Source organism: Pseudomonas entomophila, from assembly GCF_023277925.1.
Lineage (GTDB): Bacteria > Pseudomonadota > Gammaproteobacteria > Pseudomonadales > Pseudomonadaceae > Aquipseudomonas > Aquipseudomonas entomophila_D.
Window position 1 is genome coordinate 3,228,009 of the sequence record NZ_CP063832.1, and the last position, 229,889, is coordinate 3,457,897.

204 protein-coding genes and 1 other RNA gene (1 of these 205 only partly in view) are annotated in these 229,889 nt (G+C 64.3%); 90 read left to right on the top strand and 115 right to left on the bottom strand.

What is annotated here, in order from left to right; genetic code table 11:
• From IM733_RS14210 to edd, 5 genes are all read right to left on the bottom strand, one after another.
• Nucleotides 1-984: the 5' portion of an AGE family epimerase/isomerase gene (locus IM733_RS14210; RefSeq protein ID WP_248917260.1), read on the bottom strand. Its footprint begins 234 nt before the window's first position; 984 of the gene's 1,218 nt are visible here — the first part of the coding sequence; its start codon is at nucleotides 982-984; its stop codon lies off the left edge, out of view.
• A gap of 198 nt (nucleotides 985-1,182) precedes the next feature.
• Nucleotides 1,183-2,637: an ATP-binding protein gene (locus tag IM733_RS14215; RefSeq protein ID WP_248917261.1), complete on the bottom strand. Its 1,455-nt coding sequence runs from the start codon at nucleotides 2,635-2,637 to the stop codon at nucleotides 1,183-1,185.
• Nucleotides 2,621-3,316 carry a response regulator gene (locus IM733_RS14220; RefSeq protein ID WP_432760430.1) on the bottom strand — a complete coding sequence of 232 codons (696 nt, stop codon included), beginning with the start codon at nucleotides 3,314-3,316 and terminating at the stop codon, nucleotides 2,621-2,623. The genes IM733_RS14215 and IM733_RS14220 overlap by 17 nt, the downstream gene beginning before the upstream one ends.
• Before the next feature lie 139 nt (nucleotides 3,317-3,455).
• Entirely contained in the window at nucleotides 3,456-4,412 is a 957-nt protein-coding gene (locus IM733_RS14225; RefSeq protein ID WP_248917263.1) for a glucokinase, read from the bottom strand.
• The gene (gene edd / locus IM733_RS14230; RefSeq protein ID WP_248917264.1) at nucleotides 4,409-6,235 is read right to left on the bottom strand and encodes a phosphogluconate dehydratase; all 1,827 of its coding nucleotides are present in this window, start codon (nucleotides 6,233-6,235) and stop codon (nucleotides 4,409-4,411) included. Before edd ends, IM733_RS14225 begins: the two co-directional genes overlap by 4 nt.
• A 266-nt stretch (nucleotides 6,236-6,501) precedes the next feature.
• On the opposite strand from edd, the gene gap reads away from it, so the two are divergent.
• The 8 genes from gap (at nucleotide 6,502) to IM733_RS14270 (ending at nucleotide 16,108) form a co-directional block, all read left to right on the top strand.
• Nucleotides 6,502-7,503, top strand: a complete 1,002-nt coding sequence (gap, locus tag IM733_RS14235) for a type I glyceraldehyde-3-phosphate dehydrogenase (RefSeq protein WP_248917265.1) — start codon at nucleotides 6,502-6,504, stop codon at nucleotides 7,501-7,503.
• Between the two features lie 164 nt (nucleotides 7,504-7,667).
• Complete coding sequence (locus IM733_RS14240) at nucleotides 7,668-8,180, top strand: RNA polymerase sigma factor (RefSeq protein ID WP_248917266.1); 513 nt, start codon at nucleotides 7,668-7,670, stop codon at nucleotides 8,178-8,180.
• A gap of 93 nt (nucleotides 8,181-8,273) precedes the next feature.
• Nucleotides 8,274-9,236, top strand: a complete 963-nt coding sequence (locus IM733_RS14245) for a FecR family protein (RefSeq protein ID WP_248917267.1) — start codon at nucleotides 8,274-8,276, stop codon at nucleotides 9,234-9,236.
• Between the two features lie 125 nt (nucleotides 9,237-9,361).
• Nucleotides 9,362-11,950: a TonB-dependent receptor gene (locus IM733_RS14250; protein WP_248917268.1), complete on the top strand. Its 2,589-nt coding sequence runs from the start codon at nucleotides 9,362-9,364 to the stop codon at nucleotides 11,948-11,950.
• Nucleotides 11,951-12,066: 116 nt separating this feature from the next.
• Complete coding sequence (locus IM733_RS14255; protein ID WP_248917269.1) at nucleotides 12,067-13,170, top strand: IS110 family transposase; 1,104 nt, start codon at nucleotides 12,067-12,069, stop codon at nucleotides 13,168-13,170.
• Nucleotides 13,171-13,622: 452 nt separating this feature from the next.
• Nucleotides 13,623-14,228, top strand: coding sequence for a biliverdin-producing heme oxygenase (locus tag IM733_RS14260; protein ID WP_248917270.1), 606 nt, complete (start codon nucleotides 13,623-13,625; stop codon nucleotides 14,226-14,228).
• Between the two features lie 49 nt (nucleotides 14,229-14,277).
• Nucleotides 14,278-14,691, top strand: a complete 414-nt coding sequence (locus tag IM733_RS14265; RefSeq protein ID WP_248917271.1) for a YbaN family protein — start codon at nucleotides 14,278-14,280, stop codon at nucleotides 14,689-14,691.
• 58 nt (nucleotides 14,692-14,749) lie between these two features.
• Complete coding sequence (locus tag IM733_RS14270) at nucleotides 14,750-16,108, top strand: CoA transferase (RefSeq protein ID WP_248917272.1); 1,359 nt, start codon at nucleotides 14,750-14,752, stop codon at nucleotides 16,106-16,108.
• Nucleotides 16,109-16,187: 79 nt separating this feature from the next.
• Here IM733_RS14270 and arcD (IM733_RS14275) read toward each other — a convergent pair whose 3' ends face one another.
• Entirely contained in the window at nucleotides 16,188-17,615 is a 1,428-nt protein-coding gene (gene arcD / locus IM733_RS14275) for an arginine-ornithine antiporter (RefSeq protein ID WP_248917273.1), read from the bottom strand.
• Between the two features lie 423 nt (nucleotides 17,616-18,038).
• On the opposite strand from arcD (IM733_RS14275), the gene arcD (IM733_RS14280) reads away from it, so the two are divergent.
• From arcD (IM733_RS14280) to IM733_RS14345, 14 genes are all read left to right on the top strand, one after another.
• The gene (gene arcD, locus IM733_RS14280; protein ID WP_248917274.1) at nucleotides 18,039-19,466 is read left to right on the top strand and encodes an arginine-ornithine antiporter; all 1,428 of its coding nucleotides are present in this window, start codon (nucleotides 18,039-18,041) and stop codon (nucleotides 19,464-19,466) included.
• 32 nt (nucleotides 19,467-19,498) lie between these two features.
• Nucleotides 19,499-20,752: an arginine deiminase gene (gene arcA, locus IM733_RS14285; RefSeq protein WP_248917275.1), complete on the top strand. Its 1,254-nt coding sequence runs from the start codon at nucleotides 19,499-19,501 to the stop codon at nucleotides 20,750-20,752.
• 69 nt (nucleotides 20,753-20,821) lie between these two features.
• A complete protein-coding gene (locus IM733_RS14290) occupies nucleotides 20,822-21,832 on the top strand; it encodes an ornithine carbamoyltransferase (protein ID WP_011535483.1) in 1,011 nt (336 codons plus the stop codon).
• 131 nt (nucleotides 21,833-21,963) lie between these two features.
• On the top strand, nucleotides 21,964-22,893 hold the full coding sequence (gene arcC, locus IM733_RS14295) for a carbamate kinase (protein ID WP_248917276.1): 930 nt from the start codon (nucleotides 21,964-21,966) through the stop codon (nucleotides 22,891-22,893).
• Nucleotides 22,894-22,949: 56 nt separating this feature from the next.
• Entirely contained in the window at nucleotides 22,950-23,318 is a 369-nt protein-coding gene (locus IM733_RS14300; RefSeq protein ID WP_248917277.1) for a DUF5064 family protein, read from the top strand.
• A 193-nt stretch (nucleotides 23,319-23,511) separates the two neighbouring features.
• Complete coding sequence (locus IM733_RS14305; protein WP_248917278.1) at nucleotides 23,512-25,020, top strand: sigma-54-dependent transcriptional regulator; 1,509 nt, start codon at nucleotides 23,512-23,514, stop codon at nucleotides 25,018-25,020.
• A gap of 207 nt (nucleotides 25,021-25,227) precedes the next feature.
• Entirely contained in the window at nucleotides 25,228-28,845 is a 3,618-nt protein-coding gene (locus tag IM733_RS14310; protein ID WP_248917279.1) for a S8 family serine peptidase, read from the top strand.
• On the top strand, nucleotides 28,835-30,334 hold the full coding sequence (locus IM733_RS14315; protein ID WP_248917280.1) for an MBL fold metallo-hydrolase: 1,500 nt from the start codon (nucleotides 28,835-28,837) through the stop codon (nucleotides 30,332-30,334). The genes IM733_RS14310 and IM733_RS14315 overlap by 11 nt, the downstream gene beginning before the upstream one ends.
• Nucleotides 30,335-30,601: 267 nt before the next feature.
• Nucleotides 30,602-30,985, top strand: coding sequence for a glycine cleavage system protein GcvH (gene gcvH, locus IM733_RS14320; protein ID WP_248917281.1), 384 nt, complete (start codon nucleotides 30,602-30,604; stop codon nucleotides 30,983-30,985).
• Nucleotides 30,986-30,996: 11 nt separating this feature from the next.
• Nucleotides 30,997-33,852, top strand: coding sequence for an aminomethyl-transferring glycine dehydrogenase (gcvP, locus tag IM733_RS14325; RefSeq protein WP_248917282.1), 2,856 nt, complete (start codon nucleotides 30,997-30,999; stop codon nucleotides 33,850-33,852).
• Nucleotides 33,853-33,993: 141 nt separating this feature from the next.
• Entirely contained in the window at nucleotides 33,994-35,370 is a 1,377-nt protein-coding gene (locus IM733_RS14330; RefSeq protein ID WP_248917283.1) for an L-serine ammonia-lyase, read from the top strand.
• A gap of 26 nt (nucleotides 35,371-35,396) precedes the next feature.
• The gene (gene gcvT / locus IM733_RS14335) at nucleotides 35,397-36,518 is read left to right on the top strand and encodes a glycine cleavage system aminomethyltransferase GcvT (RefSeq protein WP_248917284.1); all 1,122 of its coding nucleotides are present in this window, start codon (nucleotides 35,397-35,399) and stop codon (nucleotides 36,516-36,518) included.
• A gap of 348 nt (nucleotides 36,519-36,866) precedes the next feature.
• Entirely contained in the window at nucleotides 36,867-37,076 is a 210-nt protein-coding gene (locus IM733_RS14340; protein ID WP_011535493.1) for a cold-shock protein, read from the top strand.
• 97 nt (nucleotides 37,077-37,173) lie between these two features.
• Nucleotides 37,174-37,662, top strand: coding sequence for an RDD family protein (locus tag IM733_RS14345; protein WP_213658185.1), 489 nt, complete (start codon nucleotides 37,174-37,176; stop codon nucleotides 37,660-37,662).
• Nucleotides 37,663-37,797: 135 nt separating this feature from the next.
• On the opposite strand, the gene lptG is transcribed toward IM733_RS14345, so the two are convergent.
• Both lptG and lptF read right to left on the bottom strand, forming a co-directional pair.
• Nucleotides 37,798-38,859, bottom strand: a complete 1,062-nt coding sequence (lptG, locus tag IM733_RS14350) for an LPS export ABC transporter permease LptG (protein WP_248917285.1) — start codon at nucleotides 38,857-38,859, stop codon at nucleotides 37,798-37,800.
• Nucleotides 38,852-39,967 (bottom strand): LPS export ABC transporter permease LptF, encoded by a 1,116-nt coding sequence (lptF, locus tag IM733_RS14355; protein WP_011535496.1) that lies wholly within the window; start codon nucleotides 39,965-39,967, stop codon nucleotides 38,852-38,854. Before lptF ends, lptG begins: the two co-directional genes overlap by 8 nt.
• Before the next feature lie 289 nt (nucleotides 39,968-40,256).
• On the opposite strand from lptF, the gene IM733_RS14360 reads away from it, so the two are divergent.
• From IM733_RS14360 to rlmF, 5 genes are all read left to right on the top strand, one after another.
• Complete coding sequence (locus IM733_RS14360; protein ID WP_248917286.1) at nucleotides 40,257-41,750, top strand: leucyl aminopeptidase; 1,494 nt, start codon at nucleotides 40,257-40,259, stop codon at nucleotides 41,748-41,750.
• A 48-nt stretch (nucleotides 41,751-41,798) separates the two neighbouring features.
• A complete protein-coding gene (locus tag IM733_RS14365) occupies nucleotides 41,799-42,227 on the top strand; it encodes a DNA polymerase III subunit chi (RefSeq protein WP_248917287.1) in 429 nt (142 codons plus the stop codon).
• A 5-nt stretch (nucleotides 42,228-42,232) separates the two neighbouring features.
• Complete coding sequence (locus tag IM733_RS14370; RefSeq protein WP_248917288.1) at nucleotides 42,233-42,604, top strand: DNA polymerase III subunit chi; 372 nt, start codon at nucleotides 42,233-42,235, stop codon at nucleotides 42,602-42,604.
• 156 nt (nucleotides 42,605-42,760) lie between these two features.
• On the top strand, nucleotides 42,761-45,607 hold the full coding sequence (locus IM733_RS14375; protein WP_248917289.1) for a valine--tRNA ligase: 2,847 nt from the start codon (nucleotides 42,761-42,763) through the stop codon (nucleotides 45,605-45,607).
• A 118-nt stretch (nucleotides 45,608-45,725) separates the two neighbouring features.
• Nucleotides 45,726-46,676, top strand: a complete 951-nt coding sequence (gene rlmF / locus IM733_RS14380; RefSeq protein ID WP_248917290.1) for a 23S rRNA (adenine(1618)-N(6))-methyltransferase RlmF — start codon at nucleotides 45,726-45,728, stop codon at nucleotides 46,674-46,676.
• Nucleotides 46,677-46,726: 50 nt separating this feature from the next.
• On the opposite strand, the gene IM733_RS14385 is transcribed toward rlmF, so the two are convergent.
• On the bottom strand, nucleotides 46,727-47,008 hold the full coding sequence (locus IM733_RS14385; protein ID WP_134691715.1) for an HU family DNA-binding protein: 282 nt from the start codon (nucleotides 47,006-47,008) through the stop codon (nucleotides 46,727-46,729).
• Between the two features lie 391 nt (nucleotides 47,009-47,399).
• On the opposite strand from IM733_RS14385, the gene yejK reads away from it, so the two are divergent.
• Nucleotides 47,400-48,407, top strand: coding sequence for a nucleoid-associated protein YejK (yejK, locus tag IM733_RS14390; protein ID WP_248917291.1), 1,008 nt, complete (start codon nucleotides 47,400-47,402; stop codon nucleotides 48,405-48,407).
• Between the two features lie 88 nt (nucleotides 48,408-48,495).
• On the opposite strand, the gene IM733_RS14395 is transcribed toward yejK, so the two are convergent.
• From IM733_RS14395 to colR, 9 genes are all read right to left on the bottom strand, one after another.
• On the bottom strand, nucleotides 48,496-48,792 hold the full coding sequence (locus IM733_RS14395) for a GIY-YIG nuclease family protein (protein WP_248917292.1): 297 nt from the start codon (nucleotides 48,790-48,792) through the stop codon (nucleotides 48,496-48,498).
• 43 nt (nucleotides 48,793-48,835) lie between these two features.
• Nucleotides 48,836-49,294 (bottom strand): nuclear transport factor 2 family protein, encoded by a 459-nt coding sequence (locus IM733_RS14400; RefSeq protein ID WP_248917293.1) that lies wholly within the window; start codon nucleotides 49,292-49,294, stop codon nucleotides 48,836-48,838.
• A gap of 95 nt (nucleotides 49,295-49,389) precedes the next feature.
• Nucleotides 49,390-50,664, bottom strand: a complete 1,275-nt coding sequence (locus tag IM733_RS14405) for a CynX/NimT family MFS transporter (RefSeq protein ID WP_248917294.1) — start codon at nucleotides 50,662-50,664, stop codon at nucleotides 49,390-49,392.
• A 13-nt stretch (nucleotides 50,665-50,677) separates the two neighbouring features.
• The gene (locus IM733_RS14410) at nucleotides 50,678-51,325 is read right to left on the bottom strand and encodes a FadR/GntR family transcriptional regulator (protein ID WP_248917295.1); all 648 of its coding nucleotides are present in this window, start codon (nucleotides 51,323-51,325) and stop codon (nucleotides 50,678-50,680) included.
• A gap of 228 nt (nucleotides 51,326-51,553) precedes the next feature.
• Nucleotides 51,554-51,787: a hypothetical protein gene (locus IM733_RS14415; RefSeq protein ID WP_248917296.1), complete on the bottom strand. Its 234-nt coding sequence runs from the start codon at nucleotides 51,785-51,787 to the stop codon at nucleotides 51,554-51,556.
• Entirely contained in the window at nucleotides 51,784-52,485 is a 702-nt protein-coding gene (locus tag IM733_RS14420; RefSeq protein ID WP_248917297.1) for a lipopolysaccharide kinase InaA family protein, read from the bottom strand. The genes IM733_RS14415 and IM733_RS14420 overlap by 4 nt, the downstream gene beginning before the upstream one ends.
• 6 nt (nucleotides 52,486-52,491) lie before the next feature.
• Nucleotides 52,492-53,172 (bottom strand): class I SAM-dependent methyltransferase, encoded by a 681-nt coding sequence (locus tag IM733_RS14425; RefSeq protein ID WP_248917298.1) that lies wholly within the window; start codon nucleotides 53,170-53,172, stop codon nucleotides 52,492-52,494.
• A gap of 107 nt (nucleotides 53,173-53,279) precedes the next feature.
• A complete protein-coding gene (locus IM733_RS14430) occupies nucleotides 53,280-54,608 on the bottom strand; it encodes a sensor histidine kinase (RefSeq protein WP_248917299.1) in 1,329 nt (442 codons plus the stop codon).
• Nucleotides 54,598-55,281 carry a two-component system response regulator ColR gene (colR, locus tag IM733_RS14435; RefSeq protein ID WP_213658201.1) on the bottom strand — a complete coding sequence of 228 codons (684 nt, stop codon included), beginning with the start codon at nucleotides 55,279-55,281 and terminating at the stop codon, nucleotides 54,598-54,600. The genes IM733_RS14430 and colR overlap by 11 nt, the downstream gene beginning before the upstream one ends.
• Nucleotides 55,282-55,462: 181 nt before the next feature.
• Between colR and IM733_RS14440 the strand changes: the two genes are divergently transcribed.
• Nucleotides 55,463-56,191: a phosphatase PAP2 family protein gene (locus IM733_RS14440; protein WP_248917300.1), complete on the top strand. Its 729-nt coding sequence runs from the start codon at nucleotides 55,463-55,465 to the stop codon at nucleotides 56,189-56,191.
• Nucleotides 56,192-56,303: 112 nt separating this feature from the next.
• On the opposite strand, the gene groL is transcribed toward IM733_RS14440, so the two are convergent.
• The 5 genes from groL to IM733_RS14465 form a co-directional block, all read right to left on the bottom strand.
• On the bottom strand, nucleotides 56,304-57,944 hold the full coding sequence (groL, locus tag IM733_RS14445; protein ID WP_248917301.1) for a chaperonin GroEL: 1,641 nt from the start codon (nucleotides 57,942-57,944) through the stop codon (nucleotides 56,304-56,306).
• Between the two features lie 48 nt (nucleotides 57,945-57,992).
• On the bottom strand, nucleotides 57,993-58,286 hold the full coding sequence (locus tag IM733_RS14450) for a co-chaperone GroES (protein ID WP_003260750.1): 294 nt from the start codon (nucleotides 58,284-58,286) through the stop codon (nucleotides 57,993-57,995).
• Between the two features lie 213 nt (nucleotides 58,287-58,499).
• Nucleotides 58,500-58,961 carry an FxsA family protein gene (locus IM733_RS14455; RefSeq protein ID WP_248917302.1) on the bottom strand — a complete coding sequence of 154 codons (462 nt, stop codon included), beginning with the start codon at nucleotides 58,959-58,961 and terminating at the stop codon, nucleotides 58,500-58,502.
• Nucleotides 58,962-59,027: 66 nt separating this feature from the next.
• Nucleotides 59,028-59,759, bottom strand: coding sequence for a HugZ family protein (locus IM733_RS14460; protein WP_248917303.1), 732 nt, complete (start codon nucleotides 59,757-59,759; stop codon nucleotides 59,028-59,030).
• Nucleotides 59,760-59,946: 187 nt separating this feature from the next.
• Nucleotides 59,947-60,954 carry a DUF481 domain-containing protein gene (locus IM733_RS14465; RefSeq protein ID WP_248917304.1) on the bottom strand — a complete coding sequence of 336 codons (1,008 nt, stop codon included), beginning with the start codon at nucleotides 60,952-60,954 and terminating at the stop codon, nucleotides 59,947-59,949.
• 153 nt (nucleotides 60,955-61,107) lie between these two features.
• Between IM733_RS14465 and IM733_RS14470 the strand changes: the two genes are divergently transcribed.
• Complete coding sequence (locus IM733_RS14470) at nucleotides 61,108-61,461, top strand: MGMT family protein (RefSeq protein ID WP_248917305.1); 354 nt, start codon at nucleotides 61,108-61,110, stop codon at nucleotides 61,459-61,461.
• A 43-nt stretch (nucleotides 61,462-61,504) separates the two neighbouring features.
• On the top strand, nucleotides 61,505-63,052 hold the full coding sequence (locus IM733_RS14475) for an AmpG family muropeptide MFS transporter (protein WP_248917306.1): 1,548 nt from the start codon (nucleotides 61,505-61,507) through the stop codon (nucleotides 63,050-63,052).
• 94 nt (nucleotides 63,053-63,146) lie between these two features.
• On the opposite strand, the gene IM733_RS14480 is transcribed toward IM733_RS14475, so the two are convergent.
• The 3 genes from IM733_RS14480 to IM733_RS14490 all read right to left on the bottom strand — a co-directional run bounded on the left by IM733_RS14480 (nucleotide 63,147) and on the right by IM733_RS14490 (nucleotide 65,991).
• Nucleotides 63,147-64,391, bottom strand: coding sequence for an MFS transporter (locus IM733_RS14480; protein ID WP_248917307.1), 1,245 nt, complete (start codon nucleotides 64,389-64,391; stop codon nucleotides 63,147-63,149).
• Between the two features lie 161 nt (nucleotides 64,392-64,552).
• Nucleotides 64,553-65,392, bottom strand: coding sequence for a mechanosensitive ion channel family protein (locus IM733_RS14485; RefSeq protein ID WP_248917308.1), 840 nt, complete (start codon nucleotides 65,390-65,392; stop codon nucleotides 64,553-64,555).
• 113 nt (nucleotides 65,393-65,505) lie between these two features.
• Nucleotides 65,506-65,991 (bottom strand): YajQ family cyclic di-GMP-binding protein, encoded by a 486-nt coding sequence (locus tag IM733_RS14490; RefSeq protein ID WP_011535522.1) that lies wholly within the window; start codon nucleotides 65,989-65,991, stop codon nucleotides 65,506-65,508.
• A 99-nt stretch (nucleotides 65,992-66,090) separates the two neighbouring features.
• Between IM733_RS14490 and IM733_RS14495 the strand changes: the two genes are divergently transcribed.
• The 3 genes from IM733_RS14495 to IM733_RS14505 are packed head-to-tail and all read left to right on the top strand — an operon-like array spanning nucleotide 66,091 to nucleotide 69,636.
• On the top strand, nucleotides 66,091-67,008 hold the full coding sequence (locus IM733_RS14495) for a putative 2-dehydropantoate 2-reductase (RefSeq protein ID WP_248917309.1): 918 nt from the start codon (nucleotides 66,091-66,093) through the stop codon (nucleotides 67,006-67,008).
• Nucleotides 67,009-67,046: 38 nt separating this feature from the next.
• The gene (locus IM733_RS14500; protein WP_248917310.1) at nucleotides 67,047-69,068 is read left to right on the top strand and encodes an ATP-binding protein; all 2,022 of its coding nucleotides are present in this window, start codon (nucleotides 67,047-67,049) and stop codon (nucleotides 69,066-69,068) included.
• 1 nt (nucleotide 69,069) lies between these two features.
• Nucleotides 69,070-69,636: a cob(I)yrinic acid a,c-diamide adenosyltransferase gene (locus IM733_RS14505; RefSeq protein WP_248917311.1), complete on the top strand. Its 567-nt coding sequence runs from the start codon at nucleotides 69,070-69,072 to the stop codon at nucleotides 69,634-69,636.
• 76 nt (nucleotides 69,637-69,712) lie between these two features.
• Here IM733_RS14505 and IM733_RS14510 read toward each other — a convergent pair whose 3' ends face one another.
• From IM733_RS14510 to secA, 4 genes are all read right to left on the bottom strand, one after another.
• A complete protein-coding gene (locus IM733_RS14510; RefSeq protein WP_248917312.1) occupies nucleotides 69,713-70,657 on the bottom strand; it encodes a Nudix family hydrolase in 945 nt (314 codons plus the stop codon).
• Complete coding sequence (locus tag IM733_RS14515) at nucleotides 70,654-71,286, bottom strand: glutathione S-transferase family protein (RefSeq protein WP_248917313.1); 633 nt, start codon at nucleotides 71,284-71,286, stop codon at nucleotides 70,654-70,656. The genes IM733_RS14510 and IM733_RS14515 overlap by 4 nt, the downstream gene beginning before the upstream one ends.
• A 110-nt stretch (nucleotides 71,287-71,396) precedes the next feature.
• Nucleotides 71,397-72,614 carry a bifunctional glutamate N-acetyltransferase/amino-acid acetyltransferase ArgJ gene (argJ, locus tag IM733_RS14520; RefSeq protein ID WP_248917314.1) on the bottom strand — a complete coding sequence of 406 codons (1,218 nt, stop codon included), beginning with the start codon at nucleotides 72,612-72,614 and terminating at the stop codon, nucleotides 71,397-71,399.
• Nucleotides 72,615-72,785: 171 nt separating this feature from the next.
• Entirely contained in the window at nucleotides 72,786-75,524 is a 2,739-nt protein-coding gene (gene secA, locus IM733_RS14525; protein WP_248917315.1) for a preprotein translocase subunit SecA, read from the bottom strand.
• 351 nt (nucleotides 75,525-75,875) lie between these two features.
• Here secA and IM733_RS14530 point away from each other — a divergent pair, with 351 nt between their 5' ends.
• A complete protein-coding gene (locus tag IM733_RS14530; RefSeq protein ID WP_248917316.1) occupies nucleotides 75,876-76,331 on the top strand; it encodes a DUF721 domain-containing protein in 456 nt (151 codons plus the stop codon).
• A 158-nt stretch (nucleotides 76,332-76,489) separates the two neighbouring features.
• On the opposite strand, the gene lpxC is transcribed toward IM733_RS14530, so the two are convergent.
• The 18 genes from lpxC to rsmI form a co-directional block, all read right to left on the bottom strand.
• Entirely contained in the window at nucleotides 76,490-77,401 is a 912-nt protein-coding gene (gene lpxC / locus IM733_RS14535; protein WP_011535531.1) for a UDP-3-O-acyl-N-acetylglucosamine deacetylase, read from the bottom strand.
• 112 nt (nucleotides 77,402-77,513) lie between these two features.
• Nucleotides 77,514-78,710, bottom strand: coding sequence for a cell division protein FtsZ (ftsZ, locus tag IM733_RS14540; protein WP_011535532.1), 1,197 nt, complete (start codon nucleotides 78,708-78,710; stop codon nucleotides 77,514-77,516).
• Between the two features lie 55 nt (nucleotides 78,711-78,765).
• Nucleotides 78,766-80,028, bottom strand: coding sequence for a cell division protein FtsA (gene ftsA, locus IM733_RS14545; RefSeq protein ID WP_011535533.1), 1,263 nt, complete (start codon nucleotides 80,026-80,028; stop codon nucleotides 78,766-78,768).
• A 14-nt stretch (nucleotides 80,029-80,042) separates the two neighbouring features.
• A complete protein-coding gene (locus tag IM733_RS14550; protein ID WP_011535534.1) occupies nucleotides 80,043-80,912 on the bottom strand; it encodes a cell division protein FtsQ/DivIB in 870 nt (289 codons plus the stop codon).
• Between the two features lie 5 nt (nucleotides 80,913-80,917).
• Nucleotides 80,918-81,874, bottom strand: coding sequence for a D-alanine--D-alanine ligase (locus tag IM733_RS14555; protein ID WP_248917317.1), 957 nt, complete (start codon nucleotides 81,872-81,874; stop codon nucleotides 80,918-80,920).
• Nucleotides 81,871-83,319 carry a UDP-N-acetylmuramate--L-alanine ligase gene (gene murC / locus IM733_RS14560; protein ID WP_248917318.1) on the bottom strand — a complete coding sequence of 483 codons (1,449 nt, stop codon included), beginning with the start codon at nucleotides 83,317-83,319 and terminating at the stop codon, nucleotides 81,871-81,873. The genes IM733_RS14555 and murC overlap by 4 nt, the downstream gene beginning before the upstream one ends.
• Nucleotides 83,312-84,391 carry an undecaprenyldiphospho-muramoylpentapeptide beta-N-acetylglucosaminyltransferase gene (gene murG / locus IM733_RS14565; RefSeq protein ID WP_248917319.1) on the bottom strand — a complete coding sequence of 360 codons (1,080 nt, stop codon included), beginning with the start codon at nucleotides 84,389-84,391 and terminating at the stop codon, nucleotides 83,312-83,314. Before murG ends, murC begins: the two co-directional genes overlap by 8 nt.
• Nucleotides 84,381-85,595 carry a putative lipid II flippase FtsW gene (gene ftsW / locus IM733_RS14570; RefSeq protein ID WP_011535538.1) on the bottom strand — a complete coding sequence of 405 codons (1,215 nt, stop codon included), beginning with the start codon at nucleotides 85,593-85,595 and terminating at the stop codon, nucleotides 84,381-84,383. The genes murG and ftsW overlap by 11 nt, the downstream gene beginning before the upstream one ends.
• Nucleotides 85,592-86,938 carry a UDP-N-acetylmuramoyl-L-alanine--D-glutamate ligase gene (murD, locus tag IM733_RS14575; protein WP_248917320.1) on the bottom strand — a complete coding sequence of 449 codons (1,347 nt, stop codon included), beginning with the start codon at nucleotides 86,936-86,938 and terminating at the stop codon, nucleotides 85,592-85,594. Before murD ends, ftsW begins: the two co-directional genes overlap by 4 nt.
• 6 nt (nucleotides 86,939-86,944) lie before the next feature.
• Nucleotides 86,945-88,027, bottom strand: a complete 1,083-nt coding sequence (mraY, locus tag IM733_RS14580; RefSeq protein ID WP_248917321.1) for a phospho-N-acetylmuramoyl-pentapeptide-transferase — start codon at nucleotides 88,025-88,027, stop codon at nucleotides 86,945-86,947.
• Nucleotides 88,027-89,394 (bottom strand): UDP-N-acetylmuramoyl-tripeptide--D-alanyl-D-alanine ligase, encoded by a 1,368-nt coding sequence (locus IM733_RS14585; protein WP_248917322.1) that lies wholly within the window; start codon nucleotides 89,392-89,394, stop codon nucleotides 88,027-88,029. Before IM733_RS14585 ends, mraY begins: the two co-directional genes overlap by 1 nt.
• A complete protein-coding gene (murE, locus tag IM733_RS14590) occupies nucleotides 89,387-90,850 on the bottom strand; it encodes a UDP-N-acetylmuramoyl-L-alanyl-D-glutamate--2,6-diaminopimelate ligase (protein WP_248917323.1) in 1,464 nt (487 codons plus the stop codon). Before murE ends, IM733_RS14585 begins: the two co-directional genes overlap by 8 nt.
• Complete coding sequence (locus IM733_RS14595; protein WP_213661239.1) at nucleotides 90,850-92,580, bottom strand: peptidoglycan D,D-transpeptidase FtsI family protein; 1,731 nt, start codon at nucleotides 92,578-92,580, stop codon at nucleotides 90,850-90,852. Before IM733_RS14595 ends, murE begins: the two co-directional genes overlap by 1 nt.
• The gene (gene ftsL / locus IM733_RS14600; protein WP_011535544.1) at nucleotides 92,580-92,873 is read right to left on the bottom strand and encodes a cell division protein FtsL; all 294 of its coding nucleotides are present in this window, start codon (nucleotides 92,871-92,873) and stop codon (nucleotides 92,580-92,582) included. The genes IM733_RS14595 and ftsL overlap by 1 nt, the downstream gene beginning before the upstream one ends.
• Nucleotides 92,870-93,817: a 16S rRNA (cytosine(1402)-N(4))-methyltransferase RsmH gene (gene rsmH / locus IM733_RS14605; protein ID WP_432760371.1), complete on the bottom strand. Its 948-nt coding sequence runs from the start codon at nucleotides 93,815-93,817 to the stop codon at nucleotides 92,870-92,872. The genes ftsL and rsmH overlap by 4 nt, the downstream gene beginning before the upstream one ends.
• A complete protein-coding gene (gene mraZ, locus IM733_RS14610) occupies nucleotides 93,814-94,269 on the bottom strand; it encodes a division/cell wall cluster transcriptional repressor MraZ (protein ID WP_011535546.1) in 456 nt (151 codons plus the stop codon). Before mraZ ends, rsmH begins: the two co-directional genes overlap by 4 nt.
• A gap of 308 nt (nucleotides 94,270-94,577) precedes the next feature.
• Nucleotides 94,578-94,937, bottom strand: an RNA gene (gene rnpB, locus IM733_RS14615) — RNase P RNA component class A.
• Nucleotides 94,938-95,004: 67 nt separating this feature from the next.
• Nucleotides 95,005-95,847 carry a 16S rRNA (cytidine(1402)-2'-O)-methyltransferase gene (rsmI, locus tag IM733_RS14620; RefSeq protein ID WP_248921180.1) on the bottom strand — a complete coding sequence of 281 codons (843 nt, stop codon included), beginning with the start codon at nucleotides 95,845-95,847 and terminating at the stop codon, nucleotides 95,005-95,007.
• A gap of 220 nt (nucleotides 95,848-96,067) precedes the next feature.
• On the opposite strand from rsmI, the gene IM733_RS14625 reads away from it, so the two are divergent.
• The 5 genes from IM733_RS14625 to IM733_RS14645 all read left to right on the top strand — a co-directional run bounded on the left by IM733_RS14625 (nucleotide 96,068) and on the right by IM733_RS14645 (nucleotide 99,781).
• Entirely contained in the window at nucleotides 96,068-97,885 is a 1,818-nt protein-coding gene (locus IM733_RS14625; protein ID WP_248917324.1) for a penicillin-binding protein activator, read from the top strand.
• Nucleotides 97,885-98,256 (top strand): YraN family protein, encoded by a 372-nt coding sequence (locus IM733_RS14630; protein WP_248917325.1) that lies wholly within the window; start codon nucleotides 97,885-97,887, stop codon nucleotides 98,254-98,256. Before IM733_RS14625 ends, IM733_RS14630 begins: the two co-directional genes overlap by 1 nt.
• Nucleotides 98,257-98,343: 87 nt before the next feature.
• Nucleotides 98,344-98,937 (top strand): phosphoheptose isomerase, encoded by a 594-nt coding sequence (locus IM733_RS14635; RefSeq protein WP_011535550.1) that lies wholly within the window; start codon nucleotides 98,344-98,346, stop codon nucleotides 98,935-98,937.
• The gene (locus IM733_RS14640; protein ID WP_213658227.1) at nucleotides 98,934-99,512 is read left to right on the top strand and encodes a BON domain-containing protein; all 579 of its coding nucleotides are present in this window, start codon (nucleotides 98,934-98,936) and stop codon (nucleotides 99,510-99,512) included. The genes IM733_RS14635 and IM733_RS14640 overlap by 4 nt, the downstream gene beginning before the upstream one ends.
• Nucleotides 99,513-99,562: 50 nt before the next feature.
• Nucleotides 99,563-99,781, top strand: a complete 219-nt coding sequence (locus IM733_RS14645) for a YgdI/YgdR family lipoprotein (protein WP_248917326.1) — start codon at nucleotides 99,563-99,565, stop codon at nucleotides 99,779-99,781.
• A gap of 48 nt (nucleotides 99,782-99,829) precedes the next feature.
• Here the strand turns inward: IM733_RS14645 and IM733_RS14650 are convergent, their stop codons facing one another.
• The 7 genes from IM733_RS14650 to rplM form a co-directional block, all read right to left on the bottom strand.
• Nucleotides 99,830-100,264, bottom strand: coding sequence for a ClpXP protease specificity-enhancing factor (locus IM733_RS14650; RefSeq protein ID WP_248917327.1), 435 nt, complete (start codon nucleotides 100,262-100,264; stop codon nucleotides 99,830-99,832).
• Between the two features lie 13 nt (nucleotides 100,265-100,277).
• On the bottom strand, nucleotides 100,278-100,901 hold the full coding sequence (locus IM733_RS14655; RefSeq protein WP_248917328.1) for a glutathione S-transferase N-terminal domain-containing protein: 624 nt from the start codon (nucleotides 100,899-100,901) through the stop codon (nucleotides 100,278-100,280).
• Between the two features lie 117 nt (nucleotides 100,902-101,018).
• Nucleotides 101,019-101,798 carry a cytochrome c1 gene (locus IM733_RS14660; protein ID WP_011535555.1) on the bottom strand — a complete coding sequence of 260 codons (780 nt, stop codon included), beginning with the start codon at nucleotides 101,796-101,798 and terminating at the stop codon, nucleotides 101,019-101,021.
• A complete protein-coding gene (locus tag IM733_RS14665) occupies nucleotides 101,798-103,009 on the bottom strand; it encodes a cytochrome b (RefSeq protein WP_011535556.1) in 1,212 nt (403 codons plus the stop codon). Before IM733_RS14665 ends, IM733_RS14660 begins: the two co-directional genes overlap by 1 nt.
• A complete protein-coding gene (gene petA, locus IM733_RS14670) occupies nucleotides 103,009-103,602 on the bottom strand; it encodes a ubiquinol-cytochrome c reductase iron-sulfur subunit (RefSeq protein ID WP_248917329.1) in 594 nt (197 codons plus the stop codon). The genes IM733_RS14665 and petA overlap by 1 nt, the downstream gene beginning before the upstream one ends.
• Before the next feature lie 262 nt (nucleotides 103,603-103,864).
• Nucleotides 103,865-104,257 (bottom strand): 30S ribosomal protein S9, encoded by a 393-nt coding sequence (gene rpsI, locus IM733_RS14675; RefSeq protein ID WP_003260797.1) that lies wholly within the window; start codon nucleotides 104,255-104,257, stop codon nucleotides 103,865-103,867.
• Nucleotides 104,258-104,271: 14 nt separating this feature from the next.
• Nucleotides 104,272-104,700, bottom strand: coding sequence for a 50S ribosomal protein L13 (rplM, locus tag IM733_RS14680; protein WP_003260798.1), 429 nt, complete (start codon nucleotides 104,698-104,700; stop codon nucleotides 104,272-104,274).
• A 257-nt stretch (nucleotides 104,701-104,957) separates the two neighbouring features.
• Here rplM and IM733_RS14685 point away from each other — a divergent pair, with 257 nt between their 5' ends.
• Nucleotides 104,958-105,998, top strand: a complete 1,041-nt coding sequence (locus IM733_RS14685; protein WP_248917330.1) for an NADP(H)-dependent aldo-keto reductase — start codon at nucleotides 104,958-104,960, stop codon at nucleotides 105,996-105,998.
• A 259-nt stretch (nucleotides 105,999-106,257) separates the two neighbouring features.
• Nucleotides 106,258-107,178, top strand: coding sequence for a GlxA family transcriptional regulator (locus tag IM733_RS14690; protein ID WP_213661241.1), 921 nt, complete (start codon nucleotides 106,258-106,260; stop codon nucleotides 107,176-107,178).
• 131 nt (nucleotides 107,179-107,309) lie between these two features.
• Here IM733_RS14690 and zapE read toward each other — a convergent pair whose 3' ends face one another.
• From zapE to IM733_RS14705, 3 genes are all read right to left on the bottom strand, one after another.
• Nucleotides 107,310-108,404 carry a cell division protein ZapE gene (zapE, locus tag IM733_RS14695; protein WP_248917331.1) on the bottom strand — a complete coding sequence of 365 codons (1,095 nt, stop codon included), beginning with the start codon at nucleotides 108,402-108,404 and terminating at the stop codon, nucleotides 107,310-107,312.
• A gap of 85 nt (nucleotides 108,405-108,489) precedes the next feature.
• Nucleotides 108,490-109,839 carry a tryptophan--tRNA ligase gene (locus tag IM733_RS14700; RefSeq protein WP_248917332.1) on the bottom strand — a complete coding sequence of 450 codons (1,350 nt, stop codon included), beginning with the start codon at nucleotides 109,837-109,839 and terminating at the stop codon, nucleotides 108,490-108,492.
• Between the two features lie 25 nt (nucleotides 109,840-109,864).
• On the bottom strand, nucleotides 109,865-110,500 hold the full coding sequence (locus IM733_RS14705; RefSeq protein ID WP_248917333.1) for an alpha/beta hydrolase: 636 nt from the start codon (nucleotides 110,498-110,500) through the stop codon (nucleotides 109,865-109,867).
• Nucleotides 110,501-110,635: 135 nt separating this feature from the next.
• Here IM733_RS14705 and IM733_RS14710 point away from each other — a divergent pair, with 135 nt between their 5' ends.
• Complete coding sequence (locus IM733_RS14710; protein WP_248917334.1) at nucleotides 110,636-111,073, top strand: YhcB family protein; 438 nt, start codon at nucleotides 110,636-110,638, stop codon at nucleotides 111,071-111,073.
• A 108-nt stretch (nucleotides 111,074-111,181) separates the two neighbouring features.
• Here IM733_RS14710 and mdeB read toward each other — a convergent pair whose 3' ends face one another.
• Entirely contained in the window at nucleotides 111,182-113,872 is a 2,691-nt protein-coding gene (mdeB, locus tag IM733_RS14715; RefSeq protein ID WP_248917335.1) for an alpha-ketoglutarate dehydrogenase, read from the bottom strand.
• Between the two features lie 24 nt (nucleotides 113,873-113,896).
• Nucleotides 113,897-115,093, bottom strand: a complete 1,197-nt coding sequence (locus IM733_RS14720; RefSeq protein WP_248917336.1) for a methionine gamma-lyase — start codon at nucleotides 115,091-115,093, stop codon at nucleotides 113,897-113,899.
• A gap of 127 nt (nucleotides 115,094-115,220) precedes the next feature.
• Between IM733_RS14720 and IM733_RS14725 the strand changes: the two genes are divergently transcribed.
• Nucleotides 115,221-115,700 carry an Lrp/AsnC family transcriptional regulator gene (locus IM733_RS14725; RefSeq protein ID WP_248917337.1) on the top strand — a complete coding sequence of 160 codons (480 nt, stop codon included), beginning with the start codon at nucleotides 115,221-115,223 and terminating at the stop codon, nucleotides 115,698-115,700.
• Nucleotides 115,701-115,869: 169 nt separating this feature from the next.
• On the opposite strand, the gene cysN is transcribed toward IM733_RS14725, so the two are convergent.
• The 3 genes from cysN to IM733_RS14740 all read right to left on the bottom strand — a co-directional run bounded on the left by cysN (nucleotide 115,870) and on the right by IM733_RS14740 (nucleotide 119,688).
• The gene (gene cysN / locus IM733_RS14730; RefSeq protein WP_248917338.1) at nucleotides 115,870-117,771 is read right to left on the bottom strand and encodes a sulfate adenylyltransferase subunit CysN; all 1,902 of its coding nucleotides are present in this window, start codon (nucleotides 117,769-117,771) and stop codon (nucleotides 115,870-115,872) included.
• 15 nt (nucleotides 117,772-117,786) lie between these two features.
• A complete protein-coding gene (cysD, locus tag IM733_RS14735; RefSeq protein ID WP_248917339.1) occupies nucleotides 117,787-118,704 on the bottom strand; it encodes a sulfate adenylyltransferase subunit CysD in 918 nt (305 codons plus the stop codon).
• 225 nt (nucleotides 118,705-118,929) lie between these two features.
• Nucleotides 118,930-119,688, bottom strand: coding sequence for a Nif3-like dinuclear metal center hexameric protein (locus tag IM733_RS14740; RefSeq protein ID WP_248917340.1), 759 nt, complete (start codon nucleotides 119,686-119,688; stop codon nucleotides 118,930-118,932).
• A gap of 257 nt (nucleotides 119,689-119,945) precedes the next feature.
• Here IM733_RS14740 and algW point away from each other — a divergent pair, with 257 nt between their 5' ends.
• Nucleotides 119,946-121,106, top strand: a complete 1,161-nt coding sequence (gene algW / locus IM733_RS14745; RefSeq protein ID WP_248917341.1) for a Do family serine endopeptidase AlgW — start codon at nucleotides 119,946-119,948, stop codon at nucleotides 121,104-121,106.
• A gap of 71 nt (nucleotides 121,107-121,177) precedes the next feature.
• Here algW and IM733_RS14750 read toward each other — a convergent pair whose 3' ends face one another.
• The 4 genes from IM733_RS14750 to IM733_RS14765 all read right to left on the bottom strand — a co-directional run bounded on the left by IM733_RS14750 (nucleotide 121,178) and on the right by IM733_RS14765 (nucleotide 125,335).
• A complete protein-coding gene (locus IM733_RS14750; protein WP_011535571.1) occupies nucleotides 121,178-121,942 on the bottom strand; it encodes an amino acid ABC transporter ATP-binding protein in 765 nt (254 codons plus the stop codon).
• A gap of 10 nt (nucleotides 121,943-121,952) precedes the next feature.
• A complete protein-coding gene (locus IM733_RS14755; RefSeq protein WP_248917342.1) occupies nucleotides 121,953-123,050 on the bottom strand; it encodes an amino acid ABC transporter permease in 1,098 nt (365 codons plus the stop codon).
• Between the two features lie 10 nt (nucleotides 123,051-123,060).
• Entirely contained in the window at nucleotides 123,061-124,239 is a 1,179-nt protein-coding gene (locus IM733_RS14760) for an amino acid ABC transporter permease (RefSeq protein ID WP_248917343.1), read from the bottom strand.
• A 67-nt stretch (nucleotides 124,240-124,306) separates the two neighbouring features.
• On the bottom strand, nucleotides 124,307-125,335 hold the full coding sequence (locus tag IM733_RS14765) for an amino acid ABC transporter substrate-binding protein (RefSeq protein ID WP_248917344.1): 1,029 nt from the start codon (nucleotides 125,333-125,335) through the stop codon (nucleotides 124,307-124,309).
• A gap of 337 nt (nucleotides 125,336-125,672) precedes the next feature.
• Between IM733_RS14765 and IM733_RS14770 the strand changes: the two genes are divergently transcribed.
• Both IM733_RS14770 and rhlB read left to right on the top strand, forming a co-directional pair.
• Nucleotides 125,673-126,329 carry an alpha/beta hydrolase gene (locus IM733_RS14770; RefSeq protein ID WP_248917345.1) on the top strand — a complete coding sequence of 219 codons (657 nt, stop codon included), beginning with the start codon at nucleotides 125,673-125,675 and terminating at the stop codon, nucleotides 126,327-126,329.
• A gap of 92 nt (nucleotides 126,330-126,421) precedes the next feature.
• The gene (gene rhlB, locus IM733_RS14775; protein WP_248917346.1) at nucleotides 126,422-127,888 is read left to right on the top strand and encodes an ATP-dependent RNA helicase RhlB; all 1,467 of its coding nucleotides are present in this window, start codon (nucleotides 126,422-126,424) and stop codon (nucleotides 127,886-127,888) included.
• Between the two features lie 103 nt (nucleotides 127,889-127,991).
• Here rhlB and moaE read toward each other — a convergent pair whose 3' ends face one another.
• From moaE to IM733_RS14800, 5 genes are all read right to left on the bottom strand, one after another.
• Nucleotides 127,992-128,438, bottom strand: a complete 447-nt coding sequence (moaE, locus tag IM733_RS14780) for a molybdopterin synthase catalytic subunit MoaE (protein ID WP_248917347.1) — start codon at nucleotides 128,436-128,438, stop codon at nucleotides 127,992-127,994.
• Between the two features lie 2 nt (nucleotides 128,439-128,440).
• Entirely contained in the window at nucleotides 128,441-128,686 is a 246-nt protein-coding gene (locus IM733_RS14785) for a MoaD/ThiS family protein (RefSeq protein ID WP_248921181.1), read from the bottom strand.
• On the bottom strand, nucleotides 128,686-129,156 hold the full coding sequence (gene moaC / locus IM733_RS14790; protein WP_248917348.1) for a cyclic pyranopterin monophosphate synthase MoaC: 471 nt from the start codon (nucleotides 129,154-129,156) through the stop codon (nucleotides 128,686-128,688). Before moaC ends, IM733_RS14785 begins: the two co-directional genes overlap by 1 nt.
• Before the next feature lie 145 nt (nucleotides 129,157-129,301).
• The gene (locus IM733_RS14795) at nucleotides 129,302-130,696 is read right to left on the bottom strand and encodes a PhoH family protein (RefSeq protein WP_011535580.1); all 1,395 of its coding nucleotides are present in this window, start codon (nucleotides 130,694-130,696) and stop codon (nucleotides 129,302-129,304) included.
• 543 nt (nucleotides 130,697-131,239) lie between these two features.
• Nucleotides 131,240-132,358, bottom strand: coding sequence for a polysaccharide deacetylase family protein (locus tag IM733_RS14800; protein ID WP_248917349.1), 1,119 nt, complete (start codon nucleotides 132,356-132,358; stop codon nucleotides 131,240-131,242).
• Between the two features lie 136 nt (nucleotides 132,359-132,494).
• Here IM733_RS14800 and yaaA point away from each other — a divergent pair, with 136 nt between their 5' ends.
• The 15 genes from yaaA (at nucleotide 132,495) to IM733_RS14875 (ending at nucleotide 151,840) form a co-directional block, all read left to right on the top strand.
• On the top strand, nucleotides 132,495-133,271 hold the full coding sequence (gene yaaA, locus IM733_RS14805; RefSeq protein ID WP_248917350.1) for a peroxide stress protein YaaA: 777 nt from the start codon (nucleotides 132,495-132,497) through the stop codon (nucleotides 133,269-133,271).
• A gap of 805 nt (nucleotides 133,272-134,076) precedes the next feature.
• Complete coding sequence (locus tag IM733_RS14810) at nucleotides 134,077-135,393, top strand: nucleotide sugar dehydrogenase (protein ID WP_248917351.1); 1,317 nt, start codon at nucleotides 134,077-134,079, stop codon at nucleotides 135,391-135,393.
• 70 nt (nucleotides 135,394-135,463) lie between these two features.
• A complete protein-coding gene (locus tag IM733_RS14815) occupies nucleotides 135,464-136,945 on the top strand; it encodes a glycosyltransferase family 2 protein (RefSeq protein WP_248917352.1) in 1,482 nt (493 codons plus the stop codon).
• 36 nt (nucleotides 136,946-136,981) lie between these two features.
• Complete coding sequence (locus IM733_RS14820; RefSeq protein ID WP_248917353.1) at nucleotides 136,982-138,148, top strand: alginate biosynthesis protein Alg44; 1,167 nt, start codon at nucleotides 136,982-136,984, stop codon at nucleotides 138,146-138,148.
• Between the two features lie 12 nt (nucleotides 138,149-138,160).
• Nucleotides 138,161-139,732 carry an alginate biosynthesis TPR repeat lipoprotein AlgK gene (gene algK, locus IM733_RS14825; protein ID WP_248917354.1) on the top strand — a complete coding sequence of 524 codons (1,572 nt, stop codon included), beginning with the start codon at nucleotides 138,161-138,163 and terminating at the stop codon, nucleotides 139,730-139,732.
• Nucleotides 139,729-141,207 carry an alginate export family protein gene (locus IM733_RS14830; RefSeq protein ID WP_248917355.1) on the top strand — a complete coding sequence of 493 codons (1,479 nt, stop codon included), beginning with the start codon at nucleotides 139,729-139,731 and terminating at the stop codon, nucleotides 141,205-141,207. Before algK ends, IM733_RS14830 begins: the two co-directional genes overlap by 4 nt.
• A gap of 17 nt (nucleotides 141,208-141,224) precedes the next feature.
• A complete protein-coding gene (algG, locus tag IM733_RS14835; protein ID WP_248917356.1) occupies nucleotides 141,225-142,781 on the top strand; it encodes a mannuronan 5-epimerase AlgG in 1,557 nt (518 codons plus the stop codon).
• A gap of 13 nt (nucleotides 142,782-142,794) precedes the next feature.
• Entirely contained in the window at nucleotides 142,795-144,237 is a 1,443-nt protein-coding gene (locus IM733_RS14840; RefSeq protein ID WP_248917357.1) for an alginate O-acetyltransferase, read from the top strand.
• Nucleotides 144,238-144,244: 7 nt separating this feature from the next.
• On the top strand, nucleotides 144,245-145,348 hold the full coding sequence (locus IM733_RS14845; protein ID WP_248917358.1) for a mannuronate-specific alginate lyase: 1,104 nt from the start codon (nucleotides 144,245-144,247) through the stop codon (nucleotides 145,346-145,348).
• A 179-nt stretch (nucleotides 145,349-145,527) separates the two neighbouring features.
• Entirely contained in the window at nucleotides 145,528-146,985 is a 1,458-nt protein-coding gene (locus IM733_RS14850; RefSeq protein WP_248917359.1) for an MBOAT family O-acyltransferase, read from the top strand.
• Nucleotides 146,986-146,995: 10 nt separating this feature from the next.
• Nucleotides 146,996-148,153, top strand: coding sequence for an alginate O-acetyltransferase (locus IM733_RS14855; RefSeq protein WP_248917360.1), 1,158 nt, complete (start codon nucleotides 146,996-146,998; stop codon nucleotides 148,151-148,153).
• Nucleotides 148,154-148,173: 20 nt separating this feature from the next.
• Nucleotides 148,174-148,821, top strand: a complete 648-nt coding sequence (locus tag IM733_RS14860) for an alginate O-acetyltransferase AlgF (RefSeq protein WP_248917361.1) — start codon at nucleotides 148,174-148,176, stop codon at nucleotides 148,819-148,821.
• 35 nt (nucleotides 148,822-148,856) lie between these two features.
• A complete protein-coding gene (locus IM733_RS14865; protein ID WP_248917362.1) occupies nucleotides 148,857-150,311 on the top strand; it encodes a mannose-1-phosphate guanylyltransferase/mannose-6-phosphate isomerase in 1,455 nt (484 codons plus the stop codon).
• A 137-nt stretch (nucleotides 150,312-150,448) separates the two neighbouring features.
• Nucleotides 150,449-150,913: a multidrug transporter gene (locus IM733_RS14870; RefSeq protein ID WP_248917363.1), complete on the top strand. Its 465-nt coding sequence runs from the start codon at nucleotides 150,449-150,451 to the stop codon at nucleotides 150,911-150,913.
• A 114-nt stretch (nucleotides 150,914-151,027) separates the two neighbouring features.
• Nucleotides 151,028-151,840, top strand: a complete 813-nt coding sequence (locus IM733_RS14875; RefSeq protein WP_248917364.1) for an SDR family oxidoreductase — start codon at nucleotides 151,028-151,030, stop codon at nucleotides 151,838-151,840.
• Nucleotides 151,841-151,947: 107 nt separating this feature from the next.
• Here IM733_RS14875 and IM733_RS14880 read toward each other — a convergent pair whose 3' ends face one another.
• From IM733_RS14880 to IM733_RS14895, 4 genes are all read right to left on the bottom strand, one after another.
• Complete coding sequence (locus tag IM733_RS14880) at nucleotides 151,948-153,384, bottom strand: efflux transporter outer membrane subunit (RefSeq protein ID WP_248917365.1); 1,437 nt, start codon at nucleotides 153,382-153,384, stop codon at nucleotides 151,948-151,950.
• A complete protein-coding gene (locus IM733_RS14885; RefSeq protein ID WP_248917366.1) occupies nucleotides 153,381-154,442 on the bottom strand; it encodes an HlyD family secretion protein in 1,062 nt (353 codons plus the stop codon). The genes IM733_RS14880 and IM733_RS14885 overlap by 4 nt, the downstream gene beginning before the upstream one ends.
• A 28-nt stretch (nucleotides 154,443-154,470) precedes the next feature.
• Nucleotides 154,471-156,012 (bottom strand): MFS transporter, encoded by a 1,542-nt coding sequence (locus IM733_RS14890; protein WP_248917367.1) that lies wholly within the window; start codon nucleotides 156,010-156,012, stop codon nucleotides 154,471-154,473.
• 201 nt (nucleotides 156,013-156,213) lie between these two features.
• Complete coding sequence (locus IM733_RS14895; RefSeq protein WP_248917368.1) at nucleotides 156,214-157,119, bottom strand: LysR family transcriptional regulator; 906 nt, start codon at nucleotides 157,117-157,119, stop codon at nucleotides 156,214-156,216.
• Nucleotides 157,120-157,271: 152 nt separating this feature from the next.
• Between IM733_RS14895 and IM733_RS14900 the strand changes: the two genes are divergently transcribed.
• A complete protein-coding gene (locus IM733_RS14900; protein WP_248917369.1) occupies nucleotides 157,272-157,727 on the top strand; it encodes a universal stress protein in 456 nt (151 codons plus the stop codon).
• Between the two features lie 117 nt (nucleotides 157,728-157,844).
• Here the strand turns inward: IM733_RS14900 and IM733_RS14905 are convergent, their stop codons facing one another.
• The 4 genes from IM733_RS14905 to IM733_RS14920 are packed head-to-tail and all read right to left on the bottom strand — an operon-like array spanning nucleotide 157,845 to nucleotide 162,621.
• On the bottom strand, nucleotides 157,845-158,705 hold the full coding sequence (locus IM733_RS14905) for an efflux RND transporter periplasmic adaptor subunit (RefSeq protein ID WP_248917370.1): 861 nt from the start codon (nucleotides 158,703-158,705) through the stop codon (nucleotides 157,845-157,847).
• A gap of 10 nt (nucleotides 158,706-158,715) precedes the next feature.
• On the bottom strand, nucleotides 158,716-158,916 hold the full coding sequence (locus IM733_RS14910) for a DUF1656 domain-containing protein (RefSeq protein WP_008097766.1): 201 nt from the start codon (nucleotides 158,914-158,916) through the stop codon (nucleotides 158,716-158,718).
• 4 nt (nucleotides 158,917-158,920) lie between these two features.
• Nucleotides 158,921-161,098 (bottom strand): FUSC family protein, encoded by a 2,178-nt coding sequence (locus tag IM733_RS14915; RefSeq protein ID WP_248917371.1) that lies wholly within the window; start codon nucleotides 161,096-161,098, stop codon nucleotides 158,921-158,923.
• The gene (locus IM733_RS14920) at nucleotides 161,095-162,621 is read right to left on the bottom strand and encodes an efflux transporter outer membrane subunit (RefSeq protein WP_248917372.1); all 1,527 of its coding nucleotides are present in this window, start codon (nucleotides 162,619-162,621) and stop codon (nucleotides 161,095-161,097) included. The genes IM733_RS14915 and IM733_RS14920 overlap by 4 nt, the downstream gene beginning before the upstream one ends.
• A 180-nt stretch (nucleotides 162,622-162,801) precedes the next feature.
• Between IM733_RS14920 and IM733_RS14925 the strand changes: the two genes are divergently transcribed.
• Both IM733_RS14925 and IM733_RS14930 read left to right on the top strand, forming a co-directional pair.
• On the top strand, nucleotides 162,802-163,749 hold the full coding sequence (locus IM733_RS14925) for a LysR family transcriptional regulator (RefSeq protein ID WP_248917373.1): 948 nt from the start codon (nucleotides 162,802-162,804) through the stop codon (nucleotides 163,747-163,749).
• Between the two features lie 210 nt (nucleotides 163,750-163,959).
• Nucleotides 163,960-164,934 (top strand): 2-hydroxyacid dehydrogenase, encoded by a 975-nt coding sequence (locus IM733_RS14930; RefSeq protein WP_248917374.1) that lies wholly within the window; start codon nucleotides 163,960-163,962, stop codon nucleotides 164,932-164,934.
• A gap of 131 nt (nucleotides 164,935-165,065) precedes the next feature.
• Here IM733_RS14930 and IM733_RS14935 read toward each other — a convergent pair whose 3' ends face one another.
• The 4 genes from IM733_RS14935 to IM733_RS14950 form a co-directional block, all read right to left on the bottom strand.
• Nucleotides 165,066-166,004, bottom strand: a complete 939-nt coding sequence (locus IM733_RS14935; protein WP_248917375.1) for a glycosyltransferase family 2 protein — start codon at nucleotides 166,002-166,004, stop codon at nucleotides 165,066-165,068.
• Complete coding sequence (locus IM733_RS14940; RefSeq protein WP_248917376.1) at nucleotides 166,001-166,363, bottom strand: GtrA family protein; 363 nt, start codon at nucleotides 166,361-166,363, stop codon at nucleotides 166,001-166,003. The genes IM733_RS14935 and IM733_RS14940 overlap by 4 nt, the downstream gene beginning before the upstream one ends.
• The gene (locus IM733_RS14945; RefSeq protein ID WP_248917377.1) at nucleotides 166,360-167,799 is read right to left on the bottom strand and encodes a glucosyltransferase domain-containing protein; all 1,440 of its coding nucleotides are present in this window, start codon (nucleotides 167,797-167,799) and stop codon (nucleotides 166,360-166,362) included. The genes IM733_RS14940 and IM733_RS14945 overlap by 4 nt, the downstream gene beginning before the upstream one ends.
• A 169-nt stretch (nucleotides 167,800-167,968) precedes the next feature.
• Nucleotides 167,969-168,865: a DMT family transporter gene (locus IM733_RS14950; protein ID WP_248917378.1), complete on the bottom strand. Its 897-nt coding sequence runs from the start codon at nucleotides 168,863-168,865 to the stop codon at nucleotides 167,969-167,971.
• Between the two features lie 230 nt (nucleotides 168,866-169,095).
• Here IM733_RS14950 and IM733_RS14955 point away from each other — a divergent pair, with 230 nt between their 5' ends.
• A complete protein-coding gene (locus IM733_RS14955) occupies nucleotides 169,096-169,971 on the top strand; it encodes a helix-turn-helix domain-containing protein (RefSeq protein WP_248917379.1) in 876 nt (291 codons plus the stop codon).
• Nucleotides 169,972-170,086: 115 nt separating this feature from the next.
• Here IM733_RS14955 and IM733_RS14960 read toward each other — a convergent pair whose 3' ends face one another.
• The 6 genes from IM733_RS14960 to IM733_RS14985 all read right to left on the bottom strand — a co-directional run bounded on the left by IM733_RS14960 (nucleotide 170,087) and on the right by IM733_RS14985 (nucleotide 176,482).
• Nucleotides 170,087-172,480: a TonB-dependent siderophore receptor gene (locus IM733_RS14960; RefSeq protein WP_248917380.1), complete on the bottom strand. Its 2,394-nt coding sequence runs from the start codon at nucleotides 172,478-172,480 to the stop codon at nucleotides 170,087-170,089.
• Between the two features lie 266 nt (nucleotides 172,481-172,746).
• Entirely contained in the window at nucleotides 172,747-173,718 is a 972-nt protein-coding gene (locus IM733_RS14965; RefSeq protein ID WP_248917381.1) for a FecR family protein, read from the bottom strand.
• Entirely contained in the window at nucleotides 173,715-174,287 is a 573-nt protein-coding gene (locus IM733_RS14970) for an RNA polymerase sigma factor (RefSeq protein ID WP_248917382.1), read from the bottom strand. The genes IM733_RS14965 and IM733_RS14970 overlap by 4 nt, the downstream gene beginning before the upstream one ends.
• Before the next feature lie 4 nt (nucleotides 174,288-174,291).
• Nucleotides 174,292-174,618 carry a DUF3325 domain-containing protein gene (locus IM733_RS14975; RefSeq protein ID WP_248917383.1) on the bottom strand — a complete coding sequence of 109 codons (327 nt, stop codon included), beginning with the start codon at nucleotides 174,616-174,618 and terminating at the stop codon, nucleotides 174,292-174,294.
• On the bottom strand, nucleotides 174,612-176,180 hold the full coding sequence (locus tag IM733_RS14980) for a PepSY-associated TM helix domain-containing protein (RefSeq protein ID WP_248917384.1): 1,569 nt from the start codon (nucleotides 176,178-176,180) through the stop codon (nucleotides 174,612-174,614). Before IM733_RS14980 ends, IM733_RS14975 begins: the two co-directional genes overlap by 7 nt.
• Entirely contained in the window at nucleotides 176,177-176,482 is a 306-nt protein-coding gene (locus IM733_RS14985; RefSeq protein WP_248917385.1) for a DUF3649 domain-containing protein, read from the bottom strand. The genes IM733_RS14980 and IM733_RS14985 overlap by 4 nt, the downstream gene beginning before the upstream one ends.
• Before the next feature lie 265 nt (nucleotides 176,483-176,747).
• Between IM733_RS14985 and IM733_RS14990 the strand changes: the two genes are divergently transcribed.
• From IM733_RS14990 to IM733_RS15010, 5 genes are all read left to right on the top strand, one after another.
• Nucleotides 176,748-177,242 (top strand): sigma-70 family RNA polymerase sigma factor, encoded by a 495-nt coding sequence (locus tag IM733_RS14990; protein ID WP_248917386.1) that lies wholly within the window; start codon nucleotides 176,748-176,750, stop codon nucleotides 177,240-177,242.
• Nucleotides 177,239-178,168 carry a FecR domain-containing protein gene (locus IM733_RS14995; protein ID WP_248917387.1) on the top strand — a complete coding sequence of 310 codons (930 nt, stop codon included), beginning with the start codon at nucleotides 177,239-177,241 and terminating at the stop codon, nucleotides 178,166-178,168. Before IM733_RS14990 ends, IM733_RS14995 begins: the two co-directional genes overlap by 4 nt.
• Before the next feature lie 205 nt (nucleotides 178,169-178,373).
• Nucleotides 178,374-180,683 (top strand): TonB-dependent Fe(3+) dicitrate receptor FecA, encoded by a 2,310-nt coding sequence (gene fecA, locus IM733_RS15000; RefSeq protein ID WP_248917388.1) that lies wholly within the window; start codon nucleotides 178,374-178,376, stop codon nucleotides 180,681-180,683.
• A 692-nt stretch (nucleotides 180,684-181,375) separates the two neighbouring features.
• Nucleotides 181,376-181,618 carry a hypothetical protein gene (locus IM733_RS15005; protein WP_248917389.1) on the top strand — a complete coding sequence of 81 codons (243 nt, stop codon included), beginning with the start codon at nucleotides 181,376-181,378 and terminating at the stop codon, nucleotides 181,616-181,618.
• A gap of 123 nt (nucleotides 181,619-181,741) precedes the next feature.
• Nucleotides 181,742-182,011: a DUF3077 domain-containing protein gene (locus IM733_RS15010; protein ID WP_248917390.1), complete on the top strand. Its 270-nt coding sequence runs from the start codon at nucleotides 181,742-181,744 to the stop codon at nucleotides 182,009-182,011.
• An 81-nt stretch (nucleotides 182,012-182,092) separates the two neighbouring features.
• On the opposite strand, the gene IM733_RS15015 is transcribed toward IM733_RS15010, so the two are convergent.
• The 3 genes from IM733_RS15015 to IM733_RS15025 form a co-directional block, all read right to left on the bottom strand.
• A complete protein-coding gene (locus IM733_RS15015) occupies nucleotides 182,093-182,683 on the bottom strand; it encodes a YwqG family protein (protein ID WP_248917391.1) in 591 nt (196 codons plus the stop codon).
• A gap of 68 nt (nucleotides 182,684-182,751) precedes the next feature.
• Nucleotides 182,752-183,141, bottom strand: coding sequence for a hypothetical protein (locus IM733_RS15020; protein WP_248917392.1), 390 nt, complete (start codon nucleotides 183,139-183,141; stop codon nucleotides 182,752-182,754).
• A 324-nt stretch (nucleotides 183,142-183,465) separates the two neighbouring features.
• Complete coding sequence (locus IM733_RS15025; RefSeq protein ID WP_248917393.1) at nucleotides 183,466-184,062, bottom strand: hypothetical protein; 597 nt, start codon at nucleotides 184,060-184,062, stop codon at nucleotides 183,466-183,468.
• 299 nt (nucleotides 184,063-184,361) lie between these two features.
• Here IM733_RS15025 and IM733_RS15030 point away from each other — a divergent pair, with 299 nt between their 5' ends.
• Entirely contained in the window at nucleotides 184,362-185,345 is a 984-nt protein-coding gene (locus IM733_RS15030; RefSeq protein ID WP_248917394.1) for an IS5 family transposase, read from the top strand.
• 632 nt (nucleotides 185,346-185,977) lie between these two features.
• Here the strand turns inward: IM733_RS15030 and IM733_RS15035 are convergent.
• The 4 genes from IM733_RS15035 to IM733_RS15050 form a co-directional block, all read right to left on the bottom strand.
• Nucleotides 185,978-186,268, bottom strand: a complete 291-nt coding sequence (locus IM733_RS15035) for a hypothetical protein (protein ID WP_248917395.1) — start codon at nucleotides 186,266-186,268, stop codon at nucleotides 185,978-185,980.
• 8 nt (nucleotides 186,269-186,276) lie between these two features.
• Nucleotides 186,277-190,965 carry an RHS repeat-associated core domain-containing protein gene (locus IM733_RS15040; RefSeq protein ID WP_248917396.1) on the bottom strand — a complete coding sequence of 1,563 codons (4,689 nt, stop codon included), beginning with the start codon at nucleotides 190,963-190,965 and terminating at the stop codon, nucleotides 186,277-186,279.
• On the bottom strand, nucleotides 190,962-193,937 hold the full coding sequence (locus tag IM733_RS15045) for a type VI secretion system tip protein VgrG (RefSeq protein ID WP_248917397.1): 2,976 nt from the start codon (nucleotides 193,935-193,937) through the stop codon (nucleotides 190,962-190,964). Before IM733_RS15045 ends, IM733_RS15040 begins: the two co-directional genes overlap by 4 nt.
• An 85-nt stretch (nucleotides 193,938-194,022) precedes the next feature.
• Complete coding sequence (locus tag IM733_RS15050; RefSeq protein ID WP_011536257.1) at nucleotides 194,023-194,541, bottom strand: Hcp family type VI secretion system effector; 519 nt, start codon at nucleotides 194,539-194,541, stop codon at nucleotides 194,023-194,025.
• Here IM733_RS15050 and IM733_RS15055 point away from each other — a divergent pair, their 5' ends adjacent.
• From IM733_RS15055 to IM733_RS15065, 3 genes are all read left to right on the top strand, one after another.
• On the top strand, nucleotides 194,542-194,760 hold the full coding sequence (locus IM733_RS15055; protein WP_248917398.1) for a hypothetical protein: 219 nt from the start codon (nucleotides 194,542-194,544) through the stop codon (nucleotides 194,758-194,760).
• 274 nt (nucleotides 194,761-195,034) lie between these two features.
• Entirely contained in the window at nucleotides 195,035-195,382 is a 348-nt protein-coding gene (locus IM733_RS15060) for an HPF/RaiA family ribosome-associated protein (protein WP_248917399.1), read from the top strand.
• A 134-nt stretch (nucleotides 195,383-195,516) separates the two neighbouring features.
• Nucleotides 195,517-195,804, top strand: coding sequence for a DUF3509 domain-containing protein (locus IM733_RS15065; RefSeq protein WP_248917400.1), 288 nt, complete (start codon nucleotides 195,517-195,519; stop codon nucleotides 195,802-195,804).
• 3 nt (nucleotides 195,805-195,807) lie between these two features.
• Here the strand turns inward: IM733_RS15065 and IM733_RS15070 are convergent, their stop codons facing one another.
• A complete protein-coding gene (locus IM733_RS15070) occupies nucleotides 195,808-196,278 on the bottom strand; it encodes a phosphate-starvation-inducible protein PsiE (RefSeq protein WP_248917401.1) in 471 nt (156 codons plus the stop codon).
• Between the two features lie 244 nt (nucleotides 196,279-196,522).
• Between IM733_RS15070 and IM733_RS15075 the strand changes: the two genes are divergently transcribed.
• Entirely contained in the window at nucleotides 196,523-196,786 is a 264-nt protein-coding gene (locus tag IM733_RS15075) for a YebG family protein (RefSeq protein ID WP_248917402.1), read from the top strand.
• Between the two features lie 48 nt (nucleotides 196,787-196,834).
• Here IM733_RS15075 and IM733_RS15080 read toward each other — a convergent pair whose 3' ends face one another.
• The gene (locus IM733_RS15080; RefSeq protein ID WP_248917403.1) at nucleotides 196,835-197,854 is read right to left on the bottom strand and encodes a Leu/Phe/Val dehydrogenase; all 1,020 of its coding nucleotides are present in this window, start codon (nucleotides 197,852-197,854) and stop codon (nucleotides 196,835-196,837) included.
• A 123-nt stretch (nucleotides 197,855-197,977) separates the two neighbouring features.
• Between IM733_RS15080 and IM733_RS15085 the strand changes: the two genes are divergently transcribed.
• The gene (locus IM733_RS15085) at nucleotides 197,978-198,784 is read left to right on the top strand and encodes a SirB1 family protein (protein WP_248917404.1); all 807 of its coding nucleotides are present in this window, start codon (nucleotides 197,978-197,980) and stop codon (nucleotides 198,782-198,784) included.
• On the opposite strand, the gene IM733_RS15090 is transcribed toward IM733_RS15085, so the two are convergent.
• From IM733_RS15090 to hmgA, 4 genes are all read right to left on the bottom strand, one after another.
• A complete protein-coding gene (locus IM733_RS15090) occupies nucleotides 198,773-200,122 on the bottom strand; it encodes an MFS transporter (protein WP_248917405.1) in 1,350 nt (449 codons plus the stop codon). The genes IM733_RS15085 and IM733_RS15090 overlap by 12 nt on opposite strands.
• A 91-nt stretch (nucleotides 200,123-200,213) precedes the next feature.
• Nucleotides 200,214-200,843 carry a maleylacetoacetate isomerase gene (maiA, locus tag IM733_RS15095; RefSeq protein ID WP_248917406.1) on the bottom strand — a complete coding sequence of 210 codons (630 nt, stop codon included), beginning with the start codon at nucleotides 200,841-200,843 and terminating at the stop codon, nucleotides 200,214-200,216.
• Between the two features lie 11 nt (nucleotides 200,844-200,854).
• On the bottom strand, nucleotides 200,855-202,147 hold the full coding sequence (fahA, locus tag IM733_RS15100; RefSeq protein ID WP_248917407.1) for a fumarylacetoacetase: 1,293 nt from the start codon (nucleotides 202,145-202,147) through the stop codon (nucleotides 200,855-200,857).
• A gap of 3 nt (nucleotides 202,148-202,150) precedes the next feature.
• On the bottom strand, nucleotides 202,151-203,452 hold the full coding sequence (gene hmgA / locus IM733_RS15105; protein WP_248917408.1) for a homogentisate 1,2-dioxygenase: 1,302 nt from the start codon (nucleotides 203,450-203,452) through the stop codon (nucleotides 202,151-202,153).
• A gap of 189 nt (nucleotides 203,453-203,641) precedes the next feature.
• On the opposite strand from hmgA, the gene IM733_RS15110 reads away from it, so the two are divergent.
• A complete protein-coding gene (locus IM733_RS15110) occupies nucleotides 203,642-204,424 on the top strand; it encodes an IclR family transcriptional regulator (RefSeq protein WP_248917409.1) in 783 nt (260 codons plus the stop codon).
• Nucleotides 204,425-204,475: 51 nt separating this feature from the next.
• Here the strand turns inward: IM733_RS15110 and IM733_RS15115 are convergent, their stop codons facing one another.
• The 5 genes from IM733_RS15115 to IM733_RS15135 all read right to left on the bottom strand — a co-directional run bounded on the left by IM733_RS15115 (nucleotide 204,476) and on the right by IM733_RS15135 (nucleotide 211,347).
• Nucleotides 204,476-207,646, bottom strand: a complete 3,171-nt coding sequence (locus IM733_RS15115) for a hypothetical protein (protein ID WP_248917410.1) — start codon at nucleotides 207,644-207,646, stop codon at nucleotides 204,476-204,478.
• 526 nt (nucleotides 207,647-208,172) lie between these two features.
• A complete protein-coding gene (locus IM733_RS15120) occupies nucleotides 208,173-209,087 on the bottom strand; it encodes an SDR family oxidoreductase (protein WP_248917411.1) in 915 nt (304 codons plus the stop codon).
• Nucleotides 209,088-209,202: 115 nt separating this feature from the next.
• The gene (locus IM733_RS15125) at nucleotides 209,203-210,108 is read right to left on the bottom strand and encodes an alpha/beta fold hydrolase (protein ID WP_248917412.1); all 906 of its coding nucleotides are present in this window, start codon (nucleotides 210,106-210,108) and stop codon (nucleotides 209,203-209,205) included.
• Nucleotides 210,109-210,284: 176 nt separating this feature from the next.
• Entirely contained in the window at nucleotides 210,285-210,971 is a 687-nt protein-coding gene (locus tag IM733_RS15130) for an LrgB family protein (RefSeq protein ID WP_248917413.1), read from the bottom strand.
• Nucleotides 210,961-211,347 carry a CidA/LrgA family protein gene (locus tag IM733_RS15135; RefSeq protein ID WP_248917414.1) on the bottom strand — a complete coding sequence of 129 codons (387 nt, stop codon included), beginning with the start codon at nucleotides 211,345-211,347 and terminating at the stop codon, nucleotides 210,961-210,963. The genes IM733_RS15130 and IM733_RS15135 overlap by 11 nt, the downstream gene beginning before the upstream one ends.
• Before the next feature lie 100 nt (nucleotides 211,348-211,447).
• On the opposite strand from IM733_RS15135, the gene IM733_RS15140 reads away from it, so the two are divergent.
• Nucleotides 211,448-212,326, top strand: coding sequence for a LysR family transcriptional regulator (locus IM733_RS15140; protein ID WP_248917415.1), 879 nt, complete (start codon nucleotides 211,448-211,450; stop codon nucleotides 212,324-212,326).
• A gap of 117 nt (nucleotides 212,327-212,443) precedes the next feature.
• Here the strand turns inward: IM733_RS15140 and IM733_RS15145 are convergent, their stop codons facing one another.
• On the bottom strand, nucleotides 212,444-212,899 hold the full coding sequence (locus tag IM733_RS15145) for a flavodoxin (RefSeq protein ID WP_248917416.1): 456 nt from the start codon (nucleotides 212,897-212,899) through the stop codon (nucleotides 212,444-212,446).
• Between the two features lie 195 nt (nucleotides 212,900-213,094).
• Between IM733_RS15145 and IM733_RS15150 the strand changes: the two genes are divergently transcribed.
• The 5 genes from IM733_RS15150 to IM733_RS15170 all read left to right on the top strand — a co-directional run bounded on the left by IM733_RS15150 (nucleotide 213,095) and on the right by IM733_RS15170 (nucleotide 215,848).
• Nucleotides 213,095-213,718, top strand: coding sequence for a hypothetical protein (locus IM733_RS15150; protein WP_248917417.1), 624 nt, complete (start codon nucleotides 213,095-213,097; stop codon nucleotides 213,716-213,718).
• A gap of 150 nt (nucleotides 213,719-213,868) precedes the next feature.
• Complete coding sequence (locus tag IM733_RS15155; RefSeq protein ID WP_248917418.1) at nucleotides 213,869-214,438, top strand: antibiotic biosynthesis monooxygenase; 570 nt, start codon at nucleotides 213,869-213,871, stop codon at nucleotides 214,436-214,438.
• Nucleotides 214,439-214,470: 32 nt separating this feature from the next.
• Nucleotides 214,471-215,208, top strand: coding sequence for a dihydromonapterin reductase (gene folM / locus IM733_RS15160; RefSeq protein ID WP_248917419.1), 738 nt, complete (start codon nucleotides 214,471-214,473; stop codon nucleotides 215,206-215,208).
• A 9-nt stretch (nucleotides 215,209-215,217) separates the two neighbouring features.
• Nucleotides 215,218-215,514, top strand: a complete 297-nt coding sequence (locus IM733_RS15165; RefSeq protein ID WP_011535663.1) for a DUF1244 domain-containing protein — start codon at nucleotides 215,218-215,220, stop codon at nucleotides 215,512-215,514.
• Nucleotides 215,507-215,848, top strand: coding sequence for a HopJ type III effector protein (locus IM733_RS15170; protein ID WP_248917420.1), 342 nt, complete (start codon nucleotides 215,507-215,509; stop codon nucleotides 215,846-215,848). The genes IM733_RS15165 and IM733_RS15170 overlap by 8 nt, the downstream gene beginning before the upstream one ends.
• Nucleotides 215,849-215,943: 95 nt before the next feature.
• Here the strand turns inward: IM733_RS15170 and IM733_RS15175 are convergent, their stop codons facing one another.
• The 3 genes from IM733_RS15175 to IM733_RS15185 all read right to left on the bottom strand — a co-directional run bounded on the left by IM733_RS15175 (nucleotide 215,944) and on the right by IM733_RS15185 (nucleotide 219,325).
• On the bottom strand, nucleotides 215,944-216,849 hold the full coding sequence (locus tag IM733_RS15175; RefSeq protein WP_248917421.1) for an alpha/beta hydrolase family protein: 906 nt from the start codon (nucleotides 216,847-216,849) through the stop codon (nucleotides 215,944-215,946).
• Nucleotides 216,850-216,993: 144 nt separating this feature from the next.
• On the bottom strand, nucleotides 216,994-218,205 hold the full coding sequence (fabV, locus tag IM733_RS15180) for an enoyl-ACP reductase FabV (protein WP_248917422.1): 1,212 nt from the start codon (nucleotides 218,203-218,205) through the stop codon (nucleotides 216,994-216,996).
• Nucleotides 218,206-218,476: 271 nt separating this feature from the next.
• Entirely contained in the window at nucleotides 218,477-219,325 is an 849-nt protein-coding gene (locus IM733_RS15185; protein ID WP_248917423.1) for a LysR substrate-binding domain-containing protein, read from the bottom strand.
• Between the two features lie 134 nt (nucleotides 219,326-219,459).
• Between IM733_RS15185 and IM733_RS15190 the strand changes: the two genes are divergently transcribed.
• The 5 genes from IM733_RS15190 to IM733_RS15210 all read left to right on the top strand — a co-directional run bounded on the left by IM733_RS15190 (nucleotide 219,460) and on the right by IM733_RS15210 (nucleotide 225,016).
• Entirely contained in the window at nucleotides 219,460-220,509 is a 1,050-nt protein-coding gene (locus IM733_RS15190) for an agmatine deiminase family protein (RefSeq protein WP_248917424.1), read from the top strand.
• Nucleotides 220,506-221,402, top strand: coding sequence for an N-carbamoylputrescine amidase (gene aguB, locus IM733_RS15195; RefSeq protein WP_248917425.1), 897 nt, complete (start codon nucleotides 220,506-220,508; stop codon nucleotides 221,400-221,402). Before IM733_RS15190 ends, aguB begins: the two co-directional genes overlap by 4 nt.
• 3 nt (nucleotides 221,403-221,405) lie before the next feature.
• Nucleotides 221,406-222,500: an extracellular solute-binding protein gene (locus IM733_RS15200; protein WP_248917426.1), complete on the top strand. Its 1,095-nt coding sequence runs from the start codon at nucleotides 221,406-221,408 to the stop codon at nucleotides 222,498-222,500.
• Between the two features lie 4 nt (nucleotides 222,501-222,504).
• The gene (locus tag IM733_RS15205) at nucleotides 222,505-223,629 is read left to right on the top strand and encodes an agmatine deiminase family protein (RefSeq protein ID WP_248917427.1); all 1,125 of its coding nucleotides are present in this window, start codon (nucleotides 222,505-222,507) and stop codon (nucleotides 223,627-223,629) included.
• 205 nt (nucleotides 223,630-223,834) lie between these two features.
• Nucleotides 223,835-225,016, top strand: a complete 1,182-nt coding sequence (locus IM733_RS15210; RefSeq protein ID WP_248917428.1) for an acetyl-CoA C-acetyltransferase — start codon at nucleotides 223,835-223,837, stop codon at nucleotides 225,014-225,016.
• 142 nt (nucleotides 225,017-225,158) lie between these two features.
• Here IM733_RS15210 and IM733_RS15215 read toward each other — a convergent pair whose 3' ends face one another.
• Entirely contained in the window at nucleotides 225,159-225,866 is a 708-nt protein-coding gene (locus IM733_RS15215; RefSeq protein WP_248917429.1) for an SDR family oxidoreductase, read from the bottom strand.
• Nucleotides 225,867-225,943: 77 nt separating this feature from the next.
• Between IM733_RS15215 and IM733_RS15220 the strand changes: the two genes are divergently transcribed.
• Entirely contained in the window at nucleotides 225,944-226,933 is a 990-nt protein-coding gene (locus tag IM733_RS15220) for an arsenic resistance protein (protein ID WP_248917430.1), read from the top strand.
• Here IM733_RS15220 and IM733_RS15225 read toward each other — a convergent pair.
• On the bottom strand, nucleotides 226,864-227,415 hold the full coding sequence (locus tag IM733_RS15225) for a histidine phosphatase family protein (RefSeq protein WP_248917431.1): 552 nt from the start codon (nucleotides 227,413-227,415) through the stop codon (nucleotides 226,864-226,866). The genes IM733_RS15220 and IM733_RS15225 overlap by 70 nt on opposite strands.
• Nucleotides 227,416-227,541: 126 nt before the next feature.
• Nucleotides 227,542-229,830, bottom strand: coding sequence for a 5-methyltetrahydropteroyltriglutamate--homocysteine S-methyltransferase (gene metE, locus IM733_RS15230; protein WP_248917432.1), 2,289 nt, complete (start codon nucleotides 229,828-229,830; stop codon nucleotides 227,542-227,544).
• Nucleotides 229,831-229,889: the final 59 nt, after the last annotated feature.

Below are 229,889 nucleotides of genomic sequence, written 5' to 3' on the forward strand. Positions count from 1 at the left end.
CAAGGCGGCGGCGGTGGCACAGGCCTCGGCATGCACCCAGTGCAGGCGCTCGCGCACCACCGGGCGATTGCGCCAGTCCAGGGTGTAGACCAGGCCCGGCGCGCCATCGACCTGCCAGGCATGGCGGCAGGCACCGTCGAACAGGCCCTTGGCGGCGCTCGCCAGGCCCTTCGACACAGACAGGTCGGCCTGCTGGCGGGCGGCTTCCAGGTGCAGGAGCAGGCGGGCCCACTCGAAGGCGTGACCGGGCGTGGTGCCATAGGGACGGAAACCATCGGCAGGGCTATCGCGGTTGTAATCCGGCAGGGCCTGCCAGTGCTGGTCGAAATGCTCGGTGACGCGCAGGCCATCTGTCGTGGGCTGGCTGAGGATGAGCCGGTCGACGATCCTCTGGGCGCGCTCCAGCCAAAGCCTGTTGCCGGTCACGTCGGCCAGGGCGAGGAACGCCTCGACGCCATGCATGTTGCTGTTGGCGCCGCGGTAGGCCTCGGGCTGTTGCCAGTCGCGGGCGAAGGTTTCGCGCAGCGCCCCCTCCTCCTCGCTCCAGAAACGCTGCCCGATGACCTCGATCGCGTCATCCAGCAGCGCCTGGGCGTCGCTGACACCGGCCACCACCGCCGAGCTGGCGGCCAGGGCGACGAACGCATGCAGATAGGCGGCCTTGTCGCTGCCGTGCAGGCCGTGCGGATGGGCGAACCAGCCGCCGAAGTCAGCGTCACGCAATGGCCCTTGCAGTGCGGCGACGCCATGCTCGACCAGCCCCAGGCAGCCTGGCACACCCTGGATATGCGCCAGGGCGAAGCTGTGGGTCATGCGCGCGGTGGTCAGCGTTTCGGCGATGGCGCAACGGGGCAGGCGCCCTTCATCGTCGAGGCTGCCGAAGCCTTCGGGCAAGCGCGAGGCCTTGGCGAAGTCGAGCAGGCGCAGGGCTTCTGTCGTGAGCCAGGCGTGGTGGACCGGGGAATCGAGCCAGCTGTGGGTCATGGGGCATGCCTTCCTTGTTGTTGTCAGCGGATTCTAGCCAGTCGTCCTGGCTGGCATGTCACGAAGGCCCACAGGTTTGTCACCGAATAGTGACCTGTAGGGGCGGCTTTAGCCGCGATCACCCGCGTAGCGGGTGCGAGACGCCACGGTGCCTGGATCGCGGTTAAAGCCTCCTACAGGGAATCGTGTCAACCGCCCTCAATCGGCGGTACGGGGCAGGAACAAGGTTACCCGCAACCCACCTTCACGCAGGTTCAGCAGGCTCACTTCACCGCCATGGCTATGGGCGATGTTGCGCGCAATCCCCAATCCCAGCCCATAGCCTTGTTGTTGCCCGGCCAGGCGAAAATGCGGCTCGAACACCTGTTCCAGGCGCTGCTCCGGCACTCCCGGCCCCTGGTCGTCGACTTGCAGGACAAAACTCTCGGCGCTGTCGAGAATCCGCAGGTGCGCCCGCTCGCCATACTTGATGGCATTGTCGATCAGGTTACCGATGCAACGGCGCAGGGCCAGCGACTTGCCCGGATAAGGTGACAAGGCCCTGCCCTCGACGGTGATGCGACCATCGCCCACGTAAGGCTCGGCAAGAATTTCCAGCACCTGGTTAAGGTCGATCGGTTCGATGTTCTCGTGGATATCGGTATCCTTCACGCATTGCAGCGCGCCTTTGACCAGCAACTCCAGTTCATCAAGATCACGGCTGAACTTGGCCTGCACCTGTTCGTCCTCAAGCAGTTCGACCCGCAGGCGCAAGCGTGTGATCGGCGTGCGCAGGTCATGGGACACGGCGCTGAACAATTGGGCACGCTCGGTCAGGTAACGGCTGATGCGCTCGCGCATGCTGTTGAACGCCCGCCCCACTTCGACCACCTCGCTGCCACCACCCTCGGCCACCGGCGCCACGTCCGCGCCCAGGGACATTTCCCGCGCGGCCCGTGCCAGGCGTTTCAGCGGCCGGCTCTGCCAATGCACCAGCAAACCGATGAACAACAGCAGCATGGCGGTGGTGAGGGCGATGAAACCCATCTGCTGACGCGGCAGGCGCTCGGCTTCAAGACTGGTGTAGGGCTCAGGCAACAGCGAGGCGATGTACAACCACTCGCCTTCGTCCAGGCGGATCTGGGTCACCAGCACCGGCGGATTGAGTGGTTCGAGGGTCAACGAGTAATGCGCCCATGAGCGCGGCAGCTCATCGAGCTTCAGCCCGCTGTTGAAGATGCGCAAATCGTCCGGGCTGACGAATGCCACGGAGATTTCCATCTGCTGCCCCAGGCGCTCGTGCAGCACCTGCTGGAACACGTCGATCACCGCCTGCTTGCGTGGAGTGACCGGTAACACCGGCATCTCCAGTGGCTTGACGTTGAGCGAGACGAAGAAGCGCGTGCCCCCCATGCTGCGCAACTGATCGAGGACCATGGGCCGGTAGCCCACCGGCAGCGAGCGGAAGTAGCTGACACTGGCGCTCATCGAATGGGCCAGGCTGCTGGCGCTGGCACGCAGGCCCTGCAACTGGCTGGCGCGCAGCTGCGCCACCCAGATCAGGCTCGACAACCCCTGGGCCAGCAGCACCACCAGTAGCGTGAGCAGCAGCATGCGCCCCAGCAACGAGCGCGGCAGCAGGCGCCAACGCCGCTCGCTAGGCCGGGCAGACATGGGCCGCCAGCAGGTAGCCGCTGCCACGCACGGTGCGGATCAATCGCGGGGGTTTCTCGGTGTCGCGCAGCCGCTGGCGCAAGCGGCTGACAGCCATGTCGACGATGCGATCCAGGGGCATTGGTTCACGGCCGCGGGTGGCGTTGCCGATGGTGTCGCGGTCGAGGATCTGTTGCGGGTGGTCAAGGAACAGCTTGAGCAGGGCGAAGTCGGCGCCGGACAGGATCACCTCTTCGCCGTCGCGGTGGAAAAGACGGTGGCTGACAATGTCCAGGCGCCAGTCGTCGAAGGCCAGCACGGCGCTGGCCGGCGTCGCCTGGCCGAATTCGGCGCGGCGTAGCAGGGCCTTGATCCGTGCCTGCAGTTCCCGCGGGCTGAAGGGTTTGCCGAGGTAATCGTCGGCGCCCAGCTCCAGGCCGATGACCCGGTCGGTTTCGTCGGAGCTGGCGGTGAGCATGATGATCGGTACCCGTGACAGGCGCGGGTGCTGGCGAACCCAGCGGCACAGGCTGAAGCCGTCCTCGTCGGGCAGCATCACATCGAGGATCACCAGGTCGCAGGGGCTGGTGTCCAGCGCGCGGCGGAAGCCCTGGCCGTCAGCTTCGGCGTGGACCTGGAAGCCGGAGCGGGCGAGGTAGGTTTGCAGCAGTTCACGGATGTCCTGGTCGTCGTCGACCATCAGGATCGTTTTGCCGGCAGTGGTCACAATGGTCCGTCCTCTGGTGGTCGCAGATCTTTGTGTCTGCTGTGAAGGCTAATCGCGGGGCGAGCCCGCTCCCACAACTACCTGTGGGAGCGGGCTCGCCCCGCGATGCTCATCATTGATCCAACGCTTGCTGCAAGGCCACCCCGGCCCCCAGCAACCCGGAAAACTCCGCTGTCACCAACCATACCGGCACCCCGGCGAAGTACCCGCTCATGCAACCCTTGTCGGCAAAGCTCGCGGCAAAGCCACTGCGCAGGAACAGCTCGGCAAAGCGCGGTATCACCCCGCCGACGATATACACCCCGCCCCGAGCCCCCAGTGTGAGCACATTGTTGCCCGCCACCCGGCCAAGGAAGCGGCAGAACTGCTCGACCACCGCCAGCGCCCGTGGCTCGTTGGCTAACGCGGCATCAGTGATCTGCGCCGGAGTCTTGTGCCGGGGCGTGTCGCCATCCAGCGCACAAATGGCCTGGTACAACCGCACCAGCCCGCCACCACTGAGCACCGTCTCGGCGCTGACATGGCCAATTTGCCGATGAATCTCCTGATGGATCGCCGCCTCGCGGGCATTGCCCACCGGCAGGTCGACATGCCCACCCTCCCCCGGCAGCGCCAGCCAGTGCTCACCCAGGCGCAGCAGGCTGCCCACGCCCAGGCCAGTGCCGGGCCCGATCACCAACGCCGGACGCGACGGGTCGGCCTGGCCGGCGCAGACCACGCGGAACTCGCCGGCGCGCAGGCGGGTCATGCCCAGGGCCATGGCGGAGAAGTCGTTGATCAGCAGCAGGCGCTCGACCTGCAATGTCTGGCAGAAGGCGCTGCGGCTCAGCCGCCAATGGTTGTTGGTGAAGCGGAATTCGTCGCCATCCACCGGACCGGCCACCGCCAGGCAAACCGCCGCCAGGCCGCCACGGGCAATGCCCTGGTCGGCCAGGTAGGCCTCGATGGCCTGCTCAGGGCTGGTGTAGTCGGCGGTCGCCAGGACCTGGACCGCCTGCAGTTCATTGTCCTGCCACAAGGCGAAACGTGCATTGGTACCTCCGATATCGCCGACCAGCAGGGCTTTCATTCAAGGTGCTCCAGAGCCGAAGTGAAGGCGCTCGCGCCCTTTTCGGCCGAACTGAACGCCACGCGCATGAAGCCGAACAGCTCGCGCCCGCAGCCCAGGTCGTTACCCTTGGGCGGTTCGGGCAGGTCACGGTTGGCCAGCTCCTCGGCCGACACCATGATCCGCAGCGTGCCTTCGACACCATCGACCCGCACGATATCACCATCGCGCACCCGCGCCAGCGGGCCGCCGTCGAAGGCCTCCGGGCACACGTGAATGGCTGCCGGGATCTTGCCCGAGGCACCGGACATGCGCCCGTCGGTGACCAGCGCCACCTTGTAGCCTCGGTCCTGCAGCACGCCGAGGAACGGCGTGAGCTTGTGCAACTCGGGCATGCCGTTGCAACGCGGCCCCTGGAAGCGCACCACGGCGACGAAATCACGCTCCAGCTCGCCGGCCTTGAACGCGTCAGCCAGGGATTGCTGGTCGTGGAACACCCGCGCCGGGGCCTCCACCACCTGATGCTCGCGCGCCACGGCGGACACCTTCATCACGCCACGGCCCAGGTTGCCCTCCATCACCCGCAGGCCGCCCTCGGGCGAAAACGGCCGCGCCACCGGGCGCAGGATGCTCTCGTCCAAGCTGTCCTTCGGCCCCTCGCGCCAGACCAACTGGCCGTCCTCGAGGAACGGCTCCTGGGTGTAGCGGCGCAGGCCATGGCCAGCCACGGTGTTGACGTCCTCGTGCAGCAGGCCCGCGTCGAGCAGTTCGCGAATGAGGAAGGCCATGCCGCCCGAGGCCTGGAAATGATTGATGTCGGCCTTGCCGTTCGGATAGACGTGAGACAGCGTTGGCACCACCTCGGAGAGGTCCGCCATGTCCTGCCAGGTCAGCTGGATGCCAGCGGCCTGGGCGATGGCCGGAATATGCAGGGTGTGGTTGGTCGAGCCGCCGGTGGCGTGCAGGGCGACGATCGAGTTGACCAACGCCTTCTCATCGACGATCTCGCCGATCGGCATGAAGTTGCCGCTGGCCTTGGTCATGCGCGTGACCTGCCGCGCGGCCTCGACGGTGAGGGCATCGCGCAGCGGCGTGTAGGGGTTGACGAAGGACGCGCCCGGCAGGTGCAGGCCCATGACCTCCATCACCAGCTGGTTGGTGTTGGCGGTACCGTAGAAGGTACAGGTACCCGGGCCGTGGTAGCTCTTCATCTCCGACTCGAGCAGTTGCTCGCGGGTGGCCTTGCCCTCGGCGTAGCGCTGGCGCACGTCGGCCTTCTCCTTGTTGGAGATCCCCGAGACCATCGGCCCGCCTGGCACGAAGACAGTCGGCAAATGGCCGAAGCGCAGCGCCCCCATCATCAGGCCGGGGACGATCTTGTCGCAGATGCCCAGCATCAGCGCGGCGTCGAACATGTTGTGCGACAGGGCGATGGCAGTGGACATGGCGATCACCTCGCGGCTGGCGATGGCCAGCTCCATGCCCGGTTCGCCTTGTGTCACGCCATCGCACATGGCCGGCACGCCACCGGCGAACTGGCCCACCGAGCCGATGTCGCGTAGCGCCTGCTTGATCTGTTCGGGAAAGTGCTGGTACGGCTGATGCGCCGAGAGCATGTCGTTGTACGCCGAGACGATGGCCACGTTGGCGGCGTTCATCAAGCGCAGGGTCTGCTTGTCCTCACCACCGCAAGCGGCCACGCCATGGGCGAAGTTGGCGCACTGCAAGCTGGCGCGCATGGGTCCGTCACTGGCCGCACCGCGGATCAGCTCGAGATAGCGTTCACGGGTGCGGCGGCTGCGGGCGATCAGCCGTTCGGTGACCTCAAGGATGCGCGGGTGCATGTACTGGACTCCAGGCTAACGGTAAGGGCGGTCTCACCGGGCATTTTCCCTCCAAACGATTGCGACCTAGGCTCTAGATAGACGTGCCTGGCATGTTCGAAGAGGGGCTGACCCGACCACTCGTTGTATGTTTAAACAAAATACTGCCAGCAAAAAGGCTTGTTTTCTATCACTCGATGAATAATCTTGTAATTCCAACAACAAAACCGTTTCAGTGAAGCTACTCTTTGTGCCACAGGCTTCACCTGACTGCCAGAGGTAACGCCATGACTCTTCGCATCGCCATCAACGGCTTCGGTCGCATCGGACGCAACATCCTGCGTGCACTCTACACGCACGGCTACCGTCAGGACCTGCAGGTCGTCGCCATCAACGACCTGGGCGACAGCGCGATGAATGCCCACCTGCTCAAGTTCGACAGCGTCCACGGCACCTTCGACGCCACGGTCGAGTCCGACCACGAGAGCCTCACCGTCAACGGCGACCGTATCGCCGTCAGCGCCATCCGCAACCCCGCCGAACTGCCTTGGAAAGCCCTGGCCATCGACGTGGTGTTCGAATGCACCGGGCTGTTCACCGAACGCACAAAGACTGCTGCGCACCTGGCCGCAGGGGCCACCAAGGTAATCGTCAGCGCGCCGGCCAAGGGCGCCGACGCCACCGTGGTGTACGGGGTCAACCACGACGTGCTGCGCGCCTCGCACCAGGTCATCTCCAACGCCTCCTGCACCACCAACTGCCTGGCGCCGGTCGCCCAGGTGCTGCACCGCGAATTCGGCATCGAGCAGGGTCTGATGACCACCATCCACGCCTACACCAACGACCAGGTGCTCACCGACGTCTACCACACCGACCCATACCGCGCGCGCTCGGCCACCCAGTCGATGATCCCGAGCAAGACCGGCGCCGCCGAGGCCGTGGGCCTGGTGCTGCCGGAACTGGCCGGCAAGCTGACGGGGATGGCGGTAAGGGTGCCGGTGATCAACGTGTCGCTGGTCGACCTCACCGTCAACCTCAAGCGCGAGGTAACGGCGGAGGAGGTGAACCAGGTGTTCCTCGAAGCCAGCCGCCACTCCCGTGTGCTGGGTTACAACGCGCTGCCACTGGTATCGTGCGACTTCAACCACAACCCGTTGTCGTCGATCTTCGACGCCAACCACACCCGCGCCAATGGCCGCATGCTCAAGGTGCTGGCCTGGTACGACAATGAGTGGGGCTTCTCCAACCGCATGCTGGACAACTGCCTGGCGTTGTTCAACGCGAAGTAACCATCGACCTCAAGGCCGCGCTGAACCTGTAGGAGCGCCTTTAGCCGCTCCTACAGCGCCCTGTGCGACATCCTCAGTCTTTACCTCCTCATGACATTTCCCCACTTGACCCGAAGCATGGATGATACGCATTATCATTAACCCCAAAGCGGTCAGGTTTCCCCGTGAGTCAGTCCCGGTTCAACTCAGTCTTCCTCAACCAGCGCCTCACGTTGCTGCGCACCCTGCAGCGCATGGTGGGCAACCCCAGTACCGCCGAGGACCTGCTTCAGGAAACCTACCTGCGGGTCACCCGCGCGTTGGGCGAACGACCCATCGAGCACCTGGAACCCTTCGTCTTCCAGACCGCCCGCAACCTCGCCCTGGACCATCTGCGCGCCCGCCGGGTGCAGGCCCGCACGCTGATCGACGACGTCCCTGAGCAGGTCCTGCACAACGTCGCCGCCCCTGCAGGCAATAGCGAAGATGCCGCCCATGCCGAGCAGTTGCTCAAGCACCTCAGCGTCAGCCTCGGCCAGTTGACCGAGCGCCAGCAGCGCATCTTCATCCTCAGCCGCCTGCACGGCGCCAGCTACCTGGAGATCGCCGAGCAACTGAACGTCTCGGCCAGCACGGTGCAGAAGGAACTGAAACTGATCATGGCCATCTGCATGGGCGTGGCCGACCGGCACCAGTGACAGCACCGCTCGCCAGGCCACCCGCGCAAAGCCCTTGCCATGCATCGGGTCTGCACTGATCATGCGCAAAAAAGCCCGCCGCAAGGACCCTCCGTGACCGACCAGCCCCCTCCTCGCCCGACACCCGCCGCGCCTGACGCCCGTGCCCGTGCCCGCGAAGAGGCGATGGACTGGCTGATCCGCCTGCAGTGCGCCGACGAAAGCGACACCCAGGCCTTCGAGCACTGGCTCGGCGCCGAGCCGGAAAACGCCGAGGCTTACGTTGAGGCCGAGGCGCTATGGAACGGTGCGCCGCTGCGCCAGGCCGCCGGCCAGTTGCACCAGCAGCGCCGCCATACGGTCGGCGGGCGCCTGCGCCGCCACTGGAAGCCCCTGGCCACTGCCGCCATGCTGTTGGTCGGGCTGTTCACCTTCGGCAACCTGCCGTTGCGCCTGCAGGCCGATCACCTGACCGTGGTCGGCGAGCGTCAGCGCCTGCAACTGGACGATGGCGCCAAGGTACTGCTCAACACCAATTCGGCCTTCGCCAGCGATGTGCGTGACGGGCGCCAGGTGGCCCGCCTGCTACAGGGCGAGGCGTACTTCCAGGTGTCCGATGGTGGCCAACCCGCACTGGAAGTACAGGCCGGCCCGTTGCGCGCCAGTGTGCGCGACACCGACTTCGCCGTGCGTTATCTCGACGGCCAGGCCCAGGTGCGCGTGCAGCGCGGCGATGTCGACTTGCAGGCGGCCAGCGATCAGCGCATCCGCCTCAGCGCCGGCGACAGCATCAGCGTCGGCCCCGACGGCTTCGGCCAGCGCCAGCGCCCAGACCTGCGCAAGGAGCTGGCCTGGATCGAGGGCCGCCTGGTGTTCGAGAACTGCCCGCTGAGCCAGGTGCTGGCCGAGGTGCGCCGCTACTACCCCGGCTGGATCATCAACCACAATGAACGCCTCGAGCAGGTTGCCGTCACCGGCAACTACCGCCTCGACCAACCCCTTGAAACCCTGCGCGCCCTCGCTCATATCACCTCGGCGCAACTGCACGAATACCCCGCGCTGGTGATTCTCAACTGACCTGAAAGTTTTTTTACGCGATCGCCTTCCCTCGCCCGTCTCGTTATAGCCAATACGATTGATTCTCGTTCGAAAACGAGAACAGCCACTGCCTATAACCCTTCGCGCGACAGGGAGCGCTTTCGATGTCCACTGGTCAAACCCGCCCGTCCTCCATTTCCCGCCGTCGGGGGCAACTGTCGCTGCTGACCCTGGCCTTGCTTGCCAGCGGCGCCATCAGCCTGCCGACGCTGGCCGCCGAACCGGCCCAGGCCAGCAGCCCGCGCATGGGCGACTACCGTTTCGCCATCGCCCAGCAACCACTGGTGTCGGCCGTCAACGCGTTCAGCCAGGTGACCGGCTGGCAGGTCGGGTTCAGCGCGGAGCTGGCCGAGGGCGTGGCGTCGCCAGGCGTACAGGGCTCGCTGGCGCCGGAGGCGGCTCTGCAACGTCTGCTGCGCGGCACCGGCCTGAGCTACCGCAAGATCGGCAACGGCAATGTGGTGCTCGAACGCCAGGCCGCCGGCAATGCCATCGCCCTGCAGCAGGTGACCGTCAGCGCCACCCGCAGCGCCCAGGACGTCAGCCAGGTACCCAGCACCGTCAGCGTGCAGACCCGCGAGCAGCTTGATCGGCAGAACGTCAACGACATCAAGCAACTGGTACGCTACGAACCGGGCGTCTCGGTCGGCGGCGTCGGCCAGCGCAGCGGCCTGAACGGCTACAACATCCGCGGCATCGACGGCGAGCGCATCCTCACCCAGGTCGATGGCGTGTCGATCCCCGACAGCTTCTTCTACGGCCCCTACGCCCAGACCCAGCGCAACTACGTCGACCCGGAGATCGTCAAGCGCGTGGAGATCCTCCGTGGCCCGGCCTCGGTGCTATACGGCAGCAACGCCATCGGTGGCGCGGTGAGCTACTTCACCCTTGATCCCGACGACATCATCAAGCCTGGCAAGGATGTCGGCGCGCGCCTGAAGACCGGCTACAGCTCCGCCGACGAAAGCTGGCTGACCTCCGCCACCGTCGCCGGTCGCCAGGGCGATTTCGACGGGTTGTTGCACCTGAGCCAGCGCAATGGCCACGAAACCAAATCCTACGGCGAACACGGCGGCACCGGCCTGGACCGCAGCGAGGCCAACCCCGAGGACGTGCGCACCACCAACGTGCTGGCCAAGCTGGGCTGGAACTACGCCGACGACGCGCGCCTGGGCTTCACCTACGAGCACTACAAGGATGACCGCGACCAGAACATCCTCAGCGCCGTGGGTGGCCCATTCATTCCGGGCCGTGGCGCCTCGAACATGTACCGCATGCGCCAGGGCAACGACACCGTCACCCGCGAGCGCTTCGGCATCAACCACGAATTCGGCCTCGACAGCCTGGTCGCCGACCACGTGAAGTGGAGCCTGAACTACCAGATCGCCAAGACCGACCAGCGCACCGACGAGCTGTACTTCGCCAGCGGCCGCCAGGTGTTCCGCGACCGCCAGACCACCTACAAGGACCGCCAGTGGGTCTTCGACGGCCAACTCGACAAGGCCTTCAGCATCGGCGCCACCGAGCACCTGCTGACCTACGGCACTACCCTCAAGCATGAGAAGGTTACCGGTTCGCGCAGTGGCACCGGCACCTGCCTTAACGTGGGTGGCACCTGCCGGGCCATCGGCCAGAACAGCCCGAGCGATGGCCAGGTGCTGGTCAGCGACTTCCCGGATCCGACGGTGAACACCTACAGCCTGTTCGCCCAGGATGAAATCCGCTGGAACAACTGGACCTTCCTGCCGGGTGCGCGCTACGACTACACCCGCATGGAACCGAAAATGACCGCCGAGTTCCTGCGCGGTATCCAGGGTACCGGTGCGGCGCCAGGCAGCATCGACGACTCGGACAAGAAATGGCACCGCGTCTCGCCCAAGTTCGGCGTCACCTATGCCTTCAACGACAACTACACCTGGTACGGCCAGTACGCCGAAGGCTTCCGCACCCCGACCGCCAAGGCCATGTATGGGCGCTTCGACAACCCGACCCTGGGCTATAGCGTCGAACCCAACCCGAACCTGGAACCGGAGAAGAGCAAGAGCTACGAGACCGGCCTGCGCGGCAACTTCGAGGCCGGCAACTTTGACGTGGCGGTGTTCTACAACAAGTACCGTGACTTCATCAACGAGGACGCCGTGCAGTCGGCAAACCTTGGTTCGACCTTCCAGGCCAACAACATCAAGCACGCCACCATCAAGGGCGCCGAGTTCAAGGGCCGCCTGAACCTGGACCACTTCGGTGCCGTGCAAGGCCTGTACACCCAGGGCTCGCTGGCCTACGCCCGTGGCCGCAACGACGACACCGGCCAGCCACTGAACAGCGTCAACCCGCTGACTGCGGTGCTGGGCCTGGGCTATGAGCAACTGAACTACGGCGGGTTGGTCAGCTGGACCCTGGTCAAGCGCAAGGACCGTGTCGACGACACCACCTTCTTCGCCCCCGATGGCGCCAGCAAGCAGTTCCGTACCCCGGGCTACGGTGTGCTGGATCTGACCGGCTATTACAAGGTGACCGACGACATCACCGTCAACGCCGGCCTGTACAACCTGACCGACAAGAAATACTGGCAGTGGGATGACGTGCGTGGCTACGACGCGCTGGGTGAAGCGGGCGTGACCCAACCGGCCAACCTCGATCGCCTGACCATGCCGGGGCGTAACTTCGCCATCAACCTGGTGTGGGATATCTGACCGACTGAAATCGGCGTCGGGCACGTGCCCTTTGTAATCGGATGGACTCGCCCCCGCCGAGGCATCACAGTGCCACGGTGGCGTTCTAAAAAGCCAACGGCAGCGAGGGCGAGACCATGAGCAAGCATAGGACGAAGCGCAATTCCCTGTCTTCCAACGATGTAACGCTTTGCCAACATCTGTCAGTCGACCTGGCCAAGCAAGTCTTTCAGGTGGCCGGAGATGACGGTTCCGGGCGCGTCATCTACGAAGATCGAATCAAATCCCGTGAAGCCTTTCATGCGTTCCTGACCAGGCTGCCACCCACCGTGACGGTCCTGATGGAAAGTGGCCCCGGCGCTCAAGCATGGGGGCGTTTGCTACAGGCGCAGGGAACGCCAGTCCGCATCCTGCCCGCGCAGCGAGTGGCGGAGCACCGCAGTGGTGCCAAGAACGATCGTAACGACGCCCATGCCATCTTGCGCGCAGGCCGGGATACCAGCATTGCTGCGGTGCCGATCAAGAGCACTGCCGCTTTGGCGATTCAAGCCTTACACCGCGCCCGCAGAGGCTATGTCAGGCGCCACACCGCGCTAGGCAACCAGATCCGCGGCCTGTTACTGGAACAGGGCGTCGCCCTGGCGCAAGGCGATTTAGCCGTCAGCCACGGTGTACCGCGCATTCTTGAAGATACGACTCAACCATTGCCAGATCTGCTGCGTGAATTGCTCGATGAACTGCTCGCCGAATGGCGCTATCTGAGTGAGCGTATCGCCATCCTGACAGGACGGCTCGAAACAGCGGCGCAGGCCGACAAGGTCGCATGCCGCCTGATGACGATACGCGGTGTCGGCCCGATCATCGCCACAGCGATGCTGGCCAAGCAGCCTGAACCCTCGCGTTTCCCCAATGCTCGACAGTTTGCCGCTTACTTTGGCCTGGTGCCCGACCAGCACAGCAGTGGAAAGAAGGTCAGGCTAGGCAAGATGAGCAAGCGAGGTGACGGCTACCTGCGCAGCATGATGATCCAGGGTGCGCACGCGGTTCTTAGCCATTTGAAGCCTGATTCCGATCAGCCAGACGATCGCCGCCTCTTGCGATGGTTAACTCGACTTGGTCGCAAGGAGGCGGCGATCAGACTGGCTAATCGAAATCTGCGCATCATCTGGGTGCTGCTACAAGGTGAGCAGGTCTACCAACGCCAACCGAACGATCGTCAGGAGCCCGCCATGAGCCACTGACTTACGGTGTTACGCCACCGGGGTGCCGAGCGCCCCAGCCCCTGCTAGTGAACATCGACCCTAGGTAAGACCGTCGCGGATTAATGCCTACGCTCCTACCGGCCCAAGAGGCCTAAATGTAATGGGCATGCTGCGAGCTCACCCCGATGTTGGCCAGAAGCACCAAGCTTCCTCGAATAGGCCTGATACATAGATGCAACCGGGTAACCTTGTTCGAAAAGCAGGTAGACAATGTAGGCGAGTCCATACATAGGAGCGGCTTCAGCCGCGATGCAGACACCGCGGTGCCCGGCACCCGCTTCGCGGGTGATCGCGGCTTCAGCCGCTCCTACTGATCACGGTTCTGACGCCGTTTCATGAGAATGATTTCACTTCGCAGGTGAGGTTTTTTTACTGCCCCGCGTCTTCTGTTTCGTCTTGTCACTAGACGCCCCATTTTCCAAGGATGCCCCATGAACGCCCCTTCCTCCGAGCGCGCCGCCCTGCGCTCCCAGCGCCTCAACCAGATCACCCACGCCCCGCACACCGAACTGGATGCCCTGGTCAAGTCGCACAAGCCGTTCGACACCCGCGAGAGCTTCGCCCGCTTCGTGGTCGCCCAGTACCTGTTCCAATCCGAACTGCAGGCGCTGTACAACGACCCGCAACTGATCGCCATCGTCCCCGACCTGGCCGAGCGTTGCCGCGCCGAGCAAGCGCGCCTGGACCTGGCCGACCTCGACACCGAAGTCCCCGCCCCGGTCACCGGTGCCCTGCAGTCGCCAAGCCTGGGTGAAGCCATGGGCTGGATCTTCGTCTCCGAAGGCTCCAAACTGGGCGCCGCGTTCCTGATCAAGCGTGCCGTGGCCCTCGAGCTGTCCGACAGCTTCGGTGCCCGTCACCTCGGCGAACCGGCCGGTGGCCGCGCCGAAGGCTGGAAGCAGTTCACCCGCATCCTCGACGGCCTGATGCTGTCGGCTGAAGAGGAAGCCGCCGCCGAACGTGGCGCGGTCGCCGCCTTCGAGCGCTTCACCGAACTGCTCAAGCACGCCTACGCGACCGACGCCGCCCTGGCCTGACACGCTTTACCCGGCCGCCCTCCGGCGGCCACACCGTTGCCGTGAGACCATGACCCGAATCGCCCGCTCGAAACTCTCCCGCCTGCTATACGCGATCCTGGCCTATGTCAGCCTGGGGGTCGGCCTGGTTGCCATCGTCATCCCCGGCCTGCCCACCACCGAGTTCATCCTCCTCGCCGCCTGGGCCGCCACCCGCAGCTCGCCGCGACTTTCAGCATGGCTGGAGAACCACCGCCTGTTCGGCCCGATCCTGTACAACTGGCGCAACGGCAAGGTGATCCAGCGCCGGGCGAAAGTCAGCGCCACGCTGAGCATGCTGCTGTGCGCGGGGCTGATGCTGACCTTCCTCGATCACCGCTGGCCGGTGTTCCTCGCCATCGGCGGCATGACCCTGGGTAACCTGTGGATCTGGTCGCGCCCCGAGCGCCCGACCCCGCCCGCCGCCATCGATCTGCAACGCTGAGGCAGTTGCGTCATCGCCCGGGATGTACTGCAATTGGATCCACGAAGGAGGATCCTGCATGCAGCCTTTGCTCGAAACCATCGCTCACGCCCTGACCCTCGATCCATACGCCGTGCGCTGGCAAGGCATCGGCACACTCCCCTCCACATTCGCCATAACCGGCCTGGCCTCGGCCAGCATCGCCGCCACCGGCCTGGCCCTGGCCAAGCTGCTGCAAGGCCAGCGGGACATCTGCCCGTTGGTCCACGTCGACCGTCGCCTGGCCTCGTTCTGGTTCGCCACCAGCCTGCGCCCCCTGGGTTGGGCACCACCGCCCCTGTGGGATGCCATCGCCGGCGACTACCCGACGCATGATGGCTGGATCCGCCTGCACACCAATGCCGCGCATCACCGCGCCGCCGCGTTGAACGTACTCGGCCCGGTGTCCGATCGCGCCGATATGGCCCGGCAGGTGGCACGGTGGGATGCTGAAGCGCTGGAGGCCGCCGTGGTCGAGGCCGGTGGTTGCGCGGCAAGGATGCGCAGCTGGTTGCAATGGTGTGAGCACCCTCAAGGGAGGGCAGTTAACGCGGAGCCATTGATCCTGCGCGAAACCTTCCCCGGCCCATCCCAGCCCTGGCACGGCAGCGAGGCCAGGCCGCTGGCCGGCCTCAAGGTGCTGGACCTCACCCGCATCCTCGCCGGCCCCATTGCCACCCGGCTGCTGGCGGGTTTTGGCGCCGATGTGCTGCGTATCGACCCGCCCGGCTGGGAGGAGCCGGCCGTCGCCGCCGAGGTGACCCTCGGCAAACGTTGCGCACGCCTTGACCTGCACACTTGCGAAGGCCGTCGAATATTCGAGCAACTGCTGGCCGAGGCCGATGTGCTGGTCCACGGTTATCGCGCCGACGCTCTCGAACGCCTGGACCTGGGCGCTGGGTGGCGGCGCCAGCTGAACCCCGGGTTGATCGAGGTAAGCCTGAACGCCTATGGCTGGAGCGGCCCCTGGCGGGACCGCCGCGGTTTCGACAGCCTGGTGCAGATGAGCAGCGGCATCGCCCGCGCCGGCATGCGCTGGCAGCAGGCGGATCGACCGGTGCCGCTGCCGGTGCAAGCGCTGGATCACGGGACCGGCTACCTGATGGCCGCCGAGGTGATACGGGCCCTGGGCGACCGGCTGCGCACTGGCCAGGGCTGCCGCTCGCGGCTGTCGCTGGCGCGCACGGCCATGCTGCTGGTGGAGCACGGGACGATGGACGAGGACCTGCCCTTGGCGCCGGAAACGGCCGACGATCTCGCCCCGCATGTCGAGCGCACGCCCTGGGGCGAAGCGAAGCGGATCAAAGGGCCGCTGAAGGTGGGAGACGCACAGTTGCGCTGGGCCTTGGGCGCCTGTGAACTCGGTTCATCCACAGCCCACTGGAAACGCGCTCTGTAGGAGCCAGCCTTGCTGGCGAATGCAAGGCGCAGCCTTGCCCGGTACACCGAGGTGCGCCCTTCGCCAGCAAGGCTGGCTCCTACAGGCTCAGCAGCCCCGAGGAGAGTGCATACGCCGCCAGTCCCGCACCGACCAGCACCGCCGCGAAGATCAGCTTCTCCCAGGCCGTGAACAACACCTGGCCCTGTTCACGCTTGGCATGGGCGAACAGGATCACCCCCGGTGCATACAACAACGCCGACAACAGCACGTACTTGAGCCCGCCGGCATACAGCAGCCACACCGCATACAACAACGCGATCACCGCCACCAGCAGGTCCTTGCGCCGCAGCCCTGCCTGCCCCTCGTAGCTCTCCCCCCGCAGCGCCAGCAATACCGCGTATGCCGCTGACCAGAAGTACGGCACCAGGATCATCGACGACGCCAGGTAGATCAGGCTGGTGTAGGTACCCGCCGAGAACAGGGTGATCAGCAGGAAGCCCTGGATCATCACATTGGTCAGCCACAGGGCATTGGCCGGCACATGGTTTTGGTTCTCCCGCGCCAGAAAGCGCGGCATGGTCTTGTCGCGGGCGGTGGCGAACAGGATTTCGGCACACAACAGCGCCCAGGAGAGCAAGGCCCCCAGCAGCGAAACCGCCAAGCCGATACTGATCAGCAGCGCGCCCCAAGGCCCGACGATATGCTCAAGCACCGAAGCCAGCGAAGGGTTCTGCAACCCCGCCAGCTCAGGCTGGGTCATCACCCCCAGCGACAGCACGTTGACCAGCACCAGCAACGCCAGCACCCCGAGAAAGCCCACCACCGTCGCCTTGCCCACATCCGAGCGGTGCAACGCGCGCCCGGAATAGACACTGGCGCCCTCGATGCCAATGAACACGAACACCGTCACCAGCATCATGTTGCGCACCTGCTCGAGCACACTGCCGAACTTGGGGTTGCTCAGCCCCCAGATGTCACGGGTGAAGATGTCGGCGCGAAAGGCGAAAGCGGCGATGACGATGAACATCAGCAACGGGACCACCTTGGCCACGGTGGTCACCTGGTTGATGAACGCCGCCTCCTTGATGCCACGCAGCACCAGGAAGTGCACGGCCCACAGCAGCAGCGAGGCACAGCCGATGGCCACCGGCGTGTTGCCTTCGCCGAACACCGGGAAATAGAAGCCCAGGGTGCTGAACAGCAACACGAAGTAGCCGACATTGCCCAGCCAGGCGCTGATCCAGTAGCCCCAGGCCGAAGAGAAGCCCATGTAGTCACCGAAACCAGCCTTGGCGTAGGCATACACCCCGGAATCCAGCTCCGGCTTGCGGTTGGCGAGGGTCTGGAACACGAACGCCAGGGCCAGCATGCCCACCGCGGTGATGCTCCAGCCGATCAGCACGGCCCCGACATCGGCACGCGCGGCCATGTTCTGCGGCAACGAGAAGATCCCGCCGCCAATCATCGAGCCAACCACCAGCGCGATGAGCGCGCCAAGGCGCAATTTCTGTCCTGGTTCGCTCATGGGGTTCCTCGTGCGCGGGCGCGCGTAAACGTATTTACCAACATTATTGTTGCAAGTTTTTTATCAAATCGAGCCATTAAACCTATAGCACTCATAACCGGAATGTCTATGGCATCCCCCTCATAAAAATCACAGTTGTCGAATACTTCACGAGCCGTCTAAACCTGTCGCTATTTACTGTGAAAATTTGCCAAACCCCTAAAACGGTCTAACTTCACAGTTCGCAGGCGAAACGGAGCGTTTGCTCCAGAAGGACACGGAGGTGCCAGCGCACAAGGCCTGCGTCAGAGCTGTCGGCATCCTCCAGGAGGCGCATGAAGGATTTTCTGATCTTCATGCGGGCATGAACTGATCTAAGTCAGCGAATGATCCAGGCGTCAGATTTATTCTGAGGTCAACTTTCTCCTGGTACGGAGTCGTTAAATGTCTGATTCTCCCGGAAAACTAAAACTCGGTGCACTTGTTGCACTTGTCGTCGGCTCGATGATCGGCGGCGGGATCTTCTCGTTGCCACAGAACATGGCCGCCAGCGCTGGCGTTGGGGCCGTGCTGATCGGTTGGGCCATCACCGCGGTGGGCATGCTCACCCTCGCCTTCGTCTTCCAGACCCTCGCCAACCGCAAGCCTGACCTCGACGGCGGGGTGTACGCCTACGCCAAGGCCGGCTTCGGCGACTACATGGGCTTCTCTTCCGCCTGGGGCTACTGGATCAGCGCCTGGCTGGGCAACGTCGGCTACTTCGTGCTGCTGTTCAGCACCCTGGGGTATTTCTTCCCGGTGTTCGGCGAAGGCAACACCCCGGCGGCGGTGATCGGTGCGTCGGTCCTGCTGTGGGCGGTGCATTTCCTGGTGCTGCGCGGCATCAAGGAAGCGGCGTTCATCAACCTGGTCACCACCGTGGCCAAGGTCGTGCCACTGGCCCTGTTCGCCCTGATCTGCCTGTTCGCCTTCAAGCTCGATGTGTTCACCGCCGACATCTGGGCCCTGGGCACGCCGGAGTTGGGCAGCGTGATGAACCAGGTGCGCAACATGATGCTGGTCACCGTGTGGGTGTTCATCGGCATCGAGGGCGCGAGCATCTTCTCCTCCCGTGCGGAAAAACGCTCCGACGTGGGCAAGGCCACGGTCATTGGCTTCGTCACCGTGCTGCTGTTCCTGGTGCTGGTCAACGTGCTGTCGCTGGGCGTGATGACCCAACCGGAACTGGCCAAGCTGCAGAACCCGTCGATGGCCGCCGTGCTTGAACATGTGGTCGGCCACTGGGGCGCTGTGCTGATCAGCGTCGGCCTGATCATCTCGCTGCTGGGGGCGCTGCTGTCTTGGGTGCTGCTGTGCGCCGAGATCATGTTCGCCGCCGCCAAGGACCACACCATGCCGGCGTTCCTGCGCCGCGAGAACCAAAACCATGTGCCGGCCAACGCCTTGTGGCTGACCAACGCCATGGTGCAGATCTTCCTGGTCATCACCCTGTTCTCCAACAGCACCTACCTGTCGCTGATCTACCTGGCCACCTCGATGATCCTGGTGCCTTACCTGTGGTCGGCGGCCTATGCGGTGCTGCTGGCGGTGCGTAGCGAAACCTACGAACAGGCCCTGGCCGAACGCAAGAAAGACCTGATCATCGGCGGCATCGCCCTGCTCTACGCGATCTGGCTGCTGTACGCCGGCGGCGTGAAGTACCTGCTGCTCTCGGCCCTGCTCTACGCCCCTGGCGCGATCCTGTTCGCCAAGGCCAAGCGCGAGGTCGGCCAACCGATCTTCACCAACGTGGAAAAACTGATCTTCGCCGCCGTGGTCGCGGGCGCCTTGGTGGCGGCCTACGGCCTGTACGACGGCTTCCTGACGCTCTGAACCCAAGACTTCGCTTTACAGGAGGATTCACCATGTCCACTGAGAAACAGCAATACGGCGTTCATTCCGAAGCCGGCAAACTGCGCAAAGTGATGGTCTGCAGCCCAGGCCTGGCGCACAAGCGCCTGACCCCGAGCAACTGCGACGAACTGCTGTTCGACGACGTGATCTGGGTCGACCAGGCCAAACGCGACCACTTCGACTTCGTCACCAAGATGCGCGAGCGCGGCGTCGACGTGCTGGAAATGCACAACCTGCTGACCGACATCGTCCAGCAACCCGAAGCGCTGAAGTGGATTCTCGACCGCAAGATCACCTCCGATACCGTCGGCGTCGGCCTCACCAACGAAGTGCGCAGCTGGCTCGAAGGCCTGGAGCCACGTCACCTGGCCGAGTTCCTGATCGGCGGCGTGGCCGGCCAGGACCTGCCGGAAAGCGAAGGGGCCAGCGTGGTCAAGATGTACAACGACTACCTCGGCCACTCCAGCTTCATCCTGCCGCCGCTGCCCAACACCCAGTTCACCCGCGACACCACCTGCTGGATCTATGGCGGCGTGACGCTCAACCCGATGTACTGGCCGGCGCGACGCCAGGAAACCCTGCTGACCACCGCCATCTACAAGTTCCACAAGGAGTTCACCAACGCCGACTTCCAGGTCTGGTACGGCGACCCGGACAAGGACCACGGCAACGCCACCCTCGAGGGCGGCGACGTGATGCCGATCGGCAAGGGCGTGGTTCTGATCGGCATGGGCGAACGCACCTCGCGCCAGGCCATCGGCCAACTGGCGCAGAACCTGTTCGCCAAGGGCGCGGTGGAGAAAGTCATCGTCGCCGGCCTGCCGAAATCCCGCGCCGCGATGCATTTGGACACCGTGTTCAGCTTCTGCGACCGCGACCTGGTCACGGTCTTCCCGGAAGTGGTGAAAGAGATCGTGCCGTTCATCATCCGCCCGGATGAAAGCAAGCCCTACGGCATGGACGTGCGCCGCGAGAACAAGTCGTTCATCGAGGTTGTCGGCGAGCAACTGGGGGTCAAGCTGCGCGTGGTCGAGACTGGCGGCAACAGTTTCGCCGCCGAGCGTGAACAGTGGGACGACGGCAACAACGTGGTGGCCGTGGAGCCCGGCGTGGTCATCGGCTACGACCGCAACACCTACACCAACACCCTGCTGCGCAAGGCCGGGATCGAGGTCATCACCATCAGCGCCGGCGAACTGGGCCGGGGCCGCGGCGGCGGCCACTGCATGACCTGCCCGATCGTGCGCGACCCTATCGACTACTAACGCCCATCGCACCCGGCCGCGCCTACGAGGCGCCGGCCGGACACCTCACCGAATCCAAGGAGAACCGTCATGGCGTTCAACATCCACAACCGCAACCTGCTCAGCCTCGAACACCACAGCACCCGCGAGCTGCGCTACCTGCTGGACCTGTCCCGCGACCTCAAGCGCGCCAAGTACACCGGCACAGAACAGCAGCACCTGAAGGGCAACAACATCGCCCTGATCTTCGAGAAGACCTCCACTCGTACTCGCTGCGCCTTCGAAGTCGCCGCCTATGACCAGGGCGCCAACGTCACCTACATCGACCCCAACTCCTCGCAGATCGGCCACAAAGAGAGCATGAAGGACACCGCCCGCGTGCTTGGGCGCATGTACGACGCCATCGAGTACCGCGGCTTCAAGCAGGAAATCGTCGAGGAGCTGGCCAAGTTCGCCGGCGTGCCGGTGTTCAACGGCTTGACCGACGAATACCACCCAACGCAAATGATCGCCGACGTGCTGACCATGCGCGAGCACAGCGACAAGCCGCTGCACGACATCAGCTACGCCTACCTGGGCGATGCCCGCAACAACATGGGCAACTCGCTGCTGCTGATCGGCGCCAAGCTCGGCATGGACGTGCGTATCGCCGCGCCCAAGGCGCTGTGGCCCCATGACGACTTGGTCGAGCGTTGCCATAAATACGCCGAGGAAAGCGGCGCGCGCATCACCCTGACCGAAGACCCGAAAGCGGCGGTCAAGGGCGTGGACTTCGTCCACACCGACGTCTGGGTGTCGATGGGTGAGCCGATCGAAGCCTGGGGCGAGCGCATCAAGCTGCTCAAGCCCTACCAGGTGAACAAGGAGCTGATGAAGGCCACCGGCAACCCGCGCTCCAAGTTCATGCACTGCCTGCCGGCGTTCCACAACTCCGAGACCAAGGTCGGCAAGCAGATCGCCGAGCAGTACCCGGACTTGGCCAACGGTATCGAAGTGACCGATGACGTGTTCGAGTCGCCGGCCTGCATCGCCTTCGAGCAGGCGGAAAACCGCATGCACACGATCAAGGCGATCCTGGTGTCGACCCTGGCCGACCTGTAACCCCGCGATCCCCTGTAGGAGCCAGCTTTGCTGGCGAACCGGTCCACACCGATGCCGAGCACATGCCATGGCATTCGCCGGCAAAGCCGGCTCCTACAGGGACCGCGTCACCCATCAGAAGGACATTCCCCATGCGTATCGTTGTTGCTTTGGGCGGCAACGCCCTGCTGCGCCGCGGCGAGCCGATGACCGCCGACAACCAGCGCGCCAATATCCGCACCGCCACCGAGCAGATCGCCAAGATCCACCCCGGCAACGAGCTGGTCATCGCCCACGGCAATGGCCCGCAGGTCGGCCTGCTGTCGCTGCAGGGGCTGTCGTACAAGCCGGATGAAGCCTACCCGCTGGACGTGCTGGGTGCCGAGACCGAAGGCATGATCGGCTACATGATCGAACAGGAACTGGGCAACCTGCTGGCCTTCGAAGTGCCCTTCGCCACCCTGCTCACGCAAGTCGAAGTGGACGCCAATGACCCGGCGTTCAAGGACCCGACCAAGTTCATCGGCCCGGTCTATGCCAAGGATGAGGCCGAGCGCCTGGCCAAGGAGAAAGGCTGGGTGGTCAAGCCCGACGGCGACAAGTACCGCCGCGTGGTGGCCAGCCCGAAACCCAAGCGCATCTTCGAGATCCGCCCGATCAAGTGGCTGCTGGAGAAAAGCAGCATCGTGATCTGCGCTGGCGGCGGCGGCATCCCCACCATGTACGACGAAAACCGCAAGCTCAAGGGCATCGAAGCGGTGATCGACAAGGACCTGTGCTCGGCCCTGCTGGCCGAACAGCTGGAGGCCGACCTGCTGATCATCGCCACCGACGTCGACGCGGCGTACATCGACTGGGGCAAGCCGACCCAGAAAGCCATTGCCCAGGCGCACCCCGACGAGCTAGAGAAACTGGGCTTCGCCGCCGGCTCCATGGGGCCCAAGGTACAAGCCGCCTGCGACTTCGCCCGGCATACCGGCAAGGTTGCGGTGATCAGTTCGCTGGAGAACATCGAGGACATCGTCAAGGGCACGGCAGGCACCCGGGTTTCCACGCAGAAGCCCGGTATCAGCTACCGTTGAATGCAGTTGGCGGGTGCCTGGCACCCGCCGTTCTCAACCTTCCGGAGGATTCCGCCATGGCCCAGTTCCAACCCGGTCACGTGCATATCGAGCGCACCGCGCTGAATACGAATGACCATAGCTACGACCTGAACATCAACTACGAAGTGGCCCAGGATCCCAAGGAAGGGAGAGGTATCGCGTTCCGCCTGCATGGCAGCATCGAAGGCAAGCCAGTGGACGAGAAGTTCTTCCTGGCAAAGGACCAGGTGCTGCCGAGTTTCCTGAGTGTCACCACGCGCAAGGCCCAGGCTTACCTGGCTCCACCGAAGAAGTTCGAGACCCTCGGCTCACCGCACAAGCTTTACGACGCGATGTTCGAAGACATTCGCGCCAAGCTGGATGTGAAATCGGGCGACCCGATCAAGCCTGAACATCTAGATTGACTTCTGGGGCTGCTGTGCAGCCCTTTCGCGACACAAGGCCGCTCCCACAGGTATCTCACCGCTTATGGATACGGTGTTGTACCTGTGGGAGCGGCCTTGTGTCGCGAAAGGGGCGCACAGCACCCCCGGCAATGTTGGGCTAGCCCCGACTCCCAAGGCATACTACGGCCTCCCTCGGCCATAATTGCCCCCCATGCGCATCCACGTCAGCTTCATCGACCGCGTCGGCATCACCCAGGAAGTCCTGGCCCTGCTCGGCGCCCGCAACCTGAACCTCGATGCCGTGGAGATGGTCCCGCCGAACGTCTACATCGACGCCCCCACCCTCAGCCCCGCCGTACTCGAGGAACTGCACGACGCCCTGTTCGAGGTGCGCGGTGTGCAATCGGTGGAAGTGGTCGACATCCTCCCCGGCCAACGCCGCCACCTGCAACTCGACGCCCTGCTTGCCGCCATGAGCGACCCGGTGCTGGCCGTGGACAGCGCCGGCAAGGTGCTGCTGGCCAACCCCGCACTGATCGCCTTGTGCGGCCGCGAATCGGCCGGGCGCTCGGTGGGTGAGCTGTTCGGCGACCCCGACCTGCTGCAAGCGTTGCTGGACAACAACTTCCACCTGCCCATGCGTGAGATGCAGCTCAACGGCCAAAGCCTGCTGCTCGACGCCACGCCAATCACCCATGCCGGCGGCCTGCTGACGCTGTACCCGCCCAACCGCATGGGCGAACGGCTGTCGGCCCTGCACCACGACCACGCCGAAGGTTTCGACGCCATGCTCGGCGACTCCCCGGCCATCCGCACCCTCAAGGCCCGCGCCTTGCGCGTGGCCACCCTCGACGCGCCGCTGCTGGTGCATGGCGAGACCGGCACCGGCAAGGAGCTGGTGGCCCGCGCCTGCCACGCCATCAGCAGCCGCCACGCCGCGCCGTTCCTGGCGCTCAACTGCGCGGCACTGCCCGAGAGCCTGGCCGAGAGCGAGCTGTTCGGCTATGCCCCCGGCGCCTTCACCGGCGCGCAGCGTGGCGGCAAGCCCGGGCTGATGGAGCTGGCCAACCAGGGCACGGTGTTCCTCGACGAGATCGGCGAGATGTCACCGTACCTGCAAGCCAAGCTGCTGCGTTTTCTCAGCGACGGCAGCTTCCGCCGCGTGGGTGGCGACCGCGAAGTGAAGGTGGACGTGCGCATCATCAGCGCCACCCACCGCGACCTGGAGCGCATGGTCGCCGAGGGCACTTTCCGCGAAGACCTGTTCTACCGCCTCAACGTGCTCAACCTGCAAGTGCCACCGCTGCGTGATCGCGGCCAGGACATCCTGTCCTTGGCGCAGTACTTCATGCAGCAGGCCTGCACCCAGATCCAGCGCCCGCACTGCCGCCTGGCCCCGGCCACCCATCCGGCACTGCTGGGCAACCCCTGGCCGGGCAACGTGCGCCAGTTGCAGAACGTGATCTTCCGCGCCGCGGCCATCTGCGAGAGCAACGTGGTGGACATCGGCGACCTGGACATCGCCGGCACCTCGGTGGCCCGTGGGCAGGATGGCGAGGTGGCGAGCCTGGAACAGGCGGTGGGGGATTTCGAGCGGGAGTTGCTGCAGCGTTTGTATGCCAGCTACCCCTCGACGCGGCAACTGGCCGGGCGGTTGCAGACCTCGCACACGGCGATTGCCCAGCGGCTGCGCAAGTACGGTATTCCCGGCAAGGCCTGACACTGGAGCCACTCGATTTGGCGCGACCTCTGTAGGAGCGGCTTCAGCCGCGATCACCCGCGAAGCGGATGCCGCACACCGTGGTGCCTGCATCGCGGCTGAAGCTCCTACAATGGACGCGAAGGCGCTATGGCCAGGACCGGCTACGCTGAAGGCACCCTGCCATCAACCTGCGCGGGGGACTCGGCACGGACAGGGAGGGACACCATGGCACAGGCGCTGCTGGTCAAGATTCGGGGGAACTTGAGCGACGGACACAGGCAGGGGCTGGCCGCCGCAGTCGGCGCGCCGGACATGGAAGCGATCCTGACGATCCCCGCCCAACCTGGTATCGCCGGCGTGGCGGCCGCGCAGGGCTCGACCTGGTACCGCGCCCCCTTGCCGTTCACCAGCAACCCCTGGGACGCCGCCCATGCCATGCTGGCCCACGGCGCGGGCTTTGCCGCCACCGGCAGCACGCAGATCGAGTTCGTCGAACCGGACATCGAGCAAGCCTGGTTTACCGAGGCGCCAGCACCCGCAACCGCGCTGGCCGCAGCGGCATGCACCTTTCACCCTCAGGACAAGTCGGGCCAGAAGGCCGTGGTGAAGGATGACAACCAATGGCACCTTGAAGACCGCTTCTCGCAGCTTGGCGCTGCACGGAGCAAGGTCGCCAAGGACCTGCAGCAGGCCATCAGGATCGCGCACCTGGACACAGGCTACGACCCGAACCACGCCTCCCTGCCCCTGCACCTCGACAGGCAGAACCAACGCAACTTTCGCGACCCCGACCACCCCACCGACGCCACCGACCGCACGCCGGATGGCTGGACGGCGGTCCGTAACCAGGGCCATGGCCATGCCACGCTGAGCCTCCTGGCCGGCAACGAAATCAACAACCCCGCCATCGCGCAGGGCTTTTCCGGCTTCGTCGGCGGCGCGCCCTATACAACCGTCATTCCCATCCGCATCGCCGACTGGGTCGTGCGCTTCTCGACCGGCAGCATGGTCCAGGGCTTCCAGTACGCGGTGCAACAGAAGGTACACATCCTGTCGATGAGCATGGGTGGCCTGTCCTCCCGCGCCCTCGCCGATGCGGTCAACCTGGCCTACGAGCACGGTGTATTCATGGTCACCGCAGCGGGCAACAACTACGCCTGGACACCGACTCCCGGCTCGATCGTATTCCCCGCCCGCTTCAAGCGCGTGCTCGCGGCGTGCGGGGTGATGGCCAACGGGCGCGCCTACGCCGGCCTCAGCCCGCGCACCATGCAAGGCAACTACGGTCCCGCGTCGAAGATGCAGACGGCGATGGGCGCCTTCACCCCCAACGTGCCGTGGGCCGAGTTCGGCTGCGGCAACCTGGTCAGCATGGATGGCGCGGGCACCTCCTCGGCCACGCCGCAACTGGCTGCTGCCGCCGCGCTGTGGATGGCCAGCCACCAAGCGCAACTTGCCAGGTATCCAGAGCCCTGGATGCGTGTCGAGGCAACTCGCGCGGCCCTGTTCGGATCGGCCTTGAAAACCACGGGTGCCATGGACGCGGAGGAAACCCTCGAGAAAATCGGACGGGGCGTGCTGCAGGCGAACGCGGCACTTGGCATTGCTCCACCGGCCAAGGACGTGCTCGTGAAGACCTCACCGGCAGAGCCCAGCTGGAGCTGGCTCAACCTGATCACCGGTGCTGGCGGCGTCTCTCTCGCCCCGGACCAGGCTTCAGCGGTCGAGCAGATGCTTGCGCTCGAATTGACGCAAATGGCACAGCGCCATCGCGCAGTGGACGAGGCGCTGCCCGACGGCGAAAGCGGCGCTGATGTGCCAGCGGCCTTGCTCAATCGCTACCTTGAGGCGGCACTCGACTCCGGCAATCCTTCAGCGCCTCTGAAAGCCTTCCTCGAGAAGCACCTGGGCCGGCCCCAAGGCGCCCCTGCCACGGCCCCCGTCACGGTAGCCGAGGGCCCACGCATCGCACGCAAGACCAAGCAACTCCCCACCCCGCCACGGCGACTGCGCGTCTATGCGCTTGACCCGTCCATCGCCAAGCGGCTGGATTCCGTCGAGATCAACGAGACCGTCATCAACGTCCCCTGGGAAAAACTCGAACCCGGACCGGTGGGCGAGTACCTCGAGATCGTCGACATCGACCCCGCCTCCGACCGCCTCTACGACCCAGTGGACCTGAACGAACCGAAACTGCTGGCACAGGACGGCTGGCCCCCCTCCGAAGGCAACCCGGCCTTCCACCAGCAGATGGTCTACGCGGTGGCGATGAAGACCATCAGGAACTTCGAGGAAGCCCTGGGCCGGCGTGTGCTCTGGGCTTCGCGCAAGGTCGCGGGCACCGGCGGGCTAGGTGAGCCGCACTACGAGTACCACAGCGTGCGCAGGCTGCGGATCTACCCCCACGCACTGCGCACCGAGAACGCTTACTACAGCCCCGACAAGGTGGCGCTGCTGTTCGGCTACTTCCAGTCCACCTCGACGGCGACCGCCGCCACTCCTGGCGGCAGCATGGTGTTTGCCTGCCTGTCCAGCGACATCATCGCCCACGAGATGTCCCACGCCCTGCTCGATGGCCTGCATCGCAGCTTCCAGGATGCCTCCAACCCGGATGTCCCGGCGTTTCACGAGGCATTCGCCGATATCGTCGCGCTGTTCCAGCACTTCTCGATCCCCGAGCTGGTGCGTTTCCAGGTGCGCCAGGCCCGTGGCCGGTTGGATGCGGCGAAACTGCTGGGCTCCCTGGCCCAGCAGTTCGGCGAAGGGACCAACCGTGGCGGGCCACTGCGCGACTACCTCGCCAAAGGCGACAAGCCCAGCTACCCCGACGAGCTGGAGGTGCACGCACGGGGCTCGATCCTCGTCTCGGCGGTCTATGAAGCGTTCCTCAGCATCGTCGACCGGCGCACGGCGGACCTGGTCCGCATCGCCACCAACGGCAGCGGCCTGCTGCCCAGGGGCGCGCTGCTCCCCGACCTGGTCGAACGGCTGACCGAAGAAACCTGCAAGACCGCCCGCCATGTGCTGCGCATCTGCATCCGTGCGCTGGACTATTGCCCCGCCGTCGACATCACCTTCGGTGAGTACCTGCGCGCACTGATCACCGCCGATATCGATCTGGTGGCCGTCGACCGGTTCCACTACCGCGTCGCCTTCATGGACGCCTTCCGCAAGCGCAACCTGCTGCCAGCGGATGTGCGCACGGTCTCGGAAGAGTCCCTGGCCTGGGGCACGCTGGCCGATACACGACCGAGGTGGCTGAACGCGCTGGTCAAGGACCTCGACTTCGGATGGGACCTCAAGCTCGATCGGGAAGCGATCCACGCGCTCAATGAAATCAACCGCAAGACCCTGTGGGATCGTCTCTCCAGGCTCCTCGAACGCCACCCTGAGCTGTACCCGGCATTCGGCCTGCTGCCCGATATACCCAAGTACACTGAGGATGGAGAGATCGCGGTGCCGGCGAGCCCCGGCCGGACCCACTTCTCGGTGGCCAGCGTGCGTCCGGCGCGTCGTGTCGCCCCTGATGGCAGCTTTTTCACCGAGGTGGTGGCGACGGTCATGCAGCGCCGGCGTGTTCCGCTGGACCCGAACGACCCGCAGGGGCCACAGATATGGTTCCGCGGCGGTGTCACGCTGATCATCGACCCACGCCGCAACCACTGCGAAATCCGCTACGCCATCGTCAAGAACTGCGGCAGCGAGAGCCGCCTCGCCCGACAGCGGCAGAGCGCCTCGGGCAGCGGCTTCGGCGCGCTGCAAGCCCTCTACTTCGCGAACACCCCGAGCGAGCCGTTCGCGCTTCTGCACACCCACAACGGGGAGTTCGGCCATGCCCAGTGACCAGCCAGGCTTCACCATCCGCCACTACTGCCAGGGCATTGGCGACTGCCACCTGCTGCGCTTCGGCAAAGCCGATGGCGGCACCTGCTGGATGCTTATCGATTGCGGGATCCACACGGCCATCAAGGGGGGCTCGCAGATCATCGACGACATCGTCGACGACATCTACCAACAGACCGGCGGCAAGCTCGACATCCTGGTGCTGACCCACGAACATACCGACCACATCAGTGCCTTCCGCGAGTCCTCCAACCGGTTTTCACGCTTCAGCGTCGGCGAGGTGTGGATGGCCTGGACCGAATCCCCCAACGATCCCCAGGCCCTGCAACTGGACAGGTTCAAGCAGCAGGCCCTGAGCGCGCTGTCCGGCGTCAGCCGGCAGTTGCATGGCGCGAACGCGGCAGGCACCAGCGCGTTGCGCGACGGCCTCGACCAGCTCCTGGCCTTCAGCTTCGGCGCCCAGGGCGAGACGGTGCGCGCCATGCGCGATGCCGCCGCCAGGCTGGGCAAGGCAGGCGTCAGGTACCTCGAACCCACCCTCGCCCCCCTCGACATGCCCGGCGTACCCGCGATCCGGGTATATGTCCTGGCCCCCTCGCGAAACGCCGACTACCTCGACATCATCGACCGTGTCGGTGAGCGTTACCCGATGGCCAACAGCCTGCAAGGCCTGCGCACTGCCGAATCGCTCTCGAACGCGTTCCGCGCGGCGGCATCGGGCAGTGGTTTCACCGACCCGACAGCGCCCTTCGACGCCAGCCAGGGCACCCCGCTGAGCGAACTGACGCGCCCGGGCAAGACGTTCGCGGCAGACCCCATCGGCCGTTTCGCCTATGCGCACTACTACGGCCCGAGCGACCGCTCCGACCTGCTGGACACGGGTAAATCCGCGAAGACCGTCGATGCGAGCGCCACCGACCAGGCCTGGCGCCGGATCGACCTCGACTGGCTGGGCAGCGCAGGCACGCTGGCGATGCAACTCGACAACAAGATCAACAACACCAGCCTGGTCCTCGCCTTCGAGATCGTGGCGACGGGGCGCGTGGTGCTGTTCGCCGCCGACGCGCAGATCGGCAACTGGCTGAGTTGGCAGGATGCAACCTGGAAGATGCCCGACGGGACGAGCGTGACCGGCCCAGACCTGCTGAAGCGCACGGTCTACTACAAAGTGGGGCACCACGGCAGCGAGAACGCGACCGCCAAGGCCAAGGGGCTCGAACTGATGACCAGCGAGGACCTGGCTGCCTTCATCCCCACCAATGCGCAGGATGCGGGCACGGTGCGCTGGGGCCGGATGCCGTTCCCTTCTTTGCTGGCGGCCCTCGATAGCCAGTGCCACCAACGGGTCGTGCGTGCCGACGACGCGCAACTTCTGACAGGAACAGCGCCCTTCCAGGCGCCGTCCGGTTCAATCCAGGCACTTCGGGTGGGCAGCGTCGGGCAGGGCAACGACCAGCGTCGCACATGGATCGAGTTTGACGTGGCCTAGCCTGTATCGATTTCAATCCAGTGTAACTAAAACATTCCACATGGATTCAGGTGCGTCTATGCAAGGGTTTGATCCTCCAGCGCTTTCGAATCGTTATCCATGTGTATCGATTTCGTTCCAAACAGACAGCTCGTACCGCGAATAATCAACCTAACTACATGATTTATAAAGATATTTATAGTCTGGCCGCATAATTGCTAAGGGAATTCCAACCTTAAGAGCGTGGCCCAACCACGCCCAACGCCCCCTGCTTCCCGAGGAATTCCCATGAGCGAGTTGCGTTTCACCGAAGATCACGAATGGCTGCGCGTCGAAGCCGACGGCAGCGTCACCGTAGGCATCACCGCCTACGCCCAGAACGCCCTCGGCGACGTGGTCTATGTGCAACTGCCGGAACTGCAGCAGTACGACAAGGGCGCCGAAGCCTCCACCGTGGAATCGGTAAAAGCCGCCAGCGGCGTGTACATGCCACTGGCCGGTGAAGTGGTCGCGGTCAACGATGGCCTGAACGACAGCCCCGAGCTGGTCAACGAAGACCCGCTGGGCGAAGGCTGGTTCTTCCGTTTCATCCCCGCCGACATGAAGGAAGTTGCCGCCCTGCTCGACCAGGACGCCTACGACCGCCTGATCAAAGCCAACGACGACGCCTGAGGTAACGCACCATGACCATCAACCTCGGCACCGCCAACGAATTCATCGCCCGTCACATCGGCCCGCGCGCCGCTGACGAGCAAGCCATGCTCACCGCGCTAGGCTTCGATTCGTTGGAAGCGATGACCGCCGCCGTCATCCCCGACAGCATCAAGGGCACCAGCGTGCTCGGCAACGCAGACGGCCAGAGCGAAGCCGACGCCCTCGCCGCGCTGAAAGCCATCGCCGGCAAGAACCAGCTGTTCAAGAGCTACATAGGCCAGGGCTACTACAATACCCACACGCCAGCGCCGATCCTGCGCAACCTCCTGGAAAACCCGGCCTGGTACACCGCCTACACCCCGTACCAGCCAGAGATCTCCCAAGGCCGCCTGGAAGCGCTGCTGAACTTCCAGACCCTGATCAGCGACCTCACTGGCCTGCCGATCGCCAACGCCTCGCTGCTGGACGAAGCCACCGCCGCCGCGGAAGCCATGACCTTCTGCAAACGCCTGTCGAAGAACAAGGCCAGCCACGCCTTCTTCGCCTCCGTACACTGCCATCCGCAGACCCTCGACGTACTGCGCACCCGTGCCGAACCCCTGGGCATCGAAGTGGTGGTGGGCGACGAACGTGAACTGAGCGACGTCAGCGCCTTCTTCGGCGCCCTGCTGCAATACCCGGCCAGCAATGGCGACGTGTTCGACTACCGCGAGGTGGTGCAGCGCTTCCACACCGCCGGCGCCCTGGTGGCCGTGGCCGCCGACCTGCTGGCCCTGACCCTGCTCACGCCGCCAGGCGAGTTCGACGCCGACGTGGCCATCGGCAGCGCCCAGCGCTTCGGTGTGCCGCTGGGCTTCGGTGGCCCGCACGCGGCCTACTTCGCCACCCGCGACGCATTCAAGCGCGACATGCCGGGCCGCCTGGTCGGTGTGTCGATCGACCGTTTCGGCAAGAGCGCGCTGCGCCTGGCCATGCAGACCCGCGAGCAGCACATCCGCCGCGAGAAGGCCACCAGCAACATCTGCACCGCCCAGGTGCTGCTGGCCAACATCGCCAGCATGTACGCCGTGTACCACGGCCCGGCCGGCCTCAAGCGCATCGCCGAACGCACCCACGCGCTGACCGCGATCCTCGCCACCGGCCTGGTGAAGCTGGGCGTGAACGTGGTGACCGGCGACTTCTTCGACACCCTGACCCTGGCCACCGGCGGCGCCACCGGTACTTGGCACGACAAAGCCCGTGCCCAAGGCATCAACCTGCGCCAGGTCGACGCCGCCCACCTGGGCCTGTCGCTGGACGAGACCAGCAGCCAGGCCGACGTCGAGGCCTTGTGGCAGCTGTTCGCCGAAGGCCAGGCGACCCCAGACTTCGCCGCCCTGGCCGCGACCGTCGCCGCACGCCTGCCAGCCGCCCTGCTGCGCCAGTCGGCCATCCTCGAACATCCGGTATTCAACCGCTACCACAGCGAAACCGAGCTGATGCGCTACCTGCGCCGCCTGGCCGACAAGGACCTGGCACTGGACCGCACCATGATCCCGCTGGGTTCGTGCACCATGAAGCTCAACGCCGCCAGCGAGATGATCCCGGTGACCTGGGCCGAGTTCGGCAACCTGCACCCGTTCGCCCCGACCGAGCAGAGCCAGGGCTACCTGCAGATGACCACCGAGCTGGAAGCCATGCTCTGCGCCGCCACCGGCTATGACGCCGTGTCGCTGCAACCGAACGCCGGCTCCCAGGGCGAGTACGCGGGCCTGCTGGCGATCCGCGCCTACCACCGCAGCCGCGGCGACAGCCACCGCGACATCTGCCTGATCCCGTCCTCGGCCCACGGCACCAACCCCGCCACCGCGCACATGGCCGGCATGCGTGTGGTGGTCACCGCCTGCGACGCCCGCGGCAACGTCGACATCGACGACCTGCGCGCCAAGGCCATCGAACACCGCGAGCGCCTGGCGGCGATCATGATCACCTACCCGTCGACCCACGGTGTGTTCGAGGAAGCCATCGGCGAAATCTGCGCGATCATCCACGACAATGGCGGCCAGGTGTACATCGACGGCGCCAACATGAACGCCATGGTCGGCTTGTGCGCCCCAGGCAAGTTCGGCGGCGACGTCTCGCACCTGAACCTGCACAAGACCTTCTGCATCCCCCACGGCGGTGGCGGCCCGGGTGTCGGCCCGATCGGCGTCAAGGCGCACCTGGCGCCGTTCCTGCCCGGCCACGCAGCTCTGGAGAACACCCAAGGCGCGGTCTGTGCCGCGCCGTTCGGCAGCGCCAGCATCCTGCCGATCACCTGGATGTACATTCGCATGATGGGTGGCGCGGGCCTAAAGCGCGCCTCGCAGATGGCGATCCTCAACGCCAACTACATCGCCCGGCGCCTGGAAGAGCACTATCCTGTGCTGTACACCGGTGGCAACGGCCTGGTGGCGCATGAATGCATCCTCGACCTGCGCCCGCTCAAGGACACCAGCGGCATCAGCGTCGACGACGTCGCCAAGCGCCTGATCGACTTCGGCTTCCACGCCCCGACCATGTCCTTCCCGGTAGCGGGCACGCTGATGATCGAACCGACCGAAAGCGAGTCCAAAGAAGAACTGGACCGCTTCTGCGACGCGATGATCCAGATCCGCGAAGAGATTCGCGCTGTCGAGAATGGCAGCCTGGACAAGGACGACAACCCGCTGAAGAACGCCCCGCACACCGCAGCGGAGCTGGCTGGCGAGTGGGCCCACGGCTACAGCCGCGAGCAGGCGGTGTACCCGCTGCCCAGCTTGGTGGAAGGCAAGTACTGGCCACCGGTGGGCCGCGTCGACAACGTGTACGGTGACCGCAACCTGGTCTGCGCCTGCCCGTCGATCGAGAGCTATCAGGACGTCTGAGGCGGTCTTGGGAAAGCTGGGGCCGCTTTGCGGCCCTTTCGTGACACAAGGCCGCTCCCACAGGGACGACGCCGCTCTTGCGCGGGCGGCCTTGCGTCGCGATGGGCTGCGCAGCAGCCTCAAAATCGTCAGGAGTACCATATGTCCCTGAGCGTCTTCGACCTGTTCAAGATCGGCATCGGCCCCTCCAGCTCCCACACGGTCGGCCCGATGCGCGCCGCCGCGCGCTTCGCCGAAGGGCTGCGCCGCGACGGCCTGCTGGCCAGCACGGTCAGCGTCAAGGCCGAGCTGTACGGCTCGCTGGGCGCCACCGGCAAGGGCCACGGCAGCGACAAGGCCGTGCTGCTGGGGCTCGAAGGCGAACACCCGGACACCGTCGACACCGAAGCCATCCCCGCGCGTCTGCAGGCGATCCGCGCCAGCGGCCAGCTGCGGCTGCTCGGCGAGCACGAAATCGCCTTCGTCGAGAAACAACACCTGGCGATGATCCGCAAGCCGCTGGCCTACCACCCGAACGGCATGATCTTCCGCGCCTTCGACCAAGCCGGGCTGCAGATCCGCAGCCGCGAGTACTACTCGGTGGGCGGCGGCTTCGTGGTCGACGAGGACGCGGCGGGCCATGACCGCATCGTCGAGGACAGCACCGTGCTGCCCTACCCGTTCAAGACCGGCAAGGAACTGCTCGGCCATTGCACCGCGCAGCACTTGTCGTTCAGCCAGGTGATGCTGGCCAACGAAGCTGCCTGGCGCCCGGAAGCCGAGACCCGCGCCGGCCTGCTGCGCATCTGGCAAGTGATGCAAGACTGCGTCGAGGCCGGTTGCCGCCACGAGGGCATCCTGCCCGGCGGGCTCAAGGTCAAGCGCCGGGCGCCAGCGCTGTATCGCCAGCTCAGCCTCCACCCGGAGGCGAGTTTGCGCGATGCGCTGTCGGTGCTCGACTGGGTCAACCTCTACGCCCTGGCGGTGAACGAGGAAAACGCCTACGGCGGGCGCGTGGTCACCGCGCCGACCAACGGCGCGGCCGGCATCGTCCCGGCGGTGCTGCACTACTACATGCGCTTCGTCCCCGGCGCCAGCGAGGACGGCGTGGTGCGTTTCCTGCTCACCGCGGCCGCCATCGGCATTCTCTACAAGGAAAACGCCTCGATCTCCGGCGCCGAGGTCGGCTGCCAGGGTGAGGTGGGCGTGGCCTGCTCGATGGCCGCCGGTGCCCTGTGCGAAGTGATGGGCGGCACCCCGCAACAGGTAGAGAACGCCGCCGAGATCGGTATGGAACATAACCTGGGCCTGACCTGCGACCCCATTGGCGGGCTGGTCCAGGTGCCCTGCATCGAACGCAACGCCATGGGCTCGGTGAAGGCGATCAACGCGGTGCGCATGGCCCTGCGCGGCGACGGGCAGCACTACGTCTCCCTCGACAAGGTCATCCGCACCATGCGCCAGACCGGCGCCGACATGAAAAGCAAATACAAGGAGACCGCCCGCGGCGGTCTGGCCGTCAACATCATCGAATGTTGACCCGAACAATAAACGAGGAGTCACCGATGTCCGAAACACTGCACAAGACCCCACTGCACGCCCTGCACCTGGACCTGGGCGCGCGCATGGTGCCGTTCGCCGGCTACGACATGCCCGTGCAGTACCCCTTGGGCGTGCTCAAGGAGCACCTGCACAGCCGCGAGCAGGCCGGCCTGTTCGATGTCTCGCACATGGGCCAGATCATCCTGCGCGGCAGCGACGCCGCCCGCGCCCTCGAGACGCTGGTACCGGTCGATATCGTCGACCTGCCGATGGGCATGCAGCGCTATGCCATGTTCACCAACGACAAGGGCGGCATCCTCGACGACCTGATGGTCGCCAACCTGGGTGACGATACCCTGTTCCTGGTGGTCAACGCCGCCTGCAAGAACCAGGACCTGGCGCACCTGCGCAAGCATATCGGTGATCGCTGCGAGATCCAGCCGCTGTTCGAAGAACGCGCCCTGCTGGCCCTGCAAGGCCCGGCGGCGGTCAAGGTGCTGGAGCGCCTGGCGCCGGACGTAGCTGGCATGACCTTCATGCAGTTCCGCCCGGTCAGCCTGCTGGGCAACGACTGCTTCGTCAGCCGCTCGGGCTACACCGGCGAGGACGGCTACGAGATCTCGGTGCCGGCCGCCGCCGCTGACGCCCTGGCCCGTCGCCTGCTGGCCGAGCCGGAAGTCCAGCCGATCGGCCTGGGCGCCCGCGACTCGCTGCGCCTGGAGGCCGGATTGTGCCTGTACGGCCACGACATGGACACCACCACTACCCCGATCGAAGCCAGCCTGTTGTGGGCCATCTCCAAGGTTCGCCGCGCCGATGGCACGCGCGCTGGCGGCTTCCCTGGCGCCGACACCGTGTTCGCCCAGCAACAGGCTGGCGTGGCACGCAAGCGGGTCGGCCTGCTGCCCCAGGAACGCACCCCTGTGCGTGAGGGCGCGCAGATCGTCGACCAGGCGGGCAAGGTGGTCGGCGAAGTGTGCAGCGGCGGCTTCGGTCCGACGCTCGGTGCCCCGGTGGCCATGGGTTATGTCGATAGCGAACATGCCGCACTGGATACCGAGCTGTTTGCCTTGGTCCGTGGCAAGCAAGTAGCCCTGAAAGTCAGCAAAATGCCTTTCGTGGCACAGCGTTACTACCGTGGCTGAATGAGTGTTTTGGACAGGTCCGACATATTCGTTTTCGAACCTGTCCAATAACTTCTGAACATAGCGCCAGGCCAGGCGCCACGCCGTTTCCGACAAATCGTTCGGTTATCGGGAAAAGCCTGATTTTCACCCGCCGGAAGGGCTTGTTTTTCGCTCAGGAGTTGGCGTAGAGTCACTGCACTGTGTTTGCATGGGTCGCAACAGTTCGTGACCTGGGCCAGTAGCCGCAATCCGCTACAACCCGTTCGACGTCTCTTACTTTCCTGCAACCCAGCCCAGTAATCTTTCACTTACAAAAAGCGTGAAAGAAACTGTCATCAAAATTCAAGTTTCATAGGAAATAAGACAATGGCTGAGCGTCAGAACGGTACCGTCAAGTGGTTCAATGACGAGAAAGGTTACGGCTTCATCACCCCAGAGAGCGGTCCGGATCTGTTCGTCCACTTCCGCGCTATCCAAGGCAACGGCTTCAAGAGCCTGAAAGAAGGCCAGAAAGTGACCTTCGTTGCTGTGCAAGGCCAGAAGGGCATGCAAGCCGACGAAGTCATTCCTCAGTGATCTGACTTCCACAAAAAAGCCCCTGTGTTGACCCACAGGGGCTTTTTTGTGCGCGCATTTCCATAGAATGGGCCTTTGCCATCTGGAGCCGTCCTGCATGTCCAAGCCTCTGCTCAACCCTCAGGGTGACTTCCCACCGGTCGGCCTGGGCCGGCGCCTGGCCGCGATGTTCTACGACTTCCTGCTGTGCACCGCCCTGCTGATCGTCACTGCCGGTCTCTACAAAATGATCCAGATGGCGATCATCGGCGAGGCGCGCATGCGCGAGCTGACCGAGGCCGGCGCGCTGGATGGCGACCCGTTGCTGTCGACGATCCTGCTGTTTGCCCTGTTCGGCTTCTTCGCCAAGTTCTGGACTCACGGCGGCCAGACCCTGGGCATGCAGGTGTGGGGCATGCGCGTGCAGAACGCCGACGGCAGCGCCATCAGCCTGTGGCAGGCGCTGCTGCGTTTCGTGGTGTCGATCGCCTCCTGGCTGTGCCTGGGGCTGGGGTTCTTCTGGTCGCTGATCGACAAGCGCCAGCGCAGCTGGCACGACATCTACTCCGAAACACAACTGGTGCGCCTGCCCAAGCGCAAGAAGTAGCCACCGCCCCCCCCTGTAGGAGCCAGCCTTGCTGGCGAACCCTGGCCACCCCGGTTCGCCAGCAAGGCTGGCTCCTACAACGAAACCCTCACGCACAAAAAAGCCGACCCTAGGGTCGGCTTCTTGTTTGGCGGATCAACCCGCCCGGCGCATCAACCACAAACCGGCCAGCGCACAGATGCCCGCCGGTATCACCACCGCCAGCAACGGCGGGAAGCCGAACACCTGGCTCGATGGCCCCAGCAGATCACCCGCGATGCGGAACACGAAGCCCACCAGCACGCCGGTGAACACCCGCTGGCCGAGGGTCACCGAACGCAGCGGCCCGAAGATGAAGGAGATCGCCATCAGCACCAACGCCGCGGTCACCGCCGGCTGCAGAACCTTGGTCCAGAACGCCAGCCAGTAACGGGAGTTGTTCAGGCCCTGGTCGGACAGGTAGTGGATGTAGTCCCACAGCCCGGTGATCGACAGCGATTCCGGTGCCAGCACCACGGTATTGAGCAATTCCGGGGTCACCGACACGTCCCAGACTTCTTCAGGCGCATTGATCACTTCGGTGTGGTCGCCACGGAAGTAAGTGGTGGCCACATCGTTCAGCACCCACTTGCCGTCCTGGTACTGCGCCCGACGAGCGAAGCTCGAAGTCTGGATCTTGCGCTGCTCGTCGAAGCGATAGCGGGTCACACCCAACAGCAGGCCGTTGGGCTGCACCGAGTTGATGTGCACGAACTCCTCACCCTGGCGGTGCCACATGCCGCGCTTGGAGCTCTGCGCCTCGCCGCCGCCCTGGGCCAGCGAACGGTCGGCCTGGGCCTTGTTCTCGGTCACCGGGGCGACGTACTCGCCAATCAGCACGCCGACCAGCATCAGCACCAGCATCGGTTTCATCACCGCCCAGACGATGCGGCCGATCGAAACGCCGGCGGCGCGCATGATGGTCAGCTCGCTGCTGCTGGCCAGGCTGCCCAGGCCGATCAGGCAGCCGATCAACGCGGCCATGGGCAGCATGTCGTAGAGCCGGCGCGGCGCGGTCAGCAGCACGTAGCTGCCGGCGTCCATCACCGTGTAGGTGTCGCTCAGGTCGCTCATCTCGTCGATGAAGGCGAACAACGAGGCAAGGCCCAGGATGATGCCCAGCACGGCGAGGATGGCCAGCAGCACGCTCTGGCCGATGTAACGGTCCAGTTTAACCACGGGCCACCTCCGCACGGCGAGCGGCGCGTTTCAGGCGCAGCGGCTCCCAGTACATCAGGGCCAGGCCGATGAGCAGGAACAGGCCATGGACCCACCAGATACCCAGCGAGATAGGCAGTTTGCCCTTCTCCAGGGCGCCACGCACGGAAATCAGCATCGTCAGATAGGCCATGTACAGGAGAATCGCCGGCAGCAACTTGAGGAAGCGGCCCTGGCGTGGGTTGACGCGGGACAGCGGCACCGCCAGCAGCGTCACGACGAACACCAGCAGTGGCAGCGACAGGCGCCACTGCAGCTCGGCGCGTTCACGCACGCCTGGGTTGCCGAACAGGTCGGAGGTCGGGATCGCCTCGCGCTCGGTCACCTCTTCGGCGACCTCCGGCTTGGGCAGCAGCACGCCGTAGGTGTCGTACTTGATCGCCCGGTAGTCGGCCTGGCCCGGGTTGCCGTCATAGCGGTAGCCGTTCTGCAGCACCAGGTAGCGGTTGCCGTCGGCTTGCACTTCCTGGTGACCCTTCTCAGCAACCAGCACCGACGGCGCACGGTCCTTCGTCTTGTCCTGGTTGAAGCGTTTCTCGGAGATGAACACCCCGGCCAGGTTGATGCGATCGTCGGACAGCTGCTCGGTGTAGGTGACCCGCGAGCCGTCACGCAGGGTCTGGAAGCGGCCCGGCACCAGGGTGTCGAACTCGGTGAGCGCATCCTGCTGGGCGATGATCTTCTGCACCTGGGCCACGCCCAGGGGCGCCAGGCTCAGGCTCAGCCAGGCCACCAGCAGGGCGACCAGCGCCGCCGGCGCCAGGGTCATCGCCAGCAGGCGCTGCTGGCTCATGCCGGTGGCCGACAGCACGGTCATCTCGCTTTCGAGATAAAGCCGACCATAGGCGAGCAGGATGCCGAGGAACAGCCCCAAGGGCAGGATCAACTGCAGGAAGCCCGGCAGGCGGAAGCCCATGATCATGAACAGCACGCCCGGGTCGAGCACGCCCTGGGCCGCCTGGGCCAGGTATTTGATGAAGCGCCCGCTCATGATGATCACCAGCAGCACAGCGCTGACGGCGCTCAAGGTCACCAGGACCTCGCGGGACAGATAACGAAAGACGATCAAACCAGACACTCCTGGGTTGTCAGGGGCGGAAAGCCAAACGAACGATTCGGACAGCCAAGACCCATGCTGGTTCGCCAGGGGCGAACCTCCATGTAAAGTGCGCGCATTATCCTGTGATTGACGGCGCCTGTCACTTGGCCGCGCATGACGCCGCATGACGGGGTTGTCATCGAGGTCGCGGCAGGCTCAAACTGGCAGCTTTTCCGCTGGCAGGCTTCAGCCGCCAGCCGCGTTTTCCGAGCGCCTGCGAAAGACAGCGCCCACTGACAGATCATTCGGGGACCCAGACATGGAATTGGTTGTAAAAAGCGTAGCCGCTGTATCCGTCAAGACCGCGACACTGGTCGTACCGGTCGGTGAAGGGCGCAAGCTCGGCGCCACCGCCAAGGCCGTCGACCAAGCCTGCGAAGGCGCCATCAGCGCCGTGCTCAAGCGTGGCGACCTGGCCGGCAAACCGGGCCAGACCCTGCTGCTGCACAACGTAGCGGGCCTGAAAGCCGAACGCGTGCTGCTGGTAGGCAGCGGCAAGGACGAGGCACTCGGCGACCGCGCCTGGCGCAAGCTGGCCACCAGCGTCACCGGCGTACTCAAGGGCTTGGGCGGCAGCGACGCGGTGCTGGCCCTGGACGACATCGCCGTCACCGGCCGTGACGGCCACTACGGCAAATACCGCCTGCTCGCCGAGACCCTGCTCGACAGCGACTACGTGTTCGACCGCTACAAGAGCCAGAAAGCAGAACCGCGCGCCCTGAAGAAAATCACCCTGCTCAGCGACAAAGCCGGCCTGGCCGAAGCCGAGCGCGCCGTGAAGCACGCCAGCGCCATCGCCACCGGCATGGCCTTCACCCGCGACCTGGGCAACCTGCCGCCGAACGTCTGCCACCCAAGCTACCTCGCCGAACAGGCCAAAGGCCTGGGCAAGGCGTACAAAGGCCTCAAGGTCGACGTGCTGGACGAGAAGAAGATCAAGGAACTGGGCATGGGCGCGTTCTACGCCGTGGGCCAGGGCAGCGACCAGCCACCACGCCTGATCGTGCTCAACTACCAGGGCGGCAAGAAGAGCGAGAAGCCGTTCGTGCTGGTGGGCAAGGGCATCACCTTCGACACCGGCGGCATCAGCCTCAAGCCGGGCGCCGGCATGGATGAAATGAAGTACGACATGTGCGGTGCCGCCAGCGTGTTCGGCACCCTGCGCGCCGTGCTCGAGCTGCAACTGCCGATCAACCTGGTGTGCTTGCTGGCTTGCGCCGAGAACATGCCAAGCGGCGGCGCCACCCGCCCGGGCGATATCGTCACCACCATGAGCGGGCAGACCGTCGAGATCCTCAACACCGACGCCGAAGGCCGCCTGGTACTGTGCGACACCCTCACCTACGCCGAGCGCTTCAAGCCCCAGGCGGTGATCGACATCGCCACCCTGACCGGCGCCTGCATCGTCGCCCTGGGCAGCCACACCTCCGGCCTGATGGGCAACAACGACGAGCTGGTCGGCCAGTTGCTGGACGCCGGCAAGCGCGCCGACGACCGCGCCTGGCAACTGCCGCTGTTCGACGAGTACCAGGAGCAGTTGGACAGCCCGTTCGCCGACATCGCCAACATCGGTGGCCCGAAGGCCGGCACCATTACCGCCGGCTGCTTCCTGTCGCGCTTCGCCAAACAGTACAGCTGGGCCCACCTGGACATCGCCGGCACCGCCTGGATCAGTGGCGGCAAAGACAAGGGCGCTTCGGGCCGCCCGGTCCCGCTGCTCACCCAATACCTGCTGGACCGCGCTGGCGCCTGATGCCCCACGCCGGTGGCGCCCAGGCGTCACCGGCCGGCAGAGCAAACCATGAGCCAAGTCGATTTCTACATCCTGCCCACCGACTCGCTGTCGGCGCGTCTGGATTTCGCCTGCAGACTCTGCGAGAAGGCCTGGCGCCTGGGGCACCGGGTCTACCTGCACTGCCAGGACGAAGCCCAGCGCCTCGACCTGGACGAACGCCTGTGGCGGTTCAAGGGCGAAGCCTTCGTCCCCCACGACCACGCCGAGGCGCACAAGGATGCCAGCGTAGCCCTTGGGCTCGGCAACGATGCCGGTGAGCACCGCGACCTGCTGATCAACCTCGGCGGCGACGTCCCTGGGTTCGTCGGCCAGTTCGAACGGGTCGCCGAGATCGTCGTCGAGGAACCGGCCATCCGCCTGGCTGCACGCGAGCGATTCCGTTTCTACCGCGAACAGGGCTATGCTCTGCAAGATCACCGCTTACAGCGACTCTGACGACGATGGATAAGCAGAAGAACCCCCTGACCCATTCCGCCCACCTGCTCGACGATCTCGAATCGATCCGTGAGCTGCTGGGTGACGCCAACCTGCAACCACCGCTATTGACCGAAACGGTGGAGCAGATCCCCCTGTTACTCGATGTCCCTGCCGCCACCGTCGCACCGGCCGTCGCGACTGCCCCCACTGCAGCGCCCGAGGCAGAAGCCCAAGCCCGCCGCCAGGACACCCTGCTGCACCTGGACGCCGAACTGCGAGCCGCCGCGCAATTGATCATGCAGGACGTGATCAACGACTTCACCCCGCACATCGAGACCGAGATCAAGCGCCGCCTCGATGCGCGGCTGGAGCGCTTGCTCAAGCGTTCCGAGTGATCCCGTTCGCCAGCAAGGCTGGCTCCTGCACACGATCCCCCGTAGGGGCCAGCCTTGCTGGCGCAATCGCTCATACCCCTCGCCTGTCGCCTGCGGCCTCTACGTTGGTTATACTTCCCGGCTTTCCCGAATTAATGCCTAAGGGTCCCGCCGCGCATGGATAAGACCTACCAGCCGCACGCCATCGAAACTTCCTGGTACAACACCTGGGAGTCCGAGAACTATTTCGCCCCACAAGGTGCTGGCGACTCGTACACCATCATGATCCCGCCGCCGAACGTGACCGGCAGCCTGCACATGGGTCACGGTTTCAACAACGCGATCATGGACGCGCTGATCCGCTTCCGCCGCATGCAGGGTCGCGACACCCTGTGGCAGCCGGGCACCGACCACGCCGGCATCGCCACCCAGATGCTGGTGGAGCGCCAGCTTGAGGCGAAAGGCCAGAACCGTCATGACCTGGGCCGCGACAAGTTCCTGGAAAAGGTCTGGGAATGGAAGGATCAGTCCGGCGGCAACATCAGCCGCCAGATCCGCCGCCTGGGCTCGTCGGTGGACTGGAGCCGCGAGCGCTTTACCATGGACGACGGTCTGTCCGAAGCGGTCAAGGAAGCCTTCGTGCGCCTGCACGAGGATGGCCTGATCTACCGCGGCAAGCGCCTGGTCAACTGGGACACCAAGCTGCACACAGCGATTTCCGACCTCGAAGTGGAGAACCACGACGAGAAGGGCCACCTGTGGAACCTGCGCTACCCGCTGGCCGACGGCGCCAAGACCGCTGAAGGCAAGGACCACCTGGTGGTCGCCACCACCCGTCCGGAAACCCTGCTGGGCGACGTCGCCGTCGCGGTCAACCCAACCGACGAACGCTACCAGGCACTGATCGGCAAGTTCGTCGAACTGCCGCTGGTCGGCCGTCGCATCCCGATCGTCGCCGACGACTACTGCGACCCCGAGTTCGGCACCGGCTGCGTGAAGATCACCCCGGCCCACGATTTCAACGACTATGAAGTCGGCAAGCGCCACAACCTGCCGCTGCTCAATATCTTCGACAAGAACGCCACCGTGCTGGCCGCCGTGCAGGCGTTCAACCTCGACGGTAGTGTCAACGAAGGTATCGACACTTCGCTGCCGGCCCAGTACGCCGGCCTCGACCGCTTCGTCGCGCGCAAGCAGATGGTCGCGGACCTGGACGCCCAGGGCCTGCTGGTCGGCATCGACGACCACGCCCTGAAAGTCCCGAAAGGCGACCGCTCCGGCACCGTCATCGAGCCGTGGCTGACCGATCAGTGGTACGTCTCCACCAAGCCGCTGGCCGAACCTGCCATCGCTGCCGTGGAAGACGGCCGCATCCAGTTCGTACCGAAACAGTACGAGAACATGTACTTCTCCTGGATGCGTGACATCCAGGACTGGTGCATCAGCCGCCAGCTGTGGTGGGGCCACCGCATCCCGGCCTGGTACGACGAGGCCGGCCAGGTCTATGTCGGCCGCGACGAAGCTGAAGTGCGTACAAAGCACCAGCTGGGCGCCGAGGTGAAACTGCGCCAGGACGACGACGTGCTCGACACCTGGTTCAGCTCGGGCCTGTGGACCTTCTCCACCCTCGGCTGGCCGGAACAGACCGAGTTCCTGAAGAAGTTCCACTCCACCGACGTGCTGGTCACCGGCTTTGACATCATCTTCTTCTGGGTCGCCCGGATGATCATGCTGACGATGCACTTGATCAAGAACGAGGACGGCACCCCGCAGGTACCGTTCAAGACCGTCTACGTGCACGGCCTGGTGCGCGACGGCCAGGGCCAGAAGATGTCCAAGTCGAAGGGCAACGTTCTCGACCCGCTGGACATCGTCGACGGCATCACCCTCGACGCCCTGCTGGAAAAACGCACCAGCGGCATGATGCAACCGAAGCTGGCCGAAAAAATCGCCAAGCAAACCAAGGCCGAGTTCCCGGAAGGCATCGCCAGCTACGGCACCGACGCCCTGCGCTTCACCTTCTGCTCGCTGGCCTCCACTGGCCGCGACATCAAGTTCGACATGGGCCGCGTCGAAGGTTACCGCAACTTCTGCAACAAGATCTGGAACGCCGCCCGCTACGTGCTGGACAAGGGCGAAGACTGCGGCCAGAACGGCGAAGCCTACGAGCTGTCGCTGGCCGACCGCTGGATCATCTCGCAGCTGCAGCGCACCGAAGCCGAAGTGACCCGCCAGCTCGAGCAGTTCCGCTTCGACCTGGCCAGCCAGGCGCTGTACGAGTTCATCTGGAACCAGTACTGCGACTGGTACCTGGAACTGTCCAAGCCCGTGCTGTGGGACGAGAACGCCCCGGTCGAGCGCGCCCGTGGCACCCGCCGCACCCTGGCGCGCGTGCTGGAAGTCGCCCTGCGCCTGGCCCACCCGTTCATGCCGTTCATCACCGAAGAGATCTGGCAGCGCATCGCGCCGCTGGCCGGCATCGAAGGCAAGACCATCATGCTGCAGCCGTGGCCTGAAGCGAACGAGAGCCGCATCGACGCCGCCGCCGAAGGCGACATCGAGTGGCTCAAGGAGCTGATGGTCGGCCTGCGCAACATCCGCGCCGAAATGAACATCGGCCCGGGCAAGCCGCTGCCGCTGTTCCTGAAGAACGCCAACGCCGACGACCAGCGTCGCCTGCAGGAGAACGAAGCGCTGCTGAAGAAACTGGCCAAGGTCGAGTCGTTCACCGTGCTCGGCGAGCAGGACGAAGCGCCGCTGTCGGCCACCGCCCTGGTGGGTGACCTGCAGGTGCTGGTACCGATGGCCGGCCTGATCGACAAAGACGCGGAACTGGCACGCCTGAGCAAGGAAATCCAGCGCTTGCAGGGCGAAGTCCAGCGCGTTGGTGGCAAGCTGTCCAACGCCGCCTTCGTCGACAAGGCTCCGCCTGCGGTGATCGAGAAAGAGCGCGCCAAGCTGGCCGAGTCGGAACAGGCCCTGGCCAACTTCACCGAGCAGCATGCGCGGATCGCTGCGCTGTAATCACAAGTGAAGCCACAGCGGGCTGCTTTGCAGCCCATCGCCGGCAAGCCGGCTCCTGCATGGGCATAGCCCATCCTGTAGGAGCCGGCTTGCCGGCGATGCTTTTCAGGACTCCACCATGAATCAGAAACCCACCCTGCACCCACGCAACCGCCACCAAGGCCGCTACGACTTCCCCGCACTGATCAAGGCGCATCCGGACCTGGCCCGCTTCACCATTACCAACCCCTACGGCAAACCCAGCATCGACTTCGCCAACCCCGAAGCCGTGCGCGTGTTCAACCGTGCCTTGCTCAAGGCCCAGTACGGCATCCAGCACTGGGACATCCCCGCCGACTACCTGTGCCCGCCAATCCCCGGCCGCGCCGACTACATCCATGTGCTGGCCGACCTGCTGGCCGAGGACAACGCCGGCGAGGTGCCTCGCGGCGCCCAAGTGCGGGCCCTGGACATCGGTGTCGGCGCCAACTGCATCTACCCCCTGCTGGGCTACAGCGACTACCGCTGGCGCTTCCTCGGCTCGGACATCGACACCACCGCCCTGGCCTCGGCCAAGGCCATCGTCCAGGCCAACAAGCTCGACAAGGCCATCGGCCTGCGCCACCAACCCCAGCACAAGCACATCCTCGGCGGCCTGCTGCAGGCGGACGAACGCTTCGAGGTGACCTTGTGCAACCCGCCCTTCCACGCCTCGCGCGAAGAAGCCACTCGCGGCAGCCAACGCAAGTGGAAGAACCTCGGCAAGCAGGACCCCAAGCGCAAGCTGCCCGTGCTGAATTTCGGCGGGCAGAACAATGAGCTGTGGTGCGAAGGTGGCGAAATCCGCTTCGTCAGCCAGTTGGTCGGCGAAAGCGCGCAGTACGCCGAACAAGTGCTGTGGTTCACCAGCCTGGTATCGAAGGCCAGCAACCTGCCTGGCATCGAGGCAGCACTGAAGAAGGCCGGCGTGAAAGCCCTGCGCATCGTCGAGATGGGCCAAGGCCAGAAGCAGAGCCGGATGGTCGCCTGGAGCTTCCACGACGACGCAGGCCGCCAGGCATGGCACGCCCGGCGCAAATCACAGGCATGAAAAAACCGCGCCCGGGCAAGCCGGGCGCGGTTTCGTCAACGCATCAACAATTACTTGTTGATCGAGTCGGTCAGCACTTTGGCTGGAACGAACTTGACGACTTTCTTGGCAGCGATTTCGATGGCGGCGCCAGTCGAAGGGTTGCGGCCGGTACGGGCAGGACGCTCGGTGACTTTCAGCTTGCCGATGCCTGGCAGGGTGATTTCAGCGCCGTTTTCCAGTTGGTCGGCGACGATCTGGCCCAGTTGCTCCAGGGCAGCGCGCGCGGTGGTTTTCGGCGCGTCGATGGATTCAGCGATATCGGCAATCAGTTGGTCTTTGGTCAGTGCCATGGTGGTGTTCCTTCCCTATCAAATTCAGTGGTTGTGCAGCGTGCTTGGTCGGTGGTCGGGCCAGCCCGGGACAATCCAGAGGCCGCGTCGATCGCGTATGTAGATGCGCAAATCGGCGTTTGGTTCGACACCCCGCAAGCGTGCTGCCAGCAATGCGCCACACAAGGGGCGCAAGACCGCGCAAAGCTACCACAGGAATCGATAAATATCCGCTGTCGACATTGATTTTGTGCAGGTTTTTCGGGGGTTGTCGGAAAAAACGCAAAAAAATGAACAAAAAACGAACAACCGGTATTTCCGCCAACATCTGGCCACTGCATCACCCCTGCCCTGAGGTAAACTGAGCGACTTTTGCAGCGCGGCTTTCCCCGCCCACACCACCGAGATTTCCATGCCAATCCGTCATTGCATCGTTCACCTGATCGACAAGAAGCCCGATGGCAGCCCCGCCGTGCTCCATGCGCGCGACAGCGAACTGGCAGCGTCCGACGCCATCGAAAACCTCCTGGCCGACCTCAACGACAGCTACAACGCCAAACAAGGCAAAGCCTGGGGCTTTTTCCACGGCGAGTCCGGCGCTTACCCGTTCAGCGGCTGGCTCAAGCAGTACCTGGATGACGAAAAGGACTTCGCCACCTTCAGCCGCGTTGCCGTCGAGCACCTGCAGAAGCTGATGGAGGAGTCCAACCTCTCCACGGGTGGTCATGTGTTGTTCGCCCACTACCAGCAAGGGATGACCGAGTACCTGGCCATCGCCCTGCTGCACCACAGTGAAGGCGTGGCGGTGAACGCCGAGCTCGACGTCACCCCGTCGCGCCATCTCGACCTCGGTCAGTTGCACCTGGCGGCCCGGGTCAACCTGTCCGAGTGGAAGAACAACCAGAACTCGAAGCAGTACATCTCGTTCATCAAGGGCAAGAACGGCAAGAAAGTCTCGGATTACTTCCGCGACTTCATCGGCTGCCAGGAAGGTGTCGACGGGCCGGGCGAGACCCGCACCCTGCTCAAGGCGTTCAGCGACTTCGTCGAAAAAGAAGACCTGCCGGAAGAATCGGCCCGGGAGAAGACCCAGACCCTGGTCGACTACGCCACCACCCAGACCAAGCTGGGCGAGCCGGTGACGCTCGAGGAGCTGTCCAGCCTGATCGACGAGGACCGCCCCGAGGCGTTCTACGATCACATCCGCAACAGCGACTACGGGCTGTCGCCGGAGATCCCGGCGGACAAGCGCACCCTCAACCAGTTCCGCCGTTTCACCGGGCGCGCCGAGGGGCTGTCGATCAGTTTCGAGGCGCATTTGCTGGGCTCGAAGGTGGAGTATGACGAGGAGGCGGGCACGCTGGTAATCAAGGGCCTGCCAACCCAGCTGATCGACCAGCTGAAACGACGCAAGGACTGATTACACCTGCAGGAGCGGCTTTAGCCGCGAACACCGGCAACGCCGGTGGCATCCCACCGCGTCGCCTGCATCGTGGCTAAAGCCACTCCTACAGGATGGTGCATGCACTGGCGTAGGAGGCAACCAACGCCTCCTTCGCCGATTTGCGCAGCTTCTTCACCAGCCGCTCCTGGCGCAATGCCTCACCCTTGTCGGGCCACTGCTCCACATAGACCAGCGCCTGCGCCGGGCTGGTCTTGAAGTACCGCGCCCCCTGCCCCTTCTGATGCTTGATGAAACGCCGCTGCGGATCGTCACTGATCCCGCAGTACAGCGAACCATTGGCAGCCCGCACCAGGTAAACGTACCAAGGCTTGCACTCGGGGGTGATGGGTGTCTCGCTCACGGCTCGGTTCGATACAGCTGAAGATGGCCGTCAGCTTACCCGCTCAACGCGCCTGCTGGAATGCGCGCAAACCCTTGAACGCCTGCTGACGCACCTTGTTTTGCAGCATCGGTGTCCAGCCCAGCAGTACGCCAGGCATACCCAATGCCTGGCGCGACCAGCGCCACAGGTCGAAACGGTCGTCATGCTGGCAGATCAACCCGTCACGGATCACGAAACGCGCCTGGATGTCGTTGACCACCACACGGCCGGTCTGGCTGAACAGATAGGTGGCGACCCAATGCGCGCCGTCGCTGCGAACATTGTCGAAGGTCAGGGTGAAGTCCTTGGCGCGGGAGGTGAGCATGCGCCACATGTCACCTGCATCCTGGCCACGCAAGGTGCCGAAGACCGGATCGCTGAATACGACATCGTCGCTGTAGCAGGCCACCATGGCCTCGGCGTCCAGGCGCTGGAACGCTTGGTAGAAACGGGTGATCAAGGCGCTGTTGGCATCGCTCATGGGCGGGTCCGTGGTAGGGTCGAAAAACGCACCATAATCCCACCCTCGCCACGGCGCCATCTCCATTTGCGCCATGAATGGTGAACAGGCCCGCTTCAGCGTTTTTCGCTGACGACCCCGACATGCAGCGCCCGCCCGGCGCCAAGCCCGAACACGATTGGCCCCGCCCCCAATACCGCGAAGATCCACCCCACCGCGCCCCAGCCGCCCGTGACATCATGCACCAGCCCCACGGCGAACGGCCCCATCGATGCCAAGGTGTACCCCACCCCTTGGGCCATGCTCGACAGATTGGCAGCCACGTGGGCATCCTGCGAGCGCAGCACGATCAAGGTCAGCGCCAGGGCAAAGGTACCGCCCTGCCCTAGCCCGAGCACCACCGCCCAGCCCCAAAGCCCTTCGACGGGCGCATACAAGCAGCCGAACAACCCAGCGAGGGTCACCAGCATCACCACCACGATGGCCAGGCGCTGGTCCTTGCCACGGGTCGCAAGCCAAGGTGCGCTCAGTGAGCTTGCCAGTTGCACGATCACCGAGCCGGACAGCACCAGCCCGGCTTCGATGGGGCTCAAGCCGCGCCCGATCAGGATCGACGGCAACCAGCCGAACACGATATAGGCCAACGACGATTGCAGCCCCATGTACAGGGTCACCTGCCAGGCCAGTGGATCGCGCCACAGGCCGCGCACACGGTAGGCGACCTTGTGCAGGCCATGCCCCTGGCGGGCCTGGGGCAGCCACAGCAGCATGGCCAGCAACGCCGGTATCATCCAGGCCCCCAGGCCCACGGCCCAGCTACCGTCGAAGTGCTGCGCCAGCGGCACCGTCGCCCCTGCGGCCATGGCCGCCCCCAGGCACAAAGCCATGGTGTAGACCCCTGTCAGGGTGCCGGCATGCCGTGGAAAATCACGCTTGACGATACCCGGCAGCAAGACCCCGATGATACCGATGCTCGCCCCTGCCATCAGGCTGCCGAGAAAGACGCCGGCCACCCCGAGCGTGCTGCGCACGAGAATGCCCAGTGCCAGGGTGAGGAGGATGCCGAGGATCACCCGCTCGCTACCGAATCGCCGCGCAAGTATTGGCGCCAGCGGTGCGAACAGCCCCAGGCACAGCACCGGCAACGTCGTCAGCAGGCCGGCCTGGGAGGCATTGAGCCCCAGCCCTTCGGCAACCTGGCCAAGCACCGGCGCCATGCTCGACAGCGCCGGGCGCAGGTTCAGCGCCACCAACACCAGCCCAAGCAACAGCAGCCAGGGGCGATGTACCGCTGCCGGGTGCTGCTGGACCTGCTCGTCATCGGCTTCGGCGTCGATCAACAACTCATCGAGTTCCGCTTCGCGGGGGTGAGTGTTCCGGGTCTGTTGCATGACCAACTTCCTGTCAGGATTCGATGAGGGTCCGGCTCAGGCGCTTGGCCCGTTGCGGATCACGTTGCTCGATGGCGTCGAGGATGTCCCAGTGCAGGTCAAGCACGGCCTGGCTGCGGGGGACGTCACCCATGTTGTGCTGCAGGGTTGCGGCCACCACACCGGAGAAATAGCGGTACAGCTCGCTGAGCGCCGGGTTGTGGGCGGCGTCGACCAGGCGTTGATGGAACACCAGGTCGCAGGCGACGTAGGTGTCCAGGTCACCGTGAAAATGGCCTGCACTGTGCTGCAGGGCCTGGCGCAGGTCGCACAGATCCTCTTCACTGCGACGCAGGGCGGCCAGGGCGATGGCTTCGGCTTCGAGAATGTGCCGGGTCTCGCGGGCATGCTCCAGGGTGCAGTTGGACATGGCCTGGACAGCCTGCAGCGGGTCCTGGGCCGTGCGCAGGTAGCTGCCGTCGCCCTGGCGGATCTCTACCAGGCCGCTGAAGGCCAGGACGCGCATGGCTTCGCGAACGGTATTGCGGCTGATACCGAGGTCGCTGGCCAGTTCGGGTTCGGTGGGCAGGCGCTGGCCTACCGACCAGGCGCCCTTGGCGATGCGATCGCGGAGCTGGTCGACGGCTTGTTCCACCAGGGAGCGTTTGATCAGGGGGGACATGCATTAAGTCCAATCATCGGATGAATTTATCGCGACGGTGGACGATAACGGGTTTGGGGGAATTGGGGCAAGGGCTAGCTGGGAAGTCGCGTGGGACAAGGCAAGAAGAACAACCATGGCCGATCAGGCAAGCCACGTTGCCACAAAGGTAGGAGCGGGTTCACCCGCGATGCGCCGCGCGGGCGGCGCTGGATTTCACAGGCGCTACAAACTTTGCGCCGAACAACGTCAACCGAAAGGCCGCAACCCCTGCCTCATCCCAAACAGAAACAACAACAAATCATGGTCTGGCTCGACCCGCGCCTGCCCGGGCTTGACCGCCACCCGTGGCAACGGACAAGCGCCACCTACCTCGGCCTTGCTGAACACCATCGGCCTGGGTTGCTCCCAGGCAGCCGCGGCCACCGTGGTGACCCCCAGCGCCCCGATGAAAAACAAAGCTCGAGCGATTTCTAGTTTCATTGCTCTAACCCTTTGACAGCGCTGCCAAACGCCATCTGGTAAAAATAGAGCAGGCTGCGCCACTCCGCCTCGTTCAACGACGAATGGCGACGTAACTGACGCAAGTCGTTGTACGCCGCACGCTGGCAACGGATACGCCGCCGGCACTTCTCAAGGTCGAGCAGCGCAACCTCGACACGGGCCTGTTCACCCTCGCCGATCACCTTCACGAACACATGCTTGCCGTACAAGCAGCCATGTTGCCAATGCCCCAGGTGCATGCGCGCCAAGTTGTCAGCCAGGTCCTTGAGCATGCGCTCATGCACCGCTTGCGGGTACCGCTCGCGGGCACCGCCAGCATGCCAGGCGTCGAGCTCGACGAAACCATCCAGCGCCTCGCTGACCAGCAAGGCCCGCCACTGATGATCGGCGTCACGCTCGGCGCCGGCGTAGACGATCCGCGGTACGCGTACACCCAGTTGCTCGAAACTGTTCAGTGCGTCGAGCTCTCGCAAGACCGTGGGCCGACCAAACGGGTGCATCAGGCTGCGGTAGATATGGCCAACCTGACGCTTGGCATAAAGCGTCTGCCCACCTTCCGTGGACAACCGCTGCACACCACTCTCGCCGCCGCGCCGCTGGTTGGGTTCCTCGACCCATTCCCCTTGCTGCTGCCAGTAATAATCGAACTGCCTGGTCTCTCTCTGGGCCACTGCCATCAATACCTACCCTTTGCGCAATACGTACACTCGCCACATGGCATAGAACGGCAGGAAGTCGAGTCGCTCCTGAATTTTGAATCCGGCTGAAACAAATTCTTCTTCTACTGTAGCCGCTGGTAACACAAATCGGTTCTGGTAACTGTCCTGCCCCGTCCGCAGGCTACGCCGTGCTTCCAGCTTTCTACGCCGCCATGCCTTGAAATTACCATCCACCCACAGCGACAAGATCACGCTATCGCGGCTAACTCTTTGAAATTCAGAAAGAATAGTCTGCCGATGAACAGGATCGCCGATATGGTGGAACAAACGCATGCAGAAGATGCTGTCTACCGAATTGTCCGGCAGATCAATAGCGAAAGCTGAAGTCTGCAAAGGCCGTACCCGTGCCACCACCTCTGGCGGTTGCGCCGCACAAGCTGTCTCGATCATCGCCGCAGAATTGTCGGCCCCGATGATCACGCGGTTGGGCTTTTCCGCCAGCAAAGGCCAGAAGCGCCCGGCACCGCAAGGCAGGTCCAGGACCAGCCCAGGCTCCCCGGCAAGGGTCAAGGCACGACGGGCCAGTTGTTCATCACGCTGGTGCGACAAACGACGGGCCAAACCATCCTGGTGCTTGCGGAAATATTCCTGGGCATGGTCCCGGTCGTACTTGTCGGAGAATTCTAGTTTGATAGGGCTTCGCATGAGGCATCTCCTGACTCCAATGCGCCCACCTTAGGTAGGCAAGCGTTGGCGTCAGGTCATGCGGATGTGAAAATTCTGTCAGTGCGACACGTAGATGTTACAAGAGTTTAATCAGCGATCGATGCCTGTTCGCCGCCATCCGTATCCAGATTCGCCGTTTTCCCCTGGCTCAGGTCCACCTGGAAACGGCAGCCATGGGGTAGCGTGGTCGTCAGGGTGACCCGCCAGCCCTGGTCATCGCAGATGCGTTGAACCAGCGACAGGCCCAACCCCAGCCCCTCGCCGCGACGCTCGTCACCACGCACGAACGGCCGGAACATTGCTTCGCGCTGTTCCTCGGGAATCCCCACACCGCTGTCCTCGACACTGAAGCCTGCGGGCTCGAGGCTCAGTCGAATGTAGCCACTGTCGGTGTAGTGGGCGGCGTTGCGCAACAGGTTACCCATCACCGATTGCAGGAACGTGGCGTTGTACAACACCTGGCTGGCGCCGGCCCGGCCATCGTAGTGCAGCGCCAGGCCCTTCTGCTCGATGGTGTCGCGCCAAACGCCGGTCAGGTCATCGGCGACTTCACGCAGGGTCGCACGGGAGGCCACCGCACCTTCATCACGCTGGGCACGGGCAAGCATGAGGAAGGTCTTGACCAGTTCGCGCATCTCTTCCGTGGCCCGGGCGATTCGCTCGACCTGGCTGCGCGAACGGCTGTCCAGGTTCGGGTTCTCCATCAACAGTTCACAGGAGGTGGCCAGCACCATCAGCGGTGTGCGCAGTTCATGGCTGACATCACTGGTGAACAGCCGCTCACGGGTCAACGCATCGCGCAGGCGCCCCAGGGTGTCGTCGAACGCCACCGCCAGTTGACCAACCTCATCGGCGGCGTAGTCCGGCGCCAAGGGTGGCGCCAACCCGAGCAACTGATCACGATGGCGGACCTGACGGGCCAGCCGGATTACCGGCGCCATCACCCGGCGGGCCAACAGCCAACCAAGGATCACCGCCAGTGCCAGGCTGAGCACGAAGCCGACCACCACCACCGCGAACAGTACCCGCTCGCGCTCCTCGAAGTCGCTCTGGTCCTGCAGCAGTACATACCGGCGACCATCGACGATTTCAACCATGGCGTGGTACGACAACTGGTCGCGGAACACTTCATGGAAGCCCGCATCGAGGTGACGCAAGTCCTTGGGCAGCTCGAAGTCATCGCGCCCGCCGCTGAAGTAGAACAACTGGTCCGGCCGCGGCCGATGGCTCCAGTCGCTGACGCTGTCCATGCGCAGCAGGCGCTGCAGGTCGCCACCGAGCACCGATGAAATCAACCGTTCTTCAACCAGGTGGACGGTGGCGACGATACCGAAGGCAAACGCCCCGGCCACCAATGCGCTCATCAAGGCAAAGGCGATGATGATGCGCTGGGCAAGGCTCTGCTTAAACTCCATCGCGGCCCTCGGCGAGGCGATAGCCGACGCCATGGACGGTATGCAGCAGGGCTTTCTCGAAGGGTTTGTCGATCACCTGGCGCAGTTGGTGGACGTGGCTGCGCAGGCTGTCGCTGTCCGGGCAGTCATCGCCCCACAGGGCTTCCTCCAGCACTTCGCGGCGCAACACGTGAGGGCTCTTCTGCATCAGCACGGCCAACAGCTTCAGGCCAACCGGGTTGAGCTTGAGCAGACGGCCCTGGCGCGTGACCTCCAGCGTGTCGAGGTCGTAGCTCAGGTCGGCGACCTGCAACGTACGCCGACCGCCACCCTGGGCACGGCGCAACACGGCCTCGATGCGCGCGGCCAGCTCGGACAGGGCGAACGGCTTGAGCAGATAATCGTCGGCACCGGAGCGGAACCCTTGCAGGCGGTCGTCCAACTGGTCGCGGGCGGTGAGCATGATCACCGGGGTATCACGGCGCGCATCCTCGCGCAGGCGCTTGCACAGCGTGTAGCCATCGATGCCGGGGAGCATGATGTCGAGCACGATCAGGTCGTAGTGTTCGGTGGCGGCCAGGTGCAGGCCGGAAAGACCGTCCTGGGCACAGTCGACGGTATAGCCCTTCATACCGAGGTAGTCGGCCAGGTTGGCCAGGATATCGCGGTTGTCTTCAACCAAAAGAATGCGCATCGGGGTCTCCTGTGCGGCGCTTCGCTCGCGGCGCGGCAGGCGCAGCTTAAGGCCATCGCCCGCGCCGTGCCAGCCCCGAGGAGAAATCGCCGAACTTGACAGATTTTTCACTGATCCTTCACGGACACAGGATAGCGGGCGCCCGACAATGCCCGGTCTTTTTCAGTCCTCTGGAGCTGTCATGCCGGAAACCCTTCGCCCTCGCCCGATCAACCCATGGCTGTACCTGGGCATCCCTTTGTTTATGGCCGTGGCCCTGATCCTGCTCGAATGGACCTCGCTGGACCTCGACGTCGCCGACCTGTTCTTCGACCAGGCCGCCGGTGAATTCATCGGCCGTCACAGTTATCTGCTGGAGACCGTGCTGCACGACCGAGTCAAGCAAGGGGTAATCGCCTTTGGGCTGATCGCCATGGTCGGGTTCGCCGCGAGTTTCTTCTGCAAGCAGCTGTTCGGCTGGCGCCGTGAACTGGGCTGCCTGGTGCTGGCGCTAGGGCTGTCGACGGCCTTTGTCACGCCCTTGAAGAAAGTAACCCAGGTGCAGTGCCCCTGGAGCCTGACCCAGTACGGAGGTAAGGAAACCTACAGCAAGCTGCTGGAACCGCGCCCACCCACCGACAAACCTGGGCTGTGCTGGCCGGGTGGTCATGCAGCGACCGGTTTCTGCCTGTTCGGCCTGTTCTTCATGCTGCGCGACCGGCGTCCGCGCCTGGCACGGGCGGCCCTGGCGCTGGCGTTCGTGGCCGGCTCGGTGTTGTCGGTCGGGCGGATGATGCAGGGGGCGCACTTTCTGTCACACAACGTGTGGACGGCGGTGTTCTGCTGGTTGATCGGGTTGGGGTCGTATTACCTGGTGCTGTATCGCCGGGGGGTGGCGGTGGCGGCAGCGCCACAGAACAGCGTCGCCTGATCGTGGATGAATCCGCTCCTGCAAGAGCGGAATTGTCCGCGATGGATTGGTATCAACAAAAAGCCCCGCACTAGGCGGGGCTTTTTGCTTGAAGCAGGGGGGTAAGGCTGGCTTACATCATGCCGCCCATGCCACCCATGCCGCCCATGTCAGGCATGCCAGCAGCTGGCTTGTCTTCCGGCAGGTCGGCAACCATGGCCTCGGTGGTGATCATCAGACCGCCGATCGAAGCCGCGGCTTGCAGGGCCGAACGGGTGACCTTGGCCGGGTCCAGGATGCCCATCTCGATCATGTCGCCGTACTCGCCGGTAGCGGCGTTGTAACCGAAGTTACCCGAACCTTGCTTGACCTTGTCAGCGACAACGCTTGGCTCGTCGCCGGCGTTGGCAGTGATCTGACGCAGCGGCGCTTCGACGGCGCGACGCAGCAGGGCGATACCGACGTTCTGCTCTTCGTTGTCGCCTTTGAGGTCGGCAATGGCAGCCAGGGCGCGAACCAGGGCCACACCGCCGCCAGGCACCACGCCTTCTTCGACGGCTGCGCGGGTGGCGTGCAGGGCGTCTTCAACGCGGGCTTTCTTCTCTTTCATTTCGACTTCGGTGCCAGCACCGACCTTGATCACGGCAACACCGCCAGCCAGTTTGGCCAGGCGCTCTTGCAGCTTCTCACGGTCGTAGTCCGAGGAAGTTTCTTCGATCTGGGCACGGATCTGCTTGACGCGTGCTTCGATGTCGGCGTCAACGCCAGCACCGTCGATGATAGTGGTGTTTTCCTTGGACAGGATCACGCGCTTGGCGTTACCCAGGTGCTCCAGGGTGGTGCTTTCCAGGGTCAAGCCGATTTCTTCGGAGATGACCTGGCCGCCGGTCAGGACGGCGATGTCCTGCAGCATGGCCTTGCGGCGGTCGCCGAAGCCCGGTGCCTTGACGGCAGCAACCTTGACGATGCCGCGCATGTTGTTGACTACCAGGGTAGCCAGCGCTTCGCCTTCTACGTCTTCGGCAACGATCAGCAGTGGGCGGCCGGCCTTGGCAACGGCTTCCAGAACTGGCAGCAGCTCACGGATGTTGGAGATTTTCTTGTCGACCAGCAGCAGCAGCGGGCCTTCCAGCTCGGCAACCATGGTGTCTGGCTTGTTGACGAAGTACGGCGACAGGTAGCCACGGTCGAACTGCATGCCTTCTACGACGGACAGTTCGTTTTCCAGGCCCGAGCCTTCTTCAACGGTGATCACACCTTCTTTACCGACTTTTTCCATGGCTTCGGCGATGATTTCACCGATGGAGTTGTCGGAGTTGGCGGAGATGGTACCCACCTGGGCGATGGCCTTGGAGTCGGCGCATGGCTTGGACAGGTTCTTCAGCTCGGCAACAACGGCAGCAGTGGCCTTGTCGATGCCGCGCTTCAGGTCCATCGGGTTCATGCCGGCAGCGACGGCTTTCAGGCCTTCGTTGACGATGGCTTGAGCCAGAACGGTAGCGGTGGTGGTGCCGTCACCGGCAGCGTCGTTGGCCTTGGAAGCAACTTCCTTGACCAGCTGGGCGCCCATGTTTTCGAAGGCGTCTTTGAGCTCGATTTCTTTGGCGACGGAAACGCCGTCCTTGGTGATGGTAGGGGCGCCGAAGCTCTTGGCCAGTACCACGTTACGGCCTTTCGGGCCCAGGGTCGCTTTTACCGCGTCAGCCAGAACGTTGACACCAACCAGCATTTTCTTACGAGCGGAATCGCCGAATTTTACGTCTTTAGCAGCCATGATCGTTTAATCCTTGAAATTCTTTGGAGTAACGGGAAGTCGGGGAAATCAGCCTTCGATGACGGCCAGGATTTCGTTCTCGGCCATGACCAGCAGGTCTTCGCCATCGACTTTCACGGTGTTGCTGCCCGAGTAAGGGCCGAAAACCACTTTGTCACCCACTTTCACGGCCAGCGCGCGTACTTCGCCGTTGTCCAGGATGCGACCGGTGCCGACGGCGACGACTTCGCCGCGGTTGGGTTTTTCAGCGGCCGAACCCGGCAGGACGATACCGCCAGCGGTTTTCGATTCTTCTTCGCTGCGACGGATGACGACGCGGTCATGCAGAGGACGAAGCTTCATTGTCGATCTCTCCCAAATTGTGGTTTTCATCGGCCGGTGTCAGCACCGGCGGGTTGATTCGGTCCGGCGTTGCCGGTCAGGGCCCGCATTCCGCGAACCCTGTGTGTCATGCCCGGTGAACTCACCGGAAACCTTGCGGTGACCACTACATGAGGCCAGTGAAATCAATTACAAGGCTTCGAATGGAAATTTTTTTGAAGGCGCGATCGCGGGCTACTTGTCGCGACGCTCGTACTCGCCCTCGATCACGTTCGGGCGATGGCCGCCGTCACGCGGCTGGGCCTGGTACGGGTCATCCTGGAACGCGCGCTGGCGCAGGGTCTGCTCTTCGGCGCGGCGGCGCAACTTGCCGGCCACCAGGCGGCGGGTGAACGGCAACAGGCATAGCACACCCAGCACGTCGCTGATGAAGCCCGGCAACAGCAGCAGGCCACCACCGACAGCCAGCATCAGGCCCTGGAACATGTCCTCGGCGGGCAGTTCGCCGCGCTGCAGGCTTTCACGGGCACGCAGGGCGGTGGCCAGGCCAGCCACGCGCATCACCAGCACACCCAGGGCGGAGCCGGCGATGATCAGCAACAACGCCGGGAAGAAACCGATGGCGGCGCTGACCTTGACGAAGACGAACAGCTCCAGCACCGGAAAAATCAGAAATAGCAATAGAAAAGCACGCATCAAGCATTCCTCTACGGAAGAGAATCTTCCTATAAGGCCTTCAGATGGATGCGTGCCCTGCCCTTTTCAACCCTCGGCTGTAGCCGCTACCGGCCATTGGTCGGCACGAGCCAGCAAAACCAGGGCTTCACGCACTTGTGTCGGAGTGTTGCAGGTGCTTGGGAAGGCCAGCCAGTAGACTCCCTGGCCGATACGCAGGTGCATGCCTTCGCTGTCGATGCCGACCATTTCCGCCGACGCCGTGCGAGGCAGGTCGGTCAACTCGACATAGTGGGCGATGGCATTGGCGTGATCACTGTTCATGTGATCGATCATGCTCGCTTCAGCCTTGCCGGCGAAGGGATTGGCCAGGGTGACCTGGTCGAGCCAGTGGATTGCCCCAAAGCCACCGATGTAGCGATGGCGTACCGGTTGTAGCACCCAGAAGTCGAAATCGTGGGCCTTATGGTAGTTCGCAGACTCGGGGAAGTACCGGTAATAACGTGCCGCCGCCGCTTCGATGACAGCTTCGTCGGTCAGCTTGCGCGCCTCGGCCATGACCGTCAGGCGGCCGACGGCCTGGACATCCTCGGCGTCACGCTCCCCCACCAGCAGCGAGCACTTGGGGTCTTTCTGCAGGTTGTGGGTGTGCTGGGCAATGCGGCTGATGAGGATCAGCGGATGGCCCTCGGCATCCAGGCAGTACGGGACCACCGAACCGAAAGGGTAGCCAGGCATGGACTTGGAGTGGGTCGAGAGCACGCCGCGGTATTCCTTGAGCAGCAGTTCCCGGGCGGGGCGGAGGGCGTTGGTACTCACTGGCGTGGGCTCCTGGCAACGATTCGATGGATGACAAGATAAGCATTATCACCCTGCCCTGCCACTGGGGCTTTTGTAGGAGCGGCGTTAGCCGCGATGCGAGCAACGCGGTGTCTGGCACCCGCATTGCGGGTGATCGCGGCTAAAGCCGCTCCTACAGGCGTCGTACCAGATCAATGGAAGAGGACTACCAGGTTACGCCGAACCCAGCGGTATAGCGCGTCTTGTCCAGGTCACTGTCCCGCGTGCCCTTGATCAGGTCCTTCTCGGCCTTGAGGTTGAGCGAGGCCCACTCGGTGACCTTGTAGCGCAGGCCCATCTCGGCATCGAGCGAGAAGTCGGCAACGCCGCCCAGCGGCTTGCCGAACTCGCCATTGGTGAAGAACTCGACCCGTTTGCCGATCAGGTAGCGGTTGTAATCCCACTTCACGGCGGCGGAATAGAAGTTATCCTTGCCACCGTCGCGGTATTCGAAATCGGTGCGGTTGATCAGCGAACCCAGGGAGAATGCGCCCAGTTCATCGTCCCAGAACTGGTAGCCCGGACCCGTACCGACAGTGCGCTGGCGGGCGAGGTCCTCGATCTGGTCACGCTTGTACTCCAGGCGCCCTTGCCAGAACCACTTGTCGGTGATGAAGCGGTCCAGGGCGTACTCGGCGCTCCAATTGTTGGTGGTGGTGACCTCGTCCTTGGTCTCGCGGTTGTATTCGCCTTCGGCATTGTGCCGCCAGCGGCCATGGCGGGCGGTGGTCTTGAAGCTGACGTCGTAGTCGTCGCTGTTGGTTTCAGCGCGCTTGTAGTCCATCGCCACATCAACATTGCCTTTCCACAGGAAGTCCTCGACCAGCGGCCGTGGCTTCATGATCTGCTCGATGCTGGCCAGCTCGACGATCTTGGGCGCCTCGCCGTTGGCCAGGGTCACCTTGCCCGGTTCCGCAGCCTTGAGCGACTTGGCTTTCTCGCCGTTGTAGGCGTCCTGCTTGACCAGCAGCTCCTGATCGCTCTCCAGTGTCTTGACCTGCTTCCAGTCCAGGGCAATCGAGCCGCCATAAGGGGTTTCCAGCAACAGCTTGCCGCCGTCGAAGACCTTGATCTTGCCACTGAGCCGGTCTCCGTTCTTCATCCACACGGTGTCGGCAAGCGCCGGAGCGCAGAGGGAAGCAGCGATGAGGCACAGCAGGGTTCTAGAATACATAAGCGGACTACAGGTTCGATTTGGCGAAAAAAGCCGGGCATTATCCGGATAGACACGACTTGAGCAAGGACAGACCGAGGTCATGCCGACGAGTTCAATTCCTATTAGCCGCCGCCGTTCATCCGTTTTCATCCACAGGTCAGGAGTCGTCTGATGGCCAGCGACACCCCCCTCAGCCACGAGAATGCCGAGGCCCGACGAACGGCCCTTTATTCGGTGCTGGGGCAAGTCCCTCCGGGCAAGGTGGTCAGCTATGGTCAACTCGCCGAACTGGCGGGGCTGGGCCGCGCGGCGCGCTGGGTCGGCCGCACCCTCGGGCAACTACCCGCCGACACCCGCCTGCCCTGGCATCGGGTGCTTGGCGCTGGCGGGCGGTTGAGCCTGGCCCTGGGCACGCCATCGGGCGACGAACAACGCGCCCGATTACGCGCAGAAGGCGTCAACCTGACCAATAATCGTGTGGATATGGCGCGCCATGGCTGGCGCCCGATGGAGCACAGCGGTTAGAGTGCGCGCTTTGTTTTCGCTAACTTGAGGCAGATGTTGGCCCATGCCCCGTAAAACCTGGCGCGCTGCGCTCGCTGCCTATGCCAGCCCGTCAACCTTGGTGCTTTTGCTGCTCGGATTCGCCGCCGGCCTGCCGTACATGCTGGTGTTCTCGACGCTGTCGGTGTGGTTACGCGAGGCGGGCGTGGCCCGCGAGACCATCGGCTACGCCAGCCTGATCGGCCTGGCCTATGCGTTCAAATGGGTGTGGTCGCCCCTGCTCGACCAGTGGCGCCTGCCGCTGCTGGGTGGCATGGGCCGACGTCGATCCTGGCTGCTGCTGTCGCAAGGGCTGGTGGTAGTGGGCTTGATCGGCATGGGCTTCTGCGACCCGCAAAAACACCTGTCGTGGCTGATCGCCCTTGCCGTGCTGGTGGCATTCGCTTCGGCCACCCAGGACATCGCCGTCGACGCCTACCGCCTGGAGATCGCCGACGACCAACGCCAGGCCGCCCTCGCCGCCAGCTACATGGCCGGCTACCGGGTTGCCGCGCTGCTGGCCACTGCCGGTGCGCTGTTCTTCGCCGAATGGTTCGGTTCCACGGGTTTCAGCTACCTGCACCAGGCCTGGACCGGCACCTACGTGCTGTTCGGCGTGCTGATGCTACCCGCGCTCTTCACCACCCTGGTGATGCGCGAACCACCGGTACCGCTGCGCACCCAACTGTCGGCCGCACGCTACGGGCTGATGCACCAGCTGGTGTCGGTGTTCGTGCTGATCATCCTGCTGGTGTCGGTGCCCGCCAGTTTCACCCAGATGTACAACACCGACTGGGCCAGCGTGGTGTTCGGTGACGCCACCATGCTTGACCTGCTGCTCGAGGACCGCGCCTTCCTGCGCCTGATCCTCTACGCACTGCTGACCTGGCTCTGCCTGTCGTCGATGGGGCGGCGCGGCCTGGCGCCGGTGCTCACCCCGGTCAACGACTTCATCACCCGCTACCGCTGGCAGGCCCTGCTGCTGCTCGGGCTGATCGCCACCTATCGTATGTCCGACACGGTGATGGGCGTGATGGCCAACGTGTTCTATATCGACATGGGCTTCACCAAGGACCAGATCGCCAGCGTCAGCAAGATCTTCGGCCTGATCATGACCCTGGTCGGCGCCGGCATCGGTGGCCTGCTGATTGTGCGCTTCGGTATCCTGCCGATCCTGTTCATCGGCGGCGCGGCCTCGGCGGCCACCAACATCCTGTTCCTGATGCTCGCCGACATGGGCCCGAACCTGGAGATGCTGGTGGTGACCATCTCGCTGGACAACTTCAGCTCCGGGCTGGCCACCTCGGCATTCGTCGCCTACCTGTCGAGCCTGACCAACCTGAAGTTCTCGGCCACGCAATACGCCCTGCTCAGCTCGATCATGCTGCTGTTGCCGCGCCTGATCGGCGGCTATTCAGGGGTGATGGTGGAGAAGTTCGGCTATCACGATTTCTTCCTGATCACCGCCCTGCTGGGCGTACCGACGCTGGTGCTGATCGCCTTGCACTGGCGCCAGGAGATCGGGCGGGGAAAGCCGGCACCGGTGCAGAGCCCCGCGGCTGAACAAAGCTGATCGAAAGGGGCCATGCCCCTTCGCCGGCAAGCCGGCTCCTACAGGTATCGCCTATCGGTAGGAGCCGGCTTGCCGGCGAACCAGGCCAACTCGCTTATCGTGCGACAGCCTCTTCCCCAGGCCGCCGGCCCACCACGAACCATAGCGGCCACAGCGCCAAGGCGCCCGCCACGCCAGCGCCCAGGGCAAAGTGCAGCAAGCTCGCCCCCGCCCCCAGCATCGCCAGCACGGCGCCGCCCAACCCCAGCAAGGCGATGGTGATCATCCCCAGCATCGCCGACACCAGGCCCTTGCTCTGCTCGCTGGAGAACAGCGTCATGCGGTACAGCACCGCGTTGGCAACGCCCAGGCCAAGTGCATACAGCGACATCCCGGCCACCACGCTGGGCACCGTCGGCCAGAACCAGGTCGCCAGGAGCATCAGGCCCAGGCCTGCCAGGTAAGGCAGGAGCGCCCCACGTACCAGTGCAGGCAGCGGATAGCGATCGGCAATGCGGTTGATGATCAGGTTGCCCAGGATCAGCCCACCGAACACCGGCAACTGCCACAAGGCGTACTCCATCCTGCTCAGGCCCTCGTCGGTGATCAACAGCACCGGCGACAGGCCGATCCAGCCGATCAACGGCAAGCCCACCAGCCCCAGCGCCGCGCTGCCGGCGACGAAACGGCGGTTGGTCAGCAGTTGGCCGTAACCGGCCAGCAAGGGCAGCAGGTGGATCGGCGTGAACGGCAGGCGCGAGCCGTCGCGGCGCTCCACCCCCAGGGTTTCAGGCATCAGCCGGTACAGCAGCACCCAGCACAACACCGCGCCTGCGGCAAACGCGACGAACAGCCAGCGCCAGTCCAGCCACTCCAGCAGCAAGGTACCGACCAACGGCCCCAGCAGCGGTGACAGCAGGGCGATGTTGGCCAGCAGGGCCATCATGCGCACCGCGTCGGCCTCGCTGAACGCCTCGTTCAACGCCGGGTAGCTCACCGTGACCACGAAGCCCAGGCCGATGCCCTGCAGCAGGCGCAGCAAGTTGAACAGACCGATATCGTCCGCCCAGAAAGTCGCCAGGCAGGCCACGCCGAAGAGCACGCACCCCGACAACAGCAAGGGCCGTCGGCCGAAGCGGTCGGACAGCGGGCCGATCAGCCATTGCAGGACCACGCCGCCCAGCAGGTACAGGTTCAGGGCGTGAGGGATGTATTGGGGGCTGGCCTTGAGGTCGTCGACCACCACCGGCATGGCGGGCATGACCGCGTCGCTGGCCAGATAGGTCAGCAACTCGAACAGCGCCAGGGTCAGGCCGAACAGCAAGGCGCGCAGGGGGGTGATGTACAGCAGAGGTTTCATGATGGCTATCGGGTGTGAACAGTGGAGTCAGGGTATATGCCAGATGTGGCGGACGGTTGGCTGTGAACAAGTGTAATGGGATGGAAAACAACAGGGCCGCCACGGGCCTTCGCCGGCTTGCCGGCGAAGGGGCCCGTGGCGGCCCTGACGATGAAGCGTAATTACTGAACGGCTGCTTCCTGCACCACGCGAATCACCCGTTGCGGGAACGGAATGTCGATACCTTCGGCCTTGAGCCGGTCACGGGCATGCTCGTTGAGCATGAACAGCACGTCCCAGTAATCCGGGGTCTTGACCCAGATGCGCAGCGACACGGTGATGGAGCTGTCGCCCAGCGTCGAAACCACCGCCTGCGGCGCCGGGTCCTGCAGCACGCGCGGGTCCTGGGCCAACTCCAGCAACACGTTGCGCGCTTTCTGCAGGTCGGCGTCATAGTCCACACCCACGTCGAACACGACCTTGCGGGTCGGCTGGCGGTTGGTGTTGGTGATGATGCCGTTGGACAGGCTGCCGTTGGGCATGATCACGGTCTTGTTGTCACCGGTGCGCACCACGGTGTGGAAGATCTGGATGCTGTCCACGGTACCCGCGATGCCCTGTGCCTCGATCCAGTCGCCAATGCGGAACGGGCGGAACATCAGGATCAACACACCACCGGCGAAGTTCGCCAGGCTGCCCTGCAAGGCCAGGCCAATAGCCAGGCCCGCCGCACCAATGGCCGCGACGAACGAGGTGGTCTCGATACCGATCATCGAAGCCACGCTGACCATCAGCAGCACCTTCAGCACGATATTGGCCAGGGTGCTGATGAAGCCTTGCAAGGCCGCGTCGGCGCGCAGGCCGACCAGCTTGCCCAGGCGGGCGCTGAGCTTGTTGATGATCCACCAGCCGATGGCCAGTGTCAGCAGCGCCAGCAGAAGGCGGCTGCCGTACTCCATGATCAAGGGAATCCAGGTCTGCGATTGACGGACCAGCTGATCGACTTCAGCGTTCAAATCCATATTTTTCTCCTGATGCCGAGCGGCACGTACACAGTGAAGCAGGCCGCGAAACGAAAGCGGCCTGGGCCCCGATGGACATCACTACGCCATCAAGGTTCCGGGCCGGTGCACGATCAGTCGCGGAAGTTGTTGAACTGCAGCGGCATGTCAAACTCCTTGGTGCGCAGCAGGGCGATGGCTTCCTGCAGATCGTCACGCTTCTTGCCGGTCACACGCACCTGCTCGCCCTGGATGGCCGCCTGAACCTTGAGTTTGCCATCCTTGATGGTAGCGACGATCTTCTTGGCCAGGTCCTTGTCGATGCCTTCACGGAACTTGGCTTCCTGTTTCTTTTCCTTGCCCGAGGCGTAGGGGTCCTTGGTTTCCAGGCACTTGACGTCGATCTTGCGCTTGACCAGCGCCAGGCGCAGGATTTCCAGCATCGCTTCGAGCTGGAACTCCTCCTCGGCGGTCAGCAGCACGGTCTGTTCCTTGTCCTTGAACTCGAAGGTGCCTTTGCCTTTGAGGTCATAGCGGCGATCGAGGTCCTTGATGGCGTTGTCGACAGCGTTCTGCACTTCGTGCTTGTCCAGTTCCGATACCACGTCGAACGAAGGCATGGGTGTTCTCCAGAAAAGAAAGCGCGCTCGTCTGAAGATGGAGCGCGTCGGGTTTGATGGTTAAAATGCGGACTCATTATAACGGGTTGCGAAACGCAGATGAGCAGCACCTGGCACATTCTCGGCGCCGGTAGCCTCGGTAGCCTCTGGGCCTGCCGCCTGGCACGCGCCGGCAAGGCGGTCCGCCTGGTCCTGCGCGATCCGCAGCGCCTGGCCGCCTATCAAGCCGCAGGCGGGTTGACCCTGGTCGAACAGGACCACGCCAGTCATTACGCGATTCCCGCCGAGACCGGCGATGCGCCTGGCCCGATCCATCGCCTGCTGGTCGCCTGCAAGGCCTACGACGCCGCCCCCGCTGTAGCACGGCTGGCCCCGCGCCTGGCCGATGGTGCGCACGTCGTGCTGTTGCAGAATGGCCTGGGCAGCCAGGACGAGGTGGCCGACCAGGTACCCCACGCCCGTTGCATCTTCGCCTCGAGTACTGAGGGCGCATTCCGTGAAACCGACTGGCAGGTGCGTTTTGCCGGCCAGGGTTTCAACTGGCTGGGCGACCCCGGCAACCCCGCCACACCAGGTTGGTGGGGTGACTTGGGCGATGCCGGGATCCCGGCCGAGTGGAGCGTCGACATCCTTCCCCGCCTGTGGCGCAAGCTTGCGCTCAACTGCGCGATCAACCCGCTCACCGTGCTGCATGACTGCCAGAACGGCGGCCTGCTCGGCCACCTGGCCGAAGTCGACCAGCTGTGCGACGAGCTGGCCGAACTGCTGCGCCGCTGCGGCCAGCCCAAGGCCGCCGACGACCTGCACGAGGAAGTGCAACGGGTCATCCTCGCCACTGCGGCCAACTACTCTTCCATGTACCAGGACGTTCGCCATGGCCGGCGTACCGAAGTCCACTACCTGCTTGGTCATGCCTGCCGCGCCGCTGAGCGCCATGGCGCGGCCGTACCCCGGCTGGAACGCCTGCACCAGCGCCTGGTCGATAGCCTGAAGGCTCGCGGCCTGCCCAGCGCCTGATGCCACCCACCCCAACGGAGATGGAAACCGCCTTGCCCATGACCTTGCGCCAACGCCTGGACAACCTCCCGGTCGGGCAGAAACTGCTGGCGGCCTTGCTGGTGCTGCTGGTCACCATCCTGCTGGTGGCCAACCTGGCGTTCATCAGCGCCGCCTACTGGATCACCCAGGACAGCATGGCGCCCCAGGCCCTGCAGACCATCGGCAAACTGGTGTCCAACCCGCAACTGTCCTCGCAGGCCGGGGACTCGCCAGACAACGCCAACGCACTGCTCAAGGAGCTCGACAGCTACTCGCAGCTGCGCGCCGCGGCCATCTATGCCAGTGATGGCCGCCTGCTTGCACAGCTTCAGCACGGCGACACGCTCACCCTGCCCAAGCGCTTTCGCAATATCGACGGCTGGCGGCTCATGGAGTTTCGCAGCACCCAGCTGATCCGCCTGCCCCGCGATGGCGGCCCGCCCGCGCACCTGCTACTGGTGGCCAGCAGCGAACTGCCCACCGCGTTCTATACCGGCACCCTGTCGGCCAGCCTGGCCATCCTGGTGTTCAGCGTGCTGCTGTGGCTGGTCATCGCCCGCCAGATCAAGCGCCTGATCACCCTGCCGATCAACCGCCTCGAGGAACTGACGCGCCAGGTCACCCGCGAAGAGAGCTACGCCCTGCGCGCCAAGCGCGGCAATGACGACGAGATTGGTAGCCTGGCCGAGGCGTTCAACACCATGCTCTCGCGCATCGAAGCCCGCGAGCAGCAGCTCAAGCGCACCCGTGACGAGTTCCAGTCAGCCTACGACCAGGCCCAGGGCCTGGCCGAGGAAACCCGCCACACCAACCGCAAGCTGGAACTGGAAGTCCAGGTGCGCAGCAAGATCGAGAAAAAGCTCACGGGCTTCCAGAACTACCTCAACAGCATCATCGACTCCATGCCCTCGGCGCTGATCGCCCTCGACGAGCAGCTCTATGTCACCCAGTGGAACCATGAGGCCACGGTGCTTTCCGGCACGCCCCTGGACGAAGCGCTGAACCAGCCGATCTTCCTCGCCTTCGAGCCCCTGAAGCCGTTCCTGCCGCAACTCAAGGAAAGTGTGGAGAAACACCGGGTGGCAAAGATCGAGCGGGTCACCTGGCCAAAGGATGACGACCTGCGCCACTACGCCCTGACTTTCTACCCGTTGACCGGCGGCGGCGGGCGCGGCGTGGTGATCCGTATCGACGACATCACCCAGCGCCTGTCGCTCGAAGAAATGATGGTGCAGTCGGAGAAGATGCTCTCGGTCGGCGGGCTGGCCGCAGGCATGGCCCATGAGATCAACAACCCGCTGGGGGCGATCCTGCACAACGTGCAGAACATCCGCAGGCGCCTGTCACCGGAGCTTGCACGTAACCAGGAACAGGCCGCCGAACTGGGTATCGACCTGCCAAGCGTGAACCGTTACCTGGACAGCCGCGAAGTGCCACAACTGCTCGATGGCATCCAGCAGGCCGGTGCGCGGGCGGCGAAGATCGTCACCCACATGCTCAGCTTCAGCCGCCGCAGCAACCGCCAGCTGGTGCCCTGCGAGCTGCCGGCACTGATCGACCAGGCGGTGGAGATCGCCGGCAACGACTTCGACCTGACCATCGGTTTCGACTTCAAGGGCCAGGCAATTGTCCGTCAGTTCGACCCGACGCTCGGGCCGGTGCCCTGCACTGCCAACGAGCTCGAGCAGGTGCTGCTCAACCTGCTGAAAAACGCCGCCCAGGCCATCCACCAGCGCCCGCAACCCAGCGAGCCTGGGCGGATCATCCTGCGCACCCGGCTCAACCCGCCGTGGGCGGAGATCCAGGTCGAGGACAACGGCATCGGCATGCCCGAGGGGGTGCGCAAGCGCACCTTCGAACCCTTCTTCACCACCAAGGAGATTGGCCAGGGCACGGGCCTGGGGCTGTCGGTCTCGTACTTCATCATCACCAACAACCACAAGGGGCAGATGGAGGTGCAGTCCACGCCCGGCCAGGGCACCTGCTTCACCCTGCGCCTGCCCCTCGGCCAGCCGGCCGCAAGCAAGACGGAGGCATGACATGGGCTATCGCCTGTCGAAGATCTACACCCGTACTGGCGACAAGGGTGAAACAGGACTGGGCGATGGCCGCCGGGTGCCCAAGGACCATCCCCGCATCGAGGCGATCGGCGAGGTGGACAGCCTCAACAGCCAGCTCGGGGTGCTGCTGGCGGGGCTGTCCGACGCAGGGCTGACTGAGGTGTTCGAGGTATTGGCGCCCTGTCAGCACCGCTTGTTCGACCTCGGGGGCGAGCTGGCAATGCCCAGTTATCAGGCACTGAATGTCGCGGAAGTCGAACGGCTGGAAGCGGCCATCGATCTATGGAACGAAGAATTGGGGCCGCTGAAGAACTTCATCCTGCCCAGTGGTTCGGCGTTAGTGGCCCAGGCCCATGTGTGCCGCAGCCAGGCACGGGCCGCGGAGCGGCGTTGCCAGCAGTTGAATGCCGTGGAGCCGTTGGAGGGCGTCGGGTTGGCGTACATCAACCGGCTGTCGGACCTGCTGTTCGTGGCGGCGCGAATCATCGGGCGACGTCAGGGGGTGGCCGAAGTGTTGTGGCAACCGGCTGGAAAACCACAAGCCTGAACAACTTAGCCGGTAAGCCGGCCCCTACAGGGATTGCACATGCCCGTAGGAGGCGGCTTGCCGGCGAACAGCGCAGTCAAGCCTCAGGCCAGAAAGCCCGGATCCCCGCAACACCTTGAGCTCCAGATTCCCAAGCCCGCTCTCGCTCCCCTGGCCCGACCCCACCCAGCAAGAACACCGGATGGCTGAACCCGGTGATCAACCGTTGCGCCTCATCCCACCCCAGCGGCGCGGCATCCGGGTGTGTCTGGGTCGCCTGCACCGGCGACAGGGTGACGAAGTCCACCCCCATCTGCTCGGCCAGCGCCAGTTCCTCGGCGTTGTGGCAGGATGCCGCCAGCCAGCGTTCCTTTGGGAACGGTCGGCCCTTCGCGGCATACTTGCGCAACTGCGCGGCGGTCAGGTGCCAGCCCGCCGACGGAAAGTCGCCCAGCCACTCCAACGGCCCCTTGAGCATCAGTTGTGCCTTGCCCGCGCACAGCCCGACCGCGTCCACCGCGACATCGCGGTACTTGGGGTCGTACATGTCGGGGGCGCGCAGCTGGATCAGCCTGATCCCGCTGGCTACCGCTTTCTGGATACCCTTGAGCAACTGCGGCACTTCCAGGCCATCCGGCGTGATCAGGTACTGATCAGGCAGGCGCGCTGCGGCGACGATGGGTTTGTTGGCCTCGGGGAACTCGTACTGGCCCAGGTCACGCGGCGCCACCCAGGCCAGCGGCTGGCCCTCGGCGCCGTGGGGTTCACCGATGAACGCTTCGACTTCACGCACATCCAACAGCACCTGCTTGTCTGGATAGTCGTGGCTGACCTTGATCAACGGTCGCGAGCGCGTGACCTCGATTCCCAGCTCCTCGCGCAACTCGCGGGCCAGCGCCGCCTCGAGGCCCTCGCCGTCCTCGACCTTGCCACCCGGAAACTCCCACAAGCCACCCTGGTGTTGCGTGTCGGCGCGACGGGCGATCAGGATACGGCCGTCAGTACCGCGAATGACCGCGGCAACCACATGAATCCGCTTCACCCTTCACGCTCCGCCAGGCCAGCTTTCTGCCAAGCCTGGAACGCAGGCCACTGGTAGAGGGTTTCGATGTAGGCGGCCGCCGCGGCCGGTACTTCGACGCGGTAGGTGCGCAGGCGCACGGCCACCGGGGCGAAGAAAGCATCGGCCAGGGTCGGCCGGCCGAACAGGAACGGGCCGCTGTCCTTGGCAACCAGGCGGCATTCGTTCCACAAGGCGACGATGCGGTCGATATCGACCTGCACGTCCAGTGGCACCTCATCCAGCGCCTGGTCGCGGGACAGGTCGAAAGGCATTGCTCCGCGCAAGGCGAAGAAGCCGCTGTGCATCTGCGCGCAAGCCGAACGGGCCTGGGCACGGGCGGCAACGTCCTCGGGCCAGAGCCTGGCCTCGGGGTGCTGCTCGTTGAGATATTCGGCAATGGCCAGCGAGTCGGCGATCACGCCGTGCTCGGTCTTGAGCAAGGGCACCTTGCCAGTCGCCGAGAACGCCAGGAGGCGCTGGCGAGTGTCTGGCTGGTTGAGCTTGACCAGGGTTTCTTCGTAGGGCGCGCCGGCCAGTTCGAGGGCCAGTGCGCCGCGTAGCGACCAGGAAGAGTACAGCTTGTCGCCGATGATCAGGTGATAGCTCATGATTCAGCTCCATCGGATTCGGGGTGTTGGGGCTGCGGCGCAGCCCATCGCCGGCAAGCCGGCTCCTACAAGACTTGTGGGAGCCGGCTTGCCAGCGAACTGGCCGTCACTCAGGTACGGTACTCAGCGTTGATCTTCACGTACTCGTGGGACAGGTCGGTGGTCCAGATGGTTTCGCTGCACTGGCCACGGCCCAGCTCGATGCGGATGGTGATCTCTTCCTGGGCCATCACCGCCGCGCCCTGCGCCTCGGTGTAGCTTGGGCTGCGGCCGCCCTGGCTGGCGATGCAGACGTTGTCCAGGTACACGTCGATCAGGCTGACATCCAGCGCTGGCACACCGGCACGGCCGACAGCAGCGAGGATGCGACCCCAGTTGGGGTCGGAGGCGAACAGCGCGGTCTTGATCAGCGGCGAGTGCGCCACGGCGTAGCCGACGTCCAGGCATTCCTGATGATTGCCGCCGCCGTTGACTTGCACGGTAACGAACTTGGTCGCGCCCTCGCCGTCACGGACGATGGCCTGGGCCACTTCCATGCACACCTCGAACACCGCCTTCTTCAGCGCCTCGAACAGCGCACCGCTGGCCTCGGTGACCTCAGGCACGTCGGCCTTGCCGGTGGCGATCAGCATGCAGCAGTCGTTGGTCGAGGTGTCGCCGTCGATGGTGATGCGGTTGAACGACTTGTTGGCGCCGTCGAGCATCAGGTCTTTCAGCACAGCCGGTGCGACCTTGGCGTCGGTGGCGATATACCCCAGCATGGTGGCCATGTTCGGGCGGATCATGCCGGCACCCTTGCTGATGCCAGTGACGGTGATGGTCTTGCCGCCGAACTGGAACTGGCGGCTGGCGCCCTTGGGCAGGGTGTCGGTGGTCATGATGCCGGTGGCGGCTTCAGCCCAGTTGTTTTCCGACAGGTTGTCCAAGGCGGCCTGCAGCGCCCCTTCGATCTTCTCGACTGGCAGCGGCTCGCCGATCACACCGGTAGAGAACGGCAGTACGGATTCAGCAGGTACACCGGCCAGCTCGGCCAGCTTGGCACAGGTACGCTCGGCCGCGGCCAGGCCTGGCGCGCCGGTACCGGCATTGGCGTTGCCGGTGTTGGTCAGCAGGTAGCGCACGGTGCCCTGCACGCGCTGCTTGGAGAGGATCACCGGGGCGGCGCAGAAGGCGTTCAGGGTGAACACGCCAGCAACGCTGGAGCCTTCGGCGCAGCGCATCACCACCACATCCTTGCGCCCAGGGCGCTTGATACCCGCCGAGGCGATACCGAGTTCGAAACCGGGAACCGGGTGCAGGGTGGGCAGGGGACCAAGACCAACAGCCATTAGAGCGCTCCTAGAAAATACGGTGTAGAGGATGGGGGAACAGCAGGGCCGCTTCACGCCCCCTTCGCGGCACAAGGCCGCTCCTACGAGATCGGTGCAGGAGCGGCCTTGTGTCACGAAAGGGCCGCAAAGCGGCCCCCGGTGTTGTCACGTTACAGCAGTCAGGTCAGATCACTCAATCTGACCATGGCAATGCTTGAACTTCTTGCCCGAACCGCACCAGCACGGCTCGTTGCGGCCCAGCTTCTGGTCATTGCGCACCGGTGCCGTGGCGACGGCGACTTCGGCGCCCTCCTCGCTGGCCTGCAGGTCGCTCTCCATGCCTGGAGCGGCGGCGTGCTGGAACTGCATGCGGCTAGCCAGTTCCTCGGCTTCGCGGCGTAGACGGGCTTCTTCTTCTGCCGGGTCCTCGCGACGCACCTGGACGTGCGACAGCACGCGGATGGTGTCGCGCTTGATCGACTCCAGCAACTCCTGGAACAGGGTGAACGACTCGCGCTTGTACTCCTGCTTCGGGTTCTTCTGCGCATAGCCGCGCAGGTGGATACCGTGGCGCAGGTGATCCATGGTCGACAGGTGGTCTTTCCACAGGTCGTCCAGCACACGCAGCAGGATCTGCTTCTCGAAGGTACGCAGCGCGTCCTCGCCTGCCTGGTCCTCTTTCTCGTTGTAGGCGCTGGTGATCTCGCTCAGCAGCTTCTCGCGCAGAGTTTCCTCGTAAAGCTTGTCGTCCTCGTCGAGCCACTGCTGGATCGGCAGCTTCATGGCGAAGTCGCTGGCCAGCGAGGCTTCCAGGCCGGCCACGTCCCACTGCTCAGGCAGCGATTGCGGCGGGATGTGCTGGCTGATGGTGGCATCGAGCACTTCCTGGCGGAACTCGCCGATGGTGTCGCCAATGTTCTCGGCGGCCAGCAGGCTGTTGCGCATGTGGTAGATCACTTTGCGCTGCTCGTTGGCCACGTCGTCGTATTCGAGCAGTTGCTTGCGAATATCGAAGTTGCGACCTTCGACCTTGCGCTGCGCCTTCTCGATGGCATTGGTCACCATACGGTGCTCGATGGCCTCGCCGGACTGCATGCCCAGCGCCTTCATGAAGTTCTTCACCCGGTCAGAGGCGAAGATGCGCATCAGGCTGTCTTCCAGCGACAGGTAGAAGCGGCTGGAACCAGCATCGCCCTGACGGCCGGCACGGCCACGCAGCTGGTTGTCGATACGGCGGGACTCGTGGCGCTCGGAAGCGATCACGTGCAGGCCACCGGCCTCCAGCACCTGCTGGTGACGTTTCTGCCAGTCGGCCTTGATCTGCGCGATCTGCTCTGGGGTCGGATTGTCCAGGGCTGCTACTTCAGCTTCCCAGTTACCGCCCAGCAGGATGTCCGTACCACGGCCGGCCATGTTGGTGGCGATGGTGAGCGCCCCCGGGGCACCGGCCTGGGCGATGATCTCGGCTTCCTTCTCGTGGTACTTGGCGTTCAGTACCTTGTGGTCGATCCCTTCCTTCTTGAGCAGGTTGGACATGTGCTCGGAGGTTTCGATGGTCGCGGTACCGACCAGCACTGGGCGGCCCAGGGCCATGCTTTCCTTGATGTCGGCGATGATCGCCGCGTACTTCTCGTCGGCAGTCAAGTACACCAGGTCGTTGAAGTCCTTGCGGGCCAACGGCTTGTTCGGTGGGATGACCATCACGTTGAGGTTGTAGATCTGGGCGAACTCGAACGCCTCGGTGTCGGCAGTACCGGTCATGCCCGACAGTTTTGTATAGAGGCGGAAGTAGTTTTGGAAGGTGGTCGAGGCCAGGGTCTGGCTTTCGGCCTGGATGTTCAGGTTTTCCTTCGCCTCGATGGCCTGGTGCAGGCCTTCGGACAGGCGGCGGCCCGGCATGGTGCGGCCGGTGTGCTCGTCGATCAGGAGGATCTGGCCGTCCTGGACAATGTACTCGACGTTGCGGTGGAACAGTTTGTGCGCGCGCAGACCGGCGTAGACGTGCGTCAGCAGGCCGAGGTTGTGCGCCGAATACAGGCTCTCGCCTTCGGCCAGCAGGCCCGATTGCGTCAGCATGTCCTCGATGAACTGGTGGCCGGCCTCGTTCAGCTCGACCTGGCGGCTCTTCTCGTCGATGGTGTAGTGACCCTCTTGAGTCACCTGGCCTTCGACTTCCTCGATGTGTTGCGTCAGGCGCGGGATCAGGCGGTTGATCTCGATGTACAGCTTGGAGCTGTCCTCGGCCTGGCCGGAGATGATCAGCGGGGTACGCGCTTCGTCGATGAGGATGGAGTCGACTTCGTCGATCACGGCGAAGTTCAGCTCGCGCTGGAACTTCTCGTCCTGGCTGAACGCCATGTTGTCGCGCAAATAGTCGAAACCGAATTCGTTGTTGGTGCCGTAGGTGATGTCGGCGGCATAGGCGGCGCGCTTCTCTTCAGGCGGCTGGAAGGCCGAGACGATACCGACGGTCAAACCAAGGAATTCGTAGAGCGGACGCATCCAGTTGGCGTCGCGGCGGGCCAGGTAGTCGTTCACCGTGACCACGTGCACGCCCTTGCCGGACAGCGCGTTCAGATAAACGGCCAGGGTACCGACCAAGGTCTTGCCTTCACCGGTGCGCATTTCTGCGATCATGCCTTCGTGCAGGGTCATGCCGCCGATCAGCTGGACGTCGAAGTGGCGCATGCCCATCACGCGCTTGCCGGCCTCACGGGCCACGGCGAAGGCTTCAGGCAACAGCTGGTCCAGTGATTCGCCTTTGGCCAGGCGCTCCTTGAACTCTGCGGTCTTGCCCCGCAGTTGCTCGTCGGAGAGGGCCACCATCTTCTCTTCGAAGGCATTGACGGTGCTCACCGTCTTGAGCATGCGTTTGATTTCACGCTCGTTCTTGCTTCCAAAAAGTTTTTTTAACAAAGGCGCAAACATATCGGCAGGATCTTCCACACGTAGGGATGGAGGGCGGCCCCATGAGTCGCCCGTGCAGCCCTGAGGCCGCATGCGAACGAGCATTCTACCCGGAAACGATGGTGAGGAAAGTGGTGGATTTCCACGATGCTGGCACAGCGCTTTTAGGGGGCCTGACTAACATAGGGGCTTTTCGCGCAAGTTCAAGGTACGGGAAGATGAAACGTATCGAGAATGACTTGCATCAATCTCTGAGTGCCGTCGGCGCCTGCAGGTACGGCTCCAACCTCGAGAAGGCACGATTTTCCCGCAAAGAGGCCAGCGCAAGGGCATCTGTTAGACTGTCGGTCTTGTAACCACCTGTGTACCCCCATGGCCTACAAACCCTCACCTGCCCGCCCGCCCGCCGCCTTGCTGCGCCAGGCTCGCCCGCTGCGCCTGCTGCTCAACCAGGCCGAACGCCTGGAACACCTGCAGCGCCTGCTGGAAAGCCAGCTGCAACCGGCAGCCCGCGAGCACTGCCATGTGGCGTCCTGGAAAGAGGGCACCTTGTTGCTGGTGGTTACCGATGGCCACTGGGCGACCCGTCTGCGCTACCAGCAAAAGCGCCTGCAGCGCCAGCTGCAAGCCATGGAAGCCTTCGCCAACCTGTCACGTATCCTGTTCAAGGTGCAACCGCCCTTGGTACCTGCCAAGCGTGGAGGTCAAGGGCCGGAGCTGTCGGAGCATGCCGCCGAGAGCATCCGCGGATCGGCTGACGGGATCAGTGATCCGAAGTTGCGGGCGGCACTGGAACGGCTGGCCGCGCACGCACAGTCCAAGGTTTGACCCTGTACGAGCGGCCTTAGCCGCGAAGCAAGCGACGCGTTGCATGGCACCGGCTACGCCGGTGTTCGCGGCTGAAACCGCTCCTGCAGGCCTGCGCATGCGGCCAATAAAAAAGGCCACCCGAAGGTGGCCTCAATCACTAGAGAGAGTGTTCGAACTTACACGGCCGCAACAGGGCGCATGTACGAGATCGGTGCCGTGCTGGCATCTTCGAAAAACACCACTTCCCAGGCATCTGTTTCTGCGATCAACTTGCGCAGCAACTGGTTGTTCAACGAGTGGCCGGACTTGTAGCCCTTGAACTCGCCGATCAGGCTGTTGCCCAGCAGGTAGAGGTCACCAATGGCATCGAGGATCTTGTGCTTGACGAATTCGTCTTCGGAACGAAGACCGTCTTCGTTGAGCACGCCAGTCTCGTCGACCACAATGGCGTTCTCGACGCTGCCGCCGAGCGCAAGGTTATGCTTGCGCAGGTACTCGATGTCTCGCATGAACCCGAAAGTCCGTGCGCGGCTGACTTCTTTCACGAACGAAGTGCTGGAGAAGTCTACAGACGCGCTCTGGGTCTGGCCCTTGAGGACCGGGTGATCGAAGTCGATCTCGAAGCTCACCTTGAACCCGTCGAACGGCAGGAAAGTGGCGCGCTTGTCGCCGTCTTCCACTGTCACTTCGCGCAGGATGCGGATGAACTTCTTCGGTGCGTCCTGTTCTTCCAGGCCGGCCGATTGGATCAGGAATACGAAGGGTCCGGCGCTGCCATCCATGATCGGCACTTCCGAGGCGGAGAGCTCGACGTAGGCGTTATCGATGCCCAGGCCCGCCATGGCGGAAAGCAGGTGCTCGACCGTATCGACCTTGACGTCACCGTTGACCAGTGTGGTGGACATGGTGGTCTCACCGACATTGGCCGCGCGCGCCGGGATTTCCACGACGGGAGAAAGGTCGGCGCGACGGAAGACGATGCCGGTGTCGACAGGCGCAGGCTTGAGGGTCAGGTAGACCTTCTCCCCGGAGTGCAGGCCGACGCCCGTGGCACGGATGGTATTCTTCAGGGTGCGTTGTCTAATCATGGCATTGGCCGCTTCAGCGCAAATTGCGAACAGGTATCAACAAAGGCTGGGGATAATAACAGACCCGGCCTTTGCTGAACACCAATCACCCTAATACCCCTGATAAATTCCATCAATCGGCCTGACGACGCAGGAACGCCGGGATATCCAGGTAGTCCAGATCATCCTGAGGGTTGAGTTTAGCTGCCGCCGCGGCACCCGCATGCGCCTGGTTGCGCATCACGGTCGGACGCTCCAGGTCACGGTAGTTCACCGCCGACTGCTCCTGGCGAACCGGGGCCGGGTTGGAAGCCTCGTACACCTGCTGAGCGGTCTGCAGGGTGTTGTCGACTACCTTGACCGGTTTCTCGATGCGCGCGCCCAGGCCAGTGGCCACAACGGTCACGTGCAGTTCGTCACGCATGTCCGGATCAATCACGGTACCGACCTTGACCATCGCGTGGTCGGAGGCGAAGGCCTCGATGATGCTACCCACGTCGGAGTACTCACCCAGCGACAGGTCCGGGCCTGCGGTGATGTTCACCAGGATGCCGCGGGCGCCCTGCAGGTTGACGTCTTCGAGCAGTGGGTTGCGGATTGCCGCCTCGGTGGCCTCGCGGGCACGGTTCGGGCCGCTGGCGCAGCCAGTACCCATCATCGCCATGCCCATCTCGCCCATCACGGTGCGCACGTCGGCGAAGTCGACGTTGATCATGCCAGGGCGCTTGATGATGTCGGAGATACCGCGCACGGCACCTGCCAGTACATCGTCAGCCTTGGCGAAGGCGGACAGCAGGCTCGCATCCTTGCCCAGGATGGTCAGCAGCTTCTCGTTGGGGATGGTGATCAACGAGTCGACGCTCTCGGCCAGCATGCGGATGCCTTCGTCGGCGATCTGCATGCGCTTGCGGCCCTCGAACGGGAACGGACGGGTCACCACCGCAACGGTGAGGATGCCCATTTCCTTCGCCACTTCGGCGATGATCGGTGCCGCGCCGGTGCCGGTACCGCCACCCATGCCAGTGGTGATGAACACCATGTTGGTGCCCTGCAGCACTTCGGCGATGCGCTCACGGTCTTCCAGCGCGGCCTGACGGCCGACTTCCGGATTGGCACCCGCGCCCAGGCCCTTGGTCACGCCGGTACCCAGTTGCAGGATGGTGCGCGCGCCAATGTTCTTCAGCGCCTGGGCATCGGTGTTGGCGCAGATGAACTCCACGCCCTCGATGTTGCTCTTGACCATGTGGTTGACCGCGTTGCCGCCGCCACCACCGACGCCGATCACCTTGATGACCGGACTTTGCGGGACGTTGTCTACGAGCTCGAACATTTTCCCTCTCCTTACAGTTCTCTAGTTGTTGCGCCTACCACTACTGCTTTGAAACTTAGAAGTTGCCCTGGACCCAACGCTTGAGTCGTTCAAGCACCGGGGCCTTCGGTTCATCGCCATAGCTGTTGTTGCTGCTGTTGCTGATACCGGTCAGGGACGGGTCCTCGGACTGCTTCTGCAGGCCGTAGGTGAGCAGGCCCACGCCGGTGGAATAGATCGGGTTGCGCACCACGTCGCTCAGCCCCCGAACGCTGTGCGGCACGCCCAGGCGTACCGGCATGTGGAAGATCTCTTCGGCCAGTTCCACGGCGCCTTCCATCTTCGCGGTGCCGCCGGTGAGGACGATACCGGCCGGCACCAGGTCTTCGAAGCCGCTACGACGCAGCTCGGCCTGGATCAGGGTGAACAACTCGTCGTAACGCGGTTCCACGACTTCAGCCAGGGCCTGGCGCGACAACTCGCGCGGCGGACGGTCGCCGACGCTCGGCACTTTGATCGTTTCACCGGCGCCGGCCAACTTGGCCAGGGCGCAGGCGTAGCGGATCTTGATTTCCTCGGCGTACTGCGTGGGGGTGCGCAGGGCCATGGCGATGTCGTTGGTGACCTGGTCGCCGGCGATCGGGATCACCGCGGTGTGGCGGATCGCGCCTTCGGTGAAGATGGCGATGTCGGTGGTACCACCACCGATGTCCACCAGGCACACGCCCAGCTCTTTCTCATCGTCGGTCAGCACCGAGTAGGCCGAGGCCAGTTGCTCGAGGATGATGTCGTCGATTTCCAGGCCGCAGCGACGCACGCACTTCTCGATGTTCTGCGCGGCGTTGACCGCACAGGTGACCACGTGGACCTTGGCTTCCAGGCGCACGCCCGACATGCCCAGTGGCTCGCGCACGCCTTCCTGGTTGTCGATCACATAGTCCTGCGGCAGGGTGTGCAGCACCCGCTGGTCGGCCGGAATTGCCACGGCCTGGGCGGCGTCGAGCACGCGCTCGAGGTCGGCGGTGCTGACTTCGCGGTCACGGATGGCGACGATACCGTGGGAGTTCAGGCTGCGAATGTGATTGCCGGCCACGCCGACGAACGCCGAATGGATACGGCAGCCGGCCATCAGCTGGGCCTCTTCCACGGCGCGCTGGATCGACTGCACGGTCGACTCGATGTTCACCACCACGCCCTTCTTCAGGCCGCGCGATGGGTGGGTGCCGATACCCACGATCTCCAGGGTACCGTCCTCGCCGACCTCACCCACCAGCGCCACCACCTTGGAGGTGCCGATGTCCAGCCCGACGATCATTTTGCCGCTATGCGCGTTTGCCATGGTCCTGCCTCTCTCTAATTCTTCGCAACGGCGGGTTGGGCCGTCGTCGGTGCATTCGGTTCCCGCCAGCCAACGGCAAGTCCATTGGCGTAACGCAGATCGATGCGGGCGATATTGGTGATCTGGTCTTTAAGCGTTTTGTCGTAAATGGCAATGAAACGGCGCATCTTCTCCACCAGATGGTCGCGCCCCAACAGCAACTCGATGCCCGGCCCGGCACTACCCGCACCGGTGGTCAGGAACCAGCTGCCTCGCTCGCGCAGCTCCAGGCGAGCGATGGAAAAGCCCATGGGGCGCAGCATCTGGCTCAATACCTGATACTGCTGCATGACTTGTTGCTGAGCGCGCTGCGGCCCGAACAGCTGCGGCAGGTGCTCGTAGTTGGCCAACTCACGCGGGGTGAAGGCCTGGCCCTGATTGTTGAGCAAGGCCTCGTCACCCCAGCGTGCCACCGGCAACTGTTCCTCCAGACGGATCACCACCTCGTCCGGCCAGACCCGACGCACTTCGGCGTGGGCGATCCATGGCATCTGCTCCAGTTCCACGCGCATCGCTGCCAGGTCGACGGTAAAGAAGCTTGCCGCCACATAGGGCGCGATCCGTTGCTGCACCGCCTGCTGGCTGATGTAGCTAAGGTCGCCCTGCACGGCGATCTTGGTGATTGGGCGATCGGCGTAAGGCATCAGGCGAATGGCGCCTTCATAAGCGCCAAAGCCCGCCGCAACCAGCAGCACCGGCCACAGCAGGCGCTTGAAGCCACCAAAACTAGGGCGAGGCAGGCGCGCCGATACGGGCTCGTCGGCCACCAGTCGGCTGGCGCCACGCGGCACCGGCTTGCTACGACCGGTAACGGGTTGCTGCTGACGTACCATTGCGCCTTGCATGGTGGTTAACCTCGCGTCGCTACGCTGTCGGCGAGGATTGCCAGCACCAACTGCTGGAAGTCCAGGCCGGCCGCGCGAGCCGCCATGGGCACCAGGCTATGGTCGGTCATGCCGGGTGCGGTATTGACTTCGAGCAGCCAGAACCGGCCTTGCTCGTCCTGCATCACGTCCAGCCGGCCCCAGCCCTCGATGCCGATGGCATCGCAGGCGCGCGCGGTCAGGTCGATCAGCTCTTGCTCCTTGACGCTGTCCAGGCCGCACGGGATGCGGTACTGGGTGTCATTGGCGATGTACTTGGCGTCGTAGTCGTAGAACACATGCGGGGTGCCCAACGCGATTGGAGGCAGCACCTGGCCACGCAGCACGGCGATGGTGAACTCGGGACCATGGATCCACTGCTCGACCAGCACTTGCGAATCGTACTTGGCGGCGTCTTTCCAGGCGGCGACCAGCTCCTGCTCGCTGTTCACCTTGGCCATGCCGATGCTCGAACCTTCATGGGCAGGTTTGACGATCAACGGGAAGCCCAGTTCCGCGCTGGCGGCAACGCAGTCCTGCGCGCTGGCCAGCACCGCGTGGCGTGGCGTGGGGATACCCAGGCTCTGCCACACCTGCTTGGTGCGCAGTTTGTCCATGGCCAGTGCCGAGGCGAGGATGCCGCTGCCGGTGTAGGGGATCCCCAGGCATTCGAGCAGGCCCTGCATGCTGCCGTCTTCACCGCCACGGCCGTGGAGGATGATGAAGGCGCGGTCGATCTTCTCGTTCTGCAGGCGCGCCAGCAGGTCGTCGCCCACATCGATGGCGACCACGTCGACACCGGCGCTGGTCAGCGCCTCGATCACCGCCGCGCCGGATTTCAGCGAGACCTCACGCTCGGCGCTCTTGCCGCCATATAGCACGGCAACGCGGCCGAAGGCCTTGACATCGAGGGTGGAGTGCAGCTTGTCGTAGGCGCTGGTCATTTCGACTTCTCCTGCTTGGCGCCAGCGAACAGCGGGCTTTTCATCAATTGCGGGGCCAGGCCACCGACATCACCGGCACCCTGGCAAATCAGGATGTCGCCGGCGCGCAGCAGCGGCTTGACCAGCGGCGCCAGCTCGGCACCACGTTCGATGTAGATCGGGTCGAGCTTGCCGCGCTGGCGGATGCTGTGGCATAGCTGGCGGCTGTCAGCACCGGGGATCGGCTCCTCGCCGGCCGGGTAGACTTCCATCAGCAGCAGCACGTTGGCATCGCCCAGCACCTGCACGAAATCGTCGTACAGGTCGCGGGTGCGGCTGTAGCGGTGCGGCTGGTAGACGATGACCAGGCGGCGGCTCGGCCAGCCGCCACGCACGGCCTTGATCACGGCGGCGACCTCGGTCGGGTGGTGACCGTAGTCGTCGACCAGCATCACGCTGCCACCTTCGACTGGCAGCTCGCCGTACACCTGGAAGCGACGACCGACGCCCTGGAAGCCGGACAGGCCCTGGACGATGGCCTCGTCGCTGATACCTTCGTCGGTGGCAATGGCGATGGTGGCCAGGGCATTGAGCACGTTGTGGTTGCCCGGCATGTTCACCGACACCTCGAGCGGCTCGCGGTCGCGGCGCAGCACGGTGAAGTGGGTCTGCATGCCCTGCTGGCGCACGTTGATGGCACGGATGTCGGCCTCTTCGCTGAAGCCATAGGTGACGGTCGGGCGCTTGACCTGCGGCAGGATCTCGCGCACGACAGGGTCGTCCAGGCACATCACCGCCAGCCCGTAGAACGGCAGGTTGTGCAGGAACTCGACAAAGGTCTTCTTCAGCTTGTTGAAGTCGCCTTCGTAGGTGGCCATGTGGTCGGCGTCGATATTGGTGACCACGGCGACCATCGGCTGCAGGTGCAGGAAGCTCGCGTCGCTTTCATCGGCTTCGGCGATCAGGTAACGGCTGGTACCCAGCTGGGCATTGGTGCCCGCCGCAGTCAGACGACCGCCGATGACGAAGGTCGGGTCCAGGCCGCCCGCGGCGAACACCGAGGCCAGCAGGCTGGTGGTGGTGGTCTTGCCGTGGGTGCCGGCAACGGCCACGCCATGGCGGTAGCGCATCAGCTCGGCGAGCATTTCGGCGCGCGGCACCACCGGGATACGGCGCTCCAGCGCGGTGGCGACTTCCGGGTTGGCCGGGTTGATCGCGCTGGACACCACCAGTACGTCGGCGCTGGCGGCATTCTCGGCACGGTGGCCGACGAAGATCTCGGCGCCGAACGACTCCAGGCGCTCGGTGACCGGCGAAGCCTTGAGGTCGGAACCCGACACTTCATAGCCCAGGTTCAGCAGCACTTCGGCGATACCGCACATGCCCACGCCGCCGATACCGACGAAATGGATGCGACGGATGCGGCCCATCTTCGGCTGCGGCATGGCTTTCTGGCTCTCAACCATGGGCCACCTCCAGGCAGATATCGACCACGGTGCTGGTTGCGGCAGGTTTGGCCAGGCGACGCGCGGTGCCGGCCATGGTGTTGAGTTTCTCGGGTTGCATCAGCACCTCGTTCAGGCGTTCAGCGAGCTGCGCTGCGCCAGTTGTCGCTTGCGGCATCAGGAAGGCGGCGCCTTCACGAGCCAGATATTGGGCGTTGTGGGTCTGGTGGTCGTCGATAGCGTGGGGCAAGGGCACCAGCACCGAGGGCAGGCCCGCCGCCGCGAGTTCGCTGACGGTCAGGGCGCCGGCCCGGCACACCACCATGTCGGCCCAGCCATAGGCGTGGGCCATGTCCTTGATGAACGGTTCTACCTGAGCCTCGACACCCGCCTCGTGATAACGCTCGGCGGTAGTCGGCGCGTGATTCTTGCCGGCCTGGTGGAACACCTCTGGCCGCAAGCTCGCGGGCACCTCGGACAGGGCCTTAGGCAACAATTTGTTCAATGGTTCCGCACCCAGGCTGCCGCCCATGACCAACAGGCGGGCACGGCGTTCGACCAGAGGCGCGCGCTGCGCATCCATGAACAGCTCCGGACGCACCGGGTTGCCAGTGGTGCGCAGCTTGTCGCTGGCCTCGAAGGTGCCTGGAAAAGCTTCGCAGACACGGGCCGCCAGCGGCACCAGCAGGCGATTGGCGGTACCGGCGCGGGCGTTCTGCTCGTGAATGACCAGTGGCACGCCGCACAGTCGCGCGGCCACGCCACCGGGGCCGGTCACATAACCCCCGAAGCCGATCACGCAGACCGGCTTGAGTTCACGCACGATGCGCCGCGCCTGCAGCACTGCCTTGACCAGGGTGAACGGCGCCTTGAGCAGCGACAACTTGCCCTTGCCACGCAGGCCGGTGACCTGGATCAGGTGCAACGACAACCCTGCCTGGGGCACCAGTTCGTTTTCGATACCGCGCGGGGTGCCCAGCCAGTGCACGCGGTAGCCGCGTGCCTGGAACTCGCGGGCACAGGCCAGGGCCGGGAAAACATGCCCCCCGGTACCACCGGCCATGATCAACACGTTCTTGCCGTCAGCGGCCATGGCTGGTCTCCTCGGCAAAATCGCTCTCCTTGAATTCGTGCTCCTCGCTGCCCAGGTGCGTGCGGCTTTCCCACTCGATCCTTAGCAATAGCCCCACGCAGGCGCAGCAGATCACCAGCGAGCTGCCCCCATAGCTGAGAAATGGCAGGGTCAGGCCCTTGGTTGGCAGCAGGCCGACGTTCACGCCAATGTTGATCAGGAACTGACCGATCCACAGGAACGACAAGCCAAAGGCCATGTAGGCGGCAAAGAACTGCTTGGCCTTCTCCGCCCACAGGCCGATATAAAGGGCACGAACAGTGACGAAGACGAACAGCGCGATGGTCAGCAACGAGCCGACCACGCCCAGCTCCTCGGCCAGCACCGAGAACACGAAGTCGGTGTGCGCCTCGGGCAGGTAGAACTGCTTCTGCACGCTGTTGCCCAGGCCCACACCCAGCCACTCGCCGCGACCGAAGGCGATCAGCGCCTGGGTCAGCTGGTAGCCGGAACCGAACTGGTCGGACCAAGGGTCGGTGAAGGTAATCAGACGCGCCATCCGGTAAGGCTGGGCCTGCACCAGGACCACCACCGAAATGACCGCCAACACCACCATCAGCGAGAAGCGGAACAGCCCCACCCCACCGAGGAACAGCATGGCCGCCGCAGCGCCCATCATCACCACCGTGGCACCGAAGTCCGGCTCCATCAGCAGCAGGCCAGCCATCGGTAGCAACACGATGAACGGCTTGAAGAAGCCCATCCAGCTCTCGCGCACTTCGGTCTGCCGGCGTACCAGGTAGCCGGCCAGGTAGATGACCACGAAGACCTTGGCTATCTCCGAGGGCTGGACGTTGAAGAAGCTGAAGCCGATCCAGCGCATCGAGCCGTTCACCTCGCGGCCGATGCCCGGCACCAGCACCAGCACCAGCAGGCCGAAGGCGCCGATCAGCATGAGGAAACCCATGCGCTGCCAGGTGGCGATCGGCACCATCATGGTCATCACCCCGGCGCCCAGGCCGAGGGTGACGTACACCAGGTGGCGGATCATGTGGTACAGCGGGTTGCCCGACTGCACTGCAGCCACTTCCGAGGAAGCCGACGTAATCATCACCAGGCCCAGGCCGAGCAGCGCCAGGCAACCGGCCAGCAGCGGGAAGTCCAGGTCGATGCCACGGCCACTGATCAGCGGCGACGGGTAAGGCTTGAGGATGCCGAAGATCATGCCAGCCCCTCCGCCGCCAGGGCGAACAGGCGCCCGCGCTCTTCGAAATTCTTGAACATGTCGAGGCTGGCGCAAGCAGGCGACAGCAGCACCGCATCGCCCGGTTGGGCCAGCTCGGCGCAGCGTTGCACAGCTTCATCGAGGGTTTTGACCCGCACTTGCGGCACGGCATCGCCCAAGGTTTCGGCCAGGCGCTCGGCGTCACGACCAAGCAGCACCACGGCACGGCAATGTTTCGCCACTGGTTCGCGCAGGGCGGCAAAATCGGCGCCCTTGCCATCGCCACCGGCGATCAGCACCAGCCGGCCTTCGATATCGGCACCCAAGCCTTCGATGGCGGCCAGCGCGGCACCGACGTTGGTGGCCTTGGAATCGTCGTACCAGTTCACGCCATTGCGTTCACGGACCCACTGGCAGCGGTGGGCCAGGCCCTTGAACTCGCGCAGCGCCTCAAGCATGGGCTCGAACGGCAGGCCAGCGGCATGGCCGAGGGCCAGCGCGGCCAGGGCATTGCTCTGGTTGTGGGCGCCTCGGATCTTCAATTCACGCACCGGCATGAGCGTCTGGAACTCGAAGGCCAGGTACTTCTCGCCATCGACTTCCCGTAGACCGAAGGACTTGAAGTCTGGCGCATTCAAACCAAAGCTCCAGCTCGGGCGACCTTCGACCGGCAGCGGACGGCTCAGGGCATCCTGGCGATTCACCACCACCTGGCGGGCACCGCGGAAGATCCGATGCTTGGCCAGGTGATAGGCCGGCAGGCCGCTGTAGCGGTCCATGTGGTCTTCGCTGATGTTCAGCACCGTGGCCACTTCAGCGTTGAGCTGGTCGGTGGTCTCCAGTTGGAAGCTCGACAATTCGAGCACGTACAGCTCAACGCTGTCGTCAAGCAGGTCCAGCGCCGGCGTGCCCAGGTTGCCACCCACTGCCACACGTTTGCCTGCCTTGGCGGCCATCTCGCCGACCAGGGTGGTCACGGTGCTCTTGGCATTGGAGCCACTGATCGCGATGATCGGCGCCTTGGCGTGGCGGGCGAACAGCTCGATGTCGCCGGACAGCGTCACACCGCGCGCCGCCGCCTGCTGCAGGGCTGGGGTGGCCAGGGCCAGGCCGGGGCTCACATACAGCTCGTTGGCGCGGCAGAGGAAATCCACGTCCAGCTCGCCACAGCGCACTTCCACCTGCGGGTAATCACGGCGCAGGGTGTCCAGTTCCGGCGGTTGCTCGCGAGTGTCGGCGACCGCAAAGGCAATGCCCCGGCTCGCCAGGAAGCGAACCAGGGACATGCCGCTCTTGCCGAGGCCGACAACGATGCGGAATTGGTCGGAAGCGATCAGTGACACGCTCGTTTACCTCAGTTTCAGGGTGGCAAGGCCAATCAGCACCAGGATCACGGTGATGATCCAGAAACGGACGATCACACGCGGCTCGGGCCAGCCCTTGAGTTCAAAGTGGTGATGAATCGGCGCCATGCGGAACACGCGCTTGCCGGTGAGCTTGAAGGACGCCACCTGGATGACCACTGACAGGGTCTCCATCACGAATACGCCGCCCATGATGAACAGGACGATTTCCTGACGGACGATCACGGCGATGGTGCCCAACGCCGCACCCAGCGCCAGGGCACCGACGTCACCCATGAATACTTGGGCCGGGTAGGTGTTGAACCACAGGAAACCCAGGCCCGCGCCGATCAACGCGCCGCAGAACACGATCAGTTCACCCGCGCCCGGTACATACGGGATCAGCAGGTACTCGGCGAACTTCACGTTACCCGACAGGTAGCAGAAGATGCCCAGGGCACCACCCACCATCACCGTCGGCATGATCGCCAGGCCATCGAGGCCGTCGGTCAGGTTGACCGCGTTGCTGGAGCCGACGATGACGAAGTAGGTGAGCACGATGAACCCGGCACCCAGCGGGATGGCCAGATCCTTCAGCATCGGGATGATCAACGTGGTCTCGACGCTGGTGGGGGCGGTCTTGTACAGGAAGACAGCGGCGGCCAGGCCGAACACCGACTGCCAGAAATACTTCCAGCGGCTGGGGAGGCCGCGGGAGTTCTTCTCGATCACCTTGCGATAGTCGTCGACCCAACCGATGGCGCCGAACGCCAGGGTGACGATCAGCACCACCCACACATAGCGGTTGGTCAGGTCGGCCCACAGCAGGGTGCTGATGGCGATGGCGGACAGGATCAGCGCGCCACCCATGGTGGGGGTGCCGGACTTCGACAGGTGCGATTGCGGGCCGTCGTTACGCACGGCCTGACCGATCTGGCGGATCTGCAGGGTACGGATCATCCACGGGCCCAACCACAGGGCCAGGGACAGCGCGGTCAGCACACCCAGGATCCCGCGCAACGTGAGGTACTGGAAGACCGCGAAGCCCTTGTGGAACTGTTGCAGATACTCAGCCAACAGCAGCAGCATTAATGTTTCTCCCCGCTGGCACCGCACAGTGCGGCCACGACGTTTTCCATCGCAGCGCTGCGCGAGCCCTTGATCAAGATAGTGGTGTCGCTGGCTGTTTCCGCGCGAACGGCATCGATCAGCTCAGCTTGAGTAGCGAAATGGCGCCCATCTTTGCCGAACGCCTTGACCGCATGGGCCATGTTGTTGCCCACCGCGTACAGCGCGTCGACCTTGCCACGCGCGTAGTCGCCCACCTGACGGTGGCCTTCCTCCGCCCATTGCCCCAGTTCGCCAATATCCCCGAGCACCAGGACGGTGCGTCCGGAAAAGCCGGCGAGTATATCAATGGCGGCGCACATGGAGGTGGGATTTGCGTTGTAGCTGTCGTCGATCACCCGCACGCCGTTCGGTGCGATCTGCGCCACGGTCCGGCCCTTGACTGGCTGCACGGCATTCAGCCCGGCTGCGATGCCGTTCAGGCTCAGACCAACGGCATGGGCGGCAGCGGCGGCGGCCAGGGCATTGCTAACGTTGTGAATGCCCAGCAGATTCAATTGCACCGGGACGCTGCCGTCCGGCCCGTGCAGGGTGAACGATGGGCAACCACGGGCGTCCCGGCCGATGTCACTGGCGTGGAAATCGGCCTGTGGATTGTCCAGCGCAAAGCTGAGGATCCGGTGACTGCCGGCGCGCTTGCGCCAGATGTCGAATGCCTGGTCGGCCAGGTTGAGAATGGCCGTGCCACCTTCGCCCAGGCCTTCGAGAATTTCGCCCTTGGCCTCGACAATCTTCTCCGGGCCGCCGAACTCGCCTACATGTGCAGTCCCGGCGTTGTTGATGATGACCACTTGCGGTTTGGTCAGGCCAACGGTATAGCGGATCTCGCCAATGCGCGACGCGCCCAGCTCAATGACGGCGGCGCTGTGCTCAGGGGCAATCTCCAGCAGTGTCAGCGGCGCACCCAGGTCGTTGTTCAGGTTACCGCGGGTGGCATGCACCGCCCCACGGGTACGCAGGATCGCAGCGAGCATTTCCTTGACCGTAGTCTTGCCGCTGGAGCCGGTGATCGCAACGACTGGCTTGTCGAAGGCGGCACGATTCAATGCACCAAGCTGGCCAAGGGCAACGCGACAATCGGCGACTAGCAACTGCGGCAGGCCGACATCGGCAATTTCACGTTCGACCAGCGCCGCCACGGCGCCTTTGGCCTTCACATCGGCCAGGTAGTCATGCCCATCGAAACGCGGCCCGCTGAGGGCGACGAACAGCTGACCGGCGGCGACACTGCGGCTGTCGATACTGACGCCGCTGAAGCTGGCATCGACGCCCACCAAACGGGCATTCAAGACGCTGGTCAGTTGGCTGAGCTTCATCGGCTTAAGCATGTGGAGCCTCCCAGGCGGCAAGTGCCTTTTCGGCTTCGACCAGATCGGAGAAATCATGGCGTTCGCCATTGATCTCCTGGTAATCCTCATGCCCCTTGCCCGCCAGGACGATGACATCGTCGGCGGCAGCAGTGGCGATAAGGTGGGCAATGGCCTCGCCACGACCCGCGACGAACTCGACGTCGGCGGGCTTTTTGAAACCAGGGCGAATGTCATCGAAGATGCGCAGTGGATCTTCGGTGCGCGGGTTGTCGTCGGTGACCAGCACGCGATCGGCCAGGCGTTCGGCCACTTCGGCCATCAGCGGACGCTTGCCGCTGTCACGGTCGCCACCGCAGCCGAACAGGCACAGCAGCTTGCCGTGGGCATGCGGACGCAGGGCCTCGAGTACTTTTTCCAGAGCGTCCGGGGTGTGGGCGTAGTCGACCACCACCAGCGGTTTGTCACCGCCACCCAGGCGCTGCATACGACCGACCGGCCCCTGCAGCTGCGGGGTTACTTTAAGAATTTCGTCCAGCGGATAGTCCAGGGCGAGCAAGGTGGCCACGGCGGCAAGCATGTTACTCAGGTTGAAGCGGCCCAACAGCCGGCTGCGCAGGGCGTGCTCGCCTTGAGGGGTGACGATCACGGCGCGCACGCCATCGTCGTTGAAGATGGCTTGCTTGCAGAACAATGTCGCCGATTGGTCCTGCAGGCTGTAGCTGATCAACCTCGACTCGGCATGGGCTTTGGCCAGGCGACGACCGAAGTCATCGTCCAGATTGACCACCCGGGTACGCAGGCTTGGCCAACTGAATAGCTTGGCCTTGGCGGCCTCATAAGCCTCCATGCTGCCGTGGTAGTCCAGATGGTCGCGGGACAGGTTGGTCATCACTGCGATATCGAAATCCAATGCCGCGACCCGGCCCTGCTCGAGAGCGTGGGAAGAAACTTCCATGGCCACGGCCTTGGCGCCGCCTTTCTTCAGATCGTTGAGCGTCGCCTGCACGGCGATCGGGTCCGGCGTGGTCAGGCGACCGCTTTGCAGCTCGCCAAAGAAGCCGGTACCCAATGTGCCGATCAGGCCGCAACGTCGCCCAAGGGCATCGAGCGCCTGGGCCAACAGTTGCGTGACACTGGTCTTGCCGTTCGTTCCGGTGACGCCGACCAGCTCAAGCTGCCGACTCGGCTCGCCATAGAATCGTCCGGCAATCTGCGACAACTGGCCGATCAGCCCCTTCACTGGAATCAGCGGCACGTCGGTGATCGGCAGCACGCTGGCGCCCTGCTCTTCATAGGCCACCGCGGCGGCGCCACGGGCCAGTGCGTCAGCAATATGCTCGCGCCCGTCGACTTTGGCGCCCGGCACAGCAAGGAACAGGTCGCCCTGGCGCACCTGGCGGCTGTCCAGGGTCAACTCGCGGATCAGCGGATCGCGGCTGGCATGGGCGAACAGTTTGCTCAATGGCATCGTCATCAACCTCGCCCTCCCTTGGCGGGTACTGCGCTGGCTTGCTGCGTCGAAGGTGGCGGCAGGTTGTCCGGCGGTACATTCATCAGGCGCAGGGTGCCCGACATCACTTTGCTGAATACAGGGGCAGAGACCAGGCCACCGAAGTAGCCGCCCTTGCCCGGTTCGTCGATGACCACGACGATGGCGTAGCGCGGATCGCTCATCGGGCCGAAGCCGGCGAACAGGGAGCGATAGGCGTTCTCGGTGTAGCCCTTGGAGCCGACCGTGGCTTTACGCGCCGTACCGGACTTGCCAGCCACGTGATAGAACGGCACCTGGGCGCGGAATACGCCACGCGGCGCCTCGATCACCTGCTGCAGCATGCCCTGCACGGTTTCGGCGGTTTCTTTTGGAATGGCCTGCACGGCTTCCGGCGCCTTGTCGACCTTGAGAATCGACAACGGCACCATCTTGCCGTCGTTGGCCAGGGCAGCGTAGGCATGCACCAGTTGCAGGGCCGTCACCGAAACACCGTAGCCGTACGAAAGGGTCGCGGTCTCGGCCTTGCGCCATTCACGATGGTTGGGCAGGTTGCCAACGCGTTCGCCAGGGAAGCCCAACCCCGTGTACTGCCCGAGGCCAACCTGCGACATGACCCGGTAGATGGCTTCGCCACCGATATCGAAGGCGATCTTGCTCATACCAACGTTACTGGAGTTGATCAGGATGCCGGTCAGGTCGAGGATTGGGCCCTCGCTCTTGGATACGTCCTTGATGGTGTAGCGGCCGATCTGCAGGCTGCCCGGATACACCTCGACCTTGTCGGTGGGCTTCCAGCGGCCGCTCTGCAGCGCGGCACTCATGGAGATCGGCTTGACCGTGGAACCCGGCTCGAACACGTCGATGATCGCCCGGTTGCGCATCGCTGCCGGGAACATGCTGCGGCGGTTGTTGGGGTTGTACGTGGGCTGGTTGACCATCGCCAGGACCTCACCGGTCTTGACGTCCATGATCACCAGGCTGCCAGCCTTGGCGTCCTGCTCGGCGATGGCATTGCGCAGCTCGCGGGTAGCCAGGTATTGCAGGCGCAGGTCTATCGACAACGCCAAGGTCTTGCCGGCCTTGGCGTTCTTGGTTACTTGGATGTCCTTGATCAACCGGCCGCGCCGGTCCTTGATGACCTGCCGCTTGCCGGGCACGCCGGCCAGCCATTCGTCGTAGGCCAGCTCGACCCCTTCGCGGCCGTGGTCATCCAGGTCGGTGAAGCCGACCATGTGCGCAGTGACATCACCGGCCGGATAGAAGCGACGGAACTCTTCCAGCCCATAGACACCCGGCACTTTCAGGTCGAGCACCTGCTGCCCCTGCTCCGGGGTCAGACCGCGGACCAGGTAGATGAATTCCTTGCTGGCCTGCTGCGTCAGGCGCTCGATCAATTGCTGAGGGTTCTGCCCGAGCGCGGCGGCCAGTTGTGGCCAGCGGTCCTTGGCGACCTGCATTTCCTTGGGGTTGGCCCACAGCGTGGTGACCGGCGTACTCACGGCCAGCGGCTCGCCGTTGCGGTCGGTGATCAAGCCACGGTGCGCCGGAATCGGGATATGCCGCAGGCTGCGGGCATCGCCCTGCCCCTTGAGGAAGTCGCGATCGACCACTTGCAAGTCGATGATGCGCCAGCAGATGGCGCCGACCATCAGCGCCAACAGGCCGACGACCACGCGGAAACGCCAAGGGTAGAGTGCGCCCTCAAGCTTCATCATGGCGCCACCATCCGTACTTCGTCAGCGGCTGGCACGCGCATTTTCAGTTGTTCGCTGGCCAGCGTCTCGATCCGGCTGTGGGCGGTCCAGGTACTCTGCTCGAGAATGAGACGCCCCCATTCGGCCTGGGCCTTGTCGCGCTCGTTCAGTTCACCGTACAAGGTGTTGAGCAACTGGCGGTTCCAGTGGGCGCTGTAGGATACGGCGATAGCCGAAACCAGCACGCCGACAAACAGCAGAAGCATCAGGAAGCTTCCGCCCGGTAAAGGCTTGGCGAACAGCCGGCTCACCGCAGCTTCTCCGCCACCCGCATCACGGCACTGCGCGATCGAGGGTTGGCCTTGAGCTCTGCCTCGGAGGCGAACTGCGCCTTGCCAATGAGCTTGATCTTCGGTTCGAAAGTCTTGTGCTGCACCGGCAGGTTGCGTGGCAGGTTATCCGCCTCGCCCTTGACCAGCTTGCGCATGAACAGCTTGACGATACGGTCTTCAAGGGAGTGGAAGCTGATCACAGCCAGACGTCCGCCGACCTCCAGCGCGTCGAGCGCCGCCTCAAGACCGGCCTCGAGATCGCCCAGCTCGTTGTTGACGTGGATGCGCAGGCCCTGGAATGCACGGGTCGCCGGATTTTTGCCCTTTTCCCAGGCAGGGTTGGCGACCTTAAGCACCTCGGCCAGGTCAGCAGTGCGGGTGAACGGTTGTTTTTCACGACGTTCCACTACCGCACGGGCCATACGCCCGGCAAAACGTTCTTCACCATACTCCTTGAACACCCGGGCGATTTCTTCCACAGGCGCAGTGGCGATGAACTCGGCGGCGCTTATGCCCTGGTTCGGGTTCATGCGCATGTCGAGTGGGCCGTCATTGAGGAAGCTGAAGCCACGCTCCGGGTCATCCAGCTGTGGCGACGACACCCCGAGGTCGAGCAGGATGCCGCTGACCTTGCCGGCCAGATGACGCTCCGCGACCTCGGAGCCCAGCTCGGCAAAGCTGCGCTGCACAATGACAAAGCGGCCGTCTTCGGCCGCCAGCGCTTGCCCCGTGGCAATCGCCTGTGGATCCTTGTCGAACCCCAGCAGCCGCCCGTGCGGCCCGAGCTTGCTCAGAATCAGGCGGCTGTGGCCGCCACGCCCGAAGGTGCCATCCAGATAGCAACCGTCGGCGCGCAGGGCCAATGCCTCGACGGCTTCGTCGAGGAGGACGGTGATGTGGTTGAAGCCGCTATCTATGGTCACAGGATCAGGTCACGCAAATCATCGGGCATAGCGCCCGGTTGTTGAATAGCTGCAAGGTCGGCTGCCGAAACCGCGTTCCAGGCATCCTCGTCCCACAGCTGGAATTTGTTCAGCTGCCCCACCAGCATCGCCTTCTTGTCGAGCTTGGCGTACTCGCGCAGGCGGGGCGGCACCAGGAAACGCCCACTGCCATCGAGCTCCAGGTCAACCGCATTACCAATCAGCAGACGCTGCAGGCGGCGGTTTTCCTCACGCAACGACGGCAAGGCGCGCAACTTGGCTTCAATCTGTTCCCACTCATCGAGGGGATAAACACACAAGCAGGGGTCAACGGCGTCGATGGTCACGATCAACTGACCATTGCAACGCGAATCGAGCTCGTCACGGTACCGGCTCGGCATGGCGAGACGGCCCTTGGCATCGAGGCTGACGGCGTTGGCTCCGCGGAACACGGCTGCGATTCCCCACAATGTTAGCTTTTTTGTGCCAGAAAACCCACTTCATCCCACTTTCTGCCACTTGCGCACACTATAGGAATCCGTCCGCCACACCGTCAAGGCACGTTCATAAGGAAAACCCTTACAGGACGGCGATTTAGCGCAACATTGGAAGGTGAAAGGAGTGTGAAAGAGAAAAACTGACGAGAAAAATCAAACCCACTCAAGCGGATAGGGCGCAGAGTTAAAGTGATTTATTAAGAGTAAGATTTTTTCGGTATTACCAAGGCGTTTCTGCTGTCGAATCAAGCAGGGAGGGAGGGGTGGAGAGTCGATCTGTAAGCCGGGTTTTGTCGAGGACAGTCATTCCTCTACGACGGCCATCACTGGACGCCTCTAGCAACCTACCCGGTTCCGACGCGGGCCACGCCGTATGGAACCCTATTTGGTCTTGCTCCGAGTGGGGTTTACCTAGCCACGAACTGTTGCCAGTCGCGCGGTGCGCTCTTACCGCACCTTTTCACCCTTACCGGCGCCGAAGCGCTTAGGCGGTTGTTTTCTGTGGCACTTTCCGTAGGCTCGCGCCTCCCAGGCGTTACCTGGCACTCTGCCCTATGGAGCCCGGACTTTCCTCCCCCGCCTCTTGCGGAACAAAAGACGGCAGCGACTGTCCGATCGACTCTCCGCCGACAAGGTTACCGGCAGGCGCGCTCAAGAACAAGCGATGTAACAAACAATATCATAAGGCTATCACTGAGATTTCTGCCTCTCGAGCGCCAGTTGATAAAGCAAGTTCTTGCGCACACCAGTGATTTCAGCCGCCAGAGCCGCCGCCCGCTTGAGCGGCAACTCCGCCAGCAAAAGGTCCAGCACACGCTGTGCCTCAGCGCTGATCGCCTGGTCGTCCTCGGGCGCACTCCAGCCTGCCACCAGCACCACGCACTCACCACGCTGCTGATTGCTATCGCCCTGCACGAAGGCACGCAGTTCGGCCAGCGGCAGGCCCTTGAGCGTCTCGAAAGTCTTGGTGATCTCACGCGCCAGCACCGCTGGGCGATCACCACCGAACACCGCTTCCATATCTTCCAGGCATTCGAGGATACGATGAGGCGCCTCATAGAAGATCAGGGTCCGAGGCTCTTCCTTCACTTGCTCCAGGCGCACCCGACGCCCTGCTGTCTTGGCCGGCAGGAACCCTTCGAAGATGAATCGATCCGACGGCAGCCCCGCCGCCGACAGCGCCGCGATCAGCGCACACGCGCCCGGCACCGGCACCACCTGCACGCCTGCCGCCCGCGCCTGGCGCACCAGGTGGTAGCCCGGATCGGAAATCAGCGGCGTGCCGGCATCGGACACCAGCGCTACATCGTCACCGGCCAGCAACCGAGTGATGAAACGACCGCCTTCGTCACGCTCGTTGTGTTCATGGCAGGCCGCCAATGGTGTGTCGATACCGAAATGCTGGAGCAGGCGCACCGAATGGCGAGTGTCCTCTGCGGCGATCAGGCTGACATCGGCAAGCACTTTCAGCGCCCTGGCGCTCATGTCGTCCAGGTTGCCGATGGGCGTGGCGACCACATACAGCGTTCCCATGGTGGATTTCGAAGCCCCTGCAACATCAGTCACTGCGCACACCTGCATTTCGGATCAAAGGCGCCATTGTAGCCCGAGCGCCGGTAACAGGGCGCAACGAACTTCACCTCTCACCCAGCTGTCGCCACCTATAGTGAAGGTTCCGCATCGGCAAGATCGCGCCCAGACCGCCGCTTGGGTACAATTGTCGGCCAACTTGATCGAGTAACAGGACCTTTACATGATCGCTTGCCTGCGGCTGTTCACAGCCCTCTGCCTCGCCGCCCTGCTGGCAGCTTGCGCCAGCTCGCCCTCATCCAGCCTGGGCGAACTGCCACGCACCCCGGACGCCAGCATCGAGCAACTGCTCGACAAGGCCGCCTCCAGCAAATCGGCCGAAGACGCTGCGCTACTGCGCCTGAGCGCCGCCGACCTGGCCTACAAGCAGAAGGACTTCCCCCGCGCGGCCCGCATTCTCGAACAGGTGCCGCTGGACTCGCTCAAGCCCGCCCAGCAAGTGTTCGCCTCCACGCTGGCAGCCGAGCTGGCCATGAGCCGCAACCAGCCCAAAGCCGCCCTCGCCGCCCTCGCCCACCCGAGCCTGCAACGCGTCGGCGAACTGCCGGAGGAACAGCAGGCACGCACCTACAGCGTGCATGCCGCCGCACTGGAATCCGATGGCCAGGCCCTGGCAGCCGCCCAGCAGCGCGTGCTGCTCGCCCCCCTGCTCAGCGGCCAGGCAGGCGCGGCCAACAATGACGCCATCTGGGCCCTGGTCGCCTCGCTGCCTGCCGAACAACTGCAACAGCCCTCCAGCGACGCAACACTCGCCGGCTGGATCAGCCTGGCGCTGGCAGTCAAGAGCGCTGGCACCCTGGAACAGCAGCAGGCGGCCATCGACGCCTGGAGCAAGCAACACCCCGACCACCCGGCATCGAAACAACTGCCGGTGGCCCTGACCAAACTGAAGGAACTGGCCAGCCAGCCACTGACCAAGATCGCCCTGCTGCTACCTCAGGAAGGCCAGTTGGCAGGCGTTGCCCGCGCCCTGCGCGACGGTTTCATGGCCGCCCACTTCCAGGCCCAGCAAGGTGGCCAGCCAGCACCTGCCGTTCAGGTGTTCGACAGCTCGCGCATCACCTCGCTCGATGACTTCTACCGCCAGGCCCAGGCCGCCGGCGTGCAACTGGTCATCGGCCCGCTTGAAAAACCCCTGGTGAAGAAGCTTGCCGCCTATCCACAACTGCCCATCACCACCCTGGCACTGAACTACGCCGACGCCGGCCAGAAAGCACCGCCGCAGCTGTTCCAGTTCGGCCTCGCTGCCGAGGACGAAGCCCGCGAAGTCGCCCGCCGCGCCCGTGCCGACGGCATGGCTCGTGCCGTTGCGCTGGTCCCGAGCGGTGAATGGGGTGATCGCGTGCTCGCCGCCTTCCGCAAGGATTGGGAAGCCAATGGCGGCACCCTGCTCGCAGCCGAACGCATCGCTCAGCCAGTCGCCCTGGCCCAGCAGATCGCCGAGTTGTTCCAACTACGCCAGAGCGAAGGCCGCGCCAAGAGCCTGCAAAGCACCGTGGGCGGTAACATCGCCGCACAACCGTCGCGCCGGCAGGATATCGACTTCATCTTCCTGGCCGCCACCCCACAGCAAGCCCAGCAGATCAAGCCCACACTCAACTTCCAGTACGCCGGCGACGTACCGGTCTACGCCACCTCGAACCTCTACAGCGCCAGCGGTGACGTCAACCAGTACAACGACATGAACGGCATCCGCTTCTGCGAAACCCCATGGCTGCTCGACAGCACCAACAACCTGCGCCAGCAGGTGGTGCAGCAGTGGCCCCAGGCCGCCGGCAGCCTCGGCCGCCTGTACGCCATGGGTGTCGACGCCTACAGCCTGGCCCCTCGCCTGGACCAGCTCAAAGCACTGCCAGGCAACCGCATCGAAGGCCAATCCGGCAGCCTGAGCATGAACGCCAACCAGCGTGTCGAGCGCCAATTGCCCTGGGCCGAGTTCTCCGGCGGTCAGGTCAAGCGCCTGCCGGACACGCCTCGCTGATGCCCGACGCATCGCCCACCTGCGCCGGCCAGGCCGCCGAAGACCACGCCCTCGAGTTCCTCCGAGGGCAGGGTTTGCGACTATTGGCCCGCAACTGGCGATGCAAGGGTGGTGAGCTCGATCTGGTCATGCTCGATGCCGATACAGTAGTATTCGTCGAGGTCCGCTATCGGTTGCACGCGGGCTTTGGTGGCGCGCTCGGCAGTATCGATGGGCGCAAGCAGCGGCGACTGACGCTTGCCGCCAACCTTTTCCTGCAGAGCGAACCCCGCTGGGCCACCCAACCCTGCCGCTTCGACGTTGTCGCCCTGCAGGGCCAGGGGCACGCGGGGCAACCGCTTCAATGGCTGAAAAACGCCTTCGAATGCTGAACCCTATCCGAATTCCAAGCTCTATGTTTCGCGGGCTGGTCCCTGTCGCGCATCGCGCCAGCCACCGCCCTACTTAAGGTCACCCAGATGGACATGCAATCCCGAATTCGCCGGCTGTTCCAGGCCAGCATCGACACCAAGCAACAGGCAATGGACATCCTGGCACCCCACATCGAGCAGGCCAGCCTGGTCATGGTCAACGCCCTGCTCAGCGACGGCAAGATGCTCGCCTGCGGCAACGGCGGCTCGGCCGGCGATGCCCAGCACTTTTCCTCGGAACTGCTCAACCGCTTCGAGCGCGAGCGCCCGAGCCTGCCGGCCATTGCCCTGACCACCGACAGCTCCACGCTCACCTCGATCGCCAACGACTACAGCTACAACGAAGTCTTCTCCAAGCAGATTCGCGCGCTGGGCCAACCCGGCGATGTGCTGCTGGCGATCTCCACCAGCGGCAACTCGGCCAACGTGATCCAGGCGATCCAGGCCGCCCATGACCGCGAAATGATTGTCGTCGCCCTGACCGGTCGCGACGGCGGCGGCATGGCGTCGCTGCTGCTGCCCGAGGACGTGGAGATCCGCGTACCCTCGACGGTCACGGCACGCATCCAGGAAGTCCACCTGCTGGCGATCCACTGTTTGTGCGACCTGATCGACAGCCAACTGTTCGGGAGTGAAGAATGATCCCCAAGCGTCTCGGCCTGATGGCCCTCACCCTGTGCCTGAGCCTCTCCGGCTGCAGCTCGGTATTGACCTCGACCCGCAACTCACCGATCGAAGATGACCGTGGCACCCGCACCATCGGCAGCAAGATTGACGATTCGCTGATCGAAACCAAGGTCTCGGTCAACATCGCCAAGGCCAACCCTGAGCTGGACAAGGGCTCGCATATTGTCGTCAGCAGCTACAACGGCGTTGTACTGCTCGCCGGCCAGACCCCGCGCGCCGACCTCAAGTCCCTGGCCGAACAGACCGCCAGCCAGGTCCAGCGGGTCAAGAAAGTGCATAACGAGCTGCAGGTCATCCAACCTTCGTCCATCCTCGCGCGCAACAACGACGCCTGGCTGACCACCAAGATCAAGACCCAGATGCTGACCGACGAGAGCGTTCCCAGCTCACGCATCAAGGTGATCACTGAAAACGGTATCGTCTACCTGCTCGGCCTGGTCAGGCAGCAAGAGGCCAACGCCGCCACCAACGTAGTGCAGGGCGTATCGGGCGTGCAGAAGATCGTCAAGCTGTTCGAATACATCGACTGACCCCTTCGCCGGCTTGCCGGCGAACAACCCTCGAAACCCAGGAAACACTCATGAAGAAGCTTCTGCTGCCCGCCCTGCTCATCGGCGCTTTCGCCGCCCTGGCCGGCTGCTCCACCCCGAGCGTGATCACCCTCAACGATGGCCGCGAACTGCAGACCACCGACACGCCGGAATTCGACCGCGCCTCGGGCTTCTACGAGTTCAAGCAACTGGACGGCAAGCCGACCCGCATCAACAAGGACCAGGTACAGAGCATCAAGGACCTGTGATCCGTCAGCAGTAACAAAAAAGGCGATCCATCCGGATCGCCTTTTTTGTTACTTGACCACCTTGAGGCTGGGTCGACCACTCGGACGTGGCGGCTGGCCACCGCCTTCTGGCGGGCCATCGTCATTCGGCTCGACGCCATCGTCGTCAGACAACTCATCTTCATCGTCGAGTGGCGGCTCGAGCTCGAAGACCATGCCCTGACCGTTCTCCCGGGCATAGATACCCAGGATCGCACCGATCGGCACGTACAGCGTATGGGCCACGCCACCAAAGCGCCCCTCGAAGCTCACGGCTTCGTTGTCCATGTGCAAGCTGCGCACGGCGCTGGGGGAAATGTTAAGCACGATCTGGCCATCGCTGGCGAAACCTTGGGGTACCTGGACGGCCGGGTACTCGGCATTGACCAGCATGTGGGGGGTGCAATCGTTGTCGACGATCCACTCATACAGCGCTCGAACCAGATAAGGGCGACTGGAGTTCATCAACGGCTCCTTTTTAAACCTTGCGCATTTCACGTTCAGTAGCGGACAAGCTCGCCTGGAAAGGCTCGCGGGCGAACTGTCGCTCCATATAATCCAGCAGCGGCTTGGCCTGCCGCGGCAATTCGATACCCATTACCGGCAAACGCCAGAGGATAGGCAGTAGACAGCAATCGACCAGGCTTTGCTCCTCACTCATGAAGCAGGCCATCTCGCCAAACAGCGGCGCCACACCCGTAAGGCTCTCACGCAGCTCCTTGCGCGCCTGGGCGCGCGCCGCGTCACTGCTGCGCGCATCGAGCACAGTGTCGGCCAAGGCGCACCAATCGCGCTGGATGCGATGCATCAGCAGGCGACTGTTGCCACGGGCCACCGGATAGACCGGCATCAGCGGTGGGTGCGGGTAGCGCTCCTCGAGATACTCCATCACCACCGATGACTCGTACAACGCCAGGTCTCGATCGACCAGGGTTGGCAGGCTGCCATAGGGGTTCACTTCAACCAGCTTGGGCGGTAGACGCTTGGGGTCGACATCGATGATCTGCACCGTGACGCCTTTCTCCGCGAGCACGAGGCGTACCCGATGAGAATAATGATCAGCGGGGTCGGAATAGCAGGCTAACCTGTTGGTTGCGCCCATGTAGCGCCTCCTCGCACGGGATGCTTGTAAAACTCTAAATGAAAACGCGCCCGGGGCGCCCTGGCATGTCTGCCAGGGCGCCCCGGGCGCGTTCAACTACCAGAAACTACTGCGTGATCAGTGCACGTCCTTCCAGTATTCGCGCTTGAGCAAGTAGGCGAACACGAAGAAGAAAGCCAGGTACAGCAGTACATAGGTGCCTATGCGCTGGCTTTCCAGTTTGACCGGGTTGGCCGAATAGGCCAGGAAGGTCACCAGGTTCTTGACCTTCTCGTCGAACTGCTCGGTGGTCAGGGTACCGGATTTCTCCTCGACGGTCAGCTGGTCGCACGCTTCATGGGTCAACGGGCTGCCGGTAAGCGGGTCGAATTGCTTCTTGCCGTCGATCACGGTCTGCACCTGCTTGCAACCGATTACCTGGTTGCCCTGCAACCCGACCAGCACGTTAGGCATGCCCACGTTGGGGAAGACCTTGTTGTTCACCCGGTAGGGACGCGCTGGATCCTCGTAGAAGCTGCGCAGGTAGGTGTACAACCAGTCGTTGCCGCGCACCCGGGCGACCAGGGTGAGATCGGGGGGGGCCGCGCCGAACCAGGTCTTGGCATCGTTCGGCTGCATGCCAATCTTCATGTGGTCGCCGATCTTGGCGCCGGTGAACACCAGGTTCTCGAGCATCAGTTCATGGGGTATCCCCAGATCGTCGGCTACTCGCTCATAGCGCTGGAACTTGGCACTGTGGCAACCCATGCAATAGTTGGCGAAGGTGCGCGCGCCGTCCTGCAGGGCGGCCTTGTCGGTCAGGTCGACATCGACCTTGTCCAGCTCCAGGCTGTGTTCGGCAGCGAAGGATAGGCCAGGCATCAGTGCCAGCAAAAATACTGCAATCAACTTTTTCATCAGCCAGTCACCCTTTCCGGAACCGGTTTGGTCTTCTCAAGCCTTGTGTAGAACGGCATCAGCAGGAAGTAGGCGAAGTACAGCACCGTACACACCTGCGACAGCAAGGTCCGGCCCGGCGTTGGCGCCAGTACGCCCAGCACCCCGAGGATGACGAAGGCCACGCAGAATACCAGCAGGAAGATCTTGCTCAGCCAGCCCTTGTAGCGCATGGAGCGCACGGGGCTGCGGTCGAGCCAGGGCAGCACGAACAGCACGGCGATGGCAGCGCCCATGGCGATGACACCAAACAGCTTGTCAGGGACCGCGCGCAGGATTGCGTAGAACGGCGTGAAGTACCACACCGGCGCGATATGCTCAGGCGTCTTGAAGGCGTTGGCCTGCTCGAAGTTCGGTTTTTCCAGGAAGTAGCCACCCATTTCCGGGAAGAAGAACACCACAGCGCAGAACACGAAGAGGAACACCACCACGCCGACGATATCCTTGACGGTGTAGTACGGGTGGAACGGAATGCCATCCAGCGGAATGCCGTTCTCGTCCTTTTTCTTCTTGATGTCCACGCCATCCGGGTTGTTCGAACCCACTTCGTGCAGCGCCAGGATATGCAGCACCACTAGGCCAAGAATGACGATCGGCAGGGCCACCACGTGCAGGGCGAAGAAGCGGTTCAGGGTGATACCGGAAATCAGGTAGTCACCACGGATCCACTGGGTGAGGTCGCCGCCGATCACCGGGATCGCACCGAACAGCGAGATGATCACCTGGGCCCCCCAGTACGACATCTGCCCCCACGGCAGCAGGTAGCCCATGAATGCCTCGGCCATCAGCGCCAGGTAGATCAGCATGCCGAACAGCCAGACCAGCTCGCGGGGCTTCTGGTAGGAGCCGTAGAGCAGGCCGCGGAACATGTGCAGGTAGACCACGATGAAGAACGCCGAGGCGCCGGTGGAGTGCAGGTAGCGCAGGATCCAGCCGTACTCGACGTCGCGCATGATGTACTCGACCGAGGCGAAGGCCTCTTCCGCCGAGGGGGTGAAGCTCATGGTCAGCCACACACCGGTAACGATCTGGTTGACCAGCACCAGCAGCGCCAGAGAGCCGAAGAAATACAGGAAGTTGAAGTTCTTGGGCGCGTAATACTTGCTCAGATGGTCTTCCCACATTTTCGTCGCGGGGAAGCGCGCATCGATCCACTCCATGAACTTGCTCATCATGCTTTCTCCTGATCGATGCCGATGACGATGAGATCGTCCGACTCGTACGAGTGCGGTGGCACTGGCAGGTTCAGCGGCGCCGGCTGGGACTTGTAGACACGGCCCGCCAGATCGTAGTGCGAACCGTGGCAAGGGCAGAAGTAGCCACCAACCCATTTCGGACCAAGGTCGGCCGGGGCGACTTCAGGACGGAACGTCGGCGAGCAACCCAGGTGAGTGCACAGGCCGACCAGGACGAGGATCTCGGGCTTGATCGAACGGTTTTGCGGGTCGACGTAGGTGGGCTGCACCGACGCCTTGGATTCAGGATCGGAGAGCTCACCGGCGATCTTTTTCAGATTATCGAGGATCTCTTCCGTTCGCCGCACGATGAATACAGGTTGGCCACGCCACTCAGCCACCATCTGCTGCCCGGGCTCGACCTTGGCAATATTGACCTTCACCGGTGCACCCGCGGCTTTCGCCTTGGCACTGGGAAACCATGACCCTACGAACGGTACCGCAGCCCCCACTGCCCCCGCTGCCCCGACCACGGATGTCGCGGCTACGAGGAAGCGGCGCCGGCCTGCGTTGACGCCGTCATTGCTCATTCAGTCCTCTCCCATCAGCTTGCTTGGCCCGCTCTAACAGGCATCTACTTAGGTATGTCTGTGGCACTAAAAATTGGCCGCAATGGTAAGGAACAAATCCACACACTGACAAGGTGATTACCCGCTAGTTGGGGTGTAACCCTCGCTTTGCTTGATCTGTGTCTATGCGGCAAACAACCACGGACTAGCTGACAGGTTAGTCCAAGACATAAAAAAAGCCCGGTTCCAAGGAACCGGGCTTCTTTCGACTGCCGAAGCGGTATTAACGCTTGGAGTACTGAGGACGCTTACGCGCTTTACGCAGACCCACTTTCTTACGCTCGACTTCACGGGCGTCGCGGGTGACGTAGCCAGCACGACGCAGGGCGCCACGCAGGGTTTCGTCGTATTCCATCAGGGCGCGGGTGATGCCGTGGCGGATTGCACCGGCCTGACCGCTGACACCACCACCGGAAACGGTGACGTAGATGTCGAATTTCTCAACGGTTTCGGTCAGTTCCAGCGGCTGGCGAACAACCATGCGAGCGGTTTCGCGGCCGAAGAACACGTCCAGAGAACGGTTGTTGATGGAGATGTTACCGGTACCTGGACGCAGGAAAACGCGAGCGGTTGCGGTCTTGCGACGGCCAGTGCCGTAGTTTTGAGTCGCCGACATAATGAACTATCCCGTTAGATCTTCAGTTCTTGAGGCTGCTGAGCAGTGTGTGGGTGAGCAGCACCCGCGTACACTTTCAGCTTACGGTACATGTCGCGACCCAGCGGGTTCTTCGGCAGCATGCCTTTGACCGCGGTTTCGATAACACGCTCAGGGGCCTTGGCGATCAACTTCTCGAAGTTGATTTCCTTGATACCGCCCGGGAAGCCGGAGTGGGAGTAGTACATCTTGTCGGAAGACTTGGCACCAGTCACACGAACCTGCTCGGCGTTGATGACGACGATGTAGTCGCCGGTGTCAACGTGAGGGGTGTATTCTGGCTTGTGCTTGCCACGCAGGCGGCTAGCGATTTCGGTAGCCAGACGACCCAGGGTCTGACCAGCGGCGTCGACTACGAACCACTCGCGCTTTACTGTTTCCGGTTTAGCAGTAAAAGTTTTCATTCTCTAAAGCCTCAGAGGCCGCCCAGCGAAAAATAGACGGCGAATCTTACTGGATAGTGCACAACTTGCCAAGGGCAAGCGCGCAGCCGAACGCTGACGCTTTTGGGGGCTCGGGTCGGGCACGCCAATGTTCGACGGGGTTCATCCTGCGTGGTGGTGCATCACTTCCGCCACACGGAGAGGGGCAGAATTATCCAGATTGCGCAAAAAATTTCAACCTGCTTTTATGGCTATCTTTGCCCAGGAGCAGTTCCCCGATGGAATACCGCAAGCTCGGTCGTACCGACCTCAACGTCAGCGCCCTGTGCCTGGGCACCATGACCTGGGGCGAGCAGAACACTCAGGAACAGGCCTTCGCCCAGATCGCACTGGCCAAGCAAGCCGGCATCAACTTCATCGACACCGCCGAGATGTACCCGGTGCCGCCGCGCCCGGAAACCTACGCCGCCACCGAGCGCATCATCGGCAACTGGTTCACGAAAAATGGCGACCGTGACGACTGGCTGCTGGCCAGCAAGGTCGCCGGCCCCGGCAACGGCATCAGCCACATCCGCGATGGCCAGCTCAAGCACAACCGCCAACACATCGTCGCGGCGCTGGACGCGAGCCTGGAACGCCTGCAGACCGACCGTATCGACCTGTATCAACTGCATTGGCCCGAGCGCAGCACCAACTTCTTTGGCAAGCTGGGCTACCAGCACCTGCCCCAGGACATCTTCACCCCACTGGAAGAAACCCTGGAAGTGCTCGATGAACAGGTGCGCGCCGGCAAGATCCGCCATGTCGGCCTGTCCAACGAAACCCCGTGGGGCACGATGAAGTTCCTGCACCTGGCCGAAACCCGTGGCTGGCCGCGCGCGGTATCGATCCAGAACCCGTACAACCTGCTCAACCGTAGTTTCGAGGTGGGTCTGGCGGAAGTGGCGATCCGCGAGCAATGCGGGTTGCTGGCCTATTCGCCGCTGGCCTTCGGCATGCTGTCAGGCAAGTATGAGAATGGCGCCCGCCCGATCGATGGCCGCCTGACCCTGTTCAGTCGCTTCGCCCGCTACTCCAATCGGCAGACCGTGGCGGCCTGCAGCCGCTACGTGCAACTGGCCCGCGAGCATGGCCTGGACCCGGCGCAGATGGCCTTGGCGTTCGTGACGCGGCAGCCGTTCGTGACCAGCAACATCATCGGCGCGACGACGGTGGAGCAACTGCAAAGCAACATCGACAGCCTGGCCTTGAGCCTGGGTGACGAATTGCTGGCGGCGATCGAGGCGATTCACCAGGAGCAGCCCAACCCGGCGCCTTGAACTAAAGTCTTGTGCCGCCCTTTTCGCGGTTGAAGCCGCTCCTACCGGGCTCTGCGCCCATCCTGCAGGAGCGGCTTCAGCCGCGAAGAAGGCACCGCAGTGCATCGGGGTAGACACAATCGCCAAAAAATAAGACGATCCAGCCGGTGATTGACCACTCTACCCTATAAGAACAATGACAATGATGTTTACCCAACCCTCCGCGTCGCTGCGGCGCGTCAGCATCCTGGCCATTGATAAAGTGTTCGCTTCGACACTGATGCAGGCCAAGGACTTCTTCCACCTCGCTAGCCTGCGCTACAGCAAGCAGTTGGGCCTGGGCCTGCAGCCGATGTTCGAAATCGGCCTGGTGAGCCCCGACGGCCTGCCCGTGGACAGCTTCAGCAATGTGCAACTGCCGGTCGACAGCGGCCTGAACGACGCCGATGTAATCATCCTCCCGGCTTTCTGGGATGACTTCGACAACCTGCTGCAACGCTACCCCCAGGTATTGCCCTGGTTGCGCGCCCAGCATGCTCGCGGCGCGGTGCTGTGCGCCGAGGCCAGCGGGGTGTTCTGGCTGGCGGAATCCGGCCTGCTCGATGGCAAGGAGGCGACCACCTACTGGCGCTTCTTCAGCAACTTCGCCGAGCGCTACCCGAAGATCCGCCTGAACCAGGACAAGCACCTCACCGACGCCGACAACCTCTACTGCGCCGGCGGCACCACGTCAGCCTGCGACCTGTATATCTACCTGATCGAGCGCTTCTGCGGCGCCAACGTGGCCCGCGCCGTGGCCCGCGACATCCTCTACGAGGTGCAGCGCAGCTACACGCCGGGGCGCATGGGCTTTGGCGGGCAGAAGCTGCACCAGGACCTGATCATCCTGCAGATCCAGCACTGGCTCGAAGAGCACTTCGCCGACAAGTTCCGTTTCGAGGACGTGGCCCGCAATCACGGCATGAGCATCCGCAATTTCATGCGCCGCTTCCAGGGCGCCACCGGTGACAAGCCGCTGCATTACCTGCAGCGCCTGCGTATCGAGACAGCCAAAGGCCTGTTGTCGAGCACACGCAAGAGCATCAAGACCATCAGCTATGAGGTGGGCTACGACGACGCGAGCTTCTTCGCCCGGTTGTTCCGCCAGCACACCGAGCTGTCGCCGAACCAGTACCGGCAGCAATTCATGCAGGAAGCCTGAGATGCGTCACCCCGCAAATCAGTAGGAGCCAGCCTTGCTGGCGAACCAGGCGCCGCGGTACAGGGTACCGGCTGCGCCAGTGTTCGCAGGCAAAGCCGGCCCCAACGATGATCGCGTCAGTTTTCGAAAGCTTACGGCTTGTGCGCCCGCGACAGGAACTCGTGGGACTGCATCTCCAGCAGGCGGCTGAGCGTGCGCTGGAACTCGAAGCTCAGGCGCCCGCCGGTGTACAGGTCCTTCAGCTCCACTTCCGCCGAGATGATCAACTTCACGTTACGGTCGTAGAACTCGTCGACCATGTTGATGAAGCGGCGGGCGATGTCATCGGTGGTCACGCCCATCTGCTCGACGTTGCTCAGCAGCACGGCATGGAAGATCTTGCCCAGTTCGATATAGTCGTTCTGGCTGCGCGGGCCGTCGCACAGGGCGCGGAAGTCGAACCAGGCGACATCGTCGCAGGTGCGCAGGGCGTGGATCTCACGGTTCTCGATCATCAGCACGTCGTTCTCGACGGCCTGGGTGCACTCGGGCGTCAGCGCCTTGAAGCTGGCGCGCAGGCTCTCGTGGGCGGCGGCGTCGAGCGGAAAGTGGAACAGCTCGGCCTGTTCCAGGTGGCGCAGGCGGTAGTCGACACCGCTGTCGACATTCACCACGTCGGTGTACTGCTTGATCATGGCGATGGCCGGTAGGAAGCGCGCACGTTGCAGGCCATCCTTGTACAGGCCGTCCGGCACGATGTTGGAGGTGGCCACCAACGATACGCCGTTCTTGAACAGCTCTTCCATCAGGGTGCCGAGGATCATGGCATCGGTGATGTCGGAAACGAAGAACTCGTCAAAGCAGATCACCTTGGCTTCTTCGCTGAAGCGCTTGGCGATGAGGGTCAACGGGTTCTTCTCGCCCTTGAGGGTTTTCATCTCTTCGTGCACACGCTTCATGAAGCGGTGGAAGTGCGTGCGCATCTTCTGCTTGAACGGCAGCGCTTCATAGAAGGTGTCGACCAGGTAGGTCTTGCCTCGCCCTACCCCACCCCAGAAGTACAGGCCCTTGACCGGCGTCTGTTCCTTCTTGCCGAACAACTTGCCAAACACGCCCGGCTTGTTGTTCTGCGCGTGCACCAGGTCGTCGTACAGGCGCTGCAGGTGACGCACCGCAGTTTCCTGCGCCGCGTCATGGAAGAAGTCGGGACGTTTCAGATCTGCTTGATAGCGTTCTAGGGGAGTCATGATTTCGTTAGCGAGGCAACAAAAAACGGGCCGTCACTGTAGCGACCGGCCCGCTTAATGGCAATCAGACTTGCGTCAAAGTGACTCAGTCCGCCTGTGGCGCCAGGGCCTCGCGCAGACTCGCGATAGCCGCGTCACGGGCCTCGGCGGCCTCGAACTGCGGCCCGTCGGCAACCTGCTCGCCCCCCAACCAGAGCGAGAAGCCCAGGCCTTCGACCCGTACATCGGCCTCGCCACCCTGCTGCAGCTGCTTGCTCACGGCGCCTGCGCTCTTGCCATCGGCGAAGCTGCGCGACAGCAACAATTGCTCGCCGTCGGCGGCCAGCAGGCGGAAGCGGAAGCTGCCGTCTTCGTCACGGAAGCTGACGAAACGGGCGCTCTTGGCGGCTTTCTTCTTCACTTCGGTGGCGGCTTGCACGCTGGTGCGGAACGAACGCAGGCCAACCGCCTCTCGCAGTTGCTCGAGGAACGGCGTGGCGGTCTTGCGGGCCTTGGCGGCGCCGGCCAGGAGGATGTCCTCGAGATCCGACGGGCGCGAAATCAACTGGTGGTAGTGATCGCGCTTCTCGGCCAGCTGGCCGTCGAGCAGTTGGAACAGGCGCTGCTTGGCCTCGCCCCAGCCCAGGCCCTGCAACAGCTCTTCACGGAACTCGGCGCATTGCGTGGGCGTGGAGAAGGCCTGGAACAGGGTGAACAGGTGCGAATTGTCCGGATCCTTCGCCTCACCTGGTGCCTTGGAGTCGGTGACGATACGCGAGATGGCGTCCTTCATGTCCTTGGCACTGGTGAACAGGGGGATGGTGTTGTCGTAGCTCTTGGACATCTTGCGCCCGTCCAGCCCCGGCAGGGTGGCCACGCTTTCCTCGATCACCGCTTCCGGCAGGGCGAAAAAGTCCTTGCCCTGGCCGAACAGGTGGTTGAAGCGTTGGCCGATGTCACGGGCCATTTCCACGTGCTGGATCTGGTCACGGCCGACCGGCACCTTGTTGGCGTTGAACATCAGGATGTCGGCGGCCATCAGTACCGGGTAGCTGAACAGGCCCATGGTCACACCGGCGTCCGGGTCTTCGCCGGCCTCGACGTTCTTGTCCACCGAAGCCTTGTAGGCGTGAGCGCGGTTGAGCAGGCCTTTGGCGGCGACGCAGGTCAGCAGCCAGGTCAGCTCGGGGATCTCGGGGATGTCCGACTGACGATAGAAAGTGACCTTGTCCGGATCCAGGCCACCGGCCAGCCAAGTGGCGGCGATCTCCAGGCGCGAGCGCTGGATGCGCAGCGGGTCGTCGCACTTGATCAGGGCGTGGTAGTCGGCCAGGAAGTAGAACGAGTCGGCACCGGGCTGCTGGCTGGCGAGAATGGCCGGGCGAATGGCGCCGGCGTAGTTGCCCAGGTGCGGGGTGCCGGTGGTGGTGATACCGGTAAGGATGCGCGTGGTCATGGGTGTTCGCTTATTCAGGCTTGGCTCAGTTCGAAAGGCGCGGCAGCAGCAGATCCTTCAGATCGGTCAGCTTGCCATGGAAGAAGTGTCCGCATTCTGCCACTTTCAGCAGCTCATGGGGGCGCGACAAGGCGTCGGACCAGTCGTATACCAGCTGCGGGTCGACGACTTCGTCGGTATCTGGCTGCACGATGGTCAGGGGAGCCCGCTCGGGCAGCGGGAACTGCTCCGTCAGGCGCATCACCGCCGGGGCGATCATGAACAGGTGCTGCAGCGCAACGCCCTCGGCCTCGAGGCGACCGGCCAGGCTGGTGGCGACGAAACCACCGAAGGAGAAGCCCATCAGCACCAGCGGCAGCTCGGGATGCCGTTCACGCAGCCAGGCCGCAACCGCCTCGGCGTCAGCTACCTCGCCCGCGCCCATGTCGTGGCTGCCGGCGCTCTGGCCGACACCGCGGTAATTGAAACGCAAGGTCACATAACCCGCATCTCGGGCCGTGCGCTGCAGGGTCGAGACCACCTTGTTGAGCATGGTGCCGCCCTGGACCGGGTTGGGGTGGCAGATCAGCACCGCGCCACGGGCATCGGCCACGTCCAGGTACAAGGCTTCCAGCTGGCCGCAGGGGCCATCGATGAACAAGGGTGTTTCGCGGATAAGCAAGGCACTACTCCGTGACCTCGAGGAGGGTCGACTCGTCTAGCTGAGGAATTCTGTTCTGATTTGCGATCGCTCGCGGTATACAGCGCAGGTCTGAGCCGTTAACGTAAAGCAAAGCCGTTTATAGAGGAAGGACTCGTGGAACACTCGCTCCTTGTTTGGTTGCTGCCGACCCTGGCCCTGGCTGTCGGCGTCGTCGTCGGTTTCGCGCTGGCCCGCCTGCTGCCCAATGCGGCACCGAGCAACACCCAACGCCAGCTGGACGACATCCAGCAGCGCTTCGACAATTACCAGAACGAGGTGGTCACCCACTTCAACAGCACCGCGTCGCTGGTCAAGAAACTCACGCAAAGCTACCAGGATGTGCAGGATCACCTGGCAGAGGGCGCCAACCGCCTGGCTCTCGACGAGCTGACCCGTCAGCGCCTACTGGCCGCGCTGCATTCGGAAGCGCCTCAAGGCCCGCGTGATCGCCTGACTCCGCCGAAGGATACCGCCGAAGTGCCGCGCGACTATGCACCGAAGGCACCAAACTCGCCGGGCATGCTCGATGAGAGCTACGGCCTCAAGCGCTGATTCGACGACATGAAGAAGGCCTCGCAAGAGGCCTTTTTTGTGAGTGACACGCCGCCTGCGGCGTTGACCTTGAGGCTGACGCCCCCACAGGCATCTCGCCAGAGCTTATCACCGGTACCAGGCCGCCCCCTGTTCTCCACACCCGTAACGCCTCCTGGCCTGCGCCAGTACCTCTGCCGGCAACACCCCTTGCCGCACCAGGCTGTACAAGGCCGCCATCACCACCGCGTAACGGTCCACCTCGAAGAACCGCCGCAACTGCTGCCGCGTATCGCTGCGCCCGAAGCCATCGGTGCCCAGGGTGATATAGGGGGCCTCGACATACTCGGCAATCAGTTGCGGCCAGGCACGCACATAGTCGCTGGCGGCGATCACCGGGGCATCACCGGCCAGGCAGCGACGCAGGTGGCTGTCCTCTTCGCCACCGGCCATGGTCTGCCTGCGCACATCCCGCGTCTCACGCGCCAGTTCACTGAAGCTGGTGACACTGAACACCTCGCTGTCGACCTGCCATTCGGTCGCCAACAACTCGCTGGCCGCGATCACTTCACGCAGGATTGCCCCCGAACCCAGCAGCCGAACCCGCCCTTGGGACTTGAGGGCCCGCTGTACGACATAACGGTACATACCTAGCAGCACATCGCCATGCACCGCCTCCGGCAACGAAGGTTGTGGATAGTTTTCATTCATCACCGCCACGTAATGGAACTCGTCACATTGTTCTACCAGCATGCGCCGCGCCGCATGGTCGAGAATCACCGCCAGCTCGCCGGCGAAACACGGATCCCAGGCCCGGCAATTGGGCACCATGGCGGCCATGACCAGGCTGGAGCCATCCTGATGCTGTAACCCTTCCCCACCCAGAGTGGTGCGCCCAGCGGTGGCCCCCAGCAACAGGCCCCGGGCGCGCTGGTCGGCGGCGGCCCAGATCAAGTCGCCGACGCGCTGGAAACCGAACATCGAGTAATAGATGTACACCGGCAGCATCGGTTCACCGTGTACCGCGTAGGACGTCGCCGCCGCGACCCAGGACGAGATCGCCCCGGCCTCGGTGATACCCTCTTCCAGCAACTGGCCGTCGCGGGCCTCCTTGTACGCCAGTAATGAACCGGCATCCTCAGGCTCGTAACGTTGACCGGCCGGCGAATAGATACCGATCTGGCGGAACAGGCTGGCCATGCCGAAGGTCCGCGCCTCGTCGGCGACGATCGGCACCACCCGTGGCCCCAACTCCGGTGCCTTCAACCAGTGCCCCAGCAAGCGCACGGCGGCCATGGTGGTGGACATCTCCTTGCCATCGGCGTGCAGGGCAAAGCCTGCGAACGTGTCTAGGTCCGGCACCGGCAAGCGGGCGCAGTCGCTGCGCCTGACCGGTAACGGCCCGCCCAGCGCGGCACGACGCTGGCGCAAATAGACCATCTCCGCGCTATCCTCGGCTGGACGGTAGAAACGCAGTTGTTCGACCGCCTCATCGGACAGCGGCAGGTGGAAACGATCACGGAATGCCCGCAACGCCTGCACATCGAGTTTCTTGGCCTGGTGCGCGGTCATCCGTGATTCACCCGCGGCGCTCATGCCGTAACCTTTCTTGGTCTTGGCCAGGATCACCGTCGGCCGGCCCTTGCAGGCCCTGGCCGCGGCATAGGCGGCATGCAGCTTGCGAAAATCATGGCCGCCGCGCTTGAGGGCGTTGATCTCCTCGGTGCTCATGTGCGCGACCAGGCGCTGTAGCGCTGGGGCCTGGTTGAAGAAATGCTCCAGGTTGTAGCTGCCGTCCTTGGCACCGAGGGTCTGGAACTGCCCGTCGGGTGTTGCCGCCAGCTGGCGCAGCAATGCGTGCTCATGATCCCGGGCGAACAGCGCATCCCACTCCGAGCCCCACAGCACCTTGATCACGTTCCAGCCAGCGCCGCTGAACAGCGCTTCAAGCTCCTGGATGATCTGGCCATTACCACGTACCGGGCCATCGAGACGTTGCAGGTTGCAATTGACGATGAAGGTGAGGTTGTCCAGCCCCTCACGGGCGGCCAGGGTGAGGCCGGCGGTCGATTCCGGCTCGTCCATCTCGCCATCGCCGAACACGCCCCACACATGGCGATCCGACGTGTCGAGCAGCCCACGATGCTGCAGGTAGCGCATGAAGCGCGCCTGGTAGATCGCATTGAGCGGGCCGATCCCCATGGAGCCGGTAGGGAACTGCCAGAAGCCGGGCATCAACCAAGGGTGCGGGTAGGAACACAGGCCATTGCCGGCGACTTCCTGCCGGTAGTTGGCCAGTTGCTGCTCAGTGAGCCGCCCTTCGAGAAAAGCACGAGCATAAATGCCCGGCGCCGAGTGCGGCTGGAAGAACACCAGGTCGCCCGTGCGTCGCTCGCCGCCGCTTTCACCGCGGAAAAAATGCTGGAAACCCACCTCGAAGATTTCCGCCGCCGAGGCGTAGCTGGCGATATGCCCGCCCAGCTCGCCATAGGCATGGTTGGCCCGCACCACCATAGCCAGGGCATTCCAGCGCAGGATGCCGGTAATGCGCTCGTCCAGTTCGAGATCACCGGGGTAGGCAGCCTGCTGCTCCACCGGCAAGGTGTTGCGGTAGGCGGAGAACGCCTGGGCCTCGCGCTCCAGGCCCAGCTCCAGGGCATGCGCCTGCAAGCGCTGCAACAGGAAGCGCGCCCGCGCCGGGCCGCAACGGGCCAGGGTAGATTCAAGGGCCTGGCACCACTCGGTGGTTTCCACCGGGTCGCTGTCCAGGTTCACATCATGAGCGGTCAACGGCTCGTTCGGGTTCATCATCGCAACCATTGCGCAGGCCTCGTCCGTGGCGGTTCAGGCACAAGCCTTCAAGGCCTGGTCGATGTCGGCCAGCAGGTCGTCGAGGTCCTCGAGCCCCACCGACAACCGCACCAGCCCCTCCGAGATACCATGGTGCGCCCGCTCCTGCGGCGTGTAGCTGGAGTGGGTCATGCTCGCTGGATGCTGGGCCAGCGACTCGGCATCCCCCAGGCTCACCGCCCGGCTGAACAGTTGCAGGGCGTTCATGAAACGCCGCCCCGCCTCGATGCCCCCCTTGAGCTCGAAGGCGATCATCCCGCCCGGCAGGCGCATCTGCCGTTGGGCCAGGGCGTACTGGGCGAAGGATGGCAGGCCTGGGTAGTTGATCAGTTCCACCTGTGGTTGCCGCACCAGGTGCTCGGCCACCTGCTGCGCATTGGCGCAATGGCGGTCCATGCGCAGGGCCAGGGTCTTGATACCACGCATCAGCAACGACGCATCGTGGGGCGAGAGCACCGCGCCAGTCATGTCCTTGAGGCCTTCCAGGCGGATCCGGTCGATCAACGCCTTGCGCCCGACGACCAGCCCGGCGGTGATGTCGCCATGCCCGGAGAGATACTTGGTGGCCGAATGCACGACTAGGTCGGCGCCCAGCTCCAACGGCCGCTGCAGATAGGGCGTGCAGTAAGTATTGTCGACCACGATGCTCAGGTCATGGCCACGCGTCGCGTCGGCCACGGCGGCGATGTCCACCAGTTGCATGTTGGGGTTGGCCGGGGTTTCGAAGTAGATCATTCGGGTTTTCGGGGTGATCGCGGCTTTCAGCGCTTGCAGGTCGTTGAGGTCGACATGCTGGATCTTCACCCCGAACTCGCCGATGCCATGGTGCAGGTAGGCGAAGGTGCAGCCATACAAGGTGCGGCCGACGATCAGTTCGTCGCCTGGGCGTAGCAGGGTCCACAGCGTGGAGGTGATGGCGCCCATGCCCGAGGCCAGGGCCAGCCCGGCCTCGCCCCCTTCGAGCGAAGCCATGCGCTGCTCGAGCAAGGCCAGCGTGGGGTTGGAGATGCGGCTGTAGAAGTGCCCGCCTTCTTCGCCGGCAAAGCAGGCGGCGCCGTATTCGACGGTGGGAAAGGCATAGGTGGCAGTCTGGTAGACGGGGGGCACCAGGGCGCCGCCATGGGACAGCGGGTCATAGCCATGGTGGATGGCCCGCGTGGAAAAACCGGTGTTTTTATTGGAGTCGCGCATGGCAACAGCCTCTTGTGGTTTGCTATAAGCTTATGCCACTGGGCTGCTGCAATTTTTCCAAAGTAGCCCACTGTTCCCTGTGGTTTTTGAAAGAAAAACAATAAAAATCGAACCAGGAGGGCAAACCATGCCTTTGACCCTAGACCGTACCGACCGCGCCCTGCTGGCCGCCCTGCAGGACAACGCCCGCCTCACCGTTTCCGAACTCGCCGACCAGGTCGCCCTGACCACTTCGCCCTGCTGGCGACGGGTCAAGCTGCTGGAGGACAACGGTTACATCACCGGTTACCAGGCCATCCTCTCGCCCAAGTCGCTGGGCTTTGGGGTGACCGCTTTCGTCAGCATCATGATGGACTCGCACACCAAGGAGATGGCCCTGGCGTTCGAGCGCCGGTTGATGGAAATCCCCGAGATCGTCGCTTGCCACAATGTGTCTGGGCGCTATGACTTCCTGCTGGAGATTCTGGCGCGGGACCTGGAGTCGTTTGGTGAATTCACCCGGGAGGTGCTGCAGCGGCTGCCTGGAGTGAAGGAGATCTATTCGAGTTTTTCCTACAAGGCAGTGAAGGAGCGGCGGGTGATTCCGGTGTCCGAGAAACATATCTAGGGCAGTGGTGAGAACGACTGCCTTGTACTGGCTGCACGGGCCTTTCGCCGGCAAAGCCGGCTCCTACAGATTCGGCCCTGATGACGAGGCGGGTACCCATGAGACTGGGTGTCGCTGCTCAGAAATGAAAAACCCCGCCGAGGCGGGGTTTCTCACATCAGGCTATCGATCAGATCGCACCACGCTGGCGCAGCACATCCAGCACTAGCTTGACGCCCTCATCAACGTTCAGCGACTGGGTATCGATCACCAGGTCGGCGTCCAGCGGCACATCGAACGGGAAGCTTTCGCCCGGGATGTTGTCGCCCCCAGCTGCATACAAGCCCTGTGGGTCACGCTCGCGGCAGGCCAGCGGCGACGCCTGGACGTACACGGTGATCAGACGCTCCTTGCCGATCAGCGCCTTGGCCTGTTCGCGGCCTTCGGCATCCGGGGCGACGAACGCGGCCAGGGTGAGCAGGCCGGCTTCGTTGAACTGACGCGCGACATGGGCGGCGCGGCGCCAGTTCTCGGTGCGCCCGGCACGGTCCTGTGGCAGGCCCTTGTTCAGGTCGTGGCGCAGGTTCTGGCCATCGAGCACATAGACCGCGCGGCCCATATCGAACAGCTTGCGCTCCACGGCGTAGGCCAGGGTGCTCTTGCCGGCGCCAGACAGGCCGCTGAACAGCACCGTGGCCGGCTGCTGGCCGAAGCGCAGGGCGCGCTCTTCGGTGGCGACGTGGGCCAGCTTGCCATGCTGGCCGGCGCTGCCGTGCGGCAGTACTGGCGGCGCGATGATCATGCCGGCACCCACGGTGCCGTTGGTCAGGCGGTCGATGACGATGAACGCGCCAGTGGTGCGGTTGCTGTCGTAACCGTCCAGGGCGATGGCGCTGTCCAGCGCGACCTTGACCCGGCCGATCTCGTTGAGCTGCAACGCGCTGGCGGCGCCCTGTTCGAGGGTGTTCACATCCACCTTGTGGGTGATGCTGGCGATCGAGCCCGGCACATAGCTGGTGGCGCGCTTGATGTCGTACTTTTTGCCCGGGAGCATTGGTTCCTCGGCCATCCACACCAGCATGGCGTCGAACTGGTCGGTCACCGCCGGGACGTTGTCGGCATGCACCAGCAGGTCGCCGCGGGAGATGTCGATCTCGTCTTCCATTGTCAGTGTGACCGCCTGGCCAGGGCCGGCGCTTTCCAGCTCACCTTCGTAGGTGACGATGGACTTGACCCGGCTGCTCTTGCCCGACGGCAGCACGACGATCTCGTCACCCTTGTGCACCACGCCACCGGCGATGGTGCCGGCGAAGCCGCGGAAGTTCAGGTTCGGACGGTTGACGTACTGCACCGGGAAGCGCAGGTCGGTGACGTTGCGGTCGGCGGCGATCTCGACGGTTTCGAGGATCTCCATCAACGCAGGGCCCGTGTACCACGGCGAACGCTCGCTGCGGTTGACCACGTTGTCGCCCTTGAGCGCCGACATGGGCACGAAGTGCAGGCTCGATGGCTTGAGGTTGATGCCCTCGGCGAACTTCAGGTAGTCGGCCTTGATCGACTCGAAGACCTGCTCGTCGAAGTTCTTCAAGTCCATCTTGTTGACGGCGACGACGATGTGCTTGATGCCCAACAACGAGGCGATGTAGCTGTGCCGGCGGGTTTGCGTCTGCACGCCGTAACGGGCATCGACCAGGATGATCGCCAGGTCGCAGGTCGAGGCGCCGGTGGCCATGTTACGGGTGTACTGCTCGTGGCCCGGGGTGTCGGCGATGATGAACTTGCGCTTGGCGGTGGAGAAGTAGCGGTAGGCGACATCGATGGTGATGCCCTGCTCGCGCTCGGCCTGCAGGCCGTCGACCAACAGCGCCAGGTCAACCTCTTCGCCGGTGGTGCCGGACTTCTTCGAATCGCGGGTGATGGCCTCGAGGTGGTCCTCGTAGATCATCTTCGAGTCGTGCAGCAGGCGCCCGATCAGGGTGCTCTTGCCGTCATCCACGTTGCCGCAGGTGAGGAAGCGCAGCAGCTCTTTACGCTCGTGCTGGGCCAGGTACGCGAGGATGTCCTCGCTGATCAGTTCGGATTGGTGCGACATGATGAAACCCTGAAATTAGAAGTAGCCTTGGCGTTTTTTGTCTTCCATCGAGCCTGCGCCATCGTGGTCGATGACGCGGCCCTGGCGCTCGGACGTACGGGTCAGGAGCATCTCCTGGATGATGTCCGTCAGGGTCTCGGCTTCGGATTCGACCGCGCCCGTCAACGGGTAGCAGCCAAGGGTGCGGAAGCGCACTTTCTTCTTGACGATGCGTGCTTTCTCCTCGTCGCTGAGGTGCTCGAGGATGCGCTCGTCGTCGATCATGATCAGGGTGCCGTTCTTCTCGATCACTTCACGCTCGGCGGCGAAGTACAGCGGCACGATCGGGATGCCTTCGAGGTAGATGTACTGCCAGATGTCCAGCTCGGTCCAGTTCGACAGCGGGAACACGCGGATCGACTCGCCCTTGTTGACCTTGCCGTTGTAGATGTTCCACAGCTCCGGGCGCTGGTTCTTCGGGTCCCAGCGGTGCTTGCTGTCACGGAACGAGTAGACGCGCTCTTTCGCCCGCGACTTCTCTTCGTCGCGGCGCGCGCCACCGAAGGCGGCGTCGAAGCCATGCTTGTCCAGCGCCTGCTTCAGGCCCTGGGTCTTCATGATGTCGGTGTGCTTGGCGCTGCCATGGGTGAACGGGTTGATGCCCTGCGCCACCCCTTCCGGGTTGACGTGGGTGATCAGCTCCAGGCCCATCTCTTCAACCATCTTGTCGCGGAAGCGGTACATCTCCTGGAACTTCCACTGGGTGTCGACGTGCATGACCGGGAACGGCAGCTTGCCTGGGAAGAACGCCTTGCGCGCCAGGTGCAGCATGACCGCGGAATCCTTGCCGATCGAGTACAGCATCACCGGGTTGTCGAACTCGGCGGCCACCTCGCGGATGATGTGGATGCTCTCCGCCTCCAGCTGTTTCAAGTGCGTCAGATTGTCGACCATGGCTACTCACGAAAAACGATCTTATGGACGGCCTGCGGGCCGTGTTCGAGCGAGCCACTTTATCACAGCGCCTGATTCTATTTAGGAGGCTGCCTAGATCGAAAAGGTCTAATGATATGACTGGGGGTTTGGGTGTTCACACACGCATCTGTAGGAGCCAGCCTTACTGGCGAATAATGGCCGGTTCGCCAGCAAGGCTGGCTCCTACAGGGTATTGGGGCGGCTTCAGATCGGGTTCGGGCAATCGATGAACAGGTGCTCGAGCGCGAACCGCCGCGCCAGGTAATCGCCCAGCGCCTGCACGCCATAGCGCTCGGTGGCGTGGTGCCCGGCGGCGATGAAACTGATGCCGTTCTCGCGGGCACTGTGGAAGGTCTGTTCGGACGCCTCGCCACTGATGAACAGGTCCACCCCAGCGGCGATGGCGGTGTCGATGTAGCCCTGCCCGCCCCCGGTGCACCAGCCCACCCGGTTAATCATCCGCTCGCCCTCGACCACCAGCGGCTCACGCCCCAGCGCCTCCTGCACGCGGCGGGCGAAATCGCGCGCCGACAGCGGCTCGGCCAGCGAGCCGACCAGGCCCACCACCTTGGGGTTGTTCGGGTCCAGCGGCCCTTCGACGGTGATGTCCAGCTGGCGCGCCAACTGCACGTTATTGCCCACCTCCGGGTGCACATCCAGCGGCAGGTGATAGGCCAACAGGCTGATGTCGTGCTTGAGCAAAGTCTTCAGGCGGCGTTGCTTGATGCCGGTGATGCACGGGTTCTCGCCCTTCCAGAAGTAGCCGTGGTGCACCAGCACCAGGTCGGCGCCGGCCTCGACCGCGGCATCCAGCAGCGCCTGGCTGGCGGTGACGCCGCTGACGATACGGCTGACCTGGGGTCGGCCCTCGACTTGCAGGCCATTGGGGCAGTAGTCCTGGATCTTCGCGCTGGCCAGGTAGCGCTCGGCTTCCTCGACCAGGATATTGAGGGCGACGGCCATGAAAAATCTCCTCGGATTCGGCGTTGCGGCTGGGCACGAGGCCCTATAATGGCCGCCATTATGGGCCGTCGCCGGCCTCGGGGAAACCGGCGGCAGTTGCCTGGGGGCAAGCCTGTGGTGCCTGTTTCGCGGGTAAACCCGCGAAACAGGCACCACGACTCCAGCCGTCGCCGATCGACTTGTTCAGGTGTATGATCGCGCGCGCTCGCTCCCGGGCCGTGCTGACATGGCCCCCGCCCTACTCCCAGGATTCATTCATGCTCAAGGCTCTGCGTTACTTCGGCTGGCCCCTGCTCACCGGTGTGCTGATCGCCCTGCTGATCATCCAGCGCTTCCCGCAATGGGTCGGCCTGCCCAGCCAGGACGTCAACCTGCAGCAGGCGCCGCAGACCTCGCGGATCATGCAGGGCCCGGTCTCCTACGCCGACGCCGTGACCCTCGCCGCCCCGGCAGTGGTCAACCTGTACACCACCAAAGTGGTGAACAAGAGCGCCCACCCGCTGTTCGAAGACCCGCAATTCCGCCGTTTCTTCGGCGACAACCTGCCCAAGCAGCGCCGCTGGGAGTCGAGCCTGGGGTCGGCGGTGATCATGAGCCCGGAAGGCTACCTGCTGACCAACAACCACGTCACCAGCGGCGCCGACCAGATCGTCGTGGCGCTCAAGGACGGCCGCGAAACCTTGGCGCGGGTGATCGGCAGCGACCCGGAGACCGACCTGGCGGTGCTGAAGATCGACCTGAAGAACCTGCCGGCGATCACCATCGGCCGCTCCGACAGCATCCATATCGGTGATGTTTGCCTGGCCATCGGCAACCCGTTCGGTGTCGGCCAGACCGTGACCATGGGCATCATCAGCGCCACCGGCCGCAACCAGCTGGGCCTGAACAACTACGAGGACTTCATCCAGACCGACGCGGCGATCAACCCGGGCAACTCCGGTGGCGCGCTGGTGGACGCCAATGGCAACCTGGTCGGCATCAACACTGCGATCTTCTCCAAGTCTGGTGGGTCCCAAGGCATCGGCTTCGCCATCCCGATCAAGCTGGCGCTGGAAGTGATGAAATCGATCGTCGAGCATGGCCAGGTGATCCGTGGCTGGCTGGGCATCGAAGTGCAGCCGCTGAGCCAGGAGCTAGCCGAGTCGTTCGGCATGCAGGGCCACCCAGGTATCGTCGTGGCCGGGATTTTCCGCGATGGGCCGGCGGCGCGCGCGGGGCTGCAATTGGGTGATGTGATCCTGAGCATCAATGGCGAACCAGCCGGCGACGGGCGCAAGTCGATGAACCAGGTGGCGCGGATCAAGCCCAACGAGAAAATCACCATCGAGGTGGTACGTAACGGGCAGCAGCTGAAGCTGGTCGCCGAAGTGGGGCTGCGGCCGCCACCGGCGCCGGTGACAACCAAAGAAGACAATTGAAGCCTGGGCTCGCCGGCAAGCCGGCTCCTGCAATCCCGTAGGAGCAAGCTTGCCGGCGAATCCCTGTCACATCAATGCAGGATCTGGCTCAAGAACAACTTGGTCCGATCACTGCGCGGCCGGTCGAAGAAATCATCCGGCGCAGCCTGCTCGACGATCTCGCCCTTGTCCATGAAGATCACCCGGTTCGCCACGGTGCGGGCAAAGCCCATTTCATGGGTTACGCAGAGCATGGTCATGCCGTCCTCGGCCAGGCTGACCATGGTGTCGAGCACCTCCTTGACCATTTCCGGGTCCAGCGCCGAGGTGGGTTCGTCGAACAGCATGATCTTCGGTTTCATGCACAGCGCCCGGGCAATCGCCACGCGCTGCTGCTGACCACCGGACAACTGCCCCGGGTACTTGTGCGCCTGCTCTGGAATGCGCACGCGCTCGAGGAAGTGCATGGCGATTTCCTCGGCCTTGCGCCGCGGCATCTTGCGCACCCACATGGGCGCCAGGGTGCAGTTTTCGAGGATGGAGAGGTGCGGGAACAGGTTGAAGTGCTGGAACACCATGCCCACCTCGCGGCGGATCGCCTCGATCTGCTTGAGGTCGTTGGTCAGCTCCACGCCATCGACGACGATGCGCCCCTGCTGGTGCTCCTCGAGACGGTTGAGGCAACGGATGGTGGTCGACTTGCCCGAGCCGGACGGCCCGCACAGCACGATACGCTCGCCCTGACGCACGTTCAGGTTGATATCCTTGAGCACATGGAACTGGCCATACCACTTGTTCACGCCCTGCATCTGGATGATGCCTTCGGGGCCGGCAGGCTGCTTGATCGCTTCACTCATTTCGAAACTCCTAACGCTTGTGGCCAGTGTCCAGCTTGCGCTCCAAGTGCATGGAGTAGCGGGACATACCGAAACAGAAAATCCAGAACACCAGGGCGGCGAACACGTAGCCCTCGGTGGCCATGCCCAGCCAGGTCGGGTCGGCCGCAGCCTGCTTGACGCTGTTGAGCAGGTCGAACAGGCCGATGATGATCACCAGGCTGGTGTCCTTGAACAGGGCAATGAAGGTGTTGACGATGCCAGGGATCACCAGCTTGAGCGCCTGCGGCAGGATCACCAGGCCCATCGCCCGCCAGTAGCCCAGGCCCATGGCTGCGGCGGCTTCGTACTGGCCCTTGGGGATGGCCTGCAGGCCGCCGCGCACCACTTCGGCGATGTAGGCCGACTGGAACAGGATCACGCCGATCATCGCCCGCAGCAGCTTGTCGAAGCTCATGCCCTCGGGCAGGAACAGCGGCAGCATCACCGACGACATGAACAGCACGGTGATCAACGGCACGCCGCGCCAGAACTCGATGAAGGTGACGCAGACCACCTTCACCGCCGGCATGTTCGAACGCCGCCCCAGCGCCAGCAGGATGCCCAGCGGCAGCGCGCCGACGATACCAACGGTGGCGATCACCAGGGTGAGCATCAGGCCGCCCCACTGGCTGGTCTGGACCGTGGCCAGGCCCAGGTAGCCACCCTGCAGCAGGGTGTACGCAAGCACCGGGTACAGGACCAGGAAGCCCAGGCCATACACCGCCTTGCGCGGGAAGCGCTTGATGAACAGCGGTGCGGCGCCGAGCACGGCAAGCCACACAGTCAGGTCGACGCGCCAGCGCAGCTCCGTCGGGTAGTAGCCGTACATGAACTGGCCGAAGCGCTGCTGGATGAACACCCAGCAAGCCCCCTCCTTGGTGCAGTCAGCGCGGGTGGTGCCGACCCAGTTGGCGTCGATGAACGCCCACTGCACCAGCGGTGGCACGATCAGCCACACCAGGTACAAGGCGAACAGCGTCAGTAGCGTGTTGAGCCAGCTGGAGAACAGGTTGGCCCGCATCCAGGCGAGCACGCCAACGGTCTTTACCGGTGGCGGCATGTCGGGTTTGAAAACATGGGCTGTCACGGAAGTACCCTCACCGCTCGATCAGCGCGATGCGCTTGTTGTACCAGTTCATCAGCAGCGAAATGCTGATGCTGATGGCGAGATAGACGCTCATGGTGATGGCAATCACCTCGATGGCCTGGCCGGTCTGGTTGAGCACGGTACCGGCGAACAGCGAGACCATCTCCGGGTAGCCGATACCGGCCGCCAGCGACGAGTTCTTCGCCAGGTTGAGGTACTGGCTGGTCAGCGGCGGGATGATCACCCGCAGCGCCTGGGGAATGATCACCTTGCGCAGCGTCGGGCCTTCACGCAGGCCGAGCGAGCGGGCCGCCTCGGTCTGGCCGTGGCTGACCGAGCGAATGCCGGAACGCACGATCTCGGCGATGAACGCCGCGGTATAGATGGTCAGCGCCAGGGTCAGCGCCAGCAGCTCGGGGATCAGCACCCAACCGCCGACGAAATTGAAGCCCTTGAGCTGCGGCACTTCCCAGTGCACCGGGCTGCCGAACAGCAGCGCGCACACGCCGGGGATGCCGACCAGCAACAGCAGGCCGACCCAGAACTTGTGGAACGGCTCGCCGGTTTCGTCGAAGCGCTTGTTGGCGTGGCGCACCATCAGCACGATGGCGACGATTGCCAGCACCAGCGCGACGACGAACGGCCAGAAGCCTTCGGCGAGCGAGGCGCCGGGCATGTTCAGGCCGCGGTTGCTGACGAAGAAGGTGTCCTGGATATTGATGCTGCCCCTTGGGCCCGGGAGGGTGAGGAACACCGCGAAATACCAGAACAGGATCTGCAGCAGCGGCGGAATGTTGCGGAAGGTCTCCACATACACCGTCGCCAGCTTGTTGATCATCCAGTTCGGCGACAGCCGCGCCACGCCGATGATGAAGCCCAGCAGCGTCGCCAGGATGATACCGATGAAGGTCACCAGCAGCGTGTTGAGCAGGCCGATGACGAACACTCGCGCATAGCTGTCCGACTCCACGTAGGGGATCAGGTGCTGGGCGATGCCGAACCCAGCGCTGCGCTCGAGGAAGTCGAAGCCCGAGGTGATGCCCCGGTGCTGCAGGTTGGTCTGTGTGTTGTGGAACAGGTACCAGCCCAGGCCCGCCACGAAGACTACCGTGAGGACCTGGAACAGCCACGCGCGCACACGTGGATCACTAAGGGAAAACCCTTTCCGTGCGCCGATTTGATTTTGCATGAAGTGCCCCGAAAAGAAGGGATTCGAACGACCCGCGGCGGCAGGATGCCGCCGCGGGGTGCAGCCATCAGCGCACCGGCGGTGCGTACTGGATGCCGCCGTTGTTCCACAGGGCGTTCATGCCACGGTCGATCTTCAGGTCGGTGCTCTGGCCCAGGTTCTTCTCGAACACTTCGCCATAGTTGCCGACTTGCTTGACGATCTGCACTACCCAATCCTTGGGCAGCTTGAGGTCCTTGCCGTACTCACCGTCGGCGCCCAGCAGGCGGGCGACGTCAGGGTTCTTGGTGGACTTGGCTTCGGCCTCGACGTTCTTCGAGGTGATGCCGGCTTCCTCAGCATTGAGCATGGCGAACAGGGTCCACTTGACGATGCTGAACCACTCCTCGTCGCCCTTGCGCACCACTGGGCCCAGCGGCTCCTTGGAGATGGTTTCCGGCAACACCACGTATTCGGTCGGCGCGGCCAGCTTGGAGCGCTGGGCGAACAGCTGCGACTTGTCCGAAGTCAGCACGTCGCAACGGCCGGACTCCAGCGACTTGGCGCTCTCGTCGGAGGTGTCGAAGGTAATCGGGGTGTATTTCAGCCCATTGGCGCGGAAGTAGTCGGAAACGTTCAGCTCGGTGGTGGTGCCGGCCTGGATGCAGATGGTCGCGCCGTCGAGTTCCTTGGCGCTGGAGACGCCGAGCTTCTTGTTGGCGAGGAAACCGACGCCGTCGTAGTAGGTGACACCGGCGAACACCAGGCCCATGCCGGCATCGCGCGAGCTGGTCCAGGTGGTGTTGCGCGACAGCACGTCGACTTCGCCGGACTGCAGCGCAGTGAAGCGCTCCTTGGCGTTGAGCTGGCTGAACTTGACCTTGGTCGCGTCGCCGAACACGGCGGCGGCCACGGCGCGGCACATATCGGCGTCGATGCCGACGATCTTGCCTTGGGCGTCTGGCACGGAGAAGCCTGGAAGACCATCGCTCACGCCACACTGGACGAAGCCCTTCTTCTTCACCGCATCGAGGGTGGCGCCGGCCTGGGCGAAGCTGGTAACGCCCAGCGCGGCGGCGGCGGTGAGGACTGCCAGGGTGGTTTTCAACATCTTCATCAACAACCTCCAAATCGCTCTTGTTGTATGAGCCGGAATTGCACCGCACCCTTATGAGGCGCATCCGACCCCTTGTTGGCTTGTTTTTGGGTCAATTGGCGCAATGGGCTGTTCTGTGACAGCCTTCAATCCACACGGGGGTGTTACCGTTACCGGCCTATCCCCTCGCATCAGCATAGATGTAGCAAAGCGCGTACCACAGTCGAGGGCTTAAGCGATTAAGCGGTCGTCAAGTAGTAAAAGTTGTAGAGTTGCGACATCTTTTTCTGGCATTAAACCAGCGCTGCCTTCTTGTTACGCACTCAAAGCGCACGCACGCACAGATTCGGAGCAGTCCATGACCCACCCGCTGATCCTCGAACCCCAGAACACCGCAGACGCCTGTGTGATCTGGTTGCACGGCCTGGGCGCCGATCGTTACGACTTCCTACCGGTGGCCGAGTTTCTCCAGGAGCGCCTGCTCAGTACCCGTTTCGTAATGCCCCAGGCCCCCACCCGCCCGGTGACAATCAACGGCGGCTATGCAATGCCCAGCTGGTACGACATCAAGGCCATGACCCCGGCACGGGCCATCGACGAGGCGCAACTGGATGAATCCGCCGACCAGGTCATCGCCCTGATCGAGGCCGAACGGGCCAAGGGCATCGACCTGTCGCGCATCGTCCTCGCGGGCTTCTCCCAGGGTGGCGCCGTGGTGCTGCACACCGCTTATATAAAGTGGCAGGAAGCACTCGGTGGGGTGATCGCCCTGTCGACCTACGCACCGACCTTCACCGACAGCCTGCAACTGAGCGCCTGCCAGCAACGCACCCCGGCCCTCTGCCTGCATGGTGTGCACGACCCGGTGGTGATCCCGTCGATGGGGCGCACGGCGTTCGAGTACCTCAATACCTGGGGCGTGGCCGCGCGCTGGCACGAGTACCCGATGGAACACGAAGTGGTGGTCGCGGAGTTGACCGATATCCACGACTGGCTGAGCCGCCAGCTGCAGTGAGCCTGTAGCCCACCGAGCATTCCACTACGCCGCGCCCGATTCTTGCATTACACTGCCCGGCGTACATTCCTTAACCAGTTGACGAGACGACCGTGCTCAAGGCACTCAAAAAAATATTCGCCAAGGGAGACGCCGCGCCGCAGGCCGCCGAGCCCGCCGCCGTGCCCCAACCCGCCCCGGCCGTGCAACCAGCTGCCACCCAGGCTCCGGCGCACAAGAGCCCCAGGCCCAAACCCGCCCCCAAGCCGCAGGCCGAGGCCCAACCGGTCGAACAGCCACGCGCCGAGCAGCCCGTCAAGGACAAACCACGCCGCGAGCGCAAGCCAAAGCCCCAGGCCAGCCTGTGGAAGCCCGAGGACTTCATGGTCGAGCCCCAGGAAGGCAAGACCCGCTTTCACGACTTCAAGCTCTCCAACGAGGTGATGCATGCCATCCATGACCTCGGTTTCCCCTATTGCACCCCGATCCAGGCCCAGGTGCTCGGCCATACGCTACGCGGCCAGGATGCCATCGGCCGGGCCCAGACCGGCACCGGCAAGACCGCCGCGTTCCTGATCTCGATCATCTCCCAGTTGCAACAGGTGCCACCGCCCAAGGAACGCTACATGGGCGAACCACGGGCGCTGATCATTGCCCCGACCCGCGAGCTGGTGGTGCAGATTGCCAAGGACGCCATGGCGCTGACCAAGTACAGCGGCCTGAACGTGATGAGCTTCGTCGGTGGCATGGATTTCGACAAGCAGCTCAAGTCACTGGAAGCGCGCCATTGCGACATCCTGGTGGCCACCCCCGGCCGCTTGCTGGACTTCAACCAGCGCGGCGAGGTGCACCTGGACATGGTCGAGGTGCTGGTGCTGGACGAAGCCGACCGCATGCTCGACATGGGCTTCATCCCCCAGGTCCGCCAGATCATTCGCCAGACCCCACCAAAGAGCGAGCGCCAGACCCTGCTGTTCTCCGCCACCTTCACCGACGACGTGATGAACCTGGCCAAGCAGTGGACCACCAACCCGGCCATCGTCGAGATCGAACCGGAGAACGTCGCCAGCGAAACCGTCGAGCAGCACGTGTACGCCGTGGCCGGCAGCGACAAATACAAGCTGCTGTACAACCTGGTCACGCAGAACAAGTGGGAACGGGTGATGGTGTTCGCCAACCGCAAGGACGAAGTGCGGCGCATCGAGGAAAAACTGGTGCGTGATGGCATCAACGCCGCCCAGTTGTCGGGCGACGTGCCGCAGCACAAGCGCATCCGCACCCTGGAGAATTTCCGCGAGGGGCGCATCAGCGTGCTGGTGGCCACCGATGTGGCCGGGCGTGGCATCCACATCGATGGCATCAGCCATGTGATCAACTTCACCCTGCCGGAGGATCCGGACGACTACGTGCACCGTATCGGCCGTACCGGGCGGGCGGGGAGCAGTGGCGTGTCGATCAGCTTTGCCGGTGAGGACGACTCGTACCAGCTGCCGGCGATCGAGGAACTGCTGGGGCGCAAGATCAAGTGCGAGATGCCGCCGGACGAGCTGCTGAAGCCCGTGCCGCGCAAGCATCATTGATATCCGTGGCCCTGCAGGCTTTAGCCGCGATCACCCGCAAAGCGGGTGCCAGGCACCGCGATGCCCGCATCGCGGCTAAAGCCGCTCCTACAGGCGAACCGCTCTACCAGCGCTCTGCCGCATCCTGGTCGCTCTGCTTCCCCTCGACCCAGCGCGGCCCATCCTGGGTGTTCTCCTTCTTCCAGAACGGCGCCCGGGTCTTCAGGTAGTCCATGATGAAGTTGCAGGCATCGAACGCCGCCTGCCGATGCGCGCTGGCCACCCCGACGAAGACGATAGGCTCGCCCGGTTCCAGTGCACCGATGCGGTGCAGCACCTCGACCTTGAGCAACGGCCAGCGCTGCTCGGCCTCGACCACGATCTTGGCCAGGGCCTTTTCGGTCATGCCCGGGTAGTGTTCGAGGAACATCCCGGCCACATCCAGCCCGTCATTGAAATCGCGCACATAGCCGACAAAACCGACCACCGCGCCCACGCCGACATTGGCGGCATGCATGGCGTTGACCTCTACACCTGGATCGAACGCCGCCTCCTGTACCCGAACACTCATGCTCAGCCCCCCGTCACCGGCGGGAAGAACGCCACTTCGTCGCCGTCCTCCAGCGCCTCGCCGAGCTTGCACAGTTCTTCGTTGCGCGCGCACATCAGGTTCTGCTCGGCCAGCACTCCATACTTGCCACCTTTGGCCAGCAACGCCTGGCGCACGTCGTCCAGCACCCTGAAGTCGCCCTCCAGACGCTCGGCATCAACACCCAGCAGCTCCCGGTAACGGGCGAAATACATGACCTTGACCTTCATCATGCCTCCGCCTTGTAGTGGCCGCTCTTGCCGCCGGTCTTCTCCAGCAGGCGCACCTGCTCGATGACCATGCCCTTGTCCACGGCCTTGCACATGTCATAGATCGTCAAAGCGGCGACACTGGCGGCGGTCAGGGCTTCCATTTCGACGCCGGTCTGCCCGGCCAGCTTGCAGCGCGCGACGATGTGCACGACATCTTCGCCTTCGGCTGCCAGCTCGACCTTGACACCGGTGAGCATCAGCGGGTGGCACAACGGGATCAGGTCGCTGGTCTTTTTCGCCGCCTGGATGCCAGCGATGCGCGCCACGGCGAACACGTCGCCCTTGGGGTGTTGGCCATCGACAATCATGCGCAGGGTGTCGGGCAACATGCGCACCCGTGCCTCGGCAATCGCTTCGCGCGCGGTCACGGCTTTTTCAGTGACGTCGACCATGTTGGCGCGCCCCTGGGAATCAAGATGGGTCAGCACTGCTCTGCTCCTGGGAAGGGAATGCAGAGTGTAAACCCGCAGGTCAGCTTTGAGCAGAGGGTGTATCGACGCAGTGTCCGGTTCACCGGCAAGCCGGCCCCTACAGGCTTAATGTAGGAGCCGGCTTGCCGGTGAACAGCCGGTTTTACAGGTGGGACTCGGCGTACTCGGCCAGCACCGAGCGTGGCACGCCCTGGAGGGTGATGTGAACGCCATGGGGGAAGTCCTTGAAGCGTTCGGTCAGGTACGTCAGCCCGGAGCTGGTGGCCGACAGGTAGGGGGTATCGATCTGCGCCAGGTTGCCCAGGCAGACCACCTTCGAGCCGTTACCGGCACGGGTGATGATGGTCTTGATCTGGTGCGGCGTGAGGTTCTGGCACTCGTCGATCAGGATCAGGCTCTGCTGGAAGCTGCGGCCGCGAATGTAGTTCAGCGACTTGAACTGCAGCGGCACCCGCTCGAGGATGTACTCGACGCTGCCGTGGGTGCTCTCGTCATCCATGTGCAAGGCTTCGAGGTTGTCGGTGATGGCGCCCAGCCAGGGTTCCATCTTCTCCGCCTCGGTGCCCGGCAGGAAGCCGATCTCCTGGTCCAGCCCCTGCACGCTGCGGGTGGCGATGATACGGCGGTAGCGCTTGCTGACCATGGTTTGCTCGATGGCGGCGGCCAGCGCCAGGATGGTCTTGCCGGAGCCGGCGGCGCCGGTCAGGTTGACCAGGTGGATATCCGGGTCGAGCAGGGCGAACAGCGCCAGGCTCTGGTGGATGTCCCGCGGCTTGAGCCCCCAGGCTTCCTGGTGCAGCAAAGGCTCCTGGTGCAAGTCGAGCAACAGCAGCTCGTCGTTGCGGATGCCCTTGATCCAACCGACGAAGCCTTGCTCATCGATGATGAACTCGTTGATGTGCACCGCCGGGAGGTTGTCGATCAACTGCACCCGGTGCCAGGTGCGACCGCGTTCCTGGCGGGTGTCGACCTTGCTCACGCGGTCCCAGAACGAGCCGGTGACCGAGTGATAACCCTTCGACAGCAAGGAGACGTCGTCGACCAACTGGTCGGTGCTGTAGTCCTCGGCGGCGATCCCACAGGCGCGCGCCTTCAGGCGCATGTTGATGTCTTTGGTGACCAGCACCACGTCCAGGTCCTTGCGCTTGGCGCGCAGGTCCAGGAGCTGGTTGATGATGATGTTGTCGGCGAGGTTTTCCGGGAGCAGGCGGTTGGGTTCGTTGCGCGTGCTCATGAGAATGGACAGGAAGCCCTTGGGCCCGCTCTTGCCGCGCTGGATCGGCACGCCCTGCTCGACATCGCTGGGGGACGCATCACCTAGCGTTTGGTCGATCAGGCGGATGGCCTGGCGACATTCGGCGGCGATGGTGTGCTTGCCGGTCTTGAGCTTGTCGAGTTCCTCCAGCACCGTCATCGGTATGGCGACGTGGTGCTCCTCGAAGTTGAGCAGGGCGTTGGGGTCGTGAATCAGGACGTTGGTATCGAGCACATACAGGATTGGCTGGTTGGAGGAAGGGTTGCGTCCTTGGTCATCCATACTCGGTCACCTTATGTGAAAGCCACACGGCGCGAACGGCTGCGCCGCAGAGTGACTGCCGTTCTTCCCGTATCCGCGTTGTTACGGGCGGGAAGCTCACCTGGCGAGGGGGGCGTGGATGACGCCACCTGTGCTGCAGGGTTCGGCTGTCTGACTCCTTGATACCGCAAAAACCATGACCGAAAAAAGACTTTTTACGCTTGGGTGAAGTTTATTTTTCGGATTGACGAACAGGGCTTGGCGTGGGGGCGCGGCAGGACTACGCTCAGGGATCAGGTGGCTGTGGTTCGTGCTGGTTTCCTGGTGATGGCCACCAGGTGCCTACCAAAACAGTGCGGCGCCCATGAAATCGAGCGCCGCACGAGCGGCGCATCGCGGATGAATCCGCTCCTACATCGTCGTGACCGCCAGGCCATGGTTGTCAGCCCTGCTTGCCCGACGCAATGTTTCGACTACCGCCTCTCTTGTCGGTAGGAACGGATTCATCCGCGATGCACCGCGCAAGCGGTGCCAGCCCCCAGAAGCACCAAGGCTTCGCCAGCCCTACTCCCGCTCCCCATACTCCCGACACCCCTCCCACCCGATCCCGCTCTGCGCCGTGTGCTGCAACAACCACTCCAGCGCCGGCTGCGCCTTGGGCTGGTTGTCGTGGAACTGGATCACGCCCTTGCGCCACAGCAACATCAGGGTAAGCACCCGCTGCGCCGACGCCTCGGCGGTCAACGGCCCATCGTCCTGCGCATCGATATCCCACAACGAAACCCGCAACTGCTGGCTGGCCATGAACCCCTCGCCATCGCCGCGCCGCTGCCCGTAAGGCGGGCGGAACAAGGGCACATACTGCTCCGGCAGGTCGGCCTGGACCCGCGCCTGGCTGCGCCGCAGCGAGTCCTGCCAGCCCTGCCACTGGGCATGGGAACGATATTCCCAGCCTTGGATCCCCACGCACTGCCCCGCATAGAGTTCGGCCACCGGGCCTGCATCGCGGCGTTGCTGCAGTCGGTTACCAAGCACGAAGAAGATACCGTCGAGCTTCTGCCGACGCAGGTAGTCAGCCATGGCATCGGTGCTACCCCCTTCCGGGCCTGGGCCACCGGCAAAGGTCAGGAGGAACATCCGGTCGTTCAGTTCATCGCCATTGCGCTCACGGCTGGAAAGTTTCTCCACCTCGCTGGAGGTCTGTGGATACACGGCGGCCTTGCGCAGTTGCTCGTCCAGATAGCGGGTGTGGAACTGTCGGCTCGGTTCGATCCAACCGGTGTAGAACGTGCCGACATCCCCGGCGAACGTGGCGGCTTGCATGCGCAAGTCAGCCATCGACTCCACTGGGTAGCAGAACGACGCATCCTGCTCGCAACTGTGCTGCGCCTGCTGGTAGCCCTGCCACAACCGCTGCCACATGCGCGCCCTGACAGCGCGGATGGTCGGCAGGTTGATCTGACGAAGGCCCAAGCGCGACGCCAGGGCGTTGTCATCGAGCATCTCGTTCTCGTGCAGCACCCGGGCAAAAGACAGGATCTCGGCACGCGACGCCACGTCGAACAGTACCGGACTGTCCAGTTGCTCCGGCCACAGGCCGCGATCGAAGCTGACGAAGTCGGCGGGAGCGGCCTGGGCGCCCAGGCTCAACAGGCCGGCGAACAGGGCGAAAGCGATACGCACGATGAACGTTCTCCACGAATGCATGGCGCGCACTATAGCGCGGCGCCCGCCGATGTTCCGTGACTATCGTCGCCATAGTTTGGCGTTGCGCCACCAGCCCCGTAGAATTCGCCCGACGATTCCAGGAGCCGACCCGATGCTGACGGTGATTTCCCCCGCCAAGACCCTCGACTACGACACCCCGCCGGTCACCCAACGCCACACCCTGCCCCAGTACCTGGACGATTCCCAGGCACTGATCCTGCAACTGCGCGAGCTGTCGCCAGCGCAGATCAGCGAACTGATGCACCTGTCCGACAAGCTCGCCGGCCTCAACGCCGCGCGTTTCGGCAGCTGGACCCCGGATTTCACTCCAGCCAACGCCAAGCAGGCGCTGCTGGCCTTCAAGGGCGACGTGTACACCGGTCTCGATGCCGAAAGCCTGGGCGAGGATGATTTCACCTATGCCCAGGAGCACCTGCGCATGCTCTCGGGCCTGTACGGCCTGCTGCGCCCACTTGACCTGATGCAGCCCTACCGCCTGGAGATGGGCACCAAGCTGGCCAACGCCCGCGGCAAGGACCTCTATGCGTTCTGGGGTACGCGCATCAGCGAGTGGCTGAACCAGGCCCTGGCCGAGCAGGGCGACGACGTGCTGCTCAACCTGGCCAGCAACGAGTATTTCAGCGCGGTGAAGAAGAGCGCACTCAAGGCGCGGGTGATCGACGTCGACTTCAAGGACCTGAAGAACGGCCAGTACAAGATCATCAGCTTCTACGCCAAGAAAGCCCGCGGGATGATGAGCCGCTTCGTGATCCAGGAGCGCATCAACGACCCGGAGCAACTAAAGCGATTCGACGTGCAGGGCTACTACTACAGCCCCGAGCAATCGAAACCGGACCACCTGGTGTTCCTGCGCGATCACGCCGAGTAACCCCCTCCCCCTCCTGTAGGAGCCTGCCTTGCTGGCGAACAGCCGCTACTCGCTGGTAACGGGTTCGCCAGCAAGGCTGGCTCCTACAACCAACGCCAAACCGCCAATACTTGGGCGCCATAAAACCAGCACGCATAGGCTTATCGCAAAACGCCATAAGACCGTTCGTAGTTTTTTGACGAATTTTGAAAAAAAATTTTGCATGCTGGCCTAAAACCATCCCACCTCGATTTCCCCCTTTATATACGGGGACGAAACTGTTCCGTGCTATCAGATTGAAAGTATTTTTCACTGAAAAAATATTTAGAAATCTTTCATTTCGGCGGAACCCATCTCGGAACTTCTCCTACGCCTCATCGCTCATAGCACCCGTAACGAGTTTCAAGCGCCAAGCGTAAGAGATGACTTACAGATGACAGATGCTCGGCACTACACCGAACTTCAAAAACTTCAGAGGTGGCAATGGATATGCCGTACAGCGAACGCCAGGAAGGCCAAGCGCACCCCTATATAACCGTCCTAGTGGTTGATTTCAAAGGATTTATCCACTTGAAAAAACAAGCACAGCAGCGCGACCAATAGCGCACTGCAATAAAGACGACTGCATTTCAGGGCACGTCATTTAAATATTGGCCTTTGACTGCCAACTTTGAGCGCACAACTTTATGCGCTCCGGATTTATTCATGCCTGCGTTCGGTGAAGTGTCATTTCGCCATGGATCCGTTCGCCCAGTAATTGTTGGTCAATCAACCCGATCGGCTCTTCCCTGAAGGGCTGGCGTGATAAACACACGAGGTGATTACGATGCGTATCAGCATCTTTGGTTTGGGTTATGTGGGTGCGGTCTGTGCGGGCTGCCTGTCGGCACGCGGCCATGATGTGATCGGTGTTGACGTGTCCGGCACCAAGATCGACCTGATCAACCAGGGCAAGTCGCCCATCGTCGAACCGGGCCTCGAGGCGCTGCTGCAACAGGGTATCGCCAACGGTCGCCTGCGTGGCACCACCGACTTCGCCGCCGCCATCCGCGCCAGCGACGTGTCGATGATCTGCGTCGGCACCCCCAGCAAGAAGAATGGCGACCTGGGCCTGGAGTACATCGAGTCGGTGTGCCGGGAGATCGGCTACGTGCTGCGCGACAAGACCTCCCGCCACACCGTGGTGGTGCGCAGCACCGTGCTGCCGGGCACCGTCAAGAACGTGGTGATCCCGATCCTCGAGGACTGCTCGGGCAAGAAAGCCGGCGTCGACTTCGGCGTGGCGGTCAACCCCGAGTTCCTGCGCGAAAGCACCGCGATCAAGGACTACGACCAGCCACCGATGACCGTCATCGGCGAACTGGACAGCGCCAGCGGCGACGTGCTGCAAGCCCTGTACGAGGAACTGGACGCGCCGATCATCCGCAAGCCGGTCGAAGTGGCCGAGATGATCAAGTACACCTGCAACGTCTGGCACGCCACCAAGGTGACCTTCGCCAACGAGATCGGCAACATCGCCAAGGCGGTGGGCGTCGATGGCCGCGAGGTGATGGACGTGGTCTGCCAGGACAAGGCGCTGAACCTGTCGCAGTACTACATGCGCCCGGGCTTCGCCTTTGGTGGTTCGTGCCTGCCCAAGGACGTGCGCGCCCTCACCTACCGCGCCGCCAGCCTCGACGTGAAGGCGCCGCTGCTCGACTCGCTGATGCGCAGCAACGAGTCCCAGGTGCAGAACGCCTTCGACATCATCGAGAGCCACGACAAGCGCAAGATTGCCCTGCTCGGCCTGAGTTTCAAGGCCGGCACCGACGACCTGCGCGAAAGCCCGCTGGTGGAACTGGCCGAGCGCCTGATCGGCAAGGGCTACGAGCTGAACATCTACGACCAGAACGTCCAGTACGCCCGCGTCCATGGCGCCAACAAGGACTACATCGAGTCGAAGATCCCCCATGTCTCCTCGCTGCTCAACGCCGACTTCGACCAGGTGGTGAACAACGCCGAGATCATCGTGCTGGGCAACCGTGACGAGCAGTTCCGCGCCCTGGCCCAGCAGGCGCCGGAAGGCAAGCAGGTAATCGACCTGGTTGGCTTCATGAGTAAACCAACCTGCACCACCAGCCGCACCGAAGGTATCTGCTGGTAAACCCGGCAGGGCGGCGCGTCCCTCCCCAGCGCGCCGCCCTTGCCCCCCGAATTCCCGACGGATGCCGAACATGCAAAGGCTACAGACCCTGCTGCTGCAATGCGCCGGCTGGCTGCTCTACATGAGCCTGCTGATGCTGATCGCCCTGGCGTTGCCCAGCGACATCTTCGATTCGCAATCGAAGCATTTCATCTTCCTGGTCGGCGCCGTCGGCATCTGGCGCTACTCCATGGGCGCCACCCATTTCATCCGCGGCATGCTGTTCCTGTACATCGTCTACCCCTACCTGCGGCGCAAGGTGCAGAAGCTGGGCAAGGCGGCCGACCCGTCGCACGTGTACCTGATGGTCACCAGCTTTCGCATCGAAGCCCTGACCACCGCCCAGGTGTACAGCTCAGTGATCCGCGAGGCGATCGACTGCGGCTACCCCACCACCGTGGTCTGCTCGCTGGTGGAGAAGTCCGACGAACTGTTGGTGAAGAGCCTGTGGGCCAAGTACAACCCACCCTCGCACGTCACCCTGGACATCGTGCGGATCGCCGGCACCGGCAAGCGCGACGGCCTGGCCTATGGCTTCCGCGCCATCTCGCGGATGCTGCCGGACGAGAACGCCGTGGTGGCGGTGATCGACGGCGACACCGTGCTGGCCGAAGGCGTGGTGCGCAAGACCGTGCCGTGGTTCCGCCTGTACCCCAACGTCGGTGGCCTGACCACCAACGAATTCTGCGAAGTGCGCGGCGGCTACATCATGAGCGAGTGGCACAAGCTGCGCTTCGCCCAGCGCCACATCAACATGTGCTCGATGGCCCTGAGCAAGCGCGTGCTGACCATGACCGGGCGCATGTCGATGTTCCGCGCCAGCGTGGTGACCAACCCCGAGTTCATCGCCGACGTCGAGAGCGACTCGCTGATGCACTGGCGCCTGGGCCGCTTCAAGTTCCTCACCGGCGACGACAAGTCCAGCTGGTTCAGCCTGATGCGCCTGGGCTACGACACCTTCTACGTGCCCGATGCCGCCATCAACACGGTGGAGCACCCGCCGGAGAAGAGCTTCGTCAAGGCCAGCCGCAAGCTGATGTACCGCTGGTACGGCAACAACCTGCGGCAGAACTCCCGCGCCCTGGGCCTGGGCCTCAAGCGCCTGGGGCTGTTCACCAGCATCGTGCTGCTCGACCAGCGCGTGTCGATGTGGACCAGCCTGCTGGGTTTGACCGTGGCGGTGATCGCCAGCTTCAAGTTCGGCCTGCAGTTCCTGCTGGTGTACCTGCTGTGGATCGGCATCACTCGCCTGATCCTCACCGTGATGCTGCTGTGCTCGGGCCACAACGTAGGGCCGGCCTACCCGCTGATTCTCTATTACAACCAGATCGTCGGCGCGGTGATGAAGATCTACGTGTTCTTCCGCCTCGACAAGCAGTCCTGGACCCGCCAGCCCACTGCCCTGAAGCGCGACCTGGCCAGCTTTCAACAATGGTTCAACACCTGGTCCTCGCGGACCATGACCTTCTCGGCCGCGAGCATCTTCGTCGCCGTGCTGTTCATGGTCGTGTGAGCCACCCCGGATCGGATAACAGGAACGAATATCGCCATGAATACCGCCGTGAACGTCAATGTCGTGCATGAGTCCGAAGCGCAGCGCCAGCACGCCCGGGTACGCATCCCCGCCAAGCTGCGCTACCTGGACGGCAACCGCGAGCCGCACGAAGTGAAGGTTGACGACCTGTCCGCCGGTGGCCTGTCCTTCCACGCCAAGAAAGCCCTGCCAGTGAACGAGGTGCTGCGTGGCCGCCTGCAGTTCGTGGTCGACAACCTCGGGCTGTCGATGGATGTCGAGATCCTGGTGCGCACGAGCAACACCGAGACCGGCCGCACCGGCGCCGAATTCCAGAACCTCGAACCCCGCGACATCGCCACCCTGCGCCACATCCTCACCAGCCACCTGTCGGGCGAGCTGATCAGCGTCGGCGATGTACTCAGTACCCTGCAGCGCGACAACTTCACCAAGGCGCGCAAGCAGAAAGACTCAGGCTCGGGATTGTCCGCGTTCGGCCGCCTGCGCGCGGTCACCGTCACCGCCGGGGTGTTCGTGGTCGGCCTGGTGGCCTTCGGCTTCGTCGCCAAATCGCTGTACGGCCTGTACTTCGTCAGCCATGCCGAGGCCGGTGTGGTCGCGGTGCCCACCAGCAACGTCACCATGCCCCGCGACGGCAGCTTGCAGAGCCTGGTGGAAAGTGGCGCAACGGTGAGCAAGGGCGCGCCGCTGGCGACCTTCAACACCAGCATGCTCGACCTGCTCAAGGGCCACCTGGACGACTCGCAACTGGAACCGGCCAAGGTCGAGGAACTGTTCGGCAAGCAGCTCTCCGGCACCCTCACCAGCCCCTGCGACTGCGTGGTGTCGCGCCAACTGGTGGACGACGGCCAGTACGCCAGCAAGGGCCAGCCGGTGTTCGCGCTGATCCCGCGCACCACCACGCCGACCGTGGAGGCGCGCTTCAGCTATCGCCAGTTCGACGAGGTGAAGCCGGGTACCCGGGTCAACTTCCAGGTGGCCGGTGAAGACGAAGTGCGTACCGGCCGGATCGTTGGCAGCAGCAGCCTGGACACCGACAACCTGGCTTCCGACATCCGCGTGCAGATCAAGCCTGACGAAAGCCTGCCGGCCGAGCTCGCCGGCCGCCCGGCCGCGGTCAACAGCGACCGTGGGCCGTCGCTGAACTGGCTGATCGACAAGGCCGTGGCCCGCGGGCTGTAAGAGGAACGGATCATGAAACCTTTCAATCGTGATTCCGCCGTGGGATTGGTGTCGCCGGTGTTGCGAGGGCTGCGCCCTCGATCGCGGCTGAAGGCCGCTCCTACAGAGTCCGCGCCCGTCCTGATCGACTCGATCCCTGTAGGAGCGGCCTTGAGCCGCGATCGAGCGCGCAGCGCTCGCCCGTTGGCATGGTGCGCACTGGCCGCTGCCATCACCCTGGCCGGCTGCGCCGGCCTGCCCGACCAGCGCCTGGCCAACGAAGCGCTCAAGCGCGGCGATACCGCCACCGCCGAGCGCAACTACAAGGCCCTGGCCGACCTCGGCTACAGTGACGCGCAAGTCGGCCTGGCCGACCTCGACGTCGCCACCCGTGACCCGGCCAAGCTCAAGGCGGCCGAGGCCACCTACCGCGCCGCGGCCGCCACCTCGCCCCGCGCCCAGGCCCGCCTCGGCCGCCTGCTGGTGGCCAAGCCCGACAGCACCCAGGCCGAACGCGAAGAGGCCGAGACCCTGCTCAAGCGCGCGGCACAACAAGGCGAGGGCAACACCCTGATCCCGCTGGCGATGCTCTACCTGCAATACCCACAGAGCTTCCCCACCCTCAACGCCCAGCAGCAGATCGACCAGTGGCGCGCCGCCGGCAATCCCGAGGCGGGCCTGGCCCAGGTGCTGCTCTACCGCACCCAGGGTACCTACGACCAGCACCTGGGCGACGTGGAGAAGATCTGCAAGGCCGCCCTGACCACCACCGACATCTGCTACGTCGAGCTGGCCACCGTCTACCAGAAACGCGCCCAGCCCGATCAGCAGGCCGTGCTATTGGAGCAGCTCAAGGCCGCCCATGGCCGTGGCGCGGTAGCGGCCACCCGGGTCGACAGTGTCGCCCGCGTGCTGGCCGACCGCAGCCTCGGGCAGACCGACGAAAAGACCGCGAAAGACCTGCTCGAGCAGATCGCCCCGGCCAACCCGGCCTCCTGGGTCAGCCTCGCCCAACTGCTCTACGACTTCCCCGAACTGGGCGACAGCGACCAACTGATGGCCTACATCGACAAGGGCCGCGAAGCCGAGCAGCCCCGCGCCGAACTGCTGCTGGGCCGCCTCTACTACGAAGGCAGGACCGTGCCAGCCGACGCCAAGAAGGCCGAGCAGCACCTGCAGGCCGCCGCCGACGCCGGCGAGATCAGCGCCGACTACTACCTCGGCCAGCTCTATCGCCGTGGCTACCTGGGCAACGTCGAGCCGCAGAAAGCCGTCGACCACCTGCTCAGCGCCGCCCGAGGCGGCCAGCTCAGCGCCGACTACGCCCTGGCCCAGCTGTTCAGCGAAGGCCATGGCATCCGCACCGAGCCCGCCAACGCCTGGGTGTTCGCCCAGCTGGCCCAGGCCAACCCGTCCGAGCAGTCCAGCGCGCTGCTGCATCAGCTCGACCAGCAACTGACGCCCGCCCAACGCAGCCAGGCGCAAAACCTGCTGGCCCAGGAAAAGCAGGCCCGCGCCGGCAGGCTCCAGCGTGCCGACAGCCCCCTGGCCATCGAAGCGCTGCAAGACGACAACGACGACGTAGACGCCGAGGATTCGCTATGACGCTCAACCCCTTCGTGAAAGCCGGCATCGGCCTGGGCTTCGCCCTGCTGTGGTCGATGCCGACCCTCGCCCAGGAAACCGCGCAGAAGAACTTCGGCCTGGACGTGAAGATCACCGGCCAGTCCGAGGACGACCGCGACCTGGGCACCCGCTCCGGCGGCGACGTCAACGGCCTGGGCCTGGACCTGCGCCCCTGGGTGTACGGCGAGCGCGGCAACTGGAGCGCCTATGCCATGGGCCAGGCGGTGGCCGCCAGCGACATCATCGAGACCGACACCCTGCGCGCCTCCGACACCGGCGCCGCCATCGACACCGGCGACGACAGCCGCAAGCCGGACAAGAGCTACCTGGCGATGCGCGAGTTCTGGGTCGGCTACAGCGGTTTCACCCCCTACCCCGGCGAGCAGCTGCGCTTCGGCCGCCAACGCCTGCGCAGCGACGACGGCATGTGGCGCGACACCAACATCGAGGCGCTGAACTGGACCTTCGACACCACCCTGCTCAAGGCCGACCTGGGCGTGGCCCAGCGCTTCAGCGAATACCGCACCGACCTCACCGAACTGGCGCCGGAGGACAAGGACCGCACCCATGTCTACGGCAACATCGCCACGCAGTGGACCCCTGGCCACTGGGTCGGCCTGCGCGCCCACCACAGCCACGACGGCGGCAGCCTGAAGAACCCCGGCGAAACCGTCGACGCCCTCGACAAGACCCGCACCGGCGACCTTACCTGGCTGGGCCTGGAAGCCAACAGCGACGCCTACAACTGGCGCAACGACCACACCGTCAACTACTGGGGCAGCGTCACCTGGTTGACCGGCGACCGCGATACGCTGAGCAGCCAGGCCATCGGCAACGAGCAGGTCGCCACTGGCAAGCAGAGCGGCGACGTCAACGCCTGGGGCACCGACCTGGGCATCCGCCTGCGCCTGGACCCGCAATGGCAGGTCGGCGCGGCCTATGCCCGGGGCAGCGGCGGCGGTGGCAGCGATGGCTCGAACAACTTCGAGCAGACGGGCCTGGAGAGCAACCGCTCCAACTTCACCGGCACCCGCTCGCGCGTGCACCGCTTCGGCGAAGCCTTCCGCGGCGAGCTGGGCAACCTGCAGGCGGCCAGCCTGTTCGCCTCCTGGCAGCTGCGCGACGACTACGACGCCAGCTTCATCTACCACAAGTTCTGGCGCGTCGACGGCAAGCAGAACATCGGTTCCAGCGGCATCAACGCGGTGGTCGACGACGGCGGCGTCAACCGCCCACTGGTGCAGGGCGAGAAAGACCTCGGCCAGGAGATGGACGTGGTGGTGACCAAGTACTTCAAGCAGGGCCTGCTGCCGGCCTCGCTGAGCCAGTCGATCGACGAGCCGTCGGCCCTGGTGCGCCTGCGCGCCGGCGTGTTCAAGCCGGGTGACGCCTACGGCAAAGAGGCCGACTCGTACATGCACCGCGCCTTCGTCGACGTGATCTGGCGCTACTGAGGCCGGGAGAGCAAACCATGACCCTGCACCCGAACCTTCGCCACAGCCTGCTCGCCAGCGCCCTGCTGCTGGCCGCCGGCCTCGCCCAGGCCGCCGAGCCCGAGATGGCCAAAGGGCTGCAACAGGCCAAGACCTACACCGTCGCCAGCGCGCCGATCGAACCGCTGCTGATGGACCCACCCAAGCTGCCCGACTTGTCCGGCTACACCGCCCAAGCTGTGCAGCAGAAGATCGACCGCGCTCACAAGGGCAAGGTCAGCGTGCGCCGCATGCTCCAGGAAGACACGCTCAAGGAGTTCGTCGGTGGCGACAACAAGGGCGCCGAATGGGTTCGCCGCCAGCATGGCATCCCCCAGGCGATCTTCATCGACGACGGGCATGTCGACCTGGTCGAACTCAGCAAGAAAGTGCCCGGCCAATACCTGCGCGAAACCGCACCGGGGGTCTACCTCGCTCGCCTGCCGATCGTGGTCGGGCACACGGGCGTGCTCGAGATCGACGGCAAGGTCAAGGAGTTGCGCCTGTCCGAGGAAGGCGGCGCGTTCATCGTCAACGACGGCAAGCTGTTCGTCACCGATACGAAAGTGACGGGCTGGCGCGAGCAGGCCAACGGCCCGGCCACCTTCCGCAAGCCCGACGCGTTCCGCCCGTTCCTGCTCAGTTGGGGCGGCACCGAGACCTACATCGTCAACAGCAAGATGGCCAGCTTCGGTTATTCGAAGTCCAAGTCCTACGGCGTGAGCATTTCGCAGTACACGCCGAACATGGCCAAGCAGATGGGCCGCGCCGAACCCACCGGCTGGATCATCGGCTCCGAGTTCAGCGACATGTGGTACGGCTTCTACTGCTACGAGACCCAGGACTTCGTGGTCAAGGATTCGGTGTACCGCGACAACATCGTCTACGGCATCGACCCCCACGACCGCTCGCACCGCCTGATCATCGCCGGCAACACCGTGTACGGCACCAAGAAGAAGCACGGGATCATCGTCTCGCGCGAGGTCAACGACAGCTGGATCATCAACAACAAGAGCTACGACAACAAGCTCTCGGGCGTGGTGATCGACCGCAACAGCGTCAACAACCTGATCGCCTACAACGAGATCTACCGCAACCACACCGACGGCATCACCTTGTACGAGAGCGGCGACAACCTGATCTGGGGCAACAAGCTGATCAACAACCGCCGCCACGGCATCCGTGTGCGCAACAGCGTGAACATCCGCCTGTACGAGAACGTCGCCATGGCCAACGGCCTGGTGGGGGTGTACGGGCACATCAAGGACCTCTCCGACACCGACCGCGACATCGCCCTCGACCCGTTCGATACCAAGGTGTCGCTGATCGTGGTCGGCGGCGAGCTGGCGGCCAACGGCTCCGGCCCGCTGTCGATCGACTCGCCGCTGTCGGTGGAGCTGTACAAGGTGTCGATGCTGATGCCGCGCAAGGCCAACGGCATCAGCTTCAACGGCGTGCTCGGCGAGCGCCAGGACGAAATCCTCGACCTGCTGGTGCGCCAGCAGAAAGCCGTGCTGATCGACCCGGTCGAGCGCCAGACCGAAATGATCGACTAAGGAAGCCCAGACCATGACTCCACACCTGATGAAACTGCTGGGCCTGTCCGCCGCCCTCCTGGCCATCAGCCAGGGCGTGCGCGCCGAGGACATCCAGGCACCGACCTTCACCGCCGAACCCTGCTGCCAGCTGTGCCCCGAAGCCCACGACGCCCGCCGCTACACCACGCGCTACCAGCAGAACTTCACCACCCTGGTGCAGGCCCAGGGCGACTGGCTGTTCCGTACCCGTGAAGACCTGCGCACCGAATTCGACACCACCCCAGGCGGCTACAAGCGCCTGCAGCAGGTGCACGACGCGTTCAAGAAGCGCGGCGTCGAGCTGGTGGTGGTGTACCAGCCGACCCGTGGCCTGGTGAACCGCAACATGCTGGGGCCCGAAGAAAAGGCCGCCTTCGACTACCAGAAGGCCCTGGGCAACTACCAGGGCATGCTCCAGCGCTTCGCCAAGATGGGCTACAACGTGCCCGACCTGTCGCCGCTGACCAACGAGCAACTGGCCGCGGCCGACCAGGGCAAGGACTTCTACTTCCGTGGCGACCAGCACTGGACGCCCTACGGCGCCGAGCGCGCGGCGAAGATCGTCGCCGACACCGTGCACAGGATGCCAGCGTTCGAAGGCATCCCACGTAAAGAGTTCGAGACGAAGAAATCCGGGCGCATGGGCAAGACCGGCACCTTGCACAACGTCGCCGGCCAGCTGTGCGGCACCAGCTACGCGGTGCAGTACATGGACCAGTTCGCCACCGAGCCGAAAGGCGCCAGTGGCGGCGACGACCTGTTCGGCGATTCGGGCGATGCGCAGATCACCCTGGTCGGCACCAGCCACAGCGGCAAGAACTACAACTTCTCCGGTTTCCTGGAACAGTACATCGGCGCCGACGTGCTCAACGTCGCCTTCCCCGGCGGCGGCCTGGAAGGCTCGATGATCCAGTACCTGGGCAGCGAGGAGTTCCAGAACAACCCGCCGAAGATCCTGATCTGGGAGTTCTCCCCGCTCTACCGCCTGGACCAGGAAACCATCTGGCGGCAGATCCTGGCGTTGCTCGACGACGGCTGCGACGACCGCCCCGCGCAGATGAGCGCCAGCGCCACCCTCAAGCCCGGCAAGAACGAGCTGATGGTCAACGGCAAGGGCGGCGTGATCAAGGACCTGATCAACCGCAACCACCAGTTCGACATCCGCTTCGAGGACACCTCGGTGAAGGTGCTGCAGGCCACCCTCTGGTACCTCAACGGCCGCCACGAGGACATCAAGATCGAGAAGCCCGAGACCTCCGACACCGACGGGCGCTTCGTCTTCCAGATGCGCGAGGACGAAGACTGGGCCGGGCAGAACCTGCTCGCCCTGGAAGTCCAGGGGCCGGAAAGCGGCACCCAGAAAGTCGAAGCGAAACTGTGCAAACGCAACAACTTCGCCGGCAACACGCAGCACACCGCGCACGCTGGCCAGTGAGGCGACCATGACCATCATCAACCGCAAGACCGCACCCGCCCTGCTCGCCCTCGCCCTGTTCGGCGGCGCGGCGCAGGCCGCACTGGTGCCGCCCCAGGGTTACTACGAGGGCATCGAGAAGCTCAAGAGCAGCGATGGCGACGTCCGTTGCGAAGCCGCGCCCCGGCCCTACACCGGTTCGCTGCGCTTTCGCAGCAAGTACGAAGGCTCGGACAAGGCCCGGGCGACGCTCAACGTCGCCTCGGAAAAAGCCTTCCGCGCCTCCACCAAAGACATCACCACCCTGGAGAAGGGCGTCAGCAAGATGGTCGGCCAGTACATGCGCGACGGCCGCCCGGCGCAGCTCGACTGCGCGCTGACCTGGCTGGGTAGCTGGGCGCGCGCCGATGCGCTGATGTCCAGCGACTACAACCACACCGGCAAGTCCATGCGCAAATGGGCGCTGGGCAGCATGAGCGGGTCGTGGCTGCGCCTGAAGTTCTCCAACTCGCAGCCGCTGGCCGCGCACCAGGCCGAGGCCGAGCAGATCGAGAAATGGTTCGCCCGCCTGGCCCAGCAGACCGTGCGCGACTGGAGCGGCCTGCCCCTGGAGAAGATCAACAACCACAGCTACTGGGCGGCCTGGTCGGTGATGGCCACCGCCGTCGCGACCGACCGCCGCGACCTGTTCGACTGGGCGGTAAAGGCATACAAGGTCGGCGCCAACCAGGTCGACGAGCAGGGCTTCCTGCCCAACGAGCTCAAGCGCCGCCAGCGCGCCCTGGCCTACCACAACTACGCCCTGCCGCCGCTGGCGATGATCGCCAGCTTTGCCCAGGCCAATGGCGTGGACCTGCGCAAGGAAAACAACTTCGCCCTGCAACGCCTGGGTGAAGGTGTGCTGGCCGGGGCGCGCGACCCGAGCCAGTTCACCGCCCACGCCGGCGTGAAGCAAGACCTGCACGACCTGAAGATCGACAGCAAGTACGCCTGGCTCGAACCCTGGTGCGCGCTGTACCACTGCGTCGGCGACACCCTCGAACGCAAGCACGAGATGCAGCCGTTCGACAGTTTCAGGCTGGGCGGGGATGTGACCCGGGTCTACGACCCGGGCGCGGAATCGAAGAAGTAAATCAAACCCCTGTAGGAGCGGACTCATCCGCGATGGCGTCGGCAGGCGCACAACGGCTGCCATGACGACCGCAATCGCGGATGAGTCCGCTCCTACAGGGGCCAGGTGCCCCCTGCATTTTCGTGGGGGGTTTGGGGGGCGCTGTGCCCCGGATGCTGTGAACAACAAGGAGAACCGGGATGGTCTTCTCGTCCAATGTGTTCCTGTTCCTGTTCCTGCCGGTTTTCCTCGGCTTGTACTACTTGAGCGGGCAACGCTATCGCAACCTGCTGCTATTGGTGGCCAGCTACATCTTCTACGCCTGGTGGCGGGTGGACTTCCTCGCCCTGTTCGCCGGGGTCACCCTGTGGAACTACTGGATCGGCCTGAAGGTGGGCCACGCTGGCGTGCGCACCAAGCCCGCCCAGCGCTGGCTGTTGCTGGGGGTGGCGGTCGACCTGGCGATCCTCGGCTACTTCAAGTACGCCAACTTCGGCGTCGACAGCCTCAACGCCATCATCACCTCGTTCGGGCTGGAGCCGTTCATCCTCACCCACGTGCTGCTGCCGATCGGCATCTCGTTCTATATCTTCGAGTCGATCAGCTACATCATCGACGTGTACCGCGGCGACACCCCGGCCACCCGCAACCTGATCGACTTCGCGGCGTTCGTGGCGATCTTCCCGCACCTGATCGCCGGCCCCGTGCTGCGCTTCAAAGACCTGGTCGACCAGTTCAACAACCGCACCCACACCCTCGACAAGTTTTCCGAAGGCTGCACGCGCTTCATGCAAGGCTTCATCAAGAAGGTGTTCATCGCCGACACCCTGGCAGTGGTGGCCGACCACTGCTTCGCCCTGCAGAACCCCACCACCGGCGATGCCTGGCTCGGCGCCCTGGCCTATACCGCGCAGCTGTACTTCGACTTCTCCGGCTACAGCGACATGGCCATCGGCCTGGGGCTGATGATGGGCTTCCGCTTCATGGAGAACTTCAAGCAGCCGTACATCAGCCAGTCGATCACCGAATTCTGGCGGCGCTGGCACATCAGCCTGTCGACCTGGCTGCGCGACTACCTGTACATCACCCTGGGCGGCAACCGCAAAGGCACCTTCAACACCTACCGCAACCTGTTCCTGACCATGCTGCTGGGCGGGCTGTGGCACGGTGCCAACTTCACCTACATCCTCTGGGGCGCCTGGCACGGCATGTGGCTGGCCATCGAGCGGGCGCTGGGCATCGACACCAACCCGCAGCGCTTCAACCCGGTGAAGTGGGCCTTCACCTTCCTGCTGGTGGTGGTCGGCTGGGTGATCTTCCGCGCCGAGAACCTGCACGTGGCCGCGCGCATGTACGGCGCCATGTTCAGCTTCGGCGAGTGGCAGCTGTCGGAGCTCAACCGCGCCAACCTCACCGGCCTGCAGGTGGCCACGCTGGTGGTCGCCTACCTGACCCTGGCGTTCTTCGGCCTGCGCGACTTCTACCGCAATGCCCAGCCAACGCCCAAGGCCACGCCGGTGCAGGTCAACGCCGACGGCTCGGTGGGCCTGGACTGGACGCGGATCATGAGCCGCGCCCTGGTCCTGCTGCTGTTCGTCGCCTCGGTGCTGAAGCTCTCGGCGCAGAGCTACTCGCCATTCCTCTACTTCCAGTTCTGAGGCCCTGACCATGAACCGGACACTTCGCATCACCTATTCGCTGTCATTCATGGGCCTGCTGGTCGGGCTTGGTGCCTGGTCGGTCGGCGGGCTGGACAGCTTCACCCGCAGCGGGCAGATGACCCTGCTCGACGGCAAGCTGGCCAAGGCCGCCGAAAGCCACTACGACGAGCAGTTCCCGATCAAGCGCATCGGCACCAACCTGTGGGCCGCGCTGGACTTCAAGCTGTTCAACGAGGGCCGCCCCGGCGTGGTGCTGGGCCGCGACCAGTGGCTGTTCAGCGACGAAGAGTTCAAGCCCACCGCCGGCGCCGAACAACAGATGCAGGACAACCTGGCACTGGTGCGCGGCATCCGCGACGCCCTGGAGCGCCAGGGCACCCAGCTGGTGCTGGCGATCGTGCCAGCCAAGGCACGCCTGTATGCCGAGTACATCGGCAAGCAGAACCCAGCCAGCCTGCACGATGAGCTGTTCAACCAGTTCCACGCCCAGGCACGCCAGGCCAACGTGTTCGCCCCCGACCTGCTGGCGCCGCTGGAGCAAGCCAAGGCCCGCGGCCAGGTGTTCCTGCGCACCGACACCCACTGGACCCCCATGGGCGCCGAGGTGGTGGCACAGGCCATCGCCGAGGCGGTCAACCGCCAGAAGCTGCTCAACGGCGACCCCCAGGCCTTCATCACCGAGGCCGGCGCCACCGCGCCATACAAGGGCGACCTGACCAACTTCCTGCCGCTCGACCCGCTGTTCAGCAACCTGTTGCCGACCCCGGACAACCTGCAGCAGCGCAAGACCCACCCGGTAGAGAGCGAAGGCGAAGCCGGCGACGCCCTGTTCGCCGACAACCGGATCCCGGTGGCACTGGTGGGCACCAGCTACAGCGCCAACCCGCACTGGAACTTCCTCGGCGCCCTGCAGCAGGCGCTGCGCAGCGACGTCGCCAACTACGCCGAGGACGGTCACGGCCCGCTGCTGCCAATGCTCAAGTACCTGCAAAGCGAGGCCTTCAAGAACACGCCACCGCAAGTCGTGGTGTGGGAATTCCCCGAACGTTATCTGCCAATGAAGAGCGATCTCGGCGCCTTCGATCCGCAGTGGATCGCACAGCTGAAGAACGCCAGCAAGTCCGAAGCCAACCTGGCCCTGTCGTCCAACCGGACCGACCACTGAAGATAGAGAGGAACACGCACATGACCACCAAGACTCACATTGCCAAAGCCCTCACCCTCGCGGCGGGCCTGTCCCTGGCCTCGCTGCAGGCCTTCGCCGGCGCCGACGCCGCCCTCTACGGCCCGAGCGCGCCAAAGGGCTCGACCTTCGTGCGCCTGTACAACGCGTCCAGCGCCCCCGCTGCCGCTTCCGTGGGCAACACCCAGATCAAGCAAGTCGGCGCCCAGGCCAGCAGCGACTTCAGCTTCCTGCCCGGTGGCGACTACACCGCCCAGGTGGGTGGCAAGAGCGTCCCGGTGAAGCTGGCCGCCGACAAGTACTACACCCTGGTCAACAGCAGCGGCGGCAACCCGCAGTTGATCGAGGAACCGCCGTTCAAGAACAAGCAGAAGGCCCTGGTGCGGGTACAGAACCTCAGCGACCAGCCGCTGAGCCTGAAGACCGCCGACGGCAAGACCGAAGTGGTTCAGCCCGTGGCGGCCAAGGGCCGCGGCGAACGTGAAATCAATCCGGTCAAGGTCAACCTTGCCCTGTATGCAGGCGACAAGAAGGTCGGCGACGTCAAACCCGTCGCCCTGGCACGCGGCGAAGCCGCCGTGCTGTATGTCACCGGCTCCGGCGGCAGCCTGTCGCCGGTGTGGGTCACCCGCCCCGTGGCCACCAACTGAATCCTGCCTCTTAACGACCTTATTGGAGAAACGACATGATCCCGGTAATTCTTTCTGGTGGTAGCGGTTCCCGTCTGTGGCCTCTGTCGCGCAAACAATTCCCCAAGCAGTTCCTGGCCCTGACCGGGGCGCACACACTGTTCCAGCAAACCATCGAGCGCCTGGTGTTCGAGGGCATGGACACCCCCATCGTGGTTTGCAACAAGGACCACAAGTTCATCGTCCAGGAACAGCTGAACGCGCTGAAGCTGGAAACCCAGGCGATCCTCATGGAGCCGTTCGGCCGCAACACCGCGCCGGCGGTGGCCATGACCGCGATGAAACTGGTCAATGAAGGCCGTGATGAACTGATGCTGGTGCTGCCGGCCGACCACGTGATCGAAGACCAGAAGGCCCTGCAACGCGCCCTGGCCCTGGCCACCGTGGCCGCCGAGCGCGGCGAGATGGTGCTGTTCGGCGTGCCGGCGACCAAGCCCGAGACCGGCTATGGCTACATCCGCTCCAGCCAGGACGCGCTGCTGCCCGAGGGCGTGGCGCGGGTCGCGCAGTTCGTCGAGAAGCCTGACGAGAAGCGCGCCAACGAGTTCGTCCACGCCGGTGGCTACTTCTGGAACAGCGGCATGTTCCTGTTCCGCGCCAGCCGCTTCCTCGAAGAGTTGAAGAAGCACGACCCGGACATCTACGACACCTGCCTGCTGGCCTTGGAGCGCAGCGACGAGGCCGGCGATGTGCTGAGCATCGACGAAGCCACCTTCGCCTGCTGCCCGGACAACTCCATCGACTACGCGGTGATGGAGAAGACCCAGCGCGCTTGCGTGGTGCCGCTGTCCGCCGGCTGGAGCGACGTGGGCTGCTGGTCGTCGCTGTGGGACGTGCACGAGAAGGACGCCGACGGCAACGTCACCAAGGGCGACGTGGTGGTGCAGGACAGCCGCAACTGCATGATCCACGGCAACGGCAAGCTGGTGTCGGTGATCGGCCTGGAGAACATCGTGGTGGTCGAGACCAAGGACGCCATGATGATTGCCCACAAGGACAAGGTTCAGGGGGTCAAGCAGCTGGTCAGTACCCTCGACGCCCAGGGCCGCACGGAAACCCAGAACCACCTGGAGGTGTACCGCCCGTGGGGCTCGTACGACTCGGTGGACATGGGCGGGCGCTTCCAGGTCAAGCACATCACCGTCAAGCCGGGTGCCAGCCTGTCGCTGCAGATGCACCACCACCGCGCCGAGCACTGGATCGTGGTGTCCGGCACAGCGGAAGTCACCTGCGACGAGAACGTGTTCCTGCTCACCGAGAACCAGTCCACCTACATCCCCATCGCCTCGGTGCACCGCCTGCGCAACCCGGGCAAGATCCCGCTGGAGATCATCGAGGTGCAGTCCGGGAGCTACCTGGGCGAGGATGATATCGAGCGCTTCGAGGATGTGTATGGGCGCACCTCGACGCCGGTGGAGCGTGGGGTATCGGTGAAAACCATCGCCCAGTAAGCGCGGCCCGTTCGCCGGCAAGCCCGCGCCTACAGGTCAGCGCGATCCTTGCAGGAGCTGGCTTGCCGGCGAATTTTGAGCCCTCCCCGATTTCTCGCTAGGATGAGCAGATCATTGCCATCAAGGTCTGCCCCACCATGATCATCGGCGCCCTGCTCGTCCTCACTTGGCTGGTCCTGCTGTTGCGCTACCCGTCCAAAGCCCTGCCCATCTCCCTGGCGGCCGTGTGCGGCCTGGGCCTGGTGGCCCTCGGGGTGGCCTGGCAGGACACCCGCGAGGCCTCGCAATTGGCACGCCTGGACATCCGCCTGACCTACGCCCCCGACCAGTGCCCCGCCGACCGCGCCCTGCAAGTGCACATGAAAAACGGCAACCAGGCCCCGCTCACCGAACTGCGCTGGCGCATAGGCGCCTACGCGCCGGGCGATACCGTGAACCTGGCCGAGAACGCCTACAGTGCTCCACGTTATCGTGGGCCAGGCGACTTGCAGCCGGGCGGCGAGTGGCGCGACTGCCTGCCACTGCCACCGCTGCGCTCAGGCTATCGGCCGCAGAACCTGGAGTTCCGCGCCGAGCACCTGCAAGGTACATTCGCCAATTGATCGACTGTCTGTACCGGCCGCTTCGCCGGCAAGCCGGCCCCTACGAGGTGTAGGTGCCGGTTTGCCGGCGCAGAGGCCAGTAAAGCCCTCCCTTTTTGCTGACAGGTTCCCTGCATGCCCACCGTCCTGATCACCGGTTGTTCCAGCGGCATCGGCCGCGCCCTGGCCGACGCCTTCCGCGATGCCGGCCATGAAGTCTGGGCCACCGCCCGCAAAGCACAGGATGTCGAACAACTGGCCGCCGCCGGCTTCACTGCCCGGCAACTGGACGTGAACGACGCCGCAGCCCTCGCCCGCCTGGCCGAGGAACTGCAAAACCTCGACATCCTGATCAACAACGCCGGCTACGGCGCCATGGGCCCGCTGCTGGACGGCGGCGTCGAGGCCATGCGCCAGCAGTTCGAGACCAACGTCTTCGCCCTGGTCGGCGTAACCCGCGCGCTGTTCCCGCTGCTGCGCCGCGCCCGTGGGCTGGTGGTGAACATCGGCAGTGTCTCCGGTGTGCTGGTGACGCCGTTCGCCGGCGCCTACTGCGCTTCGAAAGCGGCCGTGCACGGGCTGAGCGACGCTCTGCGCCTGGAGCTGGCGCCGTTTGGCGTCCGGGTGATGGAAGTGCAGCCGGGTGCGATCGCCTCGCAGTTCGCCAGCAATGCGCAGCAGCAGGCCGAGCAGGTGCTGGCGGCCGACTCGCCGTGGTGGCCGTTGCGAGAACAGGTTCAGGCACGGGCACGGGCCTCGCAGGATCACCCGACACCCGCGGCGATGTTCGCCCAGGGGTTGCTGGCCGCGACGCGCAAGTCGCCGACGCCCGCGTTGGTGAGGTTGGGCAATGGCAGCACAGCCTTGCCGTTGATGGCCCGGCTGTTGCCGCAGCGCCTGCTGGATTGGGTTTTACGCAAGCGTTTCGGACTGTTGCGGCCGCTGTGAATGGGACGTGTAGGAGCGGCTTCAGCCGCGATGCAGGCATCGCGGTACCTGGCACCCGCTTCGCGGGTGATCGCGGCTAAAGCCTCTCCTACAAAGGTTGCATGAGGTCAAACCTGGTCGAACGCCTGCCAGCCGCCACCCAGCGCCTTGTACAGCCCCACCAGCGCCTGCGACACCGCCGCCGAGCTGTCGATCCATTGCTCCTCGCTGGCCAGCAAAGCCGACTGCACCGTCAGCACATTGAGAAAGTCCACCGCCCCTTCCACGTACTGACGCTGCGCGGTCTCCAGCGCAATGCGGTTCTGCCGCACCGCCTCGGCCAGGTGATCGCGGCGCAGCTGGCTGGCGTTATAAAGCCGCAGCACATCGTCGATCTCATGCCAGGCCCCCAGCACCACCTTGCGGTAGTTCAGCGCCGCCTCCTGCTGCTGCGCCTCGCGCAACTCCAGCGTGCCCTTGAGCCGCCCACCTTCGAAGATCGGCAGCGACAGCTGCGGGCCGAAGGCAAACCTTCGCGAATCCCAGGCGCCGAAATCGGACAGTTGCATGGCCTGGAAACCAACACTGCCGGACAACCGGATGCTCGGGTAGAAATCAGCCTTGGCCACCCCGATGCTGGCGGTGGCCGCATGCAACCGTGCTTCGGCCAGACGGATATCTGGCCGGCGTTCGGCCAGTTCCGAGGGCACGCCAATGGCGAACCGCTGCTGCGGCGCTGGCAACTCGCCGCTCTGCAACAACTCGCCCTGCAAGCTGCGCGGCGGTTCGGCGGCCAGCAGGCTCAATGCGTTGATCAGGTCATCGCGGCGGGCTTCGAGCGTCGGCAAGCGCGACTCGATCGAAGCCACCTGGGCGCTGGCCTGGGCAACGTCGAGGCGAGTCGCGACACCTTCGGCCTGACGATCCTCGGACAGCTTCAGGCTATGTCGCGCGACGTTGAGGTTGTCCTGTGTCACTGCCAGAGTGTGCTGCACGGCACGCAGCTGGATGTAGTTGCCTGCCGTCTCCGACAGCAACGCCAGCAGCACACCACGACGGTCGTTCTCGGCAACTTCGACCGTGGCATCGGCAGCCTCGACCTGACGGCGCACACGCCCCCACAGGTCCAGCTCCCAGCCAGCTACCAGGTCGCCCTGCCACAGGTTGTAGGCTGACTTGCCCGCCTTGCCGGACGGGTCGTTCAACCCTTCGGCGCTGTTGCGCGCCCGGCTGTAGCCGGCGTTCACATCCACCGACGGCGCCTCGTCGGCGGCCACGGTGCCGCGCAGGGCGCGGCTCTGCAACAGGCGCGCGCTGGCCATGCGCAGGTCAAGGTTGCGCTCGGTGACCTTCTGGATCAGCGCGCTCAGCCGTGGGTCGTGAAAACTGTCCCACCAGCGCAACTCCACGGGCTCGGCCAAGGGTTGGCTGGCCGCCGCCTCGCCTTGCAGCGCGGCCCACTCTTTCGGCGCCTCGCTGTCCGGGCGCTGGAAGTCCGGCCCGAGTGTGCAACCCGCCAGCAGCACGACCAGCAGCAGGGGGCTCAAGCGTGTGACCGGTCTCATCGCACAGTCACCTCTTTGCCCGCCAACCTGTCGCCCTGGGTATCGATGGTCGCCTCCACCGACATGCCCACGCGCAGGCGTTCGAGCAGCGGCTGACCGTCGTCGAAGACGATCTTCACCGGAATACGCTGCACCACCTTGGTGAAGTTGCCGGTGGCATTGTCCGGCTTCACTGCGGCGAAGGTAACGCCGGTGGCCGGGGCGATGCTTTCGACATGGCCCTGGAGTTTCTCGCCGGAGAAGGTGTCGACCGTGATGCTCACCGGTTGGCCCGGCTGCACATGGGTCAGCTGGGTTTCCTGGAAGTTGCCGACGATATAGGCATGGGCCAGCGGTACCACCGACAGCAGGCGCGCCCCCGGATTGACGTAGGCACCGACGCGCAAGGCGCGCTCGCCGACCATGCCGTCCAACGGCGCGGTGATGCGGGTGTAGGACAGGTCCAGCTGGGCCTTTTCCAGCCCCGCCTCGGCCCGCTTGAACTGCCCGTCGGCACTGGCCACCTGGGCCTGGAGGATGTCCACCTGCTTGCGCGTGGCCACCAGCGCCGCCTGGGTGTTGGCCAGGCGTGCGCGGGCCTGGTCGACCCGGCTGCGCGCCTGCTGGGCGTTCTGCACGGTGCCAGCGCCCTGCTCGGCCAGGCGGCCGTAGCGGGTCACTTCATGGTCGGCGAAAGCCGCCTCGGCCTGGGCTGCCTTCACCGCGGCCTCGGCCTGGGCGATCAGCGCGGCCTGGCGCTCGAGGGTGGCGCGGGCATCCAGGCTCTGCGCCTTGGCCACCAGCAACTGGGCCTGGGCGGCGTCGAGGGCGGCCTGGTAGTCGCGCGCATCGATGGTTGCCAGCAACTGGCCGGCCTTCACTTGCTGGTTGTCCTCCACCAGCACCTCCTTGATGAAGCCGGCCACCTTGGGCGCGACCACGGTGTAATCGGCGGTGACGTAGGCGTCATTGGTGCTTTGCCGATGATCGCTGCCGAACAGCCAGGGCCCGAGGGTGGCGGCCAGCACGGCGACGGCGAGCACCGAGCCGATGAAGAGTGTCTTGCGCTTGTTGGTCATTTTCGGTTTCTCGAATTCAGCCACGGGCTCAGGCCACCGCGCGCGGTGGGTAGATCCGGGTAGGCACGAAGGGGATCAGGCAGATCAGGGCGACGGCGAAGCACGCCATCACCAGGTACAGGTCGGCCGAGGTCAGCACCAGGGCCTGTTCATGGATGCGTCTGGCCAGGCCAGCGACGCCGTCGTCGACCAGGGGCGCGTTGCCCAGGCTGTCGACCAGGTGGTTGGAATGGAAATGCCGGCGCACGGTACCCAAGGCATCGAGCAGGCCACCGGCGATCACCGCCGACAGCCCCTTGACCGTGTTGAACCAGGCCGAGGCGAACGGGCCTTCCTGCGGGGTCATGCCGTTGGTCGATAGCATCAGCAGCGGCAGCACCGCCATCGGCTGGCCGAACACCTGCAGCAGGTAGAACGGGTAGAAGTCGCCACGGATCCACTGCGAAGTCAGCAGGCTGCTGCCCACGCACGACGCTGCCAGCATCGCCAGGCCAGTGGCCAGCACCCAACGGCAGTCCACCGCGCGGATGTTGCACAGCGCCGCGGTCAACGGCAAAGCGATCAGCTGCGGCATGGCCACCAGCATCATCAGCGGGCTGGTCTGCGCCGGGCGGTAGCCCTGGATCTGCGCCAGGTACGCCGACGGGATGCTGCCCACGCCCGACAGCACGATCAACACGCCGGCCAGGGTCAGCAGGGCAAAGCTCAGGTTGCGCCGGGTCAGCATGCGCAGTTGGAAGAACGGCAGCGGCTCGGACCATTCGTTGTACAGGAACAACACCAGCAACAGCAGGCCGCCGCCGAGCAACCAGCAGATCAAAGTCGAATCGAACCAGCCCCAGCGGTCACCCAGCGACAGCCCGAGGACAATGCCGCTGATCGCCGGCAGGCCGAGCAACACGCCACGCCAGTCGAACTGCTTGAAGCGCTCCAGGCGCAGCGGGTCCTGGGGCAGGCCCCAGCCAACGCAGAAGATCGCCAGCAGCGACGGTAGGATGATCTGCCAGAACGCCCACTGCCAACCGACGTATTCGGTCCACAGGCCCGCCAGCGGCGTGCCGAGGTTGGGCCCGAAGGTGGCGGTCAGGGCATAGCAGGCCAGGCCGTAGACCTTGATGCCCGGCGGCAGGAAGCGCAGCGCCACGCTCATCAGCATCGGCGGCAAGGCGCCCGAGGCGAAGCCTTGCAGCACACGCAGCAGCATCAGGCTATGCAGGTCGGGGGCGAACGGCTGGATAAGGCCCAGCACGGCGAACAGGCCGACGGCGCTCATGGTGAAGCGGCGTAGCGAGAAGGTGGTGGCCAGCCAGGGCGCGAAGGCCATGGCCGAGACCGAGGCGGCGCTGTACACCGCCAGCAGCCAGGCACCTTCGTCGGCACCGATACCCATGGCGCCACGGATGTCACCCAGGGAAATCTTGGTCACCGCCTCGTTGAGCCCGGCACACAGTACCGCCAGCAACACGCCGAACAGCCCCACCACCACCCGCAGGCCGAATGCCGTCTGCGCAGGGGCGGCCGGCGCGGGGGCGGCGGCCAGCGCGGCGGAAGGCGCGGTCAGGGAACTCATGGATAGACATCTCCAGCAACAAATTCAGGGCTGGGGAAAGTCTAAGAAGGTCGAATGCTGACGAAAACTGACTTGTCGGCAGGTTTATGTTGCGTCAGACGCAATCGTTAGGTCATCTGCGGTGCCTGCCTCAAGCCATGCACGAGCCCTGTAGGGCTTTAGCCGCTCCTACAGGAGGCCCCAGCAAGTCTCAAGTAATGCTCAAGGCTCACCCGCACAGCAGGCCCGCATGGTCTGGCGCAACCAGCGGTGCGCCGGGTCGTTGTCGAAGCGCGGGTGCCATGCCTGCATCACCCGCACCTTCTCCAATGGCACCGGAATCTCGAACGAACGCAGCGGCAGGCCGAACTTCTTCACGCTGCCGAGAATGTTAGCCGGCATCGGCAGGATCAAATCCGACTCGGGCAGCGAGAACATCGCCGAATGGAAACTCGGCGTGATCAGCGCCACCCGCCGCTGCACGCCATGGCTGCCCAGTTCCACATCGATCGGCCCATTGGCCCGCCCGCGCCGCGATACGCTGATCTGCGGGTACAGGGCAAAACGCTCCGGGGTGATCACCTCGTCGAAGATCGGGTGGTCCGCCCGCGCCAGCCCGACGAACCAAGTGTCGAACAGGCTCTGCACCTTGATCTCCGGCCCCAGCTCGATACTCGAGCTGACCACCAGGTCGATCTGCCCATGGCGCAATACCAGGTCGTCGTCACCTTGGTGCTCGGGCACGAAGCGCAGCACGGTGTTCGGCGCCTGGTCGAGCATCATGTGCAGCAGGCGGGCGCCGTAGAGGGCGATGAACAGGTCGTTGGTGCGGATGTTGAAGGCGCGGTCGAGGTTGGGCAGGTCGACCTCGTCGCCACTGCGGAACACCAACCCGGCTTGCTCCACCAGTGCCCGCACCTGGTCGCGCAGGGCCAGTGCCCGGGGCGTAGGCACCAGGCCCCGGCCAGCGCGCACCAGGATCGGGTCGCCCATGGCCTCGCGGATACGCCCCAGCGTGCGGCTCATGGCCGCCGGGCTCAGGTTCATGCGCTGGGCGGCGCCAACCACGCTGCCTTCGTCGAGCAGGGCATCGAGGGCGACGAGCAGGTTCATGTCCGGGAGTTGCATGGCCGTTTTCCGTGACAGCTGTGGGAAACGCGATGGTATCAGGTTGCTGGATTGCGTCAGGCGCAATGGCACCGTGCGTGGGGGGCCATTTATCCGGGCGCGCAATCCCTCAAGAATGGGGCACACCCGCCAGCTCAGTTCAAGGAACCCCCATGCCCCGCCCGGTCCTGATCGCCATCGACGCCTCCCCCGCCAGCCACGCCTTGCTCGACCTCGCCCGCCGCTACTGCCGCCCGGGCGAACACACCCTGCACGTGCTCCTGGCCATCGACGCGACCTTCGCCGTGCACGACCACCCCACCGCCTACACCGAGCAGGAACAGGAGGAATACCCCGCTGCTTGTGACGAACAGCAACTGGCCGAACGTGCTGTGGCAAATGCCGTACACACCCTGCGCGAAGCTGGGTTCGACAGCCTGGGCTGCCTGGTTGCCGATCAACCGGTGGAGGCCATCGTCGCCAAGGCCCGGGAGCTGGAGTGCGAGTTGATCATAATGGGCCACCGCCATCTGTCGCGGCTGGGGCGGCTGCTGGATCCGTCGATCAGCACCAAGGTGATCGACCGGGTCGATGTACCCGTGTTGGTAGGTGCCGCGATCCACGCCTGACCTCGCCCCCCTGTAGGAGCCAGCTTTGCTGGCGAACAGCCCCGCACACAGATCCAAGCCCTGCATTGGCCCCGGTTCGCCAGCAAGGCTGGCTCCTACAGGGGATCGCGGTCAGCGTCAGTCGTCGCTCGGCTTGACCACCACCGTGCACGTGGTGCCCGCCGCCAGCAGGAACCCGTCCGGCACCTCGTCGATGTGAATCCGCACCGGCACCCGTTGCGCCAGCCGCACCCAGTTGAAGGTCGGGTTCACATCGGCGATCAACTCACGGCTCTGCGGGTTGTCGCGGTCATAGATACCCCGGGCGATGCTCTCCACATGCCCCTTGATCCGCTCGCCGCTCATCATCTGCAACTCGGCCACATCACCCACTTTCACATGGGGCAGCTTGGTCTCCTCGAAGAAGCCATACACCCAGAACGACTGCTCATCCACCACCGCCATCACCGCCTCGCCGGTGCGGGCGTAGTCGCCCTTGTGGATGTTCAGGTTGGTCACGTAGCCATCGACGGTGGCGACGATCTGCGTGCGCTTGAGGTTCAGCTCGGCGGCGGCCAGTTGGGCCTGGGCGTGCTGGTAGTCGGCCAACGCCGAGTCGGCGATGTTGCTGGCGTCGTCGCGGTTTTCTTTCGAGATCACCAGGTTGTCCATGTCGGCGCGGCGCTTGGCGTTGACCTTGCGCATCTCCCAGGTAGCCTTGCGCGAGGCCACCAGCGCCTTGGCCTGGTCCACCGCCAGCTGGTAGTGCTCGGGGTCGACGCGGATCAGCACGTCGCCCTTCTTCACGCGCTGGTTATCCTTGACCGGTACATCCACCACATAGCCCGGCACATCGGCGGCAACGTTGATGATGTCGGCGCGCACCCGGCCGTCGCGGGTCCAGGGCGTGGTCATGTAGTGCAGCCACAACTGGCGGCCGATCACCACGGCAGCGGCCAGCACCAGCAGGGTGGCGATCAGGCTGAAGAACTTTTTCATCGAAGGATTCTCACCAGTAGAGCGACAGCGCCAGGGCGCCGAACAGGCAGACGAACAGCGACAGGCGCAGCAGCGCCGGGTGCCAGAAGAAACGGTAGCCATCATGGCTGGCGATGAACCGGTCCAGGCCCCAGGCCAGGCCCAGGGCGAACAGGAACATCAAGGTCATGGTGGGCATGTACACGCCATGGAAGGCGATCTCACGGGGCATGGTTTCACGGAACATCGTGCAATCCTTTCGCCGGTGCCAGCGGCGACTGTGGGTCGAGCAGGGAGGAACGGATGAAGTGCAGGTAGCTCTGCGCCCGGCGCAGCACCGAGGTGTCGAAGTGCCGGGCGAAGGGTTCGTCGGTGGCCTGCACGCGGCTGATGGCGTGGTCCACCGCCACCAGGGCGCGCTCGTGGTTGCTGGCGCTGGGTTGCAGGAACAATCGCGCCAGGGCCCGGCCCATCACACGGATGGCCTGGCGCCAGGGCTGCGACTCGGCGTAGGCCGGGTGCACCGGTGCGCGCGCCTGCTCCTTGCGCAGCTCGATGATGGCGTGGCCGATCTCCAGCACGGTGAACATCCAGCCCATCAGCTCGCTCTGCACCTGCGGTTTGCCTGCGGCCAGGCCATAGGCCTGGTGCAGCAAGTCGCGGGTGCGGCTCTCGAACGCCGAGCCCAGCCCGCGCAAGCGCCCACCGATGGCGAACAGCACCTGCTCGCGCAGCTCCTGCTCCAGGCGGCTCCACAGCCAGCGGCTGTTCGGCGGCAGGATGATCGCTCCGGCCGCGGCGCAGACGAACATACCAATGACCATGCCGATGTAGTCGTTGATGAAGGTGTAGGGGTCGTAGACCGTCAGGTTGTTCGGCACCGAACCGATGGCGAAGAACACCAGCAGGCCCAGGCCGTAGCCGGCATAGGCCGGGCGCGAGGCGAGGAACGCGCCGAGCACGAACACCGGCGCCAGCACCATGCACAGCAACGGGAAACCGTCGATCCAGGGGAACACGAAGAAGGTCTCGAAGAACCCGATGAACGCGCCGATCGCCGTGCCGCAGGCCATCTGGAACGACATGCGCTTGGGGTTCGGCGAGGCCGCCGACAGGCCCACGGTGACCGTGGCGATCAGGGTCATCATGGCGCCGCTGGGCCAGTCGCTGAGCAGCCAGTAGCTGCCCAGCAGCAACAGCACCGCCGAGGCACGCACGCCGGCGGCCAGCGACACCAGCCAGCTGGTCTGGGCTACATAGGGCTCGTCCCACTGTTCACGCTCGTGCTTGTGCACGGCCAGCGAGGCATGGGTCTCGGCGTAGCTGTACATCTCGTCGACGAAGCGATAGAGCAATTCGAAGGCGGTGTGGAAATCGAGCAGGTCGGACTCGCTGGGGTTGGTCTGCAGGTACTCGGCGCGCAGGCCGCGCACCTGGGCCTGCAGGCCTTCCTTGTAGGTGCCCAGTTCCAGTGCCAGGCGCAAGGCATCGGCATCGGTCAAGGCCCGGCCCACATAGGGCTTAAGCAGCTCGGCCAGGGTTTCCAGGCCAGGCTCGATGGCGCCGACGATCTGCAACGGGCCACGGGCACGCAGGCGCTCGAGCAACCGATGCAGAGCGTTGAAGCGCGTGGTGATGGCCATGAACTCGCTGTTCATGCGCACCAGGCGACCAGAACGCCGACGCATGTGCGGGTCTTCGAAGGCGGTGACGTTGCGCAGGCTCTCCAGGCCCACCGCCTCGGCGACGAAACGCACGTTGCTGGTCTCGAAACGGTCACGCTGGCTGTCGCCGCGCAAGGCCTCGACCACCACCCCGGCGAACACGCCGAAGCGCTGGTACAGGGCGTTGCGCATGGCGGCACTGGCCGACTGCGGCAGGATCGCGGCGCTGACGAAGGTCGAGACGAGGATCCCCAGGGCGATCTCCAGCACCCGCCACACCGCCGCCATGAACGCCTGGTCGGGGTGCTGCAGCACCGGCAGGCCGATCATCGCCGCCGTATAGCCGGCCAGCACGAAGCCATAGGCACGGAAGGTGCGGTAGCGCATGGCCCCCGCCGAGCACAGGCCCACCCACAGCGCCAGGCTGGGCAGGAACAGCTCGGTGTTCTGCGGGAAGAGGGCGATCAGCGCGATCATCATCGCCGAGCCGGCCAGGGTGCCGAGCACCCGGTAGAAACTCTTGGCGAATACGTGGCCGCTCTGCGGCTGCATGACGATGAACACGGTGATCATCGCCGTGCGCGGCTGTGGCAGCTCCAGGCGCATGGCCAGCCACAAGGTGATGAACGCCGCGGCCAGCACCTTGAAGATGTACACCCAGGTAACCCCGTCGGTACGCGCCCAGGCGAAGAAGCCCCGGCGCCATTCCAGGCTCCGCAGCCAGCGCAGGGGCAAGCTCAGTGTGCTCATTCGGCGTGGTCCGGCTGGTCGAAGATGGCCAGGGTGGCCGGCGTTTTCGGTGCGGCCTGACGCTCTTCGGCCGGCACATCCTTACCCGCCTCCAGGCCACCGCCCAGGGCGGTGACCAGTTCGGCGTGGGCCACCAGGCGCGCGGCCTGCACCTGCTGCTGCAGCTGCTGCTGGCGGAACAGCAGGGTCTGGGCATTGAGCACGTTGAGGTAGTCGGTCAGGCCACGCTGGAAGGCGACGGTGGCGATGTCGTAGGTCTTCTGCGCGGCGGCGACGGATTCGGCGGCAAAATGCGCCTGCTCCTCCATCGACGCGCGGCGGATCAGTTGGTCGGAGATATTCTTCAGCGCGCCGATCACCGTCTGGTTGTAGCGCGCCACCGCCACGTCATAGCCGGCCGAGGCCACGCCCAGTTGCGAACGCAAGCGACCGCCGTCAAAGATCGGCAGGCTGATGGCCGGCCCCACGTTGTAGTTGAACTTGCGCCCGGTGAGGAACTCCAGCGGGCCGCCGCCGGTGGCCATGAAGCCGAGGCTGCCGACCAGGTCGACGTTGGGGAAGAAGCCGGCATGGGCCACATCGATGCCACGGGCCTGGGCCGCCACCTGCCAGCGGCTGGCGACCACGTCCGGGCGCTGGCCGACCAGCTCGGCGGGCAGGTTCGACGGCAGCTTCAGCGGCGCGCCAAGGGTCAGGGTCGGGCGTTGCAGCTTCGCGCCCTCCCCCGGCCCCTTGCCGGCCAGGGCGGCCAGCTGGTTACGGGTCAGGGCGATCTCCTCGTTGAGGCTGTCGACCTGGCGGTGGGTTTCCGGCAGCGGCGCCTCGGCCTGGCTGACCTCGAAATGGGTACCGATGCCGCCGTCGAGGCGACGCTTGGCCAGGGCGACGATCTGCTCCTGCTGCGCAAGCTCGGCCTGGACGATATCGCGCCGGGCGTAATGCAGGCTGAGCTGGATGTAGGCGCGCACCACGTTGTTCTCCAGCTCCAGCTGGGCCTGGCGCGCTTCGGCGACGCTCATGTGCGCCTGGTCCACGGCCTGTTCGCTGGCATTGCGCTCGCGGCCCCACAGGTCCAGGGCGTAGCTGAAGCCAATGGCGGCATTGTTGTCCCAGGTGTTGGCGCCGGACAACGCGCCAGGGCCGTAGAACTGATCCTCCGGCCAGTTGTGGCGCTTGAGCGTGGCATTGCCGTTGGCCTGCAGCTTTTCCGCCGACTCGACCACACCCGCCATCGCCTTGGCTTCACGTACCCGCGCGGCGGCCATGGCCATGCTCGGGCTGCCAGCCAGCGCCTGGGCGACCCAGGCATCGAGCTGCGGGTCGCCATAGGCGCGCCACCATTGCTGGGCCGGCCAGTGGGCGTCGCGCGCGGCCTCGCGGATCGCGTCGTCGGTGGTCAATTGGTTGGCTTGGAGTGTCTTGCTTTGCGGGGCGATGCCCCAGGTTCCGATACAGCCGCTCAAGGTGAGACAAAGGGCACAGGCACTGAGCGCATGGAGCGCTCTGAGGTGGCGACGCGGCACAGCTGCGATTTCCCGAGGAAGAGGTGGAGGGGCCGGGCAATTCTAGGGGCCGCCCGCACTGGCGATAAGCGCATAATCCTGCGAATCTTTGTTACCAAAACAGCGATAATCCGGCTTTAGTCGGAGGCGAAACTCCGTTACTTCATGTCACAATTTTGTCCTCTAAACCGAGAGTGACCCATGGACACCCTGCAAAACATGCGTGCTTTCAGTTGCGTGGCCCAGCTCGGCAGCTTCACCGCCGCCGCAGCGCAACTAGACACCACCACCGCGAACGTGTCGCGGGCGGTCTCCAACCTGGAAGCCCATCTGCAAACCCGCCTGCTCAACCGCACCACCCGGCGCATCGCGCTGACCGAGGCCGGCAAGCGCTACCTGATGCGCTGTGAACAGATTCTTACCTACGTGGAAGAAGCCGAGGCCGAGGCCAGCGACGCCCACGCCCGCCCCGCCGGGCAGTTGAAGGTGCATTCGATGACCGGCGTCGGCCAGCATTTCGTGGTCGATGCCATCGCCCGCTACCGCGAGTCGCACCCGGACGTCACCTTCGACCTGACCATGGCCAACCGCGTGCCCGACCTGCTGGACGAGGGCTACGACGTGTCCATCGTGCTGGCCAGCGAACTGCCCGATTCGGGCTTCGTCTCCCAGCGCCTGGGCATCACCTACAGCATCGTCTGCGCCTCGCCCGAGTACGTGGCCCACCACGGCACCGCGCACAAGCCGGCCGACCTGCTCAAGCACGCCTGCCTGCGCATGGTCAGCCCGGTGATTCCGCTGGAGAAATGGCTGTTCGACGGGCCGGAAGGCCAGGAGATGGTCAACATCACCAGCTCGCCGTTCCAGGTGAACTCGGCAGACGCGATGAAGACCGCGATCCGCAGCAGCATGGGCGTGGGCGTACTGCCCATCTACTCGGCCATCGACGGCCTGCGCGACGGCAGCCTGGTGCGGATCATGCCGGAGTACCGCCTGCAGGAGCTGAACCTGTACGCGATCTACCCGTCGCGCCAGTACCTCGATGCCAAGATCAAGACCTGGGTCGAGTACCTGCGCAACTCGCTGCCGGAGATCCTCGCCGCCCACGAGGCTGACTTGAAGACCCACCAGGTGCTCATCGCCAACTGAAAAGGGCTGCATTGGGGGTGGGGACAATGGTAGGTTGCTAACCATCGATTCCAGCGTCTGGCAGACAGGGCCATGGGAGGGCTTCGCCCTCCATCGCGGGTAAACCCGCTCCTACAGAAAACCTGTGGGAGCGGATTTATCCGCGATGGGCCGCAACGCGGCCCCCTCTGCGCCCGACTCCGTCCTTCCGCCTTGCAGAGAAGCAGCCCGATGAAAAAGACCGTCCTGGCCTTCAGCCGCATCACCCCGGCCATGGCCGAACGCCTGCAGCAAGACTTCAACGTGATCGTGCCCAACCCCAAGCTCGGCGACATCAACGCCCAGTTCAACGAAGCCCTGCCCGAAGCCCACGGCCTGATCGGGGTGGGCCGCAAGCTCGGCCGCGCGCAACTCGAAGGCGCGGGCAAGCTGGAAGTGGTGTCCAGCGTCTCGGTGGGCTACGACAACTACGACCTGGACTACTTCAATGAGCGCGGCATCGCCCTGACCAACACCCCCGACGTGCTCACCGAAAGCACCGCCGACCTGGGCTTCGCCCTGATCATGGGCTGCGCCCGGCGCACCGCCGAGCTGGATGCCTGGACCAAGGCCGGCCAGTGGCAGGCCACCGTGGGGCCGGCGCACTTCGGTAGCGATGTGCACGGCAAGACACTGGGCATCGTCGGCCTGGGCAACATCGGCGCGGCCATCGCCCGCCGTGGCCGCTTCGGTTTCAACATGCAGGTGCTGTACACCGGCAACAGCCGCAAAGCCGCGCTGGAGCAGGAGTTGGGCGCGCAGTTCCGCAGCCTGGACGAACTGCTGAGTGAAGCCGATTTCGTCTGCCTGGTGGTACCGCTGTCCGAGGCCACCCGCAAGCTGATCGGCGCCCGCGAACTGAAGCTGATGAAGCCCAGCGCGTTCCTGATCAATGTCGCCCGCGGGCCGGTGGTGGATGAGGCTGCGTTGGTCGAGGCGCTGCACAACGGCACCCTTCGCGGTGCCGGGCTGGACGTGTATGAGAAGGAGCCGCTGAGCGATTCGCCGCTGTTCAAGCTGCCCAACGCCCTGACCCTGCCGCACATCGGCTCGGCCACCGCCGAGACCCGCGAAGCCATGGCCAACCGGGCATTGGACAACCTGCGCGCGGCGCTGCTGGGTGAGCGGCCACGGGACCTGGTGAACCCGCAGGTGTGGAAGCACTGAAGCGCGTTACCTTGTAGGAGCCAGCCTTGCCGGCGAACCAGGGCCAATGCAGGCCATGGCGCTGTGCGCGGAGCTCTTCGCCAGCAAAGCTGGGTCCTACGGGGGTATCGCGGTTGACTGGGGGACAGCGATCACCTCGGCTGCCGCCGCCTGCCCAACACCTTGCGCACCACATACCGTGGCCGGTGCTTGGTCTCCTGGTAGATCCGCCCGATGTACTCCCCCAGGATGCCGATGCCGATCAACTGCACCCCACCCAGAAACAGGATCGCCGTCATCAGCGACGGATACCCCGGCACGTCGTTGCCGAACAGCACCTTGTCGATCACCAGGAACACCGCGTACAGCAAGGCGAACAACGACACGCCGCCGCCCACGTAGGACCACAGCCGCAACGGCACCGTGCTGAACGAAGTGATGCCGTCCAGCGCCAGGTTCCACAGGCGCCAGAAGCCGAACTTGCTGTTGCCCGCAGCGCGCTCCGGGCGATCGTACTCGACGATGTCGGCACGGAAGCCCACCCACGACAGCACCCCCTTCATGAACAACTGCTGCTCAGGCATCTGCCGGATCGCCTCGACCACCTTGCGGTCGAGCAGGCGAAAATCCCCCACGTTCTCTTCGATCTGGGTGGAGGCAATACGGTTGTGCAACCGGTAGTAGAGCCTGGCGCTCCAGCGCTTGAGCCGGGTGTCGGTGGCCCGGCTGCGGCGCTTGGCCAGGACCACGTCGGCGCCGTCCTGCCAACGCTGGACCATCGGTGCGATCAGCGTGATCGGGTCCTGCAGGTCGACATCGATGGGCACCATCGCGTCACCATCGGCGTACTCGAGGCCGGCGAACAGCGCCGACTCCTTGCCGAAATTGCGCGAAAAGTTGATCACCGTCACCCACTCGTCACGCGCCGCCAGCGCCGCGCAGATACGCTCGCTGGCATCGCTGCTGCCATCGTTGACGAACAGGATCTCGACCGTCATGCCCTGCAAGGTCGGCTCTTCACGCACGGCGTAGTAGAAACGCTCGAGGGTGTCCTGCTCGTTGAACACCGGCACGATCAACGTAATGTTCATGGTCCCCTCCGCCGGAACACCACCGCCAGGGAAAAGCTGTAGCCCACGATCAGGCTGACGGCTGAAAAGCTCACCAGGGTCAGCCAGGGTGACAGGCCCGCCCAGTCGGACAGCGCGCCCAGCGAAAGGCTCAAGCCCCCCATGCCCAGCAGGAACATCAAGTAATGCTGCCCGGCTGGGCGAACCGCGAAAGTGAAATGCGCGTTGATGTAGTACGACAGGCTCGCGGCCACCGAGAACGCCAGCAGATTGCTCGGCCCCTGGCCGAAACCCAGCCCGAAATGAATCAGCAGGAAGGTCAACCAGTGCACCAATGTGTTGCCAATGCCCACCAGGGCGTAACGAGCAAACCGGGTCACTTGAAGTACTCCACCCAGCGATCTGGAGACTTGATCACCACATAGCCAACCTCATCGACCAGGTAAATCGAAAAGAACCGTTCATCCACCTTGGGGACCGGGCTGCGGGCCAACACCTCGTCCCGCGTCAGCGGCGCCACCGAGCCGAATTCAGGCAACCCTACCCTGGGCATCATTTCCGGCAGCACCTGGTAACCGATGCTCAGCACATACTTCAACGCAGGCATGGCCTGGAACGAACCGCTGGCGGCAGGCAGCCAGACGCGCTTCGGATCGTAGTCATGCAGATAGAATCGATGGGCACCACTGAGTGCCGGGCTGGCCTGGATGGCCCGGGAAATGGAGAACGTCACCAACTGCTCCAGTTCTTTCTGGGCAACCAGCACCCGCCCGTAGGCATACGAAAACGAGAGCATGAACACCAGTGGAATGGCCAGCGCCCAGGCCAGGCCTTCGTGCCACTCGGCCAGCAAACGATAGGCCAGCAGCGCCACCAGCACCATGGCCGGGCCCAGCCCCATCAACAACCTTGGGGCACAGTTGAAGTCGGCGAACAACAGTGACATCCCGGGCACCAGCAACACGACCGCGACCAGGCATGCCATCAGCACAGCAACCAAGCCCAGCTTCTGACCGTAATGGCCATCCGCACGGAACAGACGATAGACGGCCTGCATCAAGGACAGGAACGCCACCATCGACAGCCCGACGAAAAACCACGCGGTGCCTGGCGTGATCAGCAAACCGACATGCTCGGCCGTGGTCTCGAGCCGCTGCATGATTGCAAGCGGCCACGCCTGATCCAATGGCAGCATCTGCGTGCGCGGGACAGTGATCAGCTGATATCCGGTCAACAGATACAGCGCACAACCACCGGCCAATTGGGCAATACGCATCAACGCTTGTCCGCTTACCTGTCGCAAGCCTGTGCCTGCCAGGATGAGGCGGATGGCTTCGATACAACACAACCCAGCGAACAGATTGATGCTGATCTGGTAGAGACTGGCCGCCACCGCAACCAGCAGCATGCCCGCAAGAACGCGATAGCCATTCTGCGCCCCCAGGGTGATCGCCACTATGGATGCAGCCAATGACAATGCCATAAGCGGTGCATCGTACTGGTAGGAGAGGTTCTGCAGGAAAAACGGGTTGTACCACAACGGCAGGACCACCAGCAGCGATGCCAACCGCGGCGTCTCGAAGTAGTGCGTCACCAGGCCGGCCAAGGCCTTTGCCGTGATGACGCTCGCCAGCATCAAGGGCAGCGGAAAGAGATCAGGGGCTGCATTGCCAAAGCCCAGGACGGCATGGAACACGTCGGCCAGCACCCGCCCCTGCCCGGTCCAGGAGTCGTTTGCATTATCGATCCGGCCTGCCAGCTGCGCGCGCCAGATATCGTCTATGTACGGCAAGTCGGCCAGGATCAGCGGCAACACGTGAACCACTATCGCGAGCAGACAGAGCCACCCGACGTGTTGCGGCGAGAGCACTCGATTCCATGTTGCCGTACTGGACATTCCTCTTCCCCAGGCCATTGCACCCGGCAAAGTCTAGCCATGCCGGGCCAGGCTGCACCTAGCAGAAGTGACAGGTGCGGCCTGAAGGTCACCTGGCCAGGGCAACTTGTGCCTTTTCCCGCGGTTTACGAAACACCAGCACATTCCCCGCCATCACCGCCACCAGCCCCAGCAACGCCGGCGCCGTCCACTGGTACCCCTCGGCCACCGCCGACACATTCAGTGCCACCAACGGGAACAGCACCGTGCAATAGGCCGCCCGCTCCGGCCCCATGCGCCCGACCAAGGTCAGGTAGGCGGTGAAGGCGATCACCGAGCCTGGAATCACCAGGTACAGCAATGAGCCGACGTAGCGGGCGTTCCACTCCATGTCGAACGGGATGCCCTTGGCCAGGCAGTACACCGCCAGCATCGAGGCGCCGTACAGCATGCCCCAGGCGTTGGTGGTCATGGGCCTGAGCCCGGCCTTCTGCTGCACGGTGGACAGCATGTTGCCCGCCGAGAAGCACAACGTGCCGAGCAGCCCCAGCCCCAGGCCATACAGGGTCTCGCGGCTGGCGGCGTGGTGCGAGAGCTCCGGCCAGAACAGCAAGCCCAGCCCGAGCAGGCCCAGAGCCCCGCCGGCCAGCACGTTGGCGGCGATACGCTGGCCGAAGAAGATCCGCGCGTTGATCGCGTTCCACAAGGTGGCGGTGGAGAACACCACGGCGATCAGGCCGGTGGCGACCCACTGGCTGGCGGTGAGGAAGCACATGAAGTTGACGCAGAACAGGCACAAACCCTGGGCCAGGCACACCTGGTGGCCGCGGCGGTTCATCGGTTGCAGGCGGCGGGTGAGCAGCAGGAAGGCGAACAGGATCAGCCCGGCCAGGGCGAAGCGATAGACGATCGACACCGGGATGGCGACCTCGCCCAACTGCAGTTTCAGGGCGATCCAGGTGGTGCCCCAGATCAGGACGGTGAGCAGGTAGAGCGACAGGTTCATGGAAGTCCTCCGGGTGTTGAGCCAAGGGCCGCGTTGCGGCCTTCGTCGGCAAGCCGGCTCCTACGGGGACGCTGCAGGAGCCGGCTTGTCGGCGAACACCCGAGACGACATGCCCATTGTCAGTCTCCATCGCCCTGTCTGTTCCGGCTTGCACAAACTTGCGCTTTTCCACCTCGGGTAGCTGCCAGCCCGCCCCGCGCGCAGTACGATGGGCGCCAGAGGAGTCGCCCATGCCCCCACTCGATCACCTGCAGGTCTTCAACACCCTGAACGCCTCGCCCCACGCCCGGCTGGAGCTGAGCGCGCACCTGGGCGACGGGCTGGCGGCGGCGCTGTGGAGCAACCGCCACGACGCCCGCGACTACCAGGCCCCCAGCCACCACACCCTGTCCTGCTATATCGCCGAGGGCACCGGCACCTTCCGCCGCCAGCGCCCGGCCGACAAAGGCGCGCCGGACAAACTGTGCGTCATGCCCGCCGGCCATGAGTCGAACTGGGTGATCAACGGCTCGATCCGCCTGGCCCACCTGTACATCAGCGAGGAACAGTTCGCCCTCGGCTGCGCCCGCCTGCTCGACCGCGAACCCCGGGAGATGCAACTGCGCGAAGAAACCTTTCTCGACGACCCGCAACAGGCACGGCGCTTCCACCAGCTGATCCAGCTGGACTGGGCCGAGCCCGGCGAACGCCTGCTGGCCAGCAGCCTGGCCCACGCCATCATCGACCATGCCGTGCTGCACCAGGCCGGGTTGCGCGAGGGGCTGCGACTCAAGGGTGGGCTGGCGCCACACCTGCGCCGGCAATTGGTGGAGTACATCGAGACCCACCTCGACCAGCCGCTGACCCTGGGTGAGCTGGCGCTGCGCTGTAACCTGTCCGAATACCACTTTGCCCGGATGTTCCGCGAAAGTTTCGGCCTGCCGCCGCATCAGTTCCTGTTGGCCAGGCGCCTGCACCGGGCCTGCGAATTGCTGCGCCTGGGCGACTTGCCGCTGGGGCAGGTGGCGCTGCTGTGCGGGTTCGCCAGCGCCAGCCATTTCAGCAACCGGTTCAGGCTGGCGCTGGGGGCGACGCCGGGGGAGTACCGGGCAGCGTTTGCCGGTTGATCCAGGTGCACACCCAACTGTAGGAGCCAGCCTTGCTGGCGAAGGCGTCCTCAAGGTACAGGGCAAGGCTGCGCCTTGCATCGCCAGCAAGGCTGGCTCCTACAGTGTCAGTACGCTAGAACTCGAAGGTACTCGACAGGCTCACCTGCCGCGCATCGCCGATCGCCACGAAATACCGGTTCACCGCCGAGCTGTAGTACACCTTGTCGAACAGGTTCTTCACGTTCAGTTGCAGGCGCACCTTGTGCTCGTCGAGCTGGGTCTCGTAGCTGGCAAAGGCATCGGCCACGGTATAGGCCGGCAGGTCAAAATCATTGGTCGGGTTGCCGGCACGCTCCCCCACGTAGCGGGCACCGGCCCCCAGGCGCAAGCGATCGCCACCGAACAGGCTGCCGTAGTCGTACACCGCCGACAGCGAACCACTGTGGCGGGCGACATTCTGCAAGCGGTTGCCCTTCAGGTCCGGGTCCTTGGTCACCTCGGCATCGGTGAACGCATAGGCGCCGATCAAGCTCCAGCGCTCGCTGAGCTGGCCGGCCAGGTCCAGTTCCACGCCACGGGAGCTGACTTCGCCGGCATTGCTGTACAGCGTTTCGCCCGTGCTGGTATCGAAGTTGGACACCAGCACATTGCGCTTGGTGATGTCGAACAGCGCCAGGGTGCCGGAGAGCCGCCCGGGCATGTCGAGCTTGGCCCCCAGCTCCCAGGACTTACCCTCCTCCGGGGCGACCGACGCGTCCAGCACCCGCCCGCCGGTCAATGGCGCGATGCTGGAATTGGGCTTGAACGACTCGCTGTAGCTGCCATAGAACGACAGCTGCTCGTCCACCTTGTACACCACACCCGCGTGGGGCACCCAGGCGCGGTCGCGGGTATCGGTGTTGGCACTGAACGGGCGGCCACGGCCGGCGTACTGGTCGTACTGCTGCAGGCGCGCGCCCGCCACCAGGATCCAGTGCTCGTCCAGGTGCAGGGCGTCCTGGAAGAACAGCGCGTCGGTGCGCAGCTTGTCGGTCTGGTCGCTGTCGCTGGCGCGCACGGTGCTGCCTTCGACCTCGCGGCCGTACACCGGGTCGAGGTAGCTGAAGGTCGAGCGGCTGGCCTGGCGGATCAGGTCGGCGCGGTAGACCTTGCGGTCCTCGTGGTCGACTCCCACCAGCAGGTCATGCTGCAGCCCCGCCAGTTGCACGCTGCCGTTGAGGCTGAAGGTGACGAACTGATCGCGGCTCATGGCGCCGTGGGTGCCGTCGATGCTGCGGGTGAGCGTGCCGCGGGCGTCGTTGACGCCGGTCACGCGCACCTGGCTGGCGTCGTAGGTTTCACGGTTGAAGCTGTAGCCGACGTGCAGTTTCCAGTCGTCGGCGAGCTGGTGATCGACCTCCAGGCGGTACAGGTCGGAGCGCCCTTCCATGTCGTTGAACGGCTCGTCCAGGCGGCGTGTGGCGGGAATATCCAGCGGGTGGTTGGTGCGGTTGCTGATGGCCGTGCCCCGGTCGAACGGCGAGAGGAATTCGCGGTGCTCGTAGGCCAGCACCACCTGCGTGTCCTCGCCGTACCAGGCCAGCGACGGCGCCACCAGCGACTCGCGGTGCACGCCGTAGTTGCGCCAGTAATCCTCATCCTCGTGGTCGACGATCAGCCGGTAGGCGAACGGGCTGTCACCCAGCGCGCCGGTGCTGTCGAAGCCACCACCGCTGCCGTTCTTGCCGCTGCCGTAGGTGGAGCCGCGTAGCGTGAGGGCGTTGTACTGCTGCAATTGCGGGCGCTTGCTGACCACGTTGATCACCCCGCCCGGGTCCTGGATGCCATACAGCAGCGACGCCGGCCCCTTGAGCACTTCCACCCGCTCGGTGCTGGCATTGAGCGCCCGGCCCTGCACCACCGGCATGCCATCGCGCATGATCGAACCGTCGCGGTTGTCGCCGAAGCCGCGCTTCATCACGGTGTCGGCGGTGCCGCCGAAGTTGTTGCCCTGGGTGATGCCGCTGACGTTGTACAGCGCGTCGTCGAGGTTGCGGGGCGCCTGGTCGCGGATCACCTGGGCGGGGACCACGTTGATCGCCTGGGGGATGTCCAGGGTCGAACCCTGGCCGCGCATGATCGAGGCGCTGGCCGGGGGTTGGTAGCTGTAGTCGTCCATCTGCGAGTTGATGGTGGTGGCCTGCAGGTTCAGCGCGCCGGACGTGTCGACGGGTTCCAGGGTCAGGGTGCGGGCGTCGAGGCGGCGCCAGGCCAGGCCAGAATTGTCCAGCAATTGCTGCAGGGCCTGCTCGGCGCTGAACGTGCCATTGAGCGCGGGCGCCTGTTGCTGCGGCAGTTCCAAGGTGTAGACCACGCTTTGCCCGGTGACCCGGCTGAAGGCATTGAGCGCCTGGGCCAGCGGCTGGCTCGGCTGGGCGAAGGCATAGGCCTGGCGCTGCTGCTCGGCCAGGGCCTGGGGTGCCAGGGCCAGGGCGGGCATGGTGCAAAGGCCGAACCAGAGAGGAACGCAACGCAGGGTGAACTTCATGGACGCTGACCTGTGAGAGGGATAAACGTTTGCGAATGAATCGCACTTCCACTCACTACACGGATGCCGTGGCCGTATACCTCATCACTTTCTCGATTTTTTCTTCACCGGCCTCTTCGCCGGCAAGCCGGCTCCTACAGGTACGGCGCTGCCTTCTGGATTTTTGGATACCGTTCCAACCTTTGGGGGCAGTCCACCTTTGTAGGAGCCGGCTTGCCGGCGAAGAGGCCAGAACGATCAACACAAGGCTGTCGCTCCGACAAAGTTCAACGCAGCACCGTCAACCGCCCCAGCACCGTCCGCCGCTCGAAGCCCAGCACCTTACCCAGCGAATCCAACGCCACTAGCGGCTGCGCCACCGGGAAACTGCCACTGACCTTGCGCTGCGCCAACTCGCCATCGAGCAACAGGATCCGCCCCGGGTAGTAACGCCCCAGGTCCTCGACCACCTGCCCCAGCGGCACCTGGTAGTAATTCAGCCAGCCCTGGCGCCAGGCCAGCCGGCCCTCACTGTCCACCGCCTCGACACCACCCGCCACGCCCTCGGCGTACGCCAACTGCTGGTTGGCGGTCAGCTCCCGGGCCTGCTGCCCTTCGGCCGCCGTCACCGCCACCCGCCCGCTGCGCACGGTCACCTGGGCTCCGGCGCCCTGCTCGCGAACTTCGAACTGCGTCCCCAGCACACGCACCTCACCGCCACTGGCCTCGACCAGGAACGGCTGGCCGGTATGGGTCACCTCGAAGAACGCCGCACCGCGCAACAGCCGCACCCGCCGCTCGCCATGGTCGAAGTCCACGGCCAGCGCGCTGCCGGCATCCAGGGTCAACTGCGAGCGATCCGCCAGGGTCACCTGGCGCACCTGTTCGCCGCTGCTGTAGTCGGCGCGCAGGTCCTGCAACCAGGCCTGCGGATGCCAACCCGCCACGCTGCCCACCCCCAGCACCAGGCAAGCGGCCACGGCGAAACGACGCCAGTGGGCAGTGCGCCGCGGCCTTTGCATCGCCGCCAGGTACGGGCGCAGGCTGTCCTGCTCTTCGGCGGCCAGGCGCGCCGCCGGGGCTTCGCTCAGGCGCCACAGGGCCTGGGCCTCTGCATAGGCACGGCGATGGGCGGGATCTTCCAGCAACCAGCGCTTGAACGCCGCGCTGTGCGCCTGCTCGGCCTGCTGGTTGATCCGCCCCAGCCAACCCAGGGCCGCCCGGGACTGTTCGGCGGTGATCGGCGGCTCAACATTCATCGACAGGCGCTCCCTGGCCGGCGCGGAGGGGGTGCGGCTTCGGCGACACTCGCCTTGCACGCTTCGAGGGCGCGCATCATATGCTTTTCCACGGCGCTCTGGGACAGTTGCATGGCCTTGGCGATCTCGCCGTAGGTGCAGCCGTGGATGCGATTGAGCAGGAAGATCTGGCGGGTGCGCTCGGGCAAGGCGCGCAGGGCCGACTCGATGCGTTGCAAGTCGTGGTCGATCTCCAACGCCTGCTCGGGCGCCTGGGTGGCGGGCTCGTCGTCGTTGATATGCAGGCTTTCGGCGGCGCGATCACGCGAGCCTTCGCTGCGCAAGTAGTCGATGGCCAGGTTGCTGGCGCTGCGCAGCAGGTAAGTGTCGAGGGCCTCGACCTTGACTTCGGGGCGGCGCCAGAAACGCAGGAACAGGTCCTGCACCAGGTCCGAGGCGGTGGCCCGGCAACCGATGCGCCGGCTCACCAGCGCCTCCATGCGCGCCCGCTGGGCCAGGAACACCTGGACGAAGCGCGCCCGACCCGCGCCGTCGGCCTCGGCGTCGATCACCTCCCCCGGCTCGCTCAAGCTGTCACACCGCCAGCAAGGCCAGCAGCGGACCGAGCAGCAGGCTCGCCGCCGCCAGCCCCAGCAACAGGCGAGGTTGATACGGCAGGCCGAACACCCACACGGTGACCCCGGCCATCAGTACGGCAGTCCATTCCACCAACCCCAACGCCCAACCGCGCCCCTGCACGGCCAGCACCAGCGACAGCAGCAGCAAAGCCCAGCCACCGAAGCGCAAGGCGCGCAGTTGAACAGCCGTTGGCTTGCGCCCGAGCAGCTCGTTGAAGTGCTTTTCCATGGCCAGACACAGCCCGGCAAAACCGGCGAAACCGATCAGGGCGACACTCAGCATCCACTCGCCTCCACCGCTTTCGCGGCACGCGGCGCACGCTTGGCCACTGGCTTGAGCGCACGTAGCATCTTGCCGGCGGCCCAGGCCAGGAACAGCCCGGTGCCCAGGGCGGTCAGGTCGAAACCGGCCATGGCCCAGTCGCCTGCGGCGATGGAATGGTTCAGCCCCTGGCCGGTGGTCAGCGCATTGAGCAAGGGCAACAGGGCGAATGCCAGCGCACCCAGCGCCAGCTGTTCACCCCAGGCGCGGCGCCCGGGGCGCAGCATCGCGTGCAGCAACGACAGCGCCCAGGCCAGGAAGAACCCGTTGATCTCCCAGTCAGCGCGCCCTTCCTGCGCAGCCGGTACCAGGCGGTTGACCCAGAAAAACGCCGCCACGCCCAGCAGCAGGCCGCTCATGCTGGCGATATTGAGCACCTCGACCAGGCGCAGCTCGCCCGGCATCCGAGCGCTCTTGGCGTGCTTGAGCTGGCGCTTGCCCAGCCACATCACCAGGCCCGTGCCGATCACCGCCGTGCCAGCCACGCCAAAGACGAAGTACAGCCAGCGCAACCAGGGCCCGGCGAAATTGCCCATGTGCAGGCCGACGAAGGTGAACGAGGTCAACATCGCCGCGCTTTCCGGCGCGCCCTGGGTGAGCAGCGCGCCGCTGGCGCCGTCGAAGGTCCAGTTGGCGCTGCGCCGGTAGGCCACGCTGTCGGACGAGGCGCGGTTGAAAGTGACGCGGGCGTTCCGGTCGCCGGGGTTCTGCACCTGGATGAAACCCAGCCGCGCGCCCGGCGCCTGGGCCTGCAGCTTGCCGTACAGCTCGCCCAACGGCACCAGCGGCGCGGCCTGGGCCGCCGCCTTGGGCACCTCGTTACGGCCGAACACATCATTGAAGTAGCGGTTGCTGTCGCCATAGCTGGCCATGATGCTGGCCGGCATCACCATGTACATGAAGATCACCAGGCTGCTGTAGCTGATCATCAGGTGGAACGGCAGCACCAGCACGCCGATGGCGTTGTGCCCGTCGAGCCAGGAGCGCTGGCCCTTGCCCGGGCGGAAGGTGAAGAACTCCTTGAAGATCTTCTTGTGGGTGATGATCCCGGTGACCAGCCCCAGCAGCATGATGAACGCGCAGAAGGTCGACAGCCAGCGGCCCCAGGGGTGCGGCATCTGCAGCTGGAAGTGGAAGCGGTAGAAGAACTCGCCGCCGCGGCTGTCGCGGGCCTCGACCTCCTCGCCGCTGCGCGCATCCAGCGTCTTGTTGACGAAGCCCCGTGGCCCGCCGGCCTCGGGGTCGCGCCAGCCGACGCTCAACGCCGCCTCACGCTCGCTGGGCAGGCGGATGAACCAGCCGCTGGCGTGCCCGGCGTTGGCTTCCAGGTAGCGCTGCGCCGCCGTCAGGCTGGCTGCGGGATCGAGCGCGTGGCTGCGGATCTCCGGTTGCGTCCAGTGGCTGATCTCGTCCTTGAAGTACGACAGCGTCCCGGTCAGGAAGATCGCGAACAGCAGCCAGCCGAAGATCAGGCCAGTCCAGGTGTGCAGCCAGGCCATGGCCTGGCGGAAGCCTTCTTTCATGGCTGTTTCATCCAGTAGGCCAGGCCGTTGATCGCCCCCAGCAACACGCTCGGCAGCAACACCCCCAGCCAGGCGCGCCAGGCGCTGCGGCAGGCAAAGCACCAGAGGAAGGCCAACAGGTAGAACATGAACGACAGCATCATGCCGGTCATGGTCGCGTCCACTTGGCTCATGGGTGCCAGCAGGGTGATGCAGACACTGGCCATGGACGCCAGCAGGTAGCCGCCCAGCAGCGCGGCCAGGCTGCGTGAGGTCACGGCCAGGCGGTAGCTCAGGAGAAGGCCGGCGGCTTTGCGGGTCATGGCGGAGGTCCGGGGAATGGGGGTGCAATAGTAATGATTTCAATTCTCATAAGCAAAGCCCCGTCAGACCTGTAGGAGCGGCTTCAGCCGCGATCACCCGCGAAGCGGGTGCCCTGCACCGTGTTGGTTTCATCGCGGCTGAAGCCGCTCCTACAAGGATCCCAACACTCCTTGCGTCGCCAACAATTGCCGAACACTGACTGCATGAATACAATGCGAACAATTCTTACTTACAGTTGCGCTATCCAGCGCCGGAGTCGCATCGGTGCCCAGCGCCCTCTCCTCCACCGTCGAAGGCCTCTATGTCGCCCACCACAGCTGGTTGACCGGTTGGCTGCGCCAACGCCTGGGCTGCCCGCAGAGCGCCGCCGACCTGGCCCAGGACACCTACGTGCGCCTGCTCCAGGCCCGCGAGACGCCACACCTGATAGAGCCCCGCGCATTCCTCACCACCGTGGCCAAGCGCGTGCTGTGCAACCACTTCCGCCGCCAGGAGCTGGAGCGCGCCTACCTCGAGGCCCTGGCCCAGGTGCCCGAGCACGTGGCGCCGAGCGAAGAAGACAAGGCGATAATCTTCGCCACCCTGCTCGAACTCGACCGCCTGCTCGACGGCCTGGCGCCGCTGGTCAAGCGCGCCTTCCTGCTGGCCCAGGTCGATGGCCTGGGCCAGGGCGAGATCGCCCGCGAGCTGGGCATCTCGCTGGCCACCGTCAAGCGCTACCTGAACAAGGCAGCCCTGCGCTGCTACTTCGCCCTGTGAACAGCAGTTTCTCGCCGCAGATCGCCGAGCAAGCGGTGCACTGGTTGATCGAGTCCCAAGGTGAGGCCTTCGACCCGCAGCAGCGCCAGGCCCTAGAGCGCTGGTTGCAGGCCGACAGCGAGCACCAGCGCGCCTGGGCGCATATCCAGCAGGTCAACCAGCGCCTGCGCGGCGTCGCCTCGCCAGTGGTCCACGCCACCCTGCAAGCCCCGCCCTCCCCGGCCCGACGCCGGGCGCTCAAGGCCCTGCTGCTGGTCGGCGTGGCCAGCGCCACCGGGCTGGGCCTGCAACAGCACAATCCACTGCCTGGGCTGATGGCCGACTACCGCAGCCGGGTGGGCCAGCGCCGCCGCCTGAGCCTCGACGATGGCAGCCAGTTGCACCTGAATACCCGCAGTGCCGCCGACGTGCGCTTCGACAGCCAGCAACGCCTGGTGCGCCTGCGCGAAGGCGAATTGCTGCTCGACGTGATCGAGGAACCCCGTCCGCTGCGCGTGCGCACCGCCGAAGGCGAGCTGCACCTGGCCCGTGGCCGTTTCGACGTGCGCCAGTTCGATGGTTTCAGCCTGGTCTCGGTGTTCAGCGGCCAGGCCAGTGTCGCCGGCCAGCCCCTGCTGGCCGGGCATCAGGCTCGCTTTGCCCGGGGAGGCTGGCAGGCCATCGCGCCCCTGGACCCCAACCGCGCGGCCTGGGTGGACGGCATGCTGGTGGTGTCGCAGATGCGCCTGACGGATTTTCTCGCCGAGTTGTCGCGCTACCGACTCGGGCAGCTCGCGTGCAGCGAACGCGTGGCGGACCTGAGAATCTCCGGCTCGTACCCGCTGGAGGACAGCGAACGGATCCTCGACATGCTCGAAGTGGCGTTGCCGGTGCGGGTGCGGCGCTTCACCCGCTACTGGGTCAGCGTGGAAGCCGCCACCAGTTGAACAGACGCGCCACCCTCCCCTGTAGGAGCCAGCCTTGCTGGCGAACAGTCCCACGCACGGATCCAAGACCTGCGCTGGCCCGGTTCGCCAGCAAGGCTGGCTCCTACGGAGAGCGTGACGCGAAAAAATTTTCATCCACTTGAGCCATTTCCCGAACCTCGCGTGACAGAGAAGGCAGAACCCCTCGTCACAGGACCTCCGCCCCATGCCCCTGCGCCCCAGCCCGCTCGCCTTCGCCCTGATCCTCGCCGCGCCGTTCGCCCTGGCCGCCGAACCCCGCGCCTACCACATCGCCCCCGGCACCCTGGAACAGGCCCTGAACCAGTTCGGCCGCGAAAGCGGCGCGCTGATCTCGTTCAGCCCGGCCATCACCCAAGGCCTGAACAGCCCAGGCCTGGAGGGGCAATACGAAGTCGACCAGGGCCTCGACGCCCTGCTGCGCGGCAGCGGCCTGCAAGCCCGCCGGGAAACCGACAACGCCTACAGCCTGCAACCGCAGCCCGCTGGCGGCAACGGCGCGGCCGTCGAGCTGGGCGCCTCGACCGTGGTCGGCGACTGGCTGGCCGAGGCCCGCCAGGACAACGTCTTCGAACACCCCGGCGCCCGCGACGTGGTCCGCCGCGAAGAGTTCGAGCGCAACGGCGCCAGCAGCGCCCGCGAAGTGCTCAACCGCATCCCCGGGGTCAACGCCCCCGAGAACAACGGCACCGGCAGCCACGACCTGGCGCTGAACTTCGGCATCCGCGGCCTCAACCCGCGCCTGGCCTCGCGCTCCACCGTGCTGATGGACGGCATCCCGGTGCCCTTCGCCCCCTACGGCCAGCCGCAACTGTCGCTGGCCCCCATCAGCCTGGGCAACATGGACGCGGTGGACGTGGTGCGCGGCGGCGGCGCGGTGCGCTACGGCCCGCAGAACGTCGGCGGCATCGTCAACTTCGTCACCCGCGCCATCCCCGAACAAGCCACCTTCAAGGCGGCGATGCAGAACCAGATCAGCCCCTCGTCCAGCCACGATGGCCTGAAGAACAGCGCCAACCTGCTGATCGGCGGCACCAACGCCAACGGCCTGGGCGGCGCCCTGCTTTACTCCGGCACCCGGGGCAGCGACTGGCGCGAACACAGCGACACGCAGATCGACGACCTGATGCTCAAGGGCAAGCTGCAGCTCGACGAAGCCAACAGCCTGCACGCCATGGCCCAGTACTACGAGGGCGAAGCCCAGATGCCCGGTGGCCTGAGCACTGCCGACTTCGACGCCGACCCGTACCAGTCGACCCGCCTGAAGGACAAGTTCTGGGGCCGCCGCACGTTGTTCAACTTCGGCTACGACTACAAGCAGGACGACCGCCAGTTCAGCGTCAACAGCTTCTTCACCAAGACCCTGCGCAGCGGCTACCTCGACCAGGGCAGCTTCGTCTCGCTGTCGCCGCGCGAGTACTGGGTGCGCGGCATCGAGACCCGCTTCTCGCAAGGCCTGGCCCTGGGCGACAGCTGGCACGAGCTGGGCATCGGCTACCGCTACGTCAACGAAGCCGGCCACGAGCTGCGCTTCCGCGAGCCGGTCAACGGCGCCCTGCCCACCACCGCCAGCCGCAACGACCGCGACACCCGCGGCAGCACCGAAGCCCACGCCATTTACCTGGACGACCGCATCGACATCGGCCGCTGGACCATCACCCCGGGCGTGCGCTACGAGATGATCGACTCCGAGCAGAGCAACAAGCTCAACGGCCAGCGCTACCAGGGCAGCTACAACACCGCGCTGCCGGCGTTGAACGTGATGTACCATCTGACCGACACCTGGAACCTCTACGCCAACACCGAAGGCTCGTTCGGCAGCGTGCAGTACAGCCAGATGCCCAACCGCGTCAGCAGCGGCGAAGTGAAGCCGGAGAAGGCGCGCACCTGGGAAGTCGGTACCCGCTACGACAATGGCGACCTGCAGGCCGAGATCGGCGCCTTCCTGATCAACTTCGACAACCAGTACGAAAGCAACCAGACCAACGACTCGGTGATCGCCCGCGGCGAAACCCGCCACCAGGGCATCGAGACCAGCGTGCGCTACGCCCTCGACGGCCTGAGCCCGGCCCTGGCAGGTTTCGACGTGCACGCCGGCTACGCCTTCGTCGACGCCAGCATCCGCGAGGATGGCCCGAACAAAGGTAACCAGGTGCCGTTCTCGTCGCGCCACAAAGGCACGCTGGGCGTGGGTTACACCGAAGGCCCGTGGCAGTTGAACCTGGACAGCAGCTTCCAGAGCAGCCAGTACGCCGACAACGCCAACACCGGTGCCGAGAGCGCCGACGGCAGCACCGGGCGCATTCCGGGCTACATGCTGGTGAGCACCCGCGCCGGGTACGACTTCGGGCCGCAGTTGTCGAATTTGAAGGTGGCGGTGGGGGTGAAGAACCTGTTCAACCGCGAGTACTACACCCGCTCGTTTGATGACAACAACAAGGGCAAGTATGTGGGGGAACCGCGGACGTTGTATGTGCAGACGTCGGTTGAGTTCTGAGGGGGATGTGGGATCAGCGGTTGATGATTTCAGCCGCTGGGCCGGTGATGACAACCAGGTGCCCGTCTGAGGATTCGTAGTGGTGCGCAAATCGAGCGCCGCCCGCGCGGCGTATCGCGGATGAATCCGCTCCTACCGTGGCCATGTCTGATAGGTCATGGTTGTCCGCCTGGTGTGTACGACGCGTTTTTTTTGCTGTCGCCACCGCCGCCAAGCCATGCGCCAAGGCTGGCAACCACGGCCTTGCAGGTGCGGCACGTTGCAACAAATGTAGGAGCGGATTCATCCGCGATGCGCCGCGCGGGCGGCGCTCGATCGGATAGGCACTTAAGATTCTGTGGCTGACCCTCTCGCCCACAACGCCGATCAAAAATGCCCCCCAAGAACAACCAGAAAATCAGATTAAGCCGCTTTCTTGTAGTCCATTTCCCAAACATACTCCCGCCGCCTTTTTTCCGTTGCGGCTGCTCTGGGAGCGCCCTAGTCTCGGCGAGTCGCTGAAACCAGCGATCAGCTTTGACAGGCTGCGACGGTAATCACGCATACGGCTCGGCTTCAATGGCGGCTGTACGTGTGGGCACGCTCGCGTGCGCCGGAGCTTTGTGATTCCGCCGGTCTGTCAACCCACGTACAGCTGCCACCCTTCTGTTTGACAGCAGGCAGGTGACGGCCCCTTTAACAGGAATCATGTGATGTTAAAGATCGTCCCCGACCCACCCCACAACCCTCACTCCCTCGAAGACACCCTCATCCAGGCCACCGAGTACGCCCTGTGCGCCTTGACCGTGGCCCATCAGGCGGTACTGGCTCAGCCCAAGTCCCCCGCCACGATCCTGATGATGGCGTCGATGCACGAAGTCGAATCGCTGCGCGTGCTGCTCGAATCGGCGTTGATCCAGGTGCAGATGTCGGCGCAGCCGCAGGCACTGCACTAAGCCCTTGCCGGCCCTGTTCGCCGGCAAGGCCGGCTCCTACCGGGGCTGCATTTCACCTGTAGGAGCCAGCCTTGCTGGCGAAAGGGCCCGCCCAGGCACCCACAACTTCAGGGAGATTGATTAATGACCACAGACGACACCACCCCCAACACCACAGCCGGCAAAACCAAGTTCTACCAGGGCGAAGGCCAGACCGCGCCGCTGTTCTGCATCGAACCCGGCATCCCCAGCCAGCACGCCCGCGAACAGGCCTCCGAACTGATGGGCTGCGTGCGTGACCTGACCATCACCGGGATCATGGAAGAGAAACCCCAGCTGATCTGGGCCTCGTATTACCTGAGCGCGCTGGCCAAGGCGCTGATGGATGACGCCGAGCTGGGCATGAGCCACTGAGTGTCGCGATGCCTGGGGGTGAATCACACCGGCTCCCAGGCAATCGCGTCAAATGCCCATTGGCTTGCTGGTACACCTCGCCTAGCCAAGTTGCAGGAAGAAGCCGCTGACGCCACCCGTATCGCCTGCAACGAAGGCGTCACTCAACAGCAAATACCCCATGCCATCGCAGAGCAGGCCTTTGTGCCCAGGCAAGGACATGTCCAGATCGCCGCCATACAGCGAAAGCCTTCTATGAGCGCCCGGTAGTTCGAGCGGGGCCTGCAGCCAGGCATCGACGCCATCCACCTTGGAGGCCAGGTTCTCGTCGTCATCACGCTCATCGACTTGCACGAGCACGACTTTGCCGGGAGGGTCGCCCCCTGCATCGGCCCCATGGCGCAATTCAACGTGCCTTGCGTACCTCAACACCACCGCCTGTGAGCGCCCATCCTGATAACGAAGTGCTCGGTAGTGAGGCCCACCCTCCGGCTGTAGCGGAATGAAGATCGATATCCAGCACCTGGCATCGGCGTCACCCAACCAGTGGCTCGGCAACGCCAGCAGATGCATCAATGGCTCGCCATCACTGGACGTCGGCCAACTCAGGGTGGCGGGCAAGTATGCACCGCCACCGGCGTAAGCATCGTTTTCCGTCGGAGCTTCCTGCGTGAACACCAACTCCTTGAACATCTCATCCTCCTGGAACATCACCTGGCATTTCAAGCCCCACGCTCGAAGCCTTGTCCTTCAAGCCACAATCACACCACCAGGATATCGCCATCATCCAGGTAGACCGTGTATTGCTCATAGGCATCGTTGGCCGAGCCGTCCATCATCAAGGAGTCCCCGCTTGAAAACGTCACCTTCAGATCCGAGGCGTTAAGCTTTTCGAGACGCGCCACATCTTGCAATACCAGCGCCACCAGCCCGCCAGCCGTGCTCGGCGCCGAGAAATCCCGATAGCTCGTCGCCCCGTTCACGCAAACACTGAGCGTACCCTCGACAGCAAACGAAACGCGGTAGGGCTTCTCCCCGATTGACCGGGCCCGGCTGAAATTGAGAACCGTCGAACTTGCGCCGAAACACACCGTCTCGAGGTAGCACCCCGACAACAGGTTGAGATCAAAATCATCTGGCAGCGGATACATGCGTCTGGCCTTCCTGTGAAATCTGCGACTCAGTCGGTAGCGGTGGGAACCGTGACGGTGGCGTTGACCAAGATGAAGTCCACATGATGTTCAGGGTCGAAGTCATCCATCACATCCTGCCAATGCAGATGCTCCACCCCTTCCGCAGCCATCCGCTGTGCAGGAACGTCCCAAGGGCGTTGAAGGCCTCAGGTGATGCATGGAGGGTTACCTCATCCAGCCTCAGCGATTCAGAAGAACCGACTTCACATCCCGATACCTGGGTGTGGGTCAATTTAGACATTCAGATCCCCTTGTCACCCGCCCGGGCGACCCGCACGGCTTTCAGCCATAAAAATAATCAAAGAATCGGCCAAAGTTCTCCGCCCCCAAGACAGGCTCAATCTCTGCCTGCGCGCGCGATCGAAAAGCCTCCACAACGCCATCGTCATCGAAGACATCGAAAATGCAGAACTCGCCATGGACGATATCGATCAGCCTTGCCAACGCGATCAGCAAGTCGGCGAACGTGGCAGCGACTTCAAAGGGCGGGCCGGCACCATAGTTTGCGTAGACAGGCAGCCCTGGCTCACCGGTAACGGCGATCAACGGCTTGCCGCCGCCGATGTCGTCCATGATGACCACATGCTGCTCAGGCCAGGCAGCAAGGGAAACCAGACCACCCGCCGCGTTGGACCACCGGTATCCGATCTGCGCCTTCTCCAGGTCGTCCAAGGCCATGAGCTTCAACGGCGTCAGCCCAGTCTCCAGTTTTACGCCGAGCGGCTCGCACGCGTTGTAAAACAGCACCAGTTCCCTGGCCGCAGGAATACTGGCAGGCCAGTCTGTTTCAGCGCCGTGACCCGAACGAAAAACGCCGGGCAGGTGGTACTTGGCATGTGCGCTCTTCAGTTCCTGTAGCGCTATCTCAAGGTCTCTCAAACTGCCTCCCGATACTTGGCAGCCACCAGAATACGGCCACCTTCTGAGTCTGCCTCGATACACAAGGCTTGCACGCGTCCTGATCGACTTCGCTTGCGATGAACCTGTCGACGAAGGCCTATGGATCTGGCAAGACGTCCGCGAACCGGAAATCCAGCGCTCCAAGTGTCTTCAGCGTGTAGGTGCTCAGCAGGGTGTTTGATTCCCGCTCTTCTAAGGATTCTCCGATCAAGTCAGCACAGGCTAGCCGACCTGTGCTGAAATAGCCTTCCGTTTAGCCACCGCAGCAAGCCTTGCCAATGAGTCAAATGAGCTTCTCCGATTTCGAATATGCCGGTAAGCGCAAGCAGACCCGTCGAGAGCGTTTCCTGGCAGAGATGGAACAAGTCGTGCCGTGGAGTGGCTTGGTCGCGTTGATCGAGCCTTACTATCCGAAAGCCGGTGGTGGTCGTAAACCGTACCCCTTGGAAACCATGCTGCGCATTCACTTGCTGCAAAACTGGTTTTCACTGAGCGATCCCGCCATGGAAGAAGCGCTGTACGAGATCACCTCGATGCGCCAGTTTGCTCGGCTGACGCTCAGCGCGCCGATCCCCGAAGACACGACGATCATGAATTTCCGGCACCTGCTGGAGAAGCATCAGTTGGCGGCGGGCATTCTGGAAACCATCAACAACTACCTGCAAGACAGAGGCCTGTCGCTACGCCAGGGTACGATTGTCGATGCCACAATCATCCATGCGCCCAGTTCGACCAAGAACAAGGAAGGCAAGCGCGATCCGGAAATGCATCAGACAAAGAAGGGCAATCAGTACTTTTTCGGCATGAAGGCCCATATCGGCGCGGATGCTGAATCGGGCCTGGTACATCACGTTCATGGCACCGCCGCGAACGTGGCCGACGTAACGGAAGTTGCACATCTGCTGCATGGCGCAGAGAACGTTGTCTGTGCCGATGCGGGCTATACCGGCGTTGAGAAACGACCCGAACATGAGGGGCGGCCAGTCCTCTGGCAGATCGCAGCGCGACGCAGCACTTACAAATACTTGGGCAAACGCAGTGCGCTCTACAAAGCCAAGCGCAAGATCGAAAAGGCCAAGGCGCAGGTACGGGCGAAGGTTGAGCATCCGTTCCGGGTGATCAAACGCCAGTTCGGCTATGTAAAAACTCGCTTTCGCGGCTTGGCCAAGAGTACGGCGCAACTGACGACGTTGTTTGCGCTGTCGAATCTGTGGATGGTGCGCCGGCAGTTATTGAACCCTGCGGGAGAGGTGCGTCCGTAGCGCGCAAGAACCTGGGCAAAGCCATGGTTTTGAGCCGATTGACGCCTGAAAAATCTGTCTTGCGGCGTCGAGAGGTTGCTCATTGCGCGCTCGGGGCAGCTTGTTCGGAGTTTCCCTAAAGCTGCAGCGTCCCTGATCGCCTAGTGTCCCGCACGGTTAATTCGTTTATCTACTTAAATGGTTTCGCCCAATGATTCCGGGGCTTTTAGATTAACGAACTACCCGAGCGGGACACTAGGGGACAGGGATTGCCGCCGCAATAAAAAGAAGGCGCGCGCATTATCTTTGGGAAATGGACTACAAAAAATCGGAAAAACCAGATAATTCAGAGAAATAAATGGTTCTTGCAAACCAGCTTCGGGCATAAGCCCTTTATAGCAATCTTACAAAGCTCTTGCCAGCCATCCAAAACATGACCTACACAACCTTAAAATACAACTACAGACCCATGCTTTATAACGACCGAGCCGGACAGCTTATACCAAATCAGGTAAAAATCCTCAATGGCAGTCTCTTTTTACCTACATGACACCCTTGGCCTCTATTAATAGACCCTTTAATATCATGGACCCCTCCTAGAGAAGCCCATGCATCAAAAAAACTACGGACAAGCAACCACTTTGCGCACCCAGTCAACACCCCAAAAAATCTGACACCTTGACCGATAACTCTTCAACACAAAAATCTATAGCATCAGACAGACTGTCAAAATCCCTGCGCAAATAAGTTATATATAAATCAGTGGCATCCTCATATTTATCCAAGTAATGATCAAAACCTAAACTAAAGCCAAAATCAGAAACCCTCAGGAAAAGCTCTTTCTTTATAAGCTCTCCCCCCTCCACATACTCTGCATTAATCCATATGCACCCCTTACTTCTAAGGCGAGCATTTATCTCTCTCAAAGTACTTGCCTCAACCATACACCCTCCTATTTCCGCGGACAGCTAGTGCGGCGCTCTACGAATATATCAGCTCTCTTCCCCTCAGGTGTAATGACGTTCACGTGGGGGATAGTTTTATGTGGATGACCGTCCGGCAGAGATTCGTGTCCATAGAGAACACCGGTGGCAGGGTTAATTTTAAAGTCCATATGGTAAGACGCCAGACCTGATCCATTTTGACGATTCGATTTGAACGACGCCTTGTCTCTTGCAGTTTTACTTGGATCCTTATCACCCGCCCCAGCAGACTTTTGAGCGCCAGGGAAGGCTCCGAACAGAACTGCTGATGCATCCTTGAACGAGCATACCGTAACACTGCGACCCGCTCTCAGTTCAACAACTGCTTTAGCAATTGACTGGGGAGACAGCCCTAACGGGTCGGTCCATTGTGTTGGATTGAATGCATAAGCATAGACGTTTAAACCTCCAACAAAGCTGATGGGGTCTTTACCAATGAAACGACCATTAGCAGCGTCATAGTAACGATACCGGTTGTAGTGCAACCCCGTCTCGTGATCGTGATACTGCCCCTGGAAGCGCAGCGGGCTGCCCAGTCCGTGCTGCTTCGCCCAGTCCGAGCGCTCTTCTTTGACTTCACCCCACGCCTTGTACTGCCCGGCCCAGGCGATGTGGCCGTGCTCATCGGTCAGCTCCATCGGCGTGCCGAGGTGGTCGCAGTGGTACCAGGCAATCGCGTCGAATGCCTGTGGTTTCACCTCGGTGTGCCACAACGGATCCTGATCGAAGTCGTACTCGCGCTGACTCCAATCCGGTTGCTTGTGCAAGCGGATCGGGCTTTTGCGCAGAGCCTGGGCGACCGGCACGAAGCTGCCCGGTTCGTACAGGTAATGCACGGTGCGCCCGGTGTCGCCTTCGTCGCGTGGCGGTGAGCTTTCCCAGGCCAGGGTGTCGCCATCCCAACCAAACAGGGTGAAGCCACAGCCAAGCTCACGTTGGCGCTTCGCTCGTTGCAACTGGTTCCAGCCGGTCCCCGCTTCCGGGCGATCCCAGAAATGCGCCACCGAATGCTTGTGCAAACGCCGGCCCAAGGCGTCGTAGCTGTAGTCGACCTTGAGCTTGTCGTCGTTGTAACTGGCCAGCCGGTCGAACAGGTCCCAGGTGAAATGGGCATGTGCGCCTTTGTGTAGGCGGTGAATCAGGTTGCCGCGTTCGTCGTATTTGTAGTGGGTGCCGGCGTACTCGCGCAGCAGGTTGTCCATCAGCTTGTTGCGCCGTGGATCAGCTTCCAGCGGGCGGTTCAGTTCCTGGGTCTTCTGGTCCAGCAGGTTACCGGCTGGGTCGAAGGCGAAGGTTTCCACGCCCAGGCGGCTCGTGGCCTTGAGCAGGCGCCCCACCGGATCGTACTGGTACTCCAACGGCCCCCGACGGCTGTCGTGGATATTGGTCAGCTGGCCTGCGGCGTCATAGCGGTACTGACGCTTGAGCAGCGTGGACTGGCCATCATGGCTGCCCAGCAGCTGCTCCTGCAAACGCCCGGCCGGGTCCCAGGCCTGGGTCTGCATCAGCTTATTGCCCTGATGCCGCACGATTTCACGGTGCAGGTCATCGCGCTCGTAGGCCAGCATCTCGTGCTGGTCGAGGGTCATGCCGAGCAGGTGGCCGCTGCCGTAGGTCAGCCAGCTGACTTTGTGACCGTCCGGACGAATCGTTGCAGTACGTTGGTTGAGCGCATCGTATTCGTGCTGCCACACCGCAACCATCGGCGTGCCGGTGGCCAGGTAGTACTGGTGCTCGCGGGTCAGGTTGCCCGCTTCGTCACGGAACCATTGCAGCTTGCTGGCGGCGTTGGTGGCCTGGATCAACTGGCCGTTGCCATCGTAGGCAAAGGTTTCGGTCTGGCTCTGATCGCCCAGGCGGGCGGTACGCTCGGCCAACCGGCCCATGCGGTCGAGGCGCAGTTCGATACGGCGTTGGCCGACCTGAGTGCTCGCCAATCGACCGGTGTGCGGGTCGTACTGGTAGCGGGTGACCAGGCCATCGAAACCGGTTTCTTGCAACAGCCGGCCAACCGGGTCGTAGAGGAAGTTGGCCTTGCTCTCGTTTTCGTTTTCCAGCCCGATCAAGCGGCCGAGCTTGTCCCAGCGGTAGCGCAGGGTATGTTCTGCCGCATCGACGCGCTCGGCCAGCAGGCCAACCGCGTTGTAGGTCCAGGTGGTGCAGCGGTCGAGCGCGTCGACATGCGCCAACAGGCGGCCTTCGGCGTCGCGCTCGAAGTGTTCTTCGGTCTTGTCGGGGTGGATGAGCTTGGCCAGTTGGCCAGCCTTGTATTCATAGGCGGTCTTGTTCCCCGCCGCATCGGCGAACTCGCTCAGTTGGCCGAAGGCGTTGTACGTCCACTGGCTGCTCTTGCCGGAGCAGTCGGTGTACTCAAGCAACTGCCCGGCGTCGTTGTAGGCAAGTTTCTTCTCATTGCCGATAGCATCCTTGATCGCCTTGACCAACCCGGCCGGGGTGTAGGCGAACTCGGTCTTGTTGCCCAGCGGGTCGACGGTCTCGACCAGGTTGCCGCGCTCGTCGTAATCACGTAGCCACAGCCCGCCCTCGGCATCACGGATCTTGATCAGCTGGTCGTGGTCGTCATAGGCGTAGTGCACCACGCTGTGGTCGGCACGGATGTGCTTGAGCAGGTTGCTGCGCTCGTCGTAGGCGAAGCGATCCTGGCTGCCGTCGGGGTGGACGTGGCGGATGATGTTCTTGCGATCATCGCGGAACAGCCATTCGGAGTTACCGTCCGGATGCTTGATGCGGTAGGTGTAGCCGAGGATGTCGTAATAGTGCTTTGTCTGCTGGCCGTGGGCGTCGGTCACGGTGGTCAGGCGGATGTGCTTGTCCCATTGCAGGCGTGTTTCGAAGCTGCCGTCGTCGGCCCACTCGCGGATGGCTTTGGCATGCGCCCCCGAGCCGTCCCATTCGAGGTTGAAGCCGCGCTGGGTGCGGTCGGTGTAACGGGTCACCAGGTGATGCTGGTACTGGTAGTGCCAGGCTGCGCCGTGCTCGTCCTGGGCGATGACCAGGTCACCCTGGTCGTCGTAGTGGTAGGCGCACAGCTGGCGCAACGGTTTGCCGTCGACCACCTGCCACAGGCCCTGGATATGCCCATGGTCGTCGAGCAGCGTGCCCAATTGCAGGTGCACCTTGGTCGGGTCGTTGTCCTCGTAGGTGTTGATATCGGACAACACCGGTCGGCCGTTGAAATGATGCTCGTAGTGCAGCATCGCGCCGGCGCCGCTGCGCAGGACGATATGCACCAGATAGAACCGATCACCGACACGCTCGTAGGTTTCACGCCGCTCCAGCCCTCGGGTGAGGATGATCTGGGTCTCTGTGGTGCGCACCAGGCCACGGTATTCGATCGGGTCATAGTGCGGCTTGCCCTGTTTGGGCATCGGGTACGGGTGGCTACGGCCGTCGACATCGTGGAATACCAGGCCATCGTCCACGACATCGATGCAGGTGGTGAACTCGGTCAGCCAACGGGCGCCTAGGCTGCTGTCGTCGAGTTCTGCCAGCCGTGAGTTGTAGGTCCGCGCCCAAGTGACCGGGAATGGCCCGGGCAGGCTGAAGTCGACGTGCTGTAGGGTTTCGCTGCCCAGGGCGAAGTTGATGTCGCGGGTGGTCCCCGGGCAAGGGCCGTTCTTGCAGCGGTTAGCCGCATTCTTTGGCGGCGCTTCCTCGCGCTGGGTTTCGAGCTTGCCTTGCGTGGCCTGGTGCTGCGCGGTGCTGGTTGAGTTGGGCTTGATGTTGGTGTTTACCAGCTGCGGATTGCGCCTGCGCCACAGTGCCACGCTGCCGGCCAGGATCAGGCGCAGCGCCTCGATCGAGTGCGGGTTGCTGGCCGAACCTAGCTTGAGGATCTCGCTTTTGATCTGAGATGCCAGCACCCGCAATTTGGCGACTTGCTTGTGGCCGTAGACCTTGGCCTCTTCACTGATCGTCGCGCTGGCGGCCATGTTGGCCATGCCCTTGCCGGCCGCCTTGTAGGCGCTCCAGGCCGCGTCGAAGATGTTGTCGATACTGGCCAGAGGGTCATGCAGCAGCTGGTCGGCCGCCTTGCTCGCTTTCTTGCCTGCCTCGCCAAGGTCTTTGCCGCTATTGAGGTTGGCATCGATCAAGGCATCCAGGCCGTTGCAGATCTCGTTGAGTATTTCCTCGCCCTTGCCACCCGCCGCCGTCAGGGTTTTCTTGAGCTTGCCTTCGGCTTGGCTGACGAAGTCATCCAGGCTACCGACGATGTCGGCGTTCAGGTGCCCGGCAATGATCTCGATCAGCGCGTCACCGAGGATCTGCTTGCCTTCCTGGCGCACCATGAACAGCATCGGCCGCAGGCTCATGCGCGCGGCCGCCATGTTCGGCGGAATAGGTACCATGCCGATCAGGTTGATGCCCAAGCTGACCCAGTCCCACGGGTCGGGCTTTTTACTTTCAGCGAGGGTGACGATATCGCCCAGGGCGTCGACCAGGGCGATGATGTTACCCACCACCGGCAAGGCACCCGCGACGTTCTTGATGCGCTCGAGGGTGACATAGCCATCGCTGACGTCGCGCAGCCAGGCATCGAATACTGCAGCACCACGGCCGACGTCTTCGATGTGGATTTCGTTCAGGGGAACGATGGCGACTTCGCGGCCACCGGGTTGGGAAGTCTGTTCGGTCATGAAATCAGCTCGCCTGGCATCAGGTCAGTCAGGGTGTTCAGGTTCGGTGCCTTGAAGGCAGGGAGTTTGGGTGGCGCCGGCAGCTTCGGCAGGCTGGCCATGGCCCCCTGCACGGCTGCACCGGCCTTGCCCGCGACGCCCAGGGTGCTAGAGGAGGCAGGCAGTGCCGAACTGGCGGCGCTCGCCAGTTGCGGCAGGCCGGCGACGCCGCCTTTCAGCGCGCCTTGCACCTGCTGCACGCCCTGCAGCGCGTTCTGCCCGGTCTTGAGCAGGCTCATGCCGCTCTTGGCCGTGTGCATGCCACTGCTGGCCAGTTGCTTGATCGTGCCCATCGTCGCGCCACTGCCATCAGGCGTGAGCGTGTCAATCATCGAATCGAGCATTGAGGGCGCACCTTCTTCGGTCGCCGCCAGCTTCGGCCAGGGCAAGCCCTTGGCGAAGCTGCCGAGACTCCAGGTGTCAGCCGTGTCAAGGCCGAACGCCGCCGTGGCCGGCCCGGGCGCGGCGCCGGCCACGGCATTGAAGCCCTGCCCGTCCAGCGAACCCTTGAGCACCGTGCCCAGGGCGTCGGTGACTTCGTAGTCGCCGGCCTTGATGCCCTTGGTGTTGGCGTACAGGTTGAACAGCTCCAGCGCGCCTTTGCCGGGCTTCGGTGGCTCGGGGAAGGTGCCGGCCATGCTGGCGGCGCCGATGTGGGCGAACTGCGCGGCGTGGGCGGTGTAGTTGGCGCTGGTGACGTGGGTGATGCCGCTGGCGTTGTAGGTCGTCGCGCTGCCGCCGCCCTGCACCACCAGTTCGGTCTTGGCCTTGAGGATGATGCGGTCGGCGTTGGCGGTGATGTCGAGCTTGGCCAGCAGGTTGATGCTGTCCTTCAGGGCGCGGATGTCGATGTCGCCGGAGGCCGACACCAGCTTCCAGCCCAGGCTCTGCACGAACAGGCGCATGCCTTGGCTGGCGCTGGCCAGCAGGCGTTTGCCGATCGACAGACTGGTGTGGCCGGTGCTGCTCAGCGCCAGGTGGCTGCCGCTGGTGATGTGGTTGGGGCCGGGGGTGGTCAGGGCGATGCCGGCCGGGCTCGACACCACCAGGTGCGGCTGGGTGAACTCGGCGAACTCGTTTTTCGTGAGGTCGCCTGGGCCACTGCCGAGGATGCCTTGGTGCTGCTTGTGCAGGTCCTTGGCCACGGCGTCCTGGTCGCCCGGTTCCTGGGCCTGCATCTGCTTGGCCAGTTCGGCCAGGCTGTCCTGCTGTTCGCTGGCGGTAGCCAGGCGTTCGGCGGTTTCGGGCAGGTCCTTGTGGTGCTTGGCTTCGTTGGCGCGGGGCTCGGTGGTGATCAGCAGGCCACCGGCGGCGCGCACGGCGCCGTGGCGGTCGGTGCGCAGCTCGAAGCCTTCACCGCGTGGGGCGCCGCCCGACGGTCTGGGGTGCGTGAGGTAGCCGAGGTTCAGCGCACTGGCACCGTGGTCGCTGCGCAGGGCGATGCTGATTTCGCTGGTGGTGTCGTCGATGCGCAGTTCGTTGCCACGGCTGCCCTTGTATTCCTTGCTCTTGATCGTGGCGAGGGTCTTCAGGTCAGGCAGCTTGTAGTGCGGCATGTTCACGCCGTGGTACAGGCAGCCGGTCACCAGCGGCTGGTCGGGGTCGCCTTCGAGGAAGCTGACCAGTACCTCCATGCCGACGCGGGGCAGTTGCAGGCCGGCGATGCCCTGCCCGGCCCAGCTGCTGGCCACGCGCATCCACACGCTGGACTTGTCGTCCGAGCGGCCTTCGCGGTCCCAGAAGAACTGCACCTTGATGCGGCCGTATTCGTCGCAGTAGATCTCTTCACCGGCCGGGCCGCTGACCACGGCGCGCTGCTCGCCGAGCACCTTCGGTTTCGGGTGGTTCAGCGGCGGGCGGTACGGTTGCTCCCACGGGGTGACCACGAAGAAGTTGCGGTAGCCCTGCTGGAAGCCGTCGAAGCGCGGGTCGATGTCGCTGGTGATGGCTTCTTCCAGGACCTGCGGCTGACGGCCCTGGTGCTGGATTTCGGTGAGCAGCCAGAGGTCGTTCCACGAGGCGTTGGGGTGGCTGGCCAGGGTCAGGAAGTGCCCGCTGGCCAGCAACGGCTGGTCGCTGTAGCCGCTCGCCTGGCGGTAGTCGCTGCGGTGGCGTTCCAGGGCGCGGTTGGCCAGGTGCTTGCCACGCGGGCGGTCGAGGAAGCGGCCGGGGTAGTCGTAGTCTTCCAGGGCCGGCTCGTCGTGGCTGTCGGCCTCGCCTTCGAGCTGGATCAGCGGTTTCTTGAAGTCGTAGTCGCGGCGCGTGACGCTGCTGGTACGGGTTTCCAGGCGCAGGGCGAAGCGCTTGATCATGGGGGTGTCGGCGACCAGCCCGGAGTCGTGCTGGAACTGCACCGGGGCCAGTTTCGGGAACACCGTCTGGTCGTCGCCGAACACCAGTTGGTGGCCGTCGGCGCTGTGGCGGAAGTGGTAGTGGATGCCTTCTTCTTCACACAGCCGCTGGATGAACTGCAGGTTGGACTCGTCGTACTGCACGCAGTACTCGCGCTGCGGGTACGTCGCGCCCAGTTGGAATTGGTAGGCGTTGGCGAGGATGCCGTGTTCCTCGAGCACCTGGGCGATGATCTCCTGCACGGTCTTGTGCTGGAACATGCGCTGGTTGATGCGGTGGGCCAGGTAGGCCAGTTGCGGGCGTAGCGTGACCTGGTAGCGAGTCAGGCGCTTGCCGGCCTCGCCTTGCGCGGCGCGGTAGATCAGGCCGTGCAGGCCGCGGCCGTCGTCACCGAGCTGGAGGAACGCGGGCTTGTGCAGCAGGCTCTCCAGGTCCCGCGAGGGGTGCTCGCTGACCAGTTCCAGGTCGATGGCGTAAGGTTGGCTGATGGCCTCCTTGCCGTCGAAGGCAAGCACCTGGAAGTCGTGCTCCAGGCCGTCGATGTGCAGGCTGAAATGGGTCTGGTTCGCGGCGGCAAACATCCCTGTCCCTCTGTTGCGAAAATTCGATGGTCAAAACGACCGCAGCCCGCGGCGCGAACGCGGCGGGCTACGGTGGAGTCCAGGCTTAGCCTGCGACCGGCGCGCGCCAGTCGTCGGAACCGGAAGTACCGGACACTTCGTGGGTCCAGGTGATCTTGCGGTAGGTGAAGTGCACGTCTTCCAGGTGGGTGAAGTGGGCGTTGCCCGGGTCCTGGCAGTTGTGCATGTAGTCCTTGATGTCGACGATGATCGCGTCTTCCAGGACGGTGGTGTAGTAGTGCTCTTGGGTGCCCTGGGCCGAGGTGCGGTACCACTTGATCTCGACCTTGGTCATGCGCTCGCCCGAGGTCAGGGCGGCCAGCAGCAGCGGCGAGGCCTTGTCGAAGACCTTGGTGATTTTCACCGGCTTGTGCACGCGCTGGCCGGTCGGTTGGCCGGACTGCGGGTCACGCGGGATGATCACTTCGTGTTCGAAGCCCTGGACCATCACCTGGTCTTCGTGGCCTTCCTGGTAGGTGTTGCCCACCGAGTCGGCGGTGAACGCGCCGGCAGTGATCAGACCTTGTTTTTCGCCGGTGACGGCCATGTAGGCGGGAGTTGCCATGTGTTGCTCTCCTTGCTGGATAAGTGCCTGTTCTGGCAGGAAATTGCCAGTTGGCTAGCAAGAGAATTATCAAAAGTCGTGCCAGAAAATATTTTCCTAATATTTTCAGATACTTATACGCATGACGCATCCATTTGGATGTCTTCAAAAGAAAAACCCATCCAAAAGTTGCGCAACTTTTTGCGCAGTGGTGGCAAAAAGTTGCGCAGTTGGCTGTAGGCCATGGTGCATAAGGCCTACATCAATGTATTCACACACTTACCCACATTCGAGTGCGCAACTTCTTGCGCAGTTGACCCAAAGGTCAGAAACAGAAATTCCCACCATGACCGAGGTCATGCCACTGTGCTTTTGCAACAGGAAATTTATTTTCAAAAGGGGGTTGAATTCGCCCCGCGGTTGCCTGACCTTAGAGTCAAGAGGCAAAGAAATACCAACGGCCTCAAGGGCCTAGGCACGCCTCCCTGCGAGCAAGCTGAATAAGGATTGAATCATGCAAATCCAGGTCAACAGCAGCAACCATATCGAAGGCAACATCCGGCTCGACGAGTGGGTCCGCAGCACACTGCACGCCTCGCTCGAACGCTTCGAGGACGACCTCACCCGCATCGAGGTGCACCTGCGCGACGAGAACGGCATAAAACCCGGGCCGCATGACAAACGCTGCCAGATGGAGGCTCGCCCCAAAGGCCACCAACCGATTTCCGTGACCCACACCGCCACTTCGCTGGACCAAGCCGTCGACGGCGCGGCCGGCAAGCTGAACAACGCGCTGGAGCATTTCTACGGCAAGTTGCGCAGCAAGCGCGGCACGCTCGAGATGAGTGACCCGGAGGCCTGAAACTCAAGCCATGCACACGACCAACGCCCGGCCTTGCGCCGGGCGTTTTCGTTCAGCCTGATCAGCGGGGCTGAACCAACCCCGCCCTGCCCCGGTCAACTCCTGCAGTCATTCAGCCAGTGCAGAACGCGACCATGAACAACCCCTTCGACCAGATAAGCGCCGCCTTCGCCCCCGAATATCGGGTCAACCTGAGCATCGAGCACCTGGACGGCAGCATCATGCTGACACTCTCCGACGACAGCGGCGTGGTCGCCAAGCGCCTGGTCAGCGAGGCCCAGCGCAACGACCCGCTGCGCCTGCAACGGGTCATCGACAGCATCCGCCTGGGGCTGGCCATCGAACTGGGGCAGAACCCGCTGGAAGTGCTGGCCGCCCTCACCTGCCAACAGCGCTTCCCAACCACCACGCTGGCCAATTGAGGCTTACTTGCCCTCTTCCACTTCCTTGCCGTTGGCGTCCAGCACCTTGGTCGACGGGTAGCGGTACGAGGCGTAGCGCACCACCAGGATGGCGAACGCCAGCAGCAGAATGCCGCCGCACACGTACAACAGGCCGACATCCGGTGCCTTGTGGTGCGACACATCGCCGATCAGCAGGCGGGTCAGCGCGGTGATCGCCACGTACAGCAGGAAGCGAATAGGCATGTGGTTGGTCTTGAAGTAGATCCCCACCATGGCGCCCAGCTCCAGGTAGATGAACAGCAGCAGGATGTCGTCGACGCTGACCCCGCCCTTGCCCAGCATATCCATGAAGGTCACCACCGCCGCGTACGCGGTGATCGCGCCGATGCCGAACAGCGCCAGGTAGTGGAAGGCCTCCACGCACAGGTTGCCCAGCGAGTCGGCCGAGCCATGCAGGCCCTTGCGCAGTTTTTCTGCCCATTTGATGTTCACGATGTTCGATTTCCCCGATACGGCTGAAGGATGGTGCGCCACCTCTGTGACGCTTGTGCCATGCAGTTAAAGGGCCACGCCCCTGCCTTGGAAGGCGGCCGATTGCCGCAGGGCACCTGTGGGCTACGCTGTTTTTCAGCGCAAAAGGCCATCATCGTGGTTGCGGTCCGGTGGCTTTCGCCTGTACTGTATAAAAACACAGTTATCTGCAACCCCAATCAGCAAAAAGGCACAGAGGTGATGAATGGCCGTCGAAGTGGTGTACCGCAGCAGCCGCGACCCGGAGCGCTTGTTCATGGATAAGGCCGAAGCAGACCGTCACGACAAGATGCTCGAACTGGCCGAACGCCTGGCAGAGGTGCTGCACAAGGCGGTGCCGTCGCTGAGCGAACAGCAGGTCGAGGAAGCCGGGATCTACATGGCCAAGAACCGCGATGTGTTCGCCCGGGCGTTCAAGAGCCAGCCGGATGCGCTGGCGGAGTTGCTCGAGGGTGGTTCGGCGCAGTGATGTCGGCGGTGGGCGCCGGCTTGCCGGCGAACCGCACCCTCACCCCTCTCAACCGTACAGCAACCGCTCTGCCAGCATCTGCGCCACCCGCGCCGGCGAGCGCTTCTCCGCCTGGGCATGGGCGAACACATCGGTCAGCCTGGTCGGGATTCGCGCCAGGTGCGCGGTAATGGTGCCCAGGTCTTCGCCGCGATGCTTGAGCACCACGTAGATCAGCCCACCGGCATTGATCACATAGTCGGGCGCATACAGAATCCCACGGGTTTCCAGCTGATCGGCCACCTGCAAGGTGGTCAGCTGGTTGTTGGCCGAGCCCGCCACCGCGGCGCAACGCAACTGCATCACGCTCTGGCCGGTGAGCACCGGCCCCACCCCGCACGGCGCGAAGATATCGCACGGCGTGCTGATCAACGCGTCGTTGGCCACCGGATGAGCGCCGAACTGCTCCACCGCCAAGCGCACCTTCCCCGGGTCCAGATCACTGACCAACAGCTCGGCGCCCGCCGCATGCAGCTGTTCGGCCAACGCATAGCCCACATTGCCCAGCCCCTGCACTGCCACCCGCAACCCTTCCAGGTTGTCGCTGCCCAGGCGTGCCATGGAGGTGGCGCGAATACCGGCGAACACGCCCATGGCCGCGTGGGGTGACGGGTCGCCCGCAGCGGTGGTACTGGTTACATGAGGGGTGCTCTGGGCAATGCAGTCCATGTCGAGAGTCGAGGTGCCGCTGTCCACGGCGGTGATGAAACGGCCCTGGAGCGTGTCGACGAAGCGGCCGAAAGCCTCGAACAGCGCAGCGCGGTTTTCCACATGGGGGTTGCGCACGATCACTGCCTTGCCGCCCCCCATCGGCAGCCCCGCCAGGGCAGCTTTGTAGCTCATGCCCTGGGCCAGGCGGATGGCATCGGTCATGGCGCTTTCGTCATCGGCATAGGGCAGGTAGCGGCAACCGCCGATCGCCGGCCCCAGTTGCTCGCTGTGGATCACCACCACGGCCTTGAGGCCCGTGGGCGGGTCGATGAACAGGTGCAGCGACTGGGTGCGGGTACTTTGCATGAGGGCGAACATCAACAGGCTCCCCCGTGAGGTGCTCTCTCCAGTATAGGCAGGTGCAAACCCGCCGCGACGCAGTCGGACCACTGGACGAAAACCAGCGCCAGGGCTACAAGTTAAGCGTGATGGAGAGGTGCCATGAACCCACGCCAAGCCTGCCTGGCCTGCCTGGAACGCGAGCCGCCCGCCCTGCTGGAAGCCGCCCTGTGGGTCGCCGCCGAGCATGACCGGACCGTCGAGCCCGCGGCTGGCCTTGCCCGCCTGCACGAGCTGCAGCGCGAGGTCAGCGCCAGCCTGCCAATGCTGCCGCTCAACGAGCTGGCCCAGCCGCTACTGCGCCAGTTGAACGCCCTGGGCTTTCAGCAGGACGAGTACCAGCCGCTGCGCCCGCAGGCGGCCTTGATGGACAAGGTGCTGCAACGCCGCCGTGGCCAGCCGCTACCCCTGGCCATCCTGGCCCTGGAGCTGGCACGCTGCCTGTCGATCCCGCTGGAGGGGGTCAACTTCCCCGGCCACTTCCTGCTACGCGTGCCCGGTGCCGATCACCTACTCGACCCTTGCGGGGGCCGTCGCCTCTACCCCAACGACTGCCGCGACCTGCTGGCGCGCCAGTTCGGCCCCCAGGTCACGCTGACCGCCGAGCACCTGCGCAGCGCCTCGCCGATGCAGATGCTCCAGCGCCTGTCACGCAACCTGCGCCAGCTGCACAGCAGCAACGACAACGACCTGGCCGCGCTGATCGATGCCGAGCGGGTCATGCAGCTGGGCCCGGTGCAGGTGGGCGACTACCTGGCACGCGCCACCCTGTACCAGCACCTGGACTGCCCCCAAGCCGAACGCTTCGACCTGGAACACGCCCTGCTGCTGACCGACGACCCGGTGCAGCGCCTCAAGCTTGGCGAACGCCTGGGCCAGTTGCCCAACGGCAAGCGCTCAATCCATTAACGCTTCACCCTTGGGCGCCACTTCACGCGGCCGTGGCGCCCGCACCTGGCTGACCAGCAGCGCCCCCAGCAACGCCGGGATGGCGCAGAAGAAGAAGATCTGCTCCACCGGCATGTGCAGGGTCAGCAGCAAGCTGCCGACAAGCGGCCCGAGGATCGAACCGAAGCGCCCGACACCCAGCGCCCAGCCAGTGCCGGTGGCGCGCACCTGGGCCGGGTAGAAATTGCTGACGAAGGCATTGAGCGTCAGTTGCCCACCGATGATGCAAAAGCCCGCGGCGAACACGCTGGGCACCAGCCAGCGCGGGTCGTCGTGGTTCAAGCCGACCAGCACGCTGAACACCGCCGCCCCCAGCAACACGCCGGCCAAGAGGCGCGCCTTGTTCTTCATGCGGTCAGCGCACCAGGCCAGGCACACCGCACCAAAGGTGCCAGCGAACAGGAACAGCGAAGTGACCAGGTTGGCCTGCTTCAGCGCCAGACCGCTTTCCTGCAACAGCGACGGCAGCCAGCTGATCATGAAATACAGCAGGATCAGGCTGACGAAGAAGGTGCCCCACAGCAGCAAGGTTGGCCGGGCGAAACCGTCGCGAAACAATGCCACCATGGTGAGCTTGCTGTCCGCGGGTTCATCGGTGCAGACCTGTGCCGCTGGAACCTGCCAGCCCGGCAGCACGCGGGTGGTAATCCGTTGCAACCGGGCATACGGCGGCGTATCGCGCAGCAGGCGCGGCAGCGATTCGGGCAGGTACAAAGCCAGGAACGGGAACAACAATAGCGGCGCCACACCACCTGCGAGAAACACCGCCTGCCAACCGTGCTGGTCGATGAAACCCGCCGCGACGAAGCCCCCAGCAGCGCCCCCCAGCGAGAAACCGCAGGCGGCCAGGGTCACCATCAGGGTACGCAGGCGCGGCGGCGCGTAGTCGGCCATCAACGCCATGGCACTGGGCATGGCGCCGCCCATGCCGATACCGCAGAAGAATCGCGCCAGCATCAAGCTGTCGAGGGAAGTGGCAAACACCATCAGCACCGTCAGGCTGGCGTACAGCAGCACGCAGCACAACAGCACCCGGCGCACGCCGAAGCGGTCAGCCAGGGGCGTCACTGCCAGCGAGCCGACCGTCAGGCCGAACAGGTTGGCGCTGAACACCGGCCCGAAGGCGGCCTTCTCCAACCCCCAGTCCTGGGCCAGCGCGGGAATCACATAGCCCAGCACCTGGGCGTCATAACCATCGGTGACCAACAGCAGAATCAACAGCAGCAGCAGGCGCCACTGGTAGGGTGACACCGGGCGCCCATCGAGCGCCGCGCGAAAGCTGGCTATCTGGTTGTGCATCGCAAGGTACCTGTCTTTTGTTGTTATGCCATGGGTCGCGATGGTCGTGCAGGAGCCGGCTTTGCCGGCAAGCCGGCCCCTACAGGTGCAGTCAGTTGGGGGTGTCGGGCTGCCTCGCCGGGTGCGCTTTCTGGAAGGCGGGGTGCTGTTCGGCCAGGGCGGCTACCCGGCGGATACGCGGGTAGCCGGCGAGGTCGATGTTGAAGCGCTCGGCCGCGTACAACTGCGGGATCAGGTAGATATCGGCCAGCCCCGGCGTGGCGCCAAAGCAGAAGCCTTCATCGCCGATCAATTGCTCGATCGCCGCCAAGCCCTGGCTGATCCAGTGACCGATCCACTGGTTGACCTGGGCTTCGTCATGCCCCAGCTGACGCAGTTGGTTGAGCACGCTGACGTTGTGCAGCGGATGGATGTCGCAACCGATGATTGCCGCCACACCGCGCACCTTGGCCCGGGCCTCGGCGGAAGTCGGCAGCAGTGCAGGCTGTGGATAAGCCTCCTCCAGGTACTCGATGATTGCTGGCGATTGCACCAGTAATTCGCCGCCATCGGTACGCAGGGCCGGCACCCGCCCTTGCGGGTTGAGCGCCAGGTAAGCCTCGCCACGCTGCTCGCCCTTGAGCAGGTTCACCGGCAGGGCCTGATAATCCAGGCCCTTGAGCGCCAGGGCGATACGCACGCGGTACGACGAAGTGGAACGATAGTAGGTGAACAGCTCCATCGCCCCGCCCCTCAGTTGGCCGCGACGACGGTGCCGCGGCACTCGCCAAAACCGATGCTGGCCACGCCATCACGCACGCAGCGGGCGCGCAGGATGATTTCGTCGCCGTCCTCGAGGAACTTGCGCACCTCGCCGCTGGCCAGCTCCACCGGGTGCTTGCCGCCCTCGGTGATCTCCAGCAGGCTGCCGAACGAACCCGGCGCCGCACCGGACAAAGTGCCCGAACCGAACAGGTCGCCCGGTTGCAACTGGCAGCCGTTGACACTGTGGTGGGTGACCATCTGCGCCACGGTCCAGTACATGCTGCGGGTATTGCTCAAGGTCAGGCGGTGGGCCGGCAGGTTCTGCTCGCGCATGCCTGCGGTCAGCAGCAGCACTTCCAGCTCGATGTCGAAGGCGCCACCGGCCTGGTCGCGCTTGTCCAGCAGGTAGGACAGCGGCTGCGGGTCACCTTCCGGGCGCGCCGGCTGGGCGCAGCGGAACGGCTCCAGGGCCTCGGCGGTCACCACCCACGGCGACACCGTGGTGATGAAGCTCTTGGACAGGAACGGGCCCAGCGGCTGGTATTCCCAGGCCTGGATATCACGCGCGGACCAGTCGTTGAGCAGGCAGAAGCCCGCCACGTGCTCGGCGGCATCGCCGATCGGGATCGGCTGGCCCATCTCGTTGCCCTGGCCGATCCAGATCCCCAGCTCCAGCTCGTAGTCCAGGCGCGCGCAGGGGCCGAAGTTCGGCTCGGCCTGGCCGGCCGGCAGGGTCTGGCCCTTGGGGCGGCGCACGTCGGTGCCGGACGGGCGGATGGTCGAGGCGCGGCCGTGGTAGCCGATCGGCACGTGCTTGTAGTTGGGCAGCAGCGGGTTGTCCGGGCGGAACAGCTTACCGACGTTCTTGGCGTGCTCGATGCCAACGTAGAAGTCGGTGTAGTCACCAATTTTCGCCGGCAGGTGCAGTTGGCATTCACTGGCCGGATACAACGCAGCCTTCAATGCGGCCTGGTGCTCGCTACCCTCACCCAGCAGCGCCAGCAGGCGCTCACGCAGGGCCACGCGGGCCGGGCGGCCCAGGGCGAAGAAGGCGTTCAGCGCCCCCCCTTGGGTGGCCTCGACGGCGGCCTTGGCCTGGCCGTCGAACAGCCCGCTGGCCAGCACGGCTTCCAGGTCGAGGATGGCGTCGCCGATGGCCACGCCGCAACGCGGCGCCTGCCCTGGGCGGCTGAAGATGCCCAGGGGCAGGTTCTGCAGCGGGAAGTCGCGGTGCCCGTTGGCGTGCTCGACCCAGCTACGGGCGTTGGCGGTCTGGTTCATCGGTTATCTCCGGTTCGGGTTGAAGGTGCTCGGCAAGGTGGCCCAGCAACTATCGTAGTCGGCCTGCAATTGCGGGCTTTCGAGGGCCTGGCGGCTCGGGCGCAGCACTTGGCTGGTCTCGAACATGAAGGCCATGGTGTTGTCGATCTTGTGCGGCGCCAGGTCCACCGAGATGGCCTTGTCGCAGGTCTCGGCGTCCGGGCCATGGGCGCTCATCACCCCGTGCAGCGAGGCGCCGCCGGGCAGGAAGCCTTCGGCCTTGGCGTCGTAGGCGCCCTGGATCAGGCCCATGAACTCGTTCATCAGGTTGCGGTGGAACCACGGTGGACGGAAGGTGTTCTCAGCCACCATCCAGCGCGGCGGGAAGATCACGAAGTCCATGTTGGCCATGCCGTGGACGCTGGTCGGCGAAGTGAGCACGGTGAAGATCGACGGGTCGGGGTGGTCGAAGCTGACGGTGCCGATGGTATTGAAACGGCGCAGGTCGTACTTGTACGGCACGTTGCTGCCGTGCCAGGCGACCACGTCCAGCGGCGAGTGCTGCAGCTCGCAGGCCCAATGTTCGCCGAGGAACTTCTGCACCAGCTGCACCGGGCCGCTGGTTTCTTCGTAGTGGGCCACCGGGGTGAGGAAGTCACGCGGGTTGGCCAGGCCGTTGCTGCCGATCGGGCCGAGGTCCGGGATGCGCAGCGGCGCGCCGTGGTTCTCGGCGATGTAGCCACGGGCCTGGTCGTCGAGCAGTTCGACGCGGAACTTCATGCCGCGCGGAATCACTGCGATTTCCAGCGGCTCGACCTCCAGCACGCCCAGCTCGGTGGCGATGCGCAGGCGGCCTTGTTCGGGTACCAGCAACAGCTCGCCGTCGGCATTGAAGAACACCCGCTCCATGGAGCGGTTGGCGCGGTAGATGTAGATGCTCACCCCAGCCGGCTTCTCGGAGGCCGAGTTGGCCACCATCGGCAACCAGCCTTCGATGAAATCCGTGGGCTCGGCCGGCATCGGCTGGGGGCTCCAACGCAGGCGATTGGGGGTGATGGCGCCCAGCGCGCCGGTCAGCGGCTGGCGCTCAAGGCGCTCGAAGCGCGGGTGCAGTGCCGACGGGCGGATACGGTACAACCAGGTGCGGCGCAGTTCGCTGCGGGTCATGGTGAACGCGGTGCCCGACAGCAGCTCGGCATACAGCCCGTAGGGCGCCTTCTGCGGCGAGTTCTGCCCCACCGGCAAGGCGCCAGGCAGGGCTTCGCTGGCGAATTCGTTGCCGAAGCCGCTCAGGTACTGGCGTTCAGGGGATGTGTCGCGGGTCATCGGTGCCTCCGGGCTCGCGCGGAGCCGTTGCTGGCAGCTGGCTGCTGGCCCGATCCGGAGATTGGTACGGGGGTGGCAGCGCGTCTGCATTGTTTTTATCGTAATCAGATTACGAATAACGTAATTTGCTCGTGCGCAGGCGTCAAGCTATAAAGGCGCCACCCAATGAATTCTGCGTAGACGTCCCTCATGGCCAAAGCCAGCACCAGCGCCGACAACGGCAAACAGAAGGTCCGCTCGGCGGAAGTCGGCACCGACATCCTCAAGGCCCTGGCTGAACTGTCCCCCTCCACCTCGCTTTCGCGCCTGGCCGAGCATGTGCAGATGCCGGCAAGCAAGGTCCACCGCTACTTGCAGGCGCTGATCGCCAGCGGCTTCGCCGAGCAGGACCCGGCCACCAACCATTACGGGTTGGGCCGCGAGGCGTTGCGGGTGGGCATGGCGGCACTGGGCAGCATCGATGTGCTGAAGGTGGCGGCGTTGCCGCTTTCGCAGTTGCGCGACGAACTCAACGAAAGCTGCTTCATCGCGGTGTGGGGCAACCAGGGCGCGACGGTGGTCAGCATCGAGCCGGCGGTGCGCGCGGTGACAGTGGTGACGCAGATCGGCTCGGTGCTGCCGCTGCTCAGTTCCTCCACCGGGCTGGTGTTCGCCGCCCACTTGCCGGAGCGGGAAACCGTCGAATTGCGCGACCAGGAACTGGCCGCGCGGCATCAGACAGCCGACGACTACACGGTGCTGCTGGAGCAGATCCGCCAGCGCGGTCTGCACCATGTGCACGGTTTGCTGATGCCCGGGGTGGATGCCCTGTCCGCCCCGGTGTTCAATGCCATGGGCCAGATCGTCGCGGTGATGACCGTGGTCGGGCCGACCTCGATCTTCCACGCCGATGAACAGGGGCCGGCGGCACAGCGCCTGCTGGCCGCCGTCGGGTCGGTCAGCAGGCGGATGGGGTATGTCAGCAGGGCGTGAACCTAGACCGACGATCAAGGTTGCAAAGCGCTACCGACACGATGCTCCCGCTCACCTGAGCTCATGGCTCGCTCCCGGCTCCTGCCGGTAAACAGCCAGTTCAGTGAGCCACGCCACCTCGTCCTCGAATGTGCCGTACAGACGCTTGGTGCCGGCCACGCCCACTTCGATGATCAGCTCGTGCTCCGCGTACAACGCCTTGAGCCACTCGACTTGCCGCTTTAGCCACACGGACAGGCTGGATGATGGCCCTGGGAACAGTTGCGACCAGAGCCGGCTACCATGGTCGAACAGCCGAGTCCCGTAGAACTTCAGCACGCTGGTTGCGCCCGGCAGGCTGATAAGGCCTTTGAGCAAGGCAAAGAGTGCCGCGGTCCTGTCGCCATCGCGTAACGCGACCAGGCTGCGATAGAACGTAATACCGGCCTTGACGAAACCCAGCACGATGCGCACGGGTGGAAACACCAGGGCGACGGCCTCGGCAACCAGCTCGACCATCCACAGTACTTCCCGGGTGATACGTCTTGCAGCGCTATAGGCATCCCGCTCTGCCTCGGCCAGCAGGCGCTCGATACGTTGACGCAGGGCTACGGCAAGGTCCTTGATGTTATGGAGCACTTGCAGCGAAGCGACGATCCGATCATTGCCCTCCCTGTCCGAGTCGGCGTTCCGAACACTTTCGTTGAGCGTGTGGATCTTCGCCTCATCGTCTACCGCGATTCGATCGAAAACCCAATCCTGCATGGCGTCGCCGCGCCACTGGTCGACAAATTCGCCGACGTTGTACAGGTGACGCCCCTCAAGCCCGTCTCCAAGATAGATCAACGTCCCCCGTGCTTCAGCCGACTGCAGCAGGTAGGCCCCGGCGATGACGGCGCCATTGATCTGCAACTCGGCAAGCTTGCAATCTTCGACGAAACTGCCACGGTGAAAATCCATGCAGACGGGCGTCAACCAGCGGGCATGCTCGTCGCTGACTCTGCCCCGCTGCAATTCCAACAGGCAATCCCGTTGGATTTTCATGCCCAGGATATGGCGGTGCAGCTCCAGCAGGCCTGATTGGTCATCGCCCTCCGGGTCGAGATAGCGTTTGCGGACCTCACCACAGTAACCCTTACCCAACTCGGCAGCGCGGATGTAGCCGTCGATTTCCTGGCTCTTGAGGTGCGACAGGTCCTGGCCCACCGTGGAAGTGAACCGGGCGTAGTCCCTGAAGTTGAAATCCGCTGGGTAGCCACTTGCCACCACCAACGTCAGCGACTGCCGTACCCCGTCCTCCAGCTCGACCAGGACGGTATCCGCATCGATCCAGCCCCCTTTGTTACCCGGGTAGCGGTTGATCCGCTCGCTGACGCGCTCCCGAGCATAGGCCATGAAGTCCGGGACCTGGGCCGCTTCCTGGTACTGCGCGGTCAGCACACGCAGTTCATGGCCGAGATCTTCCACGCGTCGTTGCAGTTCGTCATCCGGCCTGGCGAATGTCTCCGGCCTGACCGGTTCCAGGTCATCGACGATCTTCAAGACCCTCAGTTCGCTCCAGAACTGGATCAGTTGCTCCCAACTATCGATGTCCTGCTGATCAACCTGGATGGTCTCGTGGGACCACTCCTGGGGAAGCCTTGCGATCAGTTGCAGATATCGCTTCAAAACGGGACGCTGGGCATGCTGCACGTGCTCGACAAGGTATTCGCGGCCTTGTGGCGTGGCAGTGAGCGCCCCCAAAGCAAAACTCATTTGCCCCGCTGAAGTGAACGCCTGCAGGTCACCCGCCGGCGAGCCCGGGGCATAGAGCACGTGGATATCGTCGTTGTACAGATACAGGTGGTCGGTCAACAGCATTTCACCATTGATGGACAGCAAGGCCACCTTGAACTGGCCTGGGCCCGAACCCTGCGACCACGGACCTTGCACAGCCTCTTCGAGCAACTTCACGGCCTTGCGGTCGAGCCCCTGAAAATCCGCAGCCTGCCTGGCGAGCTGCAGCCTGGCATCCAGCGCCTTGCCCAGCAGATACAGGGTCCAGTCGTGCTGGTAGATGTTCTCGACCCTCTCGACATAACCCTGGTGCAACTGCAACTCGTCAGCTAACCGCGATACGCCCTCCTGCCCCACGGCATCGCGCAATTCATCGTGCTGAATCGCCACAGCCAGATGCCGCCCCCGATAGCGCCCGCCACATACCCACTCGAGCAGCGAAACCACGTTGACTTGCGCATCCGGGGTGAAGTCATGCGTGATGTGCAGTAGCACATCGGCAGGCTTGAGCTGCGGGAAGCCCTGGTCGGCCAGCCAAAGGCCGATTCGGTGCTCGGCGTAGGCGTAGAAGTCGCCGTGCCCGGACTGCTGCTCCAACTGCTCTTCAGCGTCGATCACGGCCTGGTTGAGATCCGAGAGCCGCTGGGCCTCGGCCTCCGAGAGATGGCGCAGCCATTCTGGGGTCAGGTCCTGGCGCAGGGTCGCAATGATTTCAGCAACGCAAGCCTGCAGCCCGGCCAGCCAGGGTTCCAGTGCCACGGCTGCGTCGGCGCTGCCATCGTCGGCATTGAGCGCGTTGATGACCAGTTGGCGCTGCAATGCCTGCATATCTTCCAACAGGTATTCCTCAGGCGCCCCCTCGACCCATGACAGTTTCAATGTGACGCCGCTCGCCGCCTTCAATGCCGCACGCTCTTCTTCGGCCATGGCCTGCAGCCAGCAGTCGTCACCTTGCAGATGGGCGAGCAGCGCTTCGCCCAAGCGCGGATACGTGTCGAACCAGACGCCCGCGCCCAGCCCGCAAAGAACAAGGGGCTCCTCGTCATCGTACAGGTCGTGGCTCAGCGCCAGGAAACCCGGAACCCGTACGCTCACCTCGTCATCGATGACCAGCGTAACGGCAGCCAGCGTCGGTTCCTCCGCGGCGTCGGGCAACAGCGCCTCGATATCGGCCCTGGGCGCCCCCAGACGCTGAGCCTTGGCCCGGACCTGCAGGGTCAGCAGCTCGCGCAGTTGCGCCTGCAGCGTCGCAGATTGCCCCTGCCACCATTGGGCGGTGGCGGCTTGCCACTGTTCATCAGGCCACTGCCCTAGGTCGTCAATAGCTGCTTCGCGGGGGGGCAGCATGGGGGCCAGCGCCAGCTGTGCTTGCAGCGTCATGCTCAACACGACGAGCGCACTAAACGTTTCTTGATCGGAATCGGGAAGGGCCGTAAACGGGGCGGCAGTAGGGAGATTCAGCTTCATGATGAGTTCTCTTTCCGTGCGATGTAGGAAATCGCACAGTGAAGAAATCAGAAAAATGAAAGCGGATGGAAAGAGTGGCACATGAGCCTACTCTGCCCTGCACTTGAACCGGCGAACGCATAACGAACCAAGCCGGAAATACGGAGGATTATCGCGGTAGATGTAACAGAGAATGTCAAAAGCAGGTATTTTTCCTACGCTGCAATGTGCCTATTCTTAGCTCCATTGGTTCGGCGCGAAAAGCTCTCCCCCCGCTTTTCAAGCCACCAAGATTCACCGACGTTGATTTTGAAGCTCCTTGATCTACGTCTCGATTGGCCGTTGCGGTTGCAGCGGCCTTTTTTATTTCTGCAAGAATCACCTGGCAGCGGCAGGCAGGCGATATTCAAGATCACCGGGACTAGCATGCCCCTGTGGGACCACATTGGCCCTTTCGCCGGCAAGCCGGTGCCTGCAGATACAGCGCTGATCATGGGTTGGCGAGCCGGCTTGCCGGTGAACACTGGCAAGCTCGGCCACGGTTGGATCACGTCAAAGGAAACCGCTGCAAGTTCGCCATCATCTGCTGTAACGCCTGCAGGCTGTCCTGCGGATGCACCGCGTCTTCGAAATCGCCGATCCGTTCCCAGTTGTCCGCCACCTGTTCCGGTGTGAAGCCTTCGCGCGGGTCGAAGCCCACCCCCAGGCTGCGTTCCCAGCGCACCTTGCCCACCCAGCCACCGCCAACCTCGAACAACTGGCCGCTGTCCTGGCACTGCTCGCTGCCCAGGTACACCACCAGCGGGCTGATCAGCTCAGGCTTGAGTTGCTCGAACACCTGGGGCGGGATCAGCCCCTCGGTCATACGGGTCGCGCCGGTTGGCGCAATGGCATTGACCAGGATGCCGTGCTTGCGCCCTTCGATGGCCAGGGTGCGGGTCAGCCCGTAGAGCCCGAGCTTGGCCATGCCATAGTTGGCCTGACCGAAATTGCCATAGATGCCCGAGGTGGATGAGGTGAAGATCACCCGCCCCCAGTTCTGCCCTTGCAGATGTGGCCAAGCGGCGCGAGTGAGCTTGTAGGCGCCCTCGACATGCACGCGATACACCAGATCCCAGTCGCTGTCCTCCATCTTGTGGAAAGACTTGTCGCGCAGGATGCCGGCGTTGTTCACCAGCACATCGACCCGACCGAAACGGTCCAGGGCCTGCTCAACGATGCGTGCGCCATCGGTCACCGAGTCATGGTTGGCGACCGCCTCGCCACCGGCGGCGCGGATCTCCTCCACCACCCGGTCGGCCGCCGAGGCGTTGGCGCCCTCGCCATGGGTACTGCCCCCCAGGTCGTTGACCACCACCTTGGCGCCGCGCGCGGCAAACAGCAGCGCATGGGCCCGGCCCAAGCCGCCGCCGGCCCCCGTGACAATCACCACTCGATCTTGCAGACGTACCGGCTCGCTCATGCTCAGGGCTCCAGGCAATGGATGGATGCAACCAGTCTCCGCCTGCCATGGGCGCCGGGCAATCAAGCCCACCGTGGCGAATGCCGGGCGATAACGCCCAGCGATGTTCGTCCGGTCACGACCAGGCAACCTTCTGCGGGATGAAACTCCACGGCTGTTCACGAAACGCCAGGTAATGGCGCAACACCTGCACCGGCGCCTCGGTATGCGGGTAATGGCCGATCCCCTGCAGCACCACGGTGTCCGGCTCTGGCACCACCTGGCGGTAGCGTTCGACCATGTGCGCGCCCGACAACGGGTCTACCGCGCCATTGATGAAGCGTAGCGGCACGCCTGAACGCTGCAAGGCGCTGACCCAGCGTTCACGCTGGGCCCGACGTTCGGGCAGGAAGGTGATGAGTTTGTGCAGGATGCGCGGGCCGTGGTTGGTGGCGATCAGGCTCCAGTAGTCATCCAGGGCGCTCTCGCTGGGGTGCGTGCAGGGCCCGTAGACCTGGGTGACATTGCGCACCAGGTCATCGCGCCCGAACGAGCGCCCGACCAGCCAGCCCAGGCGGCTGAGCAGCAGCTTCTGGATCAGCAGCACCCGGCAGCTCTCCGGGAACAGCCCGCTGTTGAGGAACACACAACTTGCGATTTCAAGCCGTTGCTCATGGTGCCGTGCCAGCAGTTCCTGGGCGACGCTGCCACCGTAGTCGTGGGCCAGCAGGTGCACCGGCTGGTCGATCTGCAAGTGGCCGAGCAACGCCTGTTGCAGGTCGGCCTGCTCCAGCAGGCTGTAGTCGTGGTCCGGGGGCTTGGCCGAATCGCCGAAGCCCAGCATGTCGCAGGCCACCACACGGTAGCGTTGGGCCAGCGGTGCCCACAGGTAGTGCCAATCCCAGCTGGCGGTGGGGAAACCGTGAAGCAATAGCAGTGGCTCTCCTTGCCCTGCCGTCCAGTAACGGATGCTCTGGCCCCGGAAGCTGAAACTCTGGCTCCGGGTGCGCCAGACGCACAGTGGAATCTCGGCCAGAGGCATTAGGGGCGTCCCGGTGGGTAAGTGTCGGAATAGGGCAAGGCTGCTGCGTTCATTGCAAGTCACCTCGGCACATACATGTGCTCTCTATATCGAGGCACAGTCTAGAAGCCCCTACGAAGGTGATAAGTTGCCTTGGCAGCCAGCCTGATGACCGTGCGAGTCAGTGGCACGAACGGTCACAGCAGCATGACCAGCAGCGGTGCGGCGAGCAGGTTGAGCAAGCCGGTCAGGACCATGACCAACCCAGCCACCGAACCCTCCTCGCGCCCCACTTCCTGGGCCCGGCTCACGCCCGCGCCATGGGCGCCGACCCCGAACAGCGCGCCACGGGCCAGCGGCGTGCGCAACGGCAGCCAGCGCAGCAGGACGCCACCGAACAGGGCGCCCAGCACCCCAGTGAACATCACGAACACCGCCGTCAACTCCGGCACGCCGCCCAGATCCTGGGCCACCGGCATGGCGAACGGCGTGGTGATCGAGCGCGGCAGCAGCGACAGGCTGACCGACTCATCCAGCGCCAGCAGGTGCGCCAGCGCCCACGAGCTGCCAATCGACGCCACGCTGCCGGCCAGCATGCCCACCAGCAGCGCCGGCCAGTGCCGGGCCAACAGGGCCCGCTGCTGCCAGATCGGCACCGCGAAGGCCACGGTCACCGGGCCCAGCACACCCATCAGCCAATGGGTGTTGCGGGCGTATTCGGCGTACGCGGTGTGCAGCGGCACGGCCACCGCCAGCAGCAGGGCCGGCACCAGGATCAACGGCGACAGCAGGTAGCGCCCGCTGCGCCGGTACAACCAGCGGCTGCCCAGGTAAGCGGCCAGGGTCAACACCAGCCAGAACACCGGCATGGGCTCAAGGCTCATGGCGCAACCTCCAGCGGCATACCAGCTCCACGGTCACGGCGGTGACCACCATCACCAGCAGGGTGCTCACGGCGATCACCAGCAGGATGCGCCAGCCTTCGCTGCGCAGCAGGCTGCCGTAGTCCAGCAGGCTCATCAGCGCCGGGATGAAGAACAACAGCATCTCGGCCATCAGCCACTTGGCGCCCAACTGCAAGGTGACGGGCTTGACCACGCCAGTGGCGAACAGCACCAGCAGCAGGGCCAGGCCCATCACACCGCCAGGGACCGGCCAGGCGAGCCAGGCGGCGAGTTGGCCACCGATCAGGAACAGGGCGAGCAGCACCGCCAGCTCGGCGAGCAGGCGGAGGGTTTTCTTGATTAATTCGGCATTCATGGGCGGGGGTTCCTCGACAACGTGCTCATTGTAGAATTCGACCACCTAGGCCAGAAGCGAATTGTTAGACTAATCAGCATTCCACAATGGAATGGTGGTCATGGAATTCAAACAACTGCGCAGCTTCATCGAGGTGGTTCATCGGGGTGGTTTCACCCAAGCGGCGAACACCCTGCATATCAGCCAGTCAGCGGTGAGCAAACAGGTCGCCCAACTGGAACAGGCCATCGGCCAGCCCTTGCTGGAGCGCCAAGGCTCGCAGCTGCACCTGACCGACGCCGGGCGCATCCTCCTGCAGCGTGGCGAAGTACTGATGCGCCAACGCCAGGAGTTGCTCAACGAACTGGACGACCTCAGCCAACTGGCCCGTGGCGAGCTGCGCCTTGGCCTGCCGCTGCTCGGCAGCGATGCCCTGTTCGCCGGGTTGTTCGCCGAATACCGGCGACGTTACCCGAACATCAGCGTGCAACTGCTTGAAGGCGGCAGCCGCATGGTCGAGCAAGCGGTCAGGAGTGGCGAGCTGGAGTTGGGGGGCAGCTTGACCCCAAGCGATCCGGCGTTCGACTACCAACCATTCTGCAACGAAGCGCTGGAGGCCCTGCTGCCGGCCGATCATGCCTTGGCGGGGCAGATCGAGGTCGAACTGGAGCAATTGGCCGAGACACCGTTCCTGCTATACCAGCGCAGCTTCGTGCTCAACGACCGCTTGCTCAATGCTTGCCAGCAGGTGGGGTTCACGCCGAAGGAAGGCGGGCGCAGTGGCCAGGCAGACTTTCTCGCCGCGCTGGTGGCGGCGGGCCAGGGCGTGGTGCTGTTGCCCGCCATCGTGGCGCGGGCGCTGGAGCGGCCGGGGGTGGTGCGCCTGCCGTTGCGGGCGCCGGATTACCTGAAGTGGGATATTGCCTTCATCTGGCGGCGGGGGGCGTACCTGTCGCGGGCAGCCCAGGCGTGGCTGGCGTTACTGCGGGAACAGCATTGAACATCCATTTTACGCGCCACCGGTAGGAGCGGCTTCAGCCGCGATCACCCGCGACGCGGGTGCCAGACACCGAGTTGCCTCCATGGCGGCTGAAGCCGCTCCTACAGGTAAACCGCATCAGCCCTTGAGCACTGCCGCGAACTGCGCCAACCACGGCTCGGCATCGGTCTCCGGGGTCACCGTCTCGCTGGCATCGAGCCTCAGCATTGGCTCTACTTCACGCACCCCCAGCTCGGCGAACAGCTCGCGCATCTGCTCGCCACCGCCACAATACGTATCGCCATAACTCGAATCGCCCAAACCGATCACCGCGCCCGGCAGCCCACGCCAGGCCGCTGGCAGGGTGTCGCGGATCGCGCTGAACAGCGGCATCAGGTTGTCAGGCAGCTCGCCCATGCCGGTGGTCGAGGTCACGGCCAGCAATGCCTCGGGGGCAAAGCCCTCGAGATCCTGCAACGTGGCACGGGAAGCGTGCCAGGCTTCAAGGCCTGCCGCCTTGAGCAGGGACTCGGCGTGACGGGCGACTTCTTCGGCGGTGCCATACACCGAACCGGAAATAATGGCGACTTTCATCGGGTGAGGATTCCGAAACTGAGTGAAAACGTAGGATACTAGCATCCGACAGTGGCAAAAGGCCGCCTCCGCCAAAAGTCACAGGCGCCCGTCGGATCGAACCTCGACCCGACCAGTGGCGTGAACCAAGCCCCTACACCGCTGTCCATCGCCGTGAAGAAATCGACCATACCGCTCGCCCCTTCGAGTTCGACCATGCAAGCAGACGCCCTCCTCTCCCAGGACGAGCTGGACTTCATCCAGGACATGCAGCATTCGCCCCAGTTGAACCTGGCCGACCCCATGTCGAGCCTGCTGGTCAACGGCGACCGTCGCCTCAAGGACCTGCTCACCCGCCTGGTGGCCAACGAACAGGTCACGCTGCAGGCCAGCTTCAACAACCAGCAATTGAGCTTCCCGCTGCAACTGGTCGAGGACGAATTCCACGCCCTGCACCTGCAACTGGGTTCACCGGACATCTACGAGGATGGCCCCATGCTGCGGCCCTGGCGCCTGTCGCTGGAACAACCCGCGCCACTGCTGGACGAGCACCACCAACAAAGCGCGCTGTGGGTGCGCGACATCTCGTTCAAGGGCGTGTTGCTGGAAGTGCGCGACCGCAGCACAGCCCCCGCGCATTTCAACCTGCACTTCGCCCCCGAAGGCATCCCGGCAATCGGCCTGCACGGTACCCTGCGGCGGCGCATCGGCCCACGGCTGGCGGCCTATGACCTGTCGCACAGCCCCGCCGAAGAGATCGAGCGCCTGCGCGAGTACATCCTGCAGGCCCATCGCCAGGCCCACCCCGAGCTGCACGCCCAGGCGCCCCTCGCGGTCTGACGACCGTACAACGGCTGAAACTGACCGGTCATGATCGATCGGCGATAATCCGTGCCCGATTCTTGCAAGCTCGCTTGCGCCGCCCACCACCCCGGGCCGCGCATGAAGAGGGGCCGGCTACCCGCCAGCCCCATCGCCAGGAGATACACGATGTCTACCCCCGTCACCCTGATGGTGTCGCGCCGCGCCGCCCACGGCCGCTACCAGGACCTGCTGGCCTGGCTGCACGAAGGCGAGCAACTGGCCACCGACTTCCCCGGCTATCTCGGCTCGGGCATCCTCGCCCCGCCCACCGACGGCGATGAGTTCCAGATCATCTTCCGCTTCACCAACGAACAAACCCTGCACGCCTGGGAGCATTCCGCCTCGCGCCGCGCCTGGCTGCAACGCGGCGACGGCCTGTTCGAACGCCCCAAAGAGAAGCGCGTCAGCGGTATCGACGACTGGTTTGGCACCAACATGGTGCAAAAACCGCCGCGCTGGAAGCAGGCCACGGCCATCTGGCTGGCGTTCTTCCCGGTCTCGCTGCTGTTCAACCTGCTGTTCGGCCACTGGCTGGCGCCACTGGACTTGCTGCCCCGCGTGCTGCTCAGCACCCTGGCCCTGACGCCGGTCATGGTGTACCTGTTCATCCCCCTCTCGACCCGCTTGCTGGCCAGCTGGCTGACCCCCACCGCACGCCCGCGACAGGAGCGCCCCACGGGCCTGCGCAGCCGCTGAGGCGCGGGCTCGCAAGGCCGCGCAGTTCGGGTATGCTGGGGCATCTCGCACGGACAGACGAACAGACCGCCCCGAACATGAACAGCCCAATCCTCATCACCGGAGCCAGCCAGCGCGTCGGGCTGGCCCTGGCCCTTGAGCTGGCACAGGCCGGCCATACGGTGGTCAGCGCCAGCCGCAGCCTGCACCCACAGGCGCCGCACCCGAACATCCGGCAGTTCCAGGCCGACCTGACACAAACCGCCGACCGCCAGGCCCTGATCGACCACCTGCACAGCCACTACGACGGCCTGCGCGCGATCATCCACAACGCCTCGCTGTGGCTCGACGACGGCCTCGACAACCTCGACACCATGTTCCGCCTGCACGTCGAGGCGCCCTACCACCTCAACCTGGCGCTCGGCGAGCTGCTCGGCAAAGTGGCCAAGGCCGACATCATCCATATCTGCGACGAGACCTCCTCGCGCGGCAGCAAGAGCCACATCGGCTATGCGGCCACCAAGGCCGCCTTGCAGAACATGGTGCTGTCGTTCGCCGAAAAGTACGCGCCCAAGGTGCGCGTCAACGGTATCCTGCCGGGCCTGCTCATTCTCAAAGAGGGCGGCGATGAGCAGTACCGCCAGCAGACGCTGAAAAAAGCCTTGCTCGAATTCGAACCCGGCGCCCGCCCGCTGATCGACGCCGTGCTGTTCCTGCTGCAAAGCCAGTACAGCACCGGCAGCCAGGTGGTCATCAACGGTGGCCGCCATCTGAAGAACCGCATGACCTGAGAGACGCCCATGACCCCGCAACAACAGCTCGAACTCGAAGCCGCCGCGTTCCGGCGCCTGGTCGACCACCTGCAAAAACGCACCGACGTGCAGAACATCGACCTGATGAACCTTTCCGGCTTCTGCCGCAACTGCCTGTCGAAATGGCTCAAGGCCGCCGCCGACGATCGCCAGATCGAACTGAGCCTGGACGATGCCCGCGAGCAGGTGTACGGCATGCCCTACAACGACTGGAAAGCCCTCCACCAGAAAGAAGCCAGCGCCGAGCAACAAGCGGCGTTCGAACAAGGAAAACCCCGTGACTGACCTGAACACCCTGCGCAGCAGCCTCGCCAGCGGCGAGCATGTGTTTGCCGACACCCTGGCCTTCGTTGCCGCCCATTACAGCTACCAGCCCCAGGCCTTCGACAATGGCGACGTGCACAATGCCGCCGGGCAGAACGAAGGTTCGTGCAAAACCCTGGGGCTGGCCCTGCTGGAAGGGTTGAGCGACCAGGAAGCGCTGCAGGCCTTTGGTGAGCACTACCGCAGCGTGGTGGCCACGCCCAACGGCAGCGACCATGGCAATATCCGCGCGCTGATCAAACACGGGCTGGCGGGCGTGAAGTTCGCTGCACAACCGCTGACGCGGCTGGCCTGAAGCAGCACGCCCACCTGTAGGCGCCAGCCTTGCTGGCGAAAGCGTCCGTGTGATGCAGGCAAGGCTGCGCCTTGCATCGCCAGCAAGGCTGGCTCCTACAGGACGCGGCCTGGGGTGTTGGCGGGGAGGTTGGCGTGTTGTAGCCAACCCAACGCGATCGGCCACAGGCTTTCGCGGAAACGGTCGTGGAAAAAGGCGAAATGGCCGATCGCCCCGACCGAGATATCCACAGGCGCCAGGCGCAGGTGCCTGCGCACGGTACCGTCCAGATAGCCCAACAGGCGCTCGGTCGCGGCCACCGTGCCGAACGGGTCGTCGGTCAGGCTGATGGCCAGGGTGGCGGCCTGGACCTGGGCGAACGGCGGCGCTTCAAGAGAGCGCCCGCTCGGGCGCTGCTCGTAGCGTGGCGTGCGTGTGCTCCAGTCACGCACCACCCCTGCCGGGGTGTCCTCCAGCCAACCGAGGCGCTTGCCCGGAAAGTATCCGAACACTCGCGTCAGCAGCGGCATCACCACATGCCATTTGCCGAACAACTGCCAGCGCTGGCCCGCCGCGTAGTCGCGCCAATAGGCGAACTGCGCACCCACCAGCACCGCATGCCTGACCTGCGCCGCGGACGGCGCCAACCCCAGCGCCCACCCCCCGAAACTGTGCCCGACCACGTGTACCGGCTGGTTGGGGTACTCGAGAGCGGCCAGTTGCAGCATGGCCTCGAAGTCCAACCGCCCCCAGTCACTCCAGCTGGCCTGGAACCCGCGCAGCGACGCCGGGCGCGACTCACCGATGCCACGGTAGTCGTAGGTCAGCACATCGAAACCCTGGGCGAAGAGGTAGTCGGCGAAACGGGCGTAGTAGCGGCAGCGCACCGAGGTGGCGGCGTTGATGATCACCAACGGGCGCTGGCGGTCGGGTGTGGCATGGCGCCAGCAAAAGCCTCCGAGGCTGTAGCCGTCGGCGGCGGTGTGGCGAAAGGCGGTGGCGGGTTGAGTGAGGCTGCTCATGGCGCGCTCCCTGCGGTTGTGCGCCAACGCTAGCAAAACGGCCCTTTCGCCGACAAGCCGGCTTCTACGAGGGCTGCGCCAATCTCTGGGATGGCGCTCGCCCCGCAGTAGCCGGCTTGTCGGCGAACAACTAGATAGAAAGCGTTACAGCTCGACGCAGTCGAACTTCACGTCGGTGGCCACGTCTTCGTCGTAGTTGACGTCAGCGCGCTCGAAGCCGAACAGGTTGAGGAACTGCTTCTTGTAACCGGCGTAGTCGGTCAGTTCGAACAGGTTCTCGGTGGTCACCTGCGGCCACATGGCTTTGCAGGCGTCCTGCACGTCATCGCGCAGTTCCCAGTCGTCCAGGCGCAGGCGGGCTTTCTCGTCCACAGCTGCCGGGGCGCCGTCGGCGCGGTACATGCGGTCGCGGAACATGCGGTCCAGCTGGTCCTGGGTGCCTTCGTGGACGCCCTTCTCCTGCATGATCTTGAACACCATCGACAGGTACAGCGGCATCACCGGGATAGCCGAGCTGGCCTGGGTGACGACCGACTTGAGCACCGCCACGTTGGCGCCGCCTTTGACTTCGCCGGCCAGTTTCTTGTCCAGGCGCAGGGCGGTTTCGTCCAGGTCCTGCTTGGCCTGGCCCAGGGCACCGTGCCAGTAGATCGGCCAGGTGATTTCGGTGCCGATGTAGCTGAAGGCCACGGTGCGCGCGCCTTCGGCCAACACGTCGGCGCCAGCCAGGGCGTCGATCCACAGCTGCCAGTCCTGGCCACCCATCACGGTGACGGTGTCGGCAATTTCCTGCTCGGTGGCCGGCTCGATGCTGGCCTCGATGATGGTGTCCTTGTTGGTGTCGATGGCGGTCGACTTGTACGGCTGGCCGATTGGTTTGAGCGCCGAGCGGATCAGTTCACCGGTCTGCGGCAGCTTGCGCACCGGCGAGGCCAGCGAGTAGATGACCAGGTCGACCTTGCCGCCCATTTCGTTCTTGATCAGCTCGATCACTTTGGCGCGGGCTTCGTCGGAGAAGGCGTCACCGTTGATCGACTTGCTGTACAGGCCTTCGGCCTTGGCGAACTTGTCGAAGGCGGCGGCGTTGTACCAGCCAGCGGTACCGGCCTTGGTCTCGGTGCCCGGCTTTTCGAAGAACACGCCCAGGGTGTCGGCCTTGAAACCGAACGCCGCGGTGATGCGCGCGGCCAGGCCGTAGCCGCTGGAGGCGCCGATCACCAGGACTTTCTTCGGACCATCCTCGCGCACGCCCAGCTTGCGGGTGGCTTCGATCTGGTCACGGACGTTGAGCTCGCAGCCCTTGGGGTGAGTCGTGGTGCAGATGAAACCGCGAACCTTGGGATGAATGATGGCCAATGTCTGTACCTCGTCAGGTTTAGGCTGGGGCAGCGCCTGGATTCGGGGCGCTGCCGTTTGATCTAGAGGGTGAGACTACCCTCGCGGGATATCCGACACATATTACGGGGTGATTCACATTGCTGCATCGTCTGCACGGCCCCGTTCGCCGGCAAAGCCGGCTCCTACAGGTACGGCATCGATCTTGAGGTAGGCGCGGTCATCGTAGGAGCTGGCTTTGCCGGCGAACACGGGCCAAGCCCGGGCCATGCGCCCACAGGGAATCGCACCCTCAACGCAGCAGGGCTTCGCGCAGCCACGCCAGGAACTGCCGCGCCAGCGGGTCCTCCTGGCTTTCCCAATGCACCAGGCAGCTCCACACCGGCCCGCGCACACGCTGCTCAGACAGGGGCCGCAAGCGCCCTTCATCGACCATTCGCCGCGCCAGCAACTGGCTGACCAAGGCGATCCCCAGCCCCTCGCCCGCCGCCTCCAGCAGCAACCCCGGGTCGGAAAAATTCAGCCCTTTGCCCTGCTGCCCCACCGCCTCGCCGCCCTCCAGTTGCCAGTGGCTCCAGTCCATCTCCCGCTCACCGTGCAACGTGGTGCGCCCCTGCTCAGGCAATGCCGGGTGGCAAGCCGGATACAGCTGGTCCTGATGCAACACGGTGAAGCTGCATTCGGCCTGCGGGCCGATATCGTCGCGAATGGCCAGGTCGATGGTTTCGCTGGCCATGTCCGGCACCTCGAAGCTGGTGAACAGCCACAAATCGACGTCCGGATGACGCTGGTGGAAGTCCGCCAGGCGCGGCAGCAGCCAGTGGCGGGCAAAGGCCGGGGTGGTGTTGACCACCAGCTGGTTGGGCTTGCGGTACTGGTCGAGGCGACGGATCCCCACCGCCAGTTGCTGCAGCAGGGCCTGGGTGGTGCTGAGCAGGTCGTGCCCGGCATCGGTGAGGCTGACGCTGCGCCCACTGCGGTGGAACAGCGGCTGCTCCAGGTAGCTCTCCAGGCTGCGGATCTGCTGGCTGATCGCCGACTGGGTGAGGTTCAGGGCCTCGGCGGCCTTGTGGAAGCTGCCCAGGCGGGCGGCGGCTTCGAAGCCGCGCAGGGCGTTTAGCGGGGGCCAGTGTTTGAGCATGCTGATAAGCCTGACTGATCAGTAATCCGCTAAATCTATCGTTTGTCGGCCCGGCTTCCTAGCCATAGCATTGACACCAACACCCGCGACGGCGGGCTTCGTTGATAAAAATCCCTAATAGATCGGAGTTCACTATGACCCTGTCCCTCGACAGCGGCTGGCGCATGCCCGCCGAATGGGCCCGCCACGCCGCCACCTGGATGATCTGGCCGCACAACCAAGCGCTATGGGAGTCGGGCTGGGGCGTGACCCTGGCCGACGTGCAGCGCGACTACGCCCGTGTCGCGGCCACCATCGCCCGCTTCGAGCCGGTGAACATGGTGGTCGACCCCTCGGCCATCGCCATTGCCCGTGAGCTGTGCGGGCCCGGTATCGAACTGATCGAGCTGGCCGTCGACGACAGCTGGTGCCGTGACAGCGGCCCAACCTTCCTGACCCACCCGCAACACGGCGTGGCCGGCCTGAGCTGGCGCTTCAACGCCTGGGGCGACAAGTCCGAGCACGGCAAGGACCGCAGCCTGGCCCGGCGCATCCTCGACCACCTGGGTTTCGAAGGCCTGAGCACCCCGCTGTGCAACGAAGGCGGCGCCATCCATGTGGACGGCGAAGGCACGCTGATCACCACCGAGTCGGTGCTGCTCAACCCCAACCGCAACCCGGGCCTGAGCAAGGCCGAGTTCGAGGACTGCTTCGCCCGCCTGCTGGGCATCCGCAAGACCATCTGGTTGCCGGGCGACCCGCAGTACGTCACCGGCGACATGACCGACGGCCACGTCGATGGCGTGTGCGCCTTCGCCCGCCCCGGCGTGCTGCTGGTGGACGCCACCCACGACCAGCAATCGGTGTATGCCGAAGTGGCCCGCGAGAACCGCCGCGCCCTTGAACTGGCCACCGACGCCCAAGGCCGCGCGTTCGAACTGCTCGACCTGTATGAAGCCAGCGCCGCCGTCGACCCGAACGCGGAAGTGTTCTGCGCCTCGTACACCAACTTCTACCTGGCCAACGACGCCGTGATCATGCCGGCCTACGGCATCGACGCCGACCAGGCCGCCGCGCAACAACTGGCCCTGGCCTTCCCCGGCCGCGAGATCGTCCCGGTGCGCATCGACCACATCGCCCACGGCGGCGGCGGCATCCACTGCATCACCCAGCAGCAGCCAGCCTGGCCGGGAGCGCGCCCATGAGCACCTTGCGCATCGCCACCACGCAGATGGCCTGCAGCTGGGACCTGGCCGCCAACCTCGAGCGCGCCGAGCAACTGGTGCGCCGGGCCGCCGCCCAGGGCGCCCAGGTGATCCTGCTGCAGGAGCTGTTCGCCACCCCGTACTTCTGCATCGAGCAATGCCACAGCCACCAGGCCCTGGCCCAGGACTACCACGACAGCCCGCTGCTCAAGCGCTTCGCTGCCCTGGCCAAGGAGCTGGGCGTGGTGTTGCCGCTGAGCTGGTACGAACGCGCCGGCAACGTCTTCTTCAACTCGCTGACCGTGGCCGACGCCGACGGCAGCCTGCTGGGCGTGTACCGCAAGACCCACATCCCCAACGCCATCGGTTATCAGGAGAAGGAGTACTTCAGCCCCGGCGACACCGGTTTCAAGGTCTGGGACACCGCCTTCGGCCGCCTGGGCATCGGCATCTGCTGGGACCAATGGTTCCCCGAGACCGCCCGCTGCCTGGCCCTGATGGGCGCCGAGGTGCTGCTGTTCCCCACCGCCATCGGCTCCGAGCCGGGTGCCACCGAGCTGGATTCGCGCGACCATTGGCAGATGGCCATGCGCGGCCACGCCGCCGCCAACCTGCTGCCAGTCGTCGCGGCCAACCGGGTCGGTCATGAAGTGGCGCGCACTGACGACACGCTGTCGATGCGCTTCTACGGCTCGTCGTTCATCTGCGACCACAAGGGCGCGCTGCTGCAAGAGGCCGACCGCGACAGCAGCGGCGTCTGGCTGCACGACCTGGACCTGGAACGCATGCGCGAGGACCGCCTGACCTGGGGCATCTACCGCGACCGCCGCCCCAGCCTGTACACGCCGTTGCTCACGCTGGACGGCCGCACCCCACAGACTGCGAGGGCCTGAACCATGCCAAGCCGTGCATCGAAACTGCTGGCCATCGCTGCCCTGGTGGCCTGCGCCGGCGTCGCCCAGGCCGAGCAGCAAGCCCTGCGCCTGTACAACTGGGCCGACTACTTTGCCGAGGACACCCTCAAGCGCTTCACCGCCGAAACCGGCATCCCGGTGATCTACGACGTCATGGACGGCAGCGAGGTGCTCGAGGCCAAGCTGATGTCCGGGCGCAGCGGCTACGACCTGGTGTTCCCCGGCGACACCGTGGCCGAACGGCTGATGCGCGCCGGCAGCCTGCAGGCCCTGGACCGCAAGCAGTTGACCGCCCTCGACGACATCGAGCCCGGCCTGCGCCAGCTGCACGACCGCTACCCCAAGGCCAGCCAGGCCACCGTGCCCTACACCTGGGGCACCATCGGCCTGACCATGGATGCGAAGAAGGTCCGCGAGCGCATGCCCGACGCCCCGCTGGACAGCCTCGACCTGCTGTTCAAGCCGGCGCTGGCGCAAAAGTTCGCCGACTGCGGCATCTCGATCATCGACTCGCCCGACGAGGTGCTGGCCGTGGTGCTTCACTACCTCGGCCGCGAACCGCGCAGCGCCAAGCGCGAGGACCTGGCCGCCGCCAGCGAGCTGCTCAAGGGCATCCGCCCCTACGTGCGCAAGCTGCAATCGCAGCCAGTCACCGAGCTGGTCAATGGCAACACCTGCCTGTCGCTGGGCTACAGCGGCGACGTGATCCAGGCCCAACGCACCGCCGAAGCCGCGGGCAAGGCCATCGACTTCCAGTACCGCGTACCCCGCGAAGGCACCACCATCTGGATGGACACCATGGCCATCCCCGCCGACGCCAAGCACCCGGAGTACGCCTATCGTTTCATCAATTTCGTCATGCGCCCGGAGAACATGGCGGCGATCAGCAACTTCACCGGCTACCCCACCGCCAGCGCCAAGGCCCGCCCCCTGGTGGACGCGCGCCTGCGCGACAACCCGGACATCTACCTCGACGATTCCACCTATACCCGCCTGATCCCGGGCAAGGACATCCCCCAGGCCGACATGCGTGCGCGCATGCGCGTCTGGACCCGCTTCAAGACCGCACAGGACTGACCCCATGCCAACACGCCGCACCTTCCTTCAACAACTGAGCGTCGTCGCCGGCCTCGGCGCCGCCGCCAGCTTCGGCCTGCCGTTCGGCAGCAACAGCGCCCGCGCCGCCGAGGCGGGCCGCTGGTTCATGCCCGACGAAGGCGAAAAGCACGCCCGCGCCTACATCGCCTTCGGCGCCCAGGACGCGATCTGGGAAGACTTCACCGAAGACGTCCAGGCCGCGCTCGGGCGCATCGCCCGCGCCATCGCCAAATACCAGCCGGTAACGGTGTTCTGCCGCGCCAGCGAACGCGACATCGCCGAGGAAGAGTGCGCCAGCCACAACATCACCTATGTCGAAACCGAACTGGACGACATCTGGATGCGCGACATCGGCGCCAACTTCGTGATCGACGACGATGGCGAGCTGGCGGCGCTGGACTTCAACTTCAACGGCTGGGGCGGCAAGCAGCAGCATCGCCAGGACGCCAAGCTCGCCGCCCGTGTCGCCAAGCTGGCCGGTGGCGGTTACCAGCGCAGCAAGCTGGTCGGCGAAGGCGGCGGCATCGAGGTGGACGGCCATGGCACCGGGATCATGACCGAGAGCAGCTGGATCAACGGCAACCGCAACCCCGGCTGGAGCAAGGCCCAGGTCGAGGAGGAACTGAAGGCGCGGCTGGGCCTGCGCAAGATCATCTGGCTGCCGGGCATCAAGGGCAAGGACATCACCGACGCCCACGTGGACTTCTACGCGCGCTTCGCGGCGCCCGGCGTGGTGGTGGCGAACCTGGACAACGACCCGGATTCCTATGATTACGCCGTGACCCGTAAACACCTGGAGATCCTGCAGAACGCCACCGATGCCGATGGACGCAAGCTGCAGATCCACACCCTGTCGCCGCCGTTGAAACCACGCAACAGCAAGTTCAGCAAGGGCAACCCGGACTTCGCAGCGGGGTATATCAACTACTTCGTGATCAATGGCGCGGTGATCGCGCCGCAGTTCGGCGACCGCAGTGCCGATGAAAAAGCCAAGGCCTTGCTCGAACGACTGTATCCGAAGCGGGACGTGGTGCAGTTGGACATTGATGCGATCGCGGCGGGAGGGGGCGGGATTCACTGCGTGACCAACCAGTGCCCGGCAGTGTGAATGCCAGGGGCTGCTGCGCAGCCCATTCGCCGGCAAGGCCGGCCCCTACCGGATTGCGCAGGCCTTGGCTGCGAGCAAGCTTAGTTGCCCCGCCAACACCACCCATTCATTTGAAATTCGGATCAATGGCAAAGAAAAACAAACTTCCCAAATAAGCGGCGCCCATGGATGCTGTGGCGATCACGCTCGTATACGGAGAACAACAATGAACGAAGTCGTCATCGTCGCCGCCACCCGCACTGCCATCGGCAGCTTCCAGGGGGCCCTGGCCAACGTGTCCGCCGTCGAGCTGGGCGCCGCCGTGATCCGCCAGCTGCTGGCCCAGACCCAGCTGGGCCCGGCCCAGGTCGACGAAGTGATCCTCGGCCAGGTGCTCACCGCCGGCGCCGGCCAGAACCCCGCCCGCCAGGCCGCCGTGAAGGCCGGCCTGCCCTTTGAGGTCCCGGCCCTGACCCTGAACAAGGTCTGCGGCTCGGGCCTCAAGGCCCTGCACCTGGCCGCCCAGGCCATCCGCTGCGGCGACGCCGAGGTGGTGATCGCCGGTGGCCAGGAGAGCATGAGCCTGGCGCCCTACGTGCTGCCGTCGGCCCGTACCGGCCAGCGCATGGGCCACGGCCAACTGATCGACAGCATGATCACCGACGGCCTGTGGGACGCCTTCAACGACTACCACATGGGCATCACCGCCGAGAACCTGGTGGAGCAGTACGGCCTCACCCGCGAGCAGCAGGACGCCTTCGCCGCCGAGTCGCAGCGCAAGGCCGTGGCCGCCATCGAGGCCGGGCGCTTCAAGGACGAGATCACCCCAATCCACATCCCGCAGAAGAAAGGCGAGCCGCTGGTGTTCGACACCGACGAGCAACCCCGCCCCGGCACCAGCGCCGAATCCCTCGGCAAACTACGCGCCGCCTTCAAGAAAGACGGCAGCGTCACCGCCGGCAATGCCTCCAGCCTCAACGACGGCGCCGCCGCGGTGCTGCTGATGAGCGCCGATAAAGCCAAGGCCCTGGGCCTGCCGGTACTGGCCAAGGTCGCCGCCTACGCCAGCGCCGGCGTGGACCCGGCGATCATGGGCATCGGCCCGGTGTCGGCGACCCAGCGCTGCCTGGACAAGGCCGGCTGGCAGCTGGGCGAGCTGGACCTGATCGAAGCCAACGAAGCCTTCGCCGCCCAGGCGCTGGCCGTGGGCAAAGGGCTTGAGTGGGACGCCGCGAAGGTCAACGTCAACGGCGGCGCGATCGCCCTGGGCCACCCCATCGGCGCCTCGGGCTGCCGGGTGCTGGTGACCTTGCTGCACGAGATGATCAAGCGTGATGCCAAGAAAGGGCTGGCGACCCTGTGCATCGGCGGCGGCCAGGGCGTGGCGCTGGCGATCGAGCGCGGCTGATCCGGTTCGCCGGCGCCTGCACGCTGGACTGCCCGCAAAAGCTTGGACAGCCATCCAACCCTTGGGGCAGCCCACGATACCTGTAGGAGCCGGCTGTGCCGGCGAATGGGCCGCCCGCAGCGCCACCCGCCGTCAGAGCCTGTCAGAAGCGCTCATCCCGCAGCGCAGGCAGGGTGATGTCACGCACGTAGCTGGCCGCCGACAGGCTCAGCATCATCCGGCACACCTGCACCACATCATGCAGCGGGATCAACGAACCCTCGCCCCGCTGCGCGGCCTGCGCCAGCGGCACGTCCAGCCCGTCCTCGGTGTTCAGGTAGCCAAGGTTCAGGCAGCTCACGCCAAGGCCCTGGTCGCGGAAACCTTCGCGCAGTGTCTCGGCGATGCCGCGCAGGCCGAACTTGCTGGCACCGAAGGTGACTTCAGGCCGACCACTGCCTGGCAGGCCCGACGTGGAGCCGGTGAGGATGATCCGTGGCCGCTCGCTCTCGAGCAGCACCGGCAGCAGGCGCTTGATCAACAGCAGCGGCGCGGTGATGTTGGTGTCGACCATGCGCTCGATCTGCCCCTCGTCGTCGTCGAGGAAGCTGTAGCCTTCCTCGAAGGCCCGTTCTTCCCAGATCCCGACGTTGTACACCAGCACGTCCAGCCCGCCTTCAGCCACCGCCTCATGGATGACCGTCGCCGCCTGGCGCGGCTGGCTGAGGTCGGCCTCGATCCAGTGCACCGCGCCCGGCAACGACATCGGCCGGGTGCGCGACACGCCAATCAGCGTATCGCCTGCATCACCCAGGCCTTCGACCAGTGCCTTACCCAATCCCTTGCTCGCACCTACCACTAGAATTCGCATTCGAATCACTCCCTATGGACTGCGCCAGATAGTACCCTGCCCCGCCTAGCAATTCAGTCGGAAAAACCAGGCCACTCGTGGACAGAGATCAACTCGAACGCAATCAGATCCCCCTGTACTTCATTGCCGTGGCGCTCGCCGCCGCCATCGGCCTGCTGGCGCCGGGCGTTGCCCAACCGCTGGAGGCGCTGGTGACCCCGGCCATCGCCGTACTGATGTACGCGATGTTCCTGCAGATACCCTTCCTCGACCTGCGCGCGGGCTTGGGCAACCGGCGCTTCATGGGCGCGTTGCTGCTGGCCAATTTCGTGCTGGTGCCGCTGCTGGTCTGGATCGCCACCCGTGGCCTGGCCGGGCACCCCGCCGTGCTGCTCGGCGCGCTGCTGGTGCTGCTGACGCCGTGCATCGACTACGTGGTGGTGTTCACCCATATCGGCAAGGGCGACGCGCGCCTGACCCTCGCCGCCACGCCGGTGCTGTTACTGGCGCAACTGGCGCTGCTGCCGTTGTACCTGGCACTGATGCTCGGTGGCACCAGCAGCGTGGGCATCTCGGTGGCGCCCTTCGTCGAGGCCTTCGTGCTGCTGATCGTGCTGCCGCTGTTGCTGGCGGTCGCCACCAGTGCCGGCGCGCGGCGCTCGGCGCTGGTCGGCAAATGGAACGACAGCTGGGCCTGGCTGCCGGTGCCGGCCATGGCGCTGGTGCTGATCGCGGTGATCGGTTCGCAGATCGGCGTGGTGGCCAGCCGGCTGGGCGACCTGCTGCCGGTGGTGCCGGTGTATGTCGGCTTCGCGCTGCTGGCGCCGGTGCTTGGGTTGCTCGCGGCGCGGCTGTTCAAGTTGTCCACAGGCGAGGCCCGGGCGGTGACCTTCAGTGCCGCCACGCGCAACTCGCTGGTGGTGCTGCCGCTGGCGTTGGCGTTGCCTGAGTCGGTCCGCGCATTGGCGGCGGCGGCGGTGATCACCCAGACGCTGGTGGAGTTGGTGAGTGAGTTGGTCTATGTGCGGGTCGTGCCGGCGTTGGTGCGTGCCCCCTCGCAGGCCAACTGCAAACGCCATTGGCCGTAATGGCTGAAGCGCACACGGGCCAGGGGTGGCACGTCGATGCGATGAAACGACTCGAAAGGCGCGCCCAGCGCATGCAGCATCGCGGCGCGGATGACGAAGGGGTGCGTGACAGCGACCCATTCCCCCTCGCCCAGCGCGCTGTCCATCCAAACGGCGACACGCTGGCACAGGGCGGCAATCGACTCACCGCCATGGGGCGTGGCATGCGGGTCGGCCAGCCACGCCTGCAAGTCGTGCTCGCCCAGTTGCTTGAGCGCCTGGCCCTTCCAGGCCCCCAGGTCGCAATCGCGCAGGCCCTCATCGATGGTCGCGGCCAGGTGCTCGATCGTCTCGCGGGCGCGCAGCTCTGGCGCGGTAAGGCAACGGGCGGTTGTGGCCAGTTCGATGGAAGCAGATGCAGGTTCGTCGTCAAGGGCGAAGCGGCCCACCCGTTGTGCCTCGGTTCGGGCGTGACAGATCAGGGTGAGATGCACAGGCTTCATCGAGGGCTTCCGGGCAGGTGGTCGGGCCACTGTAGATGAAGTATCCAGCGGGGAGAACAGTTCGCCGGCAAGCCGGCTCCTACAGGTAGTGCACCTGCTCGCAGGAGCCCGCTTGCCGGCGAGGCCTCAGACCGTGGCGCGCAGTTCGCGGGCCGCCGCCACCATGTTCACCAACGCCGCTTCGGTCTCCGGCCAGCCACGGGTCTTCAGCCCGCAATCCGGGTTGACCCACAACCGCTCGGCCGGAATACGCCGGGCCGCCTTGCGCAGCAGCTTGACCATCTCTTCCTTCGCCGGCACCCGCGGCGAGTGGATGTCATACACGCCCGGGCCAATCTCGTTCGGGTAGTCGAACCGCTCGAACGCGTCCAGCAGCTCCATGTCCGAACGCGAGGTCTCGATGGTGATCACATCGGCATCCATCGCCGCGATCGACTCGATCACGTCGTTGAACTCGCTGTAGCACATGTGGGTGTGGATCTGCGTTTCGTCACGCACGCCCGAGGCACACAGGCGGAACGCCTCGGTCGCCCATTCCAGGTAGCGCGGCCAGGCACTGCGGCGCAGCGGCAGGCCCTCGCGGAAGGCCGCCTCGTCGATCTGCACGATCTTGATGCCCGCCGCCTCCAGGTCCAGCACTTCGTCACGGATCGCCAGCGCCAGCTGGCGGGCCTGCACCTCGCGGGTCACGTCCTCGCGGGGGAACGACCACATCAGCATGGTCACCGGGCCTGTCAGCATGCCCTTCATCACCTTGCGAGTCAGGCCTTGGGCGTACTTGATCCACGCCACGGTCATGGCCTTCGGGCGGCTCAGGTCACCGAAGATCACCGCCGGCTTCACGCAGCGCGAACCGTAGCTCTGCACCCAGCCGAAGCGGGTGAACACATAACCGTCCAGTTGCTCGGCGAAGTACTCGACCATGTCGTTGCGCTCGGCCTCGCCGTGCACCAGCACATCCAGGCCCAGGTTCTCCTGGATCTGCACCGCGTGGCGGATCTCGCTGTGCATGGCCTCGACATAGTCCGCTTCGGTCAGCTTGCCCTGCTTGAACGACTGACGCGCCAGGCGGATCGCCGAAGTCTGCGGGAACGAACCGATCGTGGTGGTCGGAAACGCCGGCAGACCCAGGCCGGCGCGTTGCTTGGCGATGCGCTGCTCGAAGGCGGACACACGCTGGCTGTCGGCGGGCTTGATCGCCGCGACACGGGCCTGCACCGCTGGCTTGTGAATGCGTGGCGAGGTGGCGCGGCTGTGTTGCACGGCGCGGCTCTGCTGCAGTGCGGTTGCCACATCGGCAGCCTCGGGCTGGTTGATGGCCTTGGCCAGCAGCGCCACTTCCTGGCACTTCTGCACGGCAAAGGCCAGCCAGCTCTTCAGTTCGTCATCGAGCTTGTCTTCACGCTCCAGGTCCACCGGGCTGTGCAGCAGCGAGCACGACGGCGCCACCCACAGGCGCTCGCCCAGCCGCTCGTGGGCATGGCGCAGCACGTCCAGTGCCTTTTCCAGGTCGCAGCGCCAGACGTTGCGGCCGTTGACCACGCCCAGCGACAGCACCTTGTAGGCCGGCAGGCGGTCGAGGATGGTCGGGTATTGGTCCGGGGCACGCACCAGGTCGATGTGCAGGCCATCGACCGGCAGGTTGGCGGCCAGGCCGAGGTTGTCTTCCAGGCCGCCGAAGTAGGTGGCGATCAGTTTTTTCAGCGGTGCGCGCTGGAGAATGTTGTAGACCCGCTCGTAGGCGTTCTTCCAGTCCTGGGGCAGGTCGAGGGCGAGGATCGGCTCGTCGATCTGCACCCACTCCACACCCTGGGCGGCCAGGCGGTTGAGGATCTGGTCGTACAGCGGCAGCAGGCGGTCGAGCAGCTCCAGCTTGTCGAAGTCGGCGCCCTTGGTCTTGCCCAGCCACAGGTAGGTCAGTGGGCCGATCACCACCGGCTTGACCGCGTGGCCCAGGGCCTTGGCTTCCTCGACCTCTTCGAACAGCTGTTCCCAGCTCAGGGCGAATGGCTGGTCGGCGGTGAACTCGGGGACCAGGTAGTGGTAGTTGGTGTCGAACCACTTGGTCATTTCCTGGGCGTGGGCGCCACCGCAGCAGCTGTCACTCACGCCCCGGGCCATGGCAAACAAGGTGTGCAGGGTCGGCTTGGCAGCGTCCTTGCTACGGAAGCGCTCCGGGATCACACCGAACGTCAGCGAGTGGGTGAGCACCTGGTCGTACCAGGCGAAATCGCCCACCGGCAGCAGCTCGATGCCAGCAGCCTTTTGCGCCTGCCAGTGCGCGGCGCGCAAGCCACGGCCCACGGCACGCAGGCCGGCTTCGTCCAGCTCGCCCTTCCAGAAGGCCTCCTGGGCTTTCTTCAGCTCACGGTCGCGGCCGATGCGCGGAAACCCCAGGTTGTGTGCCAGTGCCATGTTGTCGTCCCTCGATCCTTAAAAGTGAATGAGGGCATTCTGGGCGCGGCGGTAAGGTG

Coding starts and splice junctions, on each gene's coding strand:
- folM (WP_248917419.1), top strand. CDS start 214,471: ATGCTGGGGCATCTCGCACGGACAGACGAACAGACCGCCCCGAACATG.
- IM733_RS15010 (WP_248917390.1), top strand. CDS start 181,742: ATGACCACAGACGACACCACCCCCAACACCACAGCCGGCAAAACCAAG.
- IM733_RS14425 (WP_248917298.1), bottom strand. CDS start 53,172: ATGCGAAGCCCTATCAAACTAGAATTCTCCGACAAGTACGACCGGGAC.
- IM733_RS14725 (WP_248917337.1), top strand. CDS start 115,221: ATGCCTTTGACCCTAGACCGTACCGACCGCGCCCTGCTGGCCGCCCTG.
- IM733_RS14855 (WP_248917360.1), top strand. CDS start 146,996: ATGAACCGGACACTTCGCATCACCTATTCGCTGTCATTCATGGGCCTG.
- IM733_RS14220 (WP_432760430.1), bottom strand. CDS start 3,316: ATGGTCGACGACGACCAGGACATCCGTGAACTGCTGCAAACCTACCTC.
- IM733_RS15065 (WP_248917400.1), top strand. CDS start 195,517: ATGAACAACCCCTTCGACCAGATAAGCGCCGCCTTCGCCCCCGAATAT.
- IM733_RS14750 (WP_011535571.1), bottom strand. CDS start 121,942: ATGAGTGAAGCGATCAAGCAGCCTGCCGGCCCCGAAGGCATCATCCAG.
- IM733_RS14965 (WP_248917381.1), bottom strand. CDS start 173,718: ATGAATGTTGAGCCGCCGATCACCGCCGAACAGTCCCGGGCGGCCCTG.
- IM733_RS15035 (WP_248917395.1), bottom strand. CDS start 186,268: ATGGTTGAGGCAAGTACTTTGAGAGAGATAAATGCTCGCCTTAGAAGT.
- secA (WP_248917315.1), bottom strand. CDS start 75,524: ATGTTTGCGCCTTTGTTAAAAAAACTTTTTGGAAGCAAGAACGAGCGT.
- IM733_RS14810 (WP_248917351.1), top strand. CDS start 134,077: ATGCGTATCAGCATCTTTGGTTTGGGTTATGTGGGTGCGGTCTGTGCG.
- IM733_RS14585 (WP_248917322.1), bottom strand. CDS start 89,394: ATGCTTAAGCCGATGAAGCTCAGCCAACTGACCAGCGTCTTGAATGCC.
- arcC (WP_248917276.1), top strand. CDS start 21,964: ATGCGTATCGTTGTTGCTTTGGGCGGCAACGCCCTGCTGCGCCGCGGC.
- IM733_RS14655 (WP_248917328.1), bottom strand. CDS start 100,901: ATGGGCGCAACCAACAGGTTAGCCTGCTATTCCGACCCCGCTGATCAT.
- groL (WP_248917301.1), bottom strand. CDS start 57,944: ATGGCTGCTAAAGACGTAAAATTCGGCGATTCCGCTCGTAAGAAAATG.
- IM733_RS14960 (WP_248917380.1), bottom strand. CDS start 172,480: ATGAAGTTCACCCTGCGTTGCGTTCCTCTCTGGTTCGGCCTTTGCACC.
- mdeB (WP_248917335.1), bottom strand. CDS start 113,872: ATGGTTGCGATGATGAACCCGAACGAGCCGTTGACCGCTCATGATGTG.
- IM733_RS14225 (WP_248917263.1), bottom strand. CDS start 4,412: ATGAAAGCCCTGCTGGTCGGCGATATCGGAGGTACCAATGCACGTTTC.
- colR (WP_213658201.1), bottom strand. CDS start 55,281: ATGCGCATTCTTTTGGTTGAAGACAACCGCGATATCCTGGCCAACCTG.
- algK (WP_248917354.1), top strand. CDS start 138,161: ATGAAACCTTTCAATCGTGATTCCGCCGTGGGATTGGTGTCGCCGGTG.
- IM733_RS14410 (WP_248917295.1), bottom strand. CDS start 51,325: ATGTCCCCCCTGATCAAACGCTCCCTGGTGGAACAAGCCGTCGACCAG.
- IM733_RS15080 (WP_248917403.1), bottom strand. CDS start 197,854: ATGTTCGCCCTCATGCAAAGTACCCGCACCCAGTCGCTGCACCTGTTC.
- IM733_RS14795 (WP_011535580.1), bottom strand. CDS start 130,696: ATGGATGACCAAGGACGCAACCCTTCCTCCAACCAGCCAATCCTGTAT.
- IM733_RS15225 (WP_248917431.1), bottom strand. CDS start 227,415: ATGAAGCCTGTGCATCTCACCCTGATCTGTCACGCCCGAACCGAGGCA.
- lpxC (WP_011535531.1), bottom strand. CDS start 77,401: ATGATTAGACAACGCACCCTGAAGAATACCATCCGTGCCACGGGCGTC.
- IM733_RS14660 (WP_011535555.1), bottom strand. CDS start 101,798: ATGAAAAAGTTGATTGCAGTATTTTTGCTGGCACTGATGCCTGGCCTA.
- gcvH (WP_248917281.1), top strand. CDS start 30,602: ATGAGCGAGTTGCGTTTCACCGAAGATCACGAATGGCTGCGCGTCGAA.
- IM733_RS14255 (WP_248917269.1), top strand. CDS start 12,067: ATGAGCAAGCATAGGACGAAGCGCAATTCCCTGTCTTCCAACGATGTA.
- IM733_RS14440 (WP_248917300.1), top strand. CDS start 55,463: ATGCCGGAAACCCTTCGCCCTCGCCCGATCAACCCATGGCTGTACCTG.
- cysN (WP_248917338.1), bottom strand. CDS start 117,771: ATGTCGCACCAATCCGAACTGATCAGCGAGGACATCCTCGCGTACCTG.
- IM733_RS14865 (WP_248917362.1), top strand. CDS start 148,857: ATGATCCCGGTAATTCTTTCTGGTGGTAGCGGTTCCCGTCTGTGGCCT.
- IM733_RS14910 (WP_008097766.1), bottom strand. CDS start 158,916: ATGCCCCGTGAGATCGCCTTCCATGGCGTGTACATGCCCACCATGACC.
- IM733_RS14495 (WP_248917309.1), top strand. CDS start 66,091: ATGAGCAGCACCTGGCACATTCTCGGCGCCGGTAGCCTCGGTAGCCTC.
- arcD (WP_248917273.1), bottom strand. CDS start 17,615: ATGAGCGAACCAGGACAGAAATTGCGCCTTGGCGCGCTCATCGCGCTG.
- IM733_RS15140 (WP_248917415.1), top strand. CDS start 211,448: ATGGAATTCAAACAACTGCGCAGCTTCATCGAGGTGGTTCATCGGGGT.
- IM733_RS15020 (WP_248917392.1), bottom strand. CDS start 183,141: ATGTATCCGCTGCCAGATGATTTTGATCTCAACCTGTTGTCGGGGTGC.
- maiA (WP_248917406.1), bottom strand. CDS start 200,843: ATGGAGCTGTTCACCTACTATCGTTCCACTTCGTCGTACCGCGTGCGT.
- IM733_RS14820 (WP_248917353.1), top strand. CDS start 136,982: ATGAATACCGCCGTGAACGTCAATGTCGTGCATGAGTCCGAAGCGCAG.
- IM733_RS14305 (WP_248917278.1), top strand. CDS start 23,512: ATGCGCATCCACGTCAGCTTCATCGACCGCGTCGGCATCACCCAGGAA.
- IM733_RS15205 (WP_248917427.1), top strand. CDS start 222,505: ATGCCAACACGCCGCACCTTCCTTCAACAACTGAGCGTCGTCGCCGGC.
- IM733_RS14450 (WP_003260750.1), bottom strand. CDS start 58,286: ATGAAGCTTCGTCCTCTGCATGACCGCGTCGTCATCCGTCGCAGCGAA.
- IM733_RS14690 (WP_213661241.1), top strand. CDS start 106,258: ATGCAGGCCAAGGACTTCTTCCACCTCGCTAGCCTGCGCTACAGCAAG.
- gcvT (WP_248917284.1), top strand. CDS start 35,397: ATGTCCGAAACACTGCACAAGACCCCACTGCACGCCCTGCACCTGGAC.
- rplM (WP_003260798.1), bottom strand. CDS start 104,700: ATGAAAACTTTTACTGCTAAACCGGAAACAGTAAAGCGCGAGTGGTTC.
- IM733_RS15130 (WP_248917413.1), bottom strand. CDS start 210,971: ATGAGCCTTGAGCCCATGCCGGTGTTCTGGCTGGTGTTGACCCTGGCC.
- IM733_RS14370 (WP_248917288.1), top strand. CDS start 42,233: ATGGATAAGCAGAAGAACCCCCTGACCCATTCCGCCCACCTGCTCGAC.
- yaaA (WP_248917350.1), top strand. CDS start 132,495: ATGCTGACGGTGATTTCCCCCGCCAAGACCCTCGACTACGACACCCCG.
- IM733_RS14700 (WP_248917332.1), bottom strand. CDS start 109,839: ATGACCACGCGCATCCTTACCGGTATCACCACCACCGGCACCCCGCAC.
- IM733_RS14875 (WP_248917364.1), top strand. CDS start 151,028: ATGCCCACCGTCCTGATCACCGGTTGTTCCAGCGGCATCGGCCGCGCC.
- IM733_RS14815 (WP_248917352.1), top strand. CDS start 135,464: ATGCAAAGGCTACAGACCCTGCTGCTGCAATGCGCCGGCTGGCTGCTC.
- IM733_RS14365 (WP_248917287.1), top strand. CDS start 41,799: ATGAGCCAAGTCGATTTCTACATCCTGCCCACCGACTCGCTGTCGGCG.
- gcvP (WP_248917282.1), top strand. CDS start 30,997: ATGACCATCAACCTCGGCACCGCCAACGAATTCATCGCCCGTCACATC.
- IM733_RS14930 (WP_248917374.1), top strand. CDS start 163,960: ATGAAAAAGACCGTCCTGGCCTTCAGCCGCATCACCCCGGCCATGGCC.
- IM733_RS14955 (WP_248917379.1), top strand. CDS start 169,096: ATGCCCCCACTCGATCACCTGCAGGTCTTCAACACCCTGAACGCCTCG.
- IM733_RS14685 (WP_248917330.1), top strand. CDS start 104,958: ATGGAATACCGCAAGCTCGGTCGTACCGACCTCAACGTCAGCGCCCTG.
- IM733_RS14950 (WP_248917378.1), bottom strand. CDS start 168,865: ATGAACCTGTCGCTCTACCTGCTCACCGTCCTGATCTGGGGCACCACC.
- rlmF (WP_248917290.1), top strand. CDS start 45,726: ATGAATCAGAAACCCACCCTGCACCCACGCAACCGCCACCAAGGCCGC.
- IM733_RS14885 (WP_248917366.1), bottom strand. CDS start 154,442: ATGACCAACAAGCGCAAGACACTCTTCATCGGCTCGGTGCTCGCCGTC.
- IM733_RS14975 (WP_248917383.1), bottom strand. CDS start 174,618: ATGCTGAGTGTCGCCCTGATCGGTTTCGCCGGTTTTGCCGGGCTGTGT.
- IM733_RS14375 (WP_248917289.1), top strand. CDS start 42,761: ATGGATAAGACCTACCAGCCGCACGCCATCGAAACTTCCTGGTACAAC.
- ftsA (WP_011535533.1), bottom strand. CDS start 80,028: ATGGCAAACGCGCATAGCGGCAAAATGATCGTCGGGCTGGACATCGGC.
- IM733_RS14270 (WP_248917272.1), top strand. CDS start 14,750: ATGCAGCCTTTGCTCGAAACCATCGCTCACGCCCTGACCCTCGATCCA.
- algW (WP_248917341.1), top strand. CDS start 119,946: ATGCTCAAGGCTCTGCGTTACTTCGGCTGGCCCCTGCTCACCGGTGTG.
- IM733_RS14490 (WP_011535522.1), bottom strand. CDS start 65,991: ATGCCTTCGTTCGACGTGGTATCGGAACTGGACAAGCACGAAGTGCAG.
- IM733_RS14980 (WP_248917384.1), bottom strand. CDS start 176,180: ATGAAAGAAGGCTTCCGCCAGGCCATGGCCTGGCTGCACACCTGGACT.
- moaE (WP_248917347.1), bottom strand. CDS start 128,438: ATGAGTGTTCGGGTACAGGAGGCGGCGTTCGATCCAGGTGTAGAGGTC.
- IM733_RS14310 (WP_248917279.1), top strand. CDS start 25,228: ATGGCACAGGCGCTGCTGGTCAAGATTCGGGGGAACTTGAGCGACGGA.
- rpsI (WP_003260797.1), bottom strand. CDS start 104,257: ATGTCGGCGACTCAAAACTACGGCACTGGCCGTCGCAAGACCGCAACC.
- fahA (WP_248917407.1), bottom strand. CDS start 202,147: ATGAACCAGACCGCCAACGCCCGTAGCTGGGTCGAGCACGCCAACGGG.
- IM733_RS15165 (WP_011535663.1), top strand. CDS start 215,218: ATGACCCCGCAACAACAGCTCGAACTCGAAGCCGCCGCGTTCCGGCGC.
- IM733_RS14530 (WP_248917316.1), top strand. CDS start 75,876: ATGGCCTACAAACCCTCACCTGCCCGCCCGCCCGCCGCCTTGCTGCGC.
- IM733_RS15210 (WP_248917428.1), top strand. CDS start 223,835: ATGAACGAAGTCGTCATCGTCGCCGCCACCCGCACTGCCATCGGCAGC.
- IM733_RS14630 (WP_248917325.1), top strand. CDS start 97,885: ATGCCCGACGCATCGCCCACCTGCGCCGGCCAGGCCGCCGAAGACCAC.
- IM733_RS15125 (WP_248917412.1), bottom strand. CDS start 210,108: ATGCCTCTGGCCGAGATTCCACTGTGCGTCTGGCGCACCCGGAGCCAG.
- aguB (WP_248917425.1), top strand. CDS start 220,506: ATGAGCACCTTGCGCATCGCCACCACGCAGATGGCCTGCAGCTGGGAC.
- hmgA (WP_248917408.1), bottom strand. CDS start 203,452: ATGACCCGCGACACATCCCCTGAACGCCAGTACCTGAGCGGCTTCGGC.
- IM733_RS14315 (WP_248917280.1), top strand. CDS start 28,835: ATGCCCAGTGACCAGCCAGGCTTCACCATCCGCCACTACTGCCAGGGC.
- IM733_RS14505 (WP_248917311.1), top strand. CDS start 69,070: ATGGGCTATCGCCTGTCGAAGATCTACACCCGTACTGGCGACAAGGGT.
- metE (WP_248917432.1), bottom strand. CDS start 229,830: ATGGCACTGGCACACAACCTGGGGTTTCCGCGCATCGGCCGCGACCGT.
- IM733_RS15040 (WP_248917396.1), bottom strand. CDS start 190,965: ATGACCGAACAGACTTCCCAACCCGGTGGCCGCGAAGTCGCCATCGTT.
- IM733_RS14850 (WP_248917359.1), top strand. CDS start 145,528: ATGGTCTTCTCGTCCAATGTGTTCCTGTTCCTGTTCCTGCCGGTTTTC.
- IM733_RS14635 (WP_011535550.1), top strand. CDS start 98,344: ATGGACATGCAATCCCGAATTCGCCGGCTGTTCCAGGCCAGCATCGAC.
- IM733_RS15015 (WP_248917391.1), bottom strand. CDS start 182,683: ATGTTCAAGGAGTTGGTGTTCACGCAGGAAGCTCCGACGGAAAACGAT.
- IM733_RS14890 (WP_248917367.1), bottom strand. CDS start 156,012: ATGAGTTCCCTGACCGCGCCTTCCGCCGCGCTGGCCGCCGCCCCCGCG.
- yejK (WP_248917291.1), top strand. CDS start 47,400: ATGCCAATCCGTCATTGCATCGTTCACCTGATCGACAAGAAGCCCGAT.
- ftsZ (WP_011535532.1), bottom strand. CDS start 78,710: ATGTTCGAGCTCGTAGACAACGTCCCGCAAAGTCCGGTCATCAAGGTG.
- IM733_RS14485 (WP_248917308.1), bottom strand. CDS start 65,392: ATGGATTTGAACGCTGAAGTCGATCAGCTGGTCCGTCAATCGCAGACC.
- IM733_RS14915 (WP_248917371.1), bottom strand. CDS start 161,098: ATGAGCACACTGAGCTTGCCCCTGCGCTGGCTGCGGAGCCTGGAATGG.
- murE (WP_248917323.1), bottom strand. CDS start 90,850: ATGACGATGCCATTGAGCAAACTGTTCGCCCATGCCAGCCGCGATCCG.
- IM733_RS14650 (WP_248917327.1), bottom strand. CDS start 100,264: ATGAACTCCAGTCGCCCTTATCTGGTTCGAGCGCTGTATGAGTGGATC.
- IM733_RS14330 (WP_248917283.1), top strand. CDS start 33,994: ATGTCCCTGAGCGTCTTCGACCTGTTCAAGATCGGCATCGGCCCCTCC.
- IM733_RS14340 (WP_011535493.1), top strand. CDS start 36,867: ATGGCTGAGCGTCAGAACGGTACCGTCAAGTGGTTCAATGACGAGAAA.
- IM733_RS14900 (WP_248917369.1), top strand. CDS start 157,272: ATGCCCCGCCCGGTCCTGATCGCCATCGACGCCTCCCCCGCCAGCCAC.
- IM733_RS14455 (WP_248917302.1), bottom strand. CDS start 58,961: ATGCGTGCTTTTCTATTGCTATTTCTGATTTTTCCGGTGCTGGAGCTG.
- IM733_RS14785 (WP_248921181.1), bottom strand. CDS start 128,686: ATGAAGGTCAAGGTCATGTATTTCGCCCGTTACCGGGAGCTGCTGGGT.
- IM733_RS14555 (WP_248917317.1), bottom strand. CDS start 81,874: ATGACCAGCGCCTACGACAAGCTGCACTCCACCCTCGATGTCAAGGCC.
- rsmI (WP_248921180.1), bottom strand. CDS start 95,847: ATGGGAACGCTGTATGTGGTCGCCACGCCCATCGGCAACCTGGACGAC.
- IM733_RS14500 (WP_248917310.1), top strand. CDS start 67,047: ATGACCTTGCGCCAACGCCTGGACAACCTCCCGGTCGGGCAGAAACTG.
- IM733_RS15155 (WP_248917418.1), top strand. CDS start 213,869: ATGTCTACCCCCGTCACCCTGATGGTGTCGCGCCGCGCCGCCCACGGC.
- IM733_RS14260 (WP_248917270.1), top strand. CDS start 13,623: ATGAACGCCCCTTCCTCCGAGCGCGCCGCCCTGCGCTCCCAGCGCCTC.
- IM733_RS14515 (WP_248917313.1), bottom strand. CDS start 71,286: ATGAGCTATCACCTGATCATCGGCGACAAGCTGTACTCTTCCTGGTCG.
- IM733_RS14895 (WP_248917368.1), bottom strand. CDS start 157,119: ATGCAACTCCCGGACATGAACCTGCTCGTCGCCCTCGATGCCCTGCTC.
- IM733_RS14860 (WP_248917361.1), top strand. CDS start 148,174: ATGACCACCAAGACTCACATTGCCAAAGCCCTCACCCTCGCGGCGGGC.
- IM733_RS14720 (WP_248917336.1), bottom strand. CDS start 115,093: ATGCGCGACTCCAATAAAAACACCGGTTTTTCCACGCGGGCCATCCAC.
- IM733_RS15120 (WP_248917411.1), bottom strand. CDS start 209,087: ATGAGCGAGCCGGTACGTCTGCAAGATCGAGTGGTGATTGTCACGGGG.
- petA (WP_248917329.1), bottom strand. CDS start 103,602: ATGAGCAATGACGGCGTCAACGCAGGCCGGCGCCGCTTCCTCGTAGCC.
- IM733_RS14905 (WP_248917370.1), bottom strand. CDS start 158,705: ATGAAAAAGTTCTTCAGCCTGATCGCCACCCTGCTGGTGCTGGCCGCT.
- IM733_RS14985 (WP_248917385.1), bottom strand. CDS start 176,482: ATGACCCGCAAAGCCGCCGGCCTTCTCCTGAGCTACCGCCTGGCCGTG.
- murG (WP_248917319.1), bottom strand. CDS start 84,391: ATGGCCGCTGACGGCAAGAACGTGTTGATCATGGCCGGTGGTACCGGG.
- fecA (WP_248917388.1), top strand. CDS start 178,374: ATGCCCCTGCGCCCCAGCCCGCTCGCCTTCGCCCTGATCCTCGCCGCG.
- IM733_RS14300 (WP_248917277.1), top strand. CDS start 22,950: ATGGCCCAGTTCCAACCCGGTCACGTGCATATCGAGCGCACCGCGCTG.
- IM733_RS14250 (WP_248917268.1), top strand. CDS start 9,362: ATGTCCACTGGTCAAACCCGCCCGTCCTCCATTTCCCGCCGTCGGGGG.
- gap (WP_248917265.1), top strand. CDS start 6,502: ATGACTCTTCGCATCGCCATCAACGGCTTCGGTCGCATCGGACGCAAC.
- arcD (WP_248917274.1), top strand. CDS start 18,039: ATGTCTGATTCTCCCGGAAAACTAAAACTCGGTGCACTTGTTGCACTT.
- zapE (WP_248917331.1), bottom strand. CDS start 108,404: ATGACTCCCCTAGAACGCTATCAAGCAGATCTGAAACGTCCCGACTTC.
- IM733_RS14645 (WP_248917326.1), top strand. CDS start 99,563: ATGAAGAAGCTTCTGCTGCCCGCCCTGCTCATCGGCGCTTTCGCCGCC.
- IM733_RS15060 (WP_248917399.1), top strand. CDS start 195,035: ATGCAAATCCAGGTCAACAGCAGCAACCATATCGAAGGCAACATCCGG.
- IM733_RS15145 (WP_248917416.1), bottom strand. CDS start 212,899: ATGAAAGTCGCCATTATTTCCGGTTCGGTGTATGGCACCGCCGAAGAA.
- IM733_RS14770 (WP_248917345.1), top strand. CDS start 125,673: ATGACCCACCCGCTGATCCTCGAACCCCAGAACACCGCAGACGCCTGT.
- IM733_RS14595 (WP_213661239.1), bottom strand. CDS start 92,580: ATGAAGCTTGAGGGCGCACTCTACCCTTGGCGTTTCCGCGTGGTCGTC.
- IM733_RS14550 (WP_011535534.1), bottom strand. CDS start 80,912: ATGCAAGGCGCAATGGTACGTCAGCAGCAACCCGTTACCGGTCGTAGC.
- edd (WP_248917264.1), bottom strand. CDS start 6,235: ATGCACCCGCGCATCCTTGAGGTCACCGAACGGCTGATCGCCCGCAGC.
- IM733_RS14400 (WP_248917293.1), bottom strand. CDS start 49,294: ATGAGCGATGCCAACAGCGCCTTGATCACCCGTTTCTACCAAGCGTTC.
- IM733_RS14290 (WP_011535483.1), top strand. CDS start 20,822: ATGGCGTTCAACATCCACAACCGCAACCTGCTCAGCCTCGAACACCAC.
- IM733_RS15135 (WP_248917414.1), bottom strand. CDS start 211,347: ATGAATGCCGAATTAATCAAGAAAACCCTCCGCCTGCTCGCCGAGCTG.
- IM733_RS15005 (WP_248917389.1), top strand. CDS start 181,376: ATGTTAAAGATCGTCCCCGACCCACCCCACAACCCTCACTCCCTCGAA.
- IM733_RS14845 (WP_248917358.1), top strand. CDS start 144,245: ATGACCATCATCAACCGCAAGACCGCACCCGCCCTGCTCGCCCTCGCC.
- ftsW (WP_011535538.1), bottom strand. CDS start 85,595: ATGATCTTCGGCATCCTCAAGCCTTACCCGTCGCCGCTGATCAGTGGC.
- IM733_RS14415 (WP_248917296.1), bottom strand. CDS start 51,787: ATGAAACTAGAAATCGCTCGAGCTTTGTTTTTCATCGGGGCGCTGGGG.
- IM733_RS15075 (WP_248917402.1), top strand. CDS start 196,523: ATGGCCGTCGAAGTGGTGTACCGCAGCAGCCGCGACCCGGAGCGCTTG.
- IM733_RS14935 (WP_248917375.1), bottom strand. CDS start 166,004: ATGAACATTACGTTGATCGTGCCGGTGTTCAACGAGCAGGACACCCTC.
- IM733_RS14480 (WP_248917307.1), bottom strand. CDS start 64,391: ATGAAACCTCTGCTGTACATCACCCCCCTGCGCGCCTTGCTGTTCGGC.
- algG (WP_248917356.1), top strand. CDS start 141,225: ATGACCCTGCACCCGAACCTTCGCCACAGCCTGCTCGCCAGCGCCCTG.
- IM733_RS14345 (WP_213658185.1), top strand. CDS start 37,174: ATGTCCAAGCCTCTGCTCAACCCTCAGGGTGACTTCCCACCGGTCGGC.
- cysD (WP_248917339.1), bottom strand. CDS start 118,704: ATGGTCGACAATCTGACGCACTTGAAACAGCTGGAGGCGGAGAGCATC.
- argJ (WP_248917314.1), bottom strand. CDS start 72,614: ATGGCTGTTGGTCTTGGTCCCCTGCCCACCCTGCACCCGGTTCCCGGT.
- IM733_RS14385 (WP_134691715.1), bottom strand. CDS start 47,008: ATGGCACTGACCAAAGACCAACTGATTGCCGATATCGCTGAATCCATC.
- IM733_RS15215 (WP_248917429.1), bottom strand. CDS start 225,866: ATGCGAATTCTAGTGGTAGGTGCGAGCAAGGGATTGGGTAAGGCACTG.
- IM733_RS14215 (WP_248917261.1), bottom strand. CDS start 2,637: ATGTCTGCCCGGCCTAGCGAGCGGCGTTGGCGCCTGCTGCCGCGCTCG.
- IM733_RS14430 (WP_248917299.1), bottom strand. CDS start 54,608: ATGGAGTTTAAGCAGAGCCTTGCCCAGCGCATCATCATCGCCTTTGCC.
- IM733_RS15185 (WP_248917423.1), bottom strand. CDS start 219,325: ATGCTCAAACACTGGCCCCCGCTAAACGCCCTGCGCGGCTTCGAAGCC.
- IM733_RS14880 (WP_248917365.1), bottom strand. CDS start 153,384: ATGAGACCGGTCACACGCTTGAGCCCCCTGCTGCTGGTCGTGCTGCTG.
- IM733_RS14475 (WP_248917306.1), top strand. CDS start 61,505: ATGCCCCGTAAAACCTGGCGCGCTGCGCTCGCTGCCTATGCCAGCCCG.
- IM733_RS14640 (WP_213658227.1), top strand. CDS start 98,934: ATGATCCCCAAGCGTCTCGGCCTGATGGCCCTCACCCTGTGCCTGAGC.
- IM733_RS14665 (WP_011535556.1), bottom strand. CDS start 103,009: ATGAGCAAGTTCATGGAGTGGATCGATGCGCGCTTCCCCGCGACGAAA.
- IM733_RS15090 (WP_248917405.1), bottom strand. CDS start 200,122: ATGCACAACCAGATAGCCAGCTTTCGCGCGGCGCTCGATGGGCGCCCG.
- IM733_RS14465 (WP_248917304.1), bottom strand. CDS start 60,954: ATGTATTCTAGAACCCTGCTGTGCCTCATCGCTGCTTCCCTCTGCGCT.
- IM733_RS14360 (WP_248917286.1), top strand. CDS start 40,257: ATGGAATTGGTTGTAAAAAGCGTAGCCGCTGTATCCGTCAAGACCGCG.
- IM733_RS14830 (WP_248917355.1), top strand. CDS start 139,729: ATGACGCTCAACCCCTTCGTGAAAGCCGGCATCGGCCTGGGCTTCGCC.
- IM733_RS14405 (WP_248917294.1), bottom strand. CDS start 50,664: ATGCAACAGACCCGGAACACTCACCCCCGCGAAGCGGAACTCGATGAG.
- IM733_RS14265 (WP_248917271.1), top strand. CDS start 14,278: ATGACCCGAATCGCCCGCTCGAAACTCTCCCGCCTGCTATACGCGATC.
- mraY (WP_248917321.1), bottom strand. CDS start 88,027: ATGCTGCTGCTGTTGGCTGAGTATCTGCAACAGTTCCACAAGGGCTTC.
- IM733_RS14870 (WP_248917363.1), top strand. CDS start 150,449: ATGATCATCGGCGCCCTGCTCGTCCTCACTTGGCTGGTCCTGCTGTTG.
- IM733_RS14420 (WP_248917297.1), bottom strand. CDS start 52,485: ATGGCAGTGGCCCAGAGAGAGACCAGGCAGTTCGATTATTACTGGCAG.
- IM733_RS15045 (WP_248917397.1), bottom strand. CDS start 193,937: ATGTTTGCCGCCGCGAACCAGACCCATTTCAGCCTGCACATCGACGGC.
- IM733_RS15085 (WP_248917404.1), top strand. CDS start 197,978: ATGAACCCACGCCAAGCCTGCCTGGCCTGCCTGGAACGCGAGCCGCCC.
- IM733_RS15110 (WP_248917409.1), top strand. CDS start 203,642: ATGGCCAAAGCCAGCACCAGCGCCGACAACGGCAAACAGAAGGTCCGC.
- IM733_RS14765 (WP_248917344.1), bottom strand. CDS start 125,335: ATGAAGATGTTGAAAACCACCCTGGCAGTCCTCACCGCCGCCGCCGCG.
- murC (WP_248917318.1), bottom strand. CDS start 83,319: ATGGTTGAGAGCCAGAAAGCCATGCCGCAGCCGAAGATGGGCCGCATC.
- IM733_RS14740 (WP_248917340.1), bottom strand. CDS start 119,688: ATGGCCGTCGCCCTCAATATCCTGGTCGAGGAAGCCGAGCGCTACCTG.
- IM733_RS15050 (WP_011536257.1), bottom strand. CDS start 194,541: ATGGCAACTCCCGCCTACATGGCCGTCACCGGCGAAAAACAAGGTCTG.
- IM733_RS15175 (WP_248917421.1), bottom strand. CDS start 216,849: ATGAGCAGCCTCACTCAACCCGCCACCGCCTTTCGCCACACCGCCGCC.
- IM733_RS14470 (WP_248917305.1), top strand. CDS start 61,108: ATGGCCAGCGACACCCCCCTCAGCCACGAGAATGCCGAGGCCCGACGA.
- IM733_RS14760 (WP_248917343.1), bottom strand. CDS start 124,239: ATGCAAAATCAAATCGGCGCACGGAAAGGGTTTTCCCTTAGTGATCCA.
- IM733_RS15030 (WP_248917394.1), top strand. CDS start 184,362: ATGAGTCAAATGAGCTTCTCCGATTTCGAATATGCCGGTAAGCGCAAG.
- IM733_RS15200 (WP_248917426.1), top strand. CDS start 221,406: ATGCCAAGCCGTGCATCGAAACTGCTGGCCATCGCTGCCCTGGTGGCC.
- IM733_RS14625 (WP_248917324.1), top strand. CDS start 96,068: ATGATCGCTTGCCTGCGGCTGTTCACAGCCCTCTGCCTCGCCGCCCTG.
- IM733_RS15150 (WP_248917417.1), top strand. CDS start 213,095: ATGCAAGCAGACGCCCTCCTCTCCCAGGACGAGCTGGACTTCATCCAG.
- arcA (WP_248917275.1), top strand. CDS start 19,499: ATGTCCACTGAGAAACAGCAATACGGCGTTCATTCCGAAGCCGGCAAA.
- IM733_RS15190 (WP_248917424.1), top strand. CDS start 219,460: ATGACCCTGTCCCTCGACAGCGGCTGGCGCATGCCCGCCGAATGGGCC.
- IM733_RS15115 (WP_248917410.1), bottom strand. CDS start 207,646: ATGAAGCTGAATCTCCCTACTGCCGCCCCGTTTACGGCCCTTCCCGAT.
- IM733_RS14925 (WP_248917373.1), top strand. CDS start 162,802: ATGGACACCCTGCAAAACATGCGTGCTTTCAGTTGCGTGGCCCAGCTC.
- IM733_RS14840 (WP_248917357.1), top strand. CDS start 142,795: ATGACTCCACACCTGATGAAACTGCTGGGCCTGTCCGCCGCCCTCCTG.